Genomic DNA, 230,686 nt, shown 5'->3' on the forward strand with positions numbered 1-230,686 from the left:
AGACGGATAGAGTCAAGCTTGTCGAGGAGAATCAGCGCGTCATACTACGTTAGGCAAAGATAAATGAATATCCAATTTTGTGGAAAATCGCGTCTTCTGTTCCTGCTCTGATTTTTTGGCTTACTGGGAAGAAAATCAAATGGGAAAATATGAAACCAAATCACAATATTGGATTAGGCCTCACCCTTCGACTATTATGTCAGGTTTGATGCATGACTAGTGTAAGAAAGTGCCTCCGCACTATCCCAGCCGTGGAGTGGAGGCCAAGAAAGTGCCTCCACGCCCTCCCGACCATGTAGCGAAGGCCAAGAAAGTGCCTCCGCACCATCCCGGCCGTGTAGCGAAGGCCAAGAAAGTGCCTTCGCGCCCTCCCGACCATGTAGCGAAGGCCAAGAAAGTGCCTCCGCACCATCCCAGCCGTGGAGTGGAGGCCAAGAAAGTGCCTTCGCGCGCCTCAAACTCCTCCGCAGCAACGTCGATTCCAACACTCCGAAAGCTCCGTAATACCTCTTCGATCGTCCAGTAAGCTGTCTCGCTGGTTGAGAAATCATTTCCTCTTTTATCTCTGGCCTCTTTTTCGCCAAAATCCAAATTTCTTCCGGTTCGAACGGTCGTCTCCCAACTCCCAAAAAAAGAAACCGCGATCAAAAAAAACACGGTATACTCCCCCGATTCGCCAGTGGTAGTGTTAGAGCAGAAACAGGCGCGGCTCACCGCCGCCGGGGAAAAGAGGCGCGATAACCAAACGCAGGGGCATGAAGGTATTCCAAGTAATGCTTACCTCTTTTGTTTTACTTGCGAGCGCTATCATTCCGGTGTCGGCCGATACGACCTCCGATTATAGCGAATCTGTTACCTATACCAACGCGAGCATCGCGAAAATGACGTTAGTGTCCAACGTTTCATCCACTTACGTGTACGTGCATTACATGGTCAATAACGGACAGGATATGCACTACCTGATGCGAGAGTGTCGGCGAAGAGCTTGAGGAGGAATTGCAGATGTCGTCCGGCATGTCCGGGTACGTCATTCTGAACTTGAACATCGGCAACGGCGCATCCCATGATCCGGCTACGGAATACATCGTTTATACGGAGCGAGGGGTTGCTTAGCTTTAGTGTTAGCGTGCCGGGCGCGGCCCAAAGCTTAAGGGCATTGCCATGACGTCCGGAGCTGGCGCTTCAGAAAGCTGGCCATACCAGCTTCATCGATAGGGGTTTACGGGAACGTTCATCGGCTATAAAAAAAGGAGGCTTGCGGCAACGGGCCGCAAGCCTCAAGTTTTATATTTCAAAGGGGGGTCATGTATTTATCTTAACCGCAGAACATGAAGGGGAGATGAAAGAAATATTACGTTATCATTACAAAGTGTAAGAAGTGTAAACGGGCGGCGATTTCCAAATCTTATGGATTTGTCATATGACAGAAGTGATGACAACGCTCACTATTTCTCGATAGGAGAATTCATTAAAATGGCTAAGGTACCTAATGAATTATAGACCTAAAGGAGACATTTTAATGAGGGAGAAAAACAAGGCGAGAAAAAGCTTACTGCTGTTTCTGTCATTTGCTTTAATGACAGGCTGGGTAACGGGACTTCACCCGATTAAGTCTTCGGCCGCAAGCGGCCCTTCTTTGACGCCGATGAATCAGCCGGTGGAGACGTTGATTGGCGGGACGGAGGCGATTTTCCGGGACTACGATGGAATCAAGGTCGATTTTGCCGACGATCAAGATTCCGATGGGATCGATCTGCCGTTCTCGTTTACCTACTTTGGAACGACCTATAATAAAATTTATGTTTCGCCGAACGGTAGCATCAAATTCGATTCGCCAAACTATACGAATATCGCTCCTTTTGACGACGATTTATATGTGACGACCAAGAGCAAGGTTTTATATACGACGATTGGAGAAGTGCATAATCGAAAATTCGTGATCCAATATACGAATATGATGACATACGGCCAGAGATTCAGTTCAACACCTCTTGGCACCTTCCAAGTTATACTCAATGAATCGGATCATTCGATTCAATTTCAATATCCGAATCTTATAGGATTAACTCACGCCGAGGAAGCATTTGGTTCCGATGCATGGATCGGAATAAAAGGTCCATCTGCCAGTGTTGAATATGCCGACTACGAGAAGAGCCTGGCGGAAAAGCAAGCGATTCGTTTTACGCCTAACGGATCGGATGATTATACGATGGCGACTAACCTGGAAGGAACAGCTTTTGCCGCATATGATGCGAACGTCGTCTATGAACCGATTATTTTGATTACGGATTTGTTTCCGGGAACTGCGGCGCCGGTAAGCCCGACAGACGGTTCTTATGCGATATCGAAGGAAACCTTCCAATGGAGCGCAGGGGACGGGGCAACCTCCTATAGTCTGCTGATTGCCACGGATCCGGAATTTATTAACGGTTCGGTCGTTCAACACGGGATTCAGCAGCCTTCCTATGAAGTCACTGGGCTGCGGGAAGGCCAACAATATTATTGGAAAATTATCTGCGAGAACGATACCGGCTATACGCTCTCCAATACTTATACTTTTGCTACGGTTATAGACGACAGCCATGAGCCATTGAATCAACCGCAAGAAGTGTTGGAACAGGGGACAGAGCTTGCGCTGAATCAGTCAGGTGACTTCGATGCGATTCCGATCGGGTTCGGACCGGATTCCAAATTTAATTTCTACGGTGAAGAGATTGTAGAGGTTTATGCGAGCGAATACGGAGACGAATTGTATCTGGGGGATAACGGCTACATGGTCTCCAACTTTCCCGAGCTTGGTTCATTCGGCAAGGTCGTCTATAAGACAGTTGGAACGGCGCCTTATCGCAAGCTCGTGATTCAATTTACGAATATGTCTATTAATAACACCATAGTTGGAACCTACCAAGTGATTTTGTACGAAACGACGAATGTCGTCCAATTTCAGTATCCTCAGCTGATTGCATTGGACAACGGTGCTTATGCTTTCGGCGCCGGTACGTGGATCGGCATAGAAGGCAATACCGGATTTGTCACCTACTCGTCTGGGGAGAAGAGCCTGAAAGAGAAACAAGCGATCCGGTTTATTCCGGACGGATCAGGCAATTATGAACTCATCCGGAATGCGCAGTATGAACCGATCTTGTTGATTCCGGATGGATTCCCGAATAAGCCGACGCTAGTAAGTCCTGCAGATGGGGCGGTCGCAACAAGCGATGTAGCTTTGCAATGGGATGCCGTTAGCAATGCGGCTGGTTACATGGTTTTGCTTTCTACGGATCTCGAGTTTTCAAGCGATTCGTTAATTGAACTGGATGATGAAATGATCACGGATACTACTTATCCTCTAAGCGGATTGGAGGAAGGCAGAGTATATTATTGGAAAGTCATAGCTTTCACCGAATCCGACAAATTTACGATGTCGAATACGTCCAAGTTTAAGGTTTATGGAGCTCAACCGGCAATTACGGTTCATACTGACGAAGTTAAATCGATCGCCTCGATGACGGCGACCGCGGGCGGCAGCGTGACTCTTAGTGGCAACGCAACAATCGCGGAACGGGGAATCGTATATGCCTCGACTGCCATTCCGACGATCAAAGATCGTAAAGTGAAAGCCGGGACGTCCGGAACGGGAGAGTATTCAATCGATCTTGCTGGGCTTCAAGCCAATACGGCTTACTATGTACGGGCCTATGCGATCAGCGAAGGTAAAGTCGTCTACGGACCGGAGGTCACATTTATAACGCTTGGTTCCGACGCAAGCATAAGCGGATTAACGTTAAGCGGCATGACGTTAGACCAAACCGTTAGCGGAAGCGTGTATTCGTACACGGCGAACGTCCCGTATTCTTTGTCCAGCACGACAGTGACGGCAACCGTCGTCGATTCGGTTTATGGAAGCTACTCGGTGAGCGCGTACAACGGCGCAAACTTAATTGTTGGGCCGCTGCAATTGACAAGCGGGGAAACCAGCGCTCCGATTGCGCTTCAAGTAGGCAGCACGCGGATTGAACTGATTGCGTACGATAAGAACGGAAACGGCAAAACGTACAACGTGACGGTCACAAGAGCAAACGCGCCAGCGACTCCGAGCGGGGGCGGAGGAGGCGGAAGCAGCACCATTACCTCTAAGAACGGAAAAATCGTGATTCCGGCAGGTAGAGCAGGCGAAGTGAGCCTGGATGGGGATATTGAAATCGTAATTCCGGCGAACGCTTCCGACAAACAACTGGAGTTGACGATCAAGAAGCTGAGCAGCGCGCAAGGGCTGCTCGGGAACAAAGAGATACTCGCCAGCGCGGTGTATGAAGTGCTCAAGAACTTTCCGGCAAACTTCAGCAGACCGGTTATGCTGACGTTGAAGTTCGATGCGGCGAAGGTGAAGAGCGGACAAACTGTCGCAATCTTCTACTTCGACGAAACGAAGAAGGTTTGGGTGAAGGTCGAAGGCGGCAAGATCAAGGGCGACCGAATCAACGCGGAAGTCAATCATTTTACGAAATTTGCGGTACTTGTCGTGGACGAGAAGACGGGACTTCCGGTAGCGGAGCCGTCGACGCCCGAAACGACCGAGGAGACTGAGCCAGTCAAGCTAAGCGACATCTCCGGCCATTGGGCCGAAGCGAGCATCAAGGATGCCGTGAAGCAAGGGATCGTAAAAGGCTACTCGGACGGGACGTTCAAACCGAACGCAACCGTCACTCGAGCGGAATTCGCGGTTATGCTCATGAATGCGCTCAAGCCTGCGGGCAAGGGGGCTGAGCTTGGCTTCGCGGACAATGCGAAGATCGGCGGATGGGCGCGAGAAGCGATTGCGCAAGCAGTGCAAGCGAATATCATTAAGGGCTTCTCGGACGGCACGTTCCGTCCGAACTCAAATCTGACTCGCGCTGAGATGGCTTCGATCGTGGCCAATGCGTTGAAGTTGAGCGGCAGTGTTGAGGCAACTAACGGCTTCAGCGATGCGGCGAAACTTCCGAACTGGGCGAAGGGAGCGATCGGGGCTCTTACCGAAGCGGGTATTATGCAAGGCAAGAACGGCAACAAATTCGACTCAAGCGCTACGGCAACGAGAGCGGAAGCAGTCACCGTTCTGTTGAAGATGCTGGTTCAAACGGGGAAGTAACGTATATCCAGATACAATAGAGAACAGGCCGCTCAATGGGCGGCCTGTTTACTTGTACGTAATGAGCGAAATGGGTCGATTCAAGAATGAAAAATTCGCATAATTAAGCCAACCGCATCTTAAAATCCTCATAGCCGAACTGGCGCACGATGCGACAGTCGCCGTCTTTGTCCTGCACGGCAAGGGTCGGCAGCGGCATACCGTTAAACGTATTGGTCTTGACCATGGAGTAGATCGCCATATCCCCGAATACGAGCCGGTCGCCGACCTGTAAAGGCTGATCGAACGAATAGTCGCCGATAACGTCTCCGGTTAAGCAGGTCTGTCCCGCCAAGCGATACGTAAAAGGTTTCTCTCCGGACTCGCCGGAACCCAGAAGAGGAGGGCGATACGGCATTTCCAGCACATCCGGCATATGGCACGTTGCAGAGGTATCAAGAATGGCGATGTCGATGCCGTTCTTATGGAAGTCCAGCACGGATGCGACCATGTAGCCTGCGTTAAGCGCAACCGCTTCGCCCGGCTCCAGATAGACCTCCAAACCGTACTTCTCCTGCATACGCTTGATGCAAGCATCCAGCGTATCGAGATCGTAATCGTCTCTTGTAATATGGTGCCCGCCGCCGAAATTAATCCATTCCATCTGCGGCAGCCATTCGCCGAACTTCTCTTCGACCGCCCGCAGCGTCGTCTCCAAGTCGTCGGAGTTTTGCTGGCAGAGCGTGTGGAAGTGCAGGCCGGAGACGCCGTCGAGCAGCTCCGGGCGGAAATCCTCACGCCTGGCCCCGAACCTGGAGCCGGGTGAGCAGGGATCGTAAATCTCATGGCCCACCTGCGTCGAGCATTCCGGGTTGACGCGCAATCCGACTTTGCGGCCGGCTTGCAGCGCCTTGGCTTTAAACTTCTCCAGCTGCGAGAAAGAATTAAAAATAATGTGATCGCAGATGGAGAGGATCTCATCGATCTCGTCTTCCCGGTAAGCGGGGGCAAAGACGTGCGTTTCTTTGCCCATCTCTTCGTAGCCCAGCCGGGCCTCGTACAAGCCGCTTGCGGTCGTACCGAGCAAATATTCGCCGATGAGCGGATATAGCGTCGTCATGGAAAACGCTTTTTGGGCTAAAATAATCTTGGCGCCCGTCCGCTGCATCACGCCGGCCAAAATTTTCAGGTTCTTCTCGATCAGAGCTTCGTCAACGACAAAACAAGGCGTAGGCAGCTGTTCAAACCGCATTTTAGCGAACCAGCGCCGGTTGTTTAGCTGCTTGAGACGACTCTTGTCCGTCGTCGACCAGTACCGGGTTAAAGTCTTCTACCCACGGAAGTCCCCATTTGTTCAGTTCTTCCATGAACGGATCCGGATCGAACTCCTCGACGTTGTATACGCCTGGCTTGTTCCACTTGCCGGTCAGCACCATTGCCGCTCCGATCATGGCAGGAACGCCCGTCGTGTAGGAGATCGCCTGGGAGCCGACTTCCTTGTAGCACTCTTGGTGGTCGCAAACGTTGTACACATAGTACGTTTTAGCTACGCCGTCTTTTTTACCCTGGAAAATACAGCCGATGTTCGTCTTGCCGACCGTGCGCGGTCCAAGGGAAGCCGGGTCCGGCAATACAGCCTTCAAGAATTGCAGCGGAATGATTTGCTTGCCTTCGAATTCGATCGGCTCGATCGAAGTCATGCCGACGTTCTCCAGCGCTCTGAGGTGAGTCAGATAGCTTTGGCCGAAAGTCATGAAGAAGCGGATGCGCTTCAGTCCCGGCATGTTGACGGCAAGGGATTCGAGCTCTTCATGGTATAGCAAGTACATGTCCTTCTCGCCAACCTCGGCGAAGTTGTAGACGCGCTTGATTTCCATCGGATTCGTCTCGATCCATTCGCCGTTCTCCCAGTATCTGCCGTTGGCGGATACTTCGCGGATGTTGATCTCCGGGTTGAAGTTCGTGGCGAACGGATAGCCGTGATCGCCGCCGTTGCAATCCAGAATGTCGATATATTCGATTTCGTCGAAGTAGTGCTTAAGCGCATAAGCGGAAAATACGCCGGTTACGCCCGGGTCGAAGCCGCTGCCCAGAAGCGCCGTAATGCCGGCTTTCTCGAAGCGCTCGCGGTACTCCCACTGCCATTTGTACTCGAACTTCGCGGTGTCTTCGGGCTCGTAGTTGGCCGTATCCATGTAATGGGTTTTGGTGGCCAGGCAAGCGTCCATAATCGTCAAGTCTTGATACGGCAGCGCCAGGTTCATGACGATATCCGGTTTGACCTCTTCGATCAACGCGATCAGCTCGTCCACATTGTTAGCATCTACTTGCGCCGTCGTAATTTTCGTTTTGCCGCCGTCCAGCTTCGCTTTCAGATCGTCGCACTTGGATTTCGTGCGGCTCGCGATACAAATTTCTTCAAAAACCTCGCTGTTTTGCACACATTTGTGGATGGCTACCGAAGCCACTCCGCCGCAACCGATAACTAACGCTTTTCCCATGTCTCAATCCCCTTACATAGAGTTTTGTTTGAAGCTCCGGATGATCGTTTCTACGCACAAAAAAACAAGTGGCCCAAACGCATCATCGCGTATCACACTTGTTTAGATATAAATACGAATATTAAACGTCCCCAGCAATCGGGACATAGCTTTTGTTAGGAAGCTCTTTAATATTCAAAATATATCGTTAACGAATCAGAGTCTAAATAGCAAATAATCACTATGCCACTCTTATTGACCGTTTCACAAGTTGTGTGCGAATGCACTGGTTGTAAAGTAACCAACTCATAAAATTTGAGCTTTTAACTCAATCAATAAGGCAACTTAAGTTGCCAGTCGGCATTTGACCCGGCTGTCCGTTGGCCTCAACTTCTTGTCGGAAGTGGTCAAAAATTATCTGCTTGGAAAGGCTCCGCATATTTTGAATATCAGCTTTCCAATCACGCAATACCATACAATAATAACAACAGACTCCGAATATATCAACTATGAAAATATTAAAATCGCCTAACAATTTTCGACAGCGTTCTTGTCATATGACAAAGTGATGACAGAACTCACTACCAAGCGCCGCTGAAAGTCGCTAATGTGAGAAGAGACAGGGTTATACCGAAGCGGCGCGCGACGCGTGACTGCGTTTCATCTCGAACATCGCCTGATCGGCCAGGTTGATCAGCGCCTGCCCGTCTTTGCCGTCTTCGGGAAAACGGGCGGCCCCGACGCTCAAGCCTGCCGGAAGCGCGCCGTATTTAGAAATATACTCGGCGAAACGCGTTTGGAGTTCCTTTATAAGCTCTTCAAGGCTCGGCTTGTCCGCCGTCCGGCGGACGAACAGGACGAATTCGTCGCCGCCCATTCGCGCGGCGAAGCCCGCGCCCCCGACAGTTTCCTGTAAGATATGCGCGGCTGCTCGCAGCGCCTCATCGCCGGCAAGATGGCCGAAAGTGTCGTTTATTAGTTTAAGCTGGTCCAGATCGACCAGCAGCAGAGCCAGGGACTCTTCGCACGCCGCCGCTTCCTGCAGCGCTTCGTCCAGCTTTTCATGAAAATACCGGCGGTTCGGCAGCCGCGTCAACGGATCGTGATAGGCGAGAAAACGGATTTCCTCCTCGGATTCCTTCTGCGCCGTGATGTCGCGAAAGACGAGCAGCGCATGCAATTCGTTATCCGCAAGGACGTAATCGACGCTGGCGAGCAGGACGATCCGTTTGTCGCGATGCCGGATTTCCGTCTCGTAGCGTTCGATCGTTCGCCCGGCCTGAATTTGCTGGGTGAGCGCCTTGTCCAGCAAGCCGTAGAACGCGGCGAAATCGAGCTGAAGGGAATCGAACAGCTGCAGGGCTCCCGGATTGGCGTGTTTGATGCCGCGATCGCGGCTTATCAATAGAATGACGTCCGGATGCATGTTGAACAGCTTCTCGAAGCGTTTGTCGTACAGGTTGAGAAAGTCGTGCTTGCGCATCGTCTGACGCAAGAAATAGCACCAGACGATGCCGCTGTACAAATACGGATAAGGCGGCAAGCGATCGCCGTAATTGATATAGCCGAACAGGACGTGCCAGACGATCGCGATGACGATGCCTGCGAACAACTGATTGTAGATTTTTTGCTGCTCGGAGTGGCTCGATTTCGATTTCGCGACGGCAAGCACAAGCAAATACAGAACGTTGTTGGCGATGCTCACGGTCATGGCGATATAGTAACCGGAATTATAAACCGGCAGGTTCCACATTCCCGACGCTGTGAATTGCTGAGCGGAGATCCATTGCCCTTCGGTTGCAATGTTCGCAATGACGAACGGTACAGGCAAATAGAAGATGTACGGATACAGCCAGCGAGGCATTCGCGTCTCCAAACGGGTCAGCTTAACCAGAAAATGCAGTCCGATACCGGGAATAAGGATGCCGGCGCTGCTGAGCCACATCGACGACAGCAGAGGGCTATGCTCGACCGGCACCTGGTTGCGGACGTATTCTTCCGCGAACATCAACAAATAGCAGACGGAAATCAGACTAAGCAGCACATGCTCAGTCCTTCTCTGGTTGCGAAGCCATACGTCGGCGGCCATATAGACGAAGAAGACGATTGGAATACCGTGTGTCCCCAGCAAAATAAGGGCTTCCTTCAAACTCATTGGATCACCGTAATCTTTCTTTGCGCAGCTGCGTATTTGTTTTTATTTTACCCCATTGCTGTCGGATTGTGTTCGATTATAGCGTATAATCGGGTTCAACAAGTATTTTCGGGAATCTATGGAGAGCAAGCGGGTGAAAAGATGTTCGAGTTGGCCGGATACAGGGTGCTAGAAACGATAGAAAACGGCGGAGAGATAGTGCTCTGTCGCGTGGAGCGATTGTCGGACGGCCGACGTTTGCTGGCTAAGGCTCTGACCGGCTCCGCAGCGGATGCGGATGCTGCCGCGACCCTGTACCAAGAGTATGAGCGACTGCTCGGCTTGCAGGGGAGAGGGGGCGTCGAGCCGGAAGGCGTCGAGCTTCAAGGAACGCGATCCGCCCTGCTGCTGCCGGACAACGGAGAAACGACGCTGGCTCAGGCGATGCGAGCGCACCGCGACTCGATGAAGCTAGAGCAGCTGCTGGAGCGCGCCGTATCGATGGCGGACAGTCTTAGTCAACTGCATCGGGCCGGGTTGATGCTGCATGTGCTCACCCCTTCTTCGATCCTGCTTGGCGATTCGGAGGCCAGACTGCTTGACGTCCGGTATGCATCGTCGATCGACAGTGCCGCAGGGAGCTTCTGGGAGGGACGACGATCGGACTGGGGGCTGCCTTATCTGGCCCCTGAGCAGACGGGGAGAACGGGACGCACCCCCGACGTTCGCTCTGATTTGTATTCGCTTGGCGTTATTTTGTACGAATGGTTTGCGGGGACGTATCCGTATCCTGCGGACGATACGATTGATCTTGTCTACCGTCATCTGGCCGCGAACCCGGAGCCGGCATGGCGTCGAAACGCTTCGGTACCGAGAACGGTATCCGACATCGTTCAGAAGTGCATGGAGAAAATGCCCGAAGCTCGGTATGCCGACGCAGCCGGGATCCGCGCGGATTTGGAGGAGTGTCTGCTGCAGCTTCGCGTCACGGGTAAGGTGCAGCCGTTCCCGCTGGGCGAGCTCGATCGTCCGCAGCGACGGGCGTCGGAAGAGCGTTTGTCCGAAGCGGACAAGACAGCGCGGCATGAAGCGAAGGAACATGCCGTAGATTCTTGGGGCGTTTCTTACTCCTTTGTGCCGCGGCGAATCGGATTGAGACTGCTGGAGCGAAAAGTAAGAAGGAAGTTAAAGCGGCTTGGCGCAGAGGCGATAAGGAAGCTTCCAGCCGCCGCGGACCCTCAGCTTCGGGCTGACTTGGCTGCTCTCGCTAAGGCGATCGAAGTGGATTCGAATGCGGAATCGCAGAGCCGCGACTTCTCGACCCTGACGTTGGCGGAATTGACGCTGGAGCATGGGTGGACGCCGGAGTCTGTCGTTGGCTTAACGAACTACATGTCGCGCTATGAAGATCATCCGCATCAAGAGACATTCGCGGAGGAATGGAGCAAGCAAATGCAGCTCTTGGCCGACGAGGAGCCGGGACTGTTTGCGCAAGCCGCCGCATCGCTGGCGGCGTCTGAAGGAGGCTGGCGACGCTTCGGACTTCGGGAACGGATTGCGTTGACCGGCAAAGCTGTGCGCGCGGCGTTGCTTGCGCGAAGGACGGAACTCGCCAACCGCTGTCTGCTCATTCATTGCCGGCTGCTTCTGCAAGCGGGGCATCCGTTGCGGGACATCTACACGCGTTTACTTCTTCATGCCGGCTATTTTCGCCAAGAAGGCTCGGAGAGACATTGGCGGCAGGCCGCCGAGATGGCTGGATTCATCTCGGAGCTGACCGGTTATCGCGCTTCGGAGGATCCTTATGTCGGCGCGAATGTAAAGCCGAATGCCGACGAGGGCTTCCGCGCAGCCGGAACGGATCGGGTTGGCGAACGGCTTGCCGCTTCGTATTCCTTAGTAACGGATTGCTTGCTGGGAAAATCCTCGTACCAGCTTGCCGCACCGGAGCAGTCGCTCCAATCGTCGCGTGCGCAAGGTTATCTTCTTCCTTTCGATATCGATTTCTATTCCATATTGCTGTGGAAGGAAACATGCGGCCAAGGAAACGGGCGAGAGCGGGCGGAAACGGCGCGCAGGATGCATGCAAGCTTACGGAGGCTGGCTAAGCGGGCCGAATTGCGGCCGGAAACGGAGCAGCACAAATATTTGCTGGCCAGGGCGGAACTCGCCAGCCTTAAGCCGGACAGCCAGCGGCGGGCGGAGCTCTGGTACGAGCAAGCGATCGAGCTGGCGCGCCAAGCGGGGTACGGTCATGAGGCGGGAATTGGCGCGGAATGCTATGCCCGATACGGGCTTCGAACCGGCAGAAGCGCTTTGGCGAAGGTGTATTTGAACGAAGCCCGAGACCGGTTCCGAAGCTGGGGAGCGACGGCAAAGACGAACGACATGGAAGCGAAGTACGGAGAATGGCTAAGCGGAAAGATGGCGGCAGGATTGGGACAAATCGATCCTCTGTCGGTCATTCTGTCGGCGCGATCGTTGTCGAGCGAGATGGAGATGGAGCGGCTGCTGCAGGTGCTCGTGCACATTATGCTGCAGAACGCGGGAGCGGAATACGGCGCGCTGCTCATTAATCGGGAAGGTCGCTGGATCGTCGAGGCTCATGGCACGATCGATGCCCTGCGCATCGAACCGATTCCGCTGGAGGAAGCCGGGCAGTTGATTCCGGCTGCACTTGTCGCCTACTCGGCCAGCTCTATGGAAGAGATTGTCGTACAGGATGCGGCGGACAGCGAGTTGTTCGAGAGAAGCGGCCAAGCGGGGAGAACGGGAATCCGCTCCGCGCTATGCTTGCCCGTTCTGTATCAGAACAGGCTGATCGGGCTGCTCTATCTGGAAAACAATTTATCGACCGGCGTTTTTACCGAGAAGCGCCTTGAGGTGCTGCGGCTGTTGGCCTCGCAAGGCGCGGTCGCCCTGACGAACGCGAGCTTGTATTCCGGAATTCAGCATTTGAAAAATCATCTGGAGGAGCAGGTCGAGGAGCGAACGCGCAAGCTGGAGCTGTCGATGCTTGCCGTCGCGGAAGCGCAGGCGGAAATGAAGGTATACGCCGAAAGGAACCGGATCGCTCAAGAAATCCACGATATCGTAGGCCATACGCTGACCTCCACCGTCCTGCAGATCGAGGCGGGCAAACGTTTGATGAACCGCGATCTGGATCGTTCGCTAGAGCGTTTTAACGAAGCGCAGGGGCTTGTCAGGCACAGCCTGAACGAAATTCGCAATTCCGTTCACATGCTGAAGGAAGACAAGTACTACGATTTGGAGGAAGCATTGCTGCGGTTGATCCGGGAAACGGAACGCAACGCCGGAGTGACGATCCGCGCTTCGATCGATCCCGTGCCAAGCGCGACCGCGCTTCACAAAAAAACGATTTACCACGCGCTGCAGGAAGGCTTGACGAACGGTATCCGTCACGGCAAATGCGGCCAATTCCGCTTCCTGCTTCAAGATCGAGGCTCTTGGCTGGAATTTGAGCTGGAGGATGACGGAATGGGCGTGGAGCAATTGGAGAGAGGCTTCGGACTGAAGACAATGGACGAGCGCGTGCGCCAGCTGAAGGGCTCGCTTGCGATCGAATCCGCGCCGGGACAAGGCTGCGTGCTGCGAATTCAAATGCCTTATTGAACGGGGGAGAGAACATGAGCAAAATCAGCATCGTTATTGCCGACGATCAGATGTTGACGAGAGAAGGCCTGCAAACCATTCTCGATCTGGAGGAAAACATGGAGGTCGTCGGCGTCGCCATCAACGGAGAGGAAGCCTGCGAGCTGGCGGAACGGCTGCAGCCGACGCTTGTGCTGCTCGATATCCAAATGCCGGTGATGGACGGGCTGACCGCGCTGAAGAAAATTAAGGCGAGCTGTCCTCATACGCGCATTCTCATTTTGACGACGTTCGTCGAAGCGGACTACATCGTAGAAGGGATTGCGGGAGGCGCCAGCGGTTATATGCTCAAAGATATGGACGCGGACAAAATGATCGCCTCCATCCGGGATACGGTGGACGGCCAATTCGTGCTTCCCGCCTCCGTCGCGAACAAGCTGGCCGCCCGGATGAATCAGTTGGCCGACGATTTCGGGCGGCAGAAGAGGGCCGGGGAGAAGCCGATCAAGTTGACCGAGAGAGAGGAAGAGATCGGCCGGTTGATGTTGAAGGGCTTGAACAATCGCGAGATTGCGGAGGCTCTGAGCATTGCCGAAGGAACGGTTCGCAATTATATTAGCGGGCTGTACGGCAAGCTGGAAGTGATGGATCGGGCTCATGCCGTCGCTAGGCTGCAAGGGCTGTTTCCTTCCCTTCGGGGATCGATCATCGTCCAGCGGGAGACAGATTAGGCGAAAGGAACAAACTATGAGGAATCGGACATTCGACGTATCCGGGGAGCTTGAGCTGGAGGGTTATCAGACATTGGAGAAGCTTGGCCGTCACGAGGACATTTGCCTGTACCGGCTTCAAAGGTATGAGGACGGTCTGCTGACGATTGCGAAGACGACCCGCGATGCTTATCCGGATGAGAAGCAGACAGCGGCTTTTCGACATGAATACGGACTGCTTCTGAGGTTGGAGGGCAGAGGGGCGCTGGAAGTCTACGGCATGGAGTTCGTTGGGGAACGCCCGGTTTTGCTGCTTCAAGACATCGGGGGAGATACGCTTGATCAAGTCATCCGCTGCTGCGGAGAAACTGCCGATTTGCGCCGGCTTCTCGGAGTCGCAGTATCGGCTGCCAAAAGTCTGATGCTGATCCATCGAGAGAAGGTTGCGTTAAACGAAATTTCTCCTTTTCATCTGATCGCGAATCCCGACACCGACGAAGTGAAATTCCTCGATGTGCGGATGTGGTCGGACTCGTCGGCGCGCAGCCCGCTGTCGCCGTTAACGGATCGTCCGGACGCGCTCCTGCCTTACCTCTCTCCGGAGGGGACCGGCAGAACCGGGGCAGCCTCCGACTATCGGGCCGACTTCTATTCGCTTGGCGTGACGCTCTACGAGTGGCTGTCGGGCAGCTTGCCCTTCAATCATCGGGACGCCGTGGACATCGTCTACCAACATCTCGCCGTAGCGCCGCCGGCTCTCTATCGCGTCAATCCGGATATTCCGAGGATGGTGTCCGATATTATCGGCAAGTGCATGGACAAAATTCCGCATTCGAGATATGAGAGCGCTTATGGACTCAAAGCGGATTTAGAGAAATGCTTGACGTCGCTTCAGAGCTCGGGAGTGGTGGAACCCTTTTTGCTGAGTGCCCAAGATGTCCCGCAGAGGCCTAAAGTTCCAACGCAAATATACGGGAGAGAAGAAGAGAAGAACCGGCTTCTGGCAGCGCTGCGCCGCTGCGCATGCGGCTCGGCGGAGTGGGTCGGCATTAGCGGGGGAGGTGGGATCGGCAAAACCTCCTTCGTCTTGGAGACGCTACACGGATCTGCGGCTATTGAAGCGGCATTTGCGACGGGAAAGTTCGATCCGAACCGAGCGTCGGCTCCATACGATGTCTGGATGCAGGCGATCGACGATCTGATCGTTCGCCTGCTGACGGAGAGCAAGCTGGAGGTCGAGGTCTGGAGGCTGCGAATTTTACAGGCGTTGGACGGTTACGGACAACTATTGATTGAACGGGTGCCCAAATTGGAGCTGCTGATCGGCTTGCAGCCTTCGGTGGCTGCGCTTCCGCCGCTTGAATCGCAGCGCCGGTTCTACTTGATTTTGAACCGCTTCTTTCAATTGTTCGCCCTTCCCGAACGGCCTTTGATTTTGTTTCTGGACGATCTGCAATGGGCCGATGAAGCTTCGCTTCAGTATCTGGAATACTTGCTGGAAGATCGCGAGACGAGACATACGCTCGTCGTAGCAGCGTATCGGGACGACGAGCTGGAGACGCTTCAAGCAATTGGGCGGATGGAGGGACGGTTCGAGGGACTCGAACCGATGTTCACGCATATTCGGCTGCACGAGCTTACCGCTGCTGACGTGGATCGGCTGCTCGGCGATGCGATGTTCGAACGCGAGGGAGATCGGGGAGAGCTCGTCTCCTTGCTGTTGCAGAAGACGGATGGGAATCCGCTGTTTCTTAAGCAATTTCTGCAGGATTTATTTGATGGCGGCCGCATAGTGTTTGACGAAATGGAAGAAAGCTGGACCTGGAGTGTACAGAGCATCGCCGAGACAAGCGTGGCCGACAACGCGGCAACCTATATTTCAGAGAAGCTGAACCATTTGCCGGAGTCGACCGCGCAGGCGCTGTGCTGCGCCGCTTTTCTCGGGAGTCCGTTCACGCTTGGAAGGCTGCTTCCGCTCACCCGACTGACGAAGAACGGACTGCTTGGCGTGCTGGATAACGCCGTTCGCGAAGGGCTGCTGCAATCGGTAAACCGGGAGCTTGGACAGTATGCGTTCGAGCACGACCGGGTCCGTCAGGCCGCATACGATATGGCAACCGAAGAGCTGCGGAACGAACTGCACCTGAGAATCGGCAAGGAATTGGCGGAGCGCACTCGTTCCGGCGAAGAAGCGGATGTGTTCGAGGCGGTCTACCATCTTAACCGGGCCGAGAATCGTTTGGCGAGTCTGCGGGAGAAGCGCGAGCTGGCCGAGCTGAATATGGCGGCGGCGATGAAGGCCAAAGCTTCCACGGCTTACGAAACTGCGCTTGGCTACATTCGCCGGGCAGTTGGCCTGCATGAAGATGTGGATTGGAATAAGGAGTACGAGCATGCTTTTCTCCTGTATCGGGAATGGGCGGAGCTGGAGTTTCTATGTCTTCATTATCAAGACGCGGAACAACTGTTCCAATTGTTAATCGCAAAGGCAAAGACTCACTTGGACAAGGCTCGCATCTACAATCTGATGATGCAGCTGGCTGCCAGTCAGGATAGTTATACAGAGGTGATCTCGTACGGACGCTCTGCGTTGGCGCTGCTTGGCGTCCGCCTGCCGGAGGCGCCGAGCACGCTGCGGCTTGTTCGTCAGTCGATACGGTTGAGCCGAAAGCTTCGCAAGCATCGGATCGAGACGTTGACGGAGCTTCCCGAGATGAAGGACGAAGCCGGACACATCGCGATATCGGTTTTGACGAACATAACCAATGGGCTGTTTTTCACGGATAAGAAATGCTGGCTGGCGGCCACGTTCGAGATCATCGAGCTGACGCTTGAGCGCGGGCAGACCCCGGAAGCTTCTATCGGTTTTATCGGCTACTCCATGTACCATTACTCTTTTAACCGGCTGGAAGAATGTTTCCGCTGGGGGATGCTGGCTTATGAATGGTCCAAACCGTATCCGCTGCTCCATGTCAAGACGATTACGGCGTTCTCGCTTTGCTACGATAGCTGGCGAAAATACAAGCCGGAGATGCTGGACAGATTCAGCGAGCATGCCGGAAGGGTCGGCCTGGAATCCGGCGATCTGTGGCAGGGCAACCAAAGCGTTATCATCAGCTGCAGCACTCAGTTCCACTTCGGCGCGCCGCTTCGGAAGATCTACGAGCGCATGATCGCTCATTCCGGAGAGTTTCGACGTCATCGCAACGAGCTGCTGTGGAAGCAGGGGACGCTGCTTGTATTCATGCTGACTGAGCTATCCGGTCAACGTGACGCGAATGATCCGTTTGCGCCCGAAGAGATACGCTCGGAGTCGTTTTTTCGTTCGGTACGCGGCGACGAGCTGAGGCTCATCGAACGGCTCGTGTATATTTCTAGTTTTATTCTGGGTTATATTTTCGGCCGTTACCGCGAAGCGAACGAAGCTTTGAGAAGAATATCCGCGCTTCCCGGAGCTCGAAAAGACAATTCCGAAAACTATCTGTTATGCGTTTATGAAGTTCTCGTGTGGGCGCGGCTCTATGAGGAGATGCCCGCTGAGGAGAAAAGCGCGATCTGGCCGAAACTGCGCAAGCGTCGCAACGTTCTCGAAAAAATAGCCAGGCGGTGTCCGGAAGGGTATCAGCATAAGTTTCTGTTCGTCAAAGCCGAGATCGCCAAGCTGCAAGGGAAGGATCGCAAGGCTGAGGAATTGTTCGCGCAATCGATCGATTGCGCCAGAAAGCACGGACATATTCACGACCTGGCGATGGCCGCGGAAAGCTGCGGGAAGCACGGGCTCCGCCAAGGAAAATTGCAAATGGCAAAAGTTTATTTGATGGAAGCGTACGAAGCCTATTTGCAGTGGGGAGCGACGGCGAAGGCGGCAGCCATGGAGCGGGAATACGGTTATCTCCTCAACGCCAAGCTGGAAAACGGGCTGGAGCGCATCGATTATTTGTCCGTAGCCCGTTCCGCGCAGGCATTGTCCGGAGAGATGGATATGAGTCGGCTGCTCGACGCTTTGATGCGGATTATGCTGCACAATTCGGGGGCGGAATACGGAGCGCTGCTATTCGAGAGCGAGGGAAGATGGGACGTCGAGATTCGCGGAACCTCCGAGGAACTAAGGATCGAGTCTCTCCCGTTGGAGGAAGCGATCGATTGGGTTCCGGCCTCGATCGTCGGGTACGCGGCGAGGACCCATGAAGTCGTTGTTCTCGGCAATGCTGCGGAGGCGGGGGTGTTCACGCGCGATCCTTATGTCCGGGACAAAGGGCTAAAGTCGGTGCTCTGTCTTCCACTGCTCTATCAGAACAAACGGATCGGACTCCTCTACATGGAAAATAAACTGACGCCTAATGTGTTTACTCCGGATAGGCTGGACGTGTTGAAGCTGTTCGGGTCCCAATGCGCGATTTCGATCGCCAACGCGAAGCTGTTCGCGGATGTCCAAGAGTTGAGCAGCAATCTGGAGCATCAGGTCGAGGAAAGAACGAGGAGCTTGGAGCGCTCGATGCTGGAGACTTCCGCCGCGCTGGCCGAGGTATCGGTCTATGAGGAGCGGAACCGAATCGCCCAGGAAATTCACGATATTGTCGGGCATACCCTCACTTCGACGATCATTCAGATCGAAGCGGGCAGACGGTTGATGTCCAAGGATGCGGAGGAGGCGGCGCATCGGCTGCTGGAAGCGCAGGAGCTTGTACGGCACAGCCTGAACGAAATTCGCGGCTCCGTCCATATGCTGAGGGAAGATAAGTATGCAGACCTCGACTCGTTGTTACGCCAATTGATTCTGGATACGCAGCGAAATACGGGCGTGGCAATCGAGGCGGATATCTCCGAAATGCCCGACCTTCCGACCAGCCATCGCAAAATGATTTATTACGCCTTGCAGGAAGGACTGACGAACGGTATTCGGCATGGCGAAAGTGCGGAGTTTCATTTTCAACTGTCGGATGTGCCGGGTTTTGTACGATTTCGATTGCAGGATTACGGCAAAGGCTCTTCATCGATCCGAATGGGGTTCGGGCTCAAAGCGATGAAGGATCGCGCAGAGCAATTGGGCGGCAGCCTGACGATCGAAGCTCGTGCTGCTGCGGGTTGTCTGTTAAGCATCGATTTGCCGTTCCCGAGACGGCGGAAGGAGGAGATGGCATGACGAAGATTACGCTGGTAATCGCCGACGATCAGGTGCTGACGCGGGAAGGTCTGCGAACGATACTGAATTTGGAAGAGGATATGGAAGTCGTGGGCCTGGCCAAAAACGGCGAGGAAGCTTGTCGACAGGCGGAAGAGCATCGACCGACGCTCGTGCTGCTTGACATTCAAATGCCGGTGATGGACGGGATATCCGCATTGAAGCGAATTCAACAGAGCTGCCCGGACACGCGAATATTGATTCTGACTACCTTCATCGATACGGATTATATCGTTGAAGGTTTGGCGAACGGGGCGAACGGGTATTTGTTGAAGGATATGGTCGGAGACAAAATGATTTCCTCCATCCGCGATACGGTGAACGGACAGTTCGTGCTCCCGGCTGTTGTAGCGGCCAAGCTTGCCGCTCGCATGAGTCAGATTACGGCGGACTACGAGCAATGGCAGCGGTCGCCGGCAAGCTCGGTTAAGCTGACGGAGCGGGAAGAGGACTTGGCCAGGCTGATCATTCGGGGATTGAATAATCGCGAGATTGCCGAGACCCTGCATATTGCCGAAGGCACGGTCAGGAACTATATTAGCGTTATGTACAGCAAGCTGGGGGTTGTCGACCGGCCCCAGGCGATCTTGAGATTGCAGAAGCTGTTGTAAGCGGGAGCCGCGGGAGCCGTAGCGAGGCTGTCGCGGCATCGGAAGTGCCGCTGCCCTGCTTCTGTGCTATAAGTTGGCACACAACCGCATCGCATAGAGGGACATCGAAGCGAATGGGAGGAACAAAAATGCGTATCGTTGTATTGGACGGGTACTTGCTTAACCCGGGGGATTTGAGCTGGACGGAGCTGGAACGGCTGGGCGAGTTGGTCGTCTATGACCGTACGCCTGTCGAGCTGATCGTGGAAAGGGCTGAGGGCGCTCAGATCGTGCTGACGAACAAGACGCCGCTGCGGGCGGAAACGATCGGGAAGCTGCCGGAGCTGCGATACATCGGCTTGATCGCGACCGGCTACGATAACGTGGATGTTCAGGCTGCGCGGGAGCGAGGAATTACAGTAACTAATGTTCCGGCATACAGCTCGGCGTCGGTTGCTCAGCTTGTATTGGCACTGCTGCTGGAGCTATGCCATCGGGTGGGCTTGCATAGCGACGCAGTACGGGACGGCGAATGGGCTAAGTCGCCGGATTTCAGCTTCCGGAAGACGCCGCTGATCGAGCTGGAAGGACGCACGATGGGCATCGTCGGCCTCGGAGATATCGGTCGGCGAGTGGCCAAGCTGGCTCTGGCGTTCGGCATGAAGGTTGTGACGGTATCGCGAACGAAGCGGCAGCTGACGGGAGAACTTGCTGAAGTCACATATGTCGAGCTGGATGAACTGTTCGCGGAGTCGGACGTTATTAGCCTGCATTGTCCGCTGACCGAGGAGACGAAGGGGATGATCCGTCGGGAAAGCCTAGCTGCGATGAAGCGCACGGCCTTCCTGATCAATACGGGCAGAGGCGGGTTGGTCGTGGAAGAGGAGCTGGCGGATGCGCTGCGTCGGGGCGTAATCGCCGGGGCGGGCCTGGACGTCCTGTCGAAGGAGCCGCCCCCTGCCGATCACCCCCTCGTCGGAGCGCCAAACTGCCTCATCACACCGCACATCGCCTGGTCGACTCAAGAAGCGCGCCTGTCGCTGATGCAAGGAATCGCGCGCAACGTTGAACGATATTTGGCCGGCGAGCCGGAAAACATCGTGAACTGAGCAGGACAGAACTCTGTCAGGATGATGTGAGCGGTTGTCGGTGAATAAGTACCTGAGGAGGTCCTATGGGCGGGATCCGGGAGAGTCGGGCGTTGAATAAGTACCTGAGGGGGGCTTATAGGCGGGATCCGAAGCAGTCGGTGATGAATAAGTACCTGGGAAGGTCTTATGGGCGGGATCCGAGGCAGTCGGCAGTGAATAAGTACCTGAGGGGGGCTTATGGGCGGGATCCGAAGCAGTCGGTGATGAATAAGTACCTGGGGAGGTCTTATGGGCGGGATCCGGGAGAGTTGTCGGTGAATAGGTACCTGAGAGGGTCTTTTGGGCGGAATCCGGGAGAGTCGTCACAAGGCAAAAAAATAAGCACGCGAGGCCACAGTGAAATGCGCCCTGCGTGCTTATTTTACCAACTTACTCGCGTTCCTGCTCGCGCATGCGGGTCATCTGCTGCCAGACGGAGCCGGCGGCTTCTTCGCCGCGCTCGATGCGGGCGACGGCCATCTCTGCTTGCAATCGCACCTCGAACTCCGTCTCGCTCCCCGTCGTGCGCCGCAGCGCCTCAAGGGCCGTCTCGTCGCCGGCTTCGTACAGGAACCTTGCCGCACGCCAGCGGACGAGCTTGTTGGAGTCTTCCAGAGATTCGATCATCGGCGCGATAGCAATCGGGTCGCCGATGTCGGACAGCGTATCGCCGGCCGTGCGGCGGACTGCGCCGGACGAATCCTTGAGCGCCTCGAACAGCAGCGGGAAAGACTCGGGCGTACGCAGATCGCCGAGATAAACAACCGCCAGCCGTCGTACGGACATTTGGCTGTCGCGCAATGCCCGGGCAACCACCGGCAGATCCTCCGGCTCCGGTTTAAGCCGCTCCAGCGCTGCGTAACGCTCCCGCCAATCCTGCGATTCGAGCGCCTTCATCACTTCGTTGCCGCTTAGCGGAGCTGGCGGTTGAGGAGGCGGAGCTTCAGGCCCCGCGGCTTTAGCCTGCTCGATCAAGTCGCGCAGCCTCGCATCGGAATACGCGGCATCGAGCTCCCGGCTGATCTCGTCCAGCACCTCCTGCGGTTCGCCGTAACGTACGCCGAGATCCTCCAGCATTCGTTCGCGGATCATCGTCGCTCCGGCCGCTTCCGTTACTGCGGCCGTAAATCGTTCCGACATTGCCGCCCGGAACTCCTGGCCTCCGCTGCGCACGCGAATTTGGATCGGGATGCCCCGATACATCTGTACGCGAACGTGAGCTTCGCCGAAGCCGGCGGCATCGGAAGCGCCAGCCAATACGCCGTCGGACGCCATGCCGAAAGCGTTCTTCACGCCGTCCAGAATCGCAGCCCAGTCTGCTCCGGCCCCTTTGCGATCAATCGCAAGAAAATCCGCCGTTTGGAAGATGCCCTTCACTCCGGAAATCGCTAGCAGCTGGGCGATCAGAGGCGGCGGAGTCGTTTTCGAATCCTTGTTATAATTCAGTTGAACGCCGGGATCGAGCCGAACATCCACATTAAGCTTCATTGTATTCGGACTCGGGGTCGGCTCGATGGATAACAGTTTCATGGCACTCGCCCTCGCTTTCCTTTCGTATCTCCACAATACCTCAAATGCTCCCAAAATGCCAAGAACGGGGAAAGGGACAGCTTATCTAAAAGCCATCTATCCAATCCAGACATCCACTCCCTCGCAAACTAATCCAATCCAGACATCCACTCCCTCGCAAACTAATCTAATCCAAACTTACTCTCCCTCGCAAACTAATCCAATCGAGAACAGAGGTCCCCTTCATCCGCACCGGCTATTTTCCGACGGAATAAGAGGGATATTTCCATGGGATGTCGAATTTTCCAGAAAACTTATTTTCCATCATGTTCCATTCTAAAAGGAGAGATCGTATGACGCCCGTATCCAAAGTTCGCGGAGCTGTTCGTTTGTTCGCGATTGCGTTCATTGCTTCAACCTTGCTGCTGTCCCGGCCGGAAACCGGACTAGGGGCTCCCGAGCCTGAGTTCGAACATACAGCGGGAATAGATTATATGGTGGGAATCGATTATGATAATCCCCCCGATCCCGCATCTGTTCGCATTTCTAAAGAAGCCGCTATTCGATTGTCCCAGGAAATACTGCCCGCCGTCGGAAAGAAGAATCCCGACGATATTGGATTGGTCAATGCCCGCCTAGAGGACTATGGTCAGAAGCTTCCGGTCTGGAGAGCCGCGTGGGACTTTATGGATAAGGGGACGATTGCGGGGGTAACGCTTGATGCGATGACAGGCGATCTGATCGCTTATACATCCCATTTCATAGGCAATCCGTTGAATGAGCCGAACTCCACGCTTCCTGCCGGTATCTCGAGAGACCGGGCCAAGAAGCAGGCCGAAGCTTTCATTCGCAAAGCCGTTCCGTCCATTAAGGGGTTTACTTTGCAAGAGAAGCCTTTTTCTCATACGGATGATGCTGTATTTCCCTTGTTCGGCCCGGCGCGTTACTCTTTTTATTTCGGGCTTAAGATTAACGGGTACAAGGTAGTAGGCTCTTCGCTCACGGTCGTTATGGATGCGGCCGGCAACGTTAAAGCTTTTCAATTTGCGGGAAATCCGGGACAGCCGGTCTCCGGCGCCGCATCGCTGACTGCCGCTGAGGCCAAGCGCGTTTGGGCGAACGGTTTTAAAATGAAGCCGCTCTACCGCGATTTGAATGAATCGTATGGTTCGAAAGTCCGTTGGGGTCTCACTTATGAAATGGATCGGACGTTCTGGGGCATGGACGCCGTCGAGGGGACGCCTGATTGGATAAGCGGAGGACGATATTCTCATCTATTTGAAACGGAGGTTGAGAGCGTCGAACCGTCGTCTTCCGTATTCACTCCGCATAAAGTTAATCAAGATGAAGCGATCCAAACGGCAGCGACGTTCGCGAATTTTCCCCCTGGCGTGGAATGGACGTCCGAATACGACAATTACGACGAGAAAGGCGAGCGGACGATCTGGGAGCTAAAAGGAATCGATCCCAACGATCGGGAGGGCGGCTTTTATACGCTTACGGTTGATGCCCAAACCGGGCAGGTGCTCGGATACGCCGATTACCGGAGCTTCGAACGGTTGGAAGAGGAGCAGCGTCAGACGCAGTTACCGACGATTAAAGTCGCGGAAGCCCGAAGCGCGGCCGAGAAGTGGCTGGCGGAGCATATTCCCGATTTTGCCGTAAGGTACAAGTCGGTTGCTCCGTCCGTGGTTCACAAAGGGAACCTCTCTGAGTTGGAGCTGCTGTACCGGATGTTCCAGGACGGCATTCCGGTTGCCGATCAGGCGATCGGGCTTACGCTGGACGGCAAAGGCAAGATGAAGAGATTGAGCTTGCCTTCTAACCCCCCATCTATCGAGATGTTAAAGGCGCTAAAACCAACCATTGACGAGCGCCAGGCGAAAAAGCTGATCGTGCAGCACACAAAGCTGATTGCTTTCTACCTGCCTAATCAAGGTTATCCGTTTACGACGCGTGAGGTTGCGGTCGGAGAGAAGCGGCTCGATCTGATGTTTTTGCAGGTTCCGGCGAATGCCGAGGAGGGCTATGCGCCGGATTCGGTGGATGCCGTTGCAGGCCAGGTCATGACCGCAACGGAGGATCAATGGACGGCAGGAGGACCGCTTCCCGCCGACGCACAAGCTCATCCGTCGAAGGTCGCCCTGCAGACGCTGTTCGATCACGGCGCGCTGAGCGCGGACGCCAAAGGCGACTTGAAACCCAACGCCGAAATCTCCCGGGGAGAGTTTATTCGGATAGTTCATCGAAGCATTGTCTTAAATGGCTATCCGTATTTGGGCGGAAAAAGCAGATTATTTTCCGACGTAAGCATGGAGCATCCGTATTATGACGACATCGGATATTTCGTAGATCGGAAATGGTTGACCTCAGATACAAAGACTGCGCTAAAAACCGAATCTCTCCTCACGCGCGAACAGATGGCCGTATGGTTGACGAAAATTACAGGCTACGAGAAAATGTCGCGCACGCTCAAAGACGACCCGGCGGTAAAGGGATTGCGAGACGCGGGAAAAATAAAAGACAAAGGAGCGGCGGCGATCGTGCTGAAGTTCAAACTGATGAAGCCCGTGAACGGCTCCTTTAATCCTGGCGGCCGAGTAACGAAGGCTCAGGCCGCGGAAGCGCTGCTTCGGCTGGCCGAAATACAGTCGCAGCTTGACAGGCCTTTATGGACATGGGGCTACGGCTCTGATGCAAGTTACTAATCCCCCGCCTACGCCATCCGGATAAAGCAGGAGATTTCCGAAATCATTTTTGCCGCGGCCTTGGTACAATTCGGAGTTTCCTGCTATAGTATACATGAGCACATCATCGGAGGGATTTCATGCTTAGAAGACGCTTCGGCAATTTGGACTCCGTCGGTGCGGGCAAAGCATCGCTGGCTCAATTCGACCGTTGGCGTGAGAACCGGATTCGCAAGCTGCGCGACAAGCGGGGCTACGAGAATTGCGTACCCGGCGTACAGCCGGATCTGAGGTTTCTACAGCATAATCGAAACGAGCCGTCCGTAACCTGGATCGGCCACTCGACTTTCCTTATTCAGATGGCGGGACTGAACATCGTCACCGATCCCGTATGGGCGCGCAGAATGGCATTTCAGAAAAGACTGGCTCCGCCCGGAGTCGAATTATCGGACATGCCGTCCGTGGACGTTGTGCTGATCTCTCATGCCCATTACGATCACCTTCACGTTTCCTCGCTCAGAAGACTGAGAGGGCCGAAAAAAATGATCGTGCCCGCCGGCCTGCGCAGGAAGCTTCTGTTGAAAGGATTTTTGCAGGCCCAGGAGCTGCACTGGTGGGAGGATACGGCTTTTCACGGCGTGAAATTCACGTTCGTTCCCGCCCAGCATTGGACCCGCCGCAATCCGTGGGATATGAACACGTCTCACTGGGGCGGGTGGGTGATCGAGATCGATCGCGGTCCGACGATTTACTTCGCCGGGGACAGCGGATACTTCCGCGGTTTCAGCGAGATCGGCCGCAGGTTCGATATCGACGTGGCCCTGCTTCCGATCGGGGCGTACGACCCCGAATGGTTCATGTCTTCGCAGCACGTGAGTCCGGAAGAAGCGCTGCAGGCCTTTATCGATTTGAAGGCCAAATACTTCGTACCGATGCATTACGGATCGTTTAAGCTGTCGGACGATACGCCCGAGGACGCCTTGCAAAGGCTGGAGACGGGGAGATCCGAGCTGGGCATTCCGAAGGAAAAGCTGCTCCTGCTGCATCACGGCGAGACGCTGCGTTTTACAAGTGTAAATTCAGATCAAGTAAAGGATGGATCAGACTCATGATTACCGTATCCAGCGTTAGCCTTCGTTTTGGCAAGCGCCCCCTGTTTGAAGATGTCAACATCAAGTTTACGCCCGGCAACTGCTACGGGTTGATCGGAGCGAACGGAGCGGGCAAGTCGACGTTCCTGAAAATTCTGTCCGGCGAAGTAGAGTCTTCGTCCGGCGAGGTTCACATCACCCCGGGCGAGCGCATGGCGGTGCTGAAGCAAAACCATTTCGAATACGACGAATTCAACGTGCTCGAGACGGTCATCATGGGCCATGAGCGCCTGTACAAGATCATGAAAGAGAAAGACGCCATCTATATGAAGGAAGATTTCTCGGACGAGGACGGTATGCGCGCAGGCGAGCTCGAGGCTGAGTTCGCGGAGATGAACGGCTGGGAAGCGGAGAGCGAAGCGGCCGGCATGCTGAACGGTCTCGGTATCACGACCGAACTGCACGACAAGAAGATGGGAGAGCTGAGCGGCAACGAGAAGGTGCGCGTCTTGCTTGCGCAGGCGCTGTTCGGAAACCCGAACATTCTGCTGCTTGACGAACCTACCAACCACTTGGACCTGGAATCGATCAACTGGCTGGAAGAGTTCCTGTCGCGATACGAAGGTACCGTTATCGTCGTATCTCACGACCGTCACTTCTTGAACCAAGTATGTACGCATATCGCCGATATCGACTTCGGCAAAATCCAGATGTACGTCGGCAACTACGACTTCTGGTACGAATCCAGCCAATTGGCGCTGAGACTCGTTCGCGACCAGAACAAGAAGAAGGAAGACAAGATCAAGGAGCTGCAGGAATTTATTCAGCGCTTCTCGGCGAACAAGTCCAAGGCGAAGCAAGCGACGAGCCGCCGCAAGCTGCTTGATAAAATCTCGCTAGACGATATTCGTCCGTCCAACCGCAAATATCCGTTCATCAACTTCAAGCCGGAGCGCGAGGTCGGCAAGCAGGTCGTGACGGTGGAAAACGTAACCGCGTCTCTCGACGGCGAGAAGGTGCTGAACAATCTCAACCTGGTCGTCAACAAAGGCGACAAAATCGCGCTGGTCGGCCCGTACGGTCACGCCAAAACGCTGCTGTTCCAAATTCTCGTCGGCGAGAAGGAGCCGGAAGAAGGTACGGTGACTTGGGGCGTAACGGCTACGAAGGCTTATTTCCCGAAAGAGAACTCCGACTATTTTGACGGGGTGGACATGAACCTCGTCGATTGGCTGCGTCAGTACACGAAGGATCCGGACGAATCGTTCATCCGCGGCTTCCTAGGCCGGATGCTGTTCTCGGGGGACGAGGCGCTGAAGAAGGCTACGGTTCTATCCGGGGGTGAAAAGGTGCGCTGCATGCTGTCTCGCATGATGCTGACGAACGGCAACGTGCTGCTGCTCGACGAGCCGACGAACCACTTGGACCTCGAATCGATTACGGCGCTCAACAACGGGCTGATCGACTTCGACGGACCGATCATTTTCACGTCGCATGACCATCAGTTCATGCAGACGATCGCCAACCGGATCATCGAGATTACGCCTAACGGGATCATCGATCGTATGATGACGTTCGACGAGTACTTGGAGCATCCGGAAGTACAGGAGCTGCGCGCCAAGCTGATTCCGGAAGAAGACAGAAAATAATTTGCAGACGCTTGCCGGGCAACCGGCAGGCGTTTTTCGAATAATCGGCTAGGCGAGGACCGAATCCGTTTCGATTATCGACATCAACTCCCGAAGCGGACCCGTACTCCATGCGTCTCGCGTTTCAATGCCGAAAATAAAGGCAACACTAGGGCGATGAACGCCCAGCGGAGCAAGGGGATCGGAGGGATCGGGATGGACGTGTACGGCGATATCCGCAAAGGGGAAAAGGGAGCCTGGGTCAGCATAGCGGCCTATCTCGTGCTCTCGTCGTTGAAGCTGGCGGCGGGATGGTTGTTTCATTCCGAGGCGCTAACCGCCGACGGTTTCAACAATGTCACCGATATCGTCGCTTCGGTCGCGGTGCTGATCGGACTGCGCATTTCAAGGAGACCCCCGGACGCCAACCACCCTTATGGCCATTTGAGGGCGGAGACGATCGCAGCCTTGATCGCTTCGTTCATTATGGCGACGGTTGGGTTGCAGGTCGGGCAGGCGGCGATTATTAACCTGTGGCGGGGCAAATTCGAAGCGCCGGATTTGAACGCCGGGTGGATCGCTTTGGCCGCAGCAGCCGCAATGCTGGCGGTGTACGGGTACAATGTCCGTCTGGCCCGGCGCATCCGCAGCCAGGCATTGATGGCGGCCGCCAAGGATAATCGCTCCGACGCCTTCGTCAGCATCGGCGCGGCTGTCGGCATTTTCGGAGCGGCGCTCGGAGTCGTCTGGCTGGATGCCGTTGCCGCGATTGTCGTAGCGGTGCTGATCGTGAAAACCGCTTGGGAAATTTTCTGGTCGGCAACGCACGATTTGACCGACGGCTTCGACGTCAACCAGCTCAGGACGCTTCGCGGAGTGGTGGAGAGAACAGAGGGAGTGCGCGGCATTAAGGACATTCGCGCCCGCATTCACGGCAGCACCGTTCTCGTCGACGTCATCGTAACGGTCGACCCGACGTTGTCGGTCGTCGACGGCCATCGGATCAGCGATACGGTGGAGCAGCGGCTGAGGCGCAAGAACGGCGTCGTGAATGTGCACGTACATATCGAACCGTATGGGAATGCGGAATGAGTTGGAATGGCGAGATCCGGGACGATTTCCTGAATGTTCCTGGGACTATAGAATGAGGGTGTGGGTTTTTATTCCTCCTAAAGATGCGTATTTGCTAAGAAAGCCGCATTGTGACGGCTTTTTTTGTTGTGCCTGGTCTAAAAAATTGGTAAGTTCGGGAAAATGGAACGGTCATAGCCCATGCCGCAAGCGATGATGCGTCCCTCAGTCCCATGCGCCGCTGAATCGGTTTGCCCATACTCTGTCCCGGTTGTTGGGCGTATAGGCCGATGGAAGGCATTGGACATCTCTCTATAATGAAGCAAGTAAGGGCTTAAACGCCCTTGACGCCGAATTTAGAGGAGGACTGCAAGTTGAGGTTTAGACGAACAATGATGAGTCTCTTGGCGGCGATGACAGTATGGGGGGCCTATCCGCATTCCGAGGCGGGCGCGGCAACGGCGGTAACGACGGGAACGATTCAGTACGGGGTAAACTTCCGAACGTCTCCGAGCGCTTCGTCGTCGATCATTCGCATGATCGGCAAGGGCGAGGAAGTGGTCGTGCTCGGTCGACATAACAGCGCGTGGTTTACGGTTCAAGACGTATTCGGCTCGGTCGGCTACATCTCTTCGGACAGCAAGTATTTGCAGATCAATCAACCCGTCCAGGGCCCTTCCGGAGGAAGCGGAGCGGTTGCAGGCTCGAACGCCAGCATCGCAGCGAGCGTCTCCTTCCGTACGGGTCCTTCGACCGATGCTGCTCGAATCCGCTATTTGTCCAAGGGCGAGCAAGTGACGGTGACGGGAAAACATAATGCTTACTGGTATGCGGTAACGGATTCAAAGGGACAAGCCGGTTATGTAAGCACGGATGCCAAATACATACAAGTGACGGGACAAATCGGGCAACCGGAACAGCCGGGGAAGCCTGCGACCGGTTCGATCGAATCCGTCATCGCCGCCGGGATGAAGTACTTAGGTACGCCGTACGAGTATGGCTCCAGCCGGGACGATACGAGAACGTTCGACTGTTCGGACCTTCTTCGCCAGATGTTCAAGGACGCTCTCGGCATCACTCTGCCGGCGGATTCGCGCGGACAAGGGGACTACGTGCGCGACAAGAGTTCGGTAACGACGGATTGGCGCCAGCTTAAGCGCGGAGATCTGATGTTCTTCATGGATTACAAAGGGACAAGCGCGTCTCTCTATACAGGGAAAAAGCCGTTTTCGAGTAAAATCAGCCATGCGGCGATCTATCTAGGAGACGGCAAAGTGCTGCATACGTATTCGAAGGAGTCCGGCGGCGTTCGCACGGACAGCATCGCCGGAAAGCATTGGGAGTATCGCTTTCTGTATGGGGGCAGCGCTCTGTAAGTCGCACGAGTATCAGACAGGTTTTATTTCTTAAAAAGGAAGGCATTGTCGGCGCTGGGTAGCTGACGAAGCCTTCCTTTTCTCTATGTTCAGGCGCTTGTTTAGGCTGTGAAAATGGAATAAAACCCAAATTAATTCAATTTGTCATATGACAAATTTAGTGACAACAGTCACTACTTACGGAGGAGGCAATCCTCTATAATTTCAGACGAACGGCCTATCAAGCTAAATAAACAGGGGGAAATAAGTATGAAGAAAGCTTCCATTTTAATCCTGACAGTCGCTTTGCTGCTAGCAGGATGTTCCGGCAACAAAGAGGAAAAGAACGCGGCAAGCCCAAGCGCCGCAACTAGCAGCGCGTCAGCAAGCCCGAGCGCACAACCAAGTCCAAGCCCAAGCGCGGAGGCAAGTTCTAGCGCGGAAGCAAGCAGCGCTCCCAGCGCCGGCGAAGTGAGCATCGTTTTCCCGGCTTCCTTGAACGAATCCGGGGACGTAGAAGGCATGACCGCGGAAGTAAAAGAAGCTGGCGCTACCAACATTACTGAGAATGGCGATGGCAGCGTAACGGCAACGATTTCCCAAGAAAATTTGGATAAACTGCTGCAAAAGTATCATGCGGAATTGTCGGCGGTCATCGAAGGCGCACAATCCGGCGACGGCTCGTCTTCGATCAAAAATCTGGAATATGACGAAGCCACATTCAATGAATACAACATCACGGTTGACAGGGCCGCCTACGAGTCCGAGGACAGCGCGGATGGATTGGTGATCTTCGGATTAGCCATGCAAAGCATGATGTACCAGGTCTATTCGGGAGTACCGGAAGCGGATATGAAAATCACGTTTAATCTGATTGACGAGAGCACCGGCGAAGTGTTCGAGACTTCGGTTCTTCCTGAAGCAGAAGCTGTGCAATAATAGTTACATAAGCCACAATCGTACAGCTTGCCGCAAAGGCCCGCGCTTCCTGACGGAAGATACGGGCCTTTCTCAACGTGAGCGGAGTTTACTTCAGGTCGGTTCGCGTACGCTCCATTAGAATCATTACGTAATTTCGCGTATCCGCCACGCTGGATAGGAAGGTATCCATCAGTGCAGGGTCCTTGAGCGTAATCCGATTGTTCTTTCCGAGCACTTCACTTTTAAGCGTCGTCAACTTGAAGGCTAGTTGCGAGAGATCGGTTAGATTAAAGCTGCCTGTTTGTTCCATTTCCCCGATTTCCTTTTCAATAGCAGAGACCTTGACGATGTATCCCTGTATTTCCAGATCATCCAGTTTGGAGCCCTTTAGCCATCGGAGCGCGAAAATGAGAAATGAACCGACGGTGACGAGCAAGCCTAGTCCGTTCGCCAACAAATCCACCATATCCTTCGACAAGAAAGAGTCGTTTCGTTTCAGAAAAGCGATGGTTCCTTTGGAAATCGGATAGGTGGCCGCCGTTGTAATGTTTTTTTCCTCCACCTTTTGATTAATGCGATTGATGACCGTAGGGCTGTACATGACCTCCAGCAGCTTGGAGACGGCTTCCGGGTCCGCTTTCGAATGGGCGACGATCTGAAGATTTACGCCTACCGCATCGATATCCTTGGCAGGCACCGGCGGGATCGTATTATAGGTATAAGCCAAAATTCGCCTACCCACCCATATCGCAGGGCAAGGGATGGGGGGAACGGCAGCTCAAGCACTTCATGGCCAAGTCGACTATTCCCCCATAGACGTCCGAAGCGCTGTCTCTAGAGATCAAGTTGATAGGCAAGTCTCTGCCTCCGAGCTCTTTCCAGTTATCAACGGCCCCTGTGAAAACACTCTTCAACTGGTCGATCGTCAGATCGTTGACCGGGTTGGACGGATGGACGACGAGATGGAGCGCATCTTTGGCGATCAAGTAGCTTTTCGTCTCTTTGTCGTCTTCGTTCTCATTTAGATCGCGAGAGGTAATCGCAAGGTCGATCGCTCCGTTGCGAAGCGCGAGGATGCTGGGCGTAGCGTCCCCGGGTTGGATCATAATCATTGTATTCTTATGCTGCGCTGTGAAGATTTCCTCGAACTTATTGGAGTAGTGCGAGAATTGCTTGGTCCCGGCGATCAATAAACTGTTATCCTCTTTCTTGGACTGCAGCATTCCGCACCCTGTCGCGAACAGAGAAACACTTGCGAGCAAGGCTGCGAGCAAAGCTTGTCTTCCTCTCATTCTTGCCATGTGATCCAATCATCCTTTGTGCCTAGTAGTTTGCCTCTATTATTGATGAACTTGCTCCTGCACGAACTTAATGAAGTTTTTAACCTCTCCGGAGGAGTTTTCTAGACTGTAGAGGGTCAGGGAGCGTTTGATTTGAAAATCAGCGTTTCGGATCGTCTCTACGTTGGCCTCAACCCCGTCGACGACCACCTTTTTCAAATTTGCATTGCCTTCAATGTTTGTGAAGCCGGAATAGGCGATCGTCGCTTCATTCGTTTCCGCCGATTTGATCGTGCTCGCCGTATCCAGGAAAGCGGCTTCTGGAGTAACCATTGCCGTTCCTTCCAGCACAACGCGGCTCCAGGTCTCGTAAGCGCCTGTGTTGCCAAGCTGCGAGACGACCAGAATGGGCAGATCCTTTCCCCCGACCTCGCTCCAATTTTTGATTTCCCCAACATAGATTTGTTTAAGCTGTTTGAGCGTCAATCCGACAACGGGATTGTTCGGATGAACGATGGGAACGACGGCATCATTCTGGATCACGTCTCCAACGACTTTAACCCCGTTCTTTTCCATCATTTTGAGATGAACCTCATCGGGCACGGAAGACGAGCCGCCTATATCGGAGGTGCCTTCAATAATGGATTTTACGCTGCGGAATGATCCGCTCTGCGATCCGGTCACGGAGATGACGATCTCAGGGTGCCTCTCCATATAGAGCTCTGCGGACGTCCTGAGAATATTCAGCATCGAGGATGCTGCTCGGACTTGAATATATTGCTTGACTTCCGTACTCTCCGAATTTACCGCAACAGGCAGCATTCCAGCCAATAAAACGAACAACGCAGCAACTCGCAAAACCTTCATCATCGACAACCTCGCCTTATTTTTTTCAATCGCAATCACAGGGTTCGATAGTTAAAGTACTATAGACGATGGCTGTTAAATAGTGAGCGCTGTCATCACATTTGTCATATGACAAATTAGATTTTTTTTCCAATTATTTAAAAGAACAAACCGCCTCCGAACGAATGGAAGGAAAGTCATCCATTTCGCCCGAAGACGGTTTGTTCCTTGAGATCCCTTGCCCGGGACGTCACTCCATCAAAGCGAGGACGGCCTCCGAGCATTTGGCGGGGTTGTATTCGGCATTGCGTAGAGCCAGCAGAGTGTCGCGATGCTGGTCCGCCGCGTACGGCTCCTGAATGAGACGGAACCACCGTTCGATCGTATCGTTGTTCGTCATCAGCTCGCCGAAGCCGTGGGTGACGAAATATTCGGCGTTCTCCTCCTCCTGTCCGGGGATCGGCTCGTAGAACAGCATCGGAATGCCCTTCGCCATTCCCTCGGTGCAGGTCATGCCGCCCGGCTTGGTCACGAGCAGGTCGGAGATGTCCATCAGCTTGCTGACCTCTTTCGTAAAGCCGAGCACATGTACGTTCGGATGCTGGAACCTGGAATCGGAGAGCAGCTTCTCGCGGGACTTCTCATTGTTGCCCATGCACAGAATGAGCTGTATCCGGTCGGCATAGGTCGTCATATATTCCACGAGCTCTTCTCCGTACAACAGCCCCCAGCCGCCGCCCATGACCAGCACGGTAGGCATGTCCCGTAGATGGAACTGCGACAAAATCTCGGCTCTGTCATGCGGATGCCAGAAATTCGGATGGACGGGAATGCCTGTCACCTCGATCGACTTGGCCGGGATACCGCGGGCGAGCAGCTTGTCCCGAACGGCGAGCGTGCTGACCAAATACGTGTTGACCTCGGGGTTCGTCCATGTCGCGTGGGCGTCGTAGTCCGTAATAAGCGTATACAAAGGAACATCCAGCCCCAGCCTTTTTAGCCGACTGACAACGGCATTGGGGATCGGATGAGTGCAGACGATCGAATCCGGCTTAAGCTGCCGAACGACGTCCGATACTTGGTTGTAGAAAATACGGTGCAGCGCGAATTGCGTGACCCGGTTCAACGATTTATGATAGCCGCTTCGGTACATTTTCCCGACGAGCTTGGGCTGTTTGCTTACGGTTTTGCGGTAGGCGGACAGGATGAGCGGACCAATGACGGGATTGAGAAAGGTGCCAAGCTCGATAACCCTGGTCTGGATCTTGGGCGAGAGCTGGCGCAGCCCCATGGCCAGCGCGTACGCGGCTTGCGTATGTCCGGTACCGAAACCTTCGGAAAGCAGCAGAACTCTCTTTTTACGCATCAGCTATAATCCTCCACTTTTCCTATTTACCATATTACGCTGAAGCGGGACGAGGAACAAGTGGTACAATACGAAGAAACTTGTCGAATAGAAGGTTAACAACTATAATTTGCTGCTCCGGAAAGTCGTTTTGTAGGTGGAATGGCGTGAATACGACCATTTTTTACGGAAAAAAAGCAGGGAATTTTCGTTTCCATCTTCAGGAACCGGCCTGAAAAGCCGTTAATAAAAAAAGAGTGTTTAAAAAAATGAATGAAGCTTATGGAGGATCCGCTTGCAAATGAAAATGTGGAGAGAATCAGCGAAACAACATCCGTCGCAGACGTCACGTCCTAACGCCATTTATAATCGTATTCTCGCCATCTTCCTGACCTTGGCGCTTGTCGGGAGCTCCATGGGAGCGGTAGCGTCCGCTGCCGATGAGGTCGTCACCGATGTCTACATTACCGCCTCGACGGGCTCCTCGGACTCCGGAACGATCTATGTCGAAGGAGATCCGATCATTCTGAACGCCTATGCCACGATAGTCGGAAATACGTCCGAAAAGCTGGTTACTGCCGATGCCGCGTGGTCGTCGACATCCACATCGGTTAAGGTCGATAAAGGCGTCGTTACGGCAACAGCCCCGGTCGCATCCGCAACGATCACGGTGAGATACAAAGACAAGACGGATTCGTACTTGGTGAAGGCGGAGTATGTTTACGATGAGTTGAAAATCACGCTGGACGGAGCCAACGTCCCTGCTGAGAGGGAAGCCACGCTCGGGGCCGATTTGAGCTTTAAGGTTGAGGGGATCAAAGGCTCTTCCACCGGGATAGACGAAACCGCCAAGGCGGCTTGGACAAGTTCGAACACTTCCGTGGCTACCGTCGACAAAGGCGTAGTGAAGCTGCTGTCCGAAGGTAAAACGAAAATTACCGTCAAATACAAAGGCAAATCGCAATCGGTCGAGCTGGACGTGAAGTCTCCGTACAAGGAGATTCATGTTAAAAGCACGGCAGGCGAGACGAGCCCGATCGAGTTGATTCTCGATACGAGAGACAATGTGGAACTGGTTGCGTCGGCCGAGCTGCAATCGGGCACGACGCCCGAATCGATTACGAATGTTGTAGAGTGGACGAGCAGCAACGCTGCCGTCGCCAAAGTCGACGATAAGGGGAAAGTAACCGCAATCGGCAAAGGAACGGCAATCATTACGGCCAAGCGATTTGGTCATTCCGACTCGATTACGATCATCGTCCGCACCGCATATGAGGCGCTGAAGGTGACTCCGGATAAAGCGATTTACATGACGCTGCAGCAGGTTTCCGGAATTGAGCTGACCGCGACTGCGGCGAGCGGAACGGTAGAAGCGGTGAACGTCACGAATCTAGCGGAATGGAAAATTTCCGACGAGGGCCAGGCGGTAGCGGTAATCAAACAGGAGAACAACCGGACGTTCGTCGTGCCGAAGGGCGCGGGAACGACGCAGATCAGCGTATCCTACAAGGGACTGACCAAGACGATTTCCGTCAACGTCTCTCCGACGATCGAGTCGATTGACATCTCTAAGGACGCCTTGGACGTGTTTGTAGACGATACGGGTTCGCTCCCGGCGGTAACGGGCACGATGCTGGCCGGCGATACAAAGGACGTTAGCAACTACGTAGAGTGGGTATCCAGCGATACCGAAGGCAAAGTGATTACGATTGAGGACGGCAAATGGAAAGCGGTTGGCCAAGGAACGGCCGTTCTGACCGCCAAAGTTAACGGCGTCGCGGGCCGGACGTTGGAGAAAACCGTATCCGTGACCGTTCATAACAAAATATTGGCCTTGCTCCCGGATCAGGACGCGATCAGCGTCGTGATCGGCAAGGAAGTCGACCTGCCGAAGATCAGTCTCATTTACGAGAACGGCGATGAAATGTCGAGCGAAGAAATTGCCGACAAGATCGTCTGGAAGTCTTCAACGCCGAACCTGCTCGTCAAGAAGGAATCGATGAAAGGCTTGCTCGCCGCCAATGCGACGCTGACCGGGACGTATTTGAACAAAACGGTCAAAATCAAAGTGACGGTTGAAGAGGAATTTACCTCGTTCGAGATTACGCCGAACAAGGTGAGCGTGACGCTGAACAAGTCGAAGTCGATCAAGGTCGTCGGCACGACGAAGAGCGGCAAGAAGGTGACGCTGAGCTCGAGAGTTTCCTGGAGCCCATCGAACAAGGAGCATGTCTCGATCAAAGGCTCGTCGATGAAAGGCTTGACCGAGGGCAGCGGCAAGTTGACCGCTACGGTTCAGGGCAAGACGCTGGAGGTCCCTTACGAGGTGACGGCCAAGCTGACGAAGCTGAGCGCTTCGGATACATCTTTCAAAGCTGCGACTGTAGGCAGCCAGTTGAACGTACAGCTTACGGCGCTGTACGAGACTGGCAAAACCGAGAACGTAACGTCGAAGGCGACATGGACGAGCTCCAAAGCTTCCGTAGCGACCGTCTCGGACGGCAAAATCTCGGTCAAGGGCAAAGGTACCGCCTCGATCAAAGGCTCCTTCGGGGGCAAGACAGTATCGATTAAAGTTACAGTAAAATAAACATGAAAAAGGTTGAACGAACTTATTTTCCGGTTCGCTCAACCTTTTTTTATTTTATGGACACGCTACAGCTAGAAGTCAGGAATTAATAAACACGGTCATGATCGGCTTGCGGAAAACGACCTGGTAGTCCAGGCTGTCGCTGACGATCGCAAGCGGGACATAGGTTTTGACCTCTTTGCCTTCCTTCTGAAAGTAGGCCGGCGTCTGCAATGGGCGGGCGACCCCGTCTACATATACGGTATTGGAGCCGATCGTGACGACGACTTCTTTGCCGTTCTTCGTGAAGGTGGCGGTTTTCTTCGCTTGTTCCCACTTCAGCTCGGCTCCGACCGCGTTCGCGACATCTCTTAGCGCAAGGAACGTTGTTCCTTTGACGAGGACAGGCTTGCTCGGCGGTTCCTTGCCATTGATGACGACGGACAGATCAACGCCCTCCGCACGCGGAGCGGGCTTACGGTAGCCGTCCTTCCAGATCGCAGCCGCGAATGCTTGGGCAATCGCTTCGTATCCGACTTGCTTGGGATGGATGTCGTAGTCGTCGAATAAATTGAAATACGTATAAGAGCTTTCGTTGCCTTTGAACTTCTCGTAAACGTGGGCAATGCTCAGCGGAATGCCGCGCTCGTTCATCTCTTTAGCGAATAAGTCCAAAGCCTGGGAGAGGTCTTGAGCCTTGCTCAGGAGCAGCTCGTATAGCGGGTGGCTCTTGAACAATGGGGAATATTGGTCGGCCAGGACAATGCGCGCTTGCGGCGCCAGAGCGTGCAGGCGAGTCATCATTTTATCCAAATCTTCTGTATAATGATTCATTCTAATCTGGAACCCGTCCTGTATAATTTGACGTACAGATTCCTCGGATTGGCCTGGGGGACCGCTGACTGCGGCTTTAATGAGCGAACTGAAATCGTTGCCGCCGATCGTCAGCACAACCAGATCGGCTTCGGCAAGATCGGCCGCCAACTGGTTCGTCTTCTTGGCGACATCGTTGGCGAGCGCGACAACTCTCGGGTCAAAGGACGAGAAGTCCTGCAGGTCGGACGCTTGCAGAGCTTTGCCATCGGCAGCACCCTGAAGCAGATTTGTTAGAGCTGGCACGGTCAGTCCTAAAATGGCGTAGTTGGTCAACGAAGCGCTTGAGCGAAACAAGCTTTGCTCCAGCAAGCGATCCGTATAGCCGTAAGGTGCAGCCGTTCCGTTCTTGATAGCTTCGATCGGCTCGTACCCGGCGCTGACGGAATCGCCCAGCGCGACGATTCGATAGCTTGTCGGCGAGGCTGCGGTCGCAGGCGCAAGGGCGGCCGTCAGCAAAGCGATCGCCGAGGCGATGGCCACGAATGTGCGGCGTAATGATAACGACATGTTCGGTTGTTCCTCCTTTGTAGTTCCTTCCTTAACTATATTAGGTGAAACGGGACGGGAATTGAAGGCATTTCGTCGATTTTCCCATACTGTCCACAGAAAGGTTGATAGATATGGCAGAGATGCGTAGAGGTCTTCCCGTCAAACAGGGAATGTACGATCCGCAGTACGAGAAGGACGCTTGCGGAATGGGGTTTGTCGCCCATATCAAAGGCAAGAAGTCGCATGAGATCGTAGAACAGGCGCTAACGCTGCTGTTTAACATGGAGCATCGCGGCGGTCAGGGCAGCGAGCCGAGCACTGGAGACGGGGCAGGCATCCTGCTGCAAATCCCGCACGAATTTTTTCGGGCGGAGACGGCGGAGCTCGGCTTTGACTTGCCGGAGGAAGGCGAGTATGCGGTAGCGATGACGTTCCTTCCGCAAGAGGAGGACGTTCGCCGCAAGCATGAGGATATTTTTCAAGGGATCGTGGAGGAAGAGGGACTGACGCTGCTCGGATGGCGGACGGTGCCGACGAACGACGAGCCGCTCGGGCAATCCTCTAAGAAGGTTAAGCCGTTCGTGCGTCAGGCTTTCCTGTCGCGTTCGGCCGAACTGACGGACGATCTGGCGTTCGAGCGCAAGCTGTACGTGATCCGCAAGCGCGCGGAGCTGGCGATTCGCTATGCGGATATCGAAGGGGCGGATATGTTTTACTTCCCCAGCTTCTCGAGCAAAAAAATCGTATATAAAGGAATGCTTACGACGGAGCAGGTCGGGCTGTTCTATCCGGAGCTGCACGATTCGCGGCTGCAAACGGCGATGGCGCTCGTTCACTCGCGGTTCAGCACAAACACGTTCCCGAGCTGGGAGCGCGCGCATCCTTTCCATTATTTGATCCACAACGGCGAGATTAACACGCTGCGCGGCAACATCAACTGGATGCACGCCCGCCAGACGCTGTTTCAATCGGAGCTGTTCGGGGACGATCTGGAGAAAATCAAGCCGATTATCGCGCCGGACGGCTCAGATACGGCGATGTTCGACAATACGTTCGAGTTCATGTATTTGGCGGGGCGCTCGATGGCTCATGCGGCAATGATGATGGTGCCCGAGCCGTGGCAGAACGACGAGTATATGGACGAAGAGAAGCGGGCCTTCTACGAATATCATGCCTGCTTGATGGAGCCTTGGGACGGTCCCGCCGCCGTCGGTTTTACGGACGGCGTGCAGATCGGCGCCGTTCTCGACCGCAACGGACTGCGCCCGGCGCGCTACTACGTTACGAAGGACGACTTGATCATCCTGGCTTCGGAGGCCGGCGTTATTAAGCTTCCTCAGGAAGATATCGTGCTGAAGGACCGGCTGCGTCCGGGACGGATTTTGCTCGTCGATACGAAGGAGGGGCGCATCATTTCCGATGAGGAAGTGAAGCGTTCGATCGTAACGCAGCATCCTTATCGGGAATGGCTGGATCGCCATCTGGTCGATCTTGAGGATTTGCCGGAGGCGCCGGAGCTGCCCGAGCCAAACCATGAGACGGTCCAACTGCGGCAGCAGGCGTTCGGTTATTCGTTCGAGGACGTGCGCAAGGTCATGGAGCCGATGGCATTGACCGGCGTTGAGCCGCTTGCATCGATGGGCTACGACTCTCCGTTGGCCGTGTTGTCGGAGAGACCGCAAAGACTGTTCAACTACTTTAAACAGCTGTTCGCTCAGGTGACGAACCCGCCGATTGATGCGATCCGCGAGGAAATCGTAACCTCCACCTATACGACGGTAGGACCGGAGCGGAATCTGCTGAGCCCGGAGCCGGAAAGCTGTCGACATATCCGGCTGTATACGCCGATACTTTCGAACGAGGAGTTCGCAAAGCTGCGCCACGTGCATCGCCCGGGCTTCAAGTCGATTACGCTGCCGATCTTCTTCCTGGCCCAGGACGGAGAACAAGGGCTGCGCGATGCGCTGAAGCTGCTGTGCGAAGCGGCCGATCGCGTCATCGCCAAGGGTCATAACATTCTGATTCTGTCCGATAAGGGCATCGACGCCGACAATGCGGCGATTCCGTCGCTGCTGGCCGTAGCTGCGCTGCACCATCATCTGATTCGCCAAGGCACGCGTACGAAGGTGAGCATACTGCTGGAATCCGGCGAGCCGCGCGAGGTTCATCATTTTGCCCTGCTGGTCGGCTACGGCGTCAGCGCGGTCAACCCGTACTTGGCGTTCGAGACGCTGGACGATTTGATTCGCCAAGGGATGATTCGCAATATCTCGCACGAGAAAGCGGTCAAAAACTTTATTAAAGCGGCGACCAAGGGCGTCGTGAAAGTACTGTCCAAAATGGGCATCTCGACCATCCAGTCTTACCGAGGCGCGCAAATCTTCGAAGCGGTCGGCTTGAATTCGGAAGTGGTCGAACAGTATTTTACGGGCACGGCTTCGCGCATCGAAGGCATTGGTCTGGATATCCTAACGAAGGAAGCTTTGGCGGCGCATCATCGCGCGTTCGCCGCTAGGGAAGGAGCCGAGCGCGAGCTCGATTCCGGCGGCGATTATCAATGGCGCAAAAGCGGCGAGGATCATCTGTTTAATCCGCAGACGATTCATACGCTGCAATTGGCGACCCGTACAGGCAACTATGAGACGTATAAGAAATATTCGGCCCTAGTTCAAGGAGAATACGAGCAGGCGAGAACGCTGCGCTCTCTGCTGCAATTCAAGTTCGACCGCCCTCCGGTTTCGATCGAAGAGGTCGAGCCTGTAGAAGCGATATTCAAGCGTTTTAAGTCCGGGGCGATGTCGTTCGGTTCGATCAGCAAGGAGGCGCACGAGGCGCTGGCCATTGCGATGAACCGGATTGGCGGCAAATCGAACTCCGGCGAGGGCGGCGAGGATCCGGCGCGCTACGTGCCGGACGCAAACGGCGATTCCCGCCGCAGCGCGATCAAACAGGTCGCTTCCGGCCGCTTTGGCGTAACGAGCTACTACTTGTCCAGCGCGGATGAGATTCAGATCAAGATGGCGCAAGGCGCCAAGCCGGGCGAAGGCGGGCAGCTAATGGGTCGCAAGGTGTATCCATGGGTCGCGGAGGTGCGCGGCACGACTCCTGGCGTAGGCCTGATCTCGCCGCCGCCTCACCACGACATCTACTCGATCGAGGACTTGGCCGAGCTGATTCACGACCTGAAGAATGCGAATCCCCGGGCGCGGATCAATGTCAAGCTCGTCTCCGAGGTCGGCGTCGGCACGATCGCGGCCGGCGTAGCCAAGGGACGCGCCGATGTTATTCTCGTCTCCGGCTACGACGGCGGAACGGGGGCTTCGCCGGTCGGATCGATCCGCCATGCGGGGCTGCCGTGGGAGCTTGGTCTTGCGGAGACGCATCAGACGCTTATTCTGAACAATCTGCGCGATCGCGTCGTCGTCGAAACCGACGGCAAAATGATGACCGGGCGCGACATTGCGATCGCTGCGCTGCTCGGAGCCGAGGAATATGGCTTCTCGACCGCTCCGCTCGTCGTGCTCGGCTGCGTCATGATGCGCGTCTGCCAGCTCGACACTTGCCCGGTCGGCGTCGCGACGCAAAATCCGGAGCTGCGCAAGAAGTTTATGGGCGACGCGGATTACGTCGTCAACTTCATGAAGTTTCTGGCTCAGGAGCTGCGCGAGATTATGGCCGAGCTTGGCTTCCGCACCGTAGAGGAGATGGTCGGCCGGGTCGACCGTCTGGACACGAAGCTTGCGGATAAGCATTTCAAGACGAAGAGCATCGATCTGACCGCGCTTCTGCACATGCCTGAGCTGCCGGAAGGCTCCTTCCGGTACAAGGTGAAAGCTCAGAATCATCTGTTGGAGGAGTCGCTCGACATTCGGACGCTGCTTGCTGCGGCCGAGCCGGCACTCGAAAACGGCGAACGAGTGGCAGGAACGTTCCCGATCCAAAATACGAACCGCGTCGTCGGCACGATCGTCGGATCGGAAGTGACGAACCGGTACGGCAAAAACGGTTTGCCCGAAGACACGATTCAATTCCGCTTCGTCGGAACGGCGGGACAAAGCTTCGGAGCGTTTATTCCGCAAGGCATAACGCTGGCGCTTGAAGGCGACTCCAACGACTATGTCGGCAAAGGGCTGTCCGGCGGAAAAATTATCGTGTATCCGTCCCCCAATGCGACGTTTAAGGCGGAGGATAATGTCATCATCGGTAACACCGCGTTATACGGAGCGACGAGCGGGGAAGCTTATATTCGCGGCACAGCCGGCGAACGGTTCGCCGTACGGAACAGCGGAGCAAATGTCGTCGTGGAAGGCGTCGGCGACCACGGCTGCGAATATATGACCGGCGGACGCGTCGTCGTCCTCGGCAGGACGGGGCGCAACTTCGCGGCGGGCATGTCGGGCGGAATCGCCTATGTGATCGATTGGGACGATCAATTCGCGAAGCGCTGCAACTTCGAAATGGTCGGCCTGGAGCCGCTTGAGGACAAGGACGAGATTGCGGAAGTGCGTTCGATGATCGCCAAGCACGTTCAGTATACGAACAGCGAGCTCGGCCGTCGGGTTCTGGAGGAATGGCCGGCATTCGTCGCCAGGTTCGTCAAGATCATTCCGAAGGACTACAAGCGGATGATGGAGCAAATCGCCAAAGTAAAAGCCCAAGGCTTAAGCGGGGAAGAGGCGATGCTCGCCGCCTTCGAAGCCAACATGCGCGACTTGTCTCGCGTCGGGGGCAACTAATAAACATGGAATAGAGAAGCATGGCCATCTTCGGATGTGCCTTGCTTCTTTTTTTTGACGCGACGTTGACTGCTCGGTTGGGGCTATTAGGGTTTTTAAGAGATTGTTAAGTGCGTTCTGTTACGCTGTTTGCAATCCTATTTAAATCCAAGGAGGAGAACTGTTCCCAAATGACAACAGGACAAAGCAGGCTGAACCAGATGATGAGATGGACAGTGGCGGCGTTTATTGCCGTATTGTTCACGCCATGGGCTGTTCCGCCGGCCGCGGAAGCCGCAATCGCTCCGTTACTGCTCAAATCGCCGCAGGAAATCGAGTTTAACACCTATAACGGCGTGACTCAAATGTATATCGCCGATACCGGCAACAACCGGGTTCTTCGTGCGGATCCCGATGGGCTGGTTAACTTGATTATCAATGTCAACAATCCGACGGCCATCGACGTTGACGAGAATGGTAATATCTATGTTGCCGAATCGGGACCAACGGCTGGGCTTTATGCGTACGACCGGGACGGGGAGACGCTTGAGCTATGGAACACCCAAAACGAACGGGTAAATTTTCCGATCAATCTAATGACATTTTTCCAGCCTGTTCCGGAATATCCCGACAATTTGAATATCAAAAGTCTGATCATTTCCCGAGATAACAACGATGATAGAAATCGGTTTGCTTATTTTCATTGCGAGGCCTATGTGAAGGAAACGACTTACTTCCCTCCTGCGACTACGTATAAGCTGAAGACGAAAAAGTGTAAACAGTACTTAAAATTTGGCGGCAGTGGATCTGCCGGTCCTTACCCAACGGGAGAGTTCGGTTTCGCGCGTCATTCTGACGGCAAGGTGTGGGAGTCGGCGGGGAGTATGGTAAGTCTGGAAGATGTCTTTAACATTAGCACTGGGGATATTACGCAGGCGCCGTACGGAGAAATCGCCGTAGACACGATTGACAAAATGTTCTACGTAGTCGTGGATAAAACGAAAATCGAGCGTGCTTCTTATGAAGGGGCGTCTTTTACCAATCGTCCGACGCTGCAGCCTTGGGTGAGTCTGACGGACAAATACGGAATCAGCGAGCCGCACTCCATCGCCGTCGGCCCGGATCGGGCGTTGTACGTGAGCGATGCGGCGAACGATCGCATTATCGTCGTCGGTCTGGATGCGGGTGCGACCTTTAACCGCGAGTTAAGCTTGACGCAAGAGATCATCGACGAGAATAACGAACCGCCGCTGACGGGATCGTTCGCCAAGCGCGTCAAGCAAAATCAGACGTTGACCTTCGCCCGAAATGACTTCCTGAGTCATTATTCCGACCCGGAAGGGGATGCGATGCAAGTGATTCGCATTGCTTCCCTGCCGTCCCACGGGTCTCTTAAACTTGGCGGTATTCCCGTAACGCAGGGACAAGTCATACAGGAAGGCAATCTGGATGGGCTGACGTACACGCCGCAATCGGGCTGGGGAGGAACGGCGACATTCGAGTGGCAGGCGAAGGATGGCAACAGGTATTCCCAAGCAACCGGCAAAGTAGAGATTGCGGTGAGAGTGTTGGGCGACGCCAACGGGGACGGAGCCGCGACCCCGGCCGATGCGCTGCTGATTACCAAGTATGTGAAGGGTACGATTACGCTGACCGCCGATCAGTTGGAGATGCTGGATATGAACGGCGACGGCGTAGTAGACGCGGCGGACGCGACCATCATTATGAACATTTATTCGGGCAAGGCCATTTAAGAGATTGTTAAGCGCCTCCTGTTACACTGTTCACGTCCCTATTCAAATTTAAGGAGAGAACAGTTCCCAGATGCCAACAACAGGAACGAGCAAGTTGAAAAAAATGAAGCAATGGACAGCGGCGTCGCTTATTGCCGCACTGCTCACGGCATGGGCCGTGCCGACCCCGGCGGCGGAGGCCGCGATCGGTCCGCTGCTGCTCAAGTCGCCCCAGGAGATCGAGTTTGCTACTTACAACGGCGTCACACAGATGTATATCGCCGACACTGGCAACAACCGGGTTCTTCGCGCCGATCCCGATGGACTGGTTAACTTGATTATCGACGTCAACAATCCGACAGCCATCGATATTGACGAGAACGGCTATATTTACGTGGCCGAATCGGGTTCGACAGCCGGACTTTACGCGTTCGACCGCAATGGGGAGCCGCTTGAGCTATGGAGCTACAAAAACGAGCGGGTACAATACCCGATCAATCTCATGGAAGCTCCGATTTTCAGGCCTGTGCCAGGGTATCCCGACAATCTGAATGTTAGAAGTCTGATCGTCACTAGAAGATACAACAATGAAAATAAGTTGTTTGTAACTGCCCATTTCCATTACGAGTCTTATGCGCAAACCAACTTTTATCCGCCGATCACTTATGGACTGGTAACTTTCAAGGGCAGCCAGAATTTGGATTTGGCCGGCAGAGGCAGCGGTAGTTCGGGTCAGGGAGAAATCGGCTTTACACGTCATCCCGACGGCAAGGTGTGGGAGTCTGGAGGATATTTTGTCAGCCTGGAAGACGTCTTTAATATGTCTCCTGTTGATATTATGCAGACGTCGTATGGAGAGATCGCCGTCGATACAGTCGATAAAATGTTCTATGTCGTCGTGAACAAAACAAGGATAGAGCGCACTTCCTATAACGGAGCGTCCTACTATAATCGTCCGACGTTACAGCCCTGGCTAAATCTTACGGACAAATACGCAATCAGCGAGCCGCACTCCATCGCCGTCGGTCCCGACCGGGCGCTGTATGTAACAGATGCGGCGAAGGATCGCATTATCGTCATCGGTCTGGACGCGGATGCGACCTTTAACCGGGAGTTAAGCTTGACGTATGAGATCAACGAACCGCCGCTGGCGGGATCGTTCGTGAAGCGCGGCAAGCAGAATCAGGACATGACCTTCGTCCCTAATGACTTCTTGACCCGTTATTCCGATCCGGAAGGTCATGCCTTGCAAGCGATTCGTGTTGCTTCCCTGCCGCCACAGGGGACGCTTAAACACGACGGTATTCCTGTAACTCAAGGACAAGTCATTCCTGCTAGCAGTCTGGGCGGACTGACGTATACTCCGCAAGCGGGTTGGGGAGGCACGACTTTCTTCGAATGGAAGGCGAAGGACAGCGGCGGCTATTCCCAAACGGCTGGCAAAGTGGAGATTGTCGTGAGAGTAATGGGGGACGCGAATGGGGACGGAGCCGTGACTCCGGCGGACGCGCTGATGATCACCAAGCATGTAAAGGGCACGATTACGCTGACCGCCGATCAGCTGGAGATGCTGGATATGAACGGCGACGGCGTAGTAGACGCGGCGGATGCGACCGTCATTATGAACATTTATTCGGGTAAGGCGGTTTAACGCGCTATCGCTTAGCATTTTTAAGAGATTGTTAAGTGCGTCCTGTTACACTGTTCCCAACCCTATTCAACTCAAGGAGGAAAAGTCCGCAGATGCCGACAACAGGAAGAAGCAGGCTGAACAAGATGATGCGATGGACAGTGGCGGTGCTAACTGCCGTATTGCTCACGGCATGGGCGGTGCCGCAGCCGGCGGCGGAAGCCGCAACCGGTCCAATGCGTCTGAAGTCGCCGCAGGAGATAGAGTTTAATACCTATAACGGCGTGACCCAGATGTATATCGCCGACACCGGCAATAACCGGGTTCTGCGCGCGAGCGTCGATGGACTCGTTAATCTGATCATTCCCGTTCCTAACCCGACAGCTATCGCCATCGACGAGAAGGGCCATCTTTACGTTGCCACATCGGGCAGCTCGGCCGGCTTGTACGCGTTTGACCAGGATGGGAATACGCTTGAACTGAAGGATTATAACAACGCGGCGATACAATATCCGATCAATCTGATGATCTCGCCATTTTTCACACCGTCTGCTGGGGTTCCCGATAATATGAACGTCAAAAGCCTTATTGTTGTACATAGGTTCAACGATTTTAGCCATAAAATCCAAACCACGGCCTACTTTCATTGTGAGGCTTATCGGGTGATCGGCTACGATCCCCCGATCTACGGGCAGGGAACCTCCAGCTGCGGCCTGGATATGAGCTTATCAGGCAGGAGCGGGGGAGGATCGGCAAAGCAAGGAGAGCTGGGATACGCCTACCACAATGACGGCAAGAAGTGGGAGTCCGGAGGAGACTACATCGACCTCGAAGGTGTCTTTAATATGTTTGCCGCGAATGGGGACAGGTTCGGAGAAATTGCTGTCGATCCGATTGAAAAAATGTTCTACGTGGTCGTGAACGAAACAACAATTAATCGAACCTCCTACGTCGGAGTGTCCTACAGTAACCGTCCGACGTTGCAGCCCTGGCTGAATCTTGCGGATAAGTATGGAATTATCGCTCCGCACTCTATCGCCGTTGGCCCGGACGGAGCGTTGTACGTGACGGACGCGACGAACGACCGCATTATCGTCATCGGCTTGGATGCGGATGCAACCTTTAACCGGGAACTAAGCTTAACTGGCGAGATCAACGACCCGCCGACGGCAGGATCGTTCACGAAACGCAGCAAACAAAATCAGACAATTGCTTTTGACAAAGCGGAATTCTTAAGCCGTTATTCCGATCAGAACAATGATGCGATGCAAGCGATACGCATTGCTTCTCTGCCGTCCCATGGGACGCTTAGTCTGAACGGTAACCCTGTAACAGAAGGGCAGATAATATCGGAAGGTAATCTGGACGGACTGACGTATACTCCGCAAGCCGGATGGGGAGGAACGACCTCGTTCGAATGGCTGGCAAAGGATAGCGAGGATTACTCCGAAACGGCTGGTAAAGTGGAGATTATTGTGAGAATCATGGGCGACGCCAATGGGGACGGAGCTGTAACTCCGGCGGATGCGCTGCTGGTCACCAAGTATGTGAAGGGCACGATTACGCTGACCGCCGATCAGTTGGAGATGCTGGATATGAACGGCGACGGCGCAGTAGACGCGGCGGATGCGACTATCATTATGAACATTTATTCGGGCAAGGCCATCTAGAAACCGAGAGGTGAACGAATTGAACTATACTTACCGCAATTCTCATTTAACCGGCATGCGCCGTAAATTCAATGCTGTGCTTGCTTTGCTGCTGATCCTTGTTCTGGTGCTGCCGTCGCTCCCAGGCGCGTCCGCAGCATCGGATCCGGCACCGGCTTCCATTCGGATCGGAACGGCAGCGGGCGCGCCTGGCGATTATGTCGACGTACCTATCTTCTTCGATGATAACGGGTCGGGGCTGTATGTCTATCGCTCCGATATTACCGTGGCCTACGATCCACAGGTATTGGAGCCGGCAACAGGAGATGAGGCTCGCATTAGCGGCTTTGTCACCAATGTCGATGCGGACGCGGAATTAACTGTAGATGCATCCACGTCAGGCAATCTGAAGTTAGGTCTGCTTTTATCGGACTTTATTGACGAATCCGGCGAACTGATTACACTGCGTTTTAAGGTCAAGGATGGAGCAGCGTCAGGAGACTCGATTCTGTCGCTCGTAACTGCGCAACTCTACGAAGATACCGATCCGATCGATGCAGCTATGGTCAATGGCAAAATCACCGTGGCTGCGGCCGGCCAAGCGGAGATCGAAATCGGCAGCGGCTACGTCAGGGCCGGCGAAGCCGCATCCGTATCGGTGCCGGTTCGAGCGCTGTCGCTGGATAAGGCAGTCGCTTCTTACGGCATGCGGATCAAGTTCGATCCATCCGTAATGAGCGTAGAAGAAATAATCGGCCAGGACACGGTATCGAATTATGACAATACCGACGGATGGCTAATTGTCGCTTGGGTGGATTTGACCGGCGGAGATGCGTCGATTCCGGCCTCGACCGAGGCGCAAACTTTGTTTACGATCAAGTTTGCAGTTTCGCAGAACGCCGATAGCGGAGAGTATCCGTTGACCGTCGAGCAGCCGAGCGACGTTCGACAACTGACATTCACAGATTTGGACGTCGTAGAAATGAACAAAACCATTACGGCTGGCAAGATTGCTATCGTGGTTGCGCCTGAGGCGCCAACCGCGGTTACGGCGAATCCGGGCGACGGCAAAATACGGCTGGAATGGCCGGCCGTTCCGCTTGCGGAAACCTACAAGGTGTTCCGTTACGAAGGCAGCGCTGCGCCAAGCGATCCGGCCGATTGGGTCGAGATCGCCGGCAATGTTGAAACTAACCGCTATACTGCGGAAGGACTTACTAACGGTACCCACTATGTATTCGCCGTCAAAGCAGTCAACCTTGCCGGCGAATCCGATTTGAGCCCGGCCTCGGAAGCCGTCGCGCCTCAACCGGTTCCGGGTGCTCCAGAGAATTTCAGTGCAACGCCAGGCGACGGGACTGCGGTTATTTCCTTCGCCAAGCCGACTGGCTCGAACGGCGCGCCCGTTGCGAAGTACCGTGTCGAAGCGGTGCTGAATAACGTTGTCGTCGCATCGAAGGAAGTACCGACTAATTCAGAGAACGTCTACAGCGCGAGCTTCGATGGTCTGAATAATGGCGAAACGTATACGATTCGAATCTATGCAGTGAGCCTTGTGGGAGATTCGGAGCCGTTGATCGGCACGGTTCGTCCAGTGGCGAAGCCGCTGGCTCCGACGATTGTGACAGTCGTTCCCGGAAACAAGCAAGTCGAGGTGAAGTTCAGCGCGCCTGCCAATGCGGCGCAAGCGCCGGTCGCCTCGTATATCGTCACGGCTTCTCCCGGGGAGCAGTCGGTTACTGTAAGCGGGGATCTGCTGTCGGCAGTTGTTTCTGGGCTAACAAACGGAACGTCTTATACGTTTACGGTAGTTGCTCAGAACGCTGCCGGAACGTCCGATCCGTCAGCGCCTTCGGAAGCGGCCGTACCAAAGGCTCCATCTACCGGCAGTGGCGGTGGCGGCGGTTCGACACCGCAAGGCGAGAGGATTACACTTGACGTAAATGACGGAAGCGGCAAAGGCGGCGTAGTGGCCAGCGCGACTATAGAAAGAACGACACGCTCCGACGGCGGCAAGAAGGACGAGGTGACGCTGACGGGGACTCAGGCGGCCCAAGCGGTTAAACAGCTTAAGGAAGCCGGTTCCTCTGCTGCGAAAATCATTATTCCCGACGCTAAGGACGAAGTGTCCGAGTTGAATGTCAGACTGCCGGTCGATGCAACGAAGCCGTTTGCCGAGCAGGGGATCGCGATGCAGATCTGGACCGACAATGCCGGGATGATCATTCCAAGCGGTTCGTTAAAAGATTTGAAGGAGGAAGTCTACTTCCATATCGTTCCGATCAAGGCAGCGGACGAGCGCAAGCGGGTGGAGCAACGGCTCAAGGGCGAGCCTTTGCTGCTTCAATTGGCGAGCGCGGACGGTCTGCAATTGGTTGGCCGGCCGATGACGATCGAGACGAACATGAGCAGCCGCGAGGTTACGCTTGTGCTCCCGGTCAAAGGTGAGCTGTCCCAGGAGGAGCTTCGCAACCTTAGCGTCTTTATTGAGCATAGCGATGGGACGAAGGAGGTCGTGAAGGGAGAACTTGTCGCTTACAACGGATCGAGTACACAAGGGATCCAGTTCACGATCACTAAATTCAGTACTTTCTCTATCGTTAAGGCAAATATTCTTTCCCATACCGCTTATATTGAGGGCTACAGCGACGGAACGTTCCGTCCGGATCAGCCGGTTCGCCGCGCGGAGATGGCGGCGTTGCTGACCAGAGCGCTGCCGGGCTCTGCGGGGGCATCATCCAATGCAGCGTATATCGACTTGCCAAACGCCGCATGGGCGAAGCAGGCGATTACTCAAGCGACGGCTCGAGGCTATATGCAAGGGGCGGCTAATGGAAAATTCATGCCGGAGAAGTTCATTACCCGCGCGGAGATGGCGGCGATCGTCGATCGACTGCTGAGGAGCGGACAGAAGACGGCCAACCCGAATTCGGCTAAATTCAAGGATGCGACAGGGCATTGGGCGAGCGAAGCTATTGACCGAGTCAGCGCCGTTGGCGTCATGACGGGCTCCGGCAACGGGCTCTTCCGCCCGAATGATTCGTTGACTCGCGCCGAAGCAGTCGTGATTTTGAATCGCGTGCTTGATCGGGGGCCTCTCGCGAATACGGAGGCGAAATGGAAGGACGTGCCTGAGAATCACTGGGCGTTCGGCCACATTCAAGAAGCATCGTTAGAACATCGTTATACCCGTAGCGCTAATGGCGGAGAGACAGCTATCGGCCAATAGACGGTAATACTTGTTAACGCACGCCAAGAGGCTATCCCATAAGCAGAGTCGCCTAAGAGGATCGATAAGCAAAGCAAGAGGGTACATACCCTTGAACCTTTAGTATCGTCCTTGAGAGCAACTTGAGGCGCTTATGGGACAGCTTCTTGGTTTATTTTGATAGAGAAACCGGAATTGCGCGGAGGAAGCACTGAATTCGACAAAACCTCTAAATAAAAAAAATGGAACGCTTACAGTGGTCGACACCCTCTGCAAGCCTTGTACACTATACTGGGATTAGCTTTGCAAACCGGGATCGAAGAGAGGATTGGGTAGCGGAGATGGAGAAGGAATTACCGATGGAACAGAGATCGTGTAAGCAACCATTGGAAGTTGACATCCGCAAGATTCTGGAGCAAATGGGCATACATAAGGAAACGTTGTTGGAACAATTCATAAGCTCGAGCCAACGGTCTTGAGCCGTTTGATCGAATAGGAGAATAGAAAAGAGAGCGGCGAAGATGCCGCTCTCTTTTCTATTCTTTCGGCGCCGCACGGCGTCCGATATTCTCAACTGCTCATATTGCGTTCGGCGCGCACGAATGCGATGAAGCGACGCGCTTCATCGGCGGTCAGCTTGCGTCCGTCGATCGTTAAGGAGAAATGCTCCAATATCTGCTCGTCCGACAGCTCAAGCTCATCGGCGAATTGACGAATCTCGGGGTCCAGAGTCGTCTGAGGCTGCGACGTCCTTCCTACCAGATAATCGATGGAAACCTGGAACAGATCCGCGATTTTGCCCAGCGTCTCGGTATCGGGCTCTCTGCGGCTTTTCTCGTAGTGAGACAGCGCCGCGCGCGAGATGCCCAGGGAAGCAGCAAGTTCTTCTTGAGTTAAGCCGCGTTGGTCTCTTAGAAAGGCGAGACGATTGCCGATATTCATCGGATCCCTCCCAGGGAATTCATTGGTCTGCGTCAAATGCGACAAAATGTCACATCAAGTTGTCTCTATTTTATTATTAATCGAGCAAAATTGCAAATAATTGTAGCATTCCGGCTTAAAATCGAAAAAATCCCCTTGACTAGATACAAAATGTATCGTAAATTAATCGCATGTCTTTGTTACAAATTGTATCAATCGGGAGCTTGATAAGCCATGGACGAAGAGATCACGGTCAACAGACGCACCTATATCCGCTTTAGGCCGCAAACGCCGGTTTACGTGGAGCTAAGCTTATGGCAAGTGCAGGAGAGGGAGCTGAAGAGCCGGGCGCAGCGTGTGCTGCTTCGCGATGTCGGGCACGGCGGCTGCAGCTTCGCCACGAATTTGCGGCTGCCGGTGCGGGATGACGTGGAGTGGATGATCGAATTGCAGCTCGGTCAATATACGGCGCGGCCGCGCATTGTTCTGCTGCACTCCGGCGAAGAGGACGGGTTATTCTTCTATGGCGGAGAATGGAGGATGATGGGCTGGGAGCATCAAGCGTTTCGCTTTCGTTTTGACGAATACGTTCGGCAGATGCTGATTGCCAGTCCGCACATCCATACGCTGTATAAAAAGGTGGCAAGCCGTCACGACGACGGCCAATTCAAGCATCTGGACGTAACTTCATAAAGGAACGGTGAAGGGATCATGAAGCCGAAACGGAGAAGATTCGTTAGATGGCTCGGCTATGCCATGGCCGCTGTGCTGGTAATTGCAATTGGAGCCGGCGGGTACGTCTGGGTATCCGCGCAGCGGACGATGAACGCCATGTACGAGCCGCTCCCGTCGACGAAATGGGTAGACCCTGTGTTCGAGACGGAAGATGAGCCGGAAATTCTGCCTACGAATGAGTCGGCAGGACCGGAAGAGGATATAGAGGAGCCCGCGATGGAAGAGGAAGGCGAGCCGCCGGTCGTTCCGATCACGGCGATCGATCGCAATCCTGCGGAACCGCTGAAAATAAGCGAGGAAGACGTTGCGAGATTGAGGAGTCCGAGCACGGCGAACAAGGAGCCGTTTACGATGCTGCTGTTGGGAGTGGACGAGCGTCCAGGAGACCGCGGGCGAAGCGATACGATGATTTTGCTTACGGTCCAGCCTCGTACCGGCCAAGCGATCGCCTTGTCGATTCCCCGGGACACGAGAGTACTGATGCCGAATTCAGGGAAGTACGACAAGATCAATCACGCTTACGCATTCGGAGGCTCGGCGTTGTCCGTCGAAGCGGTAGAGAGGGCCTTCGGGGTGCCGATCGCTTTTTATATGAAAACGAACATGGGCGGGCTCATCGATATCGTCGATACGCTCGGAGGGGTCGACGTTAATAACGAGCGGGCGTTCAATTACGAGGGACACTCTTTTCCGAAGGGCGAGCAGCATCTGAACGGCGAAGAGGCGCTGGCTTACAGCCGAATGCGCAAGGAAGATCCTCAAGGCGATTTCGGAAGAACACAGAGGCAAAGGCAGATTTTGTCCGACGCGGTCGATCGGGTGGCCGGAGCGGGAACGGTGACTAAGCTTCCAAAGCTGCTGTCTCATCTGTCCGAATATGTGCGAACGAACTTGACCTCCGGCCAGATGATCGACCTGATTACGAAGTATCGGTCGACGAGCGGCAACGTCCAAATTATGTATTTGCAGGGACAGGGAAAGATGATCAACGGGATTTATTATTACACGATTACGGCGGAGGAACGCCGAAGAATACAATCGGAGATGTTGAAGGGTTTGAATTCGAATTGAAACGGATTACGGAGGGATACGAATGAAAGAGCAAGCGGTATTGTTTTATTGCGTGAAATGCGAGCATTTGAAGCCGATTGAACAGGCCGGCATGTTGTTCCGCACAGGATATTACCGCGCGCAGTATCCGCTCGGCTGCTGCGTCAATTGCAAGCTGTTGGCACGCACTTCGGGATAACGGCGATAAGCTTGCCTTAGCCTTTTTTTGAATGACCTCTTAAAATTTTGGTAAAGATTCGGATTGGACCGGCAACATTGGTATAATGAAACTGGAACAAATTGAACATGTCGGAGGTAAGCGCATGTCACAGACCCCTGTCGTCCGGCTGCAGAACGTGACGAAAGTCATCGGCAAACGGACGATTATCGACCGAGTGTCCTTCGAGGTTCGGCCGGGAGAAGTGTTCGGCTTCCTGGGCCCGAACGGATCGGGCAAAACGACGACGATCCGGATGATCGTCGGCTTGATGGGATTAACCGCAGGAGACATTCACATTGCGGATCACAGCATCAAAACGGAGTATCCCAAAGCGATCGTACATGTCGGCGCAATTGTGGAAAATCCCGAGATGTACAAGTTTCTAACGGGTTATCAGAATTTGCTTCATTATGCTCGAATGAACCCTTCCGTTACGGAGAAGAGAATTGAAGAGGTCATCCATCTGGTCGGGCTGCAAGGACGCATTCACGACAAGGTGAAGAAGTACTCCCTAGGTATGCGCCAGCGGCTGGGCGTTGCGCAAGCGGTCATGCATCGACCGAAGCTGCTCGTGCTGGACGAGCCGACGAACGGGCTGGATCCTGCCGGTATTCGCGAGCTCAGGGATTACTTGCGCAAGCTGGCTCAAGACGAAGGGACGGCCGTGCTCGTATCCTCGCATCTTCTCTCTGAGATGGAGCTGATGTGCGATCGGGTTGCGATCCTTCAGAATGGGCGGATCATCGACATTCGCTCGATCAGAGGACAAGCCGCCGAAGGGGAGAGCGTTGCCCAAGAGGAAGTTCAATTCGACGTCGATCATCCCGACGCGGCGCTCGGTATTCTTGAGGGCCAAAGCGCGGGCAGAATTGAGGGTGGCTTCTTAACGCTGACGTCTGATCGTCAGGGAATCGCAGCCATGAATCGGAGATTGGTGGAGGCGGGAATCAACGTCTACGGAATTCGCGTGAAGACGAAGTCGCTGGAAGACCAATTCCTCGAAGTGACGGGAAGTGAAACCATTGGCTAACTTTATGAACCTGATCCTGAACGAAAATATGAAAATCTATCGCCGAATCCGAACGTGGATCATGCTCGGTTTTATCGTGCTGATTCCGCCGCTTGTATCGCTTGCGATCTATCTGGCCGGCGGGGAAGGCATCTCCGGCTGGGGCATCATGATGACGGAGTCGTATATCCTCTACTCCCTCATTACAATCTTCGCCGTAGTGGTAGCGGCCGATAGCGTCGCCGGCGAGTTTACGTGGGGAACGATCAAGCTGCTGCTGATCCGACCATGGAGCCGTTCGACGATTTTGCTGTCCAAATACGTCTCGACGCTGCTGTTTGCGTTATTTTTCACTGTGACCGCATTTATCGTGACGCTGCTGTCCAATATGCTGATCTTCGGGCTGGGCGATGAGCCCCTATCCGGTTCCGGGTTGTCCAATTGGGAGTACATGCTCACGTTTTATCTGTTTCAGTTCATTACCCTTGTGATGATCGTGACGTTCGGGTTCACGATGTCTTCGGCGTTCCGCAGCGGAGGCTTGGCGATCGGCTTGTCGATCTCGTTCCTCTTCGCGGGCAATCTCATCACCGGCTTGTTCGCTATCGCGAATAAGGCTTGGGTGAAGTACGTTCTGTTCATGCACTTGGACTTGACAAACTATATCGACGGCGGGAACGGACCGATTCCGAACCATCCGACGACGCTCGGCTTTTCGCTGGCGGTTCTGGCCGTCTATTTCGTCCTGTTTAACGTCGTTTCCTGGACGGTGTTCCGGAAGCGGGACGTCGCAGCCTAAGCATTCGGCGTGCTTTTTGAGCGGTTAATACAATGAAGCTGTTCCAATTTGGAGCAGCTTCATTTTTTTTGTGCTGTTCCTGGGGAGCAGAACGATCGCCCGGAGAAGCTGCAAGGCGACTGGGCAACGTTAGAGCGCAGAATGATCGCCCGGAGAAGCTGCAAGGCGACTGGGCAACGTTAGAGCGCAGAATGATCGCCCGTAGAAGCTGCAAGGCGACTGGGCAACGTTAGAGCGCAGAATGATCGCCCGTAGAAGCTGCAAGGCGACTGGGCAACGTTAGAGTGCAGAACGATCGCCCGGAGAAGCTGTAAGGAGACTGGGCAACGTTAGAGCGGCAGAGCGGCGGCTTGGCTCTCGCACATCAGTTTGCGAGAAATCTCGGTTTATCTGGAGCGCATTCCTTAATATAGTTCAACTTATACAGTTGCCAATTTGTGAGAATAAATGATACAATTTGTATCAAATGTGCAGATAAAGCTTCCGATCCGTTTCATGATCCAAAATTAAGCGATCTAATCCAACCTCCAAAAAGGGAGCAGAAAACATGCTGGCATTATTTTACGGATTAATAGCCTTGTTGAGCGCTGTAACGACCGCATTCGAGGAGCAGTCCGCCCTGTCCGCTCAATCCGCCCGGTTCATCGCTCAATCCATTCAGTCCACCGTTCAGTCTACTGCCCAGTCCGCTCATACCGCTCAGTTCGCCCTGTCCGCTCAGTCCACTCAATCCACTCAATCCGCCCAGTCCGAATTGCGTTCCCCCGATGGGAAAGTCGTCTTTCGACTGAACGACCGGCCAGACGGAAAATGGAGCTACGATCTTTATTACGGCACTGTCCCGGTTCTGACCAACTCCCCGCTTGGACTTGTAACGGATGCGGTCGATTTCAGCGCGGGTCTGAGGCTGGCTGGAGAAAGCCGCCGCCGCATTCAAGAGACGCAGCGGCCCGCCGGCGTTCAAGCCGAGCCGTACTCGGTTAAGGCGAACGAATGGACGGTCGAATTTGCCAAAGATAAATCCGAATCTCAAATGCAGCTGCAAATCCGCGCATACGACGACGGAATCGCCTTCCGTTACGCGCTTTCCGGGACGGGACGGCAGGTCGTGCTCCGCGAAACGAGCGGGTTCCGCTTGCCGCAGGATGCGATAGGCTGGCTTGCGGATTACGTGCCGCATTACGAAGCCGTCTACGAACCGATTACAGCGCAGGAGATCAAAAAAGGCTCTTACATGATGCCGGCGCTGTTCTCGACAGAGGACAACCGCTTCTGGGCTCTCGTAACGGAGGCCGGCGTTTTTAATTCCGGAGGCGCCTTCCCCGCTTCGCAGTTAGTCGGGAGCGAGCGCCAGGACGGCCTGTTGGAGCTGGCGTTTCCCGCTGAACAGAAGGGCCGCGCCGTTGTCTCCGGTCCGCTCCAAACGCCATGGCGCACGGTGATCGTTGGCGACAATCCCGGAGCGATCGTGGAATCCCGGCTCGTCTACAGCTTGAATTCGCCGCCGGAGAGCGGCAAAGACCTCTCCTGGATCAAGCCGGGGAGGGCGGTGTGGTCTTACTGGTCCGAGGATGTGGATGAGAAGATTGAAGATCAGATGAGGTATGTCGATTTTGCCTCGCGGATGGGCTGGGAATACGTGACCGTCGATTCCAACTGGAATCGACAGGAGATTCAAGCGCTAATTCCGTATGCGGCAGGGAAAAACGTAGGCGTGATCATCTGGGTGCATTCCAAGGATTTGGACACGCAGGACAAGCTGAATCGTCTTCTGCCCGAGTGGAAGAGCTGGGGCGTTGCGGGGCTAAAGGTCGATTTTTTCGAAAACGACAATGCCGAGACGATGAAGAGCTACGAGCGAATTGCCCGTACAGCGTTCGAGCAGGGATTGGTTCTCGATTTTCACGGCAGCACGAAACCGGCGGGAGAAAATCGGACTTGGCCGAATATTCTCACGATGGAAGCGGTGAGAGGGACGGAATGGCAGATCGAAGGCAAACCCCTCGTAGCCGCTCATGAGGCGACCGTTCCGTTTACCCGGAACGTAGTCGGACCGATGGATTACACGCCGGTCACCTTGTCGCAGGCGGAAGAGATGACGACGTTCGCCAACCAACTGGCTCTATCGGTTCTGTACGAATCGCAGCTTCAGCATTTCGCCGACAATGTGAACGTGTATGCGCATTGGATCGGCCGCCATTTTTTGCGGGCCGTTCCCGAGGTCTGGGACGAGCTCAAATTTGTGGAGGGCTATCCCGGAGAATACGTAACGCTCGCGCGTCGCAAAGGTGAGACCTGGTTTGTCGGCTCCGTCTCGACCGAAGCGCGCGAAGCGAATATTCCTTTGTCCTTCCTGGGGCCGGGGCGCTATACGGCGACGATATTCCAGGACGGGGCCGAGGATTGGAAAATCGACGTACGCAGTCGGACGGTGACCCGCGAAGATACATTGCGGATTCCCCTCCGGGAAAACGGCGGGCTGGCGATTCATTTGTCGCAGACGCCGCTGGAGCTCGTAGGCGAGGAGGGGGAGGCGTATGAAGCGGAAAGCTCAAGCAACGTTAAACTGGGGAAGGTGACGGAAGCGGTCTGCACGGGATGCTCGGGTTACCGCAAAGTCGAGGCGGCTGCCGGCGGCTCCGTGCGTTTTACCCAGATTTCCGCTCCGGCGAAGGGAATGCATAGAGTTGCTCTGCACTATGTGTCGGACCGGCCGAGCCGCTTGGGAGTACGCGTCAACCAAGGCGCAATGCAAACATTGGAGCTTCCTCCCTCGGGCATAGGGCTGGATAAACCGGGCTTGCGCGAGCTGTTCTTCGAGCTGAATCAAAGCTCCAATTCTATTGAATTCATCGCATTGGACGATACGGCTCCGGCAGTCGACCGGATTCAAGTATCGCCTTCGAGAACGGGGGTGGAAAAAAAGGCGCCTCAGGAAACGAAGCGTACCTTTGAACGGATGTGGTTCGAGCGCGACGGCACGTATGCGGTGACAGTCTACTACAAGAATCCAGGTGCGGTCGGAGGAAAGTTGCGGGCTTCCTGGGAGAACGGCTCCGCATCCGAAATTTTGCTGCCCGCGACGGGACCGCTAGAGCCTGTCGCACGGTCGGTGTTTTCGGTAGAGATGACGAAGGGATTCCATCGCTTGGAGTTGATCGGCGGGGAGAACTTCCCTGCCTCGATCGAGCGCATCGTATGGGCGCCTACCTCCGTCCGATATGAGCTCCCCTCAGACGGGAAAATGCCGCTGGAGCTGAACGTTTCTTCGACGGCCTCAACCGTTCGAATGCTTCGGCTCGTTTATCGGTCGGCGGGAGACGTCACCGCTTCTTTGGGCGTGAACGGGACGATTGCCGATCCGATCCGGCTGCCTGCCACAGCGAGCAAAACGGCGGAAACGATCCGGTCCGTCGAGCTTGCGGAAGGGATGAATCGGATCCGGTTGTCCGCTGACGCCGGCATGGAGCTGCTGCGGATGGAACTCGTACAATAATGCGGGGAGAGAGCGCTTATGATCGATACGCATTGCCATGTGCTGCCCATGTGCGACGACGGGCCGGCCGAGTGGCAGACGTGCATAGAGATGGCCGAGCATGCCGCGGCCCAAGGCATTCGCACGATAATCGCAACGCCTCACCATCGAAGAGCTCCCTATAATAATCCGCCCGAGAAGATCCGCGAGCTTGTCAGGCGTTTCAACCGAATGGCCGAGCAGGAGAAGCTAGCCGTTACCGTTGTGGAAGGGCAGGAATTCCATTGGGAGGGCAATGCGCCGTGGCAGCGCGCGGTGGAAGGGCTGCAGACGTTGGGTTCGACCGGATATGCGCTGCTGGAGTTTCCTCACCGAAGAACGCCAGCCTCAATCAAGGAGGACCTGGCCACCTTCCGGGCAAGGGGACTGCGGGTCGTCATTGCCCATCCGGAGAGGCATCTTCCTTTTATCCGCGAACCGCATAAACTGTATGCCTTGTTGCGCGAAGGCGCATATGCGCAGCTTACGGCTTCCTCCTTGACGGGGCATCACGGGAAAGCCGTACAGCAGGTCGCCTGGACGATGGCGAGAAACGGCTGGATTCATTTGCTGGCCTCGGACGCACATGACCTCGTGTACCGGCCGAACAGGCTGGGGGCCGCATATGCGCTGGCGGCCGGCGAATTGGGGGATCGGCTGCCGGAGCTTTGGCAGCGGAATGCGGAGCGGCTCATTCAGGACGAGGAACTGCATAGAGAGGAGTTCGTTACTCGCAGAGCCGGCGTACGCTGGTGGAATATTCGTTTACCCTAGAGCATCGTATAGGACGCCTTCGACGGCCGCGCTTTCATTGGCGCGCAACCGTCGAAGGCGCCTTTTTTATGATGAGCGGGGGAGGAAAGACAAACCGTAAAAATTAGGAAATTTATATTGACATGATACAATTAGTATCGTATTTTTAAGAAACGAAGGTTACGAATTGTATCATAAGTTAGAGGAGGATTGGTCATGACAAGCGCAACAATGATGAAACGCCGTGCCATTATTACGATCGATAATCCTGCTTCCGTTCATGCGGAAGCCTACCGGACGCTGCGGACGAACGTCCAATGGTCATCCGTCGAAAATCCGTTGCAGACGCTGCTGGTGACTTCCGCCGAACAGGGGGCCGGCAAATCGACGACGGCGGTGAATCTGGCCGCCGCTTTTGCGTTAATGGGCAAAAAAACGGTAATCGTCGACGCCGATATGCGCAGGCCGGCACAGCATTGTTATTTTAACAAAACGAACCGGACGGGGCTCTCGAACCTGCTGAAGGGGCAGTTCACGCTGAGCCAGACGATTCAGGAAACCCACATCGAAGGCTTAAGCTTGCTGCCTTCCGGCACGATTCCCCACAATCCCGCGGAATTGCTGGCCGGGCAGCGAATGGACGAGCTTCTCGCCGAGCTCAAGCAGCAATATGAGTTCGTGCTGCTCGATACGACGCCGGTGCTGGCCGTTACGGATGCGCAAGTACTCGGTGCGAAGGTCGACGGGGTGCTGTTTGTCCTTCAATGCCGTTCCACGAAACGAGAATCAGCGAGAAAGGCGATCGCCCAACTGGAATACATGCACTCCAACGTGATCGGCACCGTGCTGAATCGAACGAAGAAAAAGAAGGCGGCGTACCGTTACGAACTGTAGAGGTCCTTCAAATTGCTCACCTAAAATTAAACTTGACATGATACAAAATGTAGCATAAATTAAAAGGTGTAACGATACAATTTGTTTCATCAAAAGGCGATCGGAGGCTGATTATGGAGCCGGATATGAAAGAATATGTGAAACTTCTGTTGAAAAGAGGGTGGCTGATTGGCGGGATCGTCCTCTTATGCTGCGGAGCTACTGCGGTTTACGATCGTCTTTTTGCAAGCCCGGTCTACGAAGCGAGCATCAAGCTGATCGTGAACACCGCCAATCAAGTCGACGGCCTGATGCGTCCCGATTCCAATCTGATTACCTCCAATATTATGATGATCGACACGTACAAGGAAATCATCGCAACCCCGGTCATTATGCAGAAGGTCGCGGCCAAGCATCCCGAGTTCAATCTGACGGCCGACGAGTTGATTCGCAAGACGCGAGTGCAATCCTCTTCGAACTCGCAGGTCATGAGCGTCGCATATCGCGACGAATCGCCGACACGGGCGGTTGCGCTGGCGAACGAAATCGGGCTGGTTTTCCGGGACGAGATTCCTCAGATTATGAACGTAGACAACGTTACGATTTTGAGCGAGTCGAAGAGCCCCTCCGAGCTAGAATCGATTTCGATGGGATTGACCTTTAAGCTTGCCCTGGCCTTTATTTTATCGTTGATTGCGTCCGTGTCGGTCGTATTCCTGAAGGAGTATATGGACGATACGCTCAAGGACGAGAAGGATGTCAGAGTTTACTTGGATAAGTCGACGCTTGCCGAGATTTCCAGAATCAAGAGATCGGAGCTTGGCAAGACGGACGGATCGGCGTCGAAAGCCGCCGCTCTTTCCGGAGACCCGCTCGCCATACGCTTCAAGCAGCAACTTTAACCGTCGTCCCGCTGCGGACGCGGGAACACTCCCCGACCCGCTCGGGGCGGCCAAGTCTGATCAGCCGTTATCCTCTCAGGCACTCGGTCAAGCTGTGGGCGGCTTCCCGCCTTAGACGTGAATCGTCGAGGGTTTGACGTGAGGAGGGGTTGGATGCCCCACTAAATTACACAATTGAAGCAGTTCAAATAGAAGGATCAGGAGCGGCTTTTTGAACGTTCCGATAATCGGCGCGCAGTTGCGCCCCTTTTGTGAAAGGCTCCCTGGGCGGCTCCATCAAGAAGCCGCTCTTGATCTTTTTATCCGATTAACATGTGAAAAGGCGGGGTTGACGTTGAGAAAGTGGAAAAGAGTGAAGAAGGCGATTATTCCGGCGGCAGGTCTTGGCACGCGCTTTTTGCCGGCGACTAAGGCGATGCCGAAGGAAATGCTTCCGATCATAGACAAGCCGACGATTCAATATATCGTCGAGGAGGCCGTGCAGTCGGGAATCGAAGAAATCCTTATCGTGACCGGCAAAGGAAAGCGCGCCATCGAAGATCATTTCGACAGCCATTTCGAGCTTGAGCATACGCTCTACGAGAAAAACAAGCTTCAGCTTCTGGAGGAGGTTCAGAGGTCCTCCAATCTGGTAGACATTCATTATATTCGCCAGAGAATGCCCCTGGGTCTCGGACATGCGGTCTGGTGCGCCCGCAAATTCATCGGGAACGAGCCGTTCGCGGTGCTGTTGGGCGACGATATCGTTCAGGCGAATACGCCCTGTCTGCAGCAAATGATGGAGCAATTTCAACTGACGCAGAAATCGATCGTCGGCGTTCAGCCCGTCCCGTACGAGGAGACGCACAGATACGGCATCGTCGTACCGGAGCAGGACGAGGATGGATTATCCCTCGTGTCCGAGATTTACGAGAAGCCGCCGCGGGGAACCGTCGCATCGAATCTGGCCGTGCTCGGCCGCTATATTTTAACGCCGGACATCTTTACGCTGCTCGACGAGCACATCGTCGGCACCGGGGGAGAGATTCAATTAACCGACGCCATTCAGCGGCTGTCGAAGCTGGATCAGGTGTACGCCTATCAATTCCAAGGCCGGCGGTACGATGTGGGCGAGAAGCTCGGCTTTATTTTAACGACGCTCGACTTCGCCTTACGCAATGAAGAACTGAAGTACCCGGTTTTGAAGGAAATGGAGAAGCTGCTGCAAGCCGCTCAATCCTATCGATTATAATACGGGCCCCCGAGGATGAAATGACGATGCCAAATTCCAAAGAAGCCAATATGAAAATCGCTTCGACCTCTTATGCTCCTTACTCGCCCTACACGCTCAGTCAAAACTCGCTCCTACAGAATACGCTCAATCCGAATACACCGAGTCCGGCTCGCGCCGGCCGCTCCGCATACGACCGGGCCAAACGGATGCTCGATCTCGTCCTGACCTCGGCCGCGCTGCCTCCTCTGGCTCCCTTTCTGCTGCTGATCGCGCTCGCGGTCAAGCTGGAGGAGCCGTCCAGTCCGGCGCTGTACACGCAGACCCGGCTCGGCAAGGACGGCAAGCCGTTTCGGATCTACAAATTCAGATCCATGGTCGGCGACGCAGAGAAGCAATTGGAGCGGATCAAGCATTTGAACGAAATGGAAGGCGCCGTGTTCAAAATCAAGAACGATCCGCGAATTACAAGGGTTGGCCGCTTCCTGCGCAAAACGAGCCTGGATGAGCTGCCGCAGCTGTTTAACGTCGTCCGGGGAGAAATGAGCCTTGTCGGGCCGCGCCCCCCGTTGCCGGAGGAAGTGGAGCGGTACAGCGGCTACGAACTTCTTCGTCTGCAGGTCAAGCCGGGGTGTACCGGGCTATGGCAGGTGAGCGGAAGGAACCGTCTCCATTTTACGGAGATGGTGGAGATGGATCTGGATTACATCGAACGCCGTTCGGTCTGGCTGGACATCAAGCTGATCGCCAGAACGGTAGTCGTTATGTTCAAGGCGAAGGACGCTTACTAGGGCGTGTCTGCAAACCCGCCCGGGAGCGTCTTTCACCTCCCCTGCTTCGTCACTTTTGCTTGACGTACCCCCGGTACGCCTTCACGAAAGTTCCTTGCATAGAACGAAAATTCGGCAAAATCTGCTGCCCTCGAAGGATGCAGACACGCCCTAGGAGGTTGCGCAATGGATCGAGACGCCAAAATATTCGTAGCTGGGCACCGGGGCCTGGTCGGGTCCGCCATCGAACGGAATTTGCTGGCCAGAGGCTTTCGTCAGATCGTGACGCGAACGCGAAGCCAGCTTGATCTGAGAGACGGTCTGGCGGTATTGGAGTTTTTCCGGCAGGAGCAGTTCGATTACGTGTTTCTGGCGGCGGCCAAGGTGGGCGGCATTGTGGCGAATCGGGACATGCCGGGAGAGTTTATTCGCGACAATCTGTTCATTCAGATGAGCGTCATCGACGCGGCTTATCGGACATCTGTGAAAAAGCTGCTGTTTCTCGGAAGCAGCTGTATCTATCCGAAGCTGGCCCCGCAGCCGCTGAAAGAGGAATATTTGCTGACGGGCGAGCTGGAGCCGACGAACGAGGCGTACGCCGTTGCCAAAATTGCCGGAATCAAAATGTGCCAGGCGTACAACCGCCAATTCGGCACGACCTTCATCTCGGCGATGCCGACTAATTTGTACGGTCCGCGCGACAATTTCGACCCGCAGACCTCGCATGTGCTGCCCGCCCTGATTCGTAAAATGCACGAAGCCAAGGAGAATGGCTCCCCGTTCGTTGAGGTTTGGGGCTCCGGCCGGCCAAGGCGCGAATTTCTGCATGCCGACGATCTGGCGGACGCTTGCGCGCACCTGATGGAAGTGTACGAGGAGGGCGACATCGTCAACATCGGCACGGGCGAGGATTTGACGATCCGGGAGCTGGCGGAGCTCGTACGGGCTGCGGTCGGTTATGCGGGCGAGCTGCGATTTAACCCCGATCTGCCCGATGGGACGCCGCGCAAGCTGCTGGATTGCTCGAAGATGGAGCGGCTGGGCTGGCAGGCGAAAATACCGCTGCAGGCCGGCATTGCAAGCACCTATCGGTGGTTCCTGAAAAATATCGCCGCCAAGTCGGAAGAAAGAAGGATTCTATTGTGAAGAGAGCGCTTATAACGGGCATTACCGGTCAAGACGGATCTTATTTGGCGGAGCTGCTGCTGGAGAAGGGCTACCGTGTCTACGGGCTGAGAAGAAGAACGAGCACGCCCAATCATGCGAATATCGAGCATCTGCTGGACGATATCGAACTGCTCGAAGGGGATTTGACGGATTTGAGCTCGCTCATCCGCGCCGTCCGCGTCTCCGATCCGGACGAGGTCTACAACCTGGCCGCGCAGTCCTATGTCGGCACCTCGTGGCCGCAGCCGCTGTTAACGAGCGACTTGACGGCGCTCGGAGCGACCAATCTGCTCGAAGCGGTCCGGCTAACGAAGCCGGAGGTCCGTTATTATCAAGCGTCGAGCAGCGAAATGTTCGGCAAGGTCGTGGAGTGCCCGCAGCGGGAGACGACTCCCTTCTATCCGAGAAGCCCGTACGGCGTATCGAAGGTGTACGCGCATTGGATGACGGTGAATTACCGCGAAAGCTACGATATGTTCGCTTGCTCGGGCATTTTGTTTAATCACGAATCGCCGCGCCGCGGCATCGAGTTTGTTACCCGCAAGGTAACCGACGCGGTAGCCCGGATCGCCGGCGGACTGCAGTCCGAGCTAAAGATGGGCAATCTGGATGCGGTGAGAGATTGGGGCTACGCGGGAGATTACGTAGAGGCGATGTGGATGATGCTGCAGCAGGAGACGCCGGAGGATTACGTCATCGCCACGGGCGAGACGCATTCCGTCCGCGAGCTTCTGGAGATCGCCTTCAAGTACGTCGGGCTCGATTACCGCGATTTCGTCGTACAGGATAAGTCGCTTTGCCGGCCGGCCGAGGTGGATCTTTTGCTGGGCGACTGCGCCAAAGCGAGAGCGAAGCTGGGCTGGAGGCCCAAGGTCGATTTCGAGGGCTTGATCGCGATGATGGTCGAAGCCGATCTGGAAAGAGTTCAATTCATTCAATCGAAGGGATACCGACGCTATGAAAATCGCGTTTATGATTACTTCCCTGCAGTACGGGGGGGCTGAGAAAATCGTTCTCGACCTGATCGGCCGATTTCGCGGCTTGTCCATCGAATGCTGGCTGATCGCGCTCTACGAATCGAGAGACCGCGTTAAGCGCGACCAGCTTGCCGAGGCGCTTGAGCGCGAAGGCATCCGGCTGGTCGAATTGAACAAGCGGCCCGGAGAAGGGACTTTCCGGTCGATGCTCCGGCTGAAGCGGGTGCTTCGCGATATCTCTCCCGACGTCGTGAACGCCCATGGCCCGGTTCCGAACATGTATGCCGGAATCGCCAATCTCTGGGGACGCAAGGTTTCGACGATTACGACGGTACACAACGGTACGGACGATTGGCCCGACTGGAAGAGCAAAATGCTGGAGCGAACGAGCCTGCTCGGAGTGAACAGAGTCGTCTGCGTGGCCCAGCACGTCGCGGAGGCGTACCGCCTGAAATATCCGCAATCGACCGCCAAAACCGCCATCATCGAAAACGGCATCGATCCGCAGCGGTATGCGCCGCCGTCTCCCGCCGTGAGAGCGCAGTGGCGGGAGATGTTGGGCTGTCCCGCCGACGCCGCGCTGCTCATTCATGTCGGGAGAATGGTGCCGCTCAAAAACCAACGTTTTCTCGTGGAAGTGGCGGAGCGCTTGAGAAGCAGAGGCAAGAAATTCAGGCTGCTGCTGGTGGGCAACTTCGAGGATGACCGATACGTCGAGGAGATCCGGCAGTTGACGGAGAAGCACGGCTTAACCGAACAGGTCCGGCTGCTGGGATCGCGGGATAATGTCGGAGACCTGCTGGGAGCTTCGGACGTTTTTCTGTTTCCGTCGGAGGTCGAGGCGTTCGGCTTGGCGCTGCTGGAGGCGATGTGCTGCGGACTGCCCGCCGTCTGCTCCGACATTCCGTCCAATCGCAAGCTGTCGGAGCTGAGCGCCCGCAATCGGGTTGTCGACTGGGACGCCGAGCGGTGGGCGGAACAGATCGAGCTGCTGCTCGAAGACCGCCCCGAACGAAGGCGTCAGGAGTCGTATCCGTATTGGACGCTGGAAAGAATGGCGGGGGACTATCTGAAACTGTACGGGCAATCCGGAAGCTTGCTAGCGGGACTGGGAGGCGGGACGGGATGAACGTGCTCTATCTGACGAATATTCCGAACCCTTACCGGGTCGATTTCTTTAATGAGCTGGCGCGCAGCTGCAATCTCACCGTCTGGTTCCAGGCCTCAACCGAGGCCAATCGGCAATGGGAGGTTCGTCTGGATCAGGCGAAATTCTCCTACAAGTTTCTGCCGGGCATGACGTTCGGTCTGGATAAGCATGTGAACTGGACGGTGCTGAAGGAGCTTCGCAAGTCGCAATTCGACGTCTACGTGCTGGGGTGCTACAGCTCTCCTACCGAGATGGCCGTCATTCGGTGGCTGAGAGCCCGAAGGCGGCCGTTTCTGCTCAATACGGACGGAGGCTTTCCCGGCCAAGAGAACCGCATCAAGCGTTGGTTAAAACAAACCTTCATCTCGGCGGCCGACGGCTGGCTGTCTTCCGGAACGAACGGAACCGCGTATTTGCTTCATTACGGAGCGAAGAGCGGGCGAATTTGGGAGTATCCGTTCTCCTCGTCCGCGTATACGGAGGAACAACTGCGTCCGTTCTCGCGAGAAGAGAAGGAGCGGTTCAAGCGTCGTCACGACCTGAAGGAACGCGTTCTGCTGTCCGTCGGACAGTTTATTGAACGCAAAGGTTTCGAGGATTTATTGACGGCGTACGGCTCGCTCGACAACGGGAAAACGTCGCTTGTGTTAATCGGAGGAGGACCGCTGAAGGCGCGCTACGAGCGCATCATTCGCGAGAAGCGGCTGAGGAACGTTCATCTCCTCGGGTTCATGGAAGCCGATTCGCTCACGGCGTTCTACCGGTGCGCGGACGTCTTTGTCATGCCCACTCGATACGACGTCTGGGGACTCGTATTAAACGAAGCGCTCGCCTTCGGTCTGCCGATCGTCACGACCTGCGGCGCCGGAGCCGCCTACAGCCTCGTCGAACATGACGTCAACGGCTTCGTGACCGCCGTCGGCGATAGCGACAGCTTCGCGCGCGGCTGCAGATCGCTGCTGCGGGACGAAAGCCTGCGGGAGCGGTTTGCCGCAGCCGCCTTGAGCAAGGCGGAAGATTATACCGTCGCCCGCATGGCCGAACGGCATCTGGAAATCTTCGAGACTATGCTGGAGCAACGCCAACACTACGGGCCTAAGGTGATGTCATGATTCCGATCTTATATATTCAACCCTATGCGAGCCAAGTCGGCGGAGTGGATACGGTGCTGCTGGAGCTGATCGCCGGTTTGGACAAGTCCCGCTTTCGTCCGTTCGTCGTACTGCCCGGACCGAGTCCTTACGTGGAGAAATACAAGGATATTGGAGCGGAGGTGAGATTCGCTCCCGTCGCGGTGTTCGGCAAGCCGCGGGGCTGGTCGTACTATTTCGTCAACCTGGCCAAACTGTTCGCCAGCATGCGCGCCCTTCGCGCCATCGTCCGGAAAGAAAAGATCGCCCTGATTCATTCCCACAAGATGGAGGCGATGGGCGGCAATCTGCTCGGCAAATGGATGGGCATTCCTACCGTTCAGACGGTTCACGAGCTGCCGCGAAAACCGCTGCTGGCCTATAAGTTCGTAGCCTGGCTGAACCATCTATGCAACGATCTGGTCATCGTGCTGTGCGACCAGAGCGCGTCTATGTTCGAATGGCGCAGCCGGAAATCCGCCAAGCTCCGTAAAATCTATAACGGAATCCGCCTGAAGGAGCCCTCGGGAGCGGACGGCGCTGCCGACTCCGCGCTTCTCCCCATCCGCAAGGCGCTGGGGATCGCTCCCGAGGAGAAGCTGGTCGTTACCGTCGCCAGGCTGGCGCCGATGAAGGGCATCGAATATTTGATCGATGCCGCAGGGCTGCTGCTCGCCGAGCGCAAGGACGTTAAATTCGCCATCGTCGGGGACGTCGCGTTCGAGGAGGATCGCCCATACAAGGAGAGGCTGCTGAACAGAGCCGCCGCGCAAGGGCTGACCGGAGCCGTTCATTTTCTCGGCCTAAGAAGGGACGTCGACCGTATCCTCGCCGAAGCGGACGCGTTTGCGCTGCCCTCCGTCTACGATATTTTCCCGACCGTGATTCTGGAAGCGATGAATGCGGGCCTTCCGATCGTCGCAACCGACGTAGGCGGCGTTCCGGAGATGGTGCGCGAAGCTTACGGCATTCTCGTTCCTCCGGCGAATCCGCTTAAGCTGAAGGAAGCTTTGAACGAACTGCTGGAACTCGACTGCAAGGCGATGGGCCGGGTCGCTCAGCAGACGCTGAGGGCGGAATTCACCAGGGAAATCTACGTCGACAAGACGGTGCGGCTATACGAGGAATTGCTTCGTCCGAAGTCGATTTCGAGTCCGATAGGAGGTAGCGCGTGAAGAAGCTCGTATTCGTCATTAATTATTTCTATCCGGATGTCGCTTCGACGGGCCAACTGATGACGGAGCTGTGCCGGGAGCTGCAGCGCGACTACCATATTACCGTAATCGCCGCCGATTCGGGGGGCGAGCTGGGAGCCGGCGCGCCCCGGTTCCGGGAGGAACGGCTGGAGCAGATTCGGATCGTGCGGCTCAGGCTTGCGGAGCCGAACAAGAGGAGCAAGTGGAGCAGGCTTCGCTACATCGCCGGCTACTTCGTCTTTGCTCTTGCAGCGCTGCTGAGAGAGCGGAACGTCGATCTGATCTTTACGATCTCGACTCCGCCCGTGCTCGGAGGCTTGATCGGCGCGATCGGAAAGCGGCTGAAGGGCTGCGCCCATCTGTACAACATTCAGGATTTCAACCCGGAGCAGGCCGAAGCGATCGGCTACGCCCGCAGCAAGCGGCTGTACGGAATCGCCCGCCGGATCGACAATATGACCTGCCGGCATGCGGATCACGTCCTGCTGGTCGGCAGAGACATGCGCGATACGCTGGTCCGTCGGTTGAAGGGCGTACGCGTGCCCGAGCATTCGGTCATTACCAATTGGACCGACGAGCGGGACATCGTGCCTCTGGATCGCGGCCATCCCGAGGTGGAGCGCTTCCGCGACAGCCATGGCATGAATGGGAAGTTCGTCGTCATGTACTCCGGCAATATCGGACTCTATTACGATCTGGAAAATTTGCTTAAAGCGGCGGAGCCCTTCCGCGAGCGAACGGAGCTGCTGTTCGTCTTTATCGGAGACGGGGCGGTAAAGCCCGCATTGGAACGCATCGCGCAGGAGCGCGGGCTTAACAACGTGAGGTTTCTTCCCTTTCAGCCGAAGGAGGCGCTTAAGTATACGCTCGGCGCCGCCGACGTTCATCTGGTCGTCAGCCAGAAAGGGATCAAGGGCGTGTCCGTCCCGAGCAAAATCTACGGGGTGCTGGCTGCTGGAAAGCCGGTGCTGGGCGTATTGGAACGCGGAAGCGAGGCGGAAAGAATCGTCTCCGAGAGCCGCTGCGGAATGGTCGTCGAGCCTGGCGGCTATTCCGAATTCGCGCAGACGCTGGCGGCCATGACGGCTCTGCCTGCCGCTCGGCTTGAAGAAATGGGGGGGAACGGCCGGCTGTATTTGGAAAGGCATTTGCGAAAGAGCGATTCCATCGCAAGCTACGGCCGGCTTCTGGACGGAATGCTAAATCAAAAAAGGAGTTTTCAGGATGAAGATTTCGGTCATCGTCGCGACCAAGGACAGGGTGGAGGAATTGATCCGATTCCTGGAATCGCTGCGGATTCAAGCATCCCCCCCAGATGAGCTGATCGTCGTCGACGGCTCCGAAGCGCCGGACGATCCGCGTCTGAAGCTTGTGCTGGATTCTCTGCCTTGGCGCGTCGTCTACGTTCGTTCCGAACGCCAAGGCATTACGGTTCAGCGGAATATCGGACTGAACGCCCTGCACTCCTCCGCGGAGCTGGTCGGCTTTTTCGACGATGACGTCGTGCTGGACGCGGGTTATCTGCGCATGATCGTCGAGGCTTTCGGCCGGGATAAGAACAAGCGCATCGGAGGCATGAACGGTTTTCCGCTGGTCGACGGGAATCGCAGAAGCTCGCGCAACCCGGTATACGAGCTGATCGACGTCCCCGACCTGTACGGCTGCAATATGATCTATCGGGCGGAAGCGATCGGCAATCTGCGCTTCGACGAAAATCTGGCGCTGTACGGCTGGATGGAGGATTGGGATTTCTCCAAACGGGTGGCTCGCGACCGGCGGCTCGTATGCTGCAATCAAGCGTATTTCTATCATTTGCAAAGTCCGAAAGCTAGAGTGAACGGCCGAAAGTTCGGCTATATGCAGATCGCCAACCGCAATTATCTCTATAAAAAGCATCGCGTCTTCGACAGAAGAGAGTACGTGTTCTACGCGAGCATTCTTCTGAAGAACCTGGCCCGGTCTTACCGGAAAACGTATCGGGAGCGCTGTCTGGGCAATCTCAGAGCGCTGCGCGAAATTTTCCACGAAGGGGGATGAGTCCGTTTTGAAAATCGTGCTGCTCTCGGGCGGATCGGGAAGACGGCTGTGGCCGTTGTCCAACGCTGCGCGATCCAAACAATTTCTAAGAATTTTACGCAACCCGCATGGAGAAATGGAATCGATGGTTCAACGGGTTTGGAGGCAGCTGGGAGCCGCCGGCTTGAAGGACCAATGCACGATCGTGACGGGGACGCTGCAGGCCGACACGATTCGCAGACAGCTCGGCGACGAGGTGCAGCTGCTGGTCGAACCGGAGAGCCGGGACACGTACCCGGCGATTGCGCTTGCCGCCGCGTATCTTCATAGCGTTCGTCGGGTCGCCGCCGACGAAGCCGTCATCGTTCTGCCCGTCGATCCTTACGTGGACGACTTGTTTTTCGAGAAGCTCAAGGAGCTCGAGACGATGCTGAGCCGCACTTCGGCCGATCTCGGTCTCGTTGGCGTTACGCCGACCTATCCTTCCACGAAATACGGCTATATCGTTCCCGAGGTTTCCGAGGATGCTGAAGCTTCCGGGTTTTCCGAGGCTGCTGAGGGAGCGCGAGCATACGGCCGCGTGGCGAGCTTTCACGAGAAGCCTGCGGAGGCTGTTGCAAGCCGGTTGATCGAGGAGCGCAAGGCGTTGTGGAATTGCGGCGTTTTTGCTTTCAGACTGGGCTACATGGCGGAGCGAATCCGCCAAGCGGGGCTGCCGTTTCAGTACGAGAAGCTGATCGAGGACTATCGCCGTCTTCCCAAAACCAGCTTTGACTTTGAGGTGGTGGAAACGTGCGGAAATATCGCGATGATGGTCTATGACGGCTATTGGAAGGATCTCGGGACGTGGAACACGCTGACCGAGGAGATGGGCGTCGCCCAGATCGGCAAGGGCACGGTGAGTCCGGACAGCCGCAATACGCACCTCATTAACGAAATTCATATTCCGGTAACGGTGCTCGGATTGTCCAACATCGTCGTGGCGGTCAGTCCAGACGGCATCCTGGTTACGGACAAGGAGGCCAGCCCGCGGCTGAAGGAGCTGCTGGAAGGCGTTCAATCCCCGATGTACGTCGAATACGACTGGGGAACGAGCCGGGTGCTGGATTACGAACGGATCGACGAAAATAACGAGATCGTGACGACGCGGCTGACGGTCGCCGCGGGCAAGCGGACGGATGCGGAGTGCGCCCCTAAGCGAGAGACGGTATGGACGATTGTATCGGGGCGCGGCGAAGCGCTGCTGGACGGCGTGTCGCAGGCCGTCGGCCGCGGCTCCGTTCTCCGCATTTCGGCCAAGCAGCAAGTCAGCTTCGAGGCCTTCGAGGACTCGGAACTGATCGAAATCCAGACGGGCAGCCCTTCGCGAGAAGAAGGCGCGCAGCGTCGGTCTTATCCTCTGGGAAGCGCGGTGATCTAGATTGTCGGATACGAGCTTGCGCAGCAGTATCATTCGCGGTACGTCCTATCTGGCCGCCCGCAGCGCGATCGGTTTCGCCGTCGGGCTAGGCGGCATGCTGCTGCTGACAAGACTGATCGGCGCGGAAAATTACGGCTTGTACGTGACGATCAGCACCGTAATCAGCTATATGTCGGATATCGCGCTAATGGGCGTGTCGAACTACATTATCCGCAAAGAGGAGGTCGTAGGCCGCAGCCTGTACGATCTCGCGTTTACGTTCTCTTTGCTCGCTTCGATCGCGGCGATCGGAGTGGGCGTCGGTCTCTCCTTCTTTCTCAGCGGATGGCTGCACAGCCCGGAAATCCGGCTGCCGTTCCTGATTACGCTCGTTGCGCTTCCGATCTCCGCGCTGCTGCTGCCTTCCCAGACGATGCTGGAAAAGGAGTTGAACTATAAGCAAATCGCGTTTCTGGAAATGCACACGCAATTCGTCTACTACGGAGTCGCATTGGCGCTGGCCTATGCGGGCTTCGGAATCTGGGCGCCGGTCATCGGGAACATCGTTCAAGGAGCGGCGGCCGTCGTGATCGGATGCAAATACGCTAAATATTTACCCAGACTGTACTGGTCGTGGAAGCCGTTGAAGGAGATGCTCCAATACGGGATCGCCAACTCGGTCTCCAAGCGCATCTGGGGATTGCGGACGCTGATCAATCCGCTAATCGTCGGACACTTCGCCGGTCCGGGAGGAGTCGCGGTCGTCTCGATCGCGATGCGCCTGATTCAGGCTCTCAGCGTCGTGAACGGTACGATTATGCGCGTCAGCTTCTCCGTTCTTGCGAAGCTTCAGCAGGATAAGCGCCGGATGGAGCTTGCGCTGAACGAAGCGATGACGATGCAGGTTTTCTCGATCGCGCCTTTCCTGATCGGCTTCGCGGCGCTGGCGCATTGGGTCGTGCCGCTGATGTTCGACGACGCCTGGGACGCGATACTCGTCATTTATCCTTTTCTGGCTTTTAAGTATATGATCTATGGCATATTCAATCTGCAGATGAACGTGCTCTACGTGTACGGGAAAAATTGGGAAGTAACGAAATTCAACCTGCTGCATGTCGGAATGCTGGCGCTGCTGACCTTCCTGTTAGTGCCGTATTTCGGTCTGAACGGCTATGCTTGGGCGGAGGTGGCGACGATTGGGACCTACTACGCGATTCATCGCAACGTCAGCGAGAGCCTGAATGTCGATTACCGGGAGCCTTTCTTCTACACGCTCATTTGCGTGCCGGCCATGTTCGCTCCCATGCTGTCGTTTCCGTGGGCGCTGCTGCTGCTCTTGCCGCTGCTGCTGTTCCTTGTCATGAGCAAACCTAGAAACCAAATCGTCGGCTATTCCCGGCAATTGCTGAAAAAAGAGAAAACGCTGGAAGCCGTCTAAAATCGCGCTGTTGGAGGATAATCCTATGAAACGAATATCGATCGTCGGATCTCCGGGATCGGGCAAATCGACTTTGGCCGGCGAGGTGGGCCGCCTGCTTGGCATCCCCTTCTACCATATGGACCACGTAGCCAATACGCCGGACGGCAAGCCGCGCAGCAAGGAAGAGGCCGAAGCTTTAATTCGGTCCATCCTGGCGGAGGAACATTGGGTCATCGAAGGCCATCATTACGAGGACGACGATCCGCGCCTGACGGAGGCGGACACGATCGTTTTTCTGAATCTGCCCAGATACTTGTGCCTTTGGAGGTACGCCAGAAGGACGGTTAAGTATTACGGCAAAAGCTCGCCGGGCAATTACATTGCCGAAAGGCTGAACAAGGATCTGCTCAGGGGAGCGAAATTCGTATTTCGGTTTCCCACGGCGACGATGCCGAAAATCATGAAGCAGATCCGCGTTTTCGAGACGGATAAAGAGATCTGCGTGCTGAGCAGCCCGTCGGAGGTTGAACGTTTCAAGAGCGGGCTGAAGGCGCCGGCGACGCCGCAAGAGGTTTCGGCTACCGGCTGAGGGGGGGAAGAACGATGCGTACGGAAATTATCGCCCGGCGAACGGAGTTTCTGCTGCTTGAGGACGAGTGGAAGCGGCTATACGGACAATCGGAGGGGGCGGAGCTTCACGATGGCTGGGAGTGGACGCTTTCCTGCCTGGAAACGCTGCGAGGTCCCGAGCCCGAGCTGTTCGTTATTGCGGTCTACGACGGGGAGCGGTGCGTATGCATCGCTCCTCTGTGCATTGAACGGAGAAGAGTCGGGCTGCTTAAAGTCCGGTCGCTCCGGCCGATTAATCACGGGACGACGCCTTACAACCATTTTCTGCTGCATCGGGAGTATCACATTCGCGATCTGCTTCAGCCGGTCGGGGAAGCGTTGTTCGAACGCCGCGACCGCTGGGATTTCGCCGAGCTGACCAGCTTCAGCTCCAAAAATTCGCTGACGTTTCTGCTGCGGCAAGCGTTGGAGGAGAAGTATTCCGTATTCGCGGCAGAGGCGGCGATGACGACCTACGTCAAGCTGCCCGGCATGCTCAAAAGAAGCAAAAAAGCGGTGCACAACATCGAGCGCAGAGAGCGCGGGCTTCGCAAAAAGCATCAGGTCGACATTCGGATCGATGTGCCGTATACCCTTGAATTGTGGAGACAACTGGTCGAATGGAATAAAGCGAGATGGCAGGACAGCAGGTTCCACGATCCGCAATACGAGCGTTTTTTCGAGAAGCTGTTGGACCGCATGAACCGAACCGGCCAGCTCAGCTTCTCCTGCCTCGAGATTGACGGGGAGACGGAGTGCATCTCCTTGGACTTCAAATTCGGCGATAAAATATACGGGGAAATGATGAACTCCAGGCCGGACGGCAAGAGCGGTACGGGGATGATTCTGACCCATAGAATGCTTGAGCACTTCGCGCTTCACGGCGTCGCGGAATACGATTTTCAGGAAGGCGACCAGGAGCACAAGTTTTATTGGACCGATTCGGTGAGGAAAAACTATCACTTCTACGTATGCGGCAAAAACGGCAAAAGCGCCTACCTGGCGTTCTGGACGTGGCTGAAGGTGGCGGCCAGACAGAACAAGAAGCTGAACGGTCTAAAGAGGAAGGCGGTCGCGCTGCGATCCGGCCTCAATCATTTCCGAAAGGGATCGAGAGGAAGCCATGCTGAAAATAGCGGTTTTGCGTGATTCGGCCCCTTGGGATCAAGGGCAAACCGATTGTATTCAAGCGTTGGTCTCTTCGCCTAATACATGCGTAGCGTGCGTGTTCGAGGTGCGGGAGGCGGCGGTGTCGACATCCCTCCAATGGTTCCGGCGCGCAGCGCGGCGAATGGACAAATCCGTCCGGGCGGCGTCCGGCATGGAGGGACTTCCGGCGGCGAGCCTGGTCAGCGAAGAGGAGCTTGCGGCGGCCCTATCGCCGTTCGCTCCGGACGCGATTCTGGACTTGCGCAGCGGCGATGGGTCCAGAGCCTTGGCCGAGCTTGCCCGCTTCGGCTTATGGCGTCTTCGCTACGGTTACGGGAAGGCAGCGGGCGGTGCGGCCGAATTCGTCTTCCGTCTTCTGCTCGGGAGCGATCCGGCGGGCTGCGTGTCGCTTGTGCGGATTGGCCGGACCGCCGAGCGCGATCTCATTTTGAAACGGGGGTATATCTCCTCGTATGGATCCGGGTTCGGAGAGAAGCTGGCAGAGCTCTACCGCTTCTGCCGCTCCTGGCCGGCTTCCGTCTGCAAGGAGCTTTCCATTACCGGCAAGCTGCCCGGCGCGGAGGCGGATAGCCTGCCCGAAACCGGCTACGGACGCGGAGGTCCCGCTCCGACCGTTCTGCAAGCGCTTCGGTTAGCGGCGCTGCTCGGATATCGCAAGGTGGCTCGCCAATTGTCCGCATGGTTTATCGTCGAGCAGTGGAACGTTGGCCTAATTCGCCGGCCGATCGACGCCGTGCTGCGCGATCGGGACGAACCGGTCGTCGAGTGGCTGCCCGAGCGGAGCGGCTTCGTGGCCGATCCGTTCGCGGTCAAGCTGGATGAGGGAATAGGCATCGTCGCCGAGGAATGGGACCATGTGGAGCGGAAAGGGAAAATTTCCTTCTTGAAGCTGGACCATGACCTGCGGATCGACGACGCCGTCCGGTGGCAGCAAGCCGTGCTTGAGCTTCCCCTGCATCTGTCCTATCCCTGCATCGTGCACGCCGAAGGACAGCTCTACTGCATTCCGGAATGTTATCAAGCCGGAGAGGCCGCGATCTATCGTTCGGAGAATTTTCCGAACGAATGGAAGAAGATGAAGGTTCTAATTCCGAATTTTCAAGCGGTGGACCCGACCGTGTTCCGGCATGACGGCTTGTGGTGGCTGTTCTGCACCAATCAGGAGGAAGGACCGCATTCCCATTTGCATATTTGGTATTCCGACGAGCTGCTCGGCGAGTGGAAGCCTCATCCGGCCAATCCGGTCAAGATGGACGTCCGTTCCTCCCGCCCCGCGGGAACGCCGTTTGCGGTCGGCGGGGAGCTGTTCCGTCCTGCCCAGGATTGCTCGGGCACCTATGGCGGAGCCGTATGGATCAATCGCATCGAGCGTCTGACGACGACGGAATTCCGCGAAGCTCCCGTCCGCCGCCTGTCCCCGGATCGTTCCGGTCCGTACCCGGACGGCCTGCATACGCTCTCGTTCGCGGGAGAAGTCACATTGGTGGACGCTAAGCGCGAAAGATTGGCTCTTGGCGTTTTCGCGCGGAGAGCGTCGGTAAAGCTGGTTCGGAAGATTCGCAGAACGTATAGGAAAGGAGCAGGAGCCATTGGCAGCATCCCTTAACGAGATCGCAATCGCCGTCGCGGCGGACGAAGGCTACGCCCAACACTTGGCGGCGGCGCTCGTATCCGTCGCCGTGCATCTTCCTCCTTCCGCGCGAGCATGTTTCTACATTATCGACGGAGGTCTTTCCAAGACCAGCCGCGAACTGCTCGAAGCGACAATATCCTCTCACCGGGTTCGCATTCGCTGGGTCGGAATGTCTCCTCGGCTTCTTAACGGAATGAGCGCGGGCGGACATCTGAGCTCGGCGACGTATTGCAAAATTCTCGTGCCGGAGCTGCTTCGCCGATATTCGATCGATAAAGTGCTCTATCTGGATTGCGACGTCATCGTCTTGGGCGATCTGACCCCGATCTGGCAGGAGGATTTGCGCGGCTACGCGCTGGCGGCCATCGAAGATATCGGGGGCAAATGCCGGAAGAAGGCGCTGGCGATTCCGAGCGCCAGCCCGTATTTTAATGCGGGGGTTCTTCTGTTTAATCTGCGGCGCTGGCGCGAGGAGCATTTGACGGATCGCGTGATGGCCTATGCGGCGGAGCATGGAGAACGGCTAATGTTTCACGATCAGGACGCATTAAACGCCGTGCTTCACGGCCAGTGGCTGGAACTGCCGCCCGAATGGAATTTGCAGAGCAACATGCTGACGGCGAGCCTGCGCAAGGTCGGGCCGGCCGGGCCGATCGTCGTTCACTACACCGGGGCGTCGAAGCCGTGGCATTACGACAATGTACACCCTTATCGCAGCGAATATTATCGTTATTTGAATATGACGGCCTGGCGGCGCTACCGCCCTCCCGTGACTTTAAGCGGCATGGCGAAAAAGGCGGTGAAGAGGGCGCTTCCGGGCGTGGCTCTCGATTGGGTGCGGAGGGAGAAAGCCAGATGGGCACAGGGAATCAAGTGAATATCCGCTATATGTACGCGACGCTGCTGTTTCTCGTATCGGGAGGGCTTCTCCCGCTGCTCTTCTTGCCTTGGAACGGGTGGGGACAGCTTGACGGCCCGGTCGCCATTAGCCTGGCAGTGCTGGTTTATTCGGCGGCTATGCTAAGCTATCCGGTCGCAGCGAACAAAGAGCGCATCCTTGACATGACGTTCTGGTTGTTTGCCTATGTGTTTCTTGGCCTTGTTCCGCTTGTGCAGCTAGCGGAGCGCAGTTTTCCTTGGCCCGACGTATACAGCGATCGGACGCTCGTTACCGCTCAGCTTATGACGTTGGCCGGCTTGCTCGCCTATCATGCCGGGACTTTGCTCGGCAAGCCGTCCAAAGCTTCGCCGCCTTCTTCCGGAAGCTTGACCGACGATTTCGCGAAGCCGGGCGGGGCGCGGCAGTTTCTGATCGTCTCCGGCATTGCGATTCTGGTCTCGGGGGCTCTTCTTGTTCAATCCGGCAGCATCTCTTCCTTATTTCTTCCGCGCAATGCACTGGAAAGCGTCTATGAGACGAAATCGCAAAATCTTATCGCCGACCAGCTCATGAAAGTTCCCCTATTCGTGTGCCTGATCGTCGGTTTGACGATGTGGAAGCGCCGCGCGTTCCGGAGCGTGCTGCCCAAGCTGACGACGCTGCTGCTGCTCGTTCTCTGCCTGATCGTCTCGAATCCGATCTCCAACGCCCGCTATTGGTTCGGATCGGTGATGTTGACGCTGTGTCTGCTATTCGTGCCGTGGAAAAGGATCGGACGCTTCGGATGGACGGCGGGTTATCTGCTGCTGTTCATCGTCATTTTCCCTTATACGGATCTGTTCCGCAACAATTTGGACGGAGATATTCAGACCGCCGGAATCTCGGACATTTTCGTGCAGAAGGGGGATTACGACGCTTTCCAGATGATGCTGAACGCCGTCGATTACGTCGAGATGAACGGGACGACTCACGGCAAGCAAATGCTCGGCTCTCTGCTGTTCTGGGTGCCGCGCTCGCTATGGGAGGCGAAGCCGCTTAGCTCGGGGCAGCTGCTGGGCGAATCTTCAGGATACTTCTACACGAATCTGTCCTGTCCGCTATGGGCGGAAGGCTACATTAACGGCGGGTTTGTCGGCGTCGTTCTGCTGTTTGGCTTATATGGGTTCGTATCCCGCCGTTTACAGAGCAAATACGAGGAAAGCAGACGCTTGTCGGCGATGTCGATCTATCGGATCGTCGTGCCGTTCTTATCGGCTTATCAGGTTTTCCTGCTGCGGGGCGATCTGATGAACGCGCTCGCCTACATGTCCAGCTTTCTTCTGTTCGCCTATCTGTTTACGCGCTGGAGCGGAAGTCGGAGTCGGAGCCAGAGTCACAATCTTCCGGCCGACCGGGCCGATTCCGCCGTTTTCAGCCGATATACTCGATCAAACATAGCGAGCCGCTAGTCACCGTATCGACTTTATCGTTGCTTTCGAGAACCAAGCGCCGTTTGCTGTCCGTGTCGCACGGGAAGAAAAGGGACGTGTCGACGTTAAAGCCGTTCGCCAGAGCCGTCTTGTTGTCTCCGGACGCTTTGGCCAGCACAGTCGGGTTGGCGTCGCTCGTCCGCACGGAGAACGACCATGCCTTGTTTTGCGAGGAGACGGCTTTGGAGGGCCAGAAAAGACGGATACCGGTAACGATCACGCCCGGAGGCAGAGTAAATTCGACTTTGGGCGCCCGATTGTAGGGCAGGTTGCCGTCCGCGTTTTTGATCGACAGAACTTTCCGCGAGGTCGGTCCGAGTACGGCCGTCGCGAAGCCGTAATCGCAATCCCACAGATTCCACGATCCGTTCGTTCCGCCGGAGCCGCGGCAGTTGCGGAAATGAACGACCGGCGCGCCGCCGATATTGCCCGTTTTGTCGCCGCTTGCGACGGTAAGGAACGTTTTGACGTCCGCATGCTGCTCGAAGGTGCAGTTTTCGTAGATGACGTTATGCCGCTTGGACCAGGAGTTGACCAAATAGCTGTAAGTGTGGGAGCCGATCAGCCGACAGTTGTCGAATTTGATGCTCGGCATCTCGTTATTCGAGCTTTTGAAGAGCGCGCTTTGCAAGGTATACGGCCGCAGATGCATGGAGCTTGTCGCATCGACGTTAAGGAAGGTTACGACGCCGCCCGGCCAAGTGCACTCGATCAGCTGGCTATTGGCGTTGCGGTGCTCAATTCGCGTGCCTACGCAGAGGAATCGCTCCGTGCCGTAGAAGTGACTGTCCCCCAGAAGCCTGAAGAACACGCCCCCGTTTCCGTAATGGATCAGACTGCCTCCCCAAATGTTGACGTTGCCGCCTTTCTCCAGATGAATGAAATCTCCCTCCGCCATTTCGAAGTTGCACGCGAAGAAATTGTAGTTGACGAATTGGTCGGAGCCTTTGGCGTCCACGTAAAGCATTTTTTTGCAGGAGCCCGACCAGTTGCAGGCATAGAACGAGTATTCGCTATTGTTGTTCGTTCCCCGCAAATTCAAGAGATACTTCCAGGTTCCCGTGAAGCTGCAGCGCTCCCAATTGTATTTTTGCGCGCCGCCGTTGGAGTTGGAATCCATCAGAGAGTTGTTGGCGTTGTTGGAATCGAAGGTCAGATCGGAGATGGTCACCATCAACCAAGCGTCGTTATTGGTCATCAGATATCCGCCGGGAACGGATGGCTGGTACAGAATTTGGGTAAGACCCTCGCCGGCGCCTTGAATGACAAGTCCGACGGTTCGATTCACATAGCTGCTGCGGATCAGCGCTTCGGCTTTGCGAATGACATAGGTTCCCGCAGGAATATAGATCGTGACCGTGCCGAGCCTGTTGCTGTCCGAGCTTGGCGCGGAGTTTCTTCTCGCTTGCTTCTCGGCTGCGGCGATTGCATCGAGAAAAGCTTTGCTGTCGTCCGCGGTGCCGTTGCCCTGGGCGCCCAGGCTTTTGACATTAATGATATTCGAGTCCACAGGCAGAGGAGCTGCAGTTGCCATAGAAATCAGTCCTTTCTTAAAGTGTGATGAATTCTATGCAGTATATTCAGCGATTGAACAAGCTTCCACACTCGGCAACGGCTCCGGAGCAAAATATATGTTTGTCCGCAGGCTTCCAAAAGAAGAAGCAGGCGGGAGCTACCCCGCCTGCTTCGCTTTCTTCTCCGCAAGACCGACTCCGGCGGAAGCTCCTGAACCGACTGGAGTCCCGATTTCGGAGCCGGCGGGCTTCTTGTCGCCTCCGTCCATTCGGCTGCCGCCGTTCAGGACGCCGCCCTCCTGCACGAACAGGATTGCCGATTGGGCATTGCCGTGAAGCTGCCCCGTAGCGGTGATGACCAGCTTGCCGAAAGTATGTACGTCTCCGTACACGGTGCCCGCGATCGTGACGTCGCGGGCCGTAATGTTCGATTTGGCCACGCCGCCTTCCCCGATGACGATGCTTCCCTTGCTCTCGATGTCTCCGTGATAATCTCCTTCGATTCGGACGTCCGCTTCCGATTTCATTAATCCGTTGAACACGGTGCCGGCGCCTACCAGCGTATCCGTGACGCCGGGTTTTCTCCTGTTTCCGAACATGCGCTTAATCCTCCTCTACTTGGCGCAAATAAGGAAGCGGGTTGACCGGCTTCTCGCTGGCGACCACCTGAAAATGCAGGTGCGCTCCCGTGCTGCGCCCGCTGTTGCCCATCTCGCCGATCCGGTCCCCGCGTCGAATTTGCTGCCCTGTTTTTACTCCGATTTTGCTTAAATGCAAGTAATGCGACTCCAAACCCGTCCGATGGGTAATGATGATATAATTACCACGTGTGCGATTGAACCCGGCCTCCTTGACCGTGCCGTCTCCCGCGGCGTAGATCGGATCGCCGACGTCGCCCGTGATATCGACTCCGGCGTGGAACGCGGACTTGCGCGTGAACGGATCGCTTCGATAACCGAACCCGGAGGTCAACCGTCTGGATACGGTCGGCCACGCCGACGGTAGCGCGTCCAGTTCGGCTTGACGCTGCTCCGCCTTGCGGAGATTGGTTTCCATGGAGTCGGCCAGCTCGCCGAGCATCTGCGACAATTCCGCGATGTCGTCGATCGTCAGCTGAGCCGCAGCCGCAGCCAGTTCGTCGGACGCGGCGGCTGCATAAGAGGAAACGGCCACTTCGGATACGTGCTCGCCCTGCGGAATCGTCTGTCCGTCGCCATATTGCCCGATGAACTGTCGAAGCCTGGCTTCCAGCACCGCCAATTCGTCCATTCGCTGTTGCAGCAACTCGCTTCTGTCGTTCAATTCGCGCAGCTCCCGATTCAGCGAACTAATCTCTGAGTTCTTGGCTGCGAGAGCGGCTCCGCTGCGGGCGGATTGGGCGTCGAGCAGCGCGTCCAGCTCGTGAATTCGCTGCAGCGCCTCAAGCTCTCTAGCCGCGAACGCCCCAACGACCGTCAGCGCGGCGGCTATGGGAAGCGCTGCAAGCGTTCGGCCGGACACTCGGAACTGCTTGACGCGACGATCGGCGTCCCGGATCAGAATAAACGACCATTTCGCTTTCCGTCGTCTGTGTGCCATCGGCTCTCCTTTCGGATGCGAGGGTTGTCGAGCTCTTTCCTGTACTACTGCTATTTATTCTTGAAAGCTTCCTTTCATTCCTGAAAATCATTAAGAGACGCGAGGAACGATGGATATGATTGCGTTCGGACTTTGCCTGCTTCTGCTTATCTTTATCTTCCAAGCGGCCACGATTTTGCTGCTTGAGTTTCGGAGACCCGCCCATGCGACGGCATGGTTGTTCATCCTGTTCCTGTTCCCGTTCGTCGGCTTTATTTTGTATTATTTTCTGGCGACGGAGTACCGCAGGAGCCGCAAGGCGCGTCGCAGGGGTAAATTGGACCAGCGCCGCCGCGCTAAGCTGCTGGCGATGACGACGACGCTGCCGGACCCTGCGGAGCTGCCGCCAACCGGGATTGCCGAGCAGACCCGCCTGTACCGTACGCTGCTTAAACGCGGGGAGCTGCCCATTACGGGACGCAACCGAACTCATGTATTCAACAAAGGCAAGGATGCCTATGCGGCGATGCTGCAGGCGATCGACGCGGCGAAGTCTCATGTGCACATTTCGTCTTACATCGTACGGGACGACGGCGTCGGCAGTCAGTTGCAGCAGGCGCTGCTGCGCAAAGCCGATGAAGGCGTGCAGGTGAAGCTGCTATACGACGGCATCGGCAGCATCAAGCTGAAAGACTCCTATATTCGGATTTTGAGGGAGGGCGGCGTGGAATGCGCCTGTTTTTTCCCGCTTCGGCCCTCCTTCCTGAAGAAGAGGATGAATTATCGCAACCATCGGAAAATAACGGTCGTGGACGGCAAGGTCGGCTTTATCGGCGGCCTCAACTTCGGAGACGAATATATCGGCAAGCATCCTCGGCTCGGCTATTGGCGGGATACGCATCTGAAGCTGGAGGGGGATTCCGTCTACTGGCTTCAGGAGGTGTTTCTGAAGGACTGGGAGATCGCGACGCGCACGAAGCTGGACGACCCTTCGTATTTCCCGGAGCACGACGTCGCGGCGACGGAAGCGGTGCAGATTGTGCCGGCCGGCCCGGATCGCCGCGGGGACGCGATCCACGATTCCGTGTTCGCGATGGTGAACGCCGCCAAGGAGCGCATCTGGATCACGACGCCGTATTTTATCCCGAGCTCGAGCGTAGCGATGGCGCTCCGCGATGCAGCGGTCAGCGGCATGGACGTGCGCCTGATCATTCCTTACGTTCCGGATACGTGGCTCGTCCACTTGGCGACGCTCTCCTATGCGGAGGAAATGATGAGATCCGGCGTGCGCGTATGGCAGTACAAAAAAGGATTTGTCCACGCCAAAGCGCTGGTCGTCGACCAGTTCGCGGCGGTCGTCGGCTCGGCGAACATGGATTTGCGCAGCTTCTACAGCAATTTCGAGATCAATGCGCATCTGTTCGATCCGGCCCCCATTGCCGAGATAGAGCGGAATTTCCTGCAGGATTTGCAGGACAGCGAAGAGATCAATCTGCAGAAGTTTCTGAAGCGTACGCGCACGCAGAAGGTGAAGGAAGCGATGGCGCGGATCTTGTCTCCTCTGCTGTAGCTATTTTCTGCCCAGCAGATGGGCGATGACCGGGCCAAGCGCTTGCCGGGGCGCTGCGGCAAGCGGATCTCCGCGTTCGCGCAGACGCTGCGGTACGTTGAGCAGGTGAAAGTCTGTCGGCTTAACGTCTCTTCGTACCTCGTCGCGAGTGAGCGGCGTCGAAACCGTCGCCATCGGACGTGCCCTGGGGGAGTATGAGGCGGGCAGCGTTTTGCCGGCATAGTGCTGCAAGTAATCGAGATAGATCAAAGGACCGCGGTCTTTTTTCAAACGTTCAACAGTGAAAAGAGCTCGATGACGGGCGACGAGGTATTCGGACAGAAACTTGCCGAAACGCCGCAGCTCGTCGAAGTCCGGCCCGCGTTCGATCGGCATGACGATTTGAACGCCGGTCGCCCCCGACGTTTTGGCCACGGCGCTCAGGCCGAGCGAGTCCAGCGTCTGCAGCACATGCTCCGTCGCTTCCATCAGCCGCGGCTCCTCGTTCATCGAAGGATCGATATCGAGCATCCACGTATTGGGCAGCGGATTGTCGATTTCGTCGGAGGAGACGTGGAATTCCAGACTGTACAAGCTGCCCATCCACAGCAGCGTTCGCACGGAGTCGAGCACGACATAGTTGATGTTGCGGTCCTTGGCGGTTCGTACATAGTCGGGAATCGGCTCCGGGCAATTTTTCTGATAAAAGGACACGCCGTGTATCCCTTCCGGATAGCGGATCGTCGTCAAATAGCGGCCAGCGGCGTACGGCAGCAGAAAAGGGGCCAGCTCGGCCAACAGCTGCACATATTTCAGCTTCGTAATACCGGCTTCGGGCCAAATCATCTTATCCGGATGGGAGATGGCGAGCTCGTGTTCTCCAAGCTTTACGACGGTTCTCGTATTGACCATTTCGGCATTTCCTCCTTCCTGCCCCTTCCTACTCCTTCCTACTCCTTCATACTCCTCCGCTCCGGTCATCAGATACAGAATCGGTCCTCGTGGTCGGCGGATGTTCGGGCCTCGCAGTCGAGGGAAGCCATTGAGCGCTCGTTTGAATGATTCATAGCATTAAGGAACCGCCCCTTCTTTCTTGCGCCCGCGCGTGCTGCGGGTTTTCGCTTTGCCGCGGTCGCCGCCGGCGTCTTCGGAGCCGGACGCATCTTTCGGCTTGGCTGCTTCAAGGCTCGCTTGCAGTGCGGCCATCAGGTCGATAACGTTCGTTCTTTCCACGTCCGGAGCGGTGACGATGTCCGCGCCTTCTCCGGATATTTTGCGCTGAATCGCTTCTTGGAGGGCGATGCGGTAATCGTCGGTGTATTTCGTCGGCTCGAACGGCGTCGAGAGCTGCTCGATCAGCATTTTGGCCATCGTCAATTCCTTATCGTTGACGTTCGTCTGTTCCGGCAAATTCGGCACAAGCTGCAGCTGGCGAATCTCGTCCGGATAGTGCATCGTTTCCATACAGATGCAATTGTCGACGGGGCGTATGGCGGCCAGGCTGCTTTTGCTGCGGATCGCGATTTTGGCGATGCCGATTTTACCGGACTGACGCATCGCTTCCAGCAGCAGATTGTAGGCGCCCGCCCCGGCTTGATCGGGAGACAGATAGTACGCCTTCTGGTAATACAGCGGATCGATTTCCGTCAGATCGACGAAATCGAGAATTTGAATCGTTTTCGTATTGTCGGGTTTGATCGCGTCCAGCTCCTCCGGCTCGAACAGTACGAACCGGCCCTTCTCCTGTTCGTAGCCGCGGGCGATTTCTTCCCAGGCAGCCTCCTTCTCGCAGTGGGGGCAAGTTCGAACGTTGGCGATGGGCGTTCCGCAGACTTTGTGAATCATTCGCAGATGGATATCCTTGTCCTCGGTGGCGGTGAACATTTTTACGGGAACATGAACGAGGCCGAAGCTGATCGCGCCTTTCCAGACCGTATGCATGGCTGACGCTCCTTTGCGTGTAGAGGTTTGACTTCGAATGCTGAATTCGGAAGGACGGAGGTCGGATTTTGACTTTTGGGAACTCGACTATAAGTTGCCCATTCGCATGGAAAACAACCGGACAGGGAATATTGGAAAAGTCTTAATCCAATAGCGAAGGGGGATGCCGCAAGTGGCTTCCGAGGACAAGGAAAAGGGGCTTGAGGACTCGATCTACGAAGGAAGGGACGAGTTCGACATGGACGTCGACCGAATGGTCAACGAAGGGTTGGGCGGCGGGCAGGTCACCTTGCATAACGGATGGGTGCCGGAAATCGAAGAAACGTTGGAGGATTGAATATGGACGCGCAGAGAGCAAAGGAAATTTACGAATCGGCGGATAATTTCAAGGTCCGTCTGGACAGCGGCGAGCCGGTCTGGATCGAGGATGTGGACGTTGCGGGCGGCGTGGCGACCGTGCAGGTCGGCCAAAGCCCGACGGATGTTCGAACAGTTGGCGTTGAGAAGCTGGAGGAAGTGTCGCACTAGTTTGAGTTGGGGGCGGGCGGCAAGCTCTGTAAGCTGACTCAGTCGGGTTACAGCTAGAAACGGGCATATCGCCGCTCTGTAAGCCGACTCCGTGAGGTTGCAGCGAGAAACGGGCATGTCGCCGCTCTGTAAGCCGACTCCGTGAGGTTGCAGCGCGAAAAAAGCGTGTCGCCGCTCTGTAAGCCGACTCCGTGAGGTTGCAGCGAGAAAACAGCGTGTCGCCGCTCTGTAAGCCGACTCCGTGAGGCTGCAGCGAGAAAGAAGCGTGTCGCTGCGCTGTAAGCTGACTCTGTGAGGTTGCAGCGAGAAAAAAGCGTGTCGCTGCTCTGTAAGCCGACTCCGTGAGGTTGCAGCGAGAAAAAAGCATGTCGCCGCTCTGTAAGCCGACTCCGTGAGGTTGCAGCGAGAAAAAAGCATGTCGCCGCTCTGTAAGCCGACTCCGTGAGGTTGCAGCGAAATGAGGCAGCTGTTAGCTCAATGCGGCTACAGTCGAGGCTGCAACCCGCGTCTGCTTCGCCCGTGACATCGCGAATTGGGGCTTACTTTTTGAAAGTGCTTTATTTCCGTGCTACAATAGGTGGAGCTTCCCAATTTTTCACACGAGGAGTGAGTGCGATGTACGATGTTGCCATTATCGGCGGAGGACCGGCGGGAGCCAGCGCTGCGATTTTTACCGCGAAGGCAGGCAAGAAGACGCTGGTGATCGATAGCGATCAGAGCGTAACGAAACGCGCATGGGTGGAAAATCATTACGGCGTCGATGGGATTACCGGTCCCGATCTCGTTGCTGTAGGCAAGAAGCAGGCGGCCAAGTTCGGAACGGAGTTTGTGACGGGCAAAGCAACGAAGCTGACGGCGGGCGAAGGCTCGGTTACGATCGAAGCGGACGGGCAGTCCTACGAAGCGACTCACGTCATTATCGCTACGGGAATGTTCGCAGACGTGGCGGAAGCAAGCGGCGTTGTCACGAAGCCGGGGACGGAGCCGCGCATCAAGACGATTATCGACTGCGCTCCGGATGGCAAGACGAATCTGGACAACGTATGGGCGGCCGGCACGATTGCCGGAGTGAGCATGCATACGATCATCACCGCTGGCGATGGCGCTAAAGTGGCGATCAACGTTGTCAGCGAACTGAACGGCGAGCGTTATGTCGACCATGACATTCTGAAAGCTTAAGAAGAGTCTGATTGAAAAAAGGCTTTGCATCCCCTCAGCTTTGAGGCGGAGCAAAGCCTTTTTTGACGATTCAAAAAATAAATGTGCCACGGTACAAGGGGGGGGGGGGATCGGTTTGCGACGTGTCGTAGGCAGAATGCGATTTAAAGCGGAAAAACCTCTCTAATTTCTACATATCGGGTAAGAGTGGATATTTAAAGCGGAATCCCCGCTCTATTTTCGTCAAAACAGGAAAAACGCGAAAATAGAGCGGGACATCCGCTTTAAATTGCCTGAAATGGGCGCTGGAGCGAATTTAAAGCGGGTTTCCCGCTTTAAATCAACAACGCCTATTATCCCTCACCGGATAGCGTGCCTTCAAAAGCCTCGGATCCGAAAGAAAGAGGACCGGCTGAACATCGGGATCCATCTACTATAAAAGCATTTTGAAGAACGATTCGCTGTAAATCAGGTGTCCGTAGTCGTTCGGGTGGTTAATGTTGTTCAGCAGCAAGCTGGCGGGAGTTTTGCCGGCCGCCAGCTCGGCGGTCCATTCGGCGTGCGCGTCGGCGACGCCGATGCGGTATTCCCGGCCAAGATGCCGAATGACGTCGGCGTACAGAGGCGTTTGTCCGCTCGTATGCTGCCAATCGGGATTCGGCTCGCACGGCGTGACCAGCACGATGTCGGTGTCGCCCGCCGAGCGGATCGCTTCGATCATGCCGCGCAAATTGCGATCGAATTGCTCCAACGACGTTGTATGGCTGCCGTCCTCGTGCACATTCTGATCGTTCATGCCGTAGCCGATCGAGACCAGGTCAGGCAGCAGCGCAACGACGTCGGCATCGACGCGGCTGATCCCGCCCCCGGTGTCCTCTCCGCCGATGGCTTTGTTGACAATGCGAAGACGACCCTGCGGATACAGGCTACGCAGCGCCTCCGCGAAACGCCCGAAGTACGCCAGGCTCTCTTCGCTCGCTTCTCCGCCCGTGCTGATGCTATCGCCATAGACGACGTAGACAGCCTCTTCGCCGGCCTGCAGCTTGCGCACGACCCGATCCAAAAAGCCGGAGCGCTCGATGTCCGAGGTCGCAACGGTCGTTTCTGCGGGAGCCGTTTCGCTCTCGTAATCGACGTATACCGTATAGGAGGCGTTGCTGAAATCGGAATATTCGTTATGGTTAAATGCCTGTACCCCATACATCGGATGAAGCCGCGCGTCCGCAATTCGGCTTTCCGGCGTCCGCCGAATCGTGCCCGTTCCGTAATCCACCGTATAATCCTTGCCTTCCTCGTAGCGAACCGCTTCGGGAAGATCGCTTCTCCACCGGCTGCGCACCGACGTTACCGAGCCGCTTACCGGCTTGTAACGAAACGGCAGCTCCTCTTCTCCGGCGAATACGAAGGCTTCCCCTACCAGCTTGCGTCCCATCGCTTCCTTCACTCCTCAGCTTTTGGACCATTCCAGCACGATTCCCAGGAACGGCTCCGTTTTGTCCATAATGAGCTGCCAAGCTTCTGCGGCTTTTTCCGCCGGGAAACGGTGGGAGATTAGCGGAGTCGTGCTCAGCCAGCCATCGCGAATTCCAACGAGCGTGGCGTCCATCCGCGCCGTTGTCCACCCGGAAGGACTGTGCAGCGTAATCTCCTGCGGGCGCAGCTCCTGAATGTCCACCATGCCCTCCGCGCCGAGAAAACCGGCGGAGACGAGGTGGCTGTTCAGGCGCATGGCCGGCTTCAGCTCCCGGAACGTTCCCATTGCGCCGACGGAATCGACGACGACGGCGATATCCCCGCGGTCTCCGGTCCAATCGGACAAGCTATGACGCTTAAGATTATAAGAGCGAATATGGGAAGGAAGCAAGGCTAATCTATCGTCATGCCTGCCGAGAACGGATACGTCAGCTCCGCGATGGGCCAGCGTCTGGGCCGCCCATTGGCCGACCATGCCGTCGCCGATGACGACGGCGACATCGCCCGGCTCCACCGCAGGGCGGATGCCGCAGTTGTACCCGACCTGCGTCAGCACCATGCCGCTGTAGGCGAGCGGGTCGCAGCCGTCAGGAAGCTTCCAAACTTGACTTGCATCGGTGACAGATGGATTGATATGACCCCCACTGTCGAACTTCATGCCGTTTACTTTGCTGATGGAGGCGAATACCCGATCCCCGATCGCCAGTCCTTTAACCTTTTCGCCAACGCTTCTCACGATACCGACTTTCTGATAGCCGGCCACCTGAGGGAAAGGCAGAACGTCTCCCGGACGGGTAACCTGCTCTCCGGATATCCGTTCTCCATATAGGAAGGACGATTCCGTGCCGTTGCTGATCCAGGAGTACTCCAGATCGATCACGACATCTTCGGGCCCCGGTTCGGGCAGCTCGACCTCCATAAATTGAACCTGTCTGACATCCGTAAATACGACTGCCTCGCCTCTCATATTATCTTCCCTCCGCAGCGGCTGCGAAATCGGTCGGAGGATAGGCGTATACCTTAATCGCTTCCTGTTTTTTCAGCAGCTCAATCGTTTCGTGATAGCGATATAAAGGAACATGGTGCGTTTGCAGGCATACCGTATTCAAACCTTTGTTCGCGACAAGATCGAGCAGCAGCGCTTGGTCGCTTGCTCCGAAGCTGCGGTAGTTGTACGACTCCAGCTTAATTCCCTTGAACCACAGATGGCCGCCGTAGCGAATCTCGCCCTTCAGTACCCCGAAAATCACAACATGCGAATCGACGCGCTCCAGCACGTTCTGAACGGAAGCCGCCGCGCCGACGCAATCGTAGCCGAGGTCGAAGCGCTCGTCCCCAAGCTCATCGGCATGCTTCGCGACACCGATGCCCAGGCCGTTCACGAAGTCGATTCGTTCCTGCGTAATGTCGATCGCCACGACTCGCGACGCCCCCATGAGACGCGCAGCCTGCATAGCGAGAATGCCAGCCGGTCCAAGTCCCGACACGACCATGGATTTACCGCTGATCTCGCCGAATTGCAGCAGGCCGATCAATACGCATTTCAGCAGTTCGAAAGAGACGGCCTGCTTCCATTCCACGTTGTCGGGCAGCTTGATCAGCTCGTGCTCGCGATAATTCAAATATTCGGCGTAGGCCCCGTTGCCGAGCAAGTGCTCCAGAGCGGCGACGCGGTCTCCGACTTTAAGTGACGCGACTTTGGAGCCGACGGCCACTACGGTTCCGGCCATCTCGTGACCGGGGAAGCCTGGAGGAAGCGGGTAGTCCGGCTGCTTGGACGCGTCGAACATATCCTTGCCGCCCATCATGCTCATGTCCCAGCGCGGACAGGTGGAGACGATCTCGATGCGTACCGTCACCTGATCTTCTTGCGGCTGCTCCTGCGGAATTTCGATAATCTCAAATGCGTTTTCACCGGTAATTTGCAGTGTTTTCAACGATTTGTCCCGCCTTTCGGTTTCATCACTATGTCTTTCTCAGTTAAGTGTACAATAGGCGGAAGGAACAGTCTTTGCACGTTATTGTCTTTGATTGACGGTTTATATTATTTATTTTCAAGGGGGATGACGAAGAAAATGGACAGTTCATTTGATCAATATTGACATATTTCTAAAGGGGGCGGGATTCATGGCAGCGAGTCAGCAAGGGACGAAAGGCGCCTAAGAGCAAGAGAGAGCAAGAGAAGGCAACAAATGCGTCTATTCGCTGCGATCGCTTCCCTCTATAATAATGAGCATAAGTCGGCTTGAAGAAGTCGATTGGAGGACGAGCATCTGGGCCGTGTATGCAAACCCGTTAAGGGCAATATCTGCTTTCCTCGGAGTATGCATACACGCCCTAGAGGGGGGACGCAAAAATGTCATATCGCAATCGGCTGGAGATCGGACTGTGGGTGAGTCCGCCGGCTTCCGAGGCGACGTCGGCCAGATACGCCGAGATTAAGGAGGCCGGCTTCACCTTTGTGATCGGCCTAACGGAATATCAGGACGGCGGGGAGCAAGCGATCGAGCGTGCTTTGGATGCAGCGGCGGCGAACGGATTAAAATACATCGTTCACGATCCCGACTTGAAACGGCTGCAAATCGGAACGGCAGCCTCGGAGGAAGAGCTGCGCCGCCGCGTCTCGGCGTTCGCGGGGCATCCGGCCTATATGGGCCATCTGTTGAAGGATGAACCTTCCGCGCCGGAGATCGACCAACTGGCGTCCGTCAAGGCGGCTTACTTGCGAACGGCTCCCGACGGTTTGGCGTACGTGAATTTGTTTCCGCGCCATGCCGCGGCTGATTTGTTGCAGGCGGATTATGCGGATTATATTGAGAAGTTCATGCAGGTGTACAAGCCTCAGGCGCTGTCATACGACCATTATCCTTTCCTGACCGAATCGTCCGTGTTTGCCGGGGAGCGAATCACCGAGGATTACTATATCAATCTCGAAATGATCCGCAGCGCGTCCATTCGTTACGATACGCCGTTCTGGCTGTTCGTTCAGACGTTGGCTTTTAACGGGACGCATCGGGATCCGACGGAAGCGGAAATTCGCTGGCAGGTGAATACGAGCCTCGCCTTCGGAGCGAAAGGCATTCAATATTTCACGTACTGGACGCCGGAAGACGGGCGCGAGAAGTTCGGGGACGCCATTATCGCTCGCGACGGCAGTCGGACGAAACATTACGCGGAGGTGCAGGCGGTTAATCGGGAACTGGCCGAGCTCGGACCGTCTTTATTGCCGCTAAAATCCGTAGGGGTTCTATTCGGCGGCAAGCATCAGGCGATAGCGGAAGATTCCTTAGCGGGTTTCGCTCCGCTGGAGGCTGTCGAAGGCGATGCCGTTATCGTCGGCTGCTTCATGGATGAGGAGGGCCTTCCGGCGTTGTTCGTCGTGAACGGAAGCTACGAGGATGCGGCGGAGGCGTCGCTGCTTTTAAGCGGGCAGACCTATCGTCAGGCTCGGATTGTCGGCGGGCAAAACCAAAGCCAAAGCCAAGTCCAAGGCGCCGTCGACCTGACGGGAGACTCCCGGTTGCGCCTGACGCTCGCTCCGGGAGAAGGCAAGCTTGTCCGTTTTGTCTGCTAACAGCATCCCGTCGCGCCGGAATACTTGCATTCGCTTAGAGAGATCAGGAACCCGAGGCGGGTTCCTTCTTTGCATTCCTAATAGAGGGGGGAGAACGGATGAGGGCGATCTCCGGCAGTTCGATTTTTCCGAAGCTGGTGCTGATCTTTATTGCCGTTACGCTGCCGCTGTTCGCGCTCAGTCTGGTGTTGAACGAGCTGGCCAAGCAGGAGGTACGGTCGCAAATTTCGGATGCGATGAGGGCCCGGCTTCATTATGAGGTCGTTGCCCTGGAGCAGGAGCTGGAGCGTATTCTAAGCGCCCAGCAGAAGGCGGTTAACGATGCGGACCTGCTCGATCTGACCGGCCAGCTCCATATTATGACCAATTATCGCAAAACGGAGACGATCAACCGCGTATCGATCAAGATTACCGATCTTAAAGAGTCGAGCGGACTGATCGCCAAAATCGGAGTTTATTTGCCCGAGCTGAACCGGGTGATCTCGACCTGGGGGGTGGAGGCCGACGACGCGGCGATCGCCCAGGTGGAAGCGATCGCCGCAGCGTATCAAGCAGGAGCTTATCCGGTTACGGAGTGGAACGGGAGATTGTTTCTCCATTTGTCGTCTCCCGGCAAAGCCGATTTTCACAATCAACCTCCCGCTTTCGTTCATCAGATCGAGCTCTCGGTCGATGCGCTCAAGGCCAGAATGAGCCGAATCGCCGATAAGGGCAGCTCGGCGCTGTATGGCGAGGGCTGGACGATCGTCAGCGACGGGCGGGAGGCGGTCGCGGCCGGAATCGGAGCGGCTTGGCTTCCCGGCGCTTCGGAGAACGAGGCGATCCAGACGGTTAATGCGGACGGAACGTCATATTTGGCCTTTTACGAGAAATCCCCGCTGCTGGAGTCCGTGCTGGCCGTCTATATTCCCGAGGATGTCGTATTCGGCAAGCTGAAATCGTATCGCAACTGGTTCTGGCTGCTCGTCGTCTGCTCACTCGTCATGATCGTCGTATTTTCCTATGGCATTTTTCAATTGATTCAACGTCCGCTCTCTCTGCTCGTCAGGCAATTCAGGAACGTGGAGGAGGGCAACTTTAACACGGCCTTGAAGCTGAATCGGGATCGAAAGGATGAGTTCGGCTACTTGTTCCAGCGCTTCGGCAAAACGGTACAGCGGCTGAAGCAGCTAATCGACGAATTGTACGTGCAGAAGATTCGTTCGCAGCAGTCGGAGCTGAAGCAGCTTCAGGCGCAGATCGCGCCGCATTTCCTGTATAACAGCTTTTTTACGCTGAATCAGCTGATCAAGTCCTACGACATCGACAAAGCCGAGCAGGTATCGAAAAACCTCGGCGCCTATTTTCAATACGTCACGCGCAACGGAGAAGGGGAGGTCCCGCTCGGCTCCGAAGCGGATCACGTCCGGGCTTATATGGAAATTCAGGGCATGCGCTTCTCCAACCGGATCGAGGTGAAGATGGAGGAGCTGTCGGACAAGCTCAGGGCGATTGCCGTACCGCGCCTCATTTTGCAGCCGATTGTCGAGAATGTCTACCATCACGGGTTAAGAGACATCATAGGCGAGGGCCGCTTGTCCGTTTCCTTCCTGGAAAGGGACGGGCTGCTGCGTATAGAGGTGCGGGACAACGGCAAGGGACTTCCGCCCGGCGAACTGGAGGAGCTGCGCCGAAGACTGGACGCGACCGCAGACGAAGGGGAGACGACCGGAATCGTTAACGTTCATCGCCGTCTTCGCCTTAGATACGGCCCTTCGGGGGGCGTATCCGTTCAAAGCGCAGAGCCGTCCGGACTGCTCGTTACGCTGACTATTCCGATAGAGGGGGAATGAAGCTATGTATCGCGTACTTATCGTCGACGACGAGCCGATTATCGTAAACGGCATCTATCAGATTTTGCAGCAGGCGATGCATTTGGAGCTGGAGCTGTACCGGGCCTATCATGCCTATGAGGCGCTGGAGAGACTGGAGCGGACAAGAATCGATCTGGTCGTGTCGGACATTCGCATGCCCGGAATGGACGGCATTGAGCTGCAGGAAAAAATTTTGGCGAGATGTCCCTGGTGCAAAATTGTGTTTCTAACCGGCTACAACGAATTCGATTATATGCAGAGGGCGCTGCGCAACGGGGGAATCGTGGACTATCTGCTGAAAAACGAAGACGACGAGTTGATCGTCCAAGCCGTCGAAAAAGCGCTTCGCCAGATCGAGCAGCAGGAGAGAGCGGTGGAGCGGGTACGAAGAGCGGACGCGAAGCATCAAAGCGCCTTGGAGGTGCTGCGGCACAGCGCGCTGCTGGACGGCGGGGAAAGAGACGCCGAGACTCGGCGCACAAGGTTCGCGGAGGCGGAAATTCCCCTTTCGGCCGACCGTTCCGTATGGGTTATGGCGCTGCGTTACGATAGCGAGCTGGAGGAGCGGGGAAGGGAGCCGCTCGAATATGCATGCAGCAATATATTCGGCGAGTTTCTTCAGCCGACGTGCGCGTACGTATCCGTTCAGCCGGAGCCGGGTTATAACATATGGGCGGTTCAGCCCCGCTCGCATACGGCGGAGGACGAATCGTCCGAAGAAGCGGAGAAGGCATGGGACAACCTGGTATCCAGAATGCCAAGCATTGCCGAGGCGGCGCAGGAAGCGTGCCGGGAATGGCTGAAGCTGCCGGTCTCGTTGGCGTTGGGCGGCCGAGTGTGCGATTGGGGCGACTTCGGCGAAGAGGCGCGCCGGCTGTGCGATTGGCTGAAGCGTTCCTCTTCCTGCGGGAGTGAGCTGTTCCTACAAGGGGAGGCAGAGCCGTCCGAATCGGACGGCGATTCGATGCCGAGAATGATCCGCGTCGTGCACGAATACGTTGCCGCCAATTTGGACGGGGAGCTGTCGCTTACCCGGTTGGCGGAGCTTGTCCATCATAGCCCGACCTATCTGTCCAGAACGTACAGAAGGCTGAGCGGAGCGACTTTATTCGAATATATCGCGGATCGCAGAATGAACGAGGCGAAGCGGCTGCTTGCCGACGGAAAGCTGAAAATCCACGAAATCGCGGCGGCCGTCGGCTATGAATCGGCTCCGCATTTCACGCGGTTCTTTAAGAAGCAATTCGGACTTACGCCGCAGGAATACCGCGACAGGGGCGGCGACAAGTAGGCAACGAAAAGCAAAGAAAGGCAACAGATGCGCGTAGTGGGAGCTCCCCATGCCCCGATATAATGAGGGCGTAACCACATTTTCAGTCAGGGGGAAGAGCAATGAAAGCGTATAATCGTAAAATCGTCGTGACACTGATCGCAGCTATGCTGACAATGTCGCTCGCGGCTTGCAGCTCGTCGAAGGAAAACGGAGGGGCGGCAAGCTCCGCCGCTCCAAGCGCCTCGGAGTCGGCCTCGGTCGAGCCGTCGCCGGCGGAGGAGGCAGCCGATCCGATGGGCAGGTTCGATCCGCCGATCGAGGTGACCGCCGTTCGTTCCGTTGCGACGACGATGAAGTTCGAGAACGGAGACACGATCGACAACAACGCCTGGACAAAGCTGTACGAGAAGGAGCTCGGGATCAAGCTCAAATATTTGTGGGCTGTCGATCCGAGCCAGTACGAACAGAAGCTGAACGTAATGATGACGACCGGGAAGCTGCCGGACATTATGCCGGTATCCGGCGCCAAGATGAAGCAGCTATACGATGCCGGGCAGCTTGAAGATCTGGCGGAAGCGCTGGAGAAATACGGCTCGGAGAGAACGAAGGAGCTGCTGAGCAAGGACGGCGGCGAAGGCTTGAATTCGGCGACGTTCAAAGGCCAACTTGTCGGCCTGCCGCTCAACCCGGGCTCGACGGATACGGCTCCCCTTCTGTGGCTGAGGGCCGATTGGTTGAAGAAGCTGAACCTGCCGGAGCCGAAGACGATGGACGACGCGCTGGCGATTGCCGAAGCGTTCGCCAAACAGGACCCGGACGGCAACAGCAAGAACGATACTTACGGATTGGGCATCGCCAAGGAATTGTACGGCTTCTTCGCCGGGCTCGAAGGCTTCTCGAACGGCTACGGCGCCTATCCGGGCATTTGGGTGAAGGACGCCTCCGGAGCCTTGGGATACGGAAGCATCCAGCCGGAGATGAAGACGGTGCTGGCCAACCTGCAGAAGCTGTACGCCGCAGGCGGCGTCGACCAGGAATACGGGGTCAAAAATGCGGACGTGCTCATTCAGGACGTCAACTCAGGCAAGCTGGGCATGCTCTACGGCGCGCACTATATGCCGCTGCTGTTCCAGGAAGGCAAAAACAAGGACCCGAACTTCGACTTGCGGCCTTATCGGCTTCCATCGGCAAGCGGAGAGGCAGCCAAGCCGCAAACCGCCTTCAGCGTCGCCGAATATTACGTCGTGCGCAAGGGCGCCGAGCATCCGGAAGCGCTCGTCAAGCTACTCAACGCTTTTAATACCGTCTGGCCGAAGGAGCAGTATCCGGCGGAGGAGATCGGCGTCAACGGCGCGGTCGAGAAGTGGCAGTACGCGCTTGTGCGCGGCTCGAATCCGACGGCCAACTTGGACAACTTCGAGATATTGAAGCAGGCGCTGGAAAAGGATGACGAGAGCGTACTCGACAAGACGACCGGACAGCCGTTCATTTTCAAGACAATTAAAGACTATCAGGCGGGGGACAATCTCGGCTGGGGATACTCGCTTGTGTTCGGTCCCGGCGGCTCCCAAGAGCTGCTGGCGGATTACAACCGGAACAACGGCTTTAAGCCGAACGAGTTTCTGTCCGCTCCGACCGAGGTGATGTCCCAGAAGCTGGCTTCGCTGAACAAGCTGGAGCTGGAGGCGTTCACGAAGATCATCATGGGCTCGGCGCCGATCGACTCCTTCGACGAGTTCGTCGCGAACTGGAAGAAGCTCGGAGGAGACGTCATTACCCAGGAGGTGGCGGCCTGGGCGGCTAGCAGGTGAAGCCGATGAAAGCTATGAAAGCGCTGCGGGAGCTTCCGCTCCACCTGATGCTGCTGCCGGGAGCGCTGATCGTCTTCGTCTATTGCTACGTGCCGATGGTCGGCGTAACGATCGCCTTCCAGCAATTCGTTCCGGTCAAAGGGCTGTTCGGCTCGGAGTGGATCGGTCTGGACAACTTTCGCTACGTGCTGAATATGCCCGATATCGGGAGAGTCGTCTGGAACACGCTGTTCATCTCGGTCATGAAGATCGTCGCGGGCTTGACCGTTCCGATCGCCATTGCCATATTGCTGAACGAGGTGCGGCTCCAATTTTTCAAGAAAACGTTCCAGACCCTCGTCTACCTGCCGCACTTCCTGTCGTGGATTATCATCAGCGGCATTTTGATTGATATTTTGTCTCCGTCGGAGGGGGTTGTCAACCGGATCGTGCAGGCGCTGGGAGGCCGGTCCGTCTTCTTCCTCGGCGACAACGGCTGGTTTCCGTTTACGCTGGTTGCCTCGGACGTATGGAAGGAATTCGGCTTCAGCACGATCGTCTACCTGGCGGCGATTACCGGCATCAATCCGTCTTTGTACGAGGCTGCGGTTATGGACGGGGCCGGCCGCTGGAAGCAGATGCGGCACGTCACGCTGCCGGGCATGCTGCCGGTTATCGTTCTGCTGGCGACGCTGAGTCTCGGCAACGTGCTGAACGCGGGCTTCGAGCAGGTGTTTAATCTGTACAGCCCGTCGGTGTACGAGAGCGGCGATATTCTCGATACGCTCATCTACCGGATCGGCATTCTGGACGCCCAATTCGGCGTGGCGACGGCGATTGGTCTGCTGAAGTCGTTCGTATCGCTGATTCTGATTTCATTGTCTTACTTCCTGGCCTACAGGCTGGCCAATTACCGAATATTCTGATCCGAGGGGGAGAGCCATGCATACAAACAAGTCGCTTGGCGGCATTGCTTTTACGGCCGCGAACTACGGCTTTCTGCTCCTCGTCTCCGTCGCCTGTCTGCTTCCGCTTGTGCATGTGTTCGCGGTGTCGCTCAGCTCGAGTACGGCGGCCTCGGCGGGTCTGGTCGGAATTTGGCCGGTCGAGGCGACTCTGGCTTCCTATGATTATATTTTGCACAAGCCGGAGTTTCTGCGCGCATTCGGCGTTTCGTTGGAGCGGGCGGCGCTCGGCTTCGCCCTGAATATGACGCTGACGGTGCTATGCGCCTATCCGCTGTCGAAGCAGACGAAAGATTTCCGGCTCCGCACCGCGTACGCGTGGTATTTCGTGGCGACGATTTTGTTTAGCGGCGGATTGATTCCCTGGTTTCTGACGATCAACGCCACAGGACTTGTGGACACGGTCTGGGGGCTGGTCGTTCCGGGGGCCGTGCCGGTGTTCAACGTCATATTGATGCTGAATTTCTTCCGCGGGCTGCCCGGGGAGATCGAGGAATCCGCCTTTATGGATGGAGCCGGTTACTTCACTGTCCTGTGGAGAATCGTCGTTCCGCTGTCCATGCCGGTTATCGCGACGGTGGCGCTGTTCACGCTTGTCGGACATTGGAACGCTTGGTTCGACGGTCTCATCCTGATGAATTTTCCGGAGAAATATCCGCTGTCGACCTACCTGCAGCTGATGGTCATCAACAGCAACCCGCTAGCGCTCAGCGGCCTGAGCTTGTCCGAGCTGTCGGAGATTTCGCAGCGCACGACGCGAGCGGCGCAAATTTTCGTCGGGGCTTTGCCGATTCTGCTCGTGTATCCGTTCTTGCAAAGGTTTTTCGTGAAAGGCATCGTGCTTGGAAGCGTAAAAGCGTAATTCCTTAATTCGATTGAGGAGGCTGCAAAATGGAAAACAAACGAAGCAACAGCAAGGGACGAATGAAGCTATGGAGCGCGGCGATGGCGGCTTTGCTGGCATTGGTGCCCGTCGGACAGGCGTCCGCCTCTTCGGCGGCGTTCCCGATCGGAATTTTCTTTCCACCGTCCCAGGAGCATACGACCTCTGCCGCCTATGCGGATATTGCCGCGATGAACGCCAATGTCGTCATCGGCGCAGCGGTTATCGTTACGCCGGAGCATAATGCCGCGGCGCTCGACTTGGCGGAGGAGAACGGACTCGAAATTTTGGCGACCGACTTCCGGCTCCATTGGACGGATCGCCATGTCGCGCAGAACGTGAACGGCGGCGGTTATTTCGTCAGCAGCGGCAATCGGCTCGGTCAGACGTTCAAGTCGCCGACGACGGGCACGGCCTGGTACATCACATCCGTAAAGCTCAATATCGACAAGGATTATTGGCCAGAAGGGGTGACGTTGACGTTAAACGTGTATGACAGTCCCGCCAAAAACACGCTGCTCGGAGGCGCTTCGATCACCGGCCGTCCGGATACGTATTTCCCGACGTTTTCGTTCAGTAGGCCGGTTCAGACCGATCAGTCGTATTATATGGAACTGACCAGCGACAGCACGATCGCAATCGGCTGGGTGGCGACGAGCACGGGCGACGCCTATGCGGACGGTTCGGCTTATCAGGAAGGAATCGCGACGGGAAGGGACCTGTGGTTCGACGTTTCCTTCGCGCAGGAAGCCTATAATGACGGTAATCGGCCTACAGACGCCATTGTCGATACCGTTGCGGATGCGTACAAGAGCCATCCTGCGCTGCTGGGCTATCATCTGTACGACGAGCCGGGCTCGGGGCTGATGGGGCGGATCGAAGCGGTACGGGACCGGTTCAGGGCGCAGGACCCGGGAAGCATGACGTTCGTAAACCTGTTCCCGGTCAATGCGACGCAGGAGCAATGGGGAGTGCTCGATTATTCCGGGGATTTCGTCAGAACGAATCGCAGTCTCGGGCAGACGTTCCGGACCTCGCCGGGACAGACCTCGCTAGGGACGATCCAGCTATGGATCGATCGGCTGACCTGGAGCGCCGGAGAGTCGCTGACGCTGAAGCTGTGGAATTCTCCGGCAAAGCAGACGCTGCTTGGCTCAAGCACGCTGGCTTCATCCGCCGACAACTTCCCGGTTTTTACGATAAACGCGACGGTCGCGCCGTCGACGGAGTATTACTGGGAGCTGACGCATGGAGGCGGGGGAGACGGCTCCGTCGGCTGGGTGGTGCAAGCTCATGCCGACAAGGACTGGACATCGTCCGGCACAGGCTACGCCAACGGACTGCCGAGCGGCGGGGATTACTGGTTTGTCGTCGATCAGCAGCTCGTCGGGGGCTCTTACGAGGATTATGTCTATCGGTGGGCGAGTAAAAAGCCCGACGTTCTCGCGTTCGACCACTATCCCTTCCTGTACGACGGAGGCTTCCGGAACGATTATTATACGAATCTGGAGGTCATTCGCAGCCAAGGGCTGAAGGCGGGAGTCGATTTCTGGTCGTACATGCAGTCGGTTGGCATTACGGGGCAATTAAGACAGCCGACGCAGGCGGAGATGAGCTATCAAATCTATACGAATCTGGCCTACGGGGCCAAGGGCGTTCTTTACTTTACCTACTTCACTCCGGGCATCGAAGCGAGCGGAGCGCCGTTCTTCGGCGGATTGATTTTGCCTGACGGAACAAAGAATGTCACCTACGGTTATGCGCAAGGGCTGAACGCGGAGCTGCTGAAGCTCGGGACAACGCTTACCGGGCTTACTTCCCAGGAGGTTTACCACACCGGGACATTGCCGCCTTCGACGCAGGCGCTGCCCTCCGGCTTCTTCTGGCAGCTTGCGGACTCGTCGAAGCCGGCGGTCGTGGGCTACTTCAAGGACGATGCCGGGCGCAAATACGTTATGGTCGTCAACCGAGATTACGAGAACGGAAGAACGTTGAGCTTCTCGTTGCCCGGTAAACCGTCTGCAGTGACGGAGGTGTCCAAGTCGACGGGGCTGGAGATCGCCACCGATTACAATTCGGCAACGGGAACGCTTTCCGCTTCCTTCGCCGCGGGAGAGGGCAGGCTGTTCGCGCTGCCTTCGGGGTATTGAGCTTGCAATAGATAAGGCGGTGCGGGGAATTTGTATCCCCGCACCGCCTTATAGCGTTTACAGCAGCAGCTTCTTGATTTCCGCGTCCGGCTCTATCCCCAGATCGGTGCGCAGCATAGCTTCCAATTGCCGATATTGCCTGAGAGCGTCGTTTTTGCGGCCCAGCTCGAGGAAAATGCGGATCATTTCGCCATGGACATCCTCCCGTATGGCGTCCAGCTTCAAAATTTCGCCATAGCCGTTCAGCGCCTGAAGAAGCTGACCGCGCTGGCGGTAATGGCGAGCCTGCAGCTCCAAGAGCTCGGTGTATTGCCGTTCGAGGCTGAGAGCGTACTCGCTGGCCCAATCGTATGCTTTGCCCCTAAGGAGAGGTCCGGCGTACAGCGCTTCGGCTCGCTTAAGCAGCGGCGTGTTCCGTTCCGGATCGCGCCTAATCTCCTTCAGCAGATGCTCGAACTCGTACAGATCGCAGTAAAGCTCGTCCGTATTGATCCGAATTTCGTTGCCCGTTACGGTGATTTCGCTTTTATGTTCGGTCGTATTGATCGCCTTCCGAACGTAATAGAGAGTGGAATTGAGGTTTTTCCATGCTTTATCGGGCACAAGTCCGTTCCACAACGTATCGATAATTTCCTCTCTAATCACGACGCGCTTGCAGAGCAGAAAAGCGAATAGCTCTTCGGTTTTCGGACTCCGCAACTTAACGGCTTCTCTTGCGCCTTCGGCGGTCCGAAGATTCAAATTCATTCCGTTGAACAGGAATACCTCGAGCGAAGGCTTTGCCGCCGCAGTCGCCTGATTCTCCGTTCCGATCCTCTTCATCGTGACGTCGAGCCTCTCCGCGGTGATCGGCTTCATGATGTAATCCAGGGCGTTCAGCTCGAAGGCGCGAACCGCGTACGTGTCATATCCGGTGACAAAAACGATTTTAGTCGTCTCACGAGTGTCAGTCAGCAGCTTCGACAATTGCATACCGTTGACGTCGGGCATGGAAATGTCCAGAAAAGCAACGTCGACGGGATGCGCTTTGGCATATTCGTACGCTTCCAACGAGTCCAAAAACATGATGGCTTCGCTTGGCTCGTCGCGCTCGGACAAGATACGCATCAAGCGCATCGCCGCGAGTTCCTCATCATCTACAACCATGATCCGCAGCATACGTCAGCTTCCTTTCGCAATCGCATTTTCTCCCGGCAGTACAATTTCGATTCGCGTGCCTGCGCCTTCCCGGCTTTCAATCCTCATATCCGTACCGTATAGAAGGCGCAAGCGCTGGCCGATGTTCCACAGTCCGATGCCCTTTGCCGCCGAATTCGGGTTCAGCACGTGATGCAGCTTCTGCGGACTCATTCCGCAGCCGTTGTCCTCTATCCGCAAAGTAACTCCATTTCCGACGCTTCCCTTAACGAACAGACTCACAACGCCGCCCTTGGAGTTGGACATGACGCCATGCCGAATTGCATTTTCCACCAGCGGTTGAATCATAAGAGGAGGAATCAGCAGGTTCGGATCGGCATCCACTTCGTATTCTACACGCAGCCTGGCGCCGAACCGGGCCTGCTCAATCCCGACATAAGCCCGGACCAATGCCAGTTCGTCGTTTAGCGTCGTCATCGTGTCCAGATGCTTGAAATCAAAGCTGCTGCGCAAGTAACGCGACAATTGCAACGTAACCTCCTCCGCCTGCCTGGGATTGGTCATACATAGCTCGGCGACCGCGGTCAGGGCGTTATACAGGAAGTGGGGCTTGATCTGGGAACGCAAAAAGGCGATTTCCGCATCTCTGGCCAGCTTTACAGACGATTTCAGCTTCGACAGGCTTCTAACCCGGGCCATCAGCTCTTCGGACTCGAACGGCTTGGCGACAAAATCGTTGGCCCCCAGCTCCATGGCCAGACGAATATCCTCGCTTCGGCTTCTTGCCGTCAGCATCAGGACGGGGAGCTCGAAGGGAGAAAAGCGTTCGCGGATGCGTCGCAGCACCTCGAAGCCCGATAGATCCGGCATTGCGATATCCAGCACGACGAGGTAAAACTCCTGTCGGGAAAAGACGGTCCGCAGCGCCATCTCTCCGCGATTGACGGCGACTGCCGTTTGATTTTCCAGCTTAAACAGGTTGATCATGCTTTGCAGATTCAGCGCATTGTCGTCCACGATCAGAATGGACTCCTTGCTTTCTCCCTCGATATATAGAGGATATTCCTGATGAGCTAGATCGCCGCCGGAAAAAGGAGACTTGTCCGCAGGCAGCACCGCTCCCGATTTGGTTGATTTGCCGGGGGCGACGGGCAAGGTGAAGGTGAACGTTGCGCCGTGTCCGGGAGTCGAGCGGACGCCGATGCGGCCTCCGTGCAGCTCGACAAGCCGTTTCGTAATGCTTAATCCGAGCCCCGTTCCAGCATACTGGGGCGCACCCGCATGCTCTCCTTGCTCGTAATCCAGAAAAATCCGTTCCAACATATGGGGTTCGATGCCGATTCCGGTATCGCTGACGCGAATCTCAACCCATTCTCCGGCAACCGCCGCGTTTACCTCGACAGTTCCCCGATCGCAAAACTTGACGGCATTGCCGATCAGATTATGTAAAATTTGCGTAAGCCGAATGCCGTCAGCGTGAACGAGGGGGAGGTCGTCCGGCACGCGATTGACAAGCGTCGTACTTCTTCCCTCCAGCAGGAATTGATGGATGCGCATGACCGATTCGACGTAAGCATTCAGAATCAGACGGCTTTTGTTCAGCTTCAAATCCCCATGCTTCAGCTTGGAGTAGTCGAGCAGCTCATTGACGAGATGAGTCAACCGTCGACCGCTGCCAACGACAAGCGACAGGTTCTGCGCCTGTTCGCCGTTGACCGAGCCGCTTACTCCTTTAAGCAAAGTTTCGGATATGTTGACGATGGCGTTCAGCGGCGTTCTCAGCTCGTGAGAGGTGTTGGACAGAAAGTCGTCTTTGATTTTGTCCAAGCGCAGCAACTGATCCTTCATTTCATTAATCGTATGGTACGCCTCGAAAAAACGCAGGACGATGAGAAGCAGCATGCCCAGGTTAAAGGCGATAATGCAGAACTGACTGAATTGAAGGGACGAACTAACACTGAGTGCAAACAAAATCGTATCGATAGAGTACAGGTTCATCGGCAAAATCGCCATGCACAGCAGAAAATACTTCCAACGCTGACCTTCCTTCTGACGGATATAAAGATAAGAAGCTCTGATGAAAAGCCAGATTAGCAGCAGCTGGTACATAATGACGATGTAGTATTGAATGGGCGTGTAGGCGCTGATAGGGAGAAACACGATTAAAATTGCGAAAGTTCCCAGCACAAGCGTAACGGCCAGCGTTAGTCTAAATGAAATGATGCTCTTCTGCAGGTGGTAAAAGGCCAAGGCTACGGACATGCAGGTGAGAACCGATGCTACATCTTTGATTTTGTACAGCATCGCGAATGAGACATCCGGAATTAACAGCAGCAGCGAGCGTTCTCCCATCAGACTGTGGTAGATTCCGGCCGATGCGCACAGAAGCGCAAGCATCAGCAAGGAATAATCCTTCCTGCTGTACATCGCCGCTGCAATGAAACAGATCACATAAATCAGCGCCAACGTTCCAAGAATCGCCATAATGGCGATTTCTCGTGCGATCGTATTCCGCTGAATCGAGATCAGCGTCTCGTCCTTCCCGAACAGAAGGGGAACGACAAAGCCGGAATTGATGTAATCGTAGTTGGCGGCTTGCACCACAATCTCGACATCGCCGCCTTCGCTATAGAAGTTGTTCAGCTTGGGCCGGTTGCCGGGTTCGTAAGCGCTGTCTCCTCCGTCCGGCAGGCCGTCCGTCAGAAGCTCCTCGCCGTTCACGTAAATCCGGCTCGAGAATCGGATGTTCGATTTCTTCAGGGCGTAAATTCCGGGTGTTTGAAGGTCGGTTAGCACCATTCGGTAGGTTGCTTCGCCGTATGCGGGCAGCTTTATGCCGTTCACGACTTGTCCGTTCCAGGAAGAGGGGACCGACATATAAACGGCGCTGCCGGTTAACGCTTCCCCTTGCTTGCGAAAGTCTTCGGGAGATAAAAGCTGATTCCAATAAAACTCCCATTCGCCGTCCAGCTTGACCGAACCCTGATCGGGACTCCAATTTTTCAAGCTCATTGTTCCGCCGCGCACTTGCGGGGAAGCTTCCGAGCCGCCCCCGTTTCCCATCAGCGAGAGAAACAGGAGCGAGACGAGCACCAGGCTGATTACGCCGATTGCCGCCGCTCTGCTCAGCGGTGTTTTTCCGGGCAATGTCGCTTCCCCCTTCCCATGTCATTTTATCCTATCAGTTTATCCTATTGGAATAAACAGATTGTAAACAAGGGGGGAATAGCCGGATGGAGTGTCGTACGCTGTCGGGATCACTTGATTTTAACGATTACCTTGCCTTTGGCGCTACCGCTTTCCAGGTAATGAAGCGCCTGTCCGGCATCCTTCAAATGGAACACTTTATCGATAACGGGCTTAATATGCCCTTGTTCAATAAGCTCTTTAATAATCCGCAATTGCGCCCCGCTCGACTTCATAAACAGAAAATGGTACTTCGTACGGGTTTTCTTCTCCAGCGCAGCGAGCTTGCGGCTTACGAGGGACAAGACGGCCGTTTTCATCCAACCCAATTGGGCTTCTCTTCCGAATCTGGCGTTCGGCATGCCGGAGACGGAGACGATTTGTCCGCCCGGCTTCAGGATGCGGAATGATTTTTCCAAGGCTGTCCCGCCTAAAGTGTCAAAAACAGCGTCATACCCGGTAAGCTTCTCCTCGAAATTTTCTTTACGATAATTAATAATCAGATCGGCACCCATTGATTTGACCAAATCATAGCCTTTATCGCTGGCCGTCGTAGCGACAAAAGCGCCCATCCATTTCGCCAATTGAATAGCGAAGGTGCCTACGCCTCCCGAACCGGCGTGAATCAAAATTTTCTGACCCTTTTGCAGCTTTAGAATATCGGAAAAGGCTTGGTAAGTTGTAAGTCCGACCAACGGGATCGAGGCCGCTTCTTCAAAGCTTAGATTGTGCGGCTTCAGCGAAATGTCGTCCTCGTGAACGGCAATAAATTCGGCTAATGTGCCGATTCGGCTTTTGCGGGGTCTCCCGTAAACTTCGTCTCCGGGTTTGAACGCGTTCACCCGTTGGCCGACCTTGACGACAACTCCCGAGAAGTCGTTTCCCAGGATGAGAGGGAACTTATAGCTCAATAGAAGCTTCACTTTTCCTTCTTTGATTTTATAGTCGATGGGATTCAAGCTGGCTGCATGGATTTCAACGAGCACATCGTGTTCTCCGACAGCAGGCATAGGTTGTTCGGTTACAATTAATGGAACGTCTTTTCCGTATTTCTCGATGATTGCGGCTTTCATGATCCAATCACTCCTATTATGATTATTGGTTTAAACTAATGAACCAATCGTGCGAAAAAAAATCTTCTCCAAAGAGTATTTCCCGTAAGTGAGCGGGTAGTCATTGAATAGTCATTGAGCTCCGTTGCACTCGGCCTCAACGGCGGTAATTAGCGATTTGAGTTGTTCCAACGGCTTGCGTAGAGTTAATACATAATAATTTTCTACGCCTTTTTTTTCCAAAGCAATAAAACCGGACTGCTTCAACACCTTTAGATGATGGGAGACGGCCGGTCGGGACAGGTCGATGTGGCTCGAGATCGCGTTAACGTTAAGCCCCGATTTGTTTTGCGCGAGTAGCATAATAATGGCTTGACGATTCTCGTCGGTCAACACTTCGAGCAGAGGAATACACTCTTTGAACTGTTGCAGCGTGTGTTCGGTTTTCTGGCTCATATGACCACCCTTTCGTTCATTGGTTTAATCCGTTGAACATAATTATAATCATTCGCTTACAAAAATCAAGCAACAAAAGGCGTGTCAAATTGATAGTCAATTTGCACGCCTTTTGTTCATGATTCAGCAATCCATGGAGCCATGGACGGTATAAACTCGATTACGAAATAAATTCCTGAACCCATACGCCGTTGTAATAAGCGACGCCGATCGTCGTAAAGTTGGCGCTCAGGATGTTGGCGCGGTGGCCCGGGCTGTTCATCCAGGCGTTCATGACCTCTTGCGGAGTGCGCTGGCCTTTAGCGATATTTTCTCCCGCATAACGATAATTAATTCCGTATTTTTTCATCATATCGAACGGCGAGCCGTAAGTCGGCGAATTGTGGTCAAAGTAACCGTTGTTGTACATGTCTTTCGCTTTGTCCAGCGCCATCTTCGTCAATGTGGCGTTCGTGGCGGCCAGTGGCTTCAAGCCTGCTTTCGCCCGTTCTTGGTTAACGAGCGTGACAACCTGCGTCGCGAAGGCCGAGTTGGACACTTCCGAGCCCGTATTGCCGCTACCCGTATTTCCCGTATTCCCGGTATTTCCGGTGTTTCCTGTGTTACCAGAGCCAGCATTGCCGTTATTGCCTGTGTTAGGCGTCGAAGGCTTAGAGGGTTGGGACGGCTTGCTAGGATTCGTCACCTGGCCGTTGCCCGTATTGCCCGGATATTGCCCCTGCATAATTTGCTGCAGCAAAGAATTGAAATCTATGCCGAACCGTCCGGCGAGCTGCGCCAGTTGGTCTTGTGTGATGACGTTGCCTACAGGTGCTGCGGACGCCGCTCCTGCTCCTACGGGAACGGAGATCGCGAGCGCCAACGTACCCAGCATCAGAGATTTCTTCAAACCTTTTGCGTTGAACTTCATGAATCTGTTTCCTCCCTTTGGCTTGGAATATCTCAAAGTCTATCAGCCTGATCGGGCGAAAACATGCTATAAAATCTGCCATTCGAAATTATGAGAATCGCCAAACAAGCTGCGCCAAGGCGTCAACGCCAAAAATAATATTATTCTCATAAAGCCGTTCGGCAGGAGAATTCATCGAAAAAAGCGAATGTATATTCGCATATATAGGAAGGAGAATGCGAAAATGATATTGGAAACCCGCATCGTCTGGAAAGAACCTTTCAAAGCAGTGGGACAGAAGATCCGCTATAAGCCGAGTCGGGATATTGCCCCTTCGGAAAATGAAATAGCTCGATTATGGCAGCGCTTTAATCCTCGCTGCGATGAAATTCCACACAAGAATGGCGAATGTTACGGGTTATGTATCATTGAGCCGGACATGCACCCCGGCGACGCGTTCGACTATGTCGCAGCTGTCGGCGTTACCGCCTTCGCGGACATTCCGGAAGGGATGGTTGCGGACACGTTCGAGGGAGGACTGTACGCGGTAGTGACGCGAAAAGGGCCGATCGACGAGTTGGGCGCGACGTTCGATTATTATCACGGGGAATGGCTGCCGAACTCGGAGTACACCTGCAGGGCGGGGGCCGAGGTCGAGTTTTACGACAGTCGTTATTTGGGCAACGACAACCCCGAATCGGTCATGGAGCTGTGGTTTCCGATACGCAGCAAGCGGGAGCTCCCGATCGAGAACCGGGTGGCGAGCCTGTTCGTTCATGTGTCGGATCTGCGGAGAGCGGCCGAATGGTATTCGCAGTTGCTCGGACTGCCGCTTATCGAAGAGCGCCTGAACGGAGGTCCTGTGTACTGGCTCAGTCTGCCCGGCACGGGAATCGTGCTCGATTCCGATGCCTACAATCGGCAGAATCCGGACTGGCGAGAGGAGATGCAGCCGCTGTTCATGCTGGCGGTCCCGGAGATCGACGAAGCCTATGCCTATGTTGTCGAGAGAACGCAAGTATTCGGCGAAATCGAGCGGCACGGAAGTATGGCTTATTTCAACTTCGCGGATTCGGAAGGCAACTCCGTCATGGCTTGCTGGAGCGCGGACGCGGGACGCGAGGATAGGTTGAACGGGGATAGTCCCGTAGCCGCTCAAATAGCCGGGGTGTTCGTCGACGTCACCGATATGCGCCGGGCGTCCGGCTGGTATACGGATTTGCTCGGACTGCCTCTGGACGAGGAACGCGCATTGCAGGCGGTCTATTCCGTTCCGGTCGCGAAGGGAGCGGCGCTGCTTCTGGACTCGAATCGGCATGCGCAGGGGCAGAGCTTCTCGATTCGCTGCATGTTCGATACGAAGGATATTCAGACCGCTTGCGCTTATGCCGAGAAACAGGGATTTGAATTTCATAGCGGGATTGAGGACCACGGCGCCGTCGCGTTTTTCGTGCTGAAGGATCCGGACGGCAATCTGATTATGGTTTGCGAGTCGCGCGGGTAGCTTAACAGTCGATTTATCGTCTTCCTAAGTGGGAGGTCATTTTTACAGTATCCGATTGCGAACAATTTTGCATGTTCGGGCGCACCCCGATATAATTAGAGCAATAATGAGGAAATGGGGTAGCGCCGTGTCGTCATTGGACGAATTCGGCCGCATCCGCCTCTGGACGGAAGGGCGCCAGAAGGCCGATTTTCTGAGTCGCGCCGGCGTTGTGTGCGGCATTGGGGACGATGCGGCGGTCGTGGCGGGCGAAGGCTCGGGAAGCGAATGGCTCGTTGCCGCCGACGCGATGGTCGAGCAGGTTCACTTCCTCGACGAGACGATGGGGGAAGCCGATGTCGGCTTCAAGGCGCTGGCGGCCAATGTCAGCGATATTGCCGCAATGGGCGGCGAGCCGAAGTTCGCCCTCGTGTCCGTCTGCGTGCCCCCGGCCTGGAACGAGGAGCGGATGCGGCGGCTGTACGACGGATTGTACGAATGCGCCGAGCGTTATGGAGTGGCCGTCATCGGAGGGGACACGACTTCCGCGCCGCGGGATCTTGTCGTAGCCGTCACGGCCATCGGTACGGTTGAAGCCGGGCGGGCGATCCGCCGCTCCGGGGCGAGGTCGGGGCAAATCGTGTTCCTGACCGGGCCGACGGGCCTGTCCGCTGCTGGGCTACATGCGCTGCAGCGGATTGGCGCCGCGGAAGGCGCGGAGCGAGCCAGACTGGCCGACCTGCTGCCTCAACGGCTGGTGCAGGCCCATCGTCGTCCCGTTCCGTCGGTGAAGGCGGGGCGGATTTTGGCGCAGATGGGCTGGGGCGCTTCTTTGAACGATGTCAGCGACGGCGTAGCCAGCGAAGCCTGGGAGATTGCCGAGGCGTCGCAGGTTAAACTGGTGTTGAAGGAGAAGCTGCTGCCCTTGTCCGGGGAACTTACTGCTTATGCGGGGGACAACGGGCTTCGAGCAGCCGATCTGGCGCTGTTCGGAGGCGAAGACTACGTGCTGCTCGGCACTGCGGACAAGAGCTGCGAGCAGGAGATGCGGGAGCGGCTGCGGGCGGAAGGCATTCCGCTGTTCGTCATCGGCGAGGTCGAGGCGGGTCAGCCGGGCGTGGAATTGGAATCGGCCGATACCGGGCTGCGCAGGCCTTTGGCCAAGCGGGGCTACAATCATTTTTCCGAAGGGACTATGCAGACATGAATTCGAATGGAACGGGAGACCCGTCGAACCGATACGAGCTGGACATCGCCAGCGAGCGGGCCACTGCCGCCTTCGCGGAGGCGCTGGCCGAATTGGCGTTTCCCGGAGCCGTGCTTGCGTTGGACGGGGATCTGGGCGCGGGGAAGACGCATTTCGCCAAAGCCTATGCGGCAGCGCTCGGCGTTGCGGGGATCGTGAACAGCCCGACCTTTACAATTATTAAAGAATATGAAGGAACGAAGCTTCCTTTCTACCATATGGACGTCTACAGGCTGTCGCTGGAGGAAGCGGACGAGCTTGGACTGGACGAATATTTTCATGGGAACGGCGTAACGTTGGTAGAGTGGGCTTCGATTATCGAGCCGATATTGCCGCCCGAGCGGCTGCATCTTCGGCTTGAGACAACCGGCGCCGAGTCGCGGCGAATCGTCTGCCGTCCGGTAGGGCGGCCGTACGAAGCGTGGTGCGCTCGGCTTGGGCTCCGTCTGACGGAGGAAGGGGGACATTCAGCATGAAAATAGACGAGGAATTGATCGGAGACAGCGGTTCCGTCACGGTGCTTGCCTTCGATACGTCGACCGCCGCTTTCTCCGCCGCAATCGTCAGGGATGGTTCGCGCGTCGACTCTGTCGCCTCCTTCGCCGAACGCAATCATTCGGTGCGGATTTTGTCGGAGATCAAGGAGCTGCTGAGCAGGAACGGCATGACGGGCGCTGACATCGACGCGATCGTCGTAGGGCAGGGCCCGGGTTCCTATACGGGCGTGCGAATTGCGGTCACAGCTGCCAAAACGCTTGCCTGGACGTGGAGAAAACCGCTGCTCGGCGTCTCGACGCTGGAAGCGCTGGCGCTCGGAGCCTGGCGCAAGCTGCGGGAGGAAAACGAGGACATGGCGGACGATCTGGACGTCTGGATCGTGCCGATTCTGGACGCAAGGAGAGGCCAAGTCTATACTTCCCGATACGCGACCGATCATTCCGGCGGCTGGCGGACGATCGATGCCGACGCAATCCGTCTCATCGTCGAATGGGCGGAAGAGATCGAAGACGAAGGCACGGAGGATTCTCAGGTGGCGGCGATCTGGTTCGTCGGTGAGACGGAACCTCATCAGGCCGCGATCGAGGCTGCGGAGCAATCCGGAACGAGGCTGCGGACGCTTGCTTGGGATATGGACGCGACGGCGCTTGGGCTGCTCGGGGAACTGAGGTTCCGTCTGGGAGAGCGGGATGACATCCATTCGTTCGCTCCGAATTATACGCAGTTGGCCGAAGCGGAAGCGAAGCTGCTGGCAGCGTCGCAGGGAGAGTGACGAGATGGAATACCGTTTAATGAAGTTGGACGATATCGCCGCGATCGTGGAGATCGAACAGGAAGTCTTTACGGCCCCGTGGACGGCCGAAGCGTTTCGCAACGAACTGACGAACAACATGTTCGCCAAGTACATGGTGCTGGAGATGGACGGCGACGTCGCGGGCTACGGAGGGATGTGGCTCATTATTGACGAGGCCCATGTGACAAACATTGCTCTTCGGTCGCAATATCAAGGGCAAGGCTACGGCAAAGCGCTGCTGCGCGAGCTAATGAAGACGGCAAGTTACCTCGGAGCCCGGCGCATGACGCTGGAGGTGAGGGTGTCCAATGAGAGAGCTCAGTCTCTCTATCGAAAAATGGGCTTTGCTCCATCGGGAGTGCGCCCGAATTATTACTCGGACAATATGGAAGATGCGCTCATTATGTGGGCGGATCTGATTCCTGATAATAGAGGAGAGTCGGAGACGGCGGGAACGTTGGAAGGGGGAGAGGCATGAGCGCGCAATCGAACGAAGCGACGGAAGGCGGCCTGCTGCTGGCGATCGAGACAAGCTGCGACGAGACGTCCGTAGCCGTCGTGCGGGGCGGCCGCGAAGTGCTGTCTAACGTCGTCTCCAGCCAGATCGACACGCACCGGCAGTTCGGCGGAGTCGTGCCGGAGATTGCTTCGCGCAAGCATGTCGAGTCGATCACGATCATTATTGAAGAGGCGGTGCGCGAAGCGGGCATCCGTCTGGAGGATATCGACGCCGTGGCGGTTACGCAAGGCCCCGGCTTGATCGGGGCGCTGCTCGTCGGCGTTGTTGCCGCGAAGAGCTTGGCGCTGGCGCTTGACGTGCCATTGATCGGGACGCACCATATCGCTGGGCACATTTACGCGAATCGGCTTATTGGAGAGATTTTGTATCCCTCCCTCGCGCTTGTCGTCTCCGGGGGCCATACGGAGATCGTGCTGCTCGAAGCGGAAGGGAAGTTTCGCATCATCGGCAGGACGCGCGACGACGCGGTCGGGGAAGCCTACGATAAAGTCGCCAGAGCTTTGAAGTTTCCGTATCCGGGAGGGCCGCATGTCGATAAGCTGGCTCAGGAGGCGACGGAGGAAATCGTGCTGCCGCGTTCGTGGCTGGAGCCGGACTCGTACGATTTCAGCTTCAGCGGGTTGAAATCCGCCGTGCTGGCGGAAATCAACCGTTCGCGGATGAAGGGCGAATCGCCGGATTTCTCGGCGCTTGCCAGAGGGTTTCAGCAGTCGGTGATCGATGTCGTCACCGGCAAAGCGATTCGCGCGGCGAAGGAGTTCGGCGCACGCCAGATGATGCTATGCGGCGGAGTTGCGGCTAACCGCGGCTTGCGCGAACGGCTCGCCGCGCTGTGCGAGGAGGCGGACCTTCCGCTGTTAATACCGCCGCATAATCTGTGCACCGACAACGCAGCGATGATTGCCGCCGCCGCCGACCTGAAATGGCGCCACGGGCAGTTCTCGTCGCTCGATCTGAAAGCCGAAGCGGTCATGTCCTTGGAGGACTGGTCGCTATAAATCGCCATCTTCGGCAATCGTTCTTCCTCATTGCAGGAGGGCGATTGCTCGGGGATGGCTTTTTTCTTTCTCAAGGGGAGATGAGCAAGAACGGTCAAAACGGCGTGCCAGGCGGCATGTACAATAAAGTCAGAAAGGAGGAACCAACGATGGCGCATACGGATGAGGAAGCGGACGTGCTGAAGGTGGTCGAGTGGATCGAGGGCCGTCTGGCCGGGGAGATTGTGTTGGAGGAGGCGGCTCGTCTGGTCGCGGTATCGAAGTATCATTTTCACCGCGTCTTTCACGCTCATATCGGTATTCCGTTCGCGGAATACGTTCGGCAGCGCAGATTGGCGAACGCAGCAGGGGAGCTTGCCGTTACGAATCGTCGCATACTGGATATTGCCTTCGATCATGCGTTCGAGTCTCAGGCCGCGTTTACGAGAGCGTTCAAGCGGACGTACCGAATGTCTCCAGGACGGTATCGGCGTTATTTCGGAGCGTTTATGGATAAAGGGAAACAACAACAATCGAAGGAGGATGCGAATATGAGACACGAGGAATATGCGAACGGACCAAGCGGGTGGATTCTGGCAGGCTCGGACCCAGGGGATTATGACATCGGAGTCGACGTGGCGACGGTGCATCGGGGACGGGCGTCGGGTCGGTTGCAATCTCGTACCGAACGAGCGCAGGGCTTCGCAACGATGATGCAAAGCTTTCGCGCGGAGCTGTACCGGGGCAAACGCTACGAGCTGTCCGCATTCATAAGGACCGAGGAGGTGGCGAGTTGGTGCGGATTGTGGATGCGTGTGGACGGGAAAGGCGAAGACATGCTGCAATTCGACAACATGGGCAATCGTCCGATTACGGGAAGCAACGGCTGGAGCAAGATCAGCGTCGTGCTGGATGTTTCGGAGGAGAGCGAGTCGATCTCGTTCGGCGTACTGCTCGCGGGAACGGGCAAGGTATGGATCGATAGCATCCGATTCGAAGCGGTATCGCTTGAAGTGCCAAGTACGAATCTTGAAGAGCCGATTGTGCTGCCGGATCATCCGGTCAACTTGGATTTTGAGGACATGGGGGAGTCGGCGACGGGCATGTAATCGTGTGTGGACGATGCTCCGTCTGGCGATAAAAGGCGGGGAATGGCTTTCAAATGCCCGGTTCGGGAGCTTGGAAGCCGTCCGCATGGTCGCGAAGGAGAAAACTTTGCATGGAGAAATATAAAAGCTTGCCAGATTGCGATTGTTCGTGGTATGATCCTATTTGTGTCTAAGACACATATTGTCACAGTGTGGAGCCGTGGTGTAGAGGCCTAACATGCCTGCCTGTCACGCAGGAGACCGCGGGTTCGAATCCCGTCGGCTCCGCCATGATTTTACGACTACATAGTTAACTAGCAAGGAGCAGAGCGAACTCTGCTCTTTTTTTGTATCATGCGAGGAGGTGGAGAGGGTGATCCGTCGCGGAAGATTTGCGCCTACGCCTTCCGGGCTGCTGCATATCGGCAACGCGTTCGCCGCTTTGGCCGCCTGGCTGCAAATTCGGCAAGCCGGGGGAGAGTTCGTGCTGCGTATCGAAGATATCGACAAAGCCCGGTCGCGTCCTGCTTTCGCCGATCAGATGCTGGACGACTTGCATTGGCTTGGCCTTGACTGGGACGAAGGTCCGCGGGAGGGAGGGCCATACGCTCCGTACGTGCAAAGCGCTCGCGAGCCGCTGTACGAAGAAGCGTTGGAGAAGCTGCGGCTGGCCGGCCGGCTGTATCCGTGCTATTGCAGCAGAAGCGATCTCGCTTCGCTGGCTAGCGCGCCGCACGGCTTGTCGAGCGAGGGCGTCGCTTATCCGGGAGTATGCCGCGCTCTGACCGCTGAAGAGCGGGAAGCTAGAGGCGCGTTCAAAACCCCCTCGCAGCGCTTTATAATGCCGCAAGGCAAAGTAGAGTTTGACGACGGATGGAGAGGACCGCAGTCGTTTGAGGGCTCGGCTCTCGGCGATTTTGTCGTGAAACGGGCGGACGGGATGTTCAGCTATCAGTTGGCGGTTGTCGTGGACGATGCGGCGATGGGAATCACCGACGTGCTGCGCGGGGCGGATCTGCTCGATTCTACGCCAAGGCAGCTTGCGCTGTACGAGGCGTTACAGCTGCGCGCCCCGGCCTTCTCGCATATTCCGCTGCTGGCCGACGAGCGCGGAAGCCGCCTGTCGAAGCGCGACAAGTCGCTAACGCTGCTATCTTTGAAGGAGAGCGGAATCGCCTCCGAGCGCTTGTTGGGACTGCTTGCGGCCCTGTCCGGTTGGATCGATCGGCCGGAACCGGTTGCGGCGGCGGAGCTTATCCCGCTGTTCAAGCCGGTTCGCGGCGAAACGCTGATTTTTGGGAACGATCTGCGAAGCTGGTTGTTTAAGCAATAGAGGTCATCGCGTAGATCCATGCGCGGTGGCTTTTTTGTTAGCAGGAGGGGGGATGTGGACAAAGTTATCCACAGCGCATGTGCATAATGTGGATATATCGGCGAAAGCGTTGGCGCGCAAGAGGTCGCTTATGAGGGGAGCGGGGGATGAGTTTTTCACAGCTTTTCTGTGGATAGTGTGGGCAATGTGAATAAAATCGTGAAAAACGGATCCGGATTGCAGGGGTTTAACCAAAATGCTTGCGTACCAACCGATTGGAAATTATCAGAATATTAATAACCATCTGAAAGGTGTCCGCAGGCTGTGTATAACTATGTGAATAAGAATGAAGGGTATGCAACCTTCTCCGAGTTCAAGAAGGCGCATACCCCTGACCTACGTTATATTCTATTCTTCCATTAAAGCTTCCCAAACCTGATAAACCTCGTCCAACTCCGCTCGCTTGGTCTCCGCTTCCGTCTGCTTTTCTCTGAGCAGCATATAATTGGTCGCCATTTCGGGAGAAGCCATCTGCTCTTCCAGGCTGGCGATTTCGCTTTCCAGTCGGGCAATATCCGCTTCGGCCTGCTCGCGCTTGCGCGCTTTCGCCCGATCCTCTCGCTTGGCCTGCTTCTCGGCTTCATAGCTGGTCACCGCCGTTTCGGACGGGGAGGCGTCGGCGCCGCTGTCGCGATTTGTCTCTTCCCATTCCGCCATTTGCTGTTTTTTGGCGATCATTTCGTCATAATTCCCCAGGAAATGTTCCGCTCCGTTCGCGGACATTTCTACGACCCGATCGGCGATTCGATTCAGAAAATAGCGGTCGTGGGAGACGAAGACAAGCGTTCCGTCATATTCCTCAAGCGCGGCCTCCAACACTTCCCGGCTCATTAAGTCGAGATGGTTGGTCGGCTCGTCGAGCAGCATCACGTTCGCCTTCATCAGCATCAGCTTCGACAGCGCTACGCGCGCTCGCTCGCCCCCGCTTAAGGAGCTGATCTTCTTGCGCACGTCCTCGCCGCTAAACAGAAAATTGCCCAGCACGGTGCGGATTTCCGCTTCCGGAAGATGCGTATAAGAGCTCCACACTTCCTCGAGTACGGTATTGGCCGGATTAAGCCCCCGCTGCTCCTGGTCGTAATAGCCGAGAGAAATGCCGACGCCCCATTCGATCGCGCCGTCTCGCAGCGGCAGCTGGTCCGTCAGCGCTCGAAGCAGAGTCGTCTTGCCGACGCCGTTGGGGCCGAGCAGCGCGACGCGCTCCCCGCGCTTCACCTCGAACGAGACGTTGCGGAACAGCGGCGACATCTCCGCATTCGGCGCCGCGGAGCAGCGAATGAGCCGCAGCACTTCCTTGCCGCTGCGGCGCTCGGTCGAGAACGAGAAGCTCGCCTGCTTAAGCGCGTTGGGCTTCTCTAGCCGTTCGATCCGTTCAAGCGCATTGCGCCTGCTCTGGGCGCGCCTTGTCGTCGAAGCTCTTACGATGTTCTTTTGGATGAAATCCTCCATCCGGGAAATTTCTTTGCGCTGCTGCTCGTACAGCTTCAACTGCTGAGCGAACGCTGCGGCTTTCAAATCCATAAACCGGCTGTAATTGCCTGTGTATCTCGTCGCCTGGTGGCGCTCGATCTCGACGATGGACGTTACCGTCGCATCGAGAAAATAGCGGTCATGGGAGACGATGACCATCGCCCCCGCATAAGATCGCAAATACTGCTCGAGCCAGGTTAGCGTCTGAATGTCGAGGTGGTTGGTCGGCTCGTCGAGCAGCAGCAGCTCGGGCTGGACGAGCAGCAGCCGCGCCAGCGCCAGACGGGTTCGCTGCCCTCCGCTTAAGGAAGCGACCTCGGTGTCCGGGGCAAAATCGCCAAAGCCCATGCCGTGCAGAACGCTCCGCACGCGGTTGTTCATCTCGTAGCCGCCGTTCTCGCGGAATTTCTCGCTGATGTCCGCATACTGTGCGAGCAGCGCTTCATAGCGCTCGGAGTTGTCCAGTTCGCTGGGATCGGCGATGCGAGCCTCCAATTGCTGCAGCGCTTTTTCTTGCTCCAGCAAGGGGCCGAAGGCGGAATTCATCTCTTCCTGAATCGTGCGGTGCCCTTGCAACCCGCCGTTCTGCGCCAAATATCCGATTTTAAGCTCCCGCGGCTTCGATACCGAACCGGTGTCCGGAACGATCTCTCCCGCGAGCACTCGCAGGAAGGTGGATTTGCCCGCGCCATTGACCCCGACGAGCCCAACGCGGTCGCGTTCGTTGATCTGCAGCGAGATGCCTTCGAGCACAGGAGTCACGCCGTAATGTTTGGTAATGCCAGATGCTTGAAGAAGCAAGAGGAATCCCTCCGATAAGTCTTGTTGAACACACCTTCAAGTGTACCGTAAACTTGCCGGAAAAGTCCAAGCGTTATCCTTTGGCGAAAACAGACATTCAATGTTAGAATGAAAATAGAGTTTTCATAGATTTTCGAAAGCAGGGTTTCGTTCATGGAAAATAGAGCGGCCGGCGCCGTTAAAGACGAATGGCGCCGGCGGATGGCGGAGGTACGGGACAGGCTGTCGCAAGCCGAACGGGATCGCATGTCCGCGAAGCTGTGCGCTCTGCTGGAAAGCGGAGCGTTATCCCCGTTAAGACGGGAGCTTGGCCGCCCGCTTGGCGTATGCGCTTATGCTCCGTTTCGATCCGAAGCGTCGCCGCTGCCGCTCGTAGAGGCCTGTCTGAACGCTGGCGATCGGGTATACGCGACACGAATGAGAACGGACGGAGAAGGGCTGGAGCTGCGCGAGCTCGGCGGTCTGTCGGATTGGGTTGCGGGGAAATGGGGAGTGCCGGAGCCTGATCCTCTGCGCGCGCCGTTGATGGAGGCTGCCGCTCCCCTTGATCTTGTGCTTGTTCCCGGAATCGCATTTAACGCGATCGGCGGAAGACTCGGATACGGCGGAGGCTATTACGACCGTCTGTATGCGGAGAGGCGGCGCGAGACGCAAGCCGGAACGCTGTGGATCGGGTTTGCCTATTCCGCGCAAATCATCGAGGAAGCTTTGCCGTCGGAAGCCCACGATCTCGAGTTGGACGGGCTGGCCACGGATGAAGGCATAGTATGGTTCGGCAGGAGGGATTCGTAATGGCACAGGCGGATGAGCGGCTGACTCATTTTAACGAGCAAGGAAGAGCCCGCATGGTAGATGTTTCGGACAAAGCCGATACGGTCAGGACCGCGATAGCGGAAGGCCGGGTCAAGATGGCGCCCGAGACGCTTCGCAGAATTCGCGAACGTTCGGTTGCCAAGGGCGACGTGCTCGCCGTAGCGCAGATCGCGGGCATACAGGCGGCGAAGCGGACGTCAGACTGGATTCCGATGTGCCATCCTCTTCCGTTGACCGGTGTAGACGTTCGTTTCGAAGATAACGGCGAGGATACGCTGACGATTACGGCTGAAGTAAAGACGACCGGGAAGACGGGAGTGGAGATGGAGGCGTTAACCGCCGTCTCCGCGGCCGCGCTGACCGTTTACGATATGTGCAAAGCGCTGCAGAAGGATATGGTCGTCGAGTCTGTGGCGTTGCTCAGCAAGACGGGCGGCAAGAGCGGCGACTATGTCCGTTCGGCGGAATAAAAAAAGACAGATTTAGCGATTAGGGGACGGAGGGATGGAGCTATGCGTTGGAAGGTGGCCTTGTTGACGGCTAGCGATAAAGGCGCTAGAGGGGAACGCGAGGACACGAGCGCGCAGGTCATTCGCGAGTTGATCGAGGAAGAACTGCACGGGGATATCGTCGATTATCGGATCGTTCCGGACGAGCAGGATGAAATTCGCGCTGCGCTGATCGAGATGGCCGATTATTTTCAAGCGGATTTGATTCTGACTACAGGCGGTACGGGTCTCGCCTATCGCGATGTTACGCCGGAGGCGACGATCCGGGTAGCGGAGCGCATCGTTCCCGGCATACCGGAAGCGATGCGCGCGGCCGTATCCCAGCGTTCGCGGTACGCTGCTCTGTTTCGCGGAGTGTGCGCGATTCGCGGCCGCACGCTGATCTTGAATCTTCCAGGCGAACCGCGGGGCGTTCACGAGCATCTGATGGCCGTGATGGATTTGCTTCCGGAAGCGCTCGACCAGGTCAAGGGAATGCGGGGAGGATTGGAAGAATGACGTCGCCGGAGCGCAGCCGGAATGACGGGACGACTCTCATCGGCTCGTCGAGGCTGAGGGAGGTAAAGGTCGAGGACGCCGTCGGTATGGTGCTGGCTCACGATCTGACGCAGATTGTTCCCGGACAGTTCAAAGGACGGCTCTTTCGCAAAGGACATGTCGTCACTTCGGAGGATTTGCCGCGGCTGAAGGATATCGGGAAGGAGCATCTCTTTACGATCGAGCTGGCGGACGCCGATCTGCATGAGGACGATGCGGCGGTGCGGATGGCGCGGGCGCTCAGCGGAGATCACGTCGCTTACGGAGAGCCGGCGGAAGGCAAAGCGAGCCTGAAGTCGACCGCGCACGGGCTCGCTTTCATCGCCCGAGAGATGGTGGACGAGATCAACCGTCTGGGCGATATTGCGCTCGCGACCGTCGTCGACCGGCGCGTCGTGCGTACGGGGGAGGCTTTGGCGGCGACGCGGGTCATTCCGCTGATCGTCCCGAAGCTTAAGATCGAGGCGGTTGAGGACATCGTTAGCGCTTATCGCGCCGCGCACGGAATCGCTCCGATCGGCGTAAGACCTTTTCGCCGGATGACGGCCGGGCTGTTGACGACGGGAAGCGAGGTATATTCCGGGCGCATCCAGGACAAGTTCGGCCCCGCCGTCTCGGCCAAGCTCGCGGAGTTCGGCTCGGAGGTCGTCGAGCAGCGATTCGCGCCGGACGACCGTCATACAATTGTCAATGAAATTCACTATTTAAGGAAACAAGGGTATGATATGATACTTGTAACTGGCGGTATGTCGGTAGATCCCGACGACCGTACGCCGGGAGCGATCGCGGAAGCCGGAGCCGACATTGTCAGCTACGGAACGCCTATGCTTCCGGGTTCGATGCTGTTGTTCGGTTATTTGCAAGGCGTGCCGATCTTCGGATTACCCGGCTGCGTCATGCATGATCCTTACACTTCGTTTGATGTTTTATTATCCAGAGTTTTGGCTGGAGATACGATAGCGAGAGAGGATATCGTCGGGATGGGATACGGCGGTCTTCATCGCAGCTGAGCATTCGCACGACTTACATCCGAGAGGAGGTTTTTGCACATGTCAGGCATTGGAGCATCAGGCATTATTTTGCTCGTTCTGATCGCGCTGCTGTTGTTCGGCCCGAACAAGCTGCCGGAGTTGGGCCGCGCTTTCGGCCGCACGCTTCGCGAGTTCAAGAAGGGCGCCAACGATTTGATGGATGATCCGAAGGACCGGGGAGCTCAGAGGGTGGACGTATCCTCCGACGAGATGGACAAGCCTAAGGCGGATCGTCGTCTCCCGGAATAATCGGGACGGACTGGAACATGGATAGGGGCTGTCCCTCGGCGCAGATGTAAGATTTGCGGAAGGGGCAGCCCCGTTGCTGTATGGAGGCGAAGACAAGCAATGAAAGATAAGGCCGCTGAGAAGCGGGACTCAGAGTGGATGCCGCTGACGGAACATTTGGGCGAGCTGCGCAAAAGACTGATCTATTGCCTGATCGTATTCGTCATCGGGCTGGTTGGGGGCCTATTCGGCTCGCAGCCGCTGTTCGATTATTTGGTCGCGGCTGCGCCGATAGACAATTTGGATCTTCATGCTTTCTCCCCGTGGGATGCGATCGGCCTCTACATGAAATTCGCGATTCTGATTTCCTTCATCATCGCGATCCCTTTTGCGATGTACCAGCTTTGGGCATTCGTGCGTCCGGCTCTAGGGCCTAAGGAGCAGAGAGCTACGCTGCAATTCGTACCGGGAGCGCTGGTGATGTTTCTCATCGGCCTCGCGTTCTCTTATTTTGTCGTTTTTCCGATGGCTTTCCTGTTTACGGAGAAGGTGACGGGCAATCTCGGATTGGAGCAAACCTATGGCGTGACGCAGTATTTTTCGTTTCTGTTCAACATTTTGCTGCCGATCTCCTTGTTGTTTGAGCTGCCGCTGCTCATTTTGTTCCTGACGAGAATCGGGATCTTGAATCCGACGATGCTAAAAAAAATGCGCAAGCTCGCCTGGTTTATTCTGATTTTCATCGGTGTATTGGTCACTCCGCCCGACGTCGTGTCGGATTTGCTCGTCGCCATTCCGCTGATTTTGCTGTATGAATTTAGCGTTCTCCTGTCCTCGATGGCTTATGGAAAACGAATGAAAGCGCAGCAGCGGCGGGAATCGGAGTGGGAGCGGGACGAATAGGAAAAACAGCCCGGGCCTTCCAGGACTCCCGAATTAAACTAATCTGCCGAACAAGAAGCAAAAAGTGTCATTTTTCGATATTCCAAACGGAGTAATTATGATACACTGTTTCAAGTAAGTGCTTACATGGTTAGAATGTCGGGAGGGACAAGAATGCGGGATATGACTTTGGGACGAAAATTAACGATTGGCTATGCTGCAATGGTAGTTCTTCTGGCGGCCGGATTCATGCTGCTGCTGGCGGGAACGGATTTGACGAGCCATTCGGGCACGTTCATCATGATTATCGTCATTTTCTTGTTGATCATCGTTGCGGGAGGCTGGGGCCTGAAATGGCTGACCGGCAACCTTACGGCCGCAATCGGCAACGTGACGGCAACGCTCAGGAACATTGCTTCTTCGGGCGGGGATTTGACGAGGCGCATACATATTCAGTCCACCGATGAGATGGGAGATTTGGCGAACGCCGCGAACCAGATGCTGGACGGCCTTCAGAAGATGATGAAGGAACTGAAGGACAGCACGGCGGAGCTGGCGGCTTCGGCCATTTTGCTCAAGCAAGGCACGGAAGAGAACGCGCGTGTCAGCAGCGAGGTGTCCAAAGCCGTGGAGCGAGTAGCTTCCGGATCGGAGACGCAGGTCGCGCAGACGCAGGAAATTTCCGCAACGATGCAGGAGACGTTGGACGGTCTGAACCAGGTGGCAGGGACGACTACCACAGTCTCCGATGCCGCGCAGACGACCGTTAAGCGTGCCGCCGCAGGCTCCGAGCTGCTGCAGTCGACCTCTACGGAGATCGATCAAGTGGGCAAGGCGTTCCGTTCGCTGCAGGAGGTCGTCAGAGGGCTGAACCATAAATCGGAGCAGGTTCGCGAGGTTATCGGCTATATTTCCGAAGTCGCCAATCAGACGAACCTGCTGGCGCTTAACGCCGCGATCGAGGCTGCGCGCGCCGGGGAGCACGGACGGGGCTTTGCGGTCGTTGCGAGCGAAATCCGCAAGCTTGCGGACCAGACCCAGCAATCTGCCGTGCAGATCGGCGATACAATCGGAACGATGTCGGGCGACATCGTGCAAGTCGCTACGATGTTCGAGCAGAGCGCGGGCCAGGTGTTCGCGGCTGTGGAAGGGATGCAGAACGCGGAAGAGACGTTCCGCGACATTGTAGACCATGTCGGACAGCTCAGCTCCAACATTACGGAGGTCGCAGCTTCCGTGGAGCAGATGTCCGCCGGCGGCTCCAACGTCGTTCGTTCCATTCAGGATATCTCCCGGATTACTGAGGAGACGGCTTCCTTCACGGAGCAAGTATCCGCGATGACGGAGGAGCAGCTGTCTTCGACCGACGAGATGGCGCGAACGGCCGATAACCTGAGCTCGATGGCATCCCGCCTGAAAGGCTTGGTCGGCAATTTCAAGGCGTAATTAGCCGGTTTGCGTGTCAGTCGCAATAATAGATGGGGCTGTCCCATAAGCAGAGTTGCTTAAAATAATCGATAAATAAAGTAAGGGGTATGTACCTCCCGGAGATTGCCTCATACGCTCTTGAAATCACATTGTAACGGGTTAACCCATTCAGATTTCAAGAGCGTATAGCATCGGAGGGAGGTACATACCCCTTGCCGCTTTATCATCGATTATCTTTTACAGCAACTCGATGTGCTTATAGGACAGCCCCATTTTTTTGTGCAGGTTTAACGTAAAAGGACTTGAAAAGCGTCTTTAAATTCCGTATCATAGAAAATGGTTATTAGCACTTGAGACAATTGAGTGCTAACAAAATAGTTTCAAATCCAAAAAAGCAAAATTTAGAAGGAGGCTACTTACATGATTAAACCTCTAGGGGACCGCGTTCTCGTGGAACCGAACGCCAAGGAAGAGAAAACGGTTAGCGGCATCGTATTGCCGGATACGGCTAAGGAGAAGCCGCAAGAAGGAACGATTGTTGCGGTAGGCATCGGATCTTTGACCAAAGATGGCGAGCGGGTTGCGCTGGAAGTGAAGGCGGGCGATCGTGTATTGTTCTCTAAATATGCGGGCACGGAAATCAAATACGAAGGCAAAGAGTATTTGATTATGAAGGAAAGCGACATCCACGCGATCGTCGGCTAATACTTAGAATACTCAAGGAGGTTATTAAAAGATGGCTAAAGAAATTCGTTTCAGTGAAGACGCTCGCCGCGCGATGCTTCGCGGTGTGGATACATTGGCGAACGTAGTTAAAGTCACGCTCGGACCGAAAGGCCGCAACGTCGTTCTGGAGAAGAAGTTCGGCTCTCCGCTGATCACGAACGACGGCGTTACGATCGCTAAAGAAATCGAGCTGGAAGACGCCTTCGAAAACATGGGCGCACAGCTCGTTAAAGAAGTTGCAACGAAAACGAACGATATCGCGGGCGACGGTACGACAACGGCAACCGTTCTGGCTCAAGCGATGATTCGCGAAGGCTTGAAAAACGTTACTGCAGGCGCTAACCCGATGGTTATCCGCAAAGGGATCGACAAAGCGGTTAGAGCGGCAGTTGAAAGACTGAAAGAAATCTCCAAGCCGGTCGAAGGCCGCAGCAACATCTCCCAAGTCGCAGCGATCTCCGCTGCTGACGAAGAAGTCGGCGAACTGATCGCAGACGCAATGGAGAAGGTCGGCAAAGACGGCGTTATTACGGTTGAAGAATCCAAAGGCTTCAACACCGATCTTGAAGTGGTTGAAGGTATGCAGTTCGACCGCGGCTACATCACTCCGTACATGATCACGGATACGGACAAAATGGAAGCTGTGCTCGAGAACCCGCTGATCCTGATCACGGACAAGAAAATCTCCAACATTCAAGAAATCTTGCCTGTGCTGGAGAAAGTCGTTCAATCCGGCAAGCAATTGCTGATCATCGCTGAAGATATCGAAGGCGAAGCGTTGTCCACGCTGGTTGTTAACCGTCTGCGCGGCACGTTCACTTGCGTTGGCGTTAAAGCTCCAGGCTTCGGCGATCGCCGCAAAGCGATGCTGCAAGACATCGCGGCTCTTACGGGCGGCCAAGTGATCACGGAAGAGCTCGGCCTTGAGCTGAAGTCCACTTCCCTGCAACAGTTGGGTACGGCTCGTCAAGTGCGCGTAAACAAAGAAAACACGATCGTCGTTGACGGCGCTGGCGAGAAGGCCGACATCGAGGCTCGCGTAAACCAAATCAAAGCGCAAATCGAAGACACGACTTCCGACTTCGACCGCGAGAAGCTGCAAGAGCGTCTGGCTAAATTGGCCGGCGGCGTTGCGGTTATCAAAGTAGGCGCAGCTACCGAGACTGAGCTGAAAGAGCGCAAACTGCGCATCGAAGACGCTCTGAACGCAACTCGCGCTGCTGTTGAAGAAGGCATCGTATCCGGCGGCGGCACGGCGCTGGTTAACGTTTACGAAGCGGTTGCTTCCGTTCAAGCGGACGGCGACGAGAAAACGGGCGTTAACATCATCCTGCGCGCTCTGGAAGAGCCAATTCGCACGATCGCTGCTAACGCAGGCCAAGAAGGCTCCGTTATCGTTGAGCGTCTGAAAAAAGAGCCTGTAGGCACTGGCTACAACGCTGCTAACGGCGAGTGGGTGAACATGTTCGAAGCCGGCATCATCGATCCGGTGAAAGTAACGCGTTCCGCTCTGCAAAACGCGGCATCCGTAGCATCCGTCTTCCTGACAACCGAAGCGGTTATCGCCGACAAGCCAGAGAAAGACAAAGCTCCTGCCGGCGGCATGCCTGACATGGGCGGTATGGGCGGCATGGGCGGCATGATGTAATATAGGCTGTAAAGCCTATAGCATCAGGGGTTCCTCCTCTTCGGGAGAACGCTGTTTGATTACATTTTGACCACGTGAATTAAAAAAGGCTTCTCACGAGTTCAGTCGAACTTTGTGAGAAGCTTTTTTTATTATGCGTTGCGTAGTTCATCAAGCATTTGGTTAAGCTTCTTGTCAAAAGTGAGGCAGAGAACAAGGAGTCAAAAAAATCGACATTGCCAAGCGCCTCGAATGAAAACAGTACGTGTCTTTACTGCGTTGCAAGCTCGAACTTAAAGTTTTCTTTACATTTCACAAGTAGGTGAATCAAGCATGCTAAGATAGAATCACTAGGGTATTTAGTATCACCTTTTCGTGAGATGCTACGAATGCAAAAGCATTCACTTATGAGGCTCCCTATTAGGAACAGCGGTGTAGAATGGTGTTAAAAGTGATCGCAATTTGTGCGGTCTCGCTCTAGGAGTGAACGCCTAATCATAATGGAGGAGAAGCTGTTGAGACAGATCAGAAGCATCATAGTTTCCATTTTAGTTGTTTGCCTGGCTTTCACGGCCGGAGTACCTGTCAGTGAAGCGGCTGGCAGGGGAAAGATAGGCTTCGTCAGCGATATCACGGGGAGCCCCGGAGATACGATCACGGTCAAGCTTTATATAGACATGAACACGGTGAGTGAAGCGTGGGAAACCAATCCTTCTGTAGACCTTGAAGGATTGGGCACCGCCTTTTCCTTCTTAGGCTGGGGACAAGATTGGGTTCAAGACGGCAATCAGGAACTCTATTTCCGCGATATAAACTTGAAAATAGAGGAAGATGCCGATCAAGGCGTATACCACATTACCATAAACCGGGAAGACACGGTGTATAAGGTGAATGGCAGCGTTTCGACGAGCTATGATACGTTCGACAAAACGATCACGGTTCTAGGTTATACGGTAGCGCCGATTGCCAACCAGACGTTGAGTCCGCTGATCGAAGGGTATGATGCCGGTTCTCAGGAAACAAGACAGATGGACGCGATACGTTCCGGCAGCGGCGATCTGGCCAATGTGCAAGCGCAGCTCAGCGGCGCGAACGCGAACGATTTCGTCTTGACGCAGCCGCAGCCGAATATGTTGAATAACGTAGGGGATGCCGCTTCCTTCACCGTCAAAGCAAAAGATGGCCTTACCCCAGGCACGTATACGGCGACGGTCACCGTATCAGCCAACAAGATGGCAGCGGGAGCAACCTTTACGGTGACGCAGACTGTGTACCAGCGTCTGTCGATTACCGGCCATCCGCAGAACAAACTCGCCAAAGAAGGCGACAGCGCAAGCTTCGGCGTAACGGCGACAGGCGGGAATCTTACCTATCAATGGCAGGAAGATACGGGGGAAGGCTTCACGAGCATGGCGGGTCAGAACGGAGCGGCGTTGAATCTGTCGGCGGTAACTGACGATATGTCGGGACGCCAGTATCGGGTCATAGTCTTTGCCGCCGGCGGGCAATCCTACATATCGGATACTGCGCAGCTCACTGTGAAGAACGTGCCGGGTACCCTCGAGCTTCTTGGAGCTTCGGGATCCGACGCCAAAGTTACGTTGACCTGGACGCCTTCAAGCGGTGCGACCTTTTACAAAGTATACAAAAGCGAGACAGCAGGCAACTATGCCGGAGCGGAAGAACGCACAGTGGCGGCTAACGTATACGAGTACGAGTGGTCGGGATTGACGAATGGCGTGACCTACTACTTCAAGGTGACAGCCGAGAACGAGGTCGGAGACAGCGAATCAAACGAGAAGAGCGCAACGCCGCAGGTTGCAGCGCCAGGAGCACCGATACTGGGCCCTGCTATATCGGGAGATGCCAGAATCAGCCTGACGTGGGATCCGGTGATCGGTTCCACGGGGTACAAAATATTCAAAAGCACGACCCCGGGCGCGTATGGAACCGAGGAAGTGACGGTAAGCGACTCGGTATATGGCTATGACGTAACAGGATTGGCGAACGGCACCGCTTACTATTTTGTCATCAAAGCGATAAACCCTGGAGGAGACAGTGCTGCGTCCAATGAGGCAAGTGCAACGCCAGGTACAGTTCCATCGGCTCCAACCGGTGTAACTGCGACAGCCGGCAATGGACAAGCTACGGTAAGCTTCACTGCCCCGCCAAATGGTGGAAGCATCATTACTTCCTACAAGGTTACGGCTATGCCGGGAACGATAACTGCAACAGGGACGGGGAGCCCGATCACGGTAACAGGGCTATCTAACGGAGTTACGTATACGTTTACGGTGCAAGCGGTCAATAGCGCAGGCAGCAGCGCGGCTTCCGACGGCTCTAATTCCGTGACCCCGAAAAGGCCGTCCGGCAGCAGTAATACATCGACGCCATCGACACCTACTTCAACACCTGATCCGGCACCGACGCCTGCTACTCCAGAGCCTACGGTTGATGTATTTAACAGTAGCATTGTTAATGAAGCCAATTTAGTAAAGACGATCGAATCGAAAGTAGCGGAAGCGAAGGAAGCAAACGCTACTGTTGATTTTGCTGACGCACAGGGGCACTGGGCTGAAAAGACGATCGATGTTTTCATCAAATTGCAACTGATTAAAGGCTACGAAGATGGTACGGTTAGGCCGAACAGTCCGATCACACGCGCTGAGTTTGCAGCGATTCTGAATCGCGCGTTCCTTATCCAAGGTGGCAGTATTACGAGTGTTGTATTGAATGACATTGGTGGTAACTGGGCAAAAGAAGCGATTGAGAGGCTTGTAGCTGCAGGGGTAATCAATGGCTACGCGGACGGTACGTTCAAACCGGATCAAACGATTACACGTGAAGAAATGGTCATCATGCTGTCCCGTATCGTAGACCTCAATAACGTGGCGAAAGATACAACAAAAGGAAATTTCAATGATCTGAATGGTGCTTATGCAGCTAGCGGGATCATAGCAGTAGCGCAGGCGGGTATCGTTAGCGGTAAAGGGTATGGAAGATTCGACCCCAAGAGCAATGCCACGCGTGCAGAAGCGTTGCAGATCATCTTGAATGTGCTGGAGCTTAATCCACAGTTGAAGACGTTATTAGATTCGCTTGTGGAGTAGGCAGATCGAAGGCACCTAGTCGGGCGCCTTCGATTTCGCCTTCGAAACAAATACCTGAATAATTCCCGGACAGGGACTTAAAAATAGACGTAGTTTTGGTCAAATGGACAAACCGTATCGATCCTCCTTTCATAGATTGAACTATCTCTCAATTAGAGGAGGAGTTCGATTGATTAACAGGAAAAAGCCAGTTCCGAAGAGAGTAGGTACTAAGGCGGTAAATCCCTTTTTGCAGTTGTTTTCAGGGACTAATTTTACGGGCACAGTCAGAAGATTTCGGGGAAGTCTCGGAATTAGAAATTTGTCGTCAGTCGGTCTGAACAATACCATTGAGAGTCTCAGATTCACTACCGGTGCAGGTTTGACGGGGACTGTCGTTTTATTCGAAGGCACCGGATACTCAGGTGACTTCGTTAAGTTTAATCCCACTGCGAACATTCCGGACCTATCGACTTTGAATTTCGATAATCAGGCTTCATCGCTCGTTGTATCCTCGCTTGCCCTGTCCGATGCGGAAATCGCAGCCATTCAGGATTCGGGCACAGACCTTGCAGAGGTTCTCAGAAAGATTCGCGCCGCCAGAAAGCGTCGCGCGGCCAAGCGTATGGGCAAGAAATAATCCCCATGCTATAAACTGATACCGGTATTCAACTGGTATCAGTTTATTTAGTGTGCGCCCGGCATACACACACATCATATTCACTTGGATATATAAGACTGATTTCTGAAGAAAATCGGATTGTATACACAAGAAAAGACTCAAAAAAACCATATCAACACATCGAGACCGATGGGGACCCTACGGGGTCCCCTCAGTTGCGCGCATTACCGGCCTCACGATAGCTTTTTGGCGTTATACCGGTTGCATTTTTGAACAGCTTGGTAAAATACCGCGGACTTTCATAGCCGACCATTTGGCAGATATCATACACCTTTATCCTCGGATTAAGGAGAAGCTCCTTCGCTATATTCATCCGGACTTCGGTGACGTATTCGACAAAATTCACGCCGGTTTTTTCTTTAAATAGTCGACTCAAGTAAATCGGATGGAGGTAAAATACGCTCGAAAGCGAATTGAGCGTAATATTCTCCGCATAATGCTCTTGTATATACCGCTTCACGTTAGCGATTACATTGCCGGATTCCGAATCGTTCCCGTTCTTGGCGATTTCCGCAGCCAGCCGTTCTAACCAATCAGACATGGATTCCTTGATGCCGGATAGGTGAGATGCGAGCAACAAGTCTCGAATGGGCGGATGTAAGTGCTCATCGGTTATGAGCTTGGACTCGCGAAAGCTCTGCAAGTGCTGATTAAGCATCAGCATGACTTGGATGCAGAAGGCTTGAACCTCTGCGACGCTCAGTTCCTCTTGTCCGGCTATGGCGTCGATTCTGCACAAAATGTACGCGGCCAGACTGCCGAGTTGTTGCGGGGAAGACAACATACGCAGCAAATCCATACCGAACGACTCATCCAATTGTCTTTCGAAGAATGGAAGGGCCTTGATTTCCTGGTACATCGCAGCGCGTCTTTTGCCATAGATATAGAGAGATTGCAGCGTCTTGCCGGCTTCTTTGTAGGCTGCTTGTACATAACTTGCTCCGTTATGAATATCGCTGAGACCAATCATTCCCTCGGCCTGAAAACGATCGAGCTGCGACTGCAAGGTTTCGATGAACGGGACAGCTTTCGGAGATTCCTCTGTGGGGAAATACAGAAAAGCAAACTCGTTAAGCTCATTGTTGAACGGGAAGACCGTTCCATCGTGCTTGGAGAAATCTTGCGTTTCATATGACCAGTAGGATTTGAAGGCCGCAATTCCATCTTGCCGGCTGGATGGCGCCAGGAATCGCAGCCGGATCAAATAATAGTTTCGATAAGATAAATAGGGCTCCAAAACCTGCGCATCCTTACCGGTATAACCGTCCGCATATCCTTTAGCCAAATTGTTCAATAGGAGGTTGAATTTCATTTGTCTGTATTCCTGCCGTTCGAAAACTTCGATTCGTTCCGCCTCCAACTTGGAGCGGACGGATGCCAGCAGATGCTTCAGTTCCCCGAAATTCACGGGTTTCGTAAGAAAATCGGACGCTCCGAGGCGAAGCGCCTTCTGGGCATATTCGAATTCCCCGTATCCGCTTAAGACGATCGTGCGGATATCCGGATAGTCTTCCTGAATCGCTTCAAGCAGCTGAAGGCCGTTTCGAACAGGCATCCGAATATCGGTGATAACTAGATCAATTGGACGCTGCTCCAGGCACGAGAGTGCCTGATCGACGGAATGCGCAACATCGGTAACTTGATATCCGCACGACTCCCAATCCAGAAACCGGCGCAGGCCGTTGCATACAATCTCCTCGTCATCCACCAGAAGGACTTGATAATACATGCAGATTCCACTCCTCCGTTTACTGGTTACTTTCCTTATCCGATCGTTCTGCCGGGAATCCTGATGGAAATCTCGGTTCCTTCCGACGGGCTGCTGTCAATAGACAAACCGTACCCTTCTCCGAAGGAAAGCTTTAGTCGTTGGTTGACATTATCAAGAGCAATTCCTTTCTTGGCCGGCCCGCCGCGTACTAACGTCCGTCGGACATTGTCCAATGTAGCAATATTCATTCCTTTGCCGTTATCTTCGACCCGGATCAGGAGGTCGGTACCGTGCAAGCTGCCAGTGATCCGGATGGCTGCCTTCTCTATATTTTCATCGAACGCATGCAGGATAGCATTCTCCATCAGCGGCTGTAGCGTGAACTTGGGAATCCGATAGGCGGCGGGATCGAAGGCCATTTGAACGTGAATCGAAATTTGGTCCTGATGTCGGAAATTCATAACGCCGATATAGGTCTCGGCATGATTCAGCTCGCTAAGAACTGAAACCATATCCTCGTCTGTCTTGATCGTCATCCGCATCAGCCGGCAGAAATCCTCGATCATCCTGCTGACCGTGCTTTCTCCTCCGGCCTCATACATGGCTTCCCAGCGGATAATGTCCAGCGTGTTGTATAGAAAGTGCGGATTAATCTGCATCTGAAGCGCGTTCAATTCCGCCAGAGACTTGCTTAGCTCCAACGATTTCTCTTTGATCTCCGCAATATAAATCTGATCGATCAACTGTTTGGTGTTCGCCGCCATCTCGACGAATTGCTCCCCGAGCACGGTAACTTCATCGCGTCCGGAAGGGGAATAATTCACGGTAAAGCGGTCTTTCGTAAACGCCCTCATGGATTTCATTAGCTTATGCAACGGCTTGGAAATGCTGATGGTTGTCCAATACAAGACCAATAACGAGACGAAAATCAGAACCCCTACGAGCGTTAAACACAGATTGCGAATTTGATAGGCATTATTCAGCAGCTTGTCTTTGTTCACGATGTGTACGACCGAAAGGTCCGTATACGGCACTTGCTTGTAAACCAGGAAAACGTTGGTGCGATCAAGTCTCCCGCTGTAGCTTCCTTCCCGTCCGCGTTCGAGTACTTGGTTGATGCTGGGCAGTTGGGACAGATAGGGGGCGGACAAATCCGAATTAATTCCCATAATGACGCCGTCCTTACCGAACAGAAACGTATTGCCGCTTCCATAGAAGGCATAGGATCGCAGCGATTCCGTCAAGTACTCGATCTGTAGGTTAATCACAAGAACGCCGAGGAATTTGCGGGTTTCCGTATTGTAGATCGCTTGGGTCATGGTCATAATATCGGACATTCCGAACATGGCGGTCTGGCTTTTGTAGAAGAAGTCGGAAGTTTTGCTGGTATCGAACCAGACCGGATACCCATGCTGTTCGATGGCTGCCTGGTAGTATTCACTGGTTCGAAATTGGTCCAGGTTTCGGATGTAACCGCCTCTTCGGTATCCGTATTCGTCCTGCATGAAGTACTGGTCCTCCGGGGTCACCACTTGCATATTGACGATGTATTCGTTATGAATGGCAATCTCTTGCAGCTTACGTCCTATAATCGTTCCATTGTGAACGAATTCGTCGTTATGCCCGGACATAGCGGCATTATTTTCGAGGTCGTTGATGGCATCGGAATCCGCGTAAAATTGAACGGCTAACCGTTCAATAGAGGAGAATTTGTCTAGAATTTGCACGTTCACATTCTGCACGAGCAGGGATATGAAACTCTCCATATTCTTCTCGATTTCGTTCACATATTTGCTGTAAGTAAACAGCGTAATAAAAACGGTAGGTACGAGCACCAGCAGCATGAAGGCTACGATCAGTCTTTGAAAGATATTGATTTTCCTCAGCAACCGAATCGCCGCATTCGATAAGCGCACGAAGAGGTTGCGTAACGTCTTGATCATAAAGTAGCCACCTGCCGTCCACACACATTTATCATAATGTAACATCAAATGAGTAACGCATAAAGAGAACTGCGTGTTACAGTTCTCTTTATGCGTTACTTATGCTTACTCTTTGGCTTTGCTATTAAAGCTGTCGAGCGCTTCAGAAGTTGCCAACTTCTGCGCGGCTTCGAATTCCTTGGCGGGATCGGCATTCGGATCGGTCAGGATTTTCTGAACTGCGCGGTCTACGTAAATTCCGAATTCCGCTTTGCCGTAGAATTCCAGCCTTCCGGCTGTTTTGACCTCATCCAGCACGGCGGTGTATTCCTCGGGAAATTTGAAGTAATCGGTGATTTTGATGTCGCCGCGGACGGACACGACAGGATTTCCCCCGCCCTTACTGGCCTTATCCTCTAAAATTCTCGTTTTAACTTGTTTGGAATTATAGAACTTGATGTATTCCCAGGCGGCATCCTTTTTCTCTTGCGAGGTTTTGGCGTTAATTACGGATGCTGATCCGGCGATGGCTGTTGCCCGAGAGCCGGACGGACCTGCAGGCGGCAGCATAAGTCCGATGTCTTCCGGTTTCATGCCGAGGGAAACCGCTTTAGTTACCCAATCGCCTGCGAACGGCATCATCCCGATTTTACCTTGTGCGAATTTCTCTATTAAATCATTGAACTTTAGCGTCAAATCCGACTGCATGACTTTCGCGGAACGCAATTTCTTGTAGAATTCGGCTGCTTGAATGACGGCAGGATCGGTGAACGTCAATTCGATTGTCCCGTCGGGATTCATCTTCGTCAGGTCGCCGCCGGCTTGCCAGGCGTAATATTGGAAAAACCATTCCGTCCATTCTGCGGACAATGTGGCGTATCCGGCAACCTGGCTGGTGGGATCATTGATTTTCTTGGCGATCTCGATCGCGTCTTCCCACGTTTTGGGCAGGTCCGTAATGCCCGCTTTGGCAAAAAGCGCTTTGTTATAGCCGAACAGCATAGGCGCTACGGAATACGGCAAGCCTAAAACGTTGCCGTCCTTCGTGAACATGTCTACGTACTCTTGGGTGTAGTTGCTCCATTCGTCCCACTGGTCGAGATAGGGGTTAAGGGGCTCAAGAATGCCCGCTTTCATATACTTGTTCATCATGGTGAACGAGACATCTACCAAATCCGGTGCGTTGCCTGCGGCGACGGCCTGATAAAATACGTTGCCTGCGTCGCCTTCCTTCACGACTTTGTTCAAAGTAATATGAGGGTTTTTATCCAGAAATTCTTTTTCCAACTGTTCCCCAATGTCGTCCTTCTCCCGACTGGTTACCCAGAGGGTAAGCGTTACGGGATCCTTCTTGGCGGATGAGGGAGAGGGGGAAGTTGAAGGCGAGCCGCTGGGGGAACTGCTTTCTTTCGCGGCGTTATTAGATTTGCTTCCCCCGCAGCCGCTGATTACAGAGATTGCTAGCATGGCTGCCAGCATGACGCTTACCGCTTTTCTTTTTGTCATTTCGATAGACCTCCTCGTTATTTGAGCATCCATACCGAAGTTGTGATGTTCGATTTGAATTATATCGGAATCTCGAGTTGCGCGTTGGTCACAAAATCAAGGGTGTAGGTCTACAATTTCAACAATTGATAGCGCTTACCTCAGGGAAAGTTCCGACACCCTCAGATTTGTAAGCGGTTTAAAAAGTTGAATTTGTATCCCCACAATGTCAAGATCGTACGGTTTATCCTCCTATTCGAACCTGATAGTCTTTGGATACACAGAACGCAATGGAGGGTATTTCATGAATCGATTGTTGCATGCAGGCATGAACGCCGGCGGATATAGCCTAAGAAGAAAGCTGGCGCCCTGGCTGCTGCTCGCTCCACCGATCCTGCTGACGGCATGGCTCAAATATTATTTGATCTTGAAAGCTTTCTATATGTCCTTGTTCGATTACGATCCGATCCACGCACCCGGTCCATTCGTCGGATTCGACAACTACGCTCGCATGTTCTCCACTCAATATTACTGGGATGCGTGGAACAATACGTTCGTTTTTCTATTCCTTACCTTAATCATGACTTTTCTTATTCCGATCCTTCAAGCGTTATTTCTTAACGAATTGATCCGGTGGCGCCATGTGTTCACGACTTTGTACATTGTTCCGGCCCTCATTCCGTCAGCCGTCAACATGGTCATCTGGAAATGGATCTGGCATCCGGATTACGGAGTGGCGAACCGAATCCTCCTCTTCTTCGGGGGCCAGCCGCAAGCGTGGCTAAGCGACCCCTCATTCACAAAGTTCTGTATCATCTTCCCGGGCGTTCTGGGCGGCGGTCTGTCCGTGCTGCTGTATCTTTCGGCCATCCAGGGCATTTCGTCGGACATCGTCGAATCGTCGCAGCTCGATGGCTGTGTGGGTTGGAAGCGAAGCCGCTATATTATTCTGCCGAATATCCGCTTTCTCATTTTCATTCAGTTGGTGATGGCCGTAATCATGACCATGCAATTGCTGGATACCCCGTATATGTATACTTCAGGCGGTCCGGGCGGCGCTTCCACGACGATGGGGATTTATATCTACAATACGTTTCAACAGGATTTTAACTATGGACGAGGCTCGGCGGCTTCGATCGTCTTGCTCTTCGTGATCGCTATGATGTCTGCCATTCAAATGAAAATGGACCGATCGAGACGGGATTAGGAAGGGGTACACACAAAATGTTTAGGAAATCCGGCAGGTTAAAGCTTTCGGCGTCCGACCGGACGCTGAAAATTACCGCTTACATATTCACGGCGCTGTTTGCCTTACTGCTCATGTATCCGTTTTTCTATACCGTCAGCAATTCCGCCAAGGACAATGTCAAAATCTATGACGTACCTCCCAAAGTGATGCCGGAAGCGGCCCGTAGCTTGTCCATCGTCCTCGACTATTCGGGGCTAGGGACGGTCGGTGAAGAGCAATTGCTGGATAAGATGAAACGGGACAACATACTCGCGATGTTTTCCACCCTCTCCGAGTACCCGAGGGATTCTCTGTTCGAGATCAAAACTTACGGCGTCCGGGACGGGAAGACGGTGTTTTACTCTCGTGCCCACAAGATGAAATTGGAGCTTCAGCGCGATTTCGGCGTATACCAGGGCTCTGCTGTCAAAAAAGAGGTTCTCCTGTATGGCGACCGTTACGTGAAGGCAAACGAAGCGATCGGGTACGAATTCGATCCGGCAGGCCTAAGTAGAAATCCCGATCTGCCGAAATCGGGTAGCAAATATGATTCCCGGTTATTGTCCATGTTCGCCGATACCTATAAAACCGAAGGAGCGTACGTCGGGAGCGACGTGACAACCAAGAACGCCCTGCTTCTCGAAAGCTACCGCTACTACTTCCAGCTTCCTTCTTACGTTTACGCGAATAACCACATCATCGCCCGGTACAGCTTCATGGCGTTCTGGTTCAACACCTTGCTCGTCATCGGGTGGGCAATTCTGACGCAGGCCGTGCTATGCTCGCTGACCGCATTCGTCATCTCGCGCCTAATCGGCCGCAAAGCCGGGAACGCGGTTCTTCTCTACTTCCTTGGCGCAATGAGGATTCCATTTGCTTCTATTATGCTTCCTCAACTGGTCATGTACAAGGAAATGGGCTTTTATAACAATTATGCGGCGCTTTTGCTTCCTTTTCTATATCCTTTCGGCTTCTTCGTGTACTTGTTCAAGGGCTTCTTCGACCGGATTCCGGGCGATTATTTCGAAGCGGCCCGCATGGATGGCGCCTCGAACCTGTACCTTTACGCCAAGATCTGTATGCCCCTCTCGAAGCCGATCCTGTCGCTGATTGTTCTGCAAACGTTCATCGGCAACTGGAACGACTTCTTCTGGGCATGGATGGTGACGGAAAAGCAGAACCTTTGGACGCTTAACGTGGCTCTATATAATTTGTCGTCGAACGGCAGTACGAAGCAGAACTTCATCATGGGGCTTTCCGTCATTATGATTATTCCGGTCATTCTTCTGACGGCCTTCAGCTCGAAGCAATTAAAACAGAGCTTTGCGGCTTCCGGTGTGAAAGGGTGAGACAGGTGAAGCATTTCGCAATTGAACGACCGTCCGCGCAGCTCGCGCTTAAAGTCAATGTTTGCGACTTCGGCGCTATCGCGGACAGGGGAGCCTGCAACGGAGAACCGTTCCGGAAGGCGATCGAATTCTGTCGGCAGTGCGGCGCCTCCCATCTCGTGATTCCCCAAGGCACCTACTACTTTCATAATGATCCGCAGACGGGTGCGTATCTCGATTTGGACGGATTCGAAGACTTCACGATCGAAGGAAACGGATCGGAGCTGCTGTTCGGCCGACCCAAGTCTTATCTCCGCATCCGGAACGGCCGGCGCATTCATATTACCGACCTGATTCTGGATTGGAATTGGGATGTCGCGCCGCTGTCCAGCGTAGGTGTGGTCACTGCTCTTGATTCCCGAGGCGCTTGGTTCGAGATGTCTTTTCCGTCGTACGAGAACATCCCGGAGCAATGGCCAATCCGAATTGTCGGTCCGTTCGACCCCCTTCGCTACACGCCGGGAAGCCAGGGGGGGATCGAATTCCGCCCTTATAGGAAAGAGCTGCCTCCAACGAAAGAAAATGGAGAAACCGATGCCCGGATGGAGACGATGGTGAGGGAACTTTCGAACGTCATTCTAGGTATGGAGAAAGTCGGATCGTCGACGATGCGCTTCTACGCAATGGACCCTGCCTGGACGGCGAAGAGGCTGAAGACGGGGCAGGTCTATCATTTACGGCACTACGAATACGATACGGTTGCCCTAATGCTTGAAGATAGTCGGCATACGACGATAAACGATGTCACGTTATATTCTTGCCCGGGCAGCGGGATCGTGGGTAACGGGAATCTTAGTCACTTGCACGTTCTGAATTCCAAAATTACGGTTCGGCCAGGTACGGATCGCGCAATCTCTACAACGGCCGATTGCTTCCATATCAGAAATTCGCAAGGGTTTATCATCATCGAGAATTGCGATTTCGGTTATGCCGGGGACGATTGCATCAATATCCATGACAATACGTCGATGGGCGTGCAACGAATCAACGATAATTCCTTAATCGCGTTCCGCGTGAGCAAGGACTCCGTCTTGTTCGAAACGGGGGATACGGTTGAGCTTCGTCATCCGGACTTATCGCCGATGGGCTTCCAATCCGAGCTCATGGCAGTCTGCTACGACGAGAGCCTTCGCAATTGCGAATTGACGTTCAAAGATAGACTGCCGGAAGGGCTGGTCGAAGATACGATTCTGTTTAACACGCGGTTTGCTACACGTCATTTTATCATCCGAAATAACCGCTTCGCGAACAACCGGGCCCGCGGACTGCTTATTCACGGTTCCGACGGCATCGTTGAACATAACGTGTTCGACAACATACAGGGAGCCGCGATTCAGATCGAAACGGGATGCGAGGTCCGTTGGTCGGAGGGAACCGGCGTCCGCAACGTCACGATCCGCAACAACCAGTTCCGGAATTGCGACCTGAACGCCTGGCAGATGGCCGTATTGTACATGGGAGTCTATCTACCCGGAGGAAGGACCGCGTATCCCATTTTTGAGAACATCCGGATCGAAGGAAATACATTCGTGAATTGTCCCCGAATGGCGATGTTTTTGTCTTCCTGTCGGAACGTTCAGGTTGTCGGGAACGCGATCGTCAACGCCAATCAGATCCCGCTGGATTCGCCTACATACGGCTCCAGCCAGCAGGAGAAGCCCGTTTACGGCGAACAGTATAGCGGTACGATTTATCTCCTTCATGCCAGCGGCGTGGAAATTTCGGGCAATAAGTGCTTGTCCACAATCGCCGGCCAAGAGTGCGGGATCGCATGGGATCCGGCGACGACTCGGAATATCACGATCCGTGATAATGTCGGTTTCAATTAACAAGGGGGGCACCACCATGTTATTCGATAGGGAAAGATTCAAAAATCCTGCAGCGGATGACCGCATCCACCCTTTTTGGTTTTGGAACGGGGAACTGGAGGACGAGCAGCTCATCTACCAAATCCACGAAATGGCAAGGCAAGGCTTAGGCGGATTTTTCATTTGTGCGAGACAGGGGCTTAAAATTCCCTATTTATCGGATTCGTGGTTCCAAAAAGTGCGAGTTGCCGTAGAGGCAGCTAAAGAATGCGGAATGCATGTTTGGTTATATGATGAGTATCCGTATCCAAGCGGCATTGCCGGCGGGGAAGTGATTTTGGAGCATCCTGAGGCTAAGCACTATACATTAGCCCGCACGTCATATCGAGCTATAGGAGGCGAACGTCTGTCGTTGGAGCTGCCTTGGGCGCGAATTCTATATGCCAAAGCCGCGCCGGTGACAGCCGATGGTACGCCGCAATGGAACCAGGCGATGTCTATTCGTTCTTTTATTGGAAACTATCAGGCCGATCAGATTTTTCAAAAAGCCGGGTTGACGGCCTATAATCAAAAACGTTTTTTTACTTATCGAACGATTCAAAAGCTGGATTGGCAGGTTCCTCCTGGAGAATGGGAGGTGTTAATCGTACAGGAAAAGGAATTGGATGATTTCAAATATTATGGAACATTCGTAGACCCGTGCAACAAGGAAGCAATGGCAACCTTTATTCGTTTGACTCATGACAAATATGTTGCTTACTTGGGCGAATACTTGGGGACGACAATAAAAGGGATGTTTACAGATGAAATCGGATTGTTAGGCGATATTCCGTGGTCTCCCCAACTGCCGGCCTATTTTAAGGAACGCTGCGGATATGATTTGTTGGAGCATCTGGATGCGCTGATTAACCCTAATACAAATGAAGGAGTCAAGATCAGGTACGATTACTATCAGTCCGTTCATCTGCTGCTGCGGGAATCTTATCATCAGCAGGTTCATGATTGGTGCGAGCGGTACGGGCTGCAATATGTATCTGAAGTACCGTCTGTTCGGCATACAACTCAATTATTCAGTCATATTCCGGCAGGCGACAGCGCTCATGAGAAGCTTGGTCGTTCACTGGACTGGATTTTGAATGCGCAAGCGGATAACTTTCGCAGCAATGCCAAAATGATCAGTTCTTTGGCCAGACAGTTGAATCGGGATCGGAATTTGATTGAATGCTTTCACAGCGTGGGCTGGTCGATGACCTTACAGGATGCTCGCTGGATGATTGACCGCATGGCTGCGCAAGGAACGAACATGTTCAATTTCCACGCTTTTTTCTATACGATAGACGGGCTTGTCCAGCATGATGCGCCGCCCTCACAGTTTTTGCAAAACCCGTATTGGAAGCATTACCGCAAGCTTAGCGATTATGTAGGCCGCATTAGCTATGTGATGAGCAGCGGAGAAGCTGTTATTTCGGCTGCGGTTTTGGAGCCGGTGACCTCGTTATGGACGCGATTGGGCAATCCGTTTAACGGGTTCTCTTATAGCGGCGAGCTTGCTGAGGAAAAAGCGCAGTTGGAGCATTTAAAGCATTGGTGGATGAGCATCTGCAACCGGATGACGAAGGATGGCAGAGATTTCGATCATCTGGATCCGGAATTGCTTGCGCAAGCGGAAGTCGAGTGCGGCAAAATCAAGCTGGGTAAAGCATGCTATTCGCTGCTCGTGCTGCCTCCGATGACAAACCTGGAAAACAACGCATGGGAGAAATTGAAGCAATTTGCGGAGCAAGGGGGAGCCGTAATCAGCATGGGGCTGCTTCCTTATGAATCCATTGAAGATCAGGGTGCTGATCGTTCCGGGATCGAGCATGCCTTCGGTGTACCGGGGAGCTGGGAAGCGAAATTTTGGAGTCCGCGGCGGGACGATCCGCTTAGTTGGTTCAAGGGGGATGGTGCTGCCTATCATTTGCCTTTTTATGCGGAGGATGCGCTGGAACAAGTTATGGAGATGTTCTCGGCACAGCTACATAAGCTTGAACCGTTACTCGTTCGATTGCTGCCTGTTTGTGGCGAATGGGGACTGCTTATGCAGGCGAGACGTATTTCCGCGGACAAGGTTCTAGTTTTCATAAGCAACCAGGAAGAATCGCTTCGGGATGTCCAGCTTCAGGTGAATCCGCGATTATGGGGGGGAGGAGAAGATTACCCATTCGTTTTTCGAGAGCTGTCTCTCGATGATGGCGATGTTGTCGATCTTATGTATCGGGATTCCTTCGAAAATGTATGCCGCATAGATTTGCAGATGGAGCCTTACAGTGCCAGGCTGATTGAGATTACCCGCAGCGAATTGCTTGATGCTCTGCCGGTAGACGACAAGGGGGAGGTGGACCATTATAAGTTGAATATGGATGCGTCAGCGCTGTGGGAGCTGTGTCCTTTGTCTTCTAATGCAGTTCGGTTTGACACCTTCAGGATGACGATGAGCAGCAAGGAGGGGGCGAATAAAGCATTTACGGAAGGAACGCTTGTGCAGGCAAAAACCTTCATCGATCAATGCGCGGATTTGTCAGAAGTTGGCGCTTTGCCGGTTACCCTGCGGCAAACCTTCGGCACACCGATGAAGCTGTGCATGAACTACCCGCTGTTGGCTCATTACGAGACCGAGTTTATCGTTGAAGAATTGCTGGAGAACAGTGAATTGTTAATGGATCTAGGCGCAATTTCCGGCAAAGCTGCGATTAGAGTGAACGGGCATTTGCTGAATGTGGGCGATTTCCAACTGAATTTTCTTTATGATCACAGAAACATCTCCCATGAGATCAACGATTATCTGCAAGCAGGCGTCAATTTGCTTGAAGTCGAAGTCGAAATCCGTCAAGACGGAGACGGTCTGGTCGACGCCTTGTATATAACCGGGCCCTTCCAAGTGTTGTTTGACGATAAGCAGCGGCCTGTTCTCGGTCCTGCTTCGATATCCATGCAGCCTGTACGGGGCGGCCCCTGCAAAGGTTTTCCTTATTACGCCGGCGATTTATCCTTTAAACGAACGTTTGAGCTGTCGACATTGCCGGAAGAATCGAGCTTTGAGTTGATCTTTAGCGGCTGGGACGCTCATTTTCATGACTGTGCAGAAATAAGGGTGAACGGGCAATCCCTGGGCGTCCGAACTTGGTTGCCTTATCGTTGGACGGGGAATACGGAATGGCTGCGCGTTGGCACAAACACTGTAGAGATTATCGTAACGAATACGTTAAGCGGATTGTTGGAAGGTAAATATTTCGATTATGATGAGCACGTTAGCAAACCGGTAAAACGTTGATGCGCTTCAAATGAGCGAAGAAATGACGAAAGCTGATTGGGCGCGGAACGGCAAAAGAATTTATCGAGAACGCTTTCATTTATTAAATGAGGGAGTGGATGAATTTTGAAAACGAAAAAGCGGTTGGTTAGCTTGGTGCTGGTTCTGCTATTGTCCTTCTCGTCTATGAACGGACTTCTGTCGGGAGGAAAGGCGACAACGGTTCACGCGGCTGAAGCATTGCAAAACGAAAACGTAACGATCGGTAATTTCGAAAGCGAGGAAGAGGTTTGGAGTTTCGGTGCGGGGACCGAGTTTCCGGGGGCACAAGGCGCGTATGAACGGGATGCGTCGGCTCCAAGATCAGGAACCTATTCGGGGAAGCTGCACGGCGATTTTGGCGCGGGCGGCAAATATGTGTCCGTCGGTAAAATGTTTCTGCCCTTGGATATGCAGAAGCTGGAGTTTTGGCTCAAGTCGGCCGACGCCTCTGGGGTCACGCTTAGGTTGATTGATTCAACTGGACAGGTGCATCAGCGGAAGATCGCTTTGGCGAGTGCCAATTGGCAGAAGATCGAGATCAGTACGTTTAACATCGGCACGAACTATTTGCATTTTGGCGGCGCCAATGACGGCAAATGGCACGGTCCCGCTATTGGAATCTCCTTTTTGCTGGAGAAGTCCAACTTAATCGGTGGCAAAACGAGCGGAGACGCGTGGATCGACGACGTGTCGGCAACGGCTCCTCCACAGATGACCGTTTGGGATAACGCAATCGGTACTTTCGAGAACGGCTTCGATATCTGGACGCTGGCCTCGCAAGGCGGAGCCAAGGGTGAATATATAAGGGATACGGCAGAGGCCAAATCGGGGGCTTATTCAGGCAAAGTGAGCGGAAATTTCAGCGCCGGCGGGCTGAATGTTTCGCTCGGACGAAGCTTCTCTACGCCTATGGACCTGAAGAGGCTCGCATTCTGGGTCAAGACGGCCGACTATTCTACGGTTTTGCTGCTCATCAGGGATTCGACCGGACAGGTGCATCAGCAAAAACTCGCCTTGGCGCCAACCTCCAATTGGCAAAAAATCGAAGTGTGGACCTTTAACGCCGGCACAGGCTATCTGCATTACAACGGGGCGAACGACGGGATATGGCATGGGCCTGCCCAGGCAATCGGCCTCTTGGTGGAAAGGTCCGGGTTGATTGGGGGCAAAACAAGCGGAGATATCCGCTTCGACAATATCGTGGCGACGGCTTCCGTGCCGGATTTGGACGTTCAGCAGTCCCGGATGGGCAATGTATTTCTGGCAAACGAGTCCGCAGCATTCCCTCTTGCGACAAGAGGAGATACGGTCAGCTGGAGCGTATACGACCATTTGGATCATCAAGTATTGGCGGGCAGGGAGACTGTGCAGGGCGGGCAGCTGAATTTGTCCATTCCTCTTCAGCAGCTCGGCTACTTCAGGCTGGCGCTCACCGCAGAGAAAGACGGCCAAACGCTCAAGGGGACGGACGTTTCCTTCGCCCGCCTGTCCACAGACGATCCCACCGCGACGGCCGATAATTCGTTCGGGGTTTCTACCCACCTTGCAAAAACGGATACCGGGTGGACCCCCGAATTGAGTACGCTGCTTAAGCGTGCGGGAGCCAAAAACTTTCGGGACGAAATCACCTGGGTGGATGTCGAATATGAAAAAGGCAAATACCGCAAACCCGCGAACCGCGATGCCTTTATGCGAAGCACACAGCAAGACGGCCTGAAACCGTTCATCACGCTCGACTTCACCAATCCGTTTTACGATCAGGATAGTACCCCCTATACGGATGAAGGTCGCGAAGGGTTTGCAAATTACGGTAAGGCTCTCTTGGATCTATACGGTAGCCAGATGGAATGGGTAGAAGTGTACAATGAGTTCAACGGCGGCTTCGGAGACAGAGGGAACGGTCCCGCCGATTCTCGTCCCGACTATTATTTCAAGCTGCTGAAGAAGACCTTTGAGACGGTGAAAGCCGCCAGGCCCGACGTCACGGTTGTCGGCATGGCGTCGAACGTAGACATTCCCTGGATGGAGGAGGTATTCCGGCTCGGCGGGCTGCAATACATGGACGTCGTTTCTATCCATCCGTACAATCGATCGCCGGACGGCATGCTTCAAGCCGTGCTCGATGCGCAGAGCTTGATCCGGAAATATAATCAGGGACAAGACAAGCCGGTTTGGATTACGGAGGTCGGCTGGCCGACCGGCACCGCGGGAGTGGAGGAAAAAACGCAAACGGATTATTTGGTGCGCGCTTATGTGCAAGCATTGGGAGCCGGCGCCGAAAAAGTATTCTGGTACGATTTAATGAACGACGGGATGCAAGCCGATTACGGCGAGAATAATTTCGGACTCATTCGGCACCAGAACGACCCTAAAGGCCAGTTCTCGCCGAAGCCTGCTTACGCGGCTTATGGGGCGATGACCCGAGAATTGATAGGCGCCTCATTCGTAGAACGGGAAATATACGATGCGGATATTTACAGCTACAGGTTCGATAAAGACGGCCGGAAGCTAAGAGTCGTCTGGGCCAATACCCCCGTGCAGGCAGCGATTCAAACGAATGCGCCTATTCAAATCACGGATATTATGGGGAACACGGAAACTTTCACGCCGCTTAACGGCAAGGTGTACATGACGCTAACTTCGGAGCCCGTCTACATCCAAAGCGACATCTATGGCATTGCGCTCGATTCGACGTTCGCCCTCAAGGGGGCAGAGGCGGTTACCGCCGAGCCCGTTGCGCTGACGGTGGAAGCCAATAATACATCCGCATCGCCTCTCTCCGCTTCATTCACGGTGGAAGGCTCGACCTATTCTTTGAACGCGGGAGCAGGTGAGGCCGCCTCACAGCCGATTGCATTGCCGGGATTGAGCCAGGAAGGCATTCGCTACGTAACCGGCGATTTGACAGCAAACGGGAATCGAATCGGAAGACTGAAGCAGGCCATTCAGACACTCCCTTCTTACCGGGTCAAAGTCATTCCAGTTATTACAGATGTGAATACGCAGGCGGAGACATTGAAAATACAAATTCAGAATTATTCCAAGCAGCAAGGGCTAGCGGTCAAGCAAGCCGATTGGCAGTTCGGGAACCAATCAGGTACGCAGGATTTGACCTATGTGATTCCCCCGGACACCGCCAAAACGTTCGATATTCCATTAAGCGGCTTTGATTACGGAGTCAGCAACCAAGCGCAAGTAACCGTCCAATTTGACGGAAAATCATCTTTCAATTACGTAGGGAAGTTGGATTTTAATCCGATCTTACCCGGAACGGTACAAATTGACGGCTTGGCTGACCCTGCTATCGTAGCGTCTCCGCCGCTGGCCCTTTTGTCGCAAGGTACGATAAAAATGCAAAACTATGCGGGCCCATCGGATTTGGACGGCAGCGTATGGTTAAATTGGGATCGGGATCAGTTCTATCTGACTGCAAAGATCAGAGATGATATTCATTTCACTCCCGCAAGCGGAACGGAGATCTGGAAAAATGATAGCCTCCAGTTTGCGGCGATGGCAGGTATCCCCGGCGAGAATTTGGGATGGTATGAATATGGGATAGCTCAAACGCCGCTGGGTCCGCAAATCTATCGTTGGTTTACGCCTGACGGCAGCAACCAGGGACCTGTGACGAACGGTACCTTACAGATTTCGCGAGACGAGGATCAGAAGATCACGGTCTATGAGCTTGCGCTTCCATGGTCTGAGCTTGCACCGATTAAACCGGCAACGAATAGTGTCTTCAGCTTCTCGCTGCTCGTTAATGATAATGACGGTGCCGGTCGCAAAGGGTATATCGAGTGGGGCTCCGGCATTGGCCAAACGAAAGACACCAAGAAATTCAGAACCGTTCAGATCATCCAAGATTCGTCTCCTCCCGTTATAACCATCGAAGGGGTCGCGGCTGGAGAGAGCTACACGGATCAGGTGATTCCGGTTGTGCATGCCGAAGATGCAGACGGCGATCTGCAAACCGTTCGCACGCTTTTGGATGAGGAAATCTGGGCATCCGGCACGCCTATAACCCGCCAAGGGAGTCATACGTTGTTCGTGGAAGCTGCCGATCAGGCCGGGAATAGGGTCGAGCAGACGGTTCCTTTCAAACTCTACCATAGCACGGCACTGGCAGCCTCAAGCGCGGAAGGGAAGCTGAACGATACAATTGAGCTCAAGGCAACGCTGCAGAATAAGAACGGTCAACAAATTGCGGGGGAAACGGTCTCCTTCGCCGTATACGGGAATACGGTCGGAACGGCCGTTACCGATGTGAACGGGGCAGCGGTTCTGAACTATACCATCGATTTGGAAGCGAACGCGGATCAGGATCGGGTTTACCCGGTTCAAGTCTCGTTCAACCAGAATGATGCGACGTATTTCCTTAGCAGCGAGGGGAGCGGGACCGTTACGGTGAAGCCTTCGTCGAACTCGAATGCTGCGGATGCTCCCGGAAAAGCGGTTTTGTCGGATGATAATGGATATGGCACGGGAATCAAGGGCGGGAAATATTCGGTGACCATGAATATGTGGTGGGGAAATAACGCCAGCACGTATAAGCTTTACGAGAATGACGTGCTGATCGATACCCAAACCCTGACGGCCCATTCTCCGAATGCCCAAAGCGCTGTGACAGCTGTTACAAACCGGAATAATGGCACCTACGTCTATTATGCTGAACTCTCCAACGCATCGGGTACGACAAGAAGCGATATTCATACAGTAATCGTCACGCAAGCAGCACCGGCTGTTCCGGTCCTTTCCCACGATAACTGGAACGGTGGCGGAAGCTTCAAGATCAGCATGAATATGTGGTGGGGCACTAACGGTACGGAGTATCGCCTGTATGAAAACGGCATGCTCATTGATACACAACTGCTTACCGATCGATCGCCAAGCGCCCAGTCGGTCACAACGGCGATCAGCGGCAAACCTAAAGGTACGTATGAGTATCAATGCGAGCTTCTTAATTATGCCGGAGCGACGGTTAGTGAGAAGATCATTGTGATAGTGAAGTAAAATGAAGGGGAGGGCTTGGAAAGTGCCCAAAGTCATGATGGCTTTTCCTCAGGGAAAGCATAAAGTTTTGACAATGAGCTATGATGATGGCAAAACCGCTGATATTAGGCTAGTGGAGATTTTCAATAAGTATGGAATTAAAGGAACGTTCCATCTTAACTCGGGGATGTTTGGTTCAGATGACCGTATATCGGAGAAGGAGGCTGCAGCGCTGTATCGTGGACATGAGGTATCCGCTCACACGTTGACGCATCCTACGATTGCAAGGTGTCCGAAGGAACAAATCATAGAAGAAATCTTCGAAGACAGGAAGAGATTGGAGCATGTGGTCGGCTATACAGTAAGAGGCATGTCCTATCCTAACGGTTCTTACAACAAGATAATAAAAGAGAAATTGCCTTATTTGGGAGTCGAGTACGCAAGAACAGTGCATAGCACGGGGCAATTCGCGATGCCTGACGATTTGTTGGAGTGGGATCCTACATGCCATCATAAAGCGGACTTAATGAATGTAGCGGAAACCTTCGTAAATTTGAATAAAACGCAATATTTGTACATGATGTACGTATGGGGGCACAGCTATGAGTTCGATCAGGATCAGAATTGGCCCTTGATAGAAAGCTTTTGCGAGTTTGTTGGGAACAGGAGAGAGATCTGGTATGCGACTAATATAGAGATCGTGGATTATCTAAAAGCATTTCAAGATCTCAAATTCTCAGCTTCATGTCAATTCGTGTATAATCCCTCCGCGTTATCCGTATGGCTTCAAGTCGACAATCAAATTGTTGAAGTAAAAGGCGGCAGCCAAATCGCATTTACGAGTTAATCTCTGAATTAACAACAAAGCAGCTGTGAAGTTTACTAGGCAGCTGCTTTGTTGTTTTATTTTTCATTGAACTATAGTCGGTGCAGCGCTTTTTTGTATTTGCCGGGACTGCTGCCGTACATCGATTTAAAAAATCGGATGAACGGATACGCATGGTCGTAGCCGATCCGATTGGCGATTTCCCCCATCGTCAAATCCGTCGTAGCCAGCAAATATTGCGACTTCTTCAACCTCTGCGCTTGGATATACTGCAGCGGAGAAACTTGGAAAGCTTGTTTGAACTCTTTGTGGAAGTGGGAGGTGGACAAGTACATCAGCTCGGCCAGTTGAGTCACCTTTATTTTCTCGGCAAGATGCTGCTCCACGTAATCGAACACGGGCTGAAACCGTTGGAACTTCCTTGTATCCTCGAAGCTGCCGATTTTGTACCGGGAGACGGAGAGAACAATTCCCAGCAGAGCGAACATTCGCTGCTTGACCTGCGCCATCTGGTACAAGGATGTGCTGGCGTCGATCGGCTCGGCGTTCATCAAGGCGGTTATTTCGGATTGAAGCCGGCCGATTTTGTTTCCAACGTCTGGAGAGGTGACATAAGGAGCCTCGATAAAGTCGAACAGTTGAAAATGGTCAAAAAGAGTGATGTCCAGATTCAGCCAATGCGTAACGAATTGAGGCTCAAGCATGTCGATTTTATATTTGATATTCGGCGGGATAATCAATCCCTGCCCGGGCTCTACCTTATAGCTCGCATTCCCGAGGTGAAGCAGCAGCGGGCCGTCCATAATTTGGGAAATAAGCGTGAATGGCTGATCGAAACTATGAGAGTTCTTCACTTCAAATCGCGTGGTATTGCCCTTCAAATAAGTGAAATTAAGCGAATTCAGTACCGTGACTAGAAACTGGGGATCAGTCATACTTCATCCGCCTTCTTGGAGTAATACATTTATTATAGTGCAATGCGCAACCGAATCAAACGACATGAAACAGGCTTCGAACAAAGCGTGTATAATATCAGACGATTTGTTATTTCTACCTTCTATTACCCGGTGAGATAATGTTCCCGTGATAGAAATCATGAGGGAGCTGAACCGGAAATGGGCGCTAAACTGAAGATCGGTATTCTGGGCGGAGGGGGCATTCTCACTGCGCATGCCCCAGGCTATACGCGCCTGGCGGATATTTGCGAAGTCGTTGTGGCCGAGACTGACGCAAGCCGCCACAGCGAGATCCGAAGACTGCTGGGCGAGGACGTTGCCATTGTAGGAGATTATACCGAGATTTTGGCCGACAAAAAGGTGGCTGCAGTTGATATTCTTCTTCCGCATTATTTGCACGCGCCTGCGGCAATTGCGGCAGCGGAAGCAGGCAAGCATGTGCTCACCGAGAAGGTGATGGCCCGCAATGTGGAGGAGTGCGATCTAATGATCCAGGCTTGCGAGAAAGCCGGCGTATCGCTTACCGTCTGCCATGACCGACGCTACGATTCCGATTGGCAGGCGCTTAAGCAGGTGGTCGATTCCGGCGAACTGGGCGATATTTTGTTCTGGAAGTTGGAGCACAATCAGAACGTCGTTTTCCCCGAGCGAAGTTGGGTGCGGTCGAAGGAAATGCTTGGCGGAGGTGCCATCATGAGCTGTCTCACCCATCAGATCGATTCGCTCAGATGGTATGAAGGCGAAGTGGATCAGGTGACTTGCATGACGAAGACGGAGCCGGATCGCATGGAGGGGGAAAGCATCGGAGCCGTATTGGCCAAAATGCGATCGGGAGCGTTAGCTATGCTCTCCATTAACTGGTATACGCAATCGCATCACGCACCGGACGGATTATGGTACGAATTCAATCATGTCACCGGCACGAAAGGCGAAGCTTATTATATGAGCGGCAAGGGCACATACGTCAAAATTCATGACGGATCCTCCAAGCAGTTTCACTATGACATGAAGGGCGAAGGAAGCTTCGTCAAGGTGGACGTCAAGAAAGAAATGACAGGCCATCAGCGCTGCATCGAGCAATGGGTGAAAAGCCTGAGAGGCGAACAGGCGGAAATCTTGACCGACGGGACGGACAGCCGTAAAACGGTAGAAGTGGCGGAAGCCGCTTATCGGGCCGAGGAAACGAGGGCGGTAGTCAGCCTCCCCCTGCAACCGGTACGTTGAGAGCGGTAGGCGGACGACTAAAGGAGGACTGGCCTTGAGGATAGGAATCGACAGCTTTACGCTCCGGGAATTGAACCTGAATCCTTATCAGTGTCTCGATTATGCCAATAAACGGGGATTGGAAGGCGTGCAGTTTGGCGGCATGGACGGATTAAGCAGCAAGCGCGATGTAGGTGAAATTCTGCACTTAAGGGATTACGCCGATTCACTCGGAATGTATATCAACGTTTCCGTAGATACGTGCAACCCGTTTCTGTTCCGCCAATCGGAGGAGGAAACGAGAAGCGCAATCGCTCGTGATATTGAAATCTTCGCCAAAGCCGGCTGGCATGAGCTGAGGAGCGTAATCAGCCACAGTGACGAACGATACAAGCACCCCGTTCCGTGGAACACTCATTTATCGAGAAGCTCCGATTTCGTACGAAGTCTGAGACCGGTGTTGGAGGAGTGCGGCAGTCGGATCAATATCGAGAATCACGGCGACTCTACCTTCGATATATTGCACGTCGTTGAAGCCGCCGGCGCGGATATATGCGGCGTATGCCTCGACACCGGGAATACGCTCGTGAATGCGGAAGACCCTGTACTGGCGGCTAGACGGGTTGCTCCCTATACGCACTTGACCCATATCAAGGACGGAATCGTCTTCTTCTCGGCGAACGGGGTCAGCAGGCAAGGAAAAGCGCCCGGCCAAGGGAGTGTCGATTTTGCGAGCATCATTGCCATTCTGGGGGAATATAACCCGGATTTGCCTTTGTCGATTGAAGATCATAAGTGGATTTTTGAATTTCCGGTGTTCGAGCGGGATTGGTTTGCTCCCAATCCGAACTTAACGCCCTATGAATTCGGGCAATTTATCAAGCTGACATGGGAGGTAGAGCAAAAGCTTGCCTCCGGAGAGCTGCCGACAGTCGAGGCATACGAAGCAATACCTTATTTGGAGCAAATGGAAGAAAGGATTGCAAGCGGCGCCGAACATTTGCGGGGGATTCTAGAAAAATTGCAATTGCAAAGCGGCAAATAAAAGCAGGCCCGTCATATACCGAATATGATGGGCCTGCTTTGTATGCAGTAAGCGCTCCCGCCATCGAGCAGTCAAACGGGCCTTCGTCCGCTACGAAGGGATCAAACCCGACGAGTACGCGCAATTGGGGGAATAGACCCAATTCAGCCCTCCCAGGCTTCTCACAAGTTCGAATTGAACTTGGCGAGAAGCCTATTTGTTATGCGTTGCATCGCTCATCGGGCACTTCCGACTTCTAAGAATTGTTATGCAAATCTACAAGTTTTTGACCTGCTGACGACGTTTGGGAGTGTGCTAAAATGAAGGTTACGTCTGAGATACTTGGATCGATAGAGGAGTGACCGAACGATGCAGAACTGGCGAAGCTGGCTCCCGAACACGTTGAAGTACAGACTTTTTATCGCGTATATTACCCTTCTGATGCTGCCTTTGTGCATCGCGATTTATTATCTGTTCCAATACTTCGAAACGACTCGGCAGAACGATATGATCGACCGCATGTCCGAGCGCATGCAGCAGGTGTATATTTCCTTGACGGATATGATGGCCTTTGCCTATAAATCGAATACGATTCTGAGCCAGGACGAAAGCCTGATTCAGATCATGCACAATCCCGACAAGTATGATCCTCTTGAACGAAAGAAAATCGTAGAAAGCAAAATGTTCGGCATCAATAACAGCTTCTTTTTCCACCAGACGGAGCTGTATTTTCGTTTTATCGACCGCAACGGCAACGTATACACCTCCTATGCGCCCAATAACCAGTTAACGAATGAATGGGAAGAATTACAGGAATGGCAAACGAAACTGCAAGCCGGCAGTCGCCCTTACCGCTGGGTAGCGGACGATTCGAACGATGTCAGAAGCAGCCAGGGCAGCAAGCTGCTGAGTTTATATCTGATGCTGAATGACGAGCTGCGCGGCAATTACGGGCTGGCGCGAATCAGCATCAATGTGCAGGAATGGTTTCACAATACGTTAAAAGATAATCCGGCCAATCAGGGGCTGACCATTTTCACCGGACGGGGAGAGACGGTGCTGCAGAACAAGGAGGCCGCTTTCAGTCTGGACAGCATGAAAAGAATTATCTCAGCGCAAATGCAAAACGGCCACTACAAGGATGAACGGACGCTGTCTCTTGTCAATTACAGCTATATTGAAGAGTTGGACTGGTACGTCGTTAGCCAAATGCCCTTAAACGAGCTGCAGCAGGAGGTTCGGCGTTTAAGGCTGATGATCTATATGTTTCTAATTTTTGTAGTAACCGCTTTCATGTTGGTGACTTTCTTTCTGGCGTCGCGCATGACCCAGCCGTTGTCCGTTTTGAAGCGGAGCATGGAGGAAGCTTCGGACAAGAAGCTTAATGTGAAAATATCGATCAACAAAGGCGCAACGGATGAGATTCAATCGCTCAGCGCAAGCTTCAATCGGATGATTGACGACGTTGTCGAGCTCATTGCCAAGCTGAAGCAGGAGGAACGGCAAAAACAGCTGGTTCGTTTTCAAATGCTGCTGTATCAGATGAATCCGCATTTTCTGCTTAACACCTTGAACACGGTCAAATGGATGGCCAGAAAAGAAAAACAGGAGGAAATTTCGGGCATCTGCACTTCGCTGGGCTTAATTCTGGAGGCGAGCCTGAATTCGGATATCGAGCTGATTCCGCTCAAAGACGAGATTCAATTGCTGCGATCCTATGAATCCATTCAAGCGTTTCGATTCCGCGAGCAATTCGCCATCGTCTATGAGACGGAGGAAGCGGTACGTTATGCGCTTGTTCCCAAGCTCAGCCTGCAGCCGCTGGTAGAGAACGCGATCGTCCATGGCTTTAACCGGGTTGAAGGCCACGGCACCATATGGGTCAGGGCGCGAGCGGAAGGAAACGAGCTTATTCTGGAAGTGGAGGATAACGGCATCGGTATGGAAGAAGCGGCCCGCAAGCCGGGAAGACGCAGCGGGCACGGGATCGGGCTGAGTAATTTAAGGGAAAGGGTGCAGCTGCTTTTTAAACAGGAGGGAGCTGTTGAACTGATCTCGGACGGGAGCGGGACTCTGGTAAGGATTCGCTTGCCTTTACTGATTGCAGCGCCGTATTCGCAGGAAGGAGACGACCGGCATGTGGACGATTTTATTGGTGGAAGATGAAGGATTTGTCCGTGAAGCTATCCGGGAACTTCTGGATTGGGAGAGCCACGGGTATTGCGTTGCGGGAGAAGCGGGGAACGGCGAGGAAGCGTTGGCAGCGATTCTGGAGTTGAAGCCCGACGTCGTAATCGCCGATATTGTCATGCCCGGAATGGACGGAATTGAACTGCTGAAGGAAACGCGGAAGGCGGGAATACGCAGCCGTTTTATTATGCTGACGGCCATGAATCATTTCGATTATGCGCGGGACGCCTTGCAATATGGGGCTTCCAACTATTTGCTAAAGCTGTCTTTGAACGATGACGTTCTGCTGGAAAGCCTGGGAAGGATCAAGGAGGAATTGCTAGCCGAACTGAGAGGAGCGGGAGAGGCGCTCTACCCTTTCTATCATCGCATCTGGGCGGGAATTCAAGGGACAGGGGCGGCAGTCCAGGCAAATTTGGCCGAACTAACCTCATCGATGGAGAAATTTCGCAATCTGAGTCTGGATATTGTCGTTGTGCTAAGCGGGGGCGTTCCCGCTAGTCTCGATCAGGCCGGTATATGGCAGGAAGGCTATCTGCTTGTCCAATCCTTTCACGATGCGGGTCAGACGACTTTCTTTTGCTGGAAGTTTCGGAAGAAGGGAGATTCGGCGGAAGGCAACAGTTTGGTTCGTCTGCCCGATGACTGGCTGCAAGCGGTGAACCGATTAAATGGCGATTGGTACGGCCAAGAGGCTTATCCGGCTGCGAGAGAAGGCGTGACACCGATCGAGGAGTTGGAGGTTGAGCTGATCCGCAGTTTTGAAGAACTGAATGAAGCCAAATGCGCGGAGGCGGCAGCGCAAATCTGGGAGGGCATGAAAGCTTCGTCCCTGTCCCATGTGGAAGTAAAAAAACGCGCGACCCATCTGCTGCACATTTTGACGATGCTGGCCGGACGGAAGACGGAGGATGAGACGGAAGTCTATTCGGCTGTAAGCCATGAATCGCTGCTTGCGCATGCGCTGCAAGCCATACGAGAGCTTATTCGGCATAAACGGGAAGAAGATATTAGCTATACGGACCATCCGGAGGTGAACCGGGTGATTCAATATATGGCGGAGCATTACAAGGAAAATATCAAGGTTACGGATCTGGCCAGACTGGTAGCCATTAACGTGGACTACTTGAGCACTGTATTCGGCAAAAAGACCGGCCTGACGCCCATCGCGTACTTGCGAAATCTTCGGATTGAACAAGCCAAGCGTCTGCTGCTGCATTCCAAGCTCAGCGTAGAAGAGATCGCGAGTCAGACCGGCTTTACCGACGACGCGTACTTCATCAAAACGTTTAAGCGACTCGTCGGACAAACTCCCAGCTCCTTCAGGCGAGAGAAAAAGGACTAAGTTTTGTACGGTCAACCTGCAAGTTTCGTCCCTTATAGGCCCATGAGCGAATTGATATAGTTGGGATGAATCAAACACCAGCTTAGGGAGGTTGCAAGAAAGATGAGAAAAGGAAAGCGGTTGGTCACAGGCTTGGCATCGGTTGTAGCGGTATCTCTGATGCTTGCCGGCTGCAGCGGGAACGGAAATAACGGCAATGGAGGAACGGCGTCTTCCGCCGCGCCATCCTCCGCGCCATCCTCAAGCGTCGAGCCCAGCGCAACGGGGAGCGCAGACCCGGTCAAGCTGACCCTATGGGGAGGCGTACCGCCTGAAAACGGCCCGCAGGAGGTCGTCGACAACTGGAACAAGGAAAATCCGGATATTCAATTGGAATACGTGCGGTTCGTCAATGACGACGCCGGCAATCTGAAGCTGGATACGGCATTGATGTCCAGCCAGCCCGTGGACATGTACGTCAACTACGACTACAGCTTATACGAGAAACGGATTAAAGCGGGGAATGCGCTTGATCTGAGCACATTCTCCGATTACAGCGTGGATGAGAAGATGGGCGAAGGCGCCTCTTTCTGGAAAGCGGACGACAAGTACTACGGGGTTCCTACTTCGAAAGGTCCATCGTTAGTCTGGTTGAACAAGGATATGCTCGACGCCAAGGGGCTGCCGGTACCGACGGAATGGGGACTGGACGAGCTTAGAGATTATGCCGCCAAGCTGAAGGATGACAACGTTTGGGGACTGGCGCAAAGCGATTATTATTTCAATGTGCCGATCAACGGCTCCATGAGAAAGCAAAGCTTGCAGTTGACGAACCCGGACGGAACCTCAGCATTCGATAATCCGTTTACGGTTAAAACGCTTCAGGTGTATTTGGACATGATGTTCACGGACAAGAGCTTGATGCCTCACACAGAGCAGATTACCTCCAAGCCTGCCCTGGATCAAATGTTTGTCAAAGGAGAAGCGGCGATGCTGTTCTCGACGAACCAGATTTTCCGTACGACGAACAATCTGACGGAATTTCCGCGGACGTTCAAGGTGGCGGCGGCTCCGGCTCCTAAGGTGGACAAGGATCAAGCCGATTATATTTATGCCGGCGGCACGGGAGACGTCATTTCCATCAATCCTCGCACCAAAAATCCGGAAGCGGCCTGGAAATTCATCAAGTGGTATGCGGACGGCGGAATGCTCCCAATGGCGGCAGGCGGCCGAGTGCCTGCATCCAAGGACTTCCCGATCGATGAGGCCGTTGCCCTTATGTTCAAAGGCGTGGAGGACACGTACGATCTGGAGTCGATTAAGCGGGTTATATTCGGGGACCTTCCGCTGGGTCTCAGCCGTTTGGATCGGAAGACGGGAACCGAGCAGCAGGCTGTCTATGACAACATATTTTCACGCAAGCTGACTCCGGAGGAAGGCGCGAAGGAACTGGCTCGGGTGCATAACAAAAATTTGCAGGAGTCCTCTCAATAAAGTCGCCGGAACCGGAGGGAGACGGGGGTTAGGCGCCGCCTCCCTCTTCGGTGACAGCGGCATGAAGATTCAAACTTACACATGATACAGAGAGAAAGGCGGTGACCGATCGTGAGCTGGATGAAGCGGCAGAGGCTGATTGGTTATGTATTCATTGCCCCCAATCTGATTGGAATGACGGTATTTATGCTCATTCCTGCCCTGTTCTCCTTTTATTTAATGTTTACGGATTGGGTATTCGCTAGCGGGCAAAGCCCGCATTTTGTCGGATTGGATAATTTCAGGATGATGGTGAGGGACGATTTATTTGCTGTATCGGTCAGAAACACCTTACTGGTGTTAATCCCCGTACCGATTTCGATTATGCTCGGATTTCTGATTGCGGTCATGCTTAATAACCGGACTTATTTTCAGAGGACGCTGCGGGCCTTCTTCTTCGCTCCGTATTTCACCAGCGGCATCGCCATTGCATTCGTTTGGATGGTACTGTTTCAGCCCACCAACGGCCCGATTAACGCCTTCTTGCGATCCGTGGGCTTAAGCGAGCCTCCGCTGTGGTTCGCTTCGCCGGATACGGCGATCTATGCGGTGCTGATCATGATGACCGCCGGCGGCGTTGGATACAACATGATTATCTATTTGGCCGCGCTGCAGGAAATGTCCTCGGAGCAGCTGGAAGCCGCCAAGATGGACGGAGCGACGTTCGGGCAGCTGCTGCGTTTGATTATACTCCCGTTGGTCAGCCCGACGACCTTTTTCCTGATGATTACCGGCTTCATCGGCTCCGTCAAAGGCTTTGGCATGATCTATGCGATTACACAAGGAGGCCCTGCCAACAGTACGACGGTTTTCTCTATTTTCGCTTATAAGAAAGCGTTTAACTTTTATGAAATGGGCTACGCCTCCGCCGTTTCGTGGACCATGTTCCTGATCATCCTCGTCATCTCGCTTATTCAGTGGGCTGGCCAGAAAAAATGGGTCCATTACTAACGGAGGGGAAGACGCACAATGAATACAAGAAATGCCAGAGTCATCAAAGAACAAGCGCTTAAAGGCCTCAATACGATCCTCATGGCGCTGGCCAGTCTGCTGCTGCTGTCGCCCATGATCTGGATGATCAGCACCTCGTTCAAAAAAGCAAAGGACGTCTTCACCTATCCGATTCAGTGGATTCCGCTCGATCCGGTGTGGACCAACCATATTAAGGTGTGGACGGCCGGAGACGGATTTCTGCCGTTTTACTTAAACTCGCTGAAAATATCCGTGATTTTGATGATCGGGGCTCCTTTGTTGGCCGCATTTGCCGCCTATGGCTTCAGCCGCATCCCTTTCAAGGGAAGGAACGTTATCTTTCTGTTGTATCTATGTCTGATGATGATTCCGCAGCAAGTGCTGTTTGTGCCGAAATTCATTATGTTTGATTGGATGAAAATCTACAATACCCATTGGGCGCTCATTCTGCCGGGCTTGTTTACGGTATTCGGCGTGTTCATGATTCGGCAATTTTTTATGAGTATCCCCCATGAAATATCCGAGGCGGCCTTTATTGACGGAGCCGGTCATTTCCGGATTTTCTGGCAATTGTTTCTGCCGCTTTCCAAGCCGGTTCTAGCCACCTTCGCGATTATTGATTTTACATGGACATGGAACGATTACGAGAACGCCTTGATTTTCCTGCTCGACAAAAAGCTGTATACGGTACCGCTTGGCATGCAGAATTTTATGCTGGAAGCCGGGGTGGATTACAACATGATGATGGCCGCCGCCACGGCGGGAGTCGTGCCGCTGCTCGTCGTCTTCTTCCTCGGTCAGAAGTATATTATTCAAGGGTTCTCAAGCTCCGCTGTTAAGGGATAGACGATTTAAAGCTATGAAATCGGATATGAAAATCCTTTAAGGAGGAATGAACGGCGTATGCTTAAAAAGTTGGGTGTCATCCTTCTGGTCATTTGTCTGTCAGGCGTCTGGGACGTTATAGACAATGGGAATACGGGCCATGCGTTTGCGGCGGAAGAAACCGACTCCGCTCGTACGGCAGCAGATTTTAATTACGTCATCAGCGATTTCGAGCAAGGAACCGATGATTGGGTTTTTAGTCTCGGCGATACGCCAGCCGTACAGGGAAGCTTCAGCGTGATCGAATCCGTGTATAGCGCCCAAGGGAATTATTCGGGGCAATTATCGGCGGATTTCCGTCAAAGGCCGACAGGCTCGCCGTATGTGCTTATCAAAAAAGACATGGCCGGCCTGGACATGACCCAAATGGCGTTCTGGATCAAAACCTCGGATCTGAAGTCCATACGCATCCGAACTACGGATTCGACGGGACAAACCTTCCAGCAGCGGATGACTTTGCAGGATACATCCGATTGGCAGCAGGTCGTCGTCAGTGAAATGGGGTCAAGCTCGGTAGAGCATTGGAACGGGGCCAACGATGGAGTATGGCATAAACCGACGAACAACATCGCGATCCTGTTCGACCGATTTGACATTAAGAATGGCGCTCTAACCGCTGTGGCGCTGGTCGACCGAATTACGGCCGAAGTCTCTCTGCCAGCGGATTTGCCTAACGTTATCAGCGATTTCGAGCAAGAAAACGATGAATGGATCTTCAGCTTCGGAGATACGCCGGCGGTCAGGAGCAGCTATCAGGCGATCCAATCGGCCGAGAGTTATCAAGGAAGCTATGCAGGGAGAATATTGGCGGATTTCAGCCAAAGCCCTACGGGTTCGCCCTATGCCTCCATCAAAAAAGAGGTAGATGAACTCGACATTGAACGTATGGCTTTCTGGATCAAAACCTCCGATCTGAAGTCCGTGCGTATCCGAACCACCGATTCGACGGGGCAGACGTTCCAGCAGCGGATTACGCTGCAAAATACATCGAATTGGCAGCAGGTTGTGATTAATGAAATGGGCTTACCGTCGTTTGAGCATTGGAACGGAGCCAATGACGGGGAGTGGCATAAACCGGCTGCAGCGATTACGATCCTGTTCGACCGATTCGACGTTAAGAATTCCGCATTAACCGCCACGGTGCTGATCGACCAGCTTACGGCTCAGATCGGCGACTGGCTTCCGGAGCTGAAAATTCAGCAAACTACGCTTGGTAATATATTTCTGGATAGTGAGCCTAGCACCTTTATCGTCAAATCATCCTCTGCAACGATTAATTGGGCCGCTTACGATATTTACGGAGAGCAAGTCGCAGCGGGAAACGAGAATACGAACGCTGGGCAAGCCGGAATTACGGTGCCCTTCCGCAAGTTGGGTTATTTCACATTGGAGGTTTCCGCCGAGCGGCCCGGCAGCGACCCGCTGATACGGAAAACCGCTTATGCGGTCGTTTCTTCGGCGTTGCCTCCAGGCAACGGCGACTCGCCGTTCGGCATCAATACGCATCTGAACAGGATCGCCGGCGGGTGGAGCAAAGAGCTAGCCAAATTAGCTCGGTATATGGGCGCTTCCTTCGTACGGGACGGCGTGGAGTGGATCAGTATCGAGAAGGAAAAAGGCGTCTACACCTTCGAGCCTTCGCCGGAAGACTACATGAGGAAGCTGGCGGAGAACGACCTCAACCTGCTTCTCGTAGGGGCTTTCAACAATCCGTTCTACGACAATAACGGCACGCCCTATACGGATGCGGGAAGAAAAGGGTTTGCCGAATACGTCAAAGCCTACGTAGGGCGATATAAGGATCGGCTTATCGGATTTAACGTCTACAATGAATTCAATGGCGGCTTTGGCAAACGGGGCAACAGTCCCGCCAATTCGCAGCCGGATTATTACTTCAAGCTGATGAAAGAGACTTATAACACAGTCAAGCCGGCCTACCCCGACGTACCGGTTGTAGGCATCGTCTCCGGGGGCATCGATCTGGACTGGATTGAAGGCGTGCTGAAAGGCGTGGGAGAAGGCGCGGATCAAAATGCCGGCCTGAACTATCTGGATGTCGTGTCCATACAGAAATACATGGATCCGAACGCTCCGGACGAAGTGTTCGACAAGCTGGAAGACTTGAAAACGCTGATTAAACAATATAACGACGGCCAGCTTGTGCCGATCTGGGTGACGGAATTCGGTTCGCCGACGCATCAAGCCGCCAAAGGAGTCGATGAGAAGACACAGGCCAATTATTTGCTGCGGGCGTTTGTGTTGGGATTAGGGCATGGAGTGGAGCGGATGTCCTGGTACGATTTAATGAACGACGGGCTGCAGCCCGATTACAATGAAGACAATTTTGGTTTGATTCGGCATAAGAACGATCCGATGGGAGCTTATACCCCCAAACCGGCTTATGCGAGCTATGCGGCCACAAGCAGGATGCTTGCCGGCGCGGCTTTCCAGGAGATCGAATCGTTCGACGGCGCGATCTCCAGTCATCTGTTTGCGAAGGACGGCGAAGCGCTCCGGGTCGTTTGGGCTCAGCAGGAAACCCAAGCCGTGATCGAGACGAACAGCAGCCTGAGAATTACGGATTTAATGGGCAATACGGAGATTTATATGCCGGATAACGGCAAGATTTATATGACATTATCGGGTGAACCTCTCTACATCAAAGGAAGTCTGGACAGGATCGTGCCGGACGATACGTTCGGGGTTGCCGGCGAGCAAGCGGCCATAGGCGACCCGTATACGTTCACCGTAACTATGAATAACGAAGCCGGATCGCAGCAGCTTGAGGCAACGGCGATGATGCAGGAGAGCAGTTATGCCATTGCGGCTGCGCCGGGGCAAACGGCAGAGCTTAAGTTGTCCATCGGCGAGACGCGCGAGGGCTTCCGCTCGGTGGCGGTTTATTTGTTGGACGGAGCGGGCAACAAGATCGGCAAGCTGCGGCATGAGGTTGCAACCGGCGTATCCCACAAGGTGACGATCAGACCGCTGTTTCAGCAGCTGGAAGGGGCATCGACTCAAGTTCTGAATGTAGACGTAGAAAACTTTAGAAAAGCCGCAGGTCTAACTGTCGGCGGCATAACCTGGAAAGTCGGCGGACAGTCCGGCCAAGAGCTCGTCGATACGACGATACCGCCGGGCAGCAAACAGGTCTTCAGCATTCCGCTTAACCCGATTGCGCTTGGAAGGGACCAGCAGGTCTCCGTTCGCATCGAGTTTGCTCAGCAGAAGCCCTATGAGTATGCGGGAAATCTCGGCTTTAACCCGATCAACCGGGGCACGATAGCCATCAATGACCAGATCGAGCCGGCCATTGACGCGAGTACCCCTACGATCGATTTATCGCAAGGAAAACCCGTGCTGCTATCCGGTCATACCGGCACCATTGAATTGAGCGGGCAAGCTTGGCTCCACTATGACCAGGATAATTTGTACATGACCGCCCGAATAAAGGACAGCGTTCATGCGACCCCGGCCTCCGGTGCCGACATCTGGAATAATGACAGCATCCAGTTCGCCTTGTCTGCCGGCATTCCCGGCGAGAGCTTGAGCTGGTATGAGTACGGCGTAGCGGATACGCCCGAAGGTCCGCAAATATACCGCTGGACAACGATGGGAGGATTGCCGGCAGGGCCGGTTCGCAGCGGCCAAGCTGAAGTAACAAGGGATGAAGAGCTGAAGCAGACGATCTATAAACTTGCTCTGCCTTGGTCGGAGTTGACGCCAATCCGGCCTGGACGCGGAGAGCTGATGAGCTTCTCGATGCTCGTGAACGAGAACGACGGCAACGGCAGAAAAGGCTGGATGGAATGGGGCTCCGGCATTGGGCTCGAGAAGAGACCAAGCCAGTTCCGATCGATGCAGTGGATATTCGCGCAGGCCGTTCCAACCGTCCGCGATGCCGCATATACCGTCAAAACCGGTCGGAGCGTGCAAGGAAACCTGCAAGCGGAACAGGCGGAAGGGACGAAGGTTACATTCGAAATCGTAGCTAACGGAACGAAGGGGACAGCCATACTTGCCGATTCGGCGGAGGGCAAATTCGTCTACACAGCGGATGTCGGTGCCTCGGGAGAGGATACATTTACGTTCCGGGTATATGACGGCTATGAATATTCCAATCTTGCGACGGTAAGGATCGAGATTGAAAAAGCGGATGTAACGCCTCCTGATCGGGGCGGATCCGGCGGTAGCCCGAGTTCAAATTCCTCGCATGCGGGGCAATTGGATTTGCGGGGTAAAGCGGCAGGGGAAGTGAGCTTGGGAGAGATCGCCAAGCTGATCATTGCCGAGAATACGACAGACCGAAATCTGAAGCTGTCGCTGCTTGAGCTGGATGAGCAGGAGATCGGCGGCCAGTCCGGTTTGCCGCATCGGGGGATCGGCGCGCTTATTGAAATACGGGGCGAAGGCGAGCAGCAGGAGGTTAAGCTGAATAAACCGATGCTCTTGAGTCTCTCTTTCGATAAGAAGAAGCTGAGAGAGTCTCAATACCCGTCAATCTGGCAGTACGACGAGAAGCAGAAGAAATGGATTGAAATCGGCGGGGAAGTTGAGGGAGATAGAATCAGTGCGGAGATCGGCAGCTTTGGAAAATTCGCCGTGTTTGCCATGGAGCGGACGGCAGAGCAGCCGGAGCCGAAGCAGGATTCGTTGACCGACATTCAAGGGCATTGGGGTAAGGTCTGGATCGACCAAGCCGTGCAGCTCGGGATCGTGCAGGGCTATAGCGATCGCTCCTTCCAGCCGGATAAAACGGTAAGCCGCCAGGAGTTGATCTCCATGCTCGTTCGTGCGCTTAAGCCGTCGAATGAAGCGACAATGACCGACTTTGCAGATCAAACGCAAATCGGCGCATGGGCGGCCGATGCGGTGAAGTCCGCTGTGCAAGCCGGCTGGATTACGGGCTATAGCGATGGCAGCTTCCGCCCTCAGGCCCATATGACGCGGGCCGAGCTGACGGCTGTTATTGTCCGAGCGGCGAATCTGTCGGTGAAGAGCGGCGAGAATACCGGATTCGCGGACGACGAGCGCATTCCGGTCTGGGCTAGAGGCTATGCTGCCACTGCGGCAGAGGGCGGCTTGATCGAAGGCCGCGGAGGCAACCGTTTCGTTGCAGAGGGCTTGGTCACCCGAGCCGAAGCGGCGGTGATGATCGTCAGATTGCTGGAAATAACAACGTCATTAAATTAAATTAATTTATATTAATCTCAAAGACTGGACCGGGAATAAAAACGGAGTCCGAAACGGCATGGGGAAACAACGCCCTGTGCCGTTTCTTTTTTTTGCAGGCAACTCGATTCATCGTCATCTATTGAATTGCAGCATCCGTTAATATAAACTGTGTTGAATCCGCTTACAAACAGAGGTGAACACGAGTGAGGCCGTTAATGCCGTTGAAGCGCACCCCATTATTCGTCTACCAGAAAATCATCATCGTGTTTTTTGTATTGATGATTCCGGCTTACGCTATCCATATCGGAATCAACTATATGGGCTTTTCGTTCGTCAAGAAACAGATTTTGTCTTCCCATCTGGCGAACGCCAATTTTTACGCCGTGCAGTTGGAAAGCTCGATCGATTTTATCCGCGGCCGGCAGTTGGAGTTTCTGAATGATTCCGACTTGCAGAAGCTTGGATTTATGTCCGATTCGCTCGACAAATTCCAAGAAATCATGCTTGTGAAATCCATAGGCGAAAAGTTGGCGACCATACAGAACGCGAGTCCTTACGTCATCAATTCCGGGGTGTATATTAAATCCTACGGCAAGACAATCTCCACGCGAGGCGGAGTGAAAAATTTACCGAATGACGAATGGAGCTCGGTGAAGTCAAGAATGGAATCCGGCATGAACAAGGCGGTGTATTACTCTAAGGACACCATTATTTTCGTCAAATCGTCGAATAACGATAACTTCGTTTCCTACTTGGAACTGTCCGTCAGCCGGTTTCAACAAACGCTTCAGCAGCTCGTCCAAGGAGGCAGCGGCGCAGGGGTAGCGATTATCGACGAACCGTTACGCACCCCAGTGATTTTCGATGAAGCCGACGCTCGGATTATCGGAACGATGATCGAGCAATTGCCCGACAACAAGATCGGGGAAGTGCATGAATATTTGCAGGTCCGGGCGAACGACGAGACTTATTTAATATTGGTAACGGCCCTCCACTCCTATGGGTGGAAATTACTGACCTATGTAACGGAAGAGCAAATTACCGGTCCGCTGAAAAAGTTCAATACGTGGTTTTTCGTTCTGTTCATCGTGTCCTTTATCGTTATCTTCCTGTTTTCTTTCTCGGTTAATCGGATGATTCACAAGCCGCTTTATAAATTGATCCAGTCGTTCCGCAAGACGGAACTCGATCATCTGCATATGTCCGCCCCTCCTCAACGGGATAACGAGTTCGATTACATTTATCGGAGCTTCGACAACATGATGAAGAAGCTTAACGTCTCGGTCCGGCAAAATTATGAACAGAAAATGGCGCTCCAGCAGTCGGAACTGAAGCAGCTTCAGTCGCAAATCAATCCGCACTTTTTGTACAACGGCTTTTATAACATTTACCGCTTCTGCAAATCTGGCGATCAGGAGACCGCCGCGACGTTGGCGCAGAGACTGGCCAGCTACTACCATTTCATCACGAGAAGCGGTTCGGACGAGGTCGCCTTGCGAATGGAGTATCAGAACGCTCTCGATTATTGCGAAATTCAACGGATTCGCTTCTCGAACCGGATCGAGCTTCAATACGACAAGCTGCCGCCTCATCTGCATCCTATTCAAATCCCGCGCCTCATTTTGCAGCCGGTCATCGAGAACGCGTTCGAGCATGCGTTCGAGCATAGCTCGAAAGGCGGCGTCCTGCACGTGCGAGTTGTCGAAGAGAATAGCCGTATCGTTTTCCGTATCGAGGATGACGGCGCTCATTTAACGGACGAACAGATCCGGCTGCTGGAGGAACGATTGAAGATGACTACCGGCGTTTCGGAGAAAACGGGCATTTTGAACGTTAACGGAAGAATCAGGCTTAAATACGGCGAAGAGAGCGGCGTGGCCGTATCGCGAAGCCCGCTCGGCGGTCTTCGCGTTGATGTGATCATACTCGTCCAAGGGGGATGGAAAAATGTATAGAATGCTCATTATCGATGACGAGCCGGCGATCGTGAAAGGCTTGGTGCAATTGTTCTCAGAAAGCGAAATGGAACTTGACGTGTGGGAAGCGACTTCCGCTTACGAGGTTATGGATATCATTCAGCAAGTGAAAGTGGATCTCGTATTGAGCGATATACGCATGCCGGAGATCAACGGTTTGCAGTTGATCGACGAAATCTTATTTTATTGGCCGTCCTGCAAAGTCATCTTTCTGACCGGTTACAGCGAGTTCGAGTATGCATATGCGGCTTTTCAGAAAAACGTGGAGAACTACATTCTGAAGCACGAGGATGACGCCACACTTCTCGCCGCCGTTCAGGCCGTAGTCGATAAGCTGGACGCCGAGATGAAGAACGAGGCGCTGCTCGAGCAAGCGCTAAAGGAGACGGCGTACGTTCAGCCGCTTATCAAGAAGCAGTTTCTGGAGGCGCTGCTCCTTGGGGAACCGCTTCAAGAGCTTCTTTCGCGGGAGCCGTTTTGTTCGTTAACGTTCCGGATTCGCACGGATCTTCCCGTTATTCTCCTATCCGGATTCGTGACGAAGTGGGGAGAGGGAAATAAGCTGCACGCTTACCATTCGATCCAACGCATCTTTACAACGGCGATGACCTCGTTGCTCGCAGCGGAAGAGCTGCTGTTCGACAACTCCGCGCTCGTTTGGTTAATACAGCCGAATCCGGATTCGCAGCGTTTGACGTTGCCGGATCGGACTCCGGATTGGAAGGCCGCAGCGGCGTATTTGAAAGGGATGCTCGAATCGGTGCAGAACTCGTGCCAGGCCACGTTGGGCGTCGACGTATCGTTCATGATTTCCGGGACGGCGTTGTCTTGGAATGAAGTTCATCAAGAGCTGGAGAAGATGAAATCCTGGATCGGCAAAAACGACGGGCTGACGCCAACGATGACGATCGTCGATATGGGAAGTTTGCATAGGAAGGAACCGGTGCAAGGGGAGCATGCGCTCATAGAGAAAATACACCGTTTTATCGATGAGCGCTTGGGCGAGGATTTGTCTCTGATCAAGATGGCCGACGTCGCATTTATGAACCCTTCCTATTTCTCGCGTTATTACAAGCAGCAGACCGGGCGCAACGTTTCCGAATATATTCAAACCTCGAGGTTGAAGGAAGCTAAAGCGATGTTGGCGGACTCGAGATGGAAAGTGCAAGACATTGCGCAGCGCCTCGGGTTCGCGTCCCCCTCCTATTTTGCTATCTTTTTCAAGAAAATGACCGGTTTGACACCGCAGGAATTCAGGGAACGGTTATGAAAACGGCAATGAAGTAAAACAAGTAAAAGAACGTAAAGAGAACGAGATTGTAAGCGCTATTAGCCGAACCTACAATGAAACTATAATTCTCGAGAATTAGTACGACATCCAACCAGGGGGAATAGCATTGAGCAGAAAACGGCTTACGATCGCGTTAGTTGTTTGCATGTTACTCAGTTCGATATTATTGGCCGCATGCGCGAAAGAGGAACCAAGCGGCAGTCAGGAGACGACACAGACCGGCGAGCCGAACGAATCGGCTTCGAATGGAGGCGATTCCGAGGCGAGCAAGGGTGAGGCGTCGGAAGCTAAAGATCCGCTGGGGAAATACGAGGAACCGATTACGGTGACTCAGGTGCTGGGATTCGCTCCGCCGCAGGATGCGAACACGCCGAAGAGCACGACTCCGGAAACGAACGGATACGTGACGAAGCTGAAGGAAATGTTGAACATCGACTTAAAATATTTGTGGACGGTGCCTACGGATCAATTCGCGCAAAAGTTCTCGCTCTCCGTCGCCTCGGGAGAGCTGCCCGATGTGATGGCGGTGAGTCAAAGCGAATTTGAGAAATTCAGGGAAGACGGCCTGCTGGCCGATCTAACGGACGCCTATCGCCAATATGCGTCGCCTGCCTTGAAGGCCTATGTGGAGAAAGACGGCGGAACCGCGCTCAAAATGTTTACGGACGCCGACGGCAAAATCCTCGGTCTGCCGAACTATCTGGATCCTTACTCGAGTTTGCAATTGTTATGGATTCGTACCGATTGGCTTGAAGCCCTGAACCTGGAAGTGCCGCAAACGATCGAGGAGTTGGAGAAAGTCGCCGAAGCGTTCGTGAACGACGACCCGGATCGCAACGGGAAAAAAGATACGTACGGCATCACGATGAATAAGGCTCTGATTACTTGGGGGTTCGATGCCAGAGGTCCGTTCTATAGCATGGGGGCGTATCCGAAAGCATGGGTCAAAGGCAGCGACGGCACACTGGTCGCCGGCGAGACGCAGCCGGAGACGCGGAAAGCGCTGGAGAAGCTGCAAACCTGGTACAAGAAAGGAATTCTCGATAAAGAGTTCGCGTTTAAGGATATCGACAAAGTCGTGGAAGACGTGGTTGCAGGCAAAGTCGGCATTTCCTTCGGCGAATGGTGGTACCCGGAATGGCCGTTGAATTTGAACAAAGACGGGGATCCGAAGGCCAAATGGCAGGCCTATCCTCTTCCGTCCTTCGAAGGAAAACAGGGTATTCCTCTGATTCCCAAAATGAACGTAACGAAAATTCTAGTCGCGAACAAGGATATGAAAAACCCCGAAGCGTTAGTCAAAATGGCGAATTTCTACGAGGAAATTTCTTCGCCGAAATATGCGGACGAAAATAAACCGGAAAACGGGTACGTCTACAATTGGTTCGAACCGCGATTCTACAATCCGACGGCGATTGCGGACACGTATAAGAGAGTTAACGAAGCGCTGACATCGAAAGATGAAAGCGGTCTGGATCCCGGCGACAAACCCATCTATGACGGGGCGGTCCAATATTTGGCCGGCGACGCGAGCAAATGGGGACATTTCATGAGCCGTGTGGCCGAGAACGGCGGTTGGGGCTTAACGGAAAGGATGAAGGCCCAGCCGGTCGTCTACAACGAATTTGCCGGCGTGCCGACGCCGACGCAGGTGGAGAAAGGCGCGTCGCTCGAGAAGCTGACGGACGAAACTTTCCTTAAAATTATCGTCGGTTCCGCTCCGATTGCCGAGTTCGACAAATACGTGGAGAGCTGGGGCAAGCTTGGGGGCAACGACATCACGAACGAAGTAAACGACTGGTATGCGGAGCAATCGAAAAAATAAGCAAGAAGCGGGGGAGAAAGGTCAGGTTTCTCCCCCGTGTTCTTAAACATGGGCAAAATGCCTTAGCGGAGGACCAATGAACAGAAGGAACTACGGACTCAAACAGTTTAAGCTCGAGTCGCCTCTTCACTTGATGCTTATACCGGGAGTCATCGCCACGTTGATCTATGCCTACGGGCCGATGGCGGGTATCGTCATGGCGTTTCAGAAATTCCGGCCGACGCTGGGCTTTCTGAAGTCGAAATGGATAGGCCTCGACAACTTCGAATATGTGTTTCATTTGCCGGATTTCATGCAAGTTTTATGGAATACGCTCATCATCGCCGTATTGAAAATCGTGTTCGGTTTGCTGATCCCGCTCGTATTGGCGCTGCTTCTAAACGAGGTGCGCAAAATGGCGTTCAAAAGAATCGTGCAAACGAGCGTGTTTTTACCCTTTTTCTTGTCCTGGACCGTTCTGGCCGGCGTTCTCTTCGAAATCTTCTCGCTGAAAGGTCCCATGAACGGTATACTTGCGGCAGTCGGTCTGGAACCGATCATGTTTATGGGCAGCGACGGATGGTTTCGAGCGATTCTGGTCGGTTCCGACGTGTGGAAGGGAATGGGCTACAACATGATCATTTTCCTGGCCGCCATTACCGGCATCAATCCAAGCCTGTATGAAGCCGCCGTCGTCGACGGAGCGGGGAGATGGAAGCAGATGGCGCACATTACGCTGCCGGGCATGGCCCAAATCCTTATTTTGATCTCGACGTTGAGCTTGGGCGGCGTTCTGAACGCGGGCTTCGAGCAAATTTTGCTCCTGTACAATCCTACCGTATACGGCAGCGCCGACATTATCGATACGTTCGTCTACCGGATGGGGTTATTCGATCAGCAATACGGACCGGCTGCGGCAATCGGATTGTTCAAATCCGCGATCTCGCTCGTGTTGGTCGGACTGTCCTATACGTTAGCCTACCGGTTGAGCAACTATAGAATATTTTAGAAGATTCGGGTGGTTCTCTATGGTGTATAAAAATTCGTTCTCCAGGAAATTGTTTATCGTCTGCAACGCGCTTCTGCTGGGGGCGATTACGTTCCTATGCATCGTGCCTTTCGTGCATTTGCTGGCCGTTTCGTTAAGCTCCAACACGGCGGCGATGGCCGCCGAGGTCAAGCTATGGCCGATCGGATTTACGCTGGACGCCTATGCGTATCTCGGACAGAAAGTCGAATTTTTCCGGTCGCTGTGGGTCACGCTGCAGAGAGTCGTATTGGGAACGGCAATCAATATGCTGCTGGTCGTATTGTCCGCCTATCCGCTTTCCAAGGAAGCGAAGCAATTTCGGTTCAGAACGTTATATGTATGGTTTTTCGCCGTGACGATGTTTTTCGGCGGCGGGTTGATTCCGACCTACATTGTCGTCAAGGAAACGGGATTGATGAACTCGATCTGGGCGCTCATCTTGCCGGGGGCGTTAAGCGTATGGTACATGGTGCTGCTGCTCAATTTTTTCCGGAACATTCCGAAGGAGATGGAGGAGGCGGCTTTCATAGACGGCGCCGGCCACTGGAAGCTGTTGTGGAGCATTTTCCTGCCGGTTTCCAAGCCGGCGATCGCCACCATTTTCCTGTTTACGGTGGTCGGGCATTGGAATTCGTGGTTTGACGGCATTTTGTATATGAACTCCCCTGAGAAGTATCCGCTTCAAACCTATTTATCGACGCTGGTCAATTCGTTGAATAAAATCAGCATTACCGTTGACGACTTGAGCCTGCTTCAAAACTTAAGCGACAAGACGTTGCGAACCGCGCAAATTTTCTTGGGCGCTTTGCCGATTATGCTCGTGTACCCGTTCCTGCAGAAGCATTTTACGAAGGGGATTACGATTGGAAGCGTGAAGGGATAACAGCGGCTGTGGAAGCCGAATTCATGACGAAAGGGGAGGGATTTCGATGTCCGTTTGGAAAATAAAGCCCGTCTTCTTGGCGATCTGCATGAGCGCGATTCTAACCGTAACCGGGGTTTGGAGCGGAGGCGCAACGGTCTTGGGAGCGGAACCCGGGACCGCGCAAACGATTACTCCGACCGAAAATACGGACGGGCTGTTGAAAAATCCGGCAATGGGCTGGATGCTGTATGTCGACAATACGGCCGATGCGTTCGAGGATCCGGATAAGTATTGGGCCGACTTCGGAGTAGCCGCCGACCATGCAAGCATCTTGCTGATTCGCGCCCCTTGGTCGCAGTTCGAGCCGGAAGAGGGGCGGTATGCCTGGCTGTACGACGACAAGTATAAGCGGCTTATTCAAGGCGCGAAAGATCGGGGAATCAAGCTTGCGCTCGAGGTGTTCGTGAATTCGCAGGATGCTTACAGGCAGGCGACGCCGGATTACGTTCGCGCAGCCGGAGCGGAGGGCAAGTGGCTTCCGTTCGGCAGAGGGATCAAGTCTAACATCCGCTCGGTAACGACGACGGCCGGCAGCTATAGCGGGTCGATCTCGGACATCCTGGACAACAGCGAAGCGACATCCTGGACGTCCGCATTAAACGTGTCGTTTCCGCAGTACATTACGTTCAACTTCGGCGACGATGCCATTATTGGCAACACCATATCGATCGTGTCCGAATACGGCTCCGGCCAAGGGATTACGAAGGTAGACGTCGAGTACTTGAACGGTTCCGATTGGGTGACGGCAGCCGCGAACGTGCCCATCGTCTGGGGGACGAATTCCGATACGGAGGAAGTGCGGAACGTTAGCTTTCCCGCCGTGGAGTCGACCGCCATTCGTCTGAAAATTACCGATGCCAATAAGAAATACGGAAACTTCGGAATCAGCGAAGTTTACTTGTCGGACAACAGTCCGACCGAGCAATACTGGACGCCTTACGAGGACGATCCTGTCTTCCGCGAGAAGTTCGACGTTTTCCTTGATGCGTTCGCGGCGGAGTATGACGATCCTGCGATTACCGATTTCGTGGACGTATACGGATTGGGATGGTGGGGCGAGATGCACAATCTGAATCTGAAGATGGAAACGGAGCAGCAGGCGGCGAACTGGCTGACGGATAAGTTTACGTCCAGATTTTCCCGCGTCTTGCTCAATTCCGTCGAAGGCGGCTATTTAATCGATTTGGCGGATCAAACGGCCATCAACGGCATTACCGCAGGCATTAGAAGAGCCAGCTATGCTTCGCCGCAATATCTCCCTCAGGAAGCGAAAGATAAAATCGTGTCCGTCTGGAAGAAGGGTGTCCCGGTGTTTGCCGAAAACAACTTTCAAGTATACGACACCTGGAGAACGACGTGGTCGCCATTCTATCCGAATGTGGGAACGATGCTTCGGCAAGCGGTTATAGAAGCCATTTACACCCATTCGAACGTCCTGGATTTACGCCGCCCGGACGACGCGACCACATGGATCACGAGATATCCCGAGCTGGTGCATTACTTTAACAAATACGGCGGCTATCGTTTCGTGCTCAATTCCGTCAAGCTTCCTGCCGAGATTGACTCCGGCGCAACTTTCGCGATCAATCAATCCTGGAAAAATACGAGCGTCGGCCTATTCCCGAACAAGAGGCCGAATTGGAACCATAAGTACAAAGTTGCTTATGCATTGCTCGACAAAACGAATGGAACGAAAGTCAGTCATTCTATCGTGGACGATGTCGAACCGGGGGACTGGCTCAGAGGACAGGATTACGCATACAGTTCCGAGATCAGCTTCCCCGGCGCGAGCGCAGGGGAATACGACTTAGGCGTGGCGATTGTCGATACGACGCTCGGAGATAAGCCGGCGATCCAGTTGGCGATCATGAATGCAAAGTCGGTCGAAGGTTGGTACAGCATCGGCGAAATCCTCGTACGGTAGTTTCATATTGAAAGGAGGCGGAGTTCGTTGAGACGATTATGGAGGAAAGCCGCGCTTTCCGCGATGTCGATCGTGTTGACGGTTGCAGCGTTGTTTCCGCAGCTAACTGCGGGCGCTAAAGACGACCGGTATGAGCGAGAGGCGGAAGCGCTTCACCAGTTAGGCTTATATAACGGGATAAGCAACCGGTTATTCAATCCCGATCTGGATGGGAGACCGACCCGCGAGACAGCGATCCTGTTCCTGTCCCGACTGTTCGGTCATAAGGTTCAGCAATTGTCATCCGAGAAAACGGATCGTCTGTTAGGAAGTTATCGGGATCATGCCGATATTTCTTCCGGTGCGCGAGCCCATTTCGCCTATGCGATTCAAGAAGGGCTGGTGAAGGGCGAATCGGCAAGCCGATTGGGTCCGAAATCTCCGATCGGCCTGGAGCAATATAGTACGCTCGTATTGCGTTACCTCGGTTTCGATCCGGTCTACGGAAAAGCGCTGGAGCAATTGATCGAACGCGGCATCCTTACGAAACAAGAGGCATCCGGATGGGGAAAAGCGAATTTCGATAAAGCTGCGATGATCGGGATCGCCTATCAAGTGTTGACAGCCCAGAACAGCAAGAATGTAAAAGTGATAAACATGCTGGTCGAACTTGGCGCAGTGAATTCGGAAATAGCTGGAAAACTGGGGATATGGACGCCGGAAACGGAAACGGAAACGGAGCAGGTGCCCGGGACGCCAACGTCTTCGCCGTCGTCATCGCCATCACCATCGCCATCACCATCGCCATCACCATCACCATCGCCATCACCATCGCCATCACCGTCATCGCCATCACCATCATCATCGCCATCACCGTCACCGGAGCCAGAACCGGCGGAACAGCCTAAAAACTATGCGCCTTGGGCAACGGCCTCAACCGGATTCGGATCGAAGACTCCGATTACGATGTTGAACGACGGGAACGACGAATCGGTATGGAGCAGCAATGTGACGCCGGAGTTCCCGAATTGGATCGTTCTGGATCTGGGCGAATTGGCCATCAAGACGAGCAAGATCAGCGTCATCACCTGGTTTGCCCAAGGACAGGGAATAACCGACATAGACGTCGATTATTGGGCGGACGGCCAGTGGAAAACGGCGCTGCAGCACGTATCGCTCGATTGGCAAACGAACGATGTAACGAAAGAAGCGAAACCTATCGAGCTGCCCGACATCGTGACGAGCAAAATTCGCCTCACCGTCCATGCCGCCAACACGATTTGGGGGAATGTGGCGATCAACGATATTCAATGGTGGGGAGTCGAGCCGCCTCCAGCCGTCGTTAACGTCGCGCCGGAAGGCGAGTTTACCGTATCGGGAGTCGCGGATTCCGCCGGAATCGACCGGTTAAACGACGGGAACGAGCAGAATGTATGGGTAGGTGTTCGCAACGGGCAGACTCCCGTTTATTTGAACCTGGACATGGGAGAGAACAGGGCCCATGTCGACAAGCTTACTATTCTATCGTCGGACATCTCGAATCAGGGAATACGAGAGATCGATATGGAATACTTCAACGGCGATAGATGGGTGACGCTTAAACGGAACGAGCCATTGTCGTGGATACCCGCGACGTCGGGAACCGACCAAGCCGAAGTGGCGTTCGATCCGGTCTCGACCCATAAGATCAGAATCAAGATTAATCAAGTGGCGGCTGCGGATCACTCGTTTGCCATTCATGAAATCAAGGTTTGGGGCTATACGAATCGACCGCCTGAACTGCAGTCCAATGCCAACGCGGCGGTGGGAGCGGCGATTTCTTCCGATCTGTCGGGCATTCCCGGACAATCTCTAACGGCTCTGAACGACGGAGATCTTACGACAAGTTGGGCGAGCGCGACGGATCAGTCCTTCCCGGGAAAAATAACACTAACGTTCGATCGAGAGATCGCGACGAATAAAATCAGTTTGATCGCTTCCAACGGGAGAACGAGCGGCGTTGCGAACGTTACGGTCGACTATTTGAACGGTTCCGTCTGGGAAACCGCTGCCGCCAACGTGTCGATGACTTGGAATTCGGATACGGAGACCGTCGAGTATGGGGATATTCGCTTCAGCGCCATCACGACGAGTACCATCCGGATTCAGGTAAATGCCGGTTATTCAACGCAAGGGCAGATCGGTCTTCATGAAATTAAAGTTTGGGAAGCACAACGTACGATGCCGCAAGAACCGCCGCTGCCGCCTATGCCGCCGCTTCCGGAGCCGGAGATTCCGTCTGTCGAACCCGAACCGGTGAACGTCGCAGGCACGGCAACGGTCAGTACAACGATTCCGCTGAGAGACGGGTATGCCATCGATTTGATCAATAACGGCAGCATGGAGTCCGCCTGGAGTTCCGGCGTCGGCGTCACCTTCCCCGGAACGATTACGTTGGACTGGGGAAATCAGGCGATCAAGACGGACAAAATGACGATTTATACGTGGTATGGTCAGGGCCAGGGAATTACGAATGTGGACGTCGAGTACGACGTGGATGGCGCATGGGTCACGGCGGCCGCAAATCAATCGCTGACCTGGACGACGAACGACGGGACGATCGAAGCGCTCGACATCGTTTACCCGTCTATCGAAACGAGTAAAATTCGATTAGTCGTTCGAAATGCGAATGTGTCATGGGGGAATATCGGCATCAATGAAATGAAAGTATGGAGTAAAAGCTGATCGAATCTACTATTATCTTTACCGTGGAGGATCCAACATGGCTGCCAAGATCGTAACTTATCCAGGACCGCCGGAGGAGGCGGCATCGTCGGACTATACCGTGACGGTGAACGGAGAACCTGTTTTTTGCTATACGAGTTATAGATTCAATAAGGATCGACCCGAGCGGATCATTAACGGCAAAGGGATGAAAGATCGGGAAGTATCGCCGATATCGTTCGCTTATTTCGATTTTGAAGGCGAGGTCACCGTGTCGATTACGGCGGCGCGTGACTTCTCCGAAGTGGCGATCCGGCCGCTCTCCCTGCGCGTCGAGCCGAAAGAGGCCGGGAATGTCATCCGGTTTACGTTGAATAAGCCGGGGACCTATATCGTAGAACCGTACGGACCGGATAGACCGATTCATATTTTCGCCAATCCTCTCGAAACGAACGTGCCGAATCCCGTAGATTCGTCCGTGCGCTATTTTACGCCGGGTATTCATTACATTGACCCGCTTAGCCTGAACGACAATGAAACGGTATATATCGCAGGCGGCGCCATCGTGTACGCCAACATTCAGGAAGAGGATTTGTCGGAATGGGACGATATGACGTTCCAGAAGGCGACGTTCGGCGCAACCGGCAAAAAACGCGTTAAAGTGACGGGCAGAGGGATTGTCTGCGGCAGAGACTCTCTTGAAAAAGGGCGCAGGCATAAGCTGCTGGAATTCACGAAATGCGAAGACGTCGAAGTGGATGGAGTCATCTTAAGAGAGTCGTCGGGCTGGTCGTTCGCCGTATTCGAGTCCGAGCGGGTGAGTATCGACAACGTCCGAATCGTAGGGCACTACATCAACAATGACGGCATCGATATATGCAGCTCGCGCCATGTTCGGGTCAAGAACTGCTTCTGCCATAATGCGGATGATTCCTTCCTCATTAAAGCCCATCACGCTCCGGTGGACGACGTCGTGTTCGAAAATTGCGTCGCCTGGAACGATGTCGCAACGAGCTTCGGAATCGTTTGCGAAACCGCCCATCAAGTGACAAATGTTTTTTTTCGGGATTGCACGGTCGTTCATTCCACCTTTCCATGCTGGATTCCGGATGCCGGCGGCGTTCTGGCCGTCTGGAACGATTATGGGGGAGACGTTCAAGGCATTCATTATGAGAATATCGTTATCGAAGACGCATGCGCAGACAAGCAGGTCGTCAAACTCAATATTACGAACGTTCACGGGCTGAACGATTCGCAAAGAGGGAGCATTCGCGACATCTCGTTCCGCAATGTCGAGGTTCTCCATACAAAGGATGAGCGGATCGCGTTCTTAAGTCCGTTCGAACAAGGAGCGGTTTCCGGAATTGTGCTGGAGCGGGTAGCAATCAATGGGAAACCCGTCAACTCTGCTCAGGATAGCCGGATCGTGAACGAGGGAGCGACCGATATTCGAGTGAGGGGTTAAAGGGGAGGAATACCGTTGATCCAGATGGAAAACGAGCATTTGCGCGTAATCGTCGACGAAACGGACGGAAGCATGCAAGCTCTTATCGTAAAGGGCGACAAGTACGGGATGAACTGGCTGCCGGATCAAGATGCCGAGCCGTGGATCCCCGCCTGGAAAAAGTGGGGACTCGGATTCGTTACGATACAGGACCGCAAATATCGTTGGGAGAAGGGCGACCCGGTCGGCGGCGGTTCCCGATCCGTCGAATACCGATACCGGTTGGCAAACCGAGGGACGGAGGAGGAGGAGGACGGCGAGTTCCGCGCCTTGACGCTTTCCGTGCTAAGAAGGCTCGAAGGCGAAGCTTTGGAGGAAGAGTTCATATTCGGCAACGCGGGCGAGCGTTACATGCTGCTGGACGAGATCGGGATTTACTCGACTTTTTACGATGCCTATCCGGTTGTGTCGGGCGACGCCCTTTCGAGGAGAGCTCATATGCACATATGGACAGGCGGCGGTGTGTCTTATGTGAAATGCATCCGGATGAGCGCCGAGAAGCCTCACTTGGCCATGTTGACCGTTGCCGGCGAGGTTCAGGAATATCAAGTGGAGGAGAAGCATAGCTCCAATCAGCGGGGAGTTATCGCTTTAACGGGCAAACACATCCGGATCGCGAGCGATAAAGCTTACTCCGTCAAACGAGTTTTTTTCGCTTATGCAGACGAAACGGATTTTCACCGAAAAGTAACGAAATACAGCGGCTACCCGTATTTGGAATTCGATCTCATGGCCGCGTCTGTAGGAACGCGCGTGCAAGTTGCCGTTAAGGAAGCAGGCGATCTGGAAAAGCTCGTCATCGGAGAAAATACGTATAGGCCGCGCGAGGGGGAAGTTGTCTCCTTCGTTCTGGACAAAGCGGGGACGATCGAGGGAAAAGTTTTTTTCGGAGGCAAGCAATCCGCGATTCGATGGTATGGCATACCGGCCATAGACGAGCTGATGAAAAGACGCGCCGAGTTTATCGTATCGAAGCAACAGCTGCGCGAGGACGGCGATATTCGGAATGGGGCGTTCCTGCCCTACGACCGGGAGGCCGACCGTCTGATCAAAGTCGAGGACATCGAAGAGTTATACGCAAGCATCCCCGACCGTAACGATGCGCGGGAGAGAGTCGGGATGGGGGCTTTTTTGGCCGCACATTGCCGGCTCCATCCCGACACCGCGAATAGGGAGGCATTAACGCGCTACTACTCATTTATTCGGACCCATATAATATCCGAAGATTACGGGATATGGGACAGCTGTTTCCGGGAACGGACAGCCAAGTACTACGGCGAAACTGTTCCCGGCACGAAGGACATGACGTTCAGGGGGTTCAACTATTTTTTTGTCGGCGTTTTTTTGCTGAAAATGTACCGGCTAACCAAGCAGCGGATGTACTTGGACGACCTGGTCGGCGTGCTGGGCAAATATTTCGGCAAGTTTCCCCTATCCGATCTGTCTTTCGGGCTGAATCCGCGTGAAGTCGATATTGCGCTGAAGGAAGCAGGCATGACGGAAGAGGCGGAGCGGCTAGCATGCCATTTCAAGGATAAAGCGTATGCTTTCGTCCGAATGGAGGAGCAGTATGCGCCGAGCGAGGTTAACTATGAGCAAAGCACGGTCGCCGGCGTAGTTATGTTTTTGCTCGATACGTATCGGTTGACCGGAGACCGGCACATCCTGGAGGGGGCGCATAAGCATTTGGCGTTGCTGGAAGGTTTTGACGGCTGCCAGCCGGATTTTCGAATGCACGGAGTAGGGCTCCGGCATTGGGACGGGTTTTGGTTCGGGCATTACGAGCTATGGGGGGATACATTGCCTCATCAATGGAGTACGCTGTCCGCCTATGCGTATTATCGATATTACCAGATCACGTCGGACAAAACGTATTACCATAAGTCGATTCGAAGCCTTAACGCAAATCTTTGCTTATTTCGGGAGGACGGATCGGCCGATTACGTCTTCATCTATCCGCATAAAGTAAACGGAAGATCGGGTCATGCGTTCGATCCGATCAGCAACGATCAGGATTGGGCGCTCTATTATTATCTGGAAATCGCCGGCGAAGCTTGAGGCGTTCGCCCTCGATCGATAGGCGGCCCGGTACTACGGATGCTCTCGTCGTCCAGAAACGGATCCCGCCTTCTGGCGTAGTAAATCGATACGTAGCGAAAACGGAACCTCTCAGGGGGTTCCGTTTCTTGTATATACGTACCTCTCAGCCCTCCAAATATCACTCCAAAAGAGGGATATGCCTCAAGCCTGCATTATGGTTATATAAAACTAGTATTTTTATGTTCATTTGGGGGGACTGAAATGTCGAAGCTGCTTAACTACAAAAAGTTGGCTCTGCTGCTCGCCATAATCGTATTTACGACTGCAGCGCTGCCGTTAGGTGCACCGAACAAAGCGTTGGCATCAACCTGCGACGGCGTAACGCCAGGAACGACTTCCGCTTGTCCCATTATGATTTTCGGCGCCGTTGGGTTGGCTGCGATGGGAGGCAACGATAATCTGGAGTTGCATTATGCGCTCGGGGCGGACATCGACTTATCCGCTTATTTAAGTCCGGGAGGCGGAGGGTACAATGGTGGGGACGGCTGGAAGCCGGTCGGGTCCAGCGGCGGTCTTTCAAATGCATTCAGAGGCACATTTAACGGAAACGGCCATACGATTTCCAATCTGAAAATCAATAGCACTGCAGGGGCAGTCGGGTTATTCGGCGCAACCTCAGAAGCTGTTATTCGAAATGTAGGCTTGATCAATGTCGATGTTACGGGAACCGGAGCGAATAGCGATGTCGGCGGTTTGGTTGGAAATCTGAATAGCTCGACACTTGAAAACGTTTATGTTACCGGGTCGGTTGAAGGTGTGGATAATGTAGGCGGACTGGCCGGATATGCCGTTGGGATTCAGATAGCGCCCAGCGCAATCCGTACTTCTTACGTGTCGGTCGAGGTAACCGGAACTGGATCCAGCGATGTTGGAGGACTCATCGGTTATTGGCAAGGCGACGCGATTAACGTGTCAGCATCCTATTACAATAAAGAATTGGCCAACTCTTCTGCGATCGGTATCGGTTTAACAACAGCACAAATGAAGTCTGCCGCGAGTTTCAACTCCTTGTGGGACTTCTCCGAACAAGGGCAATGGGGCATTGTTGAAGGCATGACATTTCCGATGCACCGCACAACGCTTGACCAAATTGTAGTGGACGAATTGACCGTCAATGATGGCGCAATCGCATACGAGCCGGCGTTTGCCCCTCATACCTCGACCTACTCAAGCCGGGTAACGGGCGAAGTAGATCGTGTCACCGTATCCGTATATTCAAGCAGCGGCCGCATGAACGTATCGATTGGCGGCGAGGATACGGACTCGAAAGTTATTTCGCTGATTCCCGGTGAAAACAATGTCAACATCGCGGTTTCAACTGACGTTACCGTGCCAGGGGCCGATACCGATCCGTTCGAAGCGATCTATACGCTTCAAGTGATTCGCGAAAATGGAACAGATTACCGGCACCGTATCACAACCGCCTCACAGCTTGCGGCGATCGGAGCCGCTTCTTACGAGTTGAGCGACAGTTATGAGTTAATGAACGATTTGGATCTGACAGGTCTGAACTGGGACCCGATCGGAGACACTGGTCAGCCGTTCACGGGAACCTTCGAAGGCAATAGATACATCATCCGCAATTTGAATGTGGCTGGGTCGCATGACGACGCAGGGTTATTCGCGGCGTCTTCAGGTACGATTCAAAATATCGGCTTGGAGAATGCATCCGTATCGGGCGGCGGCCGAGTCGGAGGATTGGTCGGCAACAACTCGGGAACCATTTCGAATGCCTATGTAAAAGGCAGCGTTGTCGGTGACGAGCAGGTCGGCGGATTAATCGGATTTAACGGCGGAACCGCAACGGTGGAATATACCTATGCTGCAGGGCATGTTAGCGGAACAGATCATACTGGGGGACTGATCGGAGAAAGCTCTGCCGGTATGGCGACCGCCTCTTACTGGGACGCCGAAGTCGGCGGACTTAACGCTTCTGGCGGCGGAGAAGGGAAAACAACCGCTGACATGCAACTTGAGAATACTTATTCGGGTTGGGATTTTGCCGGAACCTGGGCGATGATTAACGGGACAACGTATCCGATGTTTAATCGTCATATTGACAATCTAAAGCTCCAAGCTTTGGCTGCAACGCCCAATGCCGGCGTGTTATCTTGGAATCCCGCTGTTTTTGTACCGGATCAAGGCGCATACGTTCTGGCGGCGGATCGATACATTAAAACCGTTTATGTTGCCGCCAATCCCGCCGATTCAAATACGACAGTGACGATTGGGGCAGTGGAATCGGCTTCGACGCAAGTGGCCGTAACACCTGGGAGCAATGCGATCCTGATCGGAACGAAGGGGATAAACGGCCAGCCGAATGGCGCATACCGGCTGACGGTCGAGGTTCCCGCTCCCGAACTGACCGGACTTGTCGTTCCGCCCTCCCGATATTACGGCATCGGCGACGCACTGACTTTCACGGTGAGCTATGAGGGAGACATCGATGTCGTGAATACCCCGGTCATTCCCGTTACGATCGGAGAAGGGGCGGACGCCACAACGGTTTACGCAGCTTATGTCGGGCAACCTGCCGGTGAGCGGAATAAGCTGATTTTCACGTATGTCGTTCAGGAGGGGCTTGTCCATTCGACCGACATTGCAGTTGGGACGCACATTCAATTGCCGGGTGGCGCCGGGATCAATGCCGCTGCGACGACCGTTGCAGTTCCGCTTGCCTTGCCGGCTGCGGCAACAACGGGCATTATGATCGATTCCGTAAGACCGGAAATTATGTTGACTCAACAGCCAGCGAGCATGGTAACGACCAATAGCCCGGTGACGGTAACGGCAACCCTGGACGGTACGGGAAGCGATATTGCCGCGGCTAAGTGGGCGGAAGGAGCGAGAGCCGCCGATTATTTTGCTACAGACGGTCAGTTGCTTTCCGGGGGGAGCTTCCAGGTTGCCGCTAACGGAACGTATTCGGTGTATGCTATAGACGAAGCGGGCAATGAAGCCGTGGCGCAGATTGCGATTTCGAATATTCGCCAGCCATCAAATGGATCGGGAAGCTCGGGGAACTCGGGAGCTGCACCCGAACCGTCGACTCCTTCCACAGGTCCGGCATTAACGATCGATTCCGATGGCGGGATCACGCTGCGGGTTGATCCTTCATCTATCGTTAAGGAAAAGCTTGAGGACGGCACAATTGTCGAGCATGTCGCATTAACGGATGAAGTTATGGGTCGAGTGCTGGAACTGCTCGGAAAAGCGCGAAAACCGTTCGTCACCGTCGTGATCGGCGACTCGGGGCAGGCTGTTCAGACGCAGTTTTCCTGGTCGTCCCTGGCCAAAGTGAAGAGCGCCTATCCGGATACCGTTTTCAAAGTCGAGCTTAACGCTTCCAGCTATGAGCTTCCGGTGAAAGTGCTGAATCCGGGGGCGCAGGCGACACATGTGAATGTCTTCATTTCCAAGGTGGTCGGACAAGAGAAGGAACGGCTTGAGCAAGCGGCAAGCAGCGCCGGACATAAGCTGATTGGGGATGCGTTGGACTATAGAGTGACCGTGTCGGTGGACGGCAAAGAGACGGAAGTCAGGGAGTTAGGCGGAACGTATAGGGTTCGAGGGATCGTGCTGAACGAGGGGATACCCGCCAAGCAAATGACTGCGGTTCTGTACGACCCCGCAACGCGGACGTTTTCCTTCGTTCCGGCCGTGACCGCGACAAGGGTGGACGGCAAACGGGAAATAGCGATCAAGGTTTCGCACAACAGCATTTATGCCCTCTTGGAGACAGGCAGCAGATCATTTTCCGATCTTGACGGCCATTGGGCGAAAGGCGCAGTAGAGTTGCTTGCAGCCAAGCTGATCGTAAGCGGAGTGTCGGATACGGACTTTGCGCCGGGCGATTTGATTACGCGAGCCGAGTTCACGGCCTTGCTAGTTCGCGCATTAGGATTGCAAGTCGAGCCGACTTCCGGGAGCGGCCACTTCGTCGATGTTGCCAAGGAGGATTGGTTCGCGCCTGTAGTGGATGCCGGAGTAAGAGCGGGATTGATCAAGGGCTTATCGAAGGATAAATTCGCTCCCGGCGTCCGCATAACACGAGAACAGATGGCCGTTATGTTTGGCAACGCGCTTGCGCTCGTGGGTCATTCTGCAATGGATGCGGATCGCGTGGCGACCGCTCTAGATAGGTTTGAGGATAACGCTGGGGTCTCCGCATGGGCCAGATCGGCGGTTGCCCAGTCGCTAGCCGCAGGAATCGTCACCGGAATGACGGAGGACGCGATCGCGCCGTCCGCTGCTGCGACCAGAGCGCAAGCCGCGGTCATGCTGAGGCGCTTCCTGCAATACGTCAAATTTATGGACTGAATTGAATATGCAACTGGCGAAGCGGGGCTGTCCTATAAGCGATATTGCTTACAGGATAGCCCCGTTTTTCCACGTAGGGACGGGAGGGAAGAGCTAGTTCGTCATACGGGACGCTTGCTCGAAATGAGCCCGGACCGCGCCGCGATTTTTAAGCTCAAGCTTTTTATAAATATTTTTGCAATGGCTTTTGACGGTTTCGATCGAATTGTTCAGGCTGCCGGCGATGAAGGCGTTCGAACGGCCTTCGAGCAGCAATTGGAGTACCTTGTATTCGGCGGGGGTGAGCAGATCTGCGGCTTTGCCGAACCCGTCCGCATTCGGCGCTGCGGATCGGGGCGTCTGCAGCAGTTGTTCGTAGAACACGGCCGTATCGCCTTCCTCCTTAAGAGCCAAACGTAGCTGCTTCTCGTATTTCGCGAGCAGAGGGCCGATCCGTTTCCAGTCCTTGTAGAACAATTGGACATAGCCTTCTTCATGAACGATCTGCAGCGCCTGCTCCAGGTGAAGAACGGCGGAGGCGATGTTTCTCGTTCTATCGCTGAACAGGGCCAGCAGCAGGTGCAGCTCCGCTTTATAGTAGTGACGGTACAAGCTTTGGCTGTAATGAAGCAGGCTTTCGGCAAATGCGCCGCCCCTATCGAATTCTTCCGTATACAGCCAAGCTCTCAGCAGGGTTAAATACTTGTACATGTAGTTGTGATCATGCGTTCCCGTCGTACTCTCTTCCTGATCGGCAAGCCATCGTTTTACCGAGTCGGCAGCGCCGGTTTCCATGCCAATCCGCGCCTTGCAGGCATCAAGCAGCCATGTTGCTTCCGGTTGTTCGGCCAACAGGGTTTGCGTCTCCTCAAGCAGTCTCTCTGCGTTCGTCGCATTTCCTTCATTTAACCTTATCTGAACGAGCGTTAGCGTCGTTGGAATCAGCAAGCCGGGATCTCTGCGGTCCAACCCGATTCTGCGTCCGATCAGCAAGCGCCTCTCGGCGTCGTCCAGTTGATGGCGTTCGTAATAGCACTCGCCAAGCAGCGCCTGAAAATAACCGTATCCTACGCTGTCTCCCCGCCACTTCTTTTCCGCATATTCGCACATCGTAATCGACTGGTCCAACGAACCCCAGTGACCGAAGGCGCTCTTGAACAGAGAGCCGACGGGTTTGCTGATCGAGCTGGTATGGCAATAGATCAATCCCCGGCCGTTCAGGCGGGATTCCGTCTCCTGCATAAACGCCGTGCCTTTCTCCTTATCGTGGCGCAAGTAATAAACGATCGAGTGAAAGGAGGCGATATAGCCGCGCAAATCCTCTCCGGTGAGTGAGAACAGGTAGACCTGGTCCTCCCGCATGCCGGCTTCTGTCTGATGGAGGACCGTTTCCGCTGTTGAAATCCTCTGATCAGTAATCAGGAACCACGCGTACAAGATCGCCGCTGTAGGCGATTTGATCAGTTCCTTGAGGGGGAAGGCGTCTAGCGCTTGGAGAAGCTTTTTGGTCGGATGGGAGAAGAGAGACGGGATATCGGCAAGCAAAGCGTTCGTCGCCCGTTCATAGTTCGAAATAGGCAGCCAATGCCGAACGGCGTCGAGTAGAAGGCCTTCATTTTCCAGCCACGAACCATACCGGTTGTACAGTCGTTCATACTCCGCCGGCTCGGTTTGTTTGAAATGACGGCGCAGGAAATCGGCATATAACGGATGATAACGATAGCGATCGGAGGCCTCTTGGAACAGAAATAGGCCGCTTCCTGCAATATGCTCGATGGTATTGACCGTCTGAGAGTGTTGCGTTAACGCGAAAGCGAGGTCTGCATCAAAAAAGTCGGGCAGCGCTGTTTGCAGCATAAAGGACTGTATTTGGGGGGATTGCCATAAAAACACGCGATGCAAAAAATAGCTATGCATGTCGGGTACAATCGCGTCGAGGGCTGCGTCCGGCTTCCATCTCTGGGCTCTGCTTCCGTCCAAATACGAAATAAAGCCGTTTACGGCCGGCAACCAGCCCTCGGTTAGATGCTCCAGAGATTGAATGACGCGGTTCTCCAACTCGATGCCGGTGCCTATGCGTACGATTTGCTTCATCTCGACGGCATCCAGCTTCAAATGATCGGAGGTAATAACGAGCAAATCCGAATGAGGAATCCGGGCGTCGCTGAGCAGAGGCGTCACGTCCCTACCTGCAATGTATAAGCGAACGTGCCCAGGGGCTTGGACGATCAGATCCGTCAACATATCGCGAATGTCCGCTTCATGAATGGCCTCGAACCGGTCAAGGAATAGACGGATTTCATCCCGAGCGTAGAACGATCGTACGACCGCTTCTAAAGAGGGAGGCCCCTCAACTTCCTTTTCAACCGGGAGGATCGCAGCCAAGCGATCTAGCAAACGCGCTCGGTCGTTGTCCGATTCCTCCAGCGTTAACCAACCGGTAAAAATTGCGGGAGACGTCGAGTTTGACCAATCTTTCATAAGCGCCGATTTACCGTAACCTGTCGGTGCGGTAAAAAGTGTTAAGGAGCGATGCGATTCGCGCTGCAACAGTTGCAGGCAGCGGGAGCGGGGGATTCGAACCATGCGCATGGTCTATTTCCTACCTTTCTTCGCGCATACGATTTCCCAAATTATATCATAATCAAGGTTTGGAGGATGGAACAGGCGAGCATCGAAAATGCTTTAGTGGCACACATCCTTTGATTATGGTCGCTTTATATGATTTTTCCTACAAACGTTCGTCGTTTGAGCCTGGGTGGAGTCACTTTGTACGATTATTCCTACAAATGTCCGTCGTTTGAGTCTGATTCGAGCTGCGTTGTACGATTTTCCGGCTAACTTCCCGCACGGAAGTTTTTTCGCTCGGCGTAAACTTTACTTATGACGCAGTCCCCTTGTGCGAATTGAGATCTCTCGTTTATCCCCCGTCCACAAGCCCCTTCCGATATTCCCGAGGCGTCATGCCTGTAAGCTTGCCGAAAATTTTGCTGAAATAGCGGCCGTCCTGATAGCCGACCATCTCGGCCACCGCCGCAATCGTATACTGATCGTTCTGGAGCAGCACTTTGGCGTTCTCGATGCGCACCCGTTCGATGTATTCGGATAGATTTTCGTTGTACACCTGCTTGAATCTGCGGGACAAGTACTCCCGGCTAAGGAAGAAGCGGCTTGCGATCTCCTGCAGGGACAGCGTTTGACGATAGTGCGTATCGACGAACGCTTTGACGGCGTGGATCGCATTGTGCTCCTGCTGCCGATTCAGCTTCAACGCCTCGGCGATGCGCATCAGAGCTTCCGTCCATTCTCGGCTCCATTCCGGCAAGGAAATGCTGCCGTCCTTCTCCAACAGGAATAGACGACGAGGCAGCGGCGGAGGCGGATTATCGCCGGCGTAGTCGAGCTTTTCCAGCAGCCGGTTGTACATCAATTCGAATTCGTACCGCCAATATTTGAGGTGATCCCAGGTGACGGCCTGAAGCTGTCCGATCGCCTGCATCCAGTTGGTCAGTGCAGTTTCGATCCGCTGCCGATCTCCGCTGAAGACGGCGACGATCATGCTTTCGCTGTACTCGGCCAGCACGACGCGCTTCTCGGCGGGAGCAGCCGTCTCGACGTAAGGACGAATCCAGCGACCGTCGCCGCTAAACGATACCGAGCGGGCCGTCTGCAACGCTTGGGAGAAGCCTGCGACGATCCGATCCGGGAACCGCTGAGCCGCGCCGCAGGCAAAATAGAACCGCGCGTCAAGAACGCGGTAGAGCGCTTCGTTCATCGTTGCGAGCTTGTCCGGCAGAGAAGCGAGATCGCCCGTACACAGCAGCACAATGCCGTAGTTCGGGTCGGTATGCTTAAACGCATAGCCGTTCTTGGCCGCGCCGAGAATTTCGTTGCAGATGTTGGTCATCAGAAAATAGAGCAGGTCCGGGTTATGCCCGAACTTCTCCATCATGGCGCGCGGCAGCGGATCGGTCAGCAGCATAACGAGCTGGCACTCGCGCACGTCCGCCCAGCCGAAAGCCGATTGCAGCTCCTCGGCAACGGTTCGATAATAGCCTTCCTGCGAGACCGCCTTCGTCAGCACCTTGTCCCAATAGACGGGTTTGGTCTGATTAATCTCCACGTTTTTCTGAATCGTTAAGCGACGGTTCTCCTCCGCCTGCCGCCAAGAGCTGACGGCATTCCGCAGCGCCTCCAGCAGCTCGCCTCGCTGAATCGGCTTCAGTAAATAGTCGAGCCCGCCATGCTTCATCGTCTTGCGAATAAACATCGAATCGTCGTAACCGCTGACCGCAATGCGTTTGGACTCGGGGGCTTCGGTCTCGATCCACTGCAGCAGCCCGATTCCGTCCACGTTCGGCATTTTCATATCGGTAAAAATAATTTCCGGTTTCTCGCTGCGAATCAGCTCCATCGCCGCCGCGCCGTCGGAAGCCTCCAAGATGTGCGTGATTCCGAATTCAGCCCAATTAACAAGCAGCCGGATCGAGTCTCTTACATCCTGTTCATCGTCGACAATCAGCACCTTCATGTGGATGAGCCCTCCTTTCTGACCGGGATAATCAAGGTGACGGAGAAGCCGGCCGGCTCCAAATTGCGGACGAGCAATTGCGACTCCTCTCCATTGTACAGCCGCAGCCGGGAGATGACGTTGATCAGGCCGATGCTGCCGTCCGAATCGCTATCGGTTTCCCCTTGTCCAATAGTCTCGACAAGCTGCCGCATGCGTTCCGGCGGAACGCCCAGCCCGTTATCTTCGATGACGATTCGCAGCGCTTCGTCGTCGCTCCGGCAGACAAGCGTAATTTCCAGCGGCCCGCTGTTGTTTTCGAAGCCGTGTTTAAAGCAATTTTCCACGAGAGGCTGCAAAATCATTTTCGGCATCTTGAATGCAAGATCCGCCCCCTCGGTCACCATCCGGAAGCTCAGCCGTTCTTTGAACCGTTGTTTTTGCAATTCCAAATAGGCTTCGACATGCGAGATTTCTTTATACAGCGGGACAACCGACTCTTCCGTGTTCATGTTGTAGCGCATCATCGCTCCGAGCGAGGAGGTCAGCTCGTAAATTTTGGGCACCTGATGATGCAGCGCCACGGAGCCGATCGATTGCAGCGAATTGTAAATAAAATGCGGGTTGATCTGCGCTTGCAGCGCCTTAAGCTGATTGTTTTTGTTGGCCAGCTCCAGCCGCAGCTCGCGCATGATCAGATTATCGATGGTATCCACCATATTTTTGATCGTATGACCGAGCACGCCAACCTCGTCGCTGCGATCCGAATAGATGTCGAGCTTCAGCTTGCCCAGCTTGATTTTCTTGATCGATTCGGTCAGTCGTTTGATCGGAGCGGTCAGCTTAACGGAGACGAACAACGTTGCCGCGATAGCCACGACCAGAAACGACACCAGCAAAATCATATTGATCCGCAGCACCCGCGAGGCGTTGGAGTAAAGGTAGTCGTTCGGAATTTGCTTGGCAATCGTCCACACCCGGCCAATTAGCTCAAATTTCTCATAAATCACAATTCCGTGAAAACCGTCATCCTTCCAGTCAAAATAGCCCGATTGAAACAAGTTGTAGCGAGCGTGCTGCAGCCAGCTATGAGGCGGTTTCTGTCCGATCCACTCAGTCTCGGAGGAGTAGACGGTCGTACCGGTGTCGTCAAGCAGGTAGAGATGCTCGTTGCCTTTGTCATACAGCATATCGCTCAGGTTGCGCAGCCTGTCCAGCTTAAAGTCAATCGATAGCACCCCGATTCGCTCCTTCAGCGGGGCGCGATACACCGGACGATGAATCGTCAGCACTGTGTTGACCGGACTATAGGGAAACTCCTCCATCCCGTAGTTATGGGAGACATGCGGCGGCTCGAAATAAGGATCGTCCTTGTTCAAGGGCTGGACATAATGGCCTTCAAGGCCTGTCTGGCCGACATCGCGCTTCAGAAAACCGTTAATGAGCAAATACGATTGATCGGCCAGATCGGAATACAAATACACTTGCTGAACTTCCTTTGCGGATTGCTCGATGGCGTGCAGGCCGGAGTAAAGGTTCCGTTCGACCATGAAGTCGCTGCGTCCCCGACTGAGAATGTTGTACAGACTGCTGGACTCATGGACATTCGTATAGACGGACAGGGACAGATTGTTCATCTGATTCAGTTGACTGATCAGACTGGTCGCGCCCTGGTGTACGATATTGGAGTTTTCGCGGATGGCGTCTTCCTTCAGGGAACGCTTAGTGTAGAAAAAGGAAAGGAAGATGGAGGCGGCGATCGGAACGATGATGGATATCAACAGAAAAACGCTCAGCTTGTACCGGATGCTGCTGCGGATTTTCATAGCGGTTCTCCTGTCTGCGGAAGTTGGCTTTCAGTCTAACACCGCCTCTTTTAAAGTTCAAGGCACCTCACAATCTTACACATTTTTGATCAATATCAGTTGTATTTTCGCAATTGCCGCTCTCCTATACTTGAGTTGTACGAAGCGCTCCGGACCTTCCGGGTTCGCCGCGAAGTTCAAAATGAAAAGGGAGAGAATACACGTGAAAAAGACAACATCCTTTGTTTTGGCAACGATCACGGCATTTGCCGTCCTATTATCGGCCTGTTCGAGTTCCGGCTCCGACAAGGCCTCGACCGGCACCGGAGCCGCTTCGTCGAGCCCCGCTTCCAGTTCCGACAGCAAGTCGGAGGGTAAGGATGAGATTACTCTCTATACCATCCAGTCTACCAAGCCGGGCTTTCAGGAGTGGCTGAAGGAAGCGGAGGAGAAAAGCGGCGTCAAAATTAACTGGGTAGCCGCCCCGACCGATTCGGATACGCGTCAGCAGAAGGTTTCGACCATTCTGTCGTCGGGCGACAGCTCGGTAGATATTTTAGAGGTCAACGACGAGATGGCGACGTCCTTCAAAAATGCGAACTGGCTGGAGCCGCTGCAGGATACCGTTCTGACCGCGGACGTCTACAGTCAGCTTCCCAAAGGCTATATGGAGGATATGCTGACCTCGTCCAAGGGCGACGTGATCGGCGTGCCGAGCTACTCCGGATACCTCGGCCTATGGGTCGACCAGAAGAAGCTCGATGAAGTCGGGATGACTTCGATCGAGAACGAAGAGGACTTCGTCAAATTTTTGAAAGCCACGACAAAAGACGGACAATACGGCTACGGCGGTTCTTGGGAAAAGACGTACGTGTTTAACGAAATCGCGACTTTCGTGAACCTGTTCGGCGGAGACTACTTCGACTGGAGCAACGAGGGCAGTCGCAAAGCCGTTCAGTTCATGTACGATATGGCCAACACGTGGAAAGTAACGCCGGTCGATCAGATCGCCGACAAGTACGAGCAGATGAATCAGAAGTTCATCGACGGCAAATACGGGATGGTATTTATGTGGGGCACAGGTACGGATTATGAACAAGCTGGCCGCTACGGTAAAGACCAGATCCATATGATCAACATGCCGCAATTCGCCAAGCGCAGCATTTTCACCGATTCGTGGAGCTTTGTACTGAACTCGTCTTCGAAAAATAAGGAAGCGGCGACCAAGTTCCTGAAATATGCAGCGAGCGTAGACGGCGAATTAAGCGGCTGGAAATACTTCGGCAAATATCCGGCAAGAGCCGATGCCGCCGCCAACGAAGCGGTGTCCGGCGATATCAAGGAAGTGTACACGCAGATTCAACAGACAAGCGAAGTTCGCGGCCGTCCTATGCTTCCGCAGACGATGGAGTTCATCTCCGAGATGGGCACGCTGTTCCAAAACTACATTCAGGACAAAATTACGCTGGATGAATTCTGCGCGAAGGCTCAGGAAGCCGTCGAAAGATACAAATAAGGCAGGCTCGACAGGCGCGGTTCCGCAAGGCAATCGGCTGTAGGCTGATCGAAGCAACGATTGCTCACCCAGCCCTTGCCTGCGAGCCGCCGCTCGCATCGATACTCCAAAGGAAAGGCGCTTTGCCATGTACTTGAGCAGAAAATATTTGACCCTGGCTTGGGTCCTTGTCCTCCCGGCGCTGCTGATTCGATTGTTTACCACGATTTACCCGATCCTCGAGACGTTCCGAGTCAGCTTTTACGACATTAAGCTGCTTCGGGGACTGCACGAATTCGTCGGCTTCCGCAACTATATCGATATATTTCACGATTCCAAGATGCTGACTTCGATTGAGTTTACGGTCATTTTCGTGGTCGGATCGATGATCGGGCATCTTGTATTGGGCATTGCTCTAGCACTGATTCTCAACATGAAGATCAAAGCCCAGAAGGTGCTGCGCACAATCGTGCTGCTGCCTTGGGCGATGCCGATGGTCGTCATTGCCATGGCTTCGAAATGGGCGTTCAACAACGATTATGGCTTGATCAACGATTTCGTACGGTGGTTTAACCCGTCGTTCAGCATGGACTGGCTTATTCATACGAATACAGCTCGCTATGCCGTCATTGCCGTCGACCTATGGAAGGACTTGCCGTTCTTCGCCATTCTCATTCTCGCCGGCTTGCAATTTATCTCTTCGGACATGTACGAAGCGGCCAAGATCGACGGTGCAGGGCCGATCCGGTCCTTCTTCCGCATCACTTTACCGCTGCTTTCGAAAAATATATGGGTGCTCAGCATCTTCTTCACGATGTGGAGAATTACTTCCTTCGACGTCGTTTACGCGATGACGAGCGGAGGGCCGGGCGAGAGTACCGCGCTTATCGCTTATCGGATAACGACGGAGGCGTTCACGAACCTGAATACGGGCTATGCGGCTTCGATCGCCGTCGTTCTCTTTATCGTGATGGCTCTGCTCAGCGGTCTCAGCATGAAGGCCGCCAAACGCGTCGATTATTAAGGAGCGAACGAATATGGTTTCCAAGTTTTCACGTCCATTGATTCTCCGTGGATTCCAGTGGTTGCTGGCAGCCGTTGTGGCGTTTCTCATTCTGTTTCCGCTATGGTGGATTTTCATTTCCTCCATTACGCCGGCGGGTGAGCTGTTCTCCAAGCCGATCCGGTACTGGCCGCTTCATCCGACGCTGGACAGCTACAAGTATTTGATCGACAACGTCGGTCTGATGAAGAAAATCGGCAGCACGGCGATCATCGTCGGCGTTTCGATTCTCGTCGGGATGGTGATCTCCGTGATGGCTGCCTTCAGCTTTGCTCGCTTCAAGAGCAGGTGGTTAACGCTTGCGGCGGCGTTCCTGCTAGCGTCCATGCTTATTCCCGATATCGTCACTGCGCGTCCGCTGTACGACTTTCTGCGTTATGTAAATTTGTACGACACGTATTCCGGATTGATTGTTTTGTACATTAGCGGCATATTGCCGTTTACGATTCTCATCCTGCAAAACTATCTTAAGGATATTCCGGTCTCCATTGAAGAGGCGGCTTCGATCGACGGCTGCGGCTTTTTCCAGTCGCTATATTATGTGACGCTGCCGCTGCTCCGACCGGCGCTGGCGACCGTATGTATCGTGAACTTCATAACGTGCTTGAACAACTTCTTTACGCCGCTTTTCTATTCCAACGGCATCTCGGTGCTGTCGACGGCGATTACGCAACTGCCGCTGCGAGACAATATGTACGCCGTACCGTGGGATCTCGTCAGCGCGATGGGCTGGATTATCATTTTGCCGATTATTATTTTCGTCGCCGTATTCCAGAAGCAAATCATGGAAGGCATTATGGCGGGCGGCGTCAAAGGGTAATCCCGTTTAATTATCTCATCTAAAGGAGACTGCACATTATGATCGACAATCCATTCATGGGCGGCCTGACTGCGCTGCCGCTGCTGAAAAGCGGAAGAAGCCGGGCCATCAACGCGGAAAATCCCTACGGGGAAAAAGGCAAGGGCGGCATGGCCGCCAGTCATCTCGGTCCTTCCCGCAAAGGCTCGCCTTGTCTGCGGGACGTTGCTGCCGGCGCAACCGTCACTTTGGCGGAAATGGAAGGCCCGGGCATCATCGAACACATCTGGGTGACCGTAACCGACCAGACGGAGAAGGATACTTACGTTCTGCGCGATCTGGTGCTGCGGATGTATTGGGACGACGAGACCGAGCCTTCCGTGGAAAGCCCGCTCGGGGACTTCTTCTGCAACGGCTTCGCCAGAGGCTGTACGGTCAACTCGATTCCGATTGTCGTGAATCCGACGCGCGGCTTCAACTGCTACTTCCCGATGCCGTTCCGCAAAAAAGCGAAAATTACGATCGAGAATCAGCACGAGTCCGCGATCCCGGCTTTCTTTTACCAAGTCGATTACTGCCTGCATGACGAGCTTCCGGAGAATACGGCGTACTTCCATGCGCAATGGAAGCGGCAACGGCTTACCAACAAGCAGGAGGACTACGTCATCCTCGACAATGTGAAGGGCCGAGGTCAGTACGTCGGGACTTACATGGCGCTGACGACGCTGGAACGGCACTGGTGGGGCGAAGGAGAAGTCAAAATGTTCATCGACGGCGACGACGAGTATCCGACGATTTGCGGCACCGGCACCGAGGATTACTTCGGCGGCGCATGGAGCTTTGCCACGCAGAAGGACGGCAAAACGGTCGAAAACACCTATTGCACGCCGTACATGGGCTACCCGTACTACTCGAACCACGACGATCTTGTGCACAACCCGTATCATAACGACGACGTTCCGCCGATGCGCGGCTTTTATCGTTGGCATATTCTCGATCCGATCCGTTTTTACGAGGATATCAAGGTGACGGTTCAGCAGATTGGCGTGTACAAGAAGGGATTGTTCGAGAGGCAGGACGATGTTGCAACGGTCGCTTACTGGTATCAGAGCGAGCCGCATCAAACGTTCGCGCCTTTGATGAGCAAGGAAGAGCGTTGGCCGCGATAATAGGGCCTGGAAGGAAGGGAAATAAACGGTAACGCAATAAATAGGAAGCGAGGGGCAGGCCGCTGTTGCAGCGGTTTGCTCCTTATTGCCGCTGTGTGGGAGTTGACGCTGGGCGGGGCAGAATGATTTGCGGGATGCAACGTGTATAATGTAGGTACGAAAAAAATGAAGGCACGGAAAACGGGAAAGAGGGGCGGCAGACACAGATGCGGATGCGCGGCTTGGGAATTTGGACGGTTGTTCTGCTGTTGCTCGCTTTGTCTGCGTGCGGCTTCGGCAGAAGCGAGGGACAAACTCATTTCGGAGACGGCGCCGGAACCGATCAGGAAGATCGGAAGGGGACCGTAATCAAGCTCTACAATTTCAAAGTGGAAATGTCCGAGCAGCTTGATGCGCTCGTTAAGCAGTACGCGGTGGAAACCGGCGTAAATATAGAAGTCGAGACGTGCGGAGGCGGCTGCGATTACGGGGCCGGGCTGAAGACGAAGTTCAACTCCGGCGACAGGCCGGATATTTTCTTCGTGGCGGGCTATTCCGATCTCGATCTTTTTCAGGAGCATTTGGAAGACTTGACGGACCAGCCGTGGGTGGACGATATGCTGGAACTGACAAAGCCGGCGATTACGAAGGATGGCGCGATCTATGGGATGCCGCTCGTAATCGAGGGTTGGGGGTTTGTCTACAATAAAGATTTGTTTAAACGGGCCGGTATTACGAAGCTTCCGGTGACGCTGACAGAGCTGCGGGATACGGCGATCAAGCTGAAGAGGGCGGGCATACAGCCGTTCGAGAATGGCTACGCGGAGCGGTGGGTCGTCGGCAATCATTTGGTGAACGTGGCTTTTGCGTTGCAGCCGGACCCGATTGCCTATGTCGAGGATGTCAGAACGGGGCGGGAGAAGCTGACCGCTAACCCGGTGCTGCGCAATTGGACCGACTTGATCGACCTGACCGTGGAATTCGGCCAACCGAACCCGCTGCAGACGGACTATACGTCGCAGGTCACCAACTTTGCGGAAGGCAAAGCTGCGATGATGCAGCAAGGCGTATGGGTGCAGGGAATGATGGACAAGCTCAATCCCGGCATGGACATCGGCTTGCTACCGATGCCGATCAACGACAAGCGCGAAGCGATGGACAAGCTGCAGGTCGGCGTGCCGAACTATTGGGTCATTAGCCGCAGTTCCAAGGTGAAGCGGGAATCGAAAGCTTTTCTGAACTGGCTCGTCTCTTCCGCTGAAGGGAGGAAGTTTTTCGCCGATGTCCGATTTATTCCTCCTTTTAAGAGTATCCCCTTCAGTAAGGAGCAGATCGGACCGCTGGCGGCAGACGTCGAGACCTATATCGAGCAGAACAAAATCCTGCCATGGATGTGGCAGCGCTATCCCGGCTACGAGGCCAACACCTACCAGATGGCCGTCCAGGTTCAGGCGTACATCGGCAAGCGGATCGGGCGGGAGCAGCTCTTCCAGGACCTTCAGAGCACTTGGGACGATTATTCAGCGGAGTAAGGGAGTGCGCTAATTGTTGCGGGGGAGTCGTTGGCTAGTTTGTGGCTAGTTTTTGGCTAGTTTGTAGCTAATTTATGGCCGATTTATGGCTGGTATATGGTCTGCGGGACTGTTAAAGGTGCAGTTGGTGGAGGTTTTGGAGTTGTAAGGGTCTGACGGACCGTTAAAGGTAGAGTAGGCGGAGTTTTTGGAGTTGTAAGGGTCTGACGGACCGTTAAAGGTGCAGTCGGTGGAGATTTTGGAGTTGTAAGGGTCTGACAGACCGTTAAAGGTAGAGTAGGCGGAGTTTTTGGAGTTGTAAGGGTCTGACGGACCGTTAAAGGTGCAGTCGGTGGAGATTTTGGAGTTGTAAGGGTCTGACGGACCGTTAAAGGTAGAGTAGGCGGAGAGTTTGGAGTTGTAAGGGTCTGGTGAACCTTTAGAAATAAATTGGTAGGGATGAATCCAAACGGTCCTTAGATTGTTGTTAGTGCGAATTATGGTGCGAATGTGAGGCTCACATGATTTTCCGGGGGGATTCGCACCAGAAAAAGGCGAAATTCCTTGGTGGAAATTTACATTCTGAGTGTGTTAGGCTTGGATTAGATTGTATTTTTGCGTATTTTGGGTACAAAACGGGTGGTTTCTACGTTTGTAAGTCTCAAAATCGCTGTCGCATCCCTCGCGGATGCGTGGATTGAAATGTCCGTCAGAACACCGCATTTATCGGACATGTGCGTCGCATCCCTCGCGGATGCGTGGATTGAAATGTTCCTAACGCGCTTTGCATTAGATTATATGAAGTCGCATCCCTCGCGGATGCGTGGATTGAAATCGATTCTGCTCTATCCATCTCTTGAACAAAGAGTGTCGCATCCCTCGCGGATGCGTGGATTGAAATTTCCTCGCCTTTGAACAGGCTGAATTTGTGTTAGTCGCATCCCTCGCGGATGCGTGGATTGAAATCGGCATCTGAAAACGAATCGGCTGCCGGATCGCAGTCGCATCCCTCGCGGATGCGTGGATTGAAATGTCCTCGACTGGTCGCATAGGAGGGGCTTTGATGTCGCATCCCTCGCGGATGCGTGGATTGAAATTTCATGCCCTGCTCGTAATTCTGCGAGGCCATAGTCGCATCCCTCGCGGATGCGTGGATTGAAATCCTTTGCGGCTTTTGCTCTCAAATGGCTGCTCTGTCGCATCCCTCGCGGATGCGTGGATTGAAATTCCGATAAGGGCGGCCGTCCAGCAAGATTACGTAGTCGCATCCCTCGCGGATGCGTGGATTGAAATGAAAGAAGGATGGAAAGAGCCGCCCACGGATGTGTCGCATCCCTCGCGGATGCGTGGATTGAAATTATCAGAGAGTGTTTTACAGAGTCTACCAGATCGTCGCATCCCTCGCGGATGCGTGGATTGAAATTCGACCTGGCAGATGATAGGCACAAAATACTTGTCGCATCCCTCGCGGATGCGTGGATTGAAATCGGTTGATGTCGACCTCCTGTATCGTGACTTGCAGTCGCATCCTTCGCGGATGCGTGGATTGGAATACGATGCGACAATCAACATGATATTGCGGCGATCAGTCGCATCCCTCGCGGATGCGTGGATTGAAATTTGCCGCTCCTGTCAGAGTGCCATAGCCCTTCCAAGGCGTATCCCCCGCAGCTGCATGAACGAAATGCGTCAGCGTCATCGCCAGGAAAATAAAAAAATCCCGAGGCCATCGGTTCTGATGACCTCGGATTTTTTTACCTTCTGACAGTTATCACTCGCAAGCGACTCCGTCGCCGTCCCGGTCCAGCTTGAGGGAGTAGCCCGGATCTCCTTTGCGAAGAGGCGATTTACCGGCTTTGCGTACTTCGGCGCAGCTTGAGTAGACGACGGTTTCCTTTGCGGGAGACGATTTGGCGGGAGGGTTCGCTGTTGCGGGGCTAGGTTGATCCGGGAACAGCTTTTTGGGCTTTTCAACGATGAACAAAACTTTCGTGCCGTCCTCATAAGCCGATAGTTGATGTCCGACCCAGCTTCCCGCGCCGCGATTGTCGCGAGATTCGACGTAGGCGACGCTAGCGCCTTTGCCGCCCTCCTGGCACATAGCCATCGGCCATTCGTCCCGATCGTATCCTTTGCGTGTATCGATGCCGGCCAGCGATTGCTTGCGGTTGTCCCCCGCGCCGCCCCGGTCTATCGTACAGACGCTGGAATAGCCCTGTTCAATTGCCCCAAGAATGTGCAGTGCCGTTTCGGGATAGGTGTCGCTAGGGAAAATAAGTTCATGATCATATTCGGTTTGTGCCGCTCCGCTTGTGAGCGTTTTTTGCGACAGTACATCGCTGCAACCGGTTAAGGCCAGAGCAAGAACGAGAAGGAAAAGTAAACGCAGTTTGCTCAAGGATGTCGCTCCTTCCAAGATTATCCCTATTACAATAGCAGAATTCGCCAGGGAAGAACAGGCGAACAAAAAAAGGCGGAGCAAGGAGCAAAGCTCCCCCTCCGCCTCAATTATGCGTATTCGCAGCTTAATCTAGGTAAGCGGTTCTATCTACAGTTTGAAGTAACGAATTGAGCCGTTCAACTGACCTACGATGTCTTGCAGCTGCTCCGAAGCGGAGGCGATGTTCTCCGAAAGGGCAAGCTGTTCCTCCGTAGCCGCGGATATATTTTGGGCTTTGGCCGATATGTCCATCGCGGAGGTAGCGGACGTATCCAGGCTCGCGGATACTTGTTCGGAGCTTGCGGACATTTGCTCCGTTACGGCCGAAGTATCGTGGAGCTGCCGGGAAATTTGTTTGATCGACGATACGATGGACTCGAAGCCTTGCGCTACCTCGGACAAGGCGCCGGCTCCTTGCTCACTGCGGGTCACCGTTTCTCTCATATGGGCGGACGCTTGGCCGATTTCGCCGCGCGTATCGTCGATAAGCTGGTGAATGGCCTGCGCGGATTCCAGGGAAGTCGCGGACAGCTTGCGAATTTCCTGGGCGACAACGGCAAACCCTCTGCCGTGCTCGCCGGCGCGTACAGCCTCGATCGAAGCGTTGAGCGACAAAATCCCGGTCTGGTTGGCGATGGCGGTAATTTTATCGGTAACCGAGCCGATTTCGTCCGACTTCTTGCTGAGAATGGCGACGCTGACGTTCAGGTTGGCGATGGTCGTCGCCATCTGTTCCATCTGCTGGATCAAAGCGGCCAGCATCGTTTTGCCATTGTCGGCCATTTCGTTCGTCTTCGCCGAATGATCGGAGATGACGTTGGTGCTGTCGGCGATTTTCTGAACGCCGATCGCCATTTCCTCCATGGCCATGTTGGATTCGCGAGCAATGCCCGTCTGGGTCTCGACAAGCGTAGAAACGAGTTGGATGTTCTCCGCTACGTGACTGGAAGCGGAAGCCGATTCTCTGGCGCTATCGGCCAACTGATTCGATGCGCTGGCGACTTCTTCGGCATGTCCGGCGATTGCGCCGATAAGCCCTCTCATTTTGCCGATCATGCTATCGACCGAGAGCAGAATTTGCCCTAGCTCGTCTTTGTCGTATTTGGCCTGAGGCTCGTAGCGCAGATTTCCGTCCGCTACTTGTTTTGTCTTGGCCTGCACAATAGCAACCGTACGGCTGATTTTGCGGATCATATAGAAGCCCAGCGATAACAGCAAAATCCATTCCGTGATCATGATAATATAGGTCATCAAAGTCGTCTGCCCATTATCATCCTTGATCGTTTCAACTTGCTGCAAAGCATAATCTTCGAGGATTTCTCCGAAATCGTTAATGTTGCCTCGCGCTTCATCAAATTCCCGCTGCAGCTCCGCTTCTTTCGCAATGGAGTAGTTTCCGGCTTGAATTTGGGCTTCTGTATGCTTGACCCATTCATTAAACATGCGGTCAACCTCTGTAATAGTGTCGCTGATCGATTTGCCGCTATTGGCGTGGGTGAGATGAGCGATGCCTTGCTCCGTCACGATCTTCAGCGCTTGGTCGATGCGATCGTTCGTTTGTTGCACATTTTCGGCGAAATCGGCTTTGGCCTTTTCTTTGTCCTCCGGGGATACAAAAGCGGAGCTTAGCTGCTGGTAGGCGGTTAAAGCCTGATACATATCTCTGTCTGCGTTAAGGACAAGAGTGAGCGAGCGGGTGCTCGTCGCATAAAGCACGTTATCCAGCTTGTTAATATTCGACGCGTTCAGTTGGAGTAAATAAATTCCTGCAGCTGCAAATAAAACTAAAGGGACAAGCAGTAAAACGAGCAGCTTGGTCTTGATCGAGATGTTGTTCAGCATGTTTTTGTCTCCTTATGACCGGCGTCGGATAGTCTTATGACATATATCGGATAAAATGTACAAAATACATAGAGACAGCTTCGAAAAAAACTCCTCTACTCCGAAAAGTAACGGAATAGAGGAGTCGGTATGCCGGTTTAGTCGGAGAGCTTGAGCGCGCGCAGCATTCTCATAACGGCAACGGTCGCTTGCGCCTTGGTTAGCGTTCCTTTGGGTGCAAGAGCGGTCGGCGATACGCCGTTCATAATGTCCTCTTTGACCAGAAGCGCCAAGGCAGAGCGCGCGTACGGAGCGACGTCGGAACGATCGTCGAACGGCGACAGCACCTCCGGCGTAGCGTTCGTCTGGGAACCGGCAAACTTCATTGCTCGTTCAAGTATGGCTGCCATCTCCTGCCGCGTAATCATTCCCATCGGATCGAAGGTATTCGCCGTTTTGCCGTTGACGATACCCAGATTCGAAGCGGCACTGATTTCCCATCCATACATGGTGTGACCACCGACGTCCTTGAACGGCGAACCTTTTTCTCCCGGAAGGATCCCCAATCCGTTCACGATCAAGGAGACCAGCTCTCCGCGCGTAATATCTTTTTTCGCTCCGAACACTCGGTCGAAGTCCGCGGTAGCAATGTCTCTGGCAACGGCTTTTTCGATGTCGTCTTTGGCCCAGGGGAGATTCGCGTCGAGGAACATCGACTGCTTCGCCTGTACGATCCCGTATATGCTGTTGCCCGTTCGTTTCAATTCGGCCGTCGCCGTTCCATCGGAATGAATGGTGAAGAGGGTCGGCACGTGACGATAAGATTTTGCTTGCGGATCATATAGCACGCCTGACGCAAGCTTTGGATTCACTTTCGTTTTGCTATCCAAAGTGAATATACGGCTGACATAGACCGATCCGAAATCTTTGATCTCGGCAACCTTATCTCCGGAAGAGACGGCTTCGACCTTAAATTCCAGCGGACCGGCAAGCACGGACGCTCCTCTTGCTTTCGCGGCTTCGCGCAAACCGTCTATTGTCGCCTGATCCGGCGTGCCAATCGTAATTCGTACGCTGATCACGTCTTCACCGAGCTTTAACGCCCGAATCGGGATGCTGAATTCGACTCCGTTCACGATCAGGGAGAGCAGGCCGGAAGGCCCTTTGTCGCCGATTGCCTGAATCACTTCCTTGGAGATCAAAGTCTCCACAGCGGCTGCATCGGATACAACGACAATTTGTGATTTCGCCGATTTAGCTTCCTTGATTGCTTTGACAGCCTCGTCGGTTTTTAAGCTTACGATCGTCTTGCCGTTTTCCGTCTTCGTCGTCGACTTCAACCGATTGGCGTCAGGGTCGCCGATGCCGCTCGTATCCGGTTCGGATGGAGCTCCGCCGCCTCCCCCGCCGCCGCTGCTAGAGGAAGGCGCCGCGGTGGTCGTGACCTGGATTTTATCGGCAGGGGAAATTGCCGTCGTCTGGCCATTGTCCTTAGCTACTGCGAACACTCGAATTTCATAGGTTGTTTTAGGCGTCAAGCCTGTTATAGTGAAGTCGGTCCCGGTTGTATAAGTAGTCCGGGTACGGTCCACATAAACCTCATAGCCTGTCGTGTCATCGTCTGGGGAGGCGTTCCAGGCAAGGCCAATCTTGTTCGCTCCTACAGTCGTTGCTTTCAAACCTGTCGGAGCGGCCAAGCCGATTGACAGATCGTCGGCGATAGCTGTCGTCAGCGTGCGGTTGCGGTCTCCGCTAATGTCCCAGCTCATGACTCCGGCCAGATCAAGCGATTTGACGAACGAGGTTTTATGAAAGAAAGACTCCGCATCGTCGTAGGAAATATAACGTTTCTTCTCGCTATTATACAAATACGGAACCTTCGCAACGTCATTCCAATACCTGACGTAACCGTTCTTGTCTACATAGTTTTCTTCCAGGTCGGTGTAATCGAAAGCGAATGTCTCGTAAGTACCGAATTTCTCTCCGGCAGGTACGTCACCGCCTTCGCACACTTGGAATTGACCCGGCTCTGGACAGTTGAGCCATCCCGGTCCGTAGAACGGTAGACCAAGCAGGAGCTTATAGGGAGGAACTCCTCCGTCTAAATGCCCTGCGACGCCTCCGGCGACATTAAGCCGCGGTCCTGAATCCTTGGGATGATTCGGGTCGTAGTAGAGCGGTGCGTTATGGAGGGCAAGTTGCTCCCACTTTCCAGCATAATCGTAGGTCATAATATTAATAAAGTCGAGATAAACCGAGGAATTAGCCAAATCGGCATTTACGACGAAAGCGTCCGATTGCGCAGAGGCGATCGTAAGTAAGTAGTATTTTCCGTCTACGGTGCCTGCTGCATCAAGCGCCTCGCGAAGGACCTTCATCATCAGCGGGTAGTTTTCCTTATCCTTTGGATCTCGGGAGTTGTCTGGCTCGCCATCTGCGACGGGATATTCCCAGTCGACGTCAAGTCCGTCCAGATCGTATTCCCGTAGAAAATCAACCACGGAGTTGGCAAAGGCGCGGCGAGTTTTCTCCTCCATGGCGATACGGGAGAAATGATCCGACCAAGACCAGCCGCCAACCGATACAATCAGCTTTAAATTTGGGTTGTCGGCTTTCAGGGCATTCAGCCGGGCCATATTATCGATGTCGACTTCCCCGTCACCGATAACCATTTCTCCATCGAAGACATAGTCGGCTTGAAGCGGAATGTTCGGATTCTGACAAGGACGGCCACTGGAGGAGAAGCCCTTCCAGCATAAATCCGAAAAGGCGTAATTGATATGGGTTAATTGCGTGACATCAACATCTTCCGGCATGAAATTGCGCTCGAATACGGACCAGGAGGTGTAGTAGGTGACGATGTTGTAATGGCTTCCCGGTTTAACGATGCGGCTCTCACTGTCTGGCGAGCTCCAGAGCCGATTTTTTGCAATGACCTTGAAGGAATAGGATTGATCTTCCGTCAAGCCGACGGCGACATAGCGGTTCGAATCGCTAGTGCCGATCAAAGCGCCATCGCGATAAATATCATAGCTGGTAGCGCCGGGCGTTGGCGCCCAACCGAGCATAGCAACTGACTTCGTGGCCGTAATCACCTGAAGATCGTGCGGGGCTTCAAGCTGTCCCAACGTTAAGTTGATTGCATTGCTGGGTGCCGAGACGGCAGGGAGATTCTGGGCTGAGACGTAGAAAGAATAGACCGCTCCAGTGACCGAAGTATCGACGGGAAACATGTAGCTGTTGGAGCCATCCCATACGCCTGTCTTCCAGCCTCCGTTGACGTACACGTCATAGCCGTTTGCGCCGGGAGTGCCTTCCCAGTTAAACGTGATGCCGGACTCGGTAACGTCGGTCACTCTCAAGTTGTGGGGCGGGAGCAAGGGAGGCTCCGGGTAGCCGCCTGGGTCAGCCTCGGTCGTTACGGTAGCGATGTTGCTTTTCAGACCGGTTAAGCCTGCGGTAACGTAGAATGAGTATTCAGTTTCAGCTTTCAAGCCGCCGATTACTGCCGGTGGTTCTGATATCCATGTATAATACTTGCCGTCTGCTCCGTAGACGTTATAGCCATCATCGGGAGTATTCCCATCTACCAAATCCCAGGACAAGGTAACGGTGTTATGCGTGAAGCTATCTACCTTAAGATTACTTGGAGGTGAAGTAGCTTCCGCAGAGGCCGTGGAATCCGGCAAGAACGGTAAACCCGGGGAGAGAATCAAAACAAAGCTCAATATCAGTGCCGTTATTTTCGCGTATGTAACGCGAGAAAGCCGATTAATCATAGCGTCATTACTCCTCTCTTCATAAACGATTAATGGGATTAATTAATGTAAACGCTTACAGAGTTTTCGACAAACACCTCCCGTTTCCGACGGATGGAATGCTGTGTCTGTTTGCTATGCAGCCTGGAGCCTGTTCATCGGCTTCGGGACTAGAGGGGATGCGTTTTCCCGTAAGCATGTGAGATTTTAATGGACATGGGCATAGAAAACGAGAGGACAAAAAAATGATTTTTTACATTTTTTAACGTACTTCAGAGTAAAAGGAGCGGAATGCGTCATCAGACGGCTGCAAACGAACGCAAAAAGGCCGGGAGAAGAGATGCTCTGCATCCTTCACCCGGCTAAAGCGGTGCTAAACTAGGGCTGAAAACGGATAATCTAACCTTGCAAATTCGACAAAGTTTACGCCTGACTCGCCGCGAATTCCTCCTTGATGCGACGAAGCAGCGAAGCGTCCGTCAGTACGTCGCAGGCGGTGGAAGCGAGCATCTTCGCTCCGAAGACCATTGCTTCGTAAGCTGGATCGGTCTGGGCGGCATCTCTGAACTCGATCGTATGCAGCTCGTAGGGAGCGTCTACGACCTTAATGTAGGGATGCGCGGCGGGACAGCGCAGGCTTACGTTGCCGAGATCGAGCGAGCCGTTGTCATGCGCGCTGTGAATGTCGGCTTCCGGGATTCCGTTTGCGAGCAGATTTGCCGTAAAAGCGCCGGAAAGCGCCTCGTTCGTCCGCAGCTCGTCATAGGAATATTCATAGTTGCTGACGGACAGCGAGCAGCCGGTTGCGATCGCGGCCGCTTCGGCGCAAGCTTTGACCTTGCGGGCGAGCTCGTCGGCATAGGCTCGCGTCGCTCCGCGAACATAGAAGCGAGCTTCGGCATAGTCCGGAATCATATTCGGGGCCTGCCCCCCGTGCGAGATAATGCCGTGAATGCGGGCGTCGCTGCGAGTTTGCTGGCGCAGGGCGTTCACCGAGTTGAATAGCTGAATCACGGCGTCCAGCGCGTTGATGCCCAGCTCCGGATTTGCGGCCGCGTGGGCGGATTTGCCCCGGTATTCAAATTGCAGCGCATCGATGGCCAGCGACGAACCGGAACGCTCATAGCTGTGATAAGGGTGCGCCATAATCGCGATGTCGCAATCGTCGAACAGGCCGGCTGCGGCCATGTCGACTTTCGCGCCCTTTGTTTCCTCTGCAGGCGTGCCGTAGACGCGAATCGTGCCTCCCGTTTGATCCGCCACCGCGCGAAGTCCGGCGGCAGCTCCCAACGCCATGGTACAGATCAGGTGATGGCCGCAGGCATGGCCGATTTCCGGCAGCGCGTCGTACTCGGCAAGCAAGGCGACGACCGGTCCTGGCGCACCGGAGGCGTATTCGGCGATAAACGCGGTTGCCAGCCCGAGCACGCCCCGTTCGACCCGGAAGCCCAGCTTTTCCAGCTCGGATGCGAGCAGAGCCGAGGCTTGCTTTTCCTCGTGTCCCAGCTCCGGGTTCGCTCCGACGAACGAAGCGATCTCCTTGAGTCGGCTTGAATAGGCTTGTATATGGTCGTGAATCCTCGTTTTCAGTTCATTCATGGGGGAAATCTCCTTTGGCGAGTCGGATTAGTTGCTTCCTTTCATCGTATCCCTTCGCGCGAACACAATCAAGAGAGGGTCTTTTCATGATTTTATGTCGTTATTTTATAGTTTAAATGGCACGAAAACTCATTATAATAGCAATAAAAGTTGTGTAATCTGATCGTGTTGTCGTATATTTTAAGTCAATAGCCAAGGAGGCTTACGATGATTAGAATAGGTAAAATCAGTTATTGGCACGTTCACGCAGACGATTACACAAGACAGGCGCTGGAGCATCCCGGGACGGAGCTGGCGGCGATATGGGACGAGCAGCCGGAACGCGGACAAGCCAAGGCGGAACAGTACGGAGTGCCGTACTATGCGTCGCTTGACGAGATGCTGGCTCAGGACGGGATCGACGCCGTTATTGTGGACGCCCCGACGAATATTCATCGCGAAGTGATGGTAAAAGCGGCGAAAGCCGGCAAGCATATTTTTACGGAAAAGGTTGTCGCTCCTACGGCGAAGGAAGTGTCGGAGATTTTGGCGGCGGTTCGCGAAGCGGGCGTTAAGCTGACGGTTTCCCTGCCGCGCCTCTACGACGGCTATACGCAAACAATCGACCGCGTGCTGCGGGACGGCAAGCTCGGCAAGCTGACGATGGCACGGGTACGTTTATCGCATAACGGCGCGACTGCCAATTGGCTGCCTCCGCATTTCTATTCGAAGGAGCAGTGCGGCGGAGGCGCTCTGATCGATCTCGGCTGTCATCCGATGTATCTTGTCCGTCATTTCCTGGGCATGCCCGAAAGCGTTAGCGCAAACTTCGGCTATGTCACAGGCAAAGAAGTCGAAGATAATGCGGTATCCGTACTGCGCTATGCGGATGGCGCTGTCGGCATCGTCGAGGCGGGCTTCGTGAACAGCCATTCTCCGTTCTCCATCGAGCTTCACGGAACCGAAGGCACGCTGTTGTACGGCTTCCCGGATGAGGTTCCGGTCGTTCGCTACAATGGCGGAAGCGATCAGTGGGAGAAGCTGCAATTGGACGACAGACTGCCCTTCGCATTCAGCCAGTGGGTGGAGCATGTCAACCAAGGTACGGACGCCGTGGAAAACATCGCCGCAGCCGTCGATCTGACCAAGCTAATGGAGGCTTCCACGATTTCGGCGGCACAAGGACGCGCGGTTCGGATCGACGAGTTGGCGGAATAACGAACGACCGGCGGAAAAGGGGGAAGCGACATGCATACGGATCAGCGCCAGGACGGACGCGAATTGAATCGCAAAAAACAGGCGGATCGCAAAGCTTCCGGAAGCGCGGGGCCGTTCCCTTACGCCCGAATGGCGGAGAGACAGGATGCGCTTGACCGGCTGGATCTGCAATTTCGTTGGGGCGGCTACGGAATTCGCGTGCTGCGCTGTCATTTAGCCTCTTTTCCGCCCGGACATATTATTCCCTTTCATAAGCACTCGGAGTACGAATTTCATTTTATTCCGAAAGGCAAAGGCAAGGTTATCCTCGGCGACCAGGTTTACGACCTTCACGAGGGCCTGTTTTATCTGACCGGACCGGATATGCTGCACTACCAGGAGTCCGCCCCGGACGAACCCATGCATGAGCTGTGTCTTCATCTGGAAATTGTGCCGCTGGAAGCGGATGTTCAGCCGACCGGTTGGGGCGACGAGTTGGAGGCGGCGGAGGCGAGAGATTGTATCGCTGCGCTGGGCCGTCTTCCGGCTGCGCCGGTGGTCGACAGGTTTCATGCGATGAACGGGTTTCTGGAGGCGTACCGGATCTGGGAGGAACAGCCGATCGGCTTCTATACGCTGCTCAAGCAGGCGATCGTGCAAATCCTGCTGCGCACCGTTCGCGCGCTGGACGGAGCGGACGGCAGAACCGGAATTCCGGAACGGGATATGGGCTTTCACAGATACCAGTTGGCTACGCAATACATTCAAGACAACGAGAGTATGCCGATTTCCCTGGAACAGGTCGCAGAGGCGATCGGGATCAGCTCGCGACAGCTGCAGCGCATTTTCCGCAGCGAAGGGCAGACGACGTTCCGCGATTATTTGGAGCATACCCGATTGACGGCGATTTGCTCGGAGCTGCTGCTTACGGACAAGGCGATCGAAGAGATCGCGATCGCTCACGGCTATGCCAATCCGAATTATTTGTACCCGGTGTTCAAGAGCAAATACGAAGTGACGCCAAGCGCATACCGCAAAATACATGCCGGAGAGCATGGTGCGGCGTCCCATTCCCATTGAGAAAAGGAAGCGAGCATATGAGCAAACATCTGCGTATAGGCATTATTGGAAGCGGCGGCATTGCCAGAGCCCACGTAGCGGCATATCAGAAGCTGCCGTTCGTAGAAATCGTCGCGGTCGCGGACGTCATTCCCGGCAAGGCGGCGGAATTCGTGGAGTCGCTGCAGCTTGTTGGCGCGGCGGCCTACGACGGTCATCAGAAGCTGCTGGAGCAGGACCTGGACGGCGTCAGCATCTGTACGCCGAACGTCTCGCATCACATCACAACGGTTGACTCTCTCAAAGCCGGCAAGCAAGTATTGCTGGAAAAGCCGATGTCGGTTACTCTGGCCGAAGCGCTGGAGATGACGCAAGTCGCTCGCGAGACGGGCAATATGCTGACGATTGGATTCCAGCCGCGCTATGACCCGAACATGAAGCTGCTGCAGGATATCGTGCAATCCGGACGGCTCGGCAACGTGTACTACGCCGAGACGGGCGGAGGCCGTCGTCGCGGTATGCCGGGCGGAACGTTCATCAGCAAGAAGCTGGCCGGAGCCGGCGCAATGGCCGACATCGGCTGCTATTCGTTGGACATGGCGCTGAATGCGCTGGGCTACCCTCGTCCGTTGACCGTTTCGGCTTTCACATCGAACCATTTTGGCCGTAATCCCCTCTACCATCCTGAAGCTTCCAAGTTCGAGGTAGAAGACTTCGGCGTGGCGATGGTGCGCTTCGAGAACGATCTCGTGCTGCAGTTCAAAATTTCGTGGGCCATGCATATGGATTCGCTCGGCGCGACGATGTTCCTCGGCACCGATGCGGGACTCAAGATCACGTCGGCAGGCACCGGTCCTTGGTCCGGCGTATGGGACGGCTCGGTCGGCTCGATTACGCTCTATCACGACGAATACGGCGGCCACACGCAGACGCCGATTCCGTTGATCGAGCACAAGCTGAACCTGTTCGACGAGAAGGTGCGCGATTTCGCCGAAGCGGTACGCGACGGCCGTCCCGCTCCGATTCCGGGCGAGCAAATTCTGATCCAGCAGGCAATCATCGACGGCGTGCTTCGTTCCGCCGAATCCGGACGCGAAGTTTCCATCGAGCTGCCGCGCAACTAAGCGGCTCATTTGCAGGCTTTATCCAAACGGCTCCCGCCTTTCCGGCGGGGGCCGTTTTTTCTTAAGCAAGCACCTCTGATTGGATAGGAACGAGGGCGAGGGAAAGGACGCGGGAATGGGACCGGGCATATTGTATGTTCTTTTCGCACAAGTTGGGTTGGCACGGTGCCGAATTTATGAGTTTTGTACGATGCGTCATACAAATTAGCCGAGACCGGCCGACATAGGTTGGCTTTTTATACGAGGAATCATTCAATGTGCGTTAAACCTGTGGCTCGAAGCTGGAGTATATACGAAAAATCGTACAAAAAGGCTCGGCGGCCTACTGAAGCCAGGTTCTGAGTTTCCGATTTACTGCGCTCAGACACTTTACAAAAATAGTTGCCAAGAATATAATTGTCATAGCAACTATTTATGCGAGGGTGAGTAGGAGATGACAGACAGCTCTAGTTACGATCTTCAGCGTTCGGTCGGTTTTATGCTTGGAACGGCGTATCGCAAAGCGTCGGCGCTGTTTCAGAGCAGGCTGAAACGCTTCGACATTACGCCGGAGCAATGGTCGATTTTGTATCAGGTAGATCTGGCCGACGGCCTCATTCAGAAAGAAATCGCCGAGCGAGCGGGCAAGGATCGCCCTACGACAACGAGAATACTTGATCATTTGGAACGGAAAGAGCTTGTAGCCAGACGTACCGACAAGCGCGACCGGCGCTCGTTCCAGGTAGGCATTACGGACAAAGGACGAAATTTGATCCGGGAGACGCTGCCGATCGAGATAAAGTCGAACGAAGACGTTCGAAGCTGCATGAGCGAGGAAGAATACGAAACCTTGATGCGGCTGCTGATCCGAATCGATCATTATACGAAAGACATCTTAGAGAGAGAGTAGGAGAAAACATGCAACGTCAGCAACCGAAAACGCAATTATGGACGAGAGCTTTTATCGCTCTGACGATAAGCTCTCTCTTGTTGTTTCTGAACCTGCAAATGATGCTGTCCGCTTTCCCGACTTACGTCAAAAACGATTACGGAGCGGGTGATCTTACTGTAAGTCTCGTGACGAGCTTGTTCGCGTTGTCCGCGATCGCGGCCCGTTTTCTGACGGCGGCATTGATGCGGAAATTCGGCAGAGGAGCACTGCTGTATACGGGAATTGCAATCGCGGTCGTTTTTACCGTAGTCTACGTTCTGGCCGATTCAATCGGATCGCTGCTGCTGCTCCGCGTCGGCTACGGAGTCGGCTTCGGAATGGCGAGCACGGTGCTGCCGACGCTAGTGTCGCAGATGATTCCGTCTGAACGAATGGGTGAAGGAATCGGCTACTTCGGCTTGTCCACAAGCCTGGCAATGTCGATTGGTCCGATGATCGGACTGAATGTTTTCCGCGAGGCAGGGTTTAATGCGCTTGCCTTCACGGCGGCGATTACGCTGCTGCTCGTATTCCCGCTGCTGCTTCTGACGCGTTCGGTCCCGGCGAAAGGCAGACAGGCAGTTGCGAGGAGCGCTTCGGGAAAGACGGGGATCGACCGGCGCTTGCTGTTTCCGGCGTTCCTGAACGTCCTGCTGGCGGTAACTTATGGGGGCGTGCTGAGTTTTATCGCGCTGTACGGAGAGTCGGTCCACTTGGACCAGATTGGACTTTTCTTCCTGTTTAACGCAGTGACGATCATTATCGTACGTCCCGTCTCCGGAAGGCTGTTCGACCGCAAAGGACATGCCGCCGTGTTGATTCCCGCCGTCGTCTGCGTCATCGCCAGCTTAACGGTGCTGTCCTATGCGACGTCGCTGCCGATGCTTATCGTATCCGCGCTGCTGTACGGACTCGGCTTCGGGGCAATTCAGCCGACGTTGCAGGCATGGATGCTGCGCTCCTCCTCTCCCGAGCAGTACGGAGCGGCCAACAGCCTGTTCTATAACTCGACCGATCTGGGCGTTGCCGCGGGAGCGTTCGTGCTGGGCGCGATTGCGTCCACGGCCGGGTATGGGGGGATGTATCGCTACGCTGCAGGATTCATGGTCTTATTCCTCGCCTTCTATGGTATAATGCGGGTGATTGAAGCGTTTCGAGCACCAAGAAGGTTGGAGGAAGCTAGGGAGTGAGGAACGGAGTGTAGGAGGGCCTACATGAGTACCGGAAGGCCCGGCTGAATTCAAGCTTCGATATACCTCTTAAGGAGGGGATTGTAATTAAGTCATGGCTCCGCGTGGCCCTATTCCTCGGAATAGCGGCATTCCTTACCCGATTGATTCCGTTTTCGGATTTCTTCCGCAACGTGGACACGCTGGCGCATGAAATGTGTCACGCGCTGGCGACCCTGCTTCTGTCCGGAGACGTCCGGTATATCCACTTATACTCGGACCAAAGCGGATTGACTTACTCCGCTTACGCCGGTCAATGGAAGTCCATTCCGATTTCGCTTGCCGGCTACTTCGGCTCCGCCTTGTTCGCGCTGCTGCTCTTCTTCCTTCATTCCCGTCGCCGCGAACGGACGGGACTTATCATCATAGCGACAATTGCGGTAGTCGGTCTCGCGCTGTTCGTCCGCAACGGCTTTGGCGCGGCATGGTGCGCGGGCTTTGCGATCTTAACGATCCTGATCGTCGTGCTGTCGCGGCCCGGACTCATTAAAGGCTATTACTTGCTCGTAGCGTTCATCTGCTTGGTAGAGTCCGTAATCAGCGCTCTGATTATTCTGTCCATGTCGCTGCAGGAGCCGGGGGCCGCCGGAGACGCGACCAACCTGGACAGAGCGACCTACATACCGGCTCTCTTCTGGGGCCTGCTGTTCGCGATTTTCTCGCTAGTGTGCGCACGCGGCTCGATTAAGTTGTTTTATAAGTGCGGGTTCGATTGAGTTCCCTAATTAAAGTTCCTACGGGCCGTCCGGCTGTCGAAGTCGCCTTCGATGTTTGCCGGGCGGCCCGTCGCCGTATCGGAACAGTTGTGGCAAGCCGGACATCCCGATACAATAGGAAGCAGACGATAAAATATAAGCAGGGCGGTGGACTGTTTCCTATGTATCGGAGTTTGGAAGAATGCTTGGGGGATTTGGAACGTCACGGTCATCTGGTGCGAGTTCGCGAAGAGGTCGATCCTTATTTGGAGATGGCTGCCATCCATAGACGGGTATACGACGCGAGCGGTCCCGCATTGTTATTCGAGAACGTTAAGGGCTCGAAGTTTCGGGCCGCATCGAACTTATTCGGCACGATTGATCGCAGCCGGTTTATTTTCAGAAGTACATGGGAAGCTGTGCAGAAAGTCATGACGGTGCGCAACGACCCGATGAAAGCTTTGAAGAGCCCGCTCCAGAACATGGGAGCGGGCCTCACGGCTTGGAAGGCGCTGCCGCAGCAAACGCAGAGCAACCTGGCCACTCCTGCAAACGAGGTGCGCATCTCCGACCTTCCGCTCATCCAGAGCTGGCCGATGGACGGCGGCGCTTTCGTTACGTTGCCGCAGGTCTATTCGGAAGACCCCGACAAGCCGGGGATTATGAGCTCGAATCTGGGAATGTATCGCGTTCAGCTAAGCGGCAACGATTACGAGCTGAATAAAGAAATCGGCGTCCATTATCAAATTCATCGGGGAATCGGCATTCATCAGACGAAGGCGAACAAGCGGGGCGTTCCGCTGAAGGTGAGCTGCTTCGTCGGCGGCCCTCCGGCGCACTCGCTTGCGGCCGTCATGCCTTTGCCGGAGGGGCTGAGCGAGATGACGGTAGCCGGGATGCTGGCGGGCAACCGGTTTCGCTACAGCTACTCAGACGGCTTCTGCATTAGCAACGATGCCGATTTCGTCATTACGGGTGAGATTTATCCGGGGGAGACGAAGCCCGAGGGCCCGTTCGGAGATCATCTTGGCTATTACAGCTTGACGCATCCGTTCCCGGTTATGCGGGTGAACAAGGTGTATGCCAAGCCGGGCGCAATCTGGCCGTTCACGATCGTCGGCCGGCCGCCGCAGGAAGACACCTCGTTCGGTCAACTGATCCACGAATTGACCGGAGACGCGATTCGCCAGGATATTCCCGGCGTACAGGAGGTTCATGCCGTAGATGCGGCCGGAGTACATCCGCTGCTGTTCGCCATCGGCAGCGAGCGCTACACGCCTTACAGCGCTGAGAAACGCCCCGCCGAGCTGCTGACGCTGGCTAACCGCATTCTCGGAACGGGGCAGCTCAGTCTTGCGAAGTATTTGTTCATTACGGCTGAGGATGGGCAACCGCTGGATACGCACCGGGAAGAGGAGTTCCTGAGTTATATTCTGGAGCGAATCGATCTGCGGCGGGACATTCATTTTCAGACGAATACGACAATCGATACGCTCGATTATTCGGGAACCGGGCTCAACTCGGGCAGTAAGGTCGTGTTTGCCGCTTACGGGGACAAGCTGCGCGAGCTGTGCAGGGAAGTGCCGGCGGAGCTGCAAGGTCTTCGCGGCTTTGAGGGCGCGAAGCTGGTTTTGCCGGGAGTCGTGGCGCTTAAGGGGCCTGCCTTCACCAGTTACGACGAAGCACAGCGGGAGATCGCTGATTTGTGCGCCGCAATTCGGGACAGAGGGCCGATATCTTCCTGTCCGATGATCGTTATCGCCGACAATAGCGAGTTTTTGAGCGCCACGTTGGCCAATTTCTTATGGGTTACGTTCACGCGCAGCAATCCGTCCCATGATATTTACGGCGTGAACAGCGCTTATGAATTTAAGCATTGGGCTTGCGACAACGTCATTATCGACGCCCGCGCCAAGCCTCACCAAGCTCCTCCGCTCGTTGCCGATCCGGCGATCGAGCGGCAAGTCGATCGCTTGTTCGTTCAAGGCGCAAGCTTGGGCGGCTTAAAGAATCTATAGCCTGTCATTCCGCAGCATTAAGAGGCTGTCCCCTGAGCAACTTGGTTGGCTTAGGGGACAGCCTCTTGCCGTATCGGCCAGCGAATGACGATCGTCGTGCCTCGCCCCTCGGCGGTGTCGACGTCAATGACGCCGCCTAGCCCTTCCGCCAGCGCTTTCGTAATGGCCATGCCCAGTCCGCTTCCTTCCGGGCGGGCGTCCGTATCCGTTCCTCTATAATAACGTTCGAACAGACGCGCTGCAGTCTCTTCGTTCATCCCCTTGCCGTTGTCGGATACGGTCAAGCTCGCCCATGCAGATCCGATGCGGCGGACGGAGATCGTAACAGTCGTGCCCGGCTCGTTGTGCAGCAGAGCGTTGGCGATCAAGTTGTCGATGATGCGCTGAAACCACGGTCTGAACGTAGAGATATACACCGGGTTTGCCGCAGCCGAAAAGTGCAAGCTGTTGGGCAGATAACGCGGATCCTTGGCCGCGTCCTCAATGGCGGATGCCGTGCATTCGTTCAAATCCGCAATTTCTGCTTCGGGAGCGCCTAGTCCGCTCTTGAGCCGGTAGGTGAGCGCAAGGTCGTTGATCAAATCGTCCAGATAAGCCGACTTCTCCGAAATAATCCGGGCAAATTCCCGCGCTTCTTCCGCAGTCCATTCGTATTCCCCATTTTCCAGCAGATGAGCGTAGCCTTTAATCGATGAGAGCGGAGTTTTCAGGTCGTGGGATACTCCCGCGATCCATTCGTTTCTTAGCCGCTCGGTGTCGGCCGCCAGTTTCTCGTTGCTTTGCAGCGTCCGCGCGAGCTGCTCCATCGACTCAAGGACGTCTCCGTAGACCCGGTATTTGCGTCTTCTTCTCCCTCTCCGATCGCGGCTACGGGCGTCTCCACGCGCATTGGCCGGCTCCTCGTATCGTCCCGCCCCCAGCCTGCGCAGCCACTTCAGCAGGTGCACGATCGGAGCGCCGAACCTTTGGCCGAACGCGTAAGATACGAGGACGAACAGCACGATCGCGCCTAGCACGAGCGTGCCGATGCCTATGGCGAGCACTCGGTTCTCGGGAGTGAGCGTCGGTTCTTCTCCTGGCGTCGCGCCGGCCAGAGGTCGACTGATTACCCAAGTGAGGCCGGACTCAGAGTCGTAATGGGAATCGATTGCGGCTCCGTAACGATCGGGATAGATGGAGCGCAAAGCAAGCTCCTGCGGAGTGTAATCGCCTAATGCGCCCTCCGGTTTGTTGAAGGAGGCCAGCTCGCGGCCGGAAGCATCCAACAGTTGAACCCAGGAGGAATCTCGAACCAGCGTGCTGGAGAGCGGCTCGGGAACGACGAGGAGCCGGTCCTGTACGGATGACTCCGCGACAATCCGCCTGAACAGATCTCCGCTTTCATTGCGCATGCCGTAGAGCAGCGTGTAATTGACGCCGTCCTTCTCTTGAATCCACAAATACAGCGCATAGGGGAACGGCTTCTTGCCGAGCCAGTACGCGGTCAGCTCTCCCGGACCGTACATGGTCGGCACATCGTCCGGCGTATAAAAGGACTCCGTCACGCGACCTTGCTCGTCGAGGCTTTGCAGCCATCCGCCATGCTCGCGGACGAGCTCCAGCAGTTGGGGATCCAACCTCAACTGCCCTCCTTCGCTTTGAAGCGTACGAATCAGTTCGTAGAGTCCTGCGCTCTCGAACTGTCTCGTCGCCTCTATGCGCGAGAGCTGATTGTTCGTCCAATTCAGCATGACGGCGGCCAACGCGAACAGCAGCACGCCGGCGACGGCCAACCAAGCGACGAGCCGGACAGCGAGTCTGCTCTTAACGGTCATCGGCGGCCGCCACCCTTTTGATCATTTTGTATCCCAGTCCTCTTACGTTTACCAAAAACTGCGGATTGCTCGGATCGGATTCGATCCGCTCCCGAATGCGATGGATATGAACCATTACCGTATTATCGTCGCTCCAGTTGTCCACGCCCCATACTTTTTCGTAGAGCTCGCTTTTCGTGAACACCCGGTTCGGATTTTTGCACAGAAACAGCAGCAATTGGTAGACAAGCGTCGGGCAGGGGACGGGTTTATCGTCGACGAACAATTCCGCGGCATCCTCGTCGATTCGAAATCGGCCGAATTCCAGCGCTGCCGAAGGAGCCGGAACGGTCGAAGCGGACGGGGCGGATCTGCCGGATCTGCGCAGCAGCGACCGGGCTCTCGCGACGATTTCCAGCGGATTAAACGGCTTGGTGACGTAATCGTCTCCTCCAACGGCGAAGCCGGTCAACTTATCGAAGTCGGTCGTTCTTGCGCTAAGGAATAGTATCGGAGCGTCGGTTAGACGGCGAATGAAGGGGCAGGCTTCTATTCCGCTCATGCCGGGAAGCGCGACGTCCAGCACGATAAGATCGTAGCTGCGCTTCTCGCAGAGAGCGATCGCTTCTTCGGACGAATGGGCTTTGTCAATATTGGCGAATCCTTCCTTGCGCAGGACGGTTTCCAGCAACTGCAAAATTGCATGCTCGTCGTCCACCAGCAAAATACAGGCGTTGTTCATCGTGCTTGTCTCCTTTCGCAACTTTTATTCTAACATGCTCCGAAGAACGGAGGATGCCGCGTTATCTTAACGCTGTCTTAATTCTTGCCCGCGAATTTAAGATGGCCGTAAGCCGGCGTTTTCCGACACATAAGGTTAGGCGCTCATAATGGAGTTAGAGCCAATAGAGACAAGGACAAGGACAAGGAGTGGAGCGGTATGTTGAAAAGGCTGGCGATAACTATTGCGGGATGCGCGCTGCTGTTGACGGCTTGCGGAGGCAATGGGGAGAATGGAGGAAAGGGGAGCGGAAATGGGCAGACGCCGATACCTTCTTCCGTCGCAGTTCCGTCGCCTTCGGGAGCGAACGGAACGGGTGCCGTCGAAAGGCTAAAGCCCGAGCAGCTTGCACAAGCGCTGTTAGAAGGGCAGTATGGCCGAGTTCATGCGCAGATGAGCGAACAGTTCCGAAGCAACGTTACCGAGGAGCAACTGCAGACGGTATACGAGGAAATTAAGGGGAGCGCGCCCGAGTGGAAATCCGCTGCGAACATGCAGCTTAACGAGGGCAGATACCTCGTCTGGACCAACCCGGACGAACGCTTAGGCCTGCTCGCCACTTTCGATTCAGAAGATACCATTACCGGACTTCAGATTATGCCGCTGGACATTTATCCCGATACGGACAAACAGTTCACCAAGCTTGCTTACGGTCTGCCGTTCGAGGGGGAATGGTATGTGTTCTGGGGAGGCAGGAACGTGCTCGTCAATTATCACTACGAGTATGCCGGACAGCGATACGCGTACGATTTTATTCGCACCCAAGACGGCTTCTCCTATAGCGGCGATCCAACGAAGAACGAGAGCTACTACGCCTTCGGCCAACCGATTTTGGCCCCTCGGGAGGGAAAAGTCGTTCACGTCGTGAACGACATTGCCGACAATGTTCCGGTAGGAAAGATGAACGAGGAACATCCGGCGGGCAATGTAGTGGTCATCGATCATGATAATGGGGAGTTCAGCTTCCTTGCGCATCTTCAGATGGGCTCGGTCAAGGTAAAGGTTGGCGATCGGGTCGCCAAGGGCGACACGGTCGGTCTATGCGGCAATTCGGGCAATTCCAGCGAGCCGCATTTGCATTACCAGGTGTCCGACAAGCAGGATCTGTTCGAGGGCAAGTCGATCCGCATCCGCTGGGACAACGAGCTTGATCCGCTGCAGGGCACTTTACTTGGGGAAAAATAAACAAAAGAAGCCTTCCCGGTCGTCATCCGGGTAGGCTTCCTTTGTTTGACAGGGGGATGGGCGCAATGTTGTTAGGCTAGGTTAAAACCTGTCGCTCCAGGCCCCTAGGCGAAAAGATTATGCTTTAATGGGATAGCATAGGCCAAAAAAGTGCCTCCCCGCTCCCCAAGCGGGGTAGCATAGGCCAAAAAAGTGCCTCGGCGCTCGCCAAGCGGGGTAGCGTAGGCCAAAAAAGTGCCTCGGCGCTCGCCAAGCGGGGTAGCATAGGCCAAAAAAGTGCCTCCCCGCTCGCGAAGCGGGGTAACGTAGGCCAAAAAAGTGCCTCCCCGCTCGCCAAGCGGGATAGCGTAGGCCAAAAAAGTGCCTCGGCGCTCGCCAAGTTGAGTAGCATAGGCCAAAAAAGTGCCTCGGCGCTCGCCAAGTTGAGTAGTATAGGCCAAAAAAGTGCCTCGGCCGCTCGCCAAGCGGGGTAGCGTAGGCCAAAAAAGTGCCTCCCCGCTCGCCAAGCGGGATAGCGTAGGCCAAAAAAGTGCCTCCCCGCTCGCCAAGCGGGGTAGCGTAGGCCAAAAAAGTGCCTCCCCGCTCGCCAAGCAGGGTAGCGTAGGCCAAAAGTGACTTAATGTCCAACGCCTACGTCACGGCATAGTCCATCTAACCTGACAACATTGCGCTCTAGCCCGTTATCGTTCGACCCAGATCGGCCAGCTTGACGACCGTGTTCCAGTTTCTCATCGTCATCGTTTTGCCGATCTTCTGCAGGCTGTTCGCCAGCTTGGAATCCAGCATGCTCTGCCGGAACAGGAAATAAATTTCCGAATCGGTAAGGGTGTACTCGTCGGGATCGACCTTATTGGCTTCCAGAACGCTCAGCGCTTTGGCGGACAGCGGCTCGGTCAGGAAGGCGACCTGGATCGTCTGCTTTTCCTGAAGCGCCTGCGCGTCATAAGGACAGCGGGCCATCACGCTATCCAATTCCGCGGCCGTGCGGACGGCAACGGCCGCCGCAATGCCGAAGCGATCCAGAATGGCCTTCTCCAGCTGCGGCCGCAGCTCCTCCGCGCTTAACTCCGATGCAAGCACAACGTTGCCGCTTTGAATGTATGTCTTCACCTGCGTAAGCCCGATTTGCTCGTAAGCCTCTCTTAGCTCTGCCATCGGGACTTTATTTTTGCCGCCTACGTTAATGCCTCGAATCAGTGCAATATAGACCGTCACTTTTTTCTCCTTCTAGCGGGCAACGGCCGTGCGGATAAGCTCCGCCGTCCGATCCGCATTCACATTTTCAAACGTATATTCGCACTTGCTGCGATAGGTCACTTCTTCGGTGTAACTGTCCAAGTAGCGTTGTACCGTCTCGTAAGGCGTTCCCTTGCTTTCCAGCCGCTCTCGCACCGTTATTTTATCCACATAGATGAAAATTCTAATTGTGCAATCCCCATATTGCTTGCGGATCGCTTCCGCCCCTTCCCGATTGAGCACGAGATATACGGAATTGCCTGCCGAGAGGGCGGCTTCAAGCTCATGCCTCGGCACTCCGTAGCGATTGCCGTTGATGCTTGCGGTTTGCGCAAACTTTCCTTCGCTGTCCCACTCGTCGAATTGCTCGCGGCTCATGTAACGATAGTCTTTGTCCGGGGCGGCAGGATTTCTCGGTTCGCGCGTCGTGCAGGAACGAACCGCCATCCAGTTGAGCGCCTCTCCCACTTTGCGGGCTATCGTTTTGCGGCCGGCTCCGCTTGTTCCCGTAAATACAAAGATGGATGGTCCCAGCATGCAAACCCCTCCCCTCTCGTTATACCTTTTATATCGGCAAAACCCCGCTTTTTCGAGATAGACGGTAGAGGACATTGACTACTCTTTCATAATTCTTTCACAGGCCCCTGATACACTAAACGACAGGCGTAGACGTTGTCCGTCATAAAAACACAGAAAAGGTGATCAGAGCAATGAAGCGAGGAATCATTCATAAGTTGGGCGTATATCTGCTGGCGGTGTCAATGATGCTGGGGAGTCATCTGCTGTATGCTGTACCGAGTGCGCAGGCTGCTATAGAAGGAGAGTATGAATACTTTCCGGTTGAAGATGGAAGCGCCGTCCGGCTCTCAAGTTATAACGGAAACGATGAGGATGTGGTTATCCCTGCCCAATTGGGCGGTTTGAACGTAGTTGAAATTAGTACCGGCGCGTTCCGAAATAAGCAACTCAAGTCAGTGACCATTCCGAACACGGTAGAGAGATTCGGTTATGAAGCGTTTGCGAATAATCAGCTCACGGAGATCATCATCCCAGACTCGGTAATGGATCTTGGCAGACTTACATTCTCGGGAAATCAATTGACCGATGTGGAGATTCCAAGCGGTGTAACGTCAATTGGCGAGCGAGTATTCTTAAACAACCAGCTAACGTCGGTGACGATCCCGGATACGGTAGCGGAGATTGGGCCACAGGCATTTTACGGTAATCAATTGACCGCTGTGCAACTTCCAAACAGCTTAACAACAATCCGTGAGTGGGCGTTCGGAGACAATCAGCTCGCATCCTTGATCATTCCCAACTCGGTAACGGAGATCGAGTGGGCTGCTTTTAGGGACAATCAGTTGACGACTCTGGGCATATCAAACAGTTTAACAACGATCAATTCAAATACATTTGCCAACAATCTGCTAACGACGGTGAACATTCCAAGCTCGGTAACGACGATCAGGGAAGACGCATTCCGGGGAAATCAGCTATCCACGCTGGCCATCCCCAATCATGTAACGGAAATCAGCACAGGAGCGTTCAGTGACAATAATCTGACCGAGGTGACGCTCTCTAATGGTTTAACGACAATCAGTGGCGGAATGTTCAGAAACAATCAACTCACTGAGGTGATGATCCCGAACTCGATAACGGAGATTGAAGGCGGGGCATTTGCAGACAATCAAATCCAACATCTTGAGCTTTCGAGTACAGTAACGAAAATCGGTGAAAGTGCATTCGAAGCCAATCAACTGACGGAACTGGTCATTCCGAGCTCGGTAAGGGAGATCGACCAGATGGCTTTCGGCCAGAATCAAATCAGCGAGTTAACGATTGAGGAAGGTCTGGAGACAATTGGGGCCGCTGCATTCATGGAAAACCAATTGACGGATTTGACGATTCCCGGCAGTGTAAAATCGATTGGTCCATCGGCATTTAATAAGAACCAACTGACCAAGCTGACGATTAAAGACGGAGTAGAGACAATCGACCCGTATGCGTTCGTGTACAATCAATTGACGGAAGTGACGCTCCCTGCCAGCGTAACGTCGGTGGGAATTTCGGCCTTTGGCGCTAACGAAATTCGTGATCTGATGATTCTTAATCCAAATGCAATATTGGGAGACAACCTTTTTGATATCGTTTTTGGAGGGGATATTATTTATGAAAATACCTTCGAAGTGACGATATACGGCGAAGATCCTTCTACTGCAAGGACATACGCTTTGAATAACGGTCATTCTTTTCAGGAGATTAGTGCGGAGTTGGAAAATTTGGAATTGGATATACCGGGACTGCACTTCGATCCGAACGAACGAAGCTTCAGCCTGGTGACGAATGCATCCTCTGTCGTGGTGACGCCAACCCCGGTTGTCCCGCTCGCGGAAGTTCAGATCAATCAGACGGTCATTCCTTATGGAACAAGCTCAACATTGATCCCTCTTGATGAGGGGCTGGAGACGATTGTTGTTGATGTGATAGCATCGGAAGCATGGGCTGAGCAATATCAAATCGCCCTGACGGTGGATCGCACCGATCCCGCAATCGAGTTGACGCCGAACCCGGTCAGCGCAACTAACGGCGATGTAACGGTGACCGCAGATGTGGACGGCACAGGCTGCGGAATCGCTAGCCAAAAGTGGGCGGACGGCGAGAGAACGGCGAATTTTTTCACAGCAGGCGGAACGGACTTTGCTGACGATTTCACAGTGATCGCAAACGGTACGTATACGGTTTATGCACGGGATGAAGCCGGGAATGAAGCGGTGAAGACGATTACGATCGGGAACATTCACCGCGACGGCCCCACGATTCAGTTAATAGCCAATCCGACCGGCCCGACGAACAGCAATGTAACGGTGACTGCTGCTGTGTATAGCACAGGCAGCGGAATCGCTAGCCAAAAGTGGGCGGACGGCGAGAGAACGGCGGATTTTTTTGCAGCAGGCGGAACGGACTTTACCGGCGATTTCACAGTGAGCGAAAACGGTGCTTATACGGTTTACGCACGGGACGAAGCCAGTAACGAAGCGGTGAAGACGATTACGATCGCGAACATTCACCGCGAGGGCCCCGTGATTGATTTAATAGCGAATCCGACTGCCCTAACGAACAGCAATGTAACGGTGACTGCTGTTGTCTATAGCACAGGCAGCGGGATTGACAGTCAAAAGTGGGCGGACGGCGAGAGAACGGCGGATTTTTTCGCAGCAGGCGGAACGGACTTTACTGGTAATTTCATGGTGAGCGCAAATGGTATGTATACGGTCTATGCACGGGATGAAGCCGGGAATGAAGCGGTGAAGACGATTGCGATCGCGAACATCGGTATTCCAAATACGCCGTCGCCATCGGGGTCGAATCCAGCAGGGCAAGCTCAGCCTGTGAAAGACCCTGAACCCAAAACTACTGTTCTCATAGACAAAGGAATTATCGTTATTAAGGTGACCCCGAAGGATATCAAAGAAGTGAAGCAGCCGGATGGCCGCGTCGTCGATGTGGTGGATTTGCCCAAAGAGATCATCGATCAACTGCCGAAACTGCTGGATCAAGCGGATCGACCGTTCGTGCGCGTCGAGATCGATGACAGAAATCCTGAAGTACGCTTGCAACTGCCCGCAGGCCCATTGGGAGATTGGACGTCCCAACATCCGGATATCGCGTTCGAAACCCGCTTAAACGGTTCAAGCTTCCAACTGGAGGTGAACGTTCTCGATCTGAAGCAGTTGGCCGCACAATTGGGCGTGGATGTGAATGATTTGCTGGTGAGTATCAACATCAAAACCTTGGAGGGGGCTGAGCTGAACGCACTGGTACAAGCCTCAAATAAGCAGGGAATGAAACTGCTTAGCGAAGCAATCGAGTTCCAACTGATCGTGTCGGGAGGCGGACAGACATTGGAGGTAAGCGACTTCGGCGGCACGTATATGATGAAATCCATTGTGCTGGACGCAGGCGCGACGAAACGGAATAATACGGCGGTTCTGTACGATCCGACTGCCCAAACCTTTACATTCGTACCGGCGATCACCGCTAATCTACGCGACGGGCGTGCGGAATCGGTAATGCGGGTGCCGCACAATAGTATATATGCCGTCATGGAAACGGAGCCGGTCAAGTTTGCCGATATGACTGCACACTGGGCGAAGTCAGAAGTTGAGCGTATGGCCTCCAAGCGGATCGTCAGCGGTGTGTCGAAGACGATCTACGCTCCGGATCGCCCCATTACCCGCGCGGAGTTCACGGCGTTGCTGGTGCGGGCGCTGGGCATTCGCACGGAAGCGGCGGCTGCCGGGAATGTGTTCGAGGATGTTCCGGCAAGCGCCTGGTATGCAGCTGTAATAGAAGCGGGGGCCAGGTCTGAACTCATAGCCGGGGTGAGCGGGACGCGCTTTGCGCCGGATAACCGGATTACGCGGGAGCAGATTGCCGTAATGCTGGCGAATGCTCGTATGCTCGTGATTGACGGGGCAGCGAAAACGAAACAGCCGACGAACGCGCTCAGCAAATTTGACGACGCTGCGCAGATCTCGTCATGGGCCAGGGATGCGGTAGCAGAAGCTGTTGCCGCCGGCATCATTCAAGGCGTGGACGGAGACCGGCTTGCGCCCGCCGCAACGGCGACGCGAGCGCAGGCGGCGGTTATGGTGGAGAGATTGTTGCGGGAGATTGGATTTTTGGAATAGATTGGCTATTTGACGCTCGCGATGCGGAGATTCCCATTTACACATGATTTTTTTCCAGGCTCGTCAAGATTGTCCGAATAAATGGTCAAGTCCCCCCATAAACATGAAGCATGGATTGATTAATGTGCTGAGGGGTGGATCGCATGCATCGTCGGATTTCATGGATCGCAGCCGTTGCCGTCGCAATGGTCGTATTTTTGGCCGGTTGCGGCAGCAAGAACGCGGAGTCGATCGTGAAGGACTTGGACAAAGTTGTGGACAAAATGGAGAGCTACGAAGGCAGCGGTACGATGATCTTGCATACGGGACAGCAGCCGCTGGAGTACAAAGTGGAAGTATGGTATCAGAAGCCGGACATGTACCGGATCGCCTTGACGAACGCCAAGCGCGATATTACGCAGATCGTGCTTCGCAACGAGGATGGGGTGTTCGTGCTTACTCCGCAGTTGAACAAAAGCTATCGCTTCCAAAGCGACTGGCCGGACAACCAAGGGCAGGTTTACTTGTACCAGACGCTGGCGGACAGCATCATCAAGGATAACTCCCGCCAGTTCGCCACCGACAAAGACACTTACGTATTCGACGTGATGGCGGGCAATTATCAGAACGGCTCGTTCGCCCGGCAGAAAATTTGGCTGGCGCAGGACGATTACTCGCCGAAGCATGTGGAAGTCTCGGACGCCAACGGCAACAAGATGGTCGAGGTTATTTTCAACACATTCGAATTTGGCAAGAAGTTCGATAAATCCGCCTTCGATATGGATTCGAACATGGGAGTGACCCCAGGCTCGAACTCCAAACCGTCGGAAGGCGCCCCAAGCCCGGGAGCTTCGGCTTCCCCGGACGCAAGCGCCGCTCCCGATGCGACCGCTTCTCCGGATTCCACAGAAGCTCCTGACGCGACGGCATCGCCGGACGGCCAGCCTCCTGCGGAAGAGGAGCCGACTCCTGCGCAGAACACTTCGTTCTCGCTGATCGAACCGGACATCGAGGCGCTGCCGGCAGGCGTGGAACTGCTCGATCAGACCGATCTGCAGTTGGTCGACAATCCGGCATATATGCTGCGGTATACGGGAAGCTACGACTTCACGATTACGGAGACCCCGGCCAGAGTTGAAGAAGTGGCGATGAACGAAGGAGACATGCTTGACCTCGGGTTTACGCTCGGCCATATGACGGAAGGCGCCGTGAGGACGCTGACCTGGACATACGACGGCATCAAATTCCGCTTGACCAGCGAGGATCTGGAAAACCCCGATATGGTGCGAATCGCTCAATCGATGGTCGATTCGTCGGGCAAATAATAACAAACGCGTGAACGGGCTGCTCCGCCGGCCGTCGAGAGACGGAGGCGGGCAGCCCGGTTTGCTTCGGAAGGCGGCTTCCGTTCCGCGGCTTAATGTCAAAGGTTGCCAGCCCAAATATCGTTGACAGTCCTACGCTCGCCCGGTAACATTGATTTATTGCAGTTTTTGCGCGAGCAGGGAGTGAACGGTCAGTGAACTGTTATTACCGGCCGACCGTGGCTGAGATTTCCCTTGACGCTCTCGCCCATAACATCGGGGCGTTCCGCGAACGCTTGTCCCCCGGGACGAAGCTGCTCGCATCGGTCAAAGCGAACGCATATGGGCATGGAGCGCCGGAAATCGCGAGCAGAGCGGTAGCGGCGGGCGTCGATTACTTGGGAGTCGCGTTTCTGGACGAAGCTTTGCAGCTTAGAGCCGCAGGGATTGAGGCGCCGATACTGGTGCTGGGTTATACGCCTCCGGCAGGTTACGCGAAGGCGAGAGAATTGGGAATTACGTTAACGTTATATCGGGACGAGATGCTGGAAGCGGCGGCGGAGCTTCCGGTCTCCGGACGCAAACTGAAAATCCATGTAAAAGTCGACTCGGGCATGGGTCGTCTTGGTCTGCTTCCGGGACGGCAGGCGGAGCAGTTTCTGGAGCGCGCTTGCGCTCTGCCTCAGGTGGAAGTGGAAGGGCTTTACACCCACTTTGCCCGTGCCGACGAGACGGACAAAGCGTATACGGAGATGCAGATCGAGCGGTTCACCGCAGTATCCGATTATGCGCGCAGGGCGGGCATGCCGATCTCCATCGTCCATACGGGCAACAGCGCGGCGGGAGTCGATCTGCCGGAACGAACGGGCGGCATGCTGCGTCTGGGAATCGGCATGTACGGTTTGTATCCGAGCGACGAGGTCAACGCCGATTCGGTCGCGCTGAAACCGGTAATGTCGCTGAAAACCTCCGTTGTACACGTCAAACAGCTGGAAGCGGGAGAAGGAATCAGCTACGGTACCCGTTATTTTACCCAAGGCAGCGAGACGATTGGTACGCTTCCGATCGGTTACGCCGACGGCTTCAGCCGGATGCTGAGCGGCAAGGCGGAGGCGCTTGTGCGGGGACGCAGAGTTCCGGTGCTCGGAACGATCTGCATGGATCAATGCATGATCCGTCTGAATGACGCTTTCGTCGAAGGGGAAGCGGCCATCGAACCGGGAGAAGAAGTGGTGCTTATCGGCCGTCAGGGCGAGGAAGCGATCTCGGCCGAGGAAGTGGCGCAGAAGCTGGGAACGATCCCTTACGAATTAATCTGCATGCTGGCGGCGAGAGTCCCTCGAGTGTATGTCAGCGGCGGAGAGATCGTATCGGTCGTTAATCCGTTAATTGCGCTTGGTTAATATTGGATGTGGATTTTGTCCGACTTTGGCAGGAATGTCGCCTTACAATCTAGAATATCTAGAATAATTGTTACCAGACTCATCCATACTGGAAAAAAGGCGCTTGTTGGAAAATCTTTGGGGGTGTCCGTTCGGTGGCCAATTTACACAATACGAAACGCATTATGATCAGTCTCCCCGATCATTTGCTGCGCGAAGTCGATTTTGTCGTCGCCAAGGAGAACACTAACCGCAGCGAAATCGTTCGTCAGGCGATGAAGCATTATCTCGTCGATCGCAAGAAGCGGCTCATTCGCGATGCGATGCAGCGCGGGTATTTGGAAATGGCTAAAATCAATTTGCACATGGCATCGGAAGCGTTCCACGCGGAAGAAGATGCGGACAACATACTGGGTCGCCTCGTAAGCGGGGTGTAAACTTTGATCGTAAAACGCGGGGATGTGTTTTATGCGGATTTGTCGCCGGTCGTCGGCTCGGAGCAGGGCGGAGTGCGTCCGGTTTTGATCATTCAGAACGATATCGGGAACCGGTTCAGCCCGACGGTGATTATCGCGGCTATCACGGCGCAAATCCAGAAGGCGAAGCTGCCGACCCACGTTGAAATCGAAGCGAAGACCCATGGCATGGAGAGGGATTCCGTCATTCTGCTTGAACAGATTCGCACAATCGACAAGCAGCGGCTGACGGATAAAATTACTCATTTGGACGACGAAACGATGCACAAGGTGGATGACGCCTTGCAGATCAGCGTCGGCCTAATCGACTTTTAAAACGGAAATTCGGACAGGTGCCGCTCGGTCAGAGCGGTTGCTTGTCGTTTTTGCGAATTCAATTCCAGATGAAAACGGAGTGTTGTGACCTATGACGAATTTGACGCAAAAATTGGACAGGTATGCGGAACTGATCGTACGCTTCGGCGTTAACGTGCAGCAGGGACAAGAGGTGTTCATCATCGGCTCGATCGAGATCGCCGATCTGGTACGCCGGGTAGCGGCCCAAGCCTATGAGGCTGGCGCAGGCAACGTGCATGTGGACTGGTCGGACGAATATTTGACACGCCTCAAATACGAGAAAGCGTCGGACGACGTATTCTCCCGGTTCCCGGAATGGGAGACGGCCAAGCGGAACGATTTTGTCGCGCGCGGCGCGGCTTTCATCTCCTTCTCCGCTCCGAATCCGGACTTGCTCAAGGGCATCGACGCTTCGCGCATTGGCAATTACCAGAAAGCCGCGGGCCAAGGACTTAGCGAGTTCAGAAGAGCGATTCAGTCGGACAAGGTGAGTTGGACGGTAGTAGCCGCCTCCACGAAGGATTGGGCGATCAAAGTATTCCCCGACAGCGCTACGGAGCAGGAAGCGGTCGACAAGCTGTGGGATGCAATTTTCAGTTCGGTGCGCCTGGATGCGGGCGACCCGGTGAAAGCATGGAAAGAGCATGACGCGAATTTACATAAGAAGAGCGACTGGCTGAACGAGAAACGGTTCGCGAAGCTGCACTATCGCGCTCCGGGCACGGATCTGACGATCGGCCTGTCGGAGAAGCATCTGTGGGTGGCGGCAAGCAGCGTGAACGAGAACGGCGTGCCGTTCATGGCGAACATGCCGACGGAGGAAGTGTTCACCGTCCCATTGAAGACTGCAGTGGACGGTTATGTGTCCAGCACGAAGCCGCTCAGCCACGGCGGCAATCTGATCGACGGCTTTAAGCTGACGTTCGAGCAAGGACGCATTGTAAAAGTAGAGGCGGAGCAGGGAGAAGAAAATTTGCGTCAACTGGTCGAGAGCGACGAGGGCGCGCATTACCTGGGCGAGGTAGCGCTTGTGCCGCACGAATCCCCGATCTCGCAATCGAACGTGCTGTTCCTGAACACGCTGTTCGACGAGAATGCGTCGAATCATTTGGCGATCGGCAGCGGCTACGCCTTTAACGTGGAAGGCGGCAAGAAAATGACGCAGGAGCAGCTTGCCGAGGCGGGAGTCAATTCGAGCATCGTGCACGTCGACTTCATGATCGGCTCGGCCGAGATGGACATTGACGGCGTATGCGCCGACGGCACGGTCGTTCCGGTATTCCGTAAGGGCAACTGGGCGTTCTAGGAATGCGGCGGGCATTGATCTAAGCAGCTGCAGTGTTATCTATACGAATAAGCCTATCCGTAAGCGCCTGAAGGCGGCTTGAACGGATGGCGAGAAGCAGTCCGGGCGCCCTACGCGTCCGGACTGTTTGCCATATCGGGGGTCCGTCGCATTACTTACGTAAGATCAGGTGGAGTGACAATGGAAGCGCTGTCTATAGGGGACTGCCGAGACTTCGACAAAGGTGTAGTGAAGGGAGGAGCAGCGCGATTCGCGGATAGTGTTTAGGGTATCGTCGAACAAAAACGGATGTGAATTCCGATTTGCGGAGAATCGCAGCATTGTTATCCGTTTAATGGATAAATTTGTCCCGTGACGCGCGAATTGGTTATGATACACTAAACCTAATAGGCGCTATTTCGTACGGTATATGTATAATGACGTTTGATCAGGCACAGTATATCGTACAATAATAGTTATACGACATTTTCCGCCAAAGTCCTGCATTCTTTTTTAGAAAACAGGAATTTATCAGGTCTAAAGACCTATTTTCTTGGAAAAGACTGACTGCAAACGCTCATTTCCAAATATATTCATGAAGGCAGTCCTGGACGAAGTCCGGGGCGGCCTTTTTGATTTGCTCCACCGTATGCATGTATCTCTGGGTCGTGTTGATATGGGAATGACCAAGTGTTTCCTGGACTTGCTGCAGCGAGGCGCCGTTTAACAAAGCAAGGGTTGCGTTAGTATGTCTTAGCCAGTGCGGAGACGGTCTTTTGCGAATTGCGCTTCGTTTTCCGGCATCGCTGATGATCCGTTCGACCTGTCTGGTCGATAAGGGAAACAATCGGCGCTCTTGAGAAGCTCCGGCACTCTGAACATAGCTTCCGATGTAGCTTTTGAATAGCTCCCATAACTCCGAGGGCACTTTGATCTCCCGATCTTTTCCCCCTTTGCTGTGTTTGACGGACAGCCATATCCCCCTATCCTCGGGATCCGGGTAGAAATCCGCTGTCGTTATGGACACCAGCTCCGAGACCCGGGTACCTAGCATGACCAGCGATAATCCAATCAAATAGTTGCGAATTCCTTGCTTCTTGAGGCAAAGCAGCAGCTTGCCAACCTCCGATTTGGTCAAATATCTGCGCTTGCTCGTTACAGGTACGGCAGGCAAACGAACGCTGGTTGTCGGGTTGTGCGGGAACAGGGCGATATTGGCGTCGCTTCCCCATTTGTAGAGCGATTTAAGAGGAGCAATATAGGCGGCCACGCTGGCCGGAGCAAGCGGCAGCTCGGAATAACTGTAGCCCCCGGCAATCAAACATGCCTTAAAAGCTTCGATT

General features: G+C 54.4%; 158 protein-coding genes, 1 tRNA gene, 1 pseudogene and 1 CRISPR repeat array (1 of these 161 cut by a window edge). Of the genes and pseudogenes, 118 read left to right on the forward strand and 42 right to left on the reverse strand.

The window, feature by feature from the left end; all coding sequences use genetic code 11:
• Positions 1 to 773: 773 nt before the first annotated feature.
• Together DFP98_RS07780 and DFP98_RS07785 are read left to right on the forward strand one after the other, a co-directional pair.
• On the forward strand, positions 774 to 989 hold the full coding sequence (locus tag DFP98_RS07780; RefSeq protein WP_220377067.1) for a hypothetical protein: 216 nt from the start codon (positions 774 to 776) through the stop codon (positions 987 to 989).
• Positions 990 to 1,519: 530 nt separating this feature from the next.
• Positions 1,520 to 5,128 carry an S-layer homology domain-containing protein gene (locus DFP98_RS07785; protein WP_181917553.1) on the forward strand — a complete coding sequence of 1,203 codons (3,609 nt, stop codon included), beginning with the start codon at positions 1,520 to 1,522 and terminating at the stop codon, positions 5,126 to 5,128.
• A gap of 103 nt (positions 5,129 to 5,231) precedes the next feature.
• Here DFP98_RS07785 and nspC read toward each other — a convergent pair whose 3' ends face one another.
• The 3 genes from nspC to DFP98_RS38965 all read right to left on the reverse strand — a co-directional run bounded on the left by nspC (position 5,232) and on the right by DFP98_RS38965 (position 9,718).
• Entirely contained in the window at positions 5,232 to 6,359 is a 1,128-nt protein-coding gene (gene nspC, locus DFP98_RS07790; protein WP_116060020.1) for a carboxynorspermidine decarboxylase, read from the reverse strand.
• Position 6,360: 1 nt separating this feature from the next.
• Positions 6,361 to 7,608, reverse strand: coding sequence for a saccharopine dehydrogenase family protein (locus tag DFP98_RS07795; protein ID WP_116060021.1), 1,248 nt, complete (start codon positions 7,606 to 7,608; stop codon positions 6,361 to 6,363).
• A gap of 604 nt (positions 7,609 to 8,212) precedes the next feature.
• A complete protein-coding gene (locus tag DFP98_RS38965) occupies positions 8,213 to 9,718 on the reverse strand; it encodes a sensor domain-containing diguanylate cyclase (RefSeq protein WP_220377068.1) in 1,506 nt (501 codons plus the stop codon).
• 165 nt (positions 9,719 to 9,883) lie between these two features.
• Here DFP98_RS38965 and DFP98_RS07805 point away from each other — a divergent pair, with 165 nt between their 5' ends.
• From DFP98_RS07805 to DFP98_RS07825, 5 genes are all read left to right on the forward strand, one after another.
• A complete protein-coding gene (locus DFP98_RS07805) occupies positions 9,884 to 13,354 on the forward strand; it encodes a histidine kinase (RefSeq protein WP_220377069.1) in 3,471 nt (1,156 codons plus the stop codon).
• Positions 13,355 to 13,368: 14 nt separating this feature from the next.
• On the forward strand, positions 13,369 to 14,064 hold the full coding sequence (locus DFP98_RS07810; protein WP_116060023.1) for a response regulator: 696 nt from the start codon (positions 13,369 to 13,371) through the stop codon (positions 14,062 to 14,064).
• 16 nt (positions 14,065 to 14,080) lie between these two features.
• Positions 14,081 to 19,186, forward strand: coding sequence for an AAA family ATPase (locus tag DFP98_RS07815; RefSeq protein ID WP_116060024.1), 5,106 nt, complete (start codon positions 14,081 to 14,083; stop codon positions 19,184 to 19,186).
• Positions 19,183 to 19,836 (forward strand): response regulator, encoded by a 654-nt coding sequence (locus DFP98_RS07820; RefSeq protein ID WP_116060025.1) that lies wholly within the window; start codon positions 19,183 to 19,185, stop codon positions 19,834 to 19,836. Before DFP98_RS07815 ends, DFP98_RS07820 begins: the two co-directional genes overlap by 4 nt.
• 128 nt (positions 19,837 to 19,964) lie before the next feature.
• Entirely contained in the window at positions 19,965 to 20,924 is a 960-nt protein-coding gene (locus DFP98_RS07825; RefSeq protein ID WP_116060026.1) for a D-2-hydroxyacid dehydrogenase, read from the forward strand.
• A gap of 411 nt (positions 20,925 to 21,335) precedes the next feature.
• Here DFP98_RS07825 and DFP98_RS07830 read toward each other — a convergent pair whose 3' ends face one another.
• Positions 21,336 to 22,475: a virulence factor gene (locus tag DFP98_RS07830; RefSeq protein ID WP_116060027.1), complete on the reverse strand. Its 1,140-nt coding sequence runs from the start codon at positions 22,473 to 22,475 to the stop codon at positions 21,336 to 21,338.
• Between the two features lie 332 nt (positions 22,476 to 22,807).
• On the opposite strand from DFP98_RS07830, the gene DFP98_RS07835 reads away from it, so the two are divergent.
• From DFP98_RS07835 to DFP98_RS07865, 6 genes are all read left to right on the forward strand, one after another.
• On the forward strand, positions 22,808 to 25,162 hold the full coding sequence (locus DFP98_RS07835; RefSeq protein ID WP_181917556.1) for a PepSY domain-containing protein: 2,355 nt from the start codon (positions 22,808 to 22,810) through the stop codon (positions 25,160 to 25,162).
• Positions 25,163 to 25,281: 119 nt separating this feature from the next.
• Entirely contained in the window at positions 25,282 to 26,253 is a 972-nt protein-coding gene (locus tag DFP98_RS07840) for an MBL fold metallo-hydrolase (RefSeq protein WP_116060029.1), read from the forward strand.
• Entirely contained in the window at positions 26,250 to 27,881 is a 1,632-nt protein-coding gene (locus DFP98_RS07845) for an ABC-F family ATP-binding cassette domain-containing protein (protein ID WP_116060030.1), read from the forward strand. The genes DFP98_RS07840 and DFP98_RS07845 overlap by 4 nt, the downstream gene beginning before the upstream one ends.
• A 195-nt stretch (positions 27,882 to 28,076) precedes the next feature.
• The gene (locus tag DFP98_RS07850) at positions 28,077 to 28,952 is read left to right on the forward strand and encodes a cation diffusion facilitator family transporter (RefSeq protein ID WP_116060031.1); all 876 of its coding nucleotides are present in this window, start codon (positions 28,077 to 28,079) and stop codon (positions 28,950 to 28,952) included.
• A 353-nt stretch (positions 28,953 to 29,305) separates the two neighbouring features.
• Positions 29,306 to 30,307 carry a C40 family peptidase gene (locus DFP98_RS07855; RefSeq protein WP_246016449.1) on the forward strand — a complete coding sequence of 334 codons (1,002 nt, stop codon included), beginning with the start codon at positions 29,306 to 29,308 and terminating at the stop codon, positions 30,305 to 30,307.
• 249 nt (positions 30,308 to 30,556) lie between these two features.
• Positions 30,557 to 31,225, forward strand: a complete 669-nt coding sequence (locus tag DFP98_RS07865) for a hypothetical protein (protein ID WP_147310146.1) — start codon at positions 30,557 to 30,559, stop codon at positions 31,223 to 31,225.
• Positions 31,226 to 31,313: 88 nt separating this feature from the next.
• On the opposite strand, the gene DFP98_RS07870 is transcribed toward DFP98_RS07865, so the two are convergent.
• The 4 genes from DFP98_RS07870 to DFP98_RS07885 form a co-directional block, all read right to left on the reverse strand.
• Entirely contained in the window at positions 31,314 to 31,934 is a 621-nt protein-coding gene (locus tag DFP98_RS07870) for a hypothetical protein (protein ID WP_116060035.1), read from the reverse strand.
• Positions 31,935 to 31,941: 7 nt separating this feature from the next.
• Complete coding sequence (locus DFP98_RS07875) at positions 31,942 to 32,508, reverse strand: substrate-binding domain-containing protein (protein WP_116060036.1); 567 nt, start codon at positions 32,506 to 32,508, stop codon at positions 31,942 to 31,944.
• Between the two features lie 39 nt (positions 32,509 to 32,547).
• Positions 32,548 to 33,357, reverse strand: a complete 810-nt coding sequence (locus DFP98_RS07880) for a PstS family phosphate ABC transporter substrate-binding protein (protein WP_116060037.1) — start codon at positions 33,355 to 33,357, stop codon at positions 32,548 to 32,550.
• A gap of 226 nt (positions 33,358 to 33,583) precedes the next feature.
• A complete protein-coding gene (locus DFP98_RS07885; RefSeq protein ID WP_116060038.1) occupies positions 33,584 to 34,699 on the reverse strand; it encodes an MGDG synthase family glycosyltransferase in 1,116 nt (371 codons plus the stop codon).
• A 280-nt stretch (positions 34,700 to 34,979) separates the two neighbouring features.
• Here DFP98_RS07885 and DFP98_RS07890 point away from each other — a divergent pair, with 280 nt between their 5' ends.
• Positions 34,980 to 37,268 carry an Ig-like domain-containing protein gene (locus DFP98_RS07890; RefSeq protein WP_116060039.1) on the forward strand — a complete coding sequence of 763 codons (2,289 nt, stop codon included), beginning with the start codon at positions 34,980 to 34,982 and terminating at the stop codon, positions 37,266 to 37,268.
• A 78-nt stretch (positions 37,269 to 37,346) separates the two neighbouring features.
• Here the strand turns inward: DFP98_RS07890 and DFP98_RS07895 are convergent, their stop codons facing one another.
• Positions 37,347 to 38,630, reverse strand: coding sequence for a stalk domain-containing protein (locus tag DFP98_RS07895; protein WP_116060040.1), 1,284 nt, complete (start codon positions 38,628 to 38,630; stop codon positions 37,347 to 37,349).
• A gap of 113 nt (positions 38,631 to 38,743) precedes the next feature.
• On the opposite strand from DFP98_RS07895, the gene gltB reads away from it, so the two are divergent.
• From gltB to DFP98_RS07920, 5 genes are all read left to right on the forward strand, one after another.
• Positions 38,744 to 43,348, forward strand: a complete 4,605-nt coding sequence (gltB, locus tag DFP98_RS07900) for a glutamate synthase large subunit (RefSeq protein WP_116060041.1) — start codon at positions 38,744 to 38,746, stop codon at positions 43,346 to 43,348.
• Between the two features lie 170 nt (positions 43,349 to 43,518).
• Complete coding sequence (locus tag DFP98_RS39690; protein WP_116060042.1) at positions 43,519 to 45,081, forward strand: dockerin type I domain-containing protein; 1,563 nt, start codon at positions 43,519 to 43,521, stop codon at positions 45,079 to 45,081.
• Between the two features lie 70 nt (positions 45,082 to 45,151).
• On the forward strand, positions 45,152 to 46,711 hold the full coding sequence (locus DFP98_RS07910; protein ID WP_116060043.1) for a dockerin type I domain-containing protein: 1,560 nt from the start codon (positions 45,152 to 45,154) through the stop codon (positions 46,709 to 46,711).
• A gap of 92 nt (positions 46,712 to 46,803) precedes the next feature.
• Entirely contained in the window at positions 46,804 to 48,360 is a 1,557-nt protein-coding gene (locus DFP98_RS07915; RefSeq protein ID WP_116060044.1) for a dockerin type I domain-containing protein, read from the forward strand.
• Between the two features lie 19 nt (positions 48,361 to 48,379).
• Positions 48,380 to 51,568, forward strand: a complete 3,189-nt coding sequence (locus tag DFP98_RS07920; protein WP_116060045.1) for an S-layer homology domain-containing protein — start codon at positions 48,380 to 48,382, stop codon at positions 51,566 to 51,568.
• Between the two features lie 549 nt (positions 51,569 to 52,117).
• Here DFP98_RS07920 and DFP98_RS07930 read toward each other — a convergent pair.
• Positions 52,118 to 52,489 (reverse strand): helix-turn-helix domain-containing protein, encoded by a 372-nt coding sequence (locus tag DFP98_RS07930; protein ID WP_116060047.1) that lies wholly within the window; start codon positions 52,487 to 52,489, stop codon positions 52,118 to 52,120.
• 213 nt (positions 52,490 to 52,702) lie between these two features.
• Here DFP98_RS07930 and DFP98_RS07935 point away from each other — a divergent pair, with 213 nt between their 5' ends.
• The 25 genes from DFP98_RS07935 (at position 52,703) to DFP98_RS08050 (ending at position 80,498) form a co-directional block, all read left to right on the forward strand.
• Positions 52,703 to 53,161: a hypothetical protein gene (locus DFP98_RS07935; protein WP_116060048.1), complete on the forward strand. Its 459-nt coding sequence runs from the start codon at positions 52,703 to 52,705 to the stop codon at positions 53,159 to 53,161.
• 18 nt (positions 53,162 to 53,179) lie between these two features.
• Complete coding sequence (locus DFP98_RS07940; protein ID WP_116060049.1) at positions 53,180 to 54,274, forward strand: LCP family glycopolymer transferase; 1,095 nt, start codon at positions 53,180 to 53,182, stop codon at positions 54,272 to 54,274.
• A gap of 22 nt (positions 54,275 to 54,296) precedes the next feature.
• Positions 54,297 to 54,452 (forward strand): hypothetical protein, encoded by a 156-nt coding sequence (locus DFP98_RS38975; RefSeq protein ID WP_181917557.1) that lies wholly within the window; start codon positions 54,297 to 54,299, stop codon positions 54,450 to 54,452.
• Positions 54,453 to 54,576: 124 nt separating this feature from the next.
• Positions 54,577 to 55,503 carry an ABC transporter ATP-binding protein gene (locus DFP98_RS07945; RefSeq protein WP_116060050.1) on the forward strand — a complete coding sequence of 309 codons (927 nt, stop codon included), beginning with the start codon at positions 54,577 to 54,579 and terminating at the stop codon, positions 55,501 to 55,503.
• Positions 55,487 to 56,281, forward strand: a complete 795-nt coding sequence (locus DFP98_RS07950; protein ID WP_246016450.1) for an ABC transporter permease — start codon at positions 55,487 to 55,489, stop codon at positions 56,279 to 56,281. The genes DFP98_RS07945 and DFP98_RS07950 overlap by 17 nt, the downstream gene beginning before the upstream one ends.
• Before the next feature lie 547 nt (positions 56,282 to 56,828).
• Complete coding sequence (locus DFP98_RS07955; RefSeq protein ID WP_116060052.1) at positions 56,829 to 59,777, forward strand: glycoside hydrolase family 97 N-terminal domain-containing protein; 2,949 nt, start codon at positions 56,829 to 56,831, stop codon at positions 59,775 to 59,777.
• A gap of 18 nt (positions 59,778 to 59,795) precedes the next feature.
• Positions 59,796 to 60,569: a tyrosine-protein phosphatase gene (locus tag DFP98_RS07960; RefSeq protein ID WP_116060053.1), complete on the forward strand. Its 774-nt coding sequence runs from the start codon at positions 59,796 to 59,798 to the stop codon at positions 60,567 to 60,569.
• A gap of 195 nt (positions 60,570 to 60,764) precedes the next feature.
• The gene (locus DFP98_RS07965; protein ID WP_246016451.1) at positions 60,765 to 61,442 is read left to right on the forward strand and encodes a CpsD/CapB family tyrosine-protein kinase; all 678 of its coding nucleotides are present in this window, start codon (positions 60,765 to 60,767) and stop codon (positions 61,440 to 61,442) included.
• 113 nt (positions 61,443 to 61,555) lie between these two features.
• On the forward strand, positions 61,556 to 62,323 hold the full coding sequence (locus DFP98_RS07970) for a YveK family protein (protein WP_116060054.1): 768 nt from the start codon (positions 61,556 to 61,558) through the stop codon (positions 62,321 to 62,323).
• 334 nt (positions 62,324 to 62,657) lie between these two features.
• Positions 62,658 to 63,554 (forward strand): UTP--glucose-1-phosphate uridylyltransferase GalU, encoded by an 897-nt coding sequence (gene galU / locus DFP98_RS07975; RefSeq protein WP_116060055.1) that lies wholly within the window; start codon positions 62,658 to 62,660, stop codon positions 63,552 to 63,554.
• Positions 63,555 to 63,580: 26 nt separating this feature from the next.
• Entirely contained in the window at positions 63,581 to 64,324 is a 744-nt protein-coding gene (locus DFP98_RS07980; protein ID WP_246016452.1) for a sugar transferase, read from the forward strand.
• A gap of 165 nt (positions 64,325 to 64,489) precedes the next feature.
• Positions 64,490 to 65,449: a GDP-L-fucose synthase family protein gene (locus DFP98_RS07985; RefSeq protein WP_116060056.1), complete on the forward strand. Its 960-nt coding sequence runs from the start codon at positions 64,490 to 64,492 to the stop codon at positions 65,447 to 65,449.
• A complete protein-coding gene (gene gmd / locus DFP98_RS07990; RefSeq protein WP_116060057.1) occupies positions 65,446 to 66,474 on the forward strand; it encodes a GDP-mannose 4,6-dehydratase in 1,029 nt (342 codons plus the stop codon). Before DFP98_RS07985 ends, gmd begins: the two co-directional genes overlap by 4 nt.
• The gene (locus DFP98_RS07995; RefSeq protein WP_116060058.1) at positions 66,428 to 67,576 is read left to right on the forward strand and encodes a glycosyltransferase; all 1,149 of its coding nucleotides are present in this window, start codon (positions 66,428 to 66,430) and stop codon (positions 67,574 to 67,576) included. The genes gmd and DFP98_RS07995 overlap by 47 nt, the downstream gene beginning before the upstream one ends.
• The gene (locus tag DFP98_RS08000) at positions 67,573 to 68,709 is read left to right on the forward strand and encodes a glycosyltransferase family 4 protein (RefSeq protein WP_116060059.1); all 1,137 of its coding nucleotides are present in this window, start codon (positions 67,573 to 67,575) and stop codon (positions 68,707 to 68,709) included. The genes DFP98_RS07995 and DFP98_RS08000 overlap by 4 nt, the downstream gene beginning before the upstream one ends.
• Complete coding sequence (locus DFP98_RS08005; protein ID WP_116060060.1) at positions 68,706 to 69,902, forward strand: glycosyltransferase; 1,197 nt, start codon at positions 68,706 to 68,708, stop codon at positions 69,900 to 69,902. Before DFP98_RS08000 ends, DFP98_RS08005 begins: the two co-directional genes overlap by 4 nt.
• Positions 69,899 to 71,242 carry a glycosyltransferase family 4 protein gene (locus tag DFP98_RS08010; protein WP_246016453.1) on the forward strand — a complete coding sequence of 448 codons (1,344 nt, stop codon included), beginning with the start codon at positions 69,899 to 69,901 and terminating at the stop codon, positions 71,240 to 71,242. The genes DFP98_RS08005 and DFP98_RS08010 overlap by 4 nt, the downstream gene beginning before the upstream one ends.
• Complete coding sequence (locus tag DFP98_RS08015; protein WP_116060061.1) at positions 71,148 to 71,960, forward strand: glycosyltransferase family 2 protein; 813 nt, start codon at positions 71,148 to 71,150, stop codon at positions 71,958 to 71,960. The genes DFP98_RS08010 and DFP98_RS08015 overlap by 95 nt, the downstream gene beginning before the upstream one ends.
• Before the next feature lie 16 nt (positions 71,961 to 71,976).
• Entirely contained in the window at positions 71,977 to 73,359 is a 1,383-nt protein-coding gene (locus DFP98_RS08020; protein WP_246016469.1) for a sugar phosphate nucleotidyltransferase, read from the forward strand.
• Between the two features lies 1 nt (position 73,360).
• Positions 73,361 to 74,776 carry an oligosaccharide flippase family protein gene (locus DFP98_RS08025; protein WP_116060063.1) on the forward strand — a complete coding sequence of 472 codons (1,416 nt, stop codon included), beginning with the start codon at positions 73,361 to 73,363 and terminating at the stop codon, positions 74,774 to 74,776.
• Positions 74,777 to 74,801: 25 nt separating this feature from the next.
• The gene (locus DFP98_RS08030; RefSeq protein ID WP_116060064.1) at positions 74,802 to 75,347 is read left to right on the forward strand and encodes an AAA family ATPase; all 546 of its coding nucleotides are present in this window, start codon (positions 74,802 to 74,804) and stop codon (positions 75,345 to 75,347) included.
• Between the two features lie 14 nt (positions 75,348 to 75,361).
• On the forward strand, positions 75,362 to 76,516 hold the full coding sequence (locus DFP98_RS08035; RefSeq protein WP_116060065.1) for a GNAT family N-acetyltransferase: 1,155 nt from the start codon (positions 75,362 to 75,364) through the stop codon (positions 76,514 to 76,516).
• Complete coding sequence (locus DFP98_RS08040) at positions 76,491 to 78,143, forward strand: glucosamine inositolphosphorylceramide transferase family protein (protein ID WP_147310147.1); 1,653 nt, start codon at positions 76,491 to 76,493, stop codon at positions 78,141 to 78,143. The genes DFP98_RS08035 and DFP98_RS08040 overlap by 26 nt, the downstream gene beginning before the upstream one ends.
• Positions 78,127 to 79,047, forward strand: a complete 921-nt coding sequence (locus DFP98_RS08045) for a glycosyltransferase family 8 protein (protein ID WP_181917559.1) — start codon at positions 78,127 to 78,129, stop codon at positions 79,045 to 79,047. The genes DFP98_RS08040 and DFP98_RS08045 overlap by 17 nt, the downstream gene beginning before the upstream one ends.
• Positions 79,026 to 80,498, forward strand: coding sequence for an O-antigen polysaccharide polymerase Wzy (locus DFP98_RS08050; protein WP_181917560.1), 1,473 nt, complete (start codon positions 79,026 to 79,028; stop codon positions 80,496 to 80,498). Before DFP98_RS08045 ends, DFP98_RS08050 begins: the two co-directional genes overlap by 22 nt.
• On the opposite strand, the gene DFP98_RS08055 is transcribed toward DFP98_RS08050, so the two are convergent.
• The 3 genes from DFP98_RS08055 to DFP98_RS08065 all read right to left on the reverse strand — a co-directional run bounded on the left by DFP98_RS08055 (position 80,461) and on the right by DFP98_RS08065 (position 83,611).
• A complete protein-coding gene (locus DFP98_RS08055; protein ID WP_116060069.1) occupies positions 80,461 to 82,053 on the reverse strand; it encodes a glycosyl hydrolase family 28-related protein in 1,593 nt (530 codons plus the stop codon). The two genes, DFP98_RS08050 and DFP98_RS08055, sit on opposite strands and share 38 nt — an antisense overlap.
• Before the next feature lie 138 nt (positions 82,054 to 82,191).
• Positions 82,192 to 82,632, reverse strand: a complete 441-nt coding sequence (locus tag DFP98_RS08060; protein ID WP_116060070.1) for a bactofilin family protein — start codon at positions 82,630 to 82,632, stop codon at positions 82,192 to 82,194.
• A gap of 4 nt (positions 82,633 to 82,636) precedes the next feature.
• A complete protein-coding gene (locus DFP98_RS08065; protein WP_116060071.1) occupies positions 82,637 to 83,611 on the reverse strand; it encodes a M23 family metallopeptidase in 975 nt (324 codons plus the stop codon).
• 109 nt (positions 83,612 to 83,720) lie between these two features.
• Between DFP98_RS08065 and cls the strand changes: the two genes are divergently transcribed.
• Positions 83,721 to 85,160, forward strand: coding sequence for a cardiolipin synthase (gene cls / locus DFP98_RS08070; RefSeq protein WP_246016454.1), 1,440 nt, complete (start codon positions 83,721 to 83,723; stop codon positions 85,158 to 85,160).
• On the opposite strand, the gene ligD is transcribed toward cls, so the two are convergent.
• On the reverse strand, positions 85,161 to 86,051 hold the full coding sequence (gene ligD, locus DFP98_RS08075; RefSeq protein WP_116060072.1) for a non-homologous end-joining DNA ligase: 891 nt from the start codon (positions 86,049 to 86,051) through the stop codon (positions 85,161 to 85,163).
• A 159-nt stretch (positions 86,052 to 86,210) separates the two neighbouring features.
• A complete protein-coding gene (gene ku / locus DFP98_RS08080; protein WP_116060073.1) occupies positions 86,211 to 87,080 on the reverse strand; it encodes a non-homologous end joining protein Ku in 870 nt (289 codons plus the stop codon).
• Between the two features lie 172 nt (positions 87,081 to 87,252).
• Between ku and DFP98_RS38980 the strand changes: the two genes are divergently transcribed.
• The 3 genes from DFP98_RS38980 (at position 87,253) to DFP98_RS08090 (ending at position 88,787) form a co-directional block, all read left to right on the forward strand.
• Positions 87,253 to 87,417 carry a hypothetical protein gene (locus tag DFP98_RS38980; protein ID WP_209077677.1) on the forward strand — a complete coding sequence of 55 codons (165 nt, stop codon included), beginning with the start codon at positions 87,253 to 87,255 and terminating at the stop codon, positions 87,415 to 87,417.
• A gap of 2 nt (positions 87,418 to 87,419) precedes the next feature.
• Complete coding sequence (locus DFP98_RS08085; RefSeq protein ID WP_116060074.1) at positions 87,420 to 87,608, forward strand: H-type small acid-soluble spore protein; 189 nt, start codon at positions 87,420 to 87,422, stop codon at positions 87,606 to 87,608.
• A 615-nt stretch (positions 87,609 to 88,223) separates the two neighbouring features.
• On the forward strand, positions 88,224 to 88,787 hold the full coding sequence (locus DFP98_RS08090; RefSeq protein ID WP_116060075.1) for an FAD-dependent oxidoreductase: 564 nt from the start codon (positions 88,224 to 88,226) through the stop codon (positions 88,785 to 88,787).
• A gap of 412 nt (positions 88,788 to 89,199) precedes the next feature.
• On the opposite strand, the gene DFP98_RS08095 is transcribed toward DFP98_RS08090, so the two are convergent.
• Genes DFP98_RS08095 through DFP98_RS08105 form a run of 3 tightly spaced genes read right to left on the reverse strand, consistent with a single transcriptional unit; the run spans position 89,200 to position 92,176 of the window.
• Complete coding sequence (locus DFP98_RS08095) at positions 89,200 to 90,198, reverse strand: SGNH/GDSL hydrolase family protein (RefSeq protein WP_116060076.1); 999 nt, start codon at positions 90,196 to 90,198, stop codon at positions 89,200 to 89,202.
• Positions 90,199 to 90,213: 15 nt separating this feature from the next.
• Positions 90,214 to 91,206: an alcohol dehydrogenase catalytic domain-containing protein gene (locus DFP98_RS08100; protein ID WP_116060077.1), complete on the reverse strand. Its 993-nt coding sequence runs from the start codon at positions 91,204 to 91,206 to the stop codon at positions 90,214 to 90,216.
• 1 nt (position 91,207) lies between these two features.
• A complete protein-coding gene (locus DFP98_RS08105; protein ID WP_116060078.1) occupies positions 91,208 to 92,176 on the reverse strand; it encodes a zinc-dependent alcohol dehydrogenase in 969 nt (322 codons plus the stop codon).
• A 419-nt stretch (positions 92,177 to 92,595) separates the two neighbouring features.
• Here DFP98_RS08105 and DFP98_RS08110 point away from each other — a divergent pair, with 419 nt between their 5' ends.
• The 7 genes from DFP98_RS08110 to DFP98_RS08140 all read left to right on the forward strand — a co-directional run bounded on the left by DFP98_RS08110 (position 92,596) and on the right by DFP98_RS08140 (position 102,727).
• Positions 92,596 to 93,813: a beta-galactosidase gene (locus tag DFP98_RS08110; protein WP_116060079.1), complete on the forward strand. Its 1,218-nt coding sequence runs from the start codon at positions 92,596 to 92,598 to the stop codon at positions 93,811 to 93,813.
• Between the two features lie 98 nt (positions 93,814 to 93,911).
• Entirely contained in the window at positions 93,912 to 95,645 is a 1,734-nt protein-coding gene (locus tag DFP98_RS08115) for a sensor histidine kinase (protein ID WP_116060080.1), read from the forward strand.
• 4 nt (positions 95,646 to 95,649) lie between these two features.
• On the forward strand, positions 95,650 to 96,957 hold the full coding sequence (locus DFP98_RS08120; protein WP_116060081.1) for a response regulator transcription factor: 1,308 nt from the start codon (positions 95,650 to 95,652) through the stop codon (positions 96,955 to 96,957).
• A gap of 101 nt (positions 96,958 to 97,058) precedes the next feature.
• A complete protein-coding gene (locus tag DFP98_RS08125) occupies positions 97,059 to 98,750 on the forward strand; it encodes an extracellular solute-binding protein (protein ID WP_116060082.1) in 1,692 nt (563 codons plus the stop codon).
• Positions 98,751 to 98,755: 5 nt separating this feature from the next.
• Positions 98,756 to 99,655: an ABC transporter permease gene (locus DFP98_RS08130; RefSeq protein WP_116060280.1), complete on the forward strand. Its 900-nt coding sequence runs from the start codon at positions 98,756 to 98,758 to the stop codon at positions 99,653 to 99,655.
• Between the two features lie 16 nt (positions 99,656 to 99,671).
• Positions 99,672 to 100,556 (forward strand): carbohydrate ABC transporter permease, encoded by an 885-nt coding sequence (locus DFP98_RS08135; RefSeq protein WP_116060083.1) that lies wholly within the window; start codon positions 99,672 to 99,674, stop codon positions 100,554 to 100,556.
• A 29-nt stretch (positions 100,557 to 100,585) separates the two neighbouring features.
• Entirely contained in the window at positions 100,586 to 102,727 is a 2,142-nt protein-coding gene (locus DFP98_RS08140; RefSeq protein ID WP_116060084.1) for a hypothetical protein, read from the forward strand.
• 57 nt (positions 102,728 to 102,784) lie between these two features.
• Here DFP98_RS08140 and DFP98_RS08145 read toward each other — a convergent pair whose 3' ends face one another.
• The 5 genes from DFP98_RS08145 to DFP98_RS08165 form a co-directional block, all read right to left on the reverse strand.
• Positions 102,785 to 103,885: a response regulator gene (locus DFP98_RS08145; RefSeq protein WP_116060085.1), complete on the reverse strand. Its 1,101-nt coding sequence runs from the start codon at positions 103,883 to 103,885 to the stop codon at positions 102,785 to 102,787.
• A 3-nt stretch (positions 103,886 to 103,888) separates the two neighbouring features.
• Positions 103,889 to 107,011 carry an ATP-binding protein gene (locus DFP98_RS08150; protein ID WP_116060086.1) on the reverse strand — a complete coding sequence of 1,041 codons (3,123 nt, stop codon included), beginning with the start codon at positions 107,009 to 107,011 and terminating at the stop codon, positions 103,889 to 103,891.
• Positions 107,012 to 107,121: 110 nt separating this feature from the next.
• Positions 107,122 to 108,123, reverse strand: a complete 1,002-nt coding sequence (locus DFP98_RS08155) for an NADP-dependent oxidoreductase (RefSeq protein ID WP_116060087.1) — start codon at positions 108,121 to 108,123, stop codon at positions 107,122 to 107,124.
• 111 nt (positions 108,124 to 108,234) lie between these two features.
• Positions 108,235 to 108,558, reverse strand: a complete 324-nt coding sequence (locus DFP98_RS08160; protein ID WP_116060088.1) for an ArsR/SmtB family transcription factor — start codon at positions 108,556 to 108,558, stop codon at positions 108,235 to 108,237.
• Between the two features lie 160 nt (positions 108,559 to 108,718).
• Positions 108,719 to 109,468 (reverse strand): CAP domain-containing protein, encoded by a 750-nt coding sequence (locus tag DFP98_RS08165; RefSeq protein WP_116060089.1) that lies wholly within the window; start codon positions 109,466 to 109,468, stop codon positions 108,719 to 108,721.
• 223 nt (positions 109,469 to 109,691) lie between these two features.
• Here DFP98_RS08165 and DFP98_RS08170 point away from each other — a divergent pair, with 223 nt between their 5' ends.
• From DFP98_RS08170 to gluQRS, 9 genes are all read left to right on the forward strand, one after another.
• Positions 109,692 to 110,951, forward strand: a complete 1,260-nt coding sequence (locus DFP98_RS08170; RefSeq protein ID WP_181917563.1) for a GyrI-like domain-containing protein — start codon at positions 109,692 to 109,694, stop codon at positions 110,949 to 110,951.
• Between the two features lie 127 nt (positions 110,952 to 111,078).
• Positions 111,079 to 112,137: a thiamine-phosphate kinase gene (thiL, locus tag DFP98_RS08175; RefSeq protein WP_246016455.1), complete on the forward strand. Its 1,059-nt coding sequence runs from the start codon at positions 111,079 to 111,081 to the stop codon at positions 112,135 to 112,137.
• Positions 112,134 to 112,652 (forward strand): tRNA (adenosine(37)-N6)-threonylcarbamoyltransferase complex ATPase subunit type 1 TsaE, encoded by a 519-nt coding sequence (tsaE, locus tag DFP98_RS08180; RefSeq protein WP_116060092.1) that lies wholly within the window; start codon positions 112,134 to 112,136, stop codon positions 112,650 to 112,652. Before thiL ends, tsaE begins: the two co-directional genes overlap by 4 nt.
• A complete protein-coding gene (tsaB, locus tag DFP98_RS08185; protein ID WP_116060093.1) occupies positions 112,649 to 113,446 on the forward strand; it encodes a tRNA (adenosine(37)-N6)-threonylcarbamoyltransferase complex dimerization subunit type 1 TsaB in 798 nt (265 codons plus the stop codon). The genes tsaE and tsaB overlap by 4 nt, the downstream gene beginning before the upstream one ends.
• A gap of 4 nt (positions 113,447 to 113,450) precedes the next feature.
• Positions 113,451 to 113,945 carry a ribosomal protein S18-alanine N-acetyltransferase gene (gene rimI, locus DFP98_RS08190; protein ID WP_246016456.1) on the forward strand — a complete coding sequence of 165 codons (495 nt, stop codon included), beginning with the start codon at positions 113,451 to 113,453 and terminating at the stop codon, positions 113,943 to 113,945.
• The gene (gene tsaD / locus DFP98_RS08195) at positions 113,942 to 114,985 is read left to right on the forward strand and encodes a tRNA (adenosine(37)-N6)-threonylcarbamoyltransferase complex transferase subunit TsaD (protein WP_116060095.1); all 1,044 of its coding nucleotides are present in this window, start codon (positions 113,942 to 113,944) and stop codon (positions 114,983 to 114,985) included. The genes rimI and tsaD overlap by 4 nt, the downstream gene beginning before the upstream one ends.
• Before the next feature lie 149 nt (positions 114,986 to 115,134).
• Positions 115,135 to 116,073 carry a helix-turn-helix transcriptional regulator gene (locus DFP98_RS08200; protein WP_116060281.1) on the forward strand — a complete coding sequence of 313 codons (939 nt, stop codon included), beginning with the start codon at positions 115,135 to 115,137 and terminating at the stop codon, positions 116,071 to 116,073.
• Positions 116,074 to 116,266: 193 nt separating this feature from the next.
• A tRNA-Asp gene (locus DFP98_RS08205) sits at positions 116,267 to 116,343 on the forward strand.
• A gap of 85 nt (positions 116,344 to 116,428) precedes the next feature.
• Positions 116,429 to 117,385, forward strand: a complete 957-nt coding sequence (gene gluQRS / locus DFP98_RS08210; RefSeq protein WP_116060282.1) for a tRNA glutamyl-Q(34) synthetase GluQRS — start codon at positions 116,429 to 116,431, stop codon at positions 117,383 to 117,385.
• A 387-nt stretch (positions 117,386 to 117,772) separates the two neighbouring features.
• Here gluQRS and DFP98_RS08215 read toward each other — a convergent pair whose 3' ends face one another.
• Entirely contained in the window at positions 117,773 to 119,695 is a 1,923-nt protein-coding gene (locus DFP98_RS08215; protein ID WP_116060096.1) for an ABC-F family ATP-binding cassette domain-containing protein, read from the reverse strand.
• A 153-nt stretch (positions 119,696 to 119,848) separates the two neighbouring features.
• Between DFP98_RS08215 and DFP98_RS08220 the strand changes: the two genes are divergently transcribed.
• From DFP98_RS08220 to DFP98_RS08270, 11 genes are all read left to right on the forward strand, one after another.
• Positions 119,849 to 120,487, forward strand: a complete 639-nt coding sequence (locus DFP98_RS08220; protein WP_116060097.1) for a 5-formyltetrahydrofolate cyclo-ligase — start codon at positions 119,849 to 119,851, stop codon at positions 120,485 to 120,487.
• Complete coding sequence (gene moaC / locus DFP98_RS08225; RefSeq protein ID WP_116060098.1) at positions 120,487 to 120,978, forward strand: cyclic pyranopterin monophosphate synthase MoaC; 492 nt, start codon at positions 120,487 to 120,489, stop codon at positions 120,976 to 120,978. The genes DFP98_RS08220 and moaC overlap by 1 nt, the downstream gene beginning before the upstream one ends.
• Before the next feature lie 42 nt (positions 120,979 to 121,020).
• Positions 121,021 to 121,515: a MogA/MoaB family molybdenum cofactor biosynthesis protein gene (locus DFP98_RS08230; RefSeq protein WP_116060099.1), complete on the forward strand. Its 495-nt coding sequence runs from the start codon at positions 121,021 to 121,023 to the stop codon at positions 121,513 to 121,515.
• Positions 121,512 to 122,564, forward strand: coding sequence for a molybdopterin-binding protein (locus DFP98_RS08235; protein WP_116060100.1), 1,053 nt, complete (start codon positions 121,512 to 121,514; stop codon positions 122,562 to 122,564). Before DFP98_RS08230 ends, DFP98_RS08235 begins: the two co-directional genes overlap by 4 nt.
• A 39-nt stretch (positions 122,565 to 122,603) precedes the next feature.
• The gene (tatA, locus tag DFP98_RS08240) at positions 122,604 to 122,834 is read left to right on the forward strand and encodes a twin-arginine translocase TatA/TatE family subunit (RefSeq protein ID WP_116060101.1); all 231 of its coding nucleotides are present in this window, start codon (positions 122,604 to 122,606) and stop codon (positions 122,832 to 122,834) included.
• A gap of 99 nt (positions 122,835 to 122,933) precedes the next feature.
• Positions 122,934 to 123,716 carry a twin-arginine translocase subunit TatC gene (tatC, locus tag DFP98_RS08245; protein WP_116060102.1) on the forward strand — a complete coding sequence of 261 codons (783 nt, stop codon included), beginning with the start codon at positions 122,934 to 122,936 and terminating at the stop codon, positions 123,714 to 123,716.
• A gap of 153 nt (positions 123,717 to 123,869) precedes the next feature.
• Entirely contained in the window at positions 123,870 to 125,141 is a 1,272-nt protein-coding gene (locus DFP98_RS08250; RefSeq protein ID WP_181917564.1) for a methyl-accepting chemotaxis protein, read from the forward strand.
• A gap of 402 nt (positions 125,142 to 125,543) precedes the next feature.
• Positions 125,544 to 125,828, forward strand: coding sequence for a co-chaperone GroES (gene groES / locus DFP98_RS08255; protein WP_116060104.1), 285 nt, complete (start codon positions 125,544 to 125,546; stop codon positions 125,826 to 125,828).
• Between the two features lie 31 nt (positions 125,829 to 125,859).
• Entirely contained in the window at positions 125,860 to 127,497 is a 1,638-nt protein-coding gene (gene groL, locus DFP98_RS08260) for a chaperonin GroEL (RefSeq protein ID WP_116060105.1), read from the forward strand.
• Between the two features lie 656 nt (positions 127,498 to 128,153).
• Positions 128,154 to 130,586: an S-layer homology domain-containing protein gene (locus DFP98_RS08265; protein WP_246016457.1), complete on the forward strand. Its 2,433-nt coding sequence runs from the start codon at positions 128,154 to 128,156 to the stop codon at positions 130,584 to 130,586.
• Positions 130,587 to 130,755: 169 nt separating this feature from the next.
• Positions 130,756 to 131,205 carry a hypothetical protein gene (locus DFP98_RS08270; protein ID WP_116060106.1) on the forward strand — a complete coding sequence of 150 codons (450 nt, stop codon included), beginning with the start codon at positions 130,756 to 130,758 and terminating at the stop codon, positions 131,203 to 131,205.
• Positions 131,206 to 131,398: 193 nt separating this feature from the next.
• On the opposite strand, the gene DFP98_RS08275 is transcribed toward DFP98_RS08270, so the two are convergent.
• The 3 genes from DFP98_RS08275 to DFP98_RS08285 form a co-directional block, all read right to left on the reverse strand.
• On the reverse strand, positions 131,399 to 132,976 hold the full coding sequence (locus DFP98_RS08275; protein WP_116060107.1) for a response regulator: 1,578 nt from the start codon (positions 132,974 to 132,976) through the stop codon (positions 131,399 to 131,401).
• 35 nt (positions 132,977 to 133,011) lie between these two features.
• Positions 133,012 to 134,901: a cache domain-containing sensor histidine kinase gene (locus tag DFP98_RS08280; RefSeq protein WP_181917565.1), complete on the reverse strand. Its 1,890-nt coding sequence runs from the start codon at positions 134,899 to 134,901 to the stop codon at positions 133,012 to 133,014.
• Positions 134,902 to 135,006: 105 nt separating this feature from the next.
• Entirely contained in the window at positions 135,007 to 136,386 is a 1,380-nt protein-coding gene (locus DFP98_RS08285; protein ID WP_116060109.1) for an extracellular solute-binding protein, read from the reverse strand.
• A 283-nt stretch (positions 136,387 to 136,669) separates the two neighbouring features.
• Here DFP98_RS08285 and DFP98_RS08290 point away from each other — a divergent pair, with 283 nt between their 5' ends.
• From DFP98_RS08290 to DFP98_RS08315, 6 genes are all read left to right on the forward strand, one after another.
• Entirely contained in the window at positions 136,670 to 137,572 is a 903-nt protein-coding gene (locus DFP98_RS08290; RefSeq protein WP_116060110.1) for a carbohydrate ABC transporter permease, read from the forward strand.
• Between the two features lie 17 nt (positions 137,573 to 137,589).
• Positions 137,590 to 138,942: a carbohydrate ABC transporter permease gene (locus tag DFP98_RS08295; RefSeq protein WP_116060111.1), complete on the forward strand. Its 1,353-nt coding sequence runs from the start codon at positions 137,590 to 137,592 to the stop codon at positions 138,940 to 138,942.
• Positions 138,943 to 138,947: 5 nt separating this feature from the next.
• Positions 138,948 to 140,810: a right-handed parallel beta-helix repeat-containing protein gene (locus DFP98_RS08300; RefSeq protein WP_116060112.1), complete on the forward strand. Its 1,863-nt coding sequence runs from the start codon at positions 138,948 to 138,950 to the stop codon at positions 140,808 to 140,810.
• A gap of 16 nt (positions 140,811 to 140,826) precedes the next feature.
• Positions 140,827 to 144,102 carry a glycosyl hydrolase gene (locus tag DFP98_RS08305; RefSeq protein ID WP_181917566.1) on the forward strand — a complete coding sequence of 1,092 codons (3,276 nt, stop codon included), beginning with the start codon at positions 140,827 to 140,829 and terminating at the stop codon, positions 144,100 to 144,102.
• 105 nt (positions 144,103 to 144,207) lie between these two features.
• Positions 144,208 to 149,133, forward strand: coding sequence for a sugar-binding protein (locus DFP98_RS08310; RefSeq protein ID WP_116060114.1), 4,926 nt, complete (start codon positions 144,208 to 144,210; stop codon positions 149,131 to 149,133).
• Positions 149,134 to 149,155: 22 nt separating this feature from the next.
• Entirely contained in the window at positions 149,156 to 149,959 is an 804-nt protein-coding gene (locus tag DFP98_RS08315; protein WP_116060115.1) for a polysaccharide deacetylase family protein, read from the forward strand.
• 71 nt (positions 149,960 to 150,030) lie between these two features.
• On the opposite strand, the gene DFP98_RS08320 is transcribed toward DFP98_RS08315, so the two are convergent.
• Entirely contained in the window at positions 150,031 to 150,873 is an 843-nt protein-coding gene (locus DFP98_RS08320; RefSeq protein ID WP_116060116.1) for an AraC family transcriptional regulator, read from the reverse strand.
• Between the two features lie 180 nt (positions 150,874 to 151,053).
• Here DFP98_RS08320 and DFP98_RS08325 point away from each other — a divergent pair, with 180 nt between their 5' ends.
• The 18 genes from DFP98_RS08325 (at position 151,054) to DFP98_RS08410 (ending at position 184,756) form a co-directional block, all read left to right on the forward strand.
• A complete protein-coding gene (locus tag DFP98_RS08325) occupies positions 151,054 to 152,118 on the forward strand; it encodes a Gfo/Idh/MocA family protein (RefSeq protein ID WP_116060117.1) in 1,065 nt (354 codons plus the stop codon).
• A gap of 34 nt (positions 152,119 to 152,152) precedes the next feature.
• Positions 152,153 to 153,142: a sugar phosphate isomerase/epimerase family protein gene (locus DFP98_RS08330; RefSeq protein ID WP_181917567.1), complete on the forward strand. Its 990-nt coding sequence runs from the start codon at positions 152,153 to 152,155 to the stop codon at positions 153,140 to 153,142.
• Between the two features lie 348 nt (positions 153,143 to 153,490).
• On the forward strand, positions 153,491 to 155,287 hold the full coding sequence (locus DFP98_RS08335; RefSeq protein ID WP_116060119.1) for a cache domain-containing sensor histidine kinase: 1,797 nt from the start codon (positions 153,491 to 153,493) through the stop codon (positions 155,285 to 155,287).
• Entirely contained in the window at positions 155,259 to 156,656 is a 1,398-nt protein-coding gene (locus tag DFP98_RS38985) for a response regulator (RefSeq protein ID WP_181917568.1), read from the forward strand. The genes DFP98_RS08335 and DFP98_RS38985 overlap by 29 nt, the downstream gene beginning before the upstream one ends.
• 102 nt (positions 156,657 to 156,758) lie before the next feature.
• A complete protein-coding gene (locus DFP98_RS08345; protein ID WP_116060120.1) occupies positions 156,759 to 158,129 on the forward strand; it encodes an ABC transporter substrate-binding protein in 1,371 nt (456 codons plus the stop codon).
• A 120-nt stretch (positions 158,130 to 158,249) separates the two neighbouring features.
• Positions 158,250 to 159,119: a carbohydrate ABC transporter permease gene (locus DFP98_RS08350; RefSeq protein ID WP_116060284.1), complete on the forward strand. Its 870-nt coding sequence runs from the start codon at positions 158,250 to 158,252 to the stop codon at positions 159,117 to 159,119.
• Between the two features lie 18 nt (positions 159,120 to 159,137).
• Positions 159,138 to 159,986 (forward strand): carbohydrate ABC transporter permease, encoded by an 849-nt coding sequence (locus tag DFP98_RS08355; protein ID WP_116060121.1) that lies wholly within the window; start codon positions 159,138 to 159,140, stop codon positions 159,984 to 159,986.
• A 57-nt stretch (positions 159,987 to 160,043) separates the two neighbouring features.
• Positions 160,044 to 165,218, forward strand: coding sequence for an S-layer homology domain-containing protein (locus tag DFP98_RS08360; protein WP_116060122.1), 5,175 nt, complete (start codon positions 160,044 to 160,046; stop codon positions 165,216 to 165,218).
• A gap of 197 nt (positions 165,219 to 165,415) precedes the next feature.
• A complete protein-coding gene (locus tag DFP98_RS08365) occupies positions 165,416 to 167,155 on the forward strand; it encodes a sensor histidine kinase (RefSeq protein WP_116060123.1) in 1,740 nt (579 codons plus the stop codon).
• Positions 167,148 to 168,446: a response regulator transcription factor gene (locus tag DFP98_RS08370; RefSeq protein ID WP_116060124.1), complete on the forward strand. Its 1,299-nt coding sequence runs from the start codon at positions 167,148 to 167,150 to the stop codon at positions 168,444 to 168,446. Before DFP98_RS08365 ends, DFP98_RS08370 begins: the two co-directional genes overlap by 8 nt.
• A gap of 127 nt (positions 168,447 to 168,573) precedes the next feature.
• Positions 168,574 to 170,292 (forward strand): extracellular solute-binding protein, encoded by a 1,719-nt coding sequence (locus tag DFP98_RS08375; protein WP_246016458.1) that lies wholly within the window; start codon positions 168,574 to 168,576, stop codon positions 170,290 to 170,292.
• A 76-nt stretch (positions 170,293 to 170,368) separates the two neighbouring features.
• Positions 170,369 to 171,280, forward strand: coding sequence for an ABC transporter permease (locus DFP98_RS08380; protein ID WP_116060125.1), 912 nt, complete (start codon positions 170,369 to 170,371; stop codon positions 171,278 to 171,280).
• A gap of 19 nt (positions 171,281 to 171,299) precedes the next feature.
• Complete coding sequence (locus tag DFP98_RS08385) at positions 171,300 to 172,184, forward strand: carbohydrate ABC transporter permease (protein WP_181917569.1); 885 nt, start codon at positions 171,300 to 171,302, stop codon at positions 172,182 to 172,184.
• A gap of 46 nt (positions 172,185 to 172,230) precedes the next feature.
• On the forward strand, positions 172,231 to 174,150 hold the full coding sequence (locus DFP98_RS08390; RefSeq protein ID WP_116060126.1) for a DUF4832 domain-containing protein: 1,920 nt from the start codon (positions 172,231 to 172,233) through the stop codon (positions 174,148 to 174,150).
• Between the two features lie 27 nt (positions 174,151 to 174,177).
• Positions 174,178 to 176,853: a discoidin domain-containing protein gene (locus DFP98_RS08395; RefSeq protein ID WP_116060127.1), complete on the forward strand. Its 2,676-nt coding sequence runs from the start codon at positions 174,178 to 174,180 to the stop codon at positions 176,851 to 176,853.
• Positions 176,854 to 176,890: 37 nt separating this feature from the next.
• On the forward strand, positions 176,891 to 178,297 hold the full coding sequence (locus DFP98_RS08400; RefSeq protein ID WP_116060128.1) for a glycosyl hydrolase family 28 protein: 1,407 nt from the start codon (positions 176,891 to 176,893) through the stop codon (positions 178,295 to 178,297).
• A 15-nt stretch (positions 178,298 to 178,312) separates the two neighbouring features.
• The gene (locus DFP98_RS08405; RefSeq protein ID WP_116060129.1) at positions 178,313 to 180,394 is read left to right on the forward strand and encodes a hypothetical protein; all 2,082 of its coding nucleotides are present in this window, start codon (positions 178,313 to 178,315) and stop codon (positions 180,392 to 180,394) included.
• Positions 180,395 to 180,637: 243 nt separating this feature from the next.
• Complete coding sequence (locus DFP98_RS08410) at positions 180,638 to 184,756, forward strand: S-layer homology domain-containing protein (RefSeq protein ID WP_116060130.1); 4,119 nt, start codon at positions 180,638 to 180,640, stop codon at positions 184,754 to 184,756.
• Positions 184,757 to 184,849: 93 nt separating this feature from the next.
• Here DFP98_RS08410 and DFP98_RS08415 read toward each other — a convergent pair whose 3' ends face one another.
• The 3 genes from DFP98_RS08415 to DFP98_RS08425 form a co-directional block, all read right to left on the reverse strand.
• Positions 184,850 to 187,327 carry a winged helix-turn-helix domain-containing protein gene (locus tag DFP98_RS08415; protein WP_116060131.1) on the reverse strand — a complete coding sequence of 826 codons (2,478 nt, stop codon included), beginning with the start codon at positions 187,325 to 187,327 and terminating at the stop codon, positions 184,850 to 184,852.
• Between the two features lie 328 nt (positions 187,328 to 187,655).
• The gene (locus DFP98_RS08420) at positions 187,656 to 189,266 is read right to left on the reverse strand and encodes a response regulator transcription factor (RefSeq protein WP_116060132.1); all 1,611 of its coding nucleotides are present in this window, start codon (positions 189,264 to 189,266) and stop codon (positions 187,656 to 187,658) included.
• The gene (locus tag DFP98_RS08425) at positions 189,263 to 191,071 is read right to left on the reverse strand and encodes a cache domain-containing sensor histidine kinase (RefSeq protein WP_116060133.1); all 1,809 of its coding nucleotides are present in this window, start codon (positions 191,069 to 191,071) and stop codon (positions 189,263 to 189,265) included. The genes DFP98_RS08420 and DFP98_RS08425 overlap by 4 nt, the downstream gene beginning before the upstream one ends.
• Positions 191,072 to 191,273: 202 nt before the next feature.
• Here DFP98_RS08425 and DFP98_RS08430 point away from each other — a divergent pair, with 202 nt between their 5' ends.
• From DFP98_RS08430 to DFP98_RS08450, 5 genes are all read left to right on the forward strand, one after another.
• A complete protein-coding gene (locus DFP98_RS08430) occupies positions 191,274 to 192,566 on the forward strand; it encodes an ABC transporter substrate-binding protein (RefSeq protein WP_220377070.1) in 1,293 nt (430 codons plus the stop codon).
• A gap of 127 nt (positions 192,567 to 192,693) precedes the next feature.
• On the forward strand, positions 192,694 to 193,569 hold the full coding sequence (locus DFP98_RS08435; protein ID WP_116060135.1) for a carbohydrate ABC transporter permease: 876 nt from the start codon (positions 192,694 to 192,696) through the stop codon (positions 193,567 to 193,569).
• Between the two features lie 13 nt (positions 193,570 to 193,582).
• The gene (locus tag DFP98_RS08440; RefSeq protein WP_116060136.1) at positions 193,583 to 194,428 is read left to right on the forward strand and encodes a carbohydrate ABC transporter permease; all 846 of its coding nucleotides are present in this window, start codon (positions 193,583 to 193,585) and stop codon (positions 194,426 to 194,428) included.
• Between the two features lie 38 nt (positions 194,429 to 194,466).
• Entirely contained in the window at positions 194,467 to 195,576 is a 1,110-nt protein-coding gene (locus DFP98_RS08445) for a glycoside hydrolase family 172 protein (protein WP_116060137.1), read from the forward strand.
• A gap of 206 nt (positions 195,577 to 195,782) precedes the next feature.
• Positions 195,783 to 197,087 (forward strand): ABC transporter substrate-binding protein, encoded by a 1,305-nt coding sequence (locus DFP98_RS08450; protein ID WP_116060138.1) that lies wholly within the window; start codon positions 195,783 to 195,785, stop codon positions 197,085 to 197,087.
• Positions 197,088 to 197,738: 651 nt separating this feature from the next.
• A CRISPR array of direct repeats spans positions 197,739 to 198,686; the repeat unit is 32 nt; unit sequence GTCGCATCCCTCGCGGATGCGTGGATTGAAAT.
• A 151-nt stretch (positions 198,687 to 198,837) separates the two neighbouring features.
• Here DFP98_RS08450 and DFP98_RS40105 read toward each other — a convergent pair.
• The 5 genes and pseudogenes from DFP98_RS40105 to DFP98_RS08470 all read right to left on the reverse strand — a co-directional run bounded on the left by DFP98_RS40105 (position 198,838) and on the right by DFP98_RS08470 (position 206,684).
• Positions 198,838 to 199,050, reverse strand: coding sequence for an excalibur calcium-binding domain-containing protein (locus tag DFP98_RS40105; protein ID WP_246016470.1), 213 nt, complete (start codon positions 199,048 to 199,050; stop codon positions 198,838 to 198,840).
• Positions 199,036 to 199,482: pseudogene (locus DFP98_RS40110) on the reverse strand (NucA/NucB deoxyribonuclease domain-containing protein); the annotation flags it as partial. The pseudogene DFP98_RS40110 and the gene DFP98_RS40105, both read right to left, overlap by 15 nt.
• Positions 199,483 to 199,614: 132 nt before the next feature.
• Positions 199,615 to 201,348 (reverse strand): methyl-accepting chemotaxis protein, encoded by a 1,734-nt coding sequence (locus DFP98_RS08460; protein ID WP_116060140.1) that lies wholly within the window; start codon positions 201,346 to 201,348, stop codon positions 199,615 to 199,617.
• 137 nt (positions 201,349 to 201,485) lie between these two features.
• A complete protein-coding gene (locus DFP98_RS08465; protein WP_116060141.1) occupies positions 201,486 to 205,106 on the reverse strand; it encodes a glycosyl hydrolase family 18 protein in 3,621 nt (1,206 codons plus the stop codon).
• Between the two features lie 402 nt (positions 205,107 to 205,508).
• On the reverse strand, positions 205,509 to 206,684 hold the full coding sequence (locus DFP98_RS08470) for a M20 family metallopeptidase (RefSeq protein ID WP_181917570.1): 1,176 nt from the start codon (positions 206,682 to 206,684) through the stop codon (positions 205,509 to 205,511).
• A gap of 207 nt (positions 206,685 to 206,891) precedes the next feature.
• Here DFP98_RS08470 and DFP98_RS08475 point away from each other — a divergent pair, with 207 nt between their 5' ends.
• The 7 genes from DFP98_RS08475 to DFP98_RS08505 all read left to right on the forward strand — a co-directional run bounded on the left by DFP98_RS08475 (position 206,892) and on the right by DFP98_RS08505 (position 214,895).
• Positions 206,892 to 207,881: a Gfo/Idh/MocA family protein gene (locus DFP98_RS08475; protein WP_116060142.1), complete on the forward strand. Its 990-nt coding sequence runs from the start codon at positions 206,892 to 206,894 to the stop codon at positions 207,879 to 207,881.
• Positions 207,882 to 207,911: 30 nt separating this feature from the next.
• On the forward strand, positions 207,912 to 208,940 hold the full coding sequence (locus DFP98_RS08480) for an AraC family transcriptional regulator (RefSeq protein ID WP_116060143.1): 1,029 nt from the start codon (positions 207,912 to 207,914) through the stop codon (positions 208,938 to 208,940).
• A 17-nt stretch (positions 208,941 to 208,957) separates the two neighbouring features.
• Positions 208,958 to 210,043, forward strand: a complete 1,086-nt coding sequence (locus DFP98_RS08485) for a Gfo/Idh/MocA family protein (RefSeq protein ID WP_116060144.1) — start codon at positions 208,958 to 208,960, stop codon at positions 210,041 to 210,043.
• Positions 210,044 to 210,476: 433 nt separating this feature from the next.
• The gene (locus DFP98_RS08490) at positions 210,477 to 210,932 is read left to right on the forward strand and encodes a MarR family winged helix-turn-helix transcriptional regulator (protein ID WP_116060145.1); all 456 of its coding nucleotides are present in this window, start codon (positions 210,477 to 210,479) and stop codon (positions 210,930 to 210,932) included.
• Between the two features lie 8 nt (positions 210,933 to 210,940).
• Positions 210,941 to 212,143, forward strand: coding sequence for an MFS transporter (locus DFP98_RS08495; RefSeq protein ID WP_116060146.1), 1,203 nt, complete (start codon positions 210,941 to 210,943; stop codon positions 212,141 to 212,143).
• A 104-nt stretch (positions 212,144 to 212,247) separates the two neighbouring features.
• Positions 212,248 to 212,898, forward strand: a complete 651-nt coding sequence (locus tag DFP98_RS08500; protein ID WP_281275131.1) for a M50 family metallopeptidase — start codon at positions 212,248 to 212,250, stop codon at positions 212,896 to 212,898.
• 161 nt (positions 212,899 to 213,059) lie between these two features.
• On the forward strand, positions 213,060 to 214,895 hold the full coding sequence (locus tag DFP98_RS08505) for a UbiD family decarboxylase (RefSeq protein WP_116060148.1): 1,836 nt from the start codon (positions 213,060 to 213,062) through the stop codon (positions 214,893 to 214,895).
• A gap of 50 nt (positions 214,896 to 214,945) precedes the next feature.
• On the opposite strand, the gene DFP98_RS08510 is transcribed toward DFP98_RS08505, so the two are convergent.
• Together DFP98_RS08510 and DFP98_RS08515 are read right to left on the reverse strand one after the other, a co-directional pair.
• Complete coding sequence (locus DFP98_RS08510) at positions 214,946 to 216,709, reverse strand: sensor histidine kinase (RefSeq protein WP_116060149.1); 1,764 nt, start codon at positions 216,707 to 216,709, stop codon at positions 214,946 to 214,948.
• The gene (locus DFP98_RS08515; protein ID WP_116060150.1) at positions 216,699 to 217,430 is read right to left on the reverse strand and encodes a response regulator transcription factor; all 732 of its coding nucleotides are present in this window, start codon (positions 217,428 to 217,430) and stop codon (positions 216,699 to 216,701) included. The genes DFP98_RS08510 and DFP98_RS08515 overlap by 11 nt, the downstream gene beginning before the upstream one ends.
• 198 nt (positions 217,431 to 217,628) lie before the next feature.
• Here DFP98_RS08515 and DFP98_RS08520 point away from each other — a divergent pair, with 198 nt between their 5' ends.
• A complete protein-coding gene (locus DFP98_RS08520; RefSeq protein WP_246016461.1) occupies positions 217,629 to 218,654 on the forward strand; it encodes a peptidoglycan DD-metalloendopeptidase family protein in 1,026 nt (341 codons plus the stop codon).
• 104 nt (positions 218,655 to 218,758) lie between these two features.
• Here DFP98_RS08520 and DFP98_RS38990 read toward each other — a convergent pair whose 3' ends face one another.
• The 3 genes from DFP98_RS38990 to DFP98_RS08535 all read right to left on the reverse strand — a co-directional run bounded on the left by DFP98_RS38990 (position 218,759) and on the right by DFP98_RS08535 (position 220,427).
• On the reverse strand, positions 218,759 to 218,968 hold the full coding sequence (locus DFP98_RS38990) for a hypothetical protein (protein ID WP_181917571.1): 210 nt from the start codon (positions 218,966 to 218,968) through the stop codon (positions 218,759 to 218,761).
• Between the two features lie 358 nt (positions 218,969 to 219,326).
• Positions 219,327 to 219,869, reverse strand: a complete 543-nt coding sequence (locus DFP98_RS08530) for a DUF1697 domain-containing protein (RefSeq protein ID WP_116060152.1) — start codon at positions 219,867 to 219,869, stop codon at positions 219,327 to 219,329.
• Between the two features lie 12 nt (positions 219,870 to 219,881).
• Positions 219,882 to 220,427 carry a guanylate kinase gene (locus DFP98_RS08535; RefSeq protein ID WP_181917572.1) on the reverse strand — a complete coding sequence of 182 codons (546 nt, stop codon included), beginning with the start codon at positions 220,425 to 220,427 and terminating at the stop codon, positions 219,882 to 219,884.
• A 173-nt stretch (positions 220,428 to 220,600) separates the two neighbouring features.
• Between DFP98_RS08535 and DFP98_RS08540 the strand changes: the two genes are divergently transcribed.
• The 6 genes from DFP98_RS08540 (at position 220,601) to DFP98_RS08565 (ending at position 229,364) form a co-directional block, all read left to right on the forward strand.
• Positions 220,601 to 224,581 carry a leucine-rich repeat protein gene (locus DFP98_RS08540; RefSeq protein WP_116060154.1) on the forward strand — a complete coding sequence of 1,327 codons (3,981 nt, stop codon included), beginning with the start codon at positions 220,601 to 220,603 and terminating at the stop codon, positions 224,579 to 224,581.
• Between the two features lie 143 nt (positions 224,582 to 224,724).
• Positions 224,725 to 225,885: a LolA family protein gene (locus DFP98_RS08545; RefSeq protein ID WP_116060155.1), complete on the forward strand. Its 1,161-nt coding sequence runs from the start codon at positions 224,725 to 224,727 to the stop codon at positions 225,883 to 225,885.
• Positions 225,886 to 226,079: 194 nt separating this feature from the next.
• Complete coding sequence (gene alr, locus DFP98_RS08550) at positions 226,080 to 227,267, forward strand: alanine racemase (protein ID WP_116060156.1); 1,188 nt, start codon at positions 226,080 to 226,082, stop codon at positions 227,265 to 227,267.
• A gap of 134 nt (positions 227,268 to 227,401) precedes the next feature.
• The gene (locus DFP98_RS08555) at positions 227,402 to 227,683 is read left to right on the forward strand and encodes a CopG family ribbon-helix-helix protein (RefSeq protein ID WP_116060157.1); all 282 of its coding nucleotides are present in this window, start codon (positions 227,402 to 227,404) and stop codon (positions 227,681 to 227,683) included.
• Between the two features lie 3 nt (positions 227,684 to 227,686).
• Positions 227,687 to 228,037, forward strand: coding sequence for a type II toxin-antitoxin system PemK/MazF family toxin (locus DFP98_RS08560; protein WP_116060158.1), 351 nt, complete (start codon positions 227,687 to 227,689; stop codon positions 228,035 to 228,037).
• 91 nt (positions 228,038 to 228,128) lie between these two features.
• Positions 228,129 to 229,364 (forward strand): aminopeptidase, encoded by a 1,236-nt coding sequence (locus DFP98_RS08565; RefSeq protein WP_116060159.1) that lies wholly within the window; start codon positions 228,129 to 228,131, stop codon positions 229,362 to 229,364.
• Between the two features lie 556 nt (positions 229,365 to 229,920).
• On the opposite strand, the gene DFP98_RS08570 is transcribed toward DFP98_RS08565, so the two are convergent.
• Positions 229,921 to 230,686, reverse strand: the 3' portion of a protein-coding gene (locus tag DFP98_RS08570; RefSeq protein ID WP_116060160.1) for a tyrosine-type recombinase/integrase. The gene runs 206 nt beyond the window's last position; the window shows 766 of its 972 coding nt (coding positions 207-972); its start codon lies off the right edge, out of view; its stop codon occupies positions 229,921 to 229,923.

Origin of the sequence: Cohnella phaseoli (assembly GCF_003386235.1) — a bacterium.
Lineage (GTDB): Bacteria > Bacillota > Bacilli > Paenibacillales > Paenibacillaceae > Cohnella > Cohnella phaseoli.

Coding starts and splice junctions, on each gene's coding strand:
- DFP98_RS08470 (WP_181917570.1), bottom strand. CDS start 206,684: ATGAATGAACTGAAAACGAGGATTCACGACCATATACAAGCCTATTCA.
- DFP98_RS07965 (WP_246016451.1), top strand. CDS start 60,765: ATGACAAGCGCAACAATGATGAAACGCCGTGCCATTATTACGATCGAT.
- DFP98_RS08320 (WP_116060116.1), bottom strand. CDS start 150,873: ATGACTGATCCCCAGTTTCTAGTCACGGTACTGAATTCGCTTAATTTC.
- tatA (WP_116060101.1), top strand. CDS start 122,604: ATGTCAGGCATTGGAGCATCAGGCATTATTTTGCTCGTTCTGATCGCG.
- DFP98_RS08385 (WP_181917569.1), top strand. CDS start 171,300: ATGGTGTATAAAAATTCGTTCTCCAGGAAATTGTTTATCGTCTGCAAC.
- ligD (WP_116060072.1), bottom strand. CDS start 86,051: ATGGTCAATACGAGAACCGTCGTAAAGCTTGGAGAACACGAGCTCGCC.
- DFP98_RS07945 (WP_116060050.1), top strand. CDS start 54,577: ATGTCACAGACCCCTGTCGTCCGGCTGCAGAACGTGACGAAAGTCATC.
- DFP98_RS08120 (WP_116060081.1), top strand. CDS start 95,650: ATGTATCGCGTACTTATCGTCGACGACGAGCCGATTATCGTAAACGGC.
- DFP98_RS08265 (WP_246016457.1), top strand. CDS start 128,154: ATGAACACGGTGAGTGAAGCGTGGGAAACCAATCCTTCTGTAGACCTT.
- DFP98_RS08065 (WP_116060071.1), bottom strand. CDS start 83,611: ATGGCACACAGACGACGGAAAGCGAAATGGTCGTTTATTCTGATCCGG.
- DFP98_RS07815 (WP_116060024.1), top strand. CDS start 14,081: ATGAGGAATCGGACATTCGACGTATCCGGGGAGCTTGAGCTGGAGGGT.
- DFP98_RS08440 (WP_116060136.1), top strand. CDS start 193,583: ATGGTTTCCAAGTTTTCACGTCCATTGATTCTCCGTGGATTCCAGTGG.
- groES (WP_116060104.1), top strand. CDS start 125,544: ATGATTAAACCTCTAGGGGACCGCGTTCTCGTGGAACCGAACGCCAAG.
- DFP98_RS07785 (WP_181917553.1), top strand. CDS start 1,520: ATGAGGGAGAAAAACAAGGCGAGAAAAAGCTTACTGCTGTTTCTGTCA.
- DFP98_RS07795 (WP_116060021.1), bottom strand. CDS start 7,608: ATGGGAAAAGCGTTAGTTATCGGTTGCGGCGGAGTGGCTTCGGTAGCC.
- DFP98_RS08325 (WP_116060117.1), top strand. CDS start 151,054: ATGGGCGCTAAACTGAAGATCGGTATTCTGGGCGGAGGGGGCATTCTC.
- DFP98_RS08510 (WP_116060149.1), bottom strand. CDS start 216,709: ATGACCGTTAAGAGCAGACTCGCTGTCCGGCTCGTCGCTTGGTTGGCC.
- rimI (WP_246016456.1), top strand. CDS start 113,451: ATGGAATACCGTTTAATGAAGTTGGACGATATCGCCGCGATCGTGGAG.
- DFP98_RS08275 (WP_116060107.1), bottom strand. CDS start 132,976: ATGTATTATCAAGTCCTTCTGGTGGATGACGAGGAGATTGTATGCAAC.
- DFP98_RS07850 (WP_116060031.1), top strand. CDS start 28,077: ATGGACGTGTACGGCGATATCCGCAAAGGGGAAAAGGGAGCCTGGGTC.
- DFP98_RS08420 (WP_116060132.1), bottom strand. CDS start 189,266: ATGAAGGTGCTGATTGTCGACGATGAACAGGATGTAAGAGACTCGATC.
- DFP98_RS08135 (WP_116060083.1), top strand. CDS start 99,672: ATGCATACAAACAAGTCGCTTGGCGGCATTGCTTTTACGGCCGCGAAC.
- DFP98_RS08535 (WP_181917572.1), bottom strand. CDS start 220,427: ATGCTGGGACCATCCATCTTTGTATTTACGGGAACAAGCGGAGCCGGC.
- DFP98_RS08235 (WP_116060100.1), top strand. CDS start 121,512: ATGACGTCGCCGGAGCGCAGCCGGAATGACGGGACGACTCTCATCGGC.
- DFP98_RS08280 (WP_181917565.1), bottom strand. CDS start 134,901: ATGATCAAGACGTTACGCAACCTCTTCGTGCGCTTATCGAATGCGGCG.
- DFP98_RS08305 (WP_181917566.1), top strand. CDS start 140,827: ATGTTATTCGATAGGGAAAGATTCAAAAATCCTGCAGCGGATGACCGC.
- DFP98_RS08400 (WP_116060128.1), top strand. CDS start 176,891: ATGGCTGCCAAGATCGTAACTTATCCAGGACCGCCGGAGGAGGCGGCA.
- tsaB (WP_116060093.1), top strand. CDS start 112,649: ATGAAAATAGACGAGGAATTGATCGGAGACAGCGGTTCCGTCACGGTG.
- DFP98_RS08095 (WP_116060076.1), bottom strand. CDS start 90,198: ATGGGACGCAAGCTGGTAGGGGAAGCCTTCGTATTCGCCGGAGAAGAG.
- DFP98_RS08110 (WP_116060079.1), top strand. CDS start 92,596: ATGTCATATCGCAATCGGCTGGAGATCGGACTGTGGGTGAGTCCGCCG.
- DFP98_RS08355 (WP_116060121.1), top strand. CDS start 159,138: ATGAATACAAGAAATGCCAGAGTCATCAAAGAACAAGCGCTTAAAGGC.
- DFP98_RS08380 (WP_116060125.1), top strand. CDS start 170,369: ATGAACAGAAGGAACTACGGACTCAAACAGTTTAAGCTCGAGTCGCCT.
- DFP98_RS08360 (WP_116060122.1), top strand. CDS start 160,044: ATGCTTAAAAAGTTGGGTGTCATCCTTCTGGTCATTTGTCTGTCAGGC.
- DFP98_RS08495 (WP_116060146.1), top strand. CDS start 210,941: ATGCAACGTCAGCAACCGAAAACGCAATTATGGACGAGAGCTTTTATC.
- DFP98_RS07940 (WP_116060049.1), top strand. CDS start 53,180: ATGAAGCCGAAACGGAGAAGATTCGTTAGATGGCTCGGCTATGCCATG.
- DFP98_RS08090 (WP_116060075.1), top strand. CDS start 88,224: ATGTACGATGTTGCCATTATCGGCGGAGGACCGGCGGGAGCCAGCGCT.
- DFP98_RS07880 (WP_116060037.1), bottom strand. CDS start 33,357: ATGATGAAGGTTTTGCGAGTTGCTGCGTTGTTCGTTTTATTGGCTGGA.
- DFP98_RS08475 (WP_116060142.1), top strand. CDS start 206,892: ATGATTAGAATAGGTAAAATCAGTTATTGGCACGTTCACGCAGACGAT.
- DFP98_RS08200 (WP_116060281.1), top strand. CDS start 115,135: ATGGCGCATACGGATGAGGAAGCGGACGTGCTGAAGGTGGTCGAGTGG.
- DFP98_RS08445 (WP_116060137.1), top strand. CDS start 194,467: ATGATCGACAATCCATTCATGGGCGGCCTGACTGCGCTGCCGCTGCTG.
- DFP98_RS08140 (WP_116060084.1), top strand. CDS start 100,586: ATGGAAAACAAACGAAGCAACAGCAAGGGACGAATGAAGCTATGGAGC.
- DFP98_RS07955 (WP_116060052.1), top strand. CDS start 56,829: ATGCTGGCATTATTTTACGGATTAATAGCCTTGTTGAGCGCTGTAACG.
- DFP98_RS08040 (WP_147310147.1), top strand. CDS start 76,491: ATGCTGAAAATAGCGGTTTTGCGTGATTCGGCCCCTTGGGATCAAGGG.
- DFP98_RS07780 (WP_220377067.1), top strand. CDS start 774: ATGCTTACCTCTTTTGTTTTACTTGCGAGCGCTATCATTCCGGTGTCG.
- DFP98_RS08540 (WP_116060154.1), top strand. CDS start 220,601: ATGAAGCGAGGAATCATTCATAAGTTGGGCGTATATCTGCTGGCGGTG.
- gltB (WP_116060041.1), top strand. CDS start 38,744: ATGGCAGAGATGCGTAGAGGTCTTCCCGTCAAACAGGGAATGTACGAT.
- DFP98_RS08170 (WP_181917563.1), top strand. CDS start 109,692: ATGATATTGGAAACCCGCATCGTCTGGAAAGAACCTTTCAAAGCAGTG.
- DFP98_RS38975 (WP_181917557.1), top strand. CDS start 54,297: ATGAAAGAGCAAGCGGTATTGTTTTATTGCGTGAAATGCGAGCATTTG.
- DFP98_RS08410 (WP_116060130.1), top strand. CDS start 180,638: ATGTCGAAGCTGCTTAACTACAAAAAGTTGGCTCTGCTGCTCGCCATA.
- DFP98_RS08035 (WP_116060065.1), top strand. CDS start 75,362: ATGCGTACGGAAATTATCGCCCGGCGAACGGAGTTTCTGCTGCTTGAG.
- DFP98_RS07895 (WP_116060040.1), bottom strand. CDS start 38,630: ATGTCGTTATCATTACGCCGCACATTCGTGGCCATCGCCTCGGCGATC.
- DFP98_RS08030 (WP_116060064.1), top strand. CDS start 74,802: ATGAAACGAATATCGATCGTCGGATCTCCGGGATCGGGCAAATCGACT.
- DFP98_RS08350 (WP_116060284.1), top strand. CDS start 158,250: ATGAAGCGGCAGAGGCTGATTGGTTATGTATTCATTGCCCCCAATCTG.
- DFP98_RS08450 (WP_116060138.1), top strand. CDS start 195,783: ATGCGGATGCGCGGCTTGGGAATTTGGACGGTTGTTCTGCTGTTGCTC.
- DFP98_RS08545 (WP_116060155.1), top strand. CDS start 224,725: ATGCATCGTCGGATTTCATGGATCGCAGCCGTTGCCGTCGCAATGGTC.
- tatC (WP_116060102.1), top strand. CDS start 122,934: ATGAAAGATAAGGCCGCTGAGAAGCGGGACTCAGAGTGGATGCCGCTG.
- DFP98_RS08160 (WP_116060088.1), bottom strand. CDS start 108,558: ATGAGCCAGAAAACCGAACACACGCTGCAACAGTTCAAAGAGTGTATT.
- DFP98_RS08165 (WP_116060089.1), bottom strand. CDS start 109,468: ATGAAGTTCAACGCAAAAGGTTTGAAGAAATCTCTGATGCTGGGTACG.
- DFP98_RS08515 (WP_116060150.1), bottom strand. CDS start 217,430: ATGAACAACGCCTGTATTTTGCTGGTGGACGACGAGCATGCAATTTTG.
- DFP98_RS07810 (WP_116060023.1), top strand. CDS start 13,369: ATGAGCAAAATCAGCATCGTTATTGCCGACGATCAGATGTTGACGAGA.
- DFP98_RS08290 (WP_116060110.1), top strand. CDS start 136,670: ATGAATCGATTGTTGCATGCAGGCATGAACGCCGGCGGATATAGCCTA.
- DFP98_RS07845 (WP_116060030.1), top strand. CDS start 26,250: ATGATTACCGTATCCAGCGTTAGCCTTCGTTTTGGCAAGCGCCCCCTG.
- DFP98_RS08285 (WP_116060109.1), bottom strand. CDS start 136,386: ATGACAAAAAGAAAAGCGGTAAGCGTCATGCTGGCAGCCATGCTAGCA.
- moaC (WP_116060098.1), top strand. CDS start 120,487: ATGGCACAGGCGGATGAGCGGCTGACTCATTTTAACGAGCAAGGAAGA.
- groL (WP_116060105.1), top strand. CDS start 125,860: ATGGCTAAAGAAATTCGTTTCAGTGAAGACGCTCGCCGCGCGATGCTT.
- DFP98_RS08100 (WP_116060077.1), bottom strand. CDS start 91,206: ATGAGAGGCGAGGCAGTCGTATTTACGGATGTCAGACAGGTTCAATTT.
- DFP98_RS07930 (WP_116060047.1), bottom strand. CDS start 52,489: ATGAATATCGGCAATCGTCTCGCCTTTCTAAGAGACCAACGCGGCTTA.
- DFP98_RS07890 (WP_116060039.1), top strand. CDS start 34,980: ATGAAAATGTGGAGAGAATCAGCGAAACAACATCCGTCGCAGACGTCA.
- DFP98_RS08060 (WP_116060070.1), bottom strand. CDS start 82,632: ATGTTCGGAAACAGGAGAAAACCCGGCGTCACGGATACGCTGGTAGGC.
- DFP98_RS08115 (WP_116060080.1), top strand. CDS start 93,912: ATGAGGGCGATCTCCGGCAGTTCGATTTTTCCGAAGCTGGTGCTGATC.
- DFP98_RS08085 (WP_116060074.1), top strand. CDS start 87,420: ATGGACGCGCAGAGAGCAAAGGAAATTTACGAATCGGCGGATAATTTC.
- DFP98_RS07875 (WP_116060036.1), bottom strand. CDS start 32,508: ATGGCAAGAATGAGAGGAAGACAAGCTTTGCTCGCAGCCTTGCTCGCA.
- DFP98_RS08490 (WP_116060145.1), top strand. CDS start 210,477: ATGACAGACAGCTCTAGTTACGATCTTCAGCGTTCGGTCGGTTTTATG.
- DFP98_RS08155 (WP_116060087.1), bottom strand. CDS start 108,123: ATGAAAGCCGCAATCATCGAGAAATACGGAAAAGACGTTCCATTAATT.
- DFP98_RS08485 (WP_116060144.1), top strand. CDS start 208,958: ATGAGCAAACATCTGCGTATAGGCATTATTGGAAGCGGCGGCATTGCC.
- DFP98_RS07885 (WP_116060038.1), bottom strand. CDS start 34,699: ATGCGTAAAAAGAGAGTTCTGCTGCTTTCCGAAGGTTTCGGTACCGGA.
- DFP98_RS07910 (WP_116060043.1), top strand. CDS start 45,152: ATGCCAACAACAGGAACGAGCAAGTTGAAAAAAATGAAGCAATGGACA.
- tsaE (WP_116060092.1), top strand. CDS start 112,134: ATGAATTCGAATGGAACGGGAGACCCGTCGAACCGATACGAGCTGGAC.
- DFP98_RS07820 (WP_116060025.1), top strand. CDS start 19,183: ATGACGAAGATTACGCTGGTAATCGCCGACGATCAGGTGCTGACGCGG.
- DFP98_RS08435 (WP_116060135.1), top strand. CDS start 192,694: ATGTACTTGAGCAGAAAATATTTGACCCTGGCTTGGGTCCTTGTCCTC.
- ku (WP_116060073.1), bottom strand. CDS start 87,080: ATGCATACGGTCTGGAAAGGCGCGATCAGCTTCGGCCTCGTTCATGTT.
- DFP98_RS07915 (WP_116060044.1), top strand. CDS start 46,804: ATGCCGACAACAGGAAGAAGCAGGCTGAACAAGATGATGCGATGGACA.
- DFP98_RS08220 (WP_116060097.1), top strand. CDS start 119,849: ATGGAAAATAGAGCGGCCGGCGCCGTTAAAGACGAATGGCGCCGGCGG.
- DFP98_RS38985 (WP_181917568.1), top strand. CDS start 155,259: ATGTGGACGATTTTATTGGTGGAAGATGAAGGATTTGTCCGTGAAGCT.
- DFP98_RS08015 (WP_116060061.1), top strand. CDS start 71,148: ATGAAGATTTCGGTCATCGTCGCGACCAAGGACAGGGTGGAGGAATTG.
- DFP98_RS08480 (WP_116060143.1), top strand. CDS start 207,912: ATGCATACGGATCAGCGCCAGGACGGACGCGAATTGAATCGCAAAAAA.
- DFP98_RS07840 (WP_116060029.1), top strand. CDS start 25,282: ATGCTTAGAAGACGCTTCGGCAATTTGGACTCCGTCGGTGCGGGCAAA.
- DFP98_RS08055 (WP_116060069.1), bottom strand. CDS start 82,053: ATGGCAACTGCAGCTCCTCTGCCTGTGGACTCGAATATCATTAATGTC.
- DFP98_RS08345 (WP_116060120.1), top strand. CDS start 156,759: ATGAGAAAAGGAAAGCGGTTGGTCACAGGCTTGGCATCGGTTGTAGCG.
- DFP98_RS39690 (WP_116060042.1), top strand. CDS start 43,519: ATGACAACAGGACAAAGCAGGCTGAACCAGATGATGAGATGGACAGTG.
- cls (WP_246016454.1), top strand. CDS start 83,721: ATGGATATGATTGCGTTCGGACTTTGCCTGCTTCTGCTTATCTTTATC.
- DFP98_RS08460 (WP_116060140.1), bottom strand. CDS start 201,348: ATGCTGAACAACATCTCGATCAAGACCAAGCTGCTCGTTTTACTGCTT.
- DFP98_RS08335 (WP_116060119.1), top strand. CDS start 153,491: ATGCAGAACTGGCGAAGCTGGCTCCCGAACACGTTGAAGTACAGACTT.
- DFP98_RS08145 (WP_116060085.1), bottom strand. CDS start 103,885: ATGCTGCGGATCATGGTTGTAGATGATGAGGAACTCGCGGCGATGCGC.
- DFP98_RS08565 (WP_116060159.1), top strand. CDS start 228,129: ATGACGAATTTGACGCAAAAATTGGACAGGTATGCGGAACTGATCGTA.
- DFP98_RS07960 (WP_116060053.1), top strand. CDS start 59,796: ATGATCGATACGCATTGCCATGTGCTGCCCATGTGCGACGACGGGCCG.
- DFP98_RS08230 (WP_116060099.1), top strand. CDS start 121,021: ATGCGTTGGAAGGTGGCCTTGTTGACGGCTAGCGATAAAGGCGCTAGA.
- DFP98_RS08005 (WP_116060060.1), top strand. CDS start 68,706: ATGATTCCGATCTTATATATTCAACCCTATGCGAGCCAAGTCGGCGGA.
- DFP98_RS07935 (WP_116060048.1), top strand. CDS start 52,703: ATGGACGAAGAGATCACGGTCAACAGACGCACCTATATCCGCTTTAGG.
- DFP98_RS08425 (WP_116060133.1), bottom strand. CDS start 191,071: ATGAAAATCCGCAGCAGCATCCGGTACAAGCTGAGCGTTTTTCTGTTG.
- DFP98_RS08465 (WP_116060141.1), bottom strand. CDS start 205,106: ATGATTAATCGGCTTTCTCGCGTTACATACGCGAAAATAACGGCACTG.
- DFP98_RS08415 (WP_116060131.1), bottom strand. CDS start 187,327: ATGCGCATGGTTCGAATCCCCCGCTCCCGCTGCCTGCAACTGTTGCAG.
- DFP98_RS07835 (WP_181917556.1), top strand. CDS start 22,808: ATGACGCCCGTATCCAAAGTTCGCGGAGCTGTTCGTTTGTTCGCGATT.
- DFP98_RS08000 (WP_116060059.1), top strand. CDS start 67,573: ATGAACGTGCTCTATCTGACGAATATTCCGAACCCTTACCGGGTCGAT.
- DFP98_RS07830 (WP_116060027.1), bottom strand. CDS start 22,475: ATGAAACTGTTATCCATCGAGCCGACCCCGAGTCCGAATACAATGAAG.
- DFP98_RS07825 (WP_116060026.1), top strand. CDS start 19,965: ATGCGTATCGTTGTATTGGACGGGTACTTGCTTAACCCGGGGGATTTG.
- DFP98_RS07995 (WP_116060058.1), top strand. CDS start 66,428: ATGAAAATCGCGTTTATGATTACTTCCCTGCAGTACGGGGGGGCTGAG.
- DFP98_RS07970 (WP_116060054.1), top strand. CDS start 61,556: ATGGAGCCGGATATGAAAGAATATGTGAAACTTCTGTTGAAAAGAGGG.
- DFP98_RS08250 (WP_181917564.1), top strand. CDS start 123,870: ATGCGGGATATGACTTTGGGACGAAAATTAACGATTGGCTATGCTGCA.
- DFP98_RS07985 (WP_116060056.1), top strand. CDS start 64,490: ATGGATCGAGACGCCAAAATATTCGTAGCTGGGCACCGGGGCCTGGTC.
- DFP98_RS07865 (WP_147310146.1), top strand. CDS start 30,557: ATGAAGAAAGCTTCCATTTTAATCCTGACAGTCGCTTTGCTGCTAGCA.
- DFP98_RS07805 (WP_220377069.1), top strand. CDS start 9,884: ATGTTCGAGTTGGCCGGATACAGGGTGCTAGAAACGATAGAAAACGGC.
- DFP98_RS08370 (WP_116060124.1), top strand. CDS start 167,148: ATGTATAGAATGCTCATTATCGATGACGAGCCGGCGATCGTGAAAGGC.
- DFP98_RS08130 (WP_116060280.1), top strand. CDS start 98,756: ATGAAAGCTATGAAAGCGCTGCGGGAGCTTCCGCTCCACCTGATGCTG.
- DFP98_RS08520 (WP_246016461.1), top strand. CDS start 217,629: ATGTTGAAAAGGCTGGCGATAACTATTGCGGGATGCGCGCTGCTGTTG.
- DFP98_RS08365 (WP_116060123.1), top strand. CDS start 165,416: ATGCCGTTGAAGCGCACCCCATTATTCGTCTACCAGAAAATCATCATC.
- DFP98_RS08505 (WP_116060148.1), top strand. CDS start 213,060: ATGTATCGGAGTTTGGAAGAATGCTTGGGGGATTTGGAACGTCACGGT.
- DFP98_RS08295 (WP_116060111.1), top strand. CDS start 137,590: ATGTTTAGGAAATCCGGCAGGTTAAAGCTTTCGGCGTCCGACCGGACG.
- DFP98_RS08125 (WP_116060082.1), top strand. CDS start 97,059: ATGAAAGCGTATAATCGTAAAATCGTCGTGACACTGATCGCAGCTATG.
- tsaD (WP_116060095.1), top strand. CDS start 113,942: ATGAGCGCGCAATCGAACGAAGCGACGGAAGGCGGCCTGCTGCTGGCG.
- DFP98_RS08390 (WP_116060126.1), top strand. CDS start 172,231: ATGTCCGTTTGGAAAATAAAGCCCGTCTTCTTGGCGATCTGCATGAGC.
- DFP98_RS07980 (WP_246016452.1), top strand. CDS start 63,581: ATGCCAAATTCCAAAGAAGCCAATATGAAAATCGCTTCGACCTCTTAT.
- DFP98_RS08050 (WP_181917560.1), top strand. CDS start 79,026: ATGGGCACAGGGAATCAAGTGAATATCCGCTATATGTACGCGACGCTG.
- nspC (WP_116060020.1), bottom strand. CDS start 6,359: ATGCGGTTTGAACAGCTGCCTACGCCTTGTTTTGTCGTTGACGAAGCT.